Raw genomic sequence first — 230,686 nt, forward strand, 5'->3', positions numbered from 1 at the left:
AGCGGGCGTAAAGCACGCTTAAGGATCCAAGAGATAGACACCAAACCGAGCAAGAAGATCGTGCCAAAGATGCTCAGTAAGCGGATGAATGCTTGCCAAAGTTGATCGTAGGCAGGGCCTGGGTGACTTACGATCTCGACTTCGGCCAGTTGCATCCAGCCACTAGTGATCACGCGGCGGTCATGAACAGGCTCGAACAGGTTTAGGTTGGTAAACCACTCTGGAACGCCGGTTGGCTTTACAGGGTATGAGCGGAGAATGTCTTCACCGCTGTCGAGAAAGATCAATCGAACGACTGAGTAAGAACTGCCATCAAACAGGGCGTTGATAACAGACTCCACTGCCACCTTGTCCTTTTCTTCTAGGTAAGGGGCGAGAGCCAGTCCAACAGTATTAATGGTATTACTTACCTCAGAGCGTTGCTGCTCCTCTAAGTATCCACGGGTGGTATTGAATTCGATCATAAAAACTGACGTCATCAGCAGTATGAACACTGCAACCATCCCGACCACAAGCTGTTTATATAAAGTCATTGTACCTACTCATCGTAATTGATAATGGGTTTGTTTAATTTTAGAGAGCGCTCACGTGAACGTAAGTCGTTCCATAAGCTCAATCTTGAAGATTTCCCTGCCAACTTGCCGCTGCCTGCCGCCGACTTGATCAACCAAAGGTTTTTACCGTTGAAACTGTAAATTGGTCGTAGATCTGGGCGTTTGGAACCGCGTTTAATTTCAGGGTTTAAGTTGTCCAAAATTAGTGGCTCTGCACTCGGTGTTGAGTAGTACGCCAACACCATGTGGAACTGGTTTAGCTCCAGTGCTTTTACGTACACTAATCGTAATTTCTTATCTGGGACGCCCAGTTCAAGCAAAGAGAAGTATTTTGCGATAGTGAAGTCTTCACAATCACCGGCGTTGCTGCCTAAAAATTCCAGTGGTGTTGCCCAGTAGTCATTCTTTCCCCACAGTATGTTGTCATCGACAAAGTACATCTGGTTGAAGAACTGGTTTACCGACCTGAGTTTCTCTTTTTCACTTAATCCGTCGTATGACGTCATATTTGAGCGCCATGTCGCCACTCGCTTTCCGGCTCTATCGCCGTAGGTTTTGGTCACCGCATCTATCCACCGTTGGTCGCTCTTGTTGAGCGCCACAGAGGTAAAAGAGGTGAGGACTAGCAGCAATAGCGAAATCCGAGACTTCATAGCCTCTGCTCTTGTCTATTTACTGTGTATTGAAAGGCGTTATCAAACATCAAACGTCCTTACTCTTTCAGTGCATTGTTTTGAGCGCTTAATAGTGGCTTCAACATGTACTCAAGCACGGTTCTTTTACCCGTGATGATATCGACAGAGGCGGTCATACCTGGAATGATTGGCAACTCTTCGTTCTGTCCAAAATTGTGTTTTTCGGTACGCACGCGCACGATATAGAAGCTATTGCCTTCTTCATCTTGAGTGGTATCGGCACTGATGTGCTCTAGCACGCCTTCTAGACCACCGTATTTAGTGAAGTCATAGGCACTGAATTTAACGATGGCAGTCAATTCTGGGCGTAGGAAAGCGATATCTTGCGGGGCGATTTTCGCTTCAACCAATAGCGAGTCTTCTGTCGGTACAATCTCAACGATGTCCATACCCGGCTGGATAACACCGCCGACAGTATTAATACCCAATGTTTTAACGGTGCCTGTTACAGGAGAAACCACCACGGTACGGTTTACTCTGTCTTCAAGGCCAACGGCCGATTCGGTCATTGCAGAGAGCTTATCTTGGGCTTGATTGAGTTTTTCTTGTTGTTCGGAGCGGAAGTTCAGTGCGGCATCAATACGGCTGAGCATCGCTTCTTTGATGGCTGAGCGTAGCAGGGGGATTTTTAGCTCGCTTGAGGTCATTTCTCGGCGAGTGTCGTTCACTTGTCTTTGCAGTTTAAGTAATTCAATTCGTGGTACTACCCCTTCATCGGCGAGGGGCTTGGTGATATCCAGTTCTTGGCGAGCAAACTGGTAGCTCTGTTTTAGGTTTCGGACACGGGCTTTAATTTCGATAAGGTCTTGTTGTTTCTGTTCAACTTGTTGATCAAAAACGGAAAGTTGATTTTTTAGGTTGTTGAGATCTTGACGATATTCTGCTTTTTGGCGATTAACCAGTTGAGGTTGTTGTTCGTAGAACTTAGGTGGGAAGGCGAGCTTGCCGTAATCAAGCAACACACTTTTTTTCCACTCTTCTACAGAAAACTCTTCGTCGATAACAACACTGGTTAATGAGGCTGAAAGCATCAATACGTTGGCGGTTAAATTGGCAACTTGTTGTTCACGTTCGCGGAAGTCTGAGCGGAAGCGAGTGTCATCAATCAATAGTAGTTGTTGACCTTTTTGAACGCGTTGGCCTTCTCTAACCAAGATCTCTTTGACTAAACCACCCTCAAGGTTTTGCACCACTTGGATCTGAGAGGAAGGGATGACTTTGCCTTGGCCAACGGTAACTTTGTCGATCTCTGCCCAGGCAGACCACCCAATAGCAGCAATAAAAAACAGAACGATCACCCACAACATAATACGCGCACTGGTGGGCGTATTGAGGAGCAGTGCCGCTGTTTTATCATCGACATACTCAAGCTCGGTCTCGTTCAATTTGCTGAAATTTTTCTGACTCATAACAGTCCTTGTTCGCTAAATAAAAGTGCAAGCCTATTGAGTGTATTCTTACTTCTGATAAATGTTAAGATTTTGTTCCTTTAAATCTTTGAATTTATATATTTTTTAAGACCTATCGGTTCTTGAAATCCGTTTTATCGAGCTGGTGCTTTCTTAGTTTGTCATACAGTGTTTTTCGCGATACCTGCAGCTCTTGTTGTACTTCTTTTAAACGACCTTGATGACGATGTAGCGCCTCAATCAAGATAATTTGTTCAAAGCTATCGGTGCGTTGGTTTAACGACTGTTGTTGCTCTTCAATGCTCATATCGAGTTCATTTTGCTCATTAGCATCGTTGTCGAGCGACGGCTGCTTAATTTGAGTCAACACTCTGAGTTCGGCATGTTGGCGAAGCTGACGAATGTTCTCCGTCCAATGCGTTGCAATGAGTCGCTGAATCTCTTTTTCTGTAATGACGGGTGGCGGCAGTTGATAGCGACTGGCTGCACCGCGAGCAAAGTGTTTGAACAAAGAGCCAATATCTTCCGTTCTTTGCGCCAAGGGTAGTAAATTGAATCGGCGCAGTTCACCTGTAATTGTAGTAGGAACTACTGTAGTTGCGATAATGATACAAGTTGCACTGGTCTTGCATGAGTTTTCACGAAGTAGGGTGGGTTTTAAGTTCGCTAACCACTGCCATTGATCCTGAGTTAATGCTTCTGTTTCATGGATATAGAGTGTTCCACCCTGATGCTTCAAGAACAGTTGCAAAATAAACTGATGGAATGTCGCTTCGTCACTGCGTGGCAAATTAAATGCTGCGATAGGGCAAAGCTCTGCGGTTTGATGACTGTGTAAATCATGGGTGTATTGTGCAGTGACCCTTTTCCCCGTCCCTAAATCACCAACAAACAATAGAAGTGGGTTGGTTTTGGTATCTAGGGTGATCAATTCTCGGCGCAATGCCTGCATCGATGGAGATTGACCAATCAGTTTTGGGCCAACCTGATTTTGCATTGCCAACTCTTTGCGCAATAGGTTGTTTTCTTCAACCAGTGCGAGTTTATCTGCGGCTTTTTTAACGGCAGTGAGTAGGGCATCGACCACAAATGGCTTTTCCAGAAAATCGTAAGCGCCGGCTTTCATCGCGGACACCGCGGTTTGCACATCACCATGCCCGGTAAGCACGATGACCTGAAAATGAGGGTTTTGGCTCAGTAATTTTTGCGTTAATTGAATGCCATCCATCACCGGCATGTGAATATCGGTGATGACAATTCCGGCTTGCGTGGTATCTATTTTCTTTAATGCCTCAATAGCATTGGGAAAGCAGACGATATCGATGCCTTCAATGAGCATGGCTTGTTCTACGGAGTCTCGAATAGCGGGTTCATCGTCGACAAAATAGAGTTTAGGCATAGAGTGCAAAAGTCGAGTCCTTAGCTGTAGGTGAGATGAGCAGTATGTGAGATTCGTTTTCTAATCAACGATAGCAACGGCGTGTTAGCCCTTATCGTTATATAACGGGATGCTTAGCGAGAATACCATGCCTGAAGGCTCTAACCGGTTCGCGCTGATCGTGCCGTGATACGCTTCAATAATCCGTTTCGATATTGAAAGCCCTAGCCCTAAGCCTTCCGGTTTAGTGGTAAAAAACGGGTCGAACAGCTGTTCTAGTTTGTCATCCGGCATGCCAATTCCGTTATCCCAAATGATCAGCTGACAAGAGTTGTGATGCATTTGCCATTCGATGCCTATCTGTGGGCTAGCCTGTTGGTCAACGCTTTCCAGGTTTTGTTGCTCCTGCAAGATTTTCTGTTCAAGAACTTGTTGTTGCAGCGCTTGAGTCGCGTTGTGAATCAGGTTCACTAGTACTTGTTCGAGTTCGGTTGGATGAATCGCAATATTGATGTCATCTGGCACCGTGCTTAGCCTTAGCGTAATGCCTTGCTTGATCATCAACGCACTGAGAATACTAGTGGCGTTATTGACCGCTTGATGCAGGTTCGCCACATGATGCTCTTGTTTAGTGACCTTGCGAGTAAAGACTTTGAGTCGCGCGATGATGTCGGTAATGGTGTTGTTGAGGCCAATCATTTTCTCAAGATTGCTTTTGACCAAATCAGTCCGTTCCATTTCAAGCAGTTTTAAGCTGTTTTCACTGTAGGTTCGCAGTGCTGCAAGCGGTTGGTTGATTTCGTGGTTAATGCTGGCTGACAGCTCGCCGAGTACCGCTAATTTCGCGGTTTGTGTCAGCTCTTGTTCTGTCTGCTTCAACTTGGACTGCGACTCTTGGTATTGAAAAAGGGTTTGTTGCAGCTGCTGATTGGATTGCTTCAAGTAGTGGGTACGTTTATCAACGGTTTGCTCTAGGTTTTGGTTGAGTCGGGTCAACGCCACTTTCGCGAGATAAGTCTGGCGCCACGACCAAGCGATGAGCATCACCAAGCTGTAAATCACCACGAAGATGACATCGATCTGCAAGATTTTAATAAGTTCAGCTCTGGTCTCTTTTAGTGCGACCACTTGGTACTGGTTGTTGCTGATGGTAGCGGGGTAAAGATTAAAAGCACCAAGCTTGAATAACTGGTTGGCGGTGAGCTCTTTTCGGATTTCATTGGACTGAAGGTTGTTAGGCTGATTGGCGTTGCTAGTTTCTGACTGAGAGCTTGAAGAGCGAAAGGCTTCGATGATCGAAATTTCGCTTTGACCGTATTGGCGTTGAAGTGCGATATCCGTTTGTTGTTGCTGCGTTAGTGGCAACAATGAATGGTAAAGCCATGGAGCTTGGCTTGATAGAAAGACCACTTGGTTCGAGTCGAGTACTACGATCTCAAAATCGTCGCTGGTTAGGATGTTTTCGAGATTTTCTAAGCTCACTTTTACGGTGATAACGCCAACAATTTCCTTGTCGATATACAGAGGTGAAGACAGAAAATAACCGCGTACGTTCGAACGAGCGCCTAGCGCGACATATTGTGTGTTGTTACCTTGAATGGCAGAAGCAAAGTAGGGACGAAACGAGAAGTTCTCACCTACAAAGGTACGAGGCTTTTGGTAATTACTGGAAGCGACCACAGTACCGCTCGGGTCGTGAATATAGATGGTGTCGGCTTGGCTTTGATTCGACCATTCAAACAGCAATTGATTGAGCTGCGCAGCGGAAATCTTGTCTGCTTGTGGTGATGAGTCAAAATAAGAGAGCAAGCGCGGGTCATGGCTGAGCAAATCTGGGATTTGTTTGAATTTATCCAGTTCAGAATCGATTTGTAGATTGGCTTTATTCGCCGCTTCATCGAGTTGCTGAGTGACGATTTTTTCTTGGAATTGCACTGCCATAAAGTGGGTTGCAGTCAGCCCTGCAGCTCCCAATAACAATGAGAATAAAACAAAGGGCGTCATTAGGTTAGGCAGTATTTTGGTCACTCGGATCTCTGCTTGTCATCGGTTTGTATAAAGATTATCAATATGATGGAGAGAGTACCGAGATCTTGTTAACACAGAGCACCTTCTGTGAGACAAAACCATGGCTTAGACTTGTGTTTCAAAGGATTACGGCGCAAAATCACAAAAAAATTAAAAGGAGCAACCAAATGGAACTGACAGATATTCGTCGCGAATACGCTAAGGGTGGATTGAGACGTAAAGACTTGGCCGCAGACCCGATTGAGCAATTCAATCTATGGCTAGAGCAAGCCATTGAAGCGAAGTTGACGGACCCTACTGCCATGACAGTTGCTACGGTTGATGAAAATGGTCAGCCATTCCAACGCATTGTTCTGCTGAAGAATGTTGATAAAGACGGGTTCGTTTTTTACACCAACTTAGGTAGCCGTAAAGCGCACCAGCTTGAGCACAACAGCAAAATCAGTTTGCACTTCCCTTGGCATCCACTTGAGCGACAAGTTCATATTACGGGCACGGCTGAAAAGCTGACCGCTATGGAAAATATGAAGTACTTCTCGTCACGTCCAAAAGAGAGCCAATTGGCCGCGATTGCAAGTAAGCAGAGTAGCCGCATCTCAGCGCGTGGGATTTTAGAAGGTAAGTATCTAGAGCTTAAACAGAAGTTTGCCAAAGGAGAGATTCCTGTGCCTTCTTTCTGGGGTGGTTTCCGTGTACGTGTAGATAGCATCGAGTTTTGGCAGGGTGGTGAACACCGCTTGCACGACCGTTTCTTGTTCTCTCGCCAAGACAATAGTTGGGATATTGATCGCCTAGCACCTTAGGCTGCTTGATCGCTTGGCTGTTAACAGATCCAAAAATGCCGTTGATTAGACTTATCAAATCAACGGCATTTTTTTGTCTGAATTTTCAGCTGATTAGTAAATCAATCACTGTGTAGAACAACAGATATCTGTTTTTTGAGCAGAGTTTCTGGGATCACTGAGCCCAATCCTGAATCCAATGCATACTCAATCAATTGGCTTTTGCTGCGTGCATCGAACTTCTGTTTCAATCTGGCGACATGACCTTCGACCGTTTTGATTGAAATGTTTAACGTCGACGCGATGTACTGTGGTTTCTTGCCGAAAAGCAGTAAGAACAGCACCTCTGATTCTCTCGAAGTCAGCCGCTTTTGCAGCTTAGACACGCGCGGCTCTGACCCCGCAAGCGATGCCTGATCGCCTTTTGTCCCTGTGGCCTGACAAACCCAATGACCGACCTCTAAGATCGCGGTATCGGTAAGCTCTTGGCCATAGAAGATGGTGCCTTGGACGTTGTCGTCATCATCAAGCCAAGGGGTTTTGGTAAAGATATGGGCGTGCCAGCGTCCGTCTGGATAGGGGTGAATATCGAGGATCTTAAGGGTACTGCGTGTATCCATCACATGTTTGTCTTGAGCTCTGAAATCTTGTGCGCACTCCGTGGTTTGACTGGGCATGTCGAAGTCGGTCAAGCCTGTACAAGTCTCATTGGGTTTTAAGCCAATCAATTGGTTGTAAGCAAGGTTGGCGTACACGAAGACCGAGTCAGTATCTTTGCAGCCCCAGCAGCCTGGAAGTTGTTCGAATAAAGAACGATGTATGGAGTTGAGTGGATCTGGCAAGGTTTTATCTCGTAAGCAGAGGTATAGCAATGATATCAGTTTCTTATAGCGCTGCAATGGCAATTAGAGTACGAAAAATAAGGGGTGACTGACAGTTAAACGGACTGCTGATTAACTGTGTCGATCACGGAGAATCGATGGGCATAAAGGGTGATAATCAGGCAAAAAAAAGCCAGCCTGAAGAGGGGCTGGCTAAAGACAAGATATGCCTTGTCGACATGTAGAAGATTTTCAGTCTAATTTACGAGGGTCAGGTAAATTAAACTGAGGCATCAATTTGATACCCAGAGTGACTTACTACTCTATCGACGAATCTACTCCTAGGAGTGCTTATGCATAAGGGGGGAATTCCCCTATAAATGCTGCTCAATGTGATAATTGAGAACCTAGAGTAAATATTTGGGATTCTGAGCCTGTGATTGGGAGCCTACAGCTCTCGTACTACTCGGAATCCTAGATAGTTTGCTGCCGTTGAAGGCGGTACGTACAGTTCGTTAAACACCTTTGCCTCTTCAGGAGAGAAGCTCCACGCGCCACCCTTCGCTAGGCCTTTCTGAACGGTTGTCCATTCCCAAACGTTACCCACCATGTCGTAGAAGCCTGTTGGCGTTGGTAGGAATGACTTAACCGGAGATGTACTAACGTTTGACCATGGTGTACCCGCCCAGCCAGTGTTGGCTTTGCCTGAACGGAATTCATTGCCCCACCAGAAGTTGGTGTCTTGGCCAGCTCTTGCTGCAGCTTCCCACTCTTGTGGTGTTGGCAAGCGGTAAGTGAAGCCGGTGTTTTTAGATAACCAACGTGTATAAGCTTTGGCATCGTTTTGGCTAACACAAACTACTGGTGAGTTATTAGCTTGCTTAAAGCCTGGGTTCTGCCAGTCTTTGTCTGAAACGGTTGTGATCTCTGCATTGACGAACGTATCGCAGGTGTTCATCAGCTCAGCGTCTGTTTGGTAGCCTGTGTTTTTTACGAATGCTTTGAAGTCTTGAACACGGGTTGGTGTTGCTGCTAATGCAAACGGCTGTTTGATCGTCACTTGTTGTGCGTTATTTTCACCCAGTAGGTAGCGACCCGAGCCGACGACAATCATTTCAGGGCTCTGAATGTCGTTACCCATCGGATCAGCAAACTTGGTGCCGACATTCAATGAATTTTGTTTGGCTTGCAATACGGCTCGTAGGTTGTGATCGCGGGCTATCTTCAGCTCTTGATGGAAAGAAAGGTAGCCTTCTTTTTCGATCGTGACCATGTGTTGGCCTGTCGGTAACATCACTTCAACCGGTGTACTGCCATAGTTTACGCCGTTGATAGAGACATTGTCGTTGTATTGATTTGAACGAACCACCAAGTTAACCCAAGCGACTTCTTTTTGTTGGTCGTTGGCTTGTTGCTCGCTTTGAGAGAAACAGTTTGATGACTGAATACCAAGTAGGCGACAAGGGGTGTTCTTATCTGGACGAGTTTCTAGGTTCGCCGCAATCACCGCTCGGTAACGGTTATCTTCAGAGAAGCCAGAGGATTTCACTTTGTGTTGCAGAACGTGAATGTTCAGCGAAGCAGACGCAAGGTGCTCTTTCACTGTTTTCGATTCAGTCGCGTTGTCCACTAGGCTATGCTGGAACTGTTTTACCGCTTTTTGAAGTGCCAATGTCACCGTTTGGTCTGAACATTGCGCCAGTGTCATATCGCTGCTGCAACGGTTGGTAAAGCTAACGGTTTGCTCTTCCGTCTGAGTGATCTCGTTTCTTAGTCGCTCAGCTCTTGCTCTTAGCTTGTCTTGGTTCAGGTTTGCGATTGAAGCTTCTGCCGCGGCTTTCTCAGCTTGAATAGCCTCAAGCTCCATCACTAAGCCTTGCTGCTTCTGTTCTGAGTCTGAAATCGCAAGCTTGCCCTCTTTTACGGTTTTCCAAGCGTCTTGGAAGCGGTTTTGAGCAAGCGAGATATCGAAATCGGGCTCATCAATCATGCGCGTGTAATCTTGCTCTAGGCTGGCTTTCGCTTTTGCGAGTGTTTGCTCTGCTTGAGCTGATAACTCAGCTAGACGTGCCGTTTGCTGCGCCTGATTGTCGACTTCATTTTGTTTGTCAGCCAATTTCTTCTCAACAGCCGTTAAGTCGGCATGCTTTTCGAAAAGTGAGCTTTCAATGTCGGTGACAGATGACGCGATCGCTGGTGGTGTTGCCTCAGCAAAAACAGCTGGCGTCATTAAGCAGGGAGCAAGTGCAAATAATAGAGTAGGAAGACCTTGGCGCATGATGGGCTACTTCAATCGTAATTTAGGTTAATCGAATATTCTAAACGAGAACGCCATTTCGTCTGCAGCTATTGTTTATAACGATAAAATAAGGTTATAACGACCATACAAGTTTGTAACGATCATACAGTTTATAACTATCAACAAAATGGCGAGTGTTCATTCAGCTTTGTGAAATAGGCACGGCTATCTGATATAGAGCTAAGCGTTTGAATTGGCTCAGCTCTATATAGAAAGGGTGTTTAGCTTTCTTTGCTAGGAAGAAGCTTAACCCAAATCGTGTCGCTGCCGTTGATGGTAACTGTGCGGTTGTAAGACTCGTAACCTTGTTTTGAAATGGTTACTTGGTGACGACCACTTGGTAGCGCAACCTCAAGAGGGGTGCTGCCATACTTAATGCCGTTGATGGTTACTGAGTCGTTGTACTGATCAGAACGTACCGTCACGTTAGCCCACTGTTTGTCACTCTTCTTAACGACTGCTGCGTCACTGCCTGTTAAACAGTAGCGAGTCGAAACATTCAATAGGTTACACGCTGCCACTGCTTCAGGTTTTGCTTGAAGTTGAGCTTGCATCTGCATGAAGTAAGAGTTGTTACCAGAGAAGCCGCTCTTGATCGCTTGGCTGTCTTGAACATGGATATTCAGCTGAACACCTTGTAAGTTTTGCTTCGCAAGTGTGCTTTCTGTGAGCTGCTCAAGTAATTGGCTCTTGAACGTTTGCACAGCTTTTTGATTGGTCAGGTGTTTACCCTGTGCAGTACACTCACCCAGTGTCATTGTTGATGAACATGTGGTGGTGTAGCTGGTTTCAAGTACCGCACTTTCACGCAGTTCTGTTGCGATACGTTTTACGCGAGCTTCAACTTTTGATTCTCTCAAGTTTGCCAGCTCATTATTCAGGCGAGCTTGCTTTTGCTTGATTTGAGAAAGATGAATTTCGCTCTCGTTGATCGCTTGTTCGTTATCTAGTTGAGACGATTGGTTCTCTTTAACCGCAGCCCAAGCATCTTGGTAACTTTTCTGGAAAGAGACTAAATCCGTTTCTGGATCTTCAAGTAAGCGACTGTACTGTTTGTCGAGTACAGACTTGGCTCTGTTACGTTTTGCCTTAAGTTCTTCACCTTCGCGTAACAACTTGCTGTTCTTGTTTTGAAGTTGTTTTAGGTTTTCAGTCGCCGATACTTTGGTTGCTGAAATACGCTCAATATCTGAGTTTTTCTCTGTTAGCTTTGCATCGATAGCTGAAACGGGATCGACTTGATTCAGTTCTTCAGCGGATACCGATGCAGATACCCAAAGTGGGGATAGCGCAAGTAAAAGCGCTGAAATTCGAAAGTTAGTCATAGGTCCCTGCAACTTGTAGATTGAAAATTGGCTCGTTAATAAAGTGTCTACTTCCTAGTTGTGAGTCACTAGTTATTAGCAATTAACACAGTACCCGTCTTTATACCGTTTTATTGCTATCCAATCTACTCAAAAGCCAAGTTTCGGTACTTCGGATACACTTTTTACAGGTTTAGAGCCAATTATTTGAGCTATATAAGAAAATTTATTCATTATGTTGGCGTGAAGAAGCATTTATTGACCACATGGTTTTTCGTGCTTGTGTGATTGCTGGTGAAGCCCCTAAACTCGCCGGAACGATTGGTTTTACAATGCCCGTAGTTTGTACACTCTTGATCATCTTTCCGGAGGCATGATCAAGACGATCGCGGTAATGATCTTCTGTTTAAGGCGAGGAAATGACTCTCATGATCATTTACAAATTCATCTTATGCGGATTTCAGAGTATTATTCTTACTATGTCGATCTGAGTATTTTGCTGTCATGCCAAAACCTTTACCCTTTCCAAACCTAGACTTGTCCCCGCTAGGCCTTACTGGCCCTCGCCCTGCGGAGATCATTACTTTGCCTTCGCATATGGATTGTCACGATCACCACTATTCGCAGGTCGTGATTGGTTTAAATGGTCAGGCGGAATTTGAAGTTTGCGGTAAAGGTAATCTTATCGGGCCGGGTCAAGGTTGTGTGGTAACGGCGAGCTCTGATCATGCTTTCGGTGGGGTGGTTGGTCAGTCGGATATCCTAGTGCTCAACATGCCAGTGCCAACCGATGATGACCCTCTGATGTTAGAGAAGATTAACCAGTTAGAATCATCGAACGTCTACTTTCAATTAGACGCGCAAATTCAAAAGCTTATCCATATGTTGGTGCAAGAAATGCAGGCGAGCCCGGATGATCTATTGTTAAGCCGTGCCTGTAATGACACGGTGATCGCGCTGATGCAAAGGCACATCTCGGCATTTGAAACCTCAATTAAAGACTCGCGTTTTGATCTTGAAGCACTGGATCGCTACATCGAACAACACCTCGCGAATAAGATCTCTGTCGCTCAGCTTGCGGGCAGCGTATTCTTGGGCGAAAGCCAGTTCCATATGCTGTTCAAAGAGCAAATGGGCATTACCCCTCACCAATATGTTCTTGGTAAGCGTATCGACCGTTCTCGCCGTTTAATTGAACAAGGTAATCTTAGCCTTGGCCAGGTCGCTGAGCTGGCTGGTTTCTCCGGTCAATCCTCCTTTACTCACACCTTTTCACGCCTTCAAGGCATGTCTCCATCCCAATACAAAAAGAAAATTTCTGTTAAATAGTGAAACAAAACGGCATATTATTTTAAAGTTTCATATGTGACGTTGTGTTTGTTTTGTTAATAAAGCGAGTTTTTAGCAAAAAACTCGGAGTTTTTGACAAGTAATCCTTATATACTCTAAATACACTGCAGCCATTGTAGAGATCCCGGGCTAATTCCGGGTGTGAGATTAAGGAAAACGCATGTTTACAGCTACTGATGTGTTAAAGCCAGAATTCAATGAGCAGTCGCTTACTGATCTATGGTCGCTTATCTCACCATTATATATGGTGGATGAAACCCAATGGCTAGAGCAACTTCTGCCGCTAGCTACCCCTTCTGAGTCAGAAAAGCAGCAAATTTCAGAGAAAACGACCTCATTGATCGAAGCTATCCGTGCGGATAAGACTTCTATCCAGATGATCGATGCACTGTTGCTTGAATACAGCTTAGATACTCAAGAGGGCATCTTGCTGATGTGTCTGGCGGAAGCCTTGATGCGTATTCCTGATTCAGCAACGGCTGATGCATTGATTCGCGACAAACTCAGCGTTGCGGATTGGAAATCTCACCTAAAGAATTCTGATTCAGTGTTTGTGAATGCATCCACTTGGGGATTAATGCTAACGGGTAAGGTAGTTGGGCTTTCATCTAAAGAGCAGAGTGCAGGTCAAGCGGTAAACCGTTTAGTGAACAAGCTTTCTGAGCCGGTAATTCGTAAAGCGATGCACCAAGCAATGAAGGTGATGGGTCACCAATTCGTTCTTGGCCGCAGCATTGCTGAAGCGCAAAAGAACGGTAAGTCTATGCGTGATAAAGGTTTTACCTACTCATACGACATGCTAGGTGAAGCGGCACTGACCACTGCTGACGCAAACAAATACTTCAAAGATTACCTAATGGCGATCGAAGCCGTAGGTCGAGACACATACGTCTCTTCAAAATCTAGCCCAGCACCGTCGGTATCTATCAAGCTTTCTGCGCTTCACCCACGTTATGAAGTGGCGAACGAAGACCGCGTATTGACAGAACTTTGCGACACGTTAGAGCAGCTATTGCGCCGCGCAGTAGAGCTTGATGTTGCAATTACGATTGATGCGGAAGAAGCGGATCGCCTAGAGCTATCTCTTAAACTATTCGAAAAACTGTACCGCACTGATCTTGTAAAAGGTTGGGGTAAATTTGGTCTGGTTATTCAAGCTTACTCAAAGCGTGCACTGCCGGTTCTGGTTTGGCTAAACCGCCTAGCGAAAGAGCAGGGTGATTTGATCCCGCTTCGCTTAGTGAAAGGTGCTTACTGGGACAGCGAAATCAAATGGTCACAGCAGGCTGGTTTCACTGATTACCCAGTTTACACACGTAAAGAAGCGACAGACGTAGCTTACCTTGCATGTGCACGTTACCTATTGAGCCCAAGCGTTCGTGGCAATATCTTCCCGCAGTTTGCGAGCCACAATGCTCACACGGTTTCTGCTATTGCAGTAATGACCGAGCATAAAGACTTTGAATTCCAACGCTTACACGGCATGGGTGATTCTCTTTACAACCATGCGATGGAAGCTTACCAACAGTCAGTACGTATTTACGCACCGGTTGGTAGCCATAAAGACTTACTGCCATACCTAGTACGTCGCTTGCTAGAAAACGGCGCAAACAGCTCGTTTGTACACCGTCTAGTTGATGCACGTTGCCCAGTGGCAGAGCTGACTCAACACCCTGTCGATATGCTTCTGGCATTCGATACATTGAACAACACTAAGATTCCTCTGCCTCCAGCGGTATTCCCTGAGCGTAAGAACTCATACGGTGTGAACATTGATATCGAAAGCGAAGCGCATCAGTTTGAAGAGCAAGTAAAAGGCTTCTTAAACAATCAATGGACTGCTGGCCCTGTGATCAACGGTGAATCTCTTGCCGAAAGCATGATCAAGGCTGATCAGAACGTTGAGCAGGTGACTGCACCTTATGATCGTCGTATTAATGTGGGTCAGGTGGCTTTCGCTAACCTTGATCATGTTTCCGCAGCGATCACTGGCGCAGATGCAGCATTCGCTGATTGGAACGCAACATCGGTAGAAACCAAAGCGGCTGCACTTGATAAGTTAGCTGACCTGATGGAAGACAACCTAGCTGAGCTGGTGGCGATTTGTCATCAAGAAGCGGGTAAGACGATTCACGATAGTGTTGATGAAGTGCGTGAAGCAGTCGACTTCTGTCGTTACTACGCAAAACAAGCGGATAACCTACAAGGTTTCGAACTAAAAGGTTTTGATGGCCAAACACGTATCGCTTCTCGACAAGGTCGTGGTGTGTTCGTTTGTATTAGCCCTTGGAACTTCCCTCTAGCGATCTTCCTTGGCCAAATTACAGCAGCTTTGGTTGCGGGTAATACGGTTGTGGCTAAGCCTGCAGAACAAACAAGCTTAATTGCAGCTCGCGCCGTTGAACTGATGAATGAAGCGGGTTTCCCTGCTGGCACTATTCAGTTACTACCGGGTCGTGGCGCTGAGATCGGCAGTGCACTCACCAGTCATGATGCGATTGCGGGCGTTGCCTTTACGGGGTCAACACCAACAGCACAACGTATCAACGTGTCATTGGCGAGCCGTAACGCTAAGCCGGTTCCGTTTATCGCGGAAACCGGTGGTCAGAATGCGATGATCGTCGACAGTACTGCACTGCCTGAACAGGTAGTCCGTGATGTTATTCGTTCGGCATTCGCTTCTGCAGGTCAACGTTGTTCTGCACTGCGTGTGCTTTACATCCAAGAAGACATCGCAGACCGTGTGATTGCATTGATTCACGGTGCAATGGACGAGCTGAGTGTTGGCATTCCACATCTTCATAAAACCGATGTCGGCCCTGTTATCGACCAAAACGCGAAACAGAAGCTAATGGCACACTTAGAAAACATGACCAATACCCAGAAGAAGGTGGCTCAACTTTCTCTAGGTACGGATTGTGAACATGGTGACTTTGTTCCACCAAGTGCGTTTGAAATCGATGACATCAGCTGCTTGAAAGAAGAACAGTTTGGCCCTGTGCTGCACATTGTTCGCTTCAAAGCGAGTGAGTTAGCGCAAGTGGTCGATCAAATCAACCAAACTGGTTTTGGCCTAACTATGGGTATCCACAGCCGTAACGAAACAACTTACCGTTGGATCGAGAAACACATTCGTGTGGGTAACTGCTACATCAACCGTGACCAAGTGGGCGCTGTTGTTGGTGTTCAACCATTCGGCGGCCAAGGTTTGTCGGGTACTGGCCCTAAAGCGGGTGGTCCTCACTACCTATACCGCTTTACTGATGTTCATTTTTCTCAATCACAAGACAAGGCATAAGGAGCAGTATCATGGTTCATCAAGTGACAGGTTTTTCTGATGCTTTGTTAGCGTGGGAACAATGGAATCTTACCGACTTTGATCATAAGAGTGCTCAGGTACTTTCATTTAAATCAGAGATCGAAAGCCAATCTGCGCCTCTGGCTGCAGTGGCGACTTATCATCTAGAGCAAGCGTCTGCGCTGCTTTCTGAACATCACCTAATGGCGGGTCCTACGGGCGAAACCAACGAGTTGTATGCCGCTGGCCGCGGTGTGGCTTTGGTGATTGTTGATGATTGCGAAGAGAAGCTGCCGGCACTGCAAACCGCAACAGCAATGATTACTGCAGCATTATTGGCAGGTAACAGCGTTCAATTGTGCAGTGATGACGTGCAGTTCAACACCTTAATTGCTGATGCTGCAAAACAAGCGAATCTACCAACTAACTTAGTACAGGTTTCATCGTACGACGCTGCTCAACAGCTGCTGTCTTGCGATGTACGAAGTGCAGGTTATGTGGGTAATTCACAAACGGCACAATCTATCAATTTACAGCTTGCTAAACGTGACGGTGCAATCGTCGGTTTAGTGGCTGAAACGGATCTGGCGACAATGAATGTTGCTAATGATCCACACCTATCGCTGCGCTTCATTACCGAGCGTACGCGAACTATAAATATAACAGCCGTGGGCGGTAACGCGACCTTGCTCGAACTTGGAAGCGAAGCTCACTAACCTTCAGTAAAATTGGCTCTAAGCACTTTTGGTTTCTCCATTTTTGGATTTAACCCATCGTGCTTTAGAGCCTGAATACCTAACTCAATGCATTTGCTTGCCTTACGGTGAGTGCCTTGCATTGAATTAGGCATGGAAGGCTTTCTACAAAATGAGGACTATCAAATGATAGAAAACAGTTTTGCAATAACGACGACGTTCATTGCGTATCTAATTATGATGCTAGCGATCGGTGTTATTGCTTACAAACGTACATCTAACTCAACAGACTACTTCCTAGGTGGTCGTTCGTTAGGCCCATGGCCTGCTGCACTTTCTGCTGGTGCATCAGACATGAGTGGTTGGTTGCTACTTGGCCTGCCTGGTTACGCTTACGCTGCTGGCTTTGAGGCATTCTGGCTTGCTGGTGGCCTACTGGTTGGTACTTGGGCAAACTGGTTAATCAGTGCTAAACGCCTACGTACTTACAGTATTACAACTGAATCACTGACGCTGCCTGAGTTCCTATCTCGTCGCTTCAACGATAACTCTAAGCTGATCCAAACAATTTCTGCTTTCTTTATCCTTTTATTCTTCCTTTTCTACACAAGCTCAGGCTTGGTAGCAGGTGGTAAATTGTTTGAAACGGTATTCGGCCTAGATTACACAACGGCGGTAATCATCGGTACCGTATGTGTGGTTTCGTACACTTTGTTTGGTGGCTTCCTAGCGGTATCTTGGACTGACTTGGTTCAAGGTCTACTGATGTCTGCTGCGCTATTGATTGTACCTATCGCAGCAATGAACGGCGGCCTTGGCCAGCTATCTACTGACCTTCACAACATCAACCCAGAGCTACTCACGCTATGGAATGATGCGAAAGGTGAGCCTCTTTCTGCTATCGCGATCATCTCGCTAGCGGCATGGGGGCTAGGTTACTTCGGTCAGCCACACATCCTTGCTCGTTTCAAAGCAACGCGTAGCAATAAAGACCTAACAACCGCGCGTCGTATCGCCGTGGTATGGACTGCACTGTCTATGATTGGTGCAATGCTGGTTGGTCTGGTTGGTCTTATCTACGTGACGAACTCTGGCGCGCCTAAGCTAGACGATGGCGAGAAGATCTTCATGCTTCTTGTGAACGCGATGTTCCACCCAGTAATCGCAGGTATCCTACTGGCGGCAATCCTAGCGGCAATCATGAGTACTGCGGATTCACAACTTCTTGTTTCTTCATCTGCAATGGCAGAAGATCTGTATAAGCAAGTTCTGAAGAAAGACGCTACGTCAGAAGAGATTGTTCGTGTAGGCCGTTTCGCGGTTATCCTAATCTCTCTTATTGCACTTGTACTAGCTATGACGCCAGACAGTTCAGTACTTGGCCTTGTGTCTTACGCATGGGCTGGTTTTGGTGCTGCATTCGGCCCAGCTATCGTATTGAGCCTGTACTGGTCTCGTATGAACCGTAACGGCGCTCTAGCGGGTATCGTGGTTGGTGGTGTGACGATTGTACTTTGGAAACAGTTCACGGGCGGTTGGTTCGATGTGTACGAAATCGTACCGGGAATCATCCTATCGACTCTTTCTATCGTTATCGTGAGTCTAATTACGGGCGAGCCTGAAGACGAAGTTAAGAAGCAACACGCTGAGTTCGAGAAGAACCTCGTTGAGCTAGACTAATTTACATTGTAAAACAGATGTGAATTAGCAAAGAACATGAGCTAAAAATAATAGAGTCACTTCGGTGGCTCTATTTTTTTTGCCTATATCTAAATGCTTTGACCTTGTGTTGCGTCTGGCAAGTGGAGTGTATTGAGCATGTTTACCTTGTTGGTGACGCTGGCTAAGTCATACTTCTAGGCTCAGAGCATTTCCGTTCCCACTGCGATACATTACTCTTGCTAAGAGCCGTTGAGTAAATGAATAGGAAGTTAATAGTGCCTCAAGTAATCCCGAATATTGGCTTTAACCATGAGAAAACGGCGCAAGCTGAGCTGGAGTTTGTACCCTTGTCTCGGCTCTATTCAGAAAGCAATATTAACCACGATCCTCAATTGCCACATCGTGTCAGCTTCTTCCTGATTCTGTTTATCGAGCAAGGCTCAGGCACGCACATGGTCGATTTTGAGGACTACTCTTTTAACCAAGGGAGCGTGTTGTTCATTCAAAGAGAGCAGGTGCACGCCTTTGATTTCAGTAACAAGCCACAAGGCACTGCGGTTTTGTTTACTCAAGCGTTCTTAGACAGCGTTCACGCTAATATGAAGTTGCCAAACTACACGCCTACTCATTTGAACAAGGCGCACTCGGCATTGTTGTCACTAGACGAGTTCCACCAAGAGCGGACGCAAAGTATTATTCAGCAAATTATGACGGAGCTGAATCAGCCAGAATCCGATCCCTTGATTGTGATGTACTTGTTCTCCGCACTAGCCCTGATTCTTCATCGCCTACGACCAGAAGTGAAGCAAGACGCCTTGAGCTTGCAGCAAAACATTAAGTTTGCCCGCTACTTTGAGCTTCTTCAAAACAACTACCTGCGTGTGCGAGATGCAAACTGGTACGCCAATCAAATTAACACCACCTACAAGACGTTGAACCAAGTATGCAAAGTCGCAACGGGGTTAACTGCCAAGCAGATCATCGATTCTTTTACCGTTTTAGAAATGAAGCGTCAGCTGGTAGTAACCAATATTACGTCTCAGAAAATGGCATCGGATTTTGGGTTTGAAGACGCCAGTAATTTCGTTAAGTACTTTAAAAATCATACTCAAATGACGCCGAGTGAGTTTCAAAAGAAGTATTCCAAGCCCTCACTCTCTGAATAGCTAGTAGGTCGACACGAATCATCTAAGGTTCGATATCTACCATTTTTCTGCCTAAATCCACTCTGCCGTGAGCCTCTTTCGTTGACTAATATAGTTTCCAAGCCAACGAGAGGACTCAATAATGAAAACAATAACCAACGCATTCCCAACAACATTCAAAGCAGCTGAATCTACAGCGACGAAACTCAAATCAACACTACTCACGGCAAGCGTACTCGCGGCCTCTATGATTACCGGCACGGTTGCGGCACAAGAGATACCTATTCAAGAAAAAGCGGTAGCGGTTATTTCGAGCATTGAAACGGGCGACGCAAAAGCGGTGAGCTACATTAACCCTGAAAAGTACATTCAACATAACCTAGCGGTAGGTGATGGCTTAGCGGGCTTTGGTGAAGTATTACAAATGCTTCCAGAAGGTTCAGCGAAAGCACAAGTGAAGCGCTCATTTCAAGACGGTGATTTCGTCGTAACACACACTGAATACAACTTCTTCGGCCCTAAAGTCGGCTTTGACGTGTTCCGTTTTGAAGAGGGACAGATAGTTGAACATTGGGATAACTTGCAAGAAATTGCCAAGCCAAACGCAAGTGGGCGAACTCAATTAGATGGTGCGACTAAAGTCGTAGACCTCGAGAAAACGGATCAAAATAAGCAACTGGTCAGTGGCTTTGTCAAAGACATCTTGATCGGCGGTGATATGGCGAAGATTAATAACTATATCGACAATGAAGACAGTGCTTACTTACAGCACAACCCAGGTGTAGCCGATGGCCTAAGCGGTTTGGGTGAAGCTTTGGGGGCGTTAGCAGAAGCGGGCATGCCAATGGTTTATACCGCTAACCATAAGATTTTGGGTCAAGGTAACTTTGTGTTGTCGATCAGTGAAGGCCAGTTCATGAATAACCACGTCGCTTTTTATGACCTGTTCCGTGTTGATAACGGCAAGATCGTTGAGCACTGGGACACCATCGAAACCATTCCTGCGCGTTCAGAGTGGAAAAATGACAATGGTAAATTTGGCTTCTAAACCTAAGTGAAGTTGAAGCAAATATGACTTATTTAAGCGGTACTTTCATCGAGGAAGTGCCGCTTTTTTATTGCTCAATTTGATGGTTAACATGGGGGAGGTACTGTCGTTATAGGATTTTACAATGTAAATTGAAACCGAGTGAACGAGAGAAATTGCATGGAAGAGGTTGGACCTTTATGGCGTTTGATGTCAAAAAATGAAATAGAAAAATGGCTATTTTTTGAACTTGGCGCTCACTTTTGTGATTAGCTCGGTGAATTGTTGAACTGAATTGGACATGATGTGTCAATTGTCAGTAACCACTAAAGACCTATAGGACAAAGGTATGCCTGATCTCTATTGCAAAGGATGTAAAAAAACAACACTACATAAGTCTATAATGAAACGTTGTGAGTCAGAGCCCGAGACAACCTCTGGCCGTATGATGCAATGGACATCAAAGCTATTTAGTGGAAATCTGTATTACGATATGGAAACTCAGCACTTCTGCCGCACGTGTAACTGCCGTTGCGAAACAGGAAGTACTGTGCCCCAAGTTGGTTTAGCTTAACTTACAGTAAGCGCTCACTAACTTAGATCAAAAAACCTCCGTTTTAGGAGGTTTTTGCGTTTCTATGCGGCTTTGAGTGCTAGCTCAGCATCAATGGCGTCGCCATCAATCTTCACATCCCAACCGTAGTTTGAGTACTCATTTGCTAGTGCTTGAGCAACATCTTTTGATACCGTTACGTGTGTCCATGAACCAATACCGTAAGGTTTATATGCGAGTTCTTGCGTTTTCATAATAGAGTCATCCTTTCTCTTTGATAATTCTATTATTCACTTTGGCCTATATGCTTTCTTTCGTTTCCGGCTCAACTTATTTGTTAATCGGGTCATTTCTATAATAATTTGTTAATAACTAGAGTTTGATTTATAAGGGCTGTTATCTATTTGTATGTATTTATATTTGGTGTGAATATCATCTGTACATTTAGTTTTTAAATGTGTGAGCGAGGTTTTCTTCGATTGCTGTTGGTATGGAATATACTGAGCGGAATTTAGAATGTTTAAGGAATGTTATGTCTCAGCATCAGCTCGATCGTATCGATAAAGAGATACTAAGAATTCTGCATATGAAAGGGCGTTTACCTGTGGTTGAACTGGCAAAACAGGTCAACCTTACGACGTCACCTTGCTCTGATAGACTCAAGCGATTGGAGAAAGAGGGCTACATCACGGGCTATCATGCTGAGCTTTGTTCAGAAAAGCTGGGACTCGATGTTCAAGTCTTTATCCATATTCGTCTCGATCAGACTAGCTTTTCGATCTTCGACAAATTTGCCCAAGCGGTAGAGATGATGCCTGAGGTGGAAGAGTGCTACTCACTGTCGGGTGACTTTGACACCATGATCAAGGTTCGAGTGAAAGACATGAAGGCGTATCAAGCGTTTATGGCAACCAAGTTGGGCACCTTACCTGGTGTGATTCAGACACGCAGTGAAGTGGTGATTGAAGAGCACAAAAAGGGTTTTGGCGTGAACCCTGAGTTGTTGGCAACTCTAAAATAGTGGCCTGCTTTCGCCTTACCAAGGTGATTTAGATATAAAAAAATGGAAGCTAATAAGCTTCCATTTTTTGTTGAGCGTCAGATAAAGAGCGATCCGATAAACTTGTTCGGCTTACAGCGTAATGGCCGCAGAGATTAAGCCAATCACACCACCGAATACACCGCCCCAAACAACCAACCAACCAAGGTGTTTCTTGATCATGGTCTGAACCATCTCTTTAACCAGTTTAGGTGTTAGTTCATTCAAGCGCTGATCGATGATCGCCTCAATGTTCTCTTTGATTTCATCCATCATCGCAGGTGATTCTAGCTCGTCTTTGATAGCATTTTTTACAGAATCACTCTTGCTGATTTCAATCACAGATTCTTGCATCTTCTCAACAAACGGCGCTTTCATTGGTTCTAGTGCTTCTGTGCCACCAAACATTGCTAACATACCGCCAAATTGAGAGTTCTCGATAACATGCACCAGTGAGTCGAATGCAGGGTTAAAGTCGATCTTCTGAATCACAGGCTCTAGATTGAGCGACTTTCCTGTCATCTCGCTGCTTAGGAAGCGGTCGATGTTACTTTCTGTAAAGAATTGCTCCATCATCAGTTGCTTGATGGCTGCCTTGAACTCTTCAAAGCGCGCTGGAATAACGCCAGAACCGTATAGGCCGGGTACTTTCTCGAACAACATGTGAATCGCAAGCCAGTTGGTGATGGCACCAGAAAAGGCGAATAGGCCTGCATAAAGCAAGTATTGGTTTGCTGTCGCATAGCCGCCAGCAAGCAGTGCTAACGCAATAACGTTAGTTAAGACACTTTTGTTCATGGTTGATCTCTAGAAAGAATATTGCGCGCATTTTAAGAAAAAAACGCCAAGAAAAAAACAAAAGGATCGATGAAGTTTATTGGACAGGTAGCAAAGAGCACCAAATAGCAGGCATAAAAAAGGCTAGCCTCCCCCCGAAGTCTAGCCTTATTCCAGAACGCGCAAGCGAGGCGTCTTTGGTGTTAATGTCATTATATAATTACGACATAACATTCTGCCACGTGTAATTTACCGCCAATAAACAAATTGGTGTGAATCACGCCGCACTTTTAAAATAGCACAAAAATTAAGCGCTCGTGGCTTGCTCAAGATCATCGGCAATGAAGCCACCGGTCTGGTGGTTCCATAGCTGCGCATAAATACCATTCTGGTTAATCAGCTCTTGGTGCGTGCCTTCTTCTACGATATTGCCGGCATCAAGCACGATCAGACGATCCATCGCTGCAATGGTCGACAGGCGGTGTGCAATCGCAATAACCGTTTTGCCTTCCATTAGCTCAATCAAGCTCTCTTGAATCGCGGCTTCTACCTCAGAATCGAGTGCAGAAGTTGCTTCATCGAGAACAAGTAAGGGAGCATTTTTCAAAAGAACACGTGAGATAGCGACACGTTGACGCTGACCACCAGAAAGCTTAACGCCACGTTCACCCACTTGAGCATCGTAACCAACGTTGCCAAACGGGTCGGTTAGCGTTTCGATAAACTCATGAGCGTGCGCTTGCTTGGTTGCGGCGTATACCTCTTCGTCTGATGCCTCTGGTCGACCGTAAAGAATGTTGTCTTTGATCGAACGGTGCAGCAGTGAGGTATCTTGGGTCACCATACCTATGTTGCTACGCAGAGAATCTTGAGTAACGCTCGAGATCTCTTGGTCATCAATCAGGATGCGACCACTTTCTACATCGTGGAAACGCAGCAGTAAGTTAACTAGGGTCGATTTACCTGCACCTGAACGGCCAACCAAGCCCACTTTTTCACCCGGTTTGATGTTGAGGTTTAGGTTGTTAATCACTCCCTTATTCTCACCGTAGTTAAAGCTTACATTGTCGAAGTTGATACCGCCTTGTGGAACGTCCAGAGGCTTCGCGTCTTTCTTGTCTTCGATAGCGATAGGCTTAGACAGGGTTTTAATGCCATCAATCACGGTACCAAGGTTTTCAAACAGACCACCGATTTCCCACATGATCCATTTCGACATGCCGTTAATACGCAGAGCCAAGCTGACCGCAATCGCAATCGCACCCACGGTGATCGCGTTGTCTAACCATAGGTAGATAGAGATGCCCGCAATACTGAACACCAACAAGTAGTTAGCGAATTCAACGCAGATGTTGAAGCCAGTAACCAAGCGCATTTGGCGATGAACCGTATCTAAAAAGCCTTCCATGCCTTCTTCGGCATATTCTGTTTCTCTTTTGCTGTGTGAGAATAGTTTGACCGTTGCGATGTTGGTGTAGCTATCAACAATACGACCCGTCATCAGTGAACGAGCATCCGCTTGTTCGGAAGACACGTCTTTTAGCTTTGGCACGAAGTGCAGTTGAATGCCGATGTAAACGAATAGCCAAATCAGCATCGGAGCCATCAAGCGCCAATCTGATTCAGCAAGCATGAACAGCATCGCCGTGAAGTAAACCGTTACGTAGACAAACACATCGACCATTTTGGTCACGGTTTCACGCACCGCGAGCGAGGTTTGCATCACTTTGGTCGCGACACGTCCGGCGAAGTCATCTTGATAAAAGGACAGGCTTTGCTTCAAAAGGTAGCGGTGCGCTAACCAACGAATCGACATTGGGTAGTTGCCCAGCAAAGTTTGGTGAAGCAATAGCGAGTAAACACTGATCAAGATTGGCATCACAACCAACAGCAGAATACCGAGCCCCATCAATGTCGACTCGTTGTCTGCTAAGAAAGTGTCTGGGTTGCTTGTTGATAGCCAGTCAACCAATTGCCCCATGTAACCGAACAGCGCGACTTCGATGATCGCGATGGTCATGCTCATCAACCCGAGTAAGATCAACGGTTTTTCGAAACCTCGAGTGTAATGGCGGCAGAATGCCAGTATGCCAGTAGGAGGTTGTATCGGCTCTCCCTTTGGAAAGGCTTCAGTAAAGCCTTCAAATTTCTTGTACATAGATTTCCCTTTATAAACTAGTGCATCTATAAGCGACTGCATCGTTGGTGCAGCTTTGTTTTTATGGTCTTGATTTGAAATTTAACTGTCTTAGTTTGAAATTATATAAGCGCCCATGGGTTCTTATCAGTATTAAGTCATTCGATGGATTTTGTTCTAGCGCCTATTTAGGCACTTGGCTTTAAAACACTAAAACTTTGTCTAAGCGATGCAGGAAAGGTCCAAAGAATGTCTTTCATGACGCTTATTTTAGATTGAATTAGACAGGAAAAGTTAAGCTTATTTCAAACGTAATTGATTGTTATGCAACGGTGATAATCCTAACGCTAAATGGATTGAATTGTAATCAAAACTCGTGATGGGCGAGAAAATGGAATCAGAATATTTATCCATAAAGTGACTTAACGAATATGCATACAGTTGGTTCTTTCTGATGTGCTGTTATCTTGCAGTAAAAATTACCGATTAATCTAAGATTTGCAGTAATTGTTTGGGATAAATATTCAAATCAATATTCTTTTCAGTGAATCTTGTCGTAACAAGTTGTTTACAATTCTGAAGTAAATAAAAGATAGGGACGGTTGAAATGTTAAACCTACACAAAAAATCACTTCATATTACTAATGTTCAAAACGCGAATTGCGTTGTTATGGTGCCGCCAAAAGAGTTTAAATTTAACGAAGAAACAGCACGTGATAACGAATTTCAGCACAGAGTGAATCTGACCGAAGCTGAGGTGAAGGTAGAAACGATGGTCGAATTTAAGGCTATGGTCGCTTCGTTGCGTAAAGAAGGTGTGCAAGTTGTAGAGTTTGATTACCCAGAATTGGGCGTTGAAACGCCGGATGCTGTTTTCCCAAATAACTGGTTCAGTACCTGCAGTGATGGAAGCTTATTCACTTTTCCTATGGCGTGTGAAAACCGTCAGAATGAAGTTAAGCCAAATGCTCTTATTGAAGCGTTAGAAGCGTCGGGTCGCATTGTTAACCACAGTGAATCTCTAGAGTCTTACATCGCGCAGGGTTCTTATCTAGAGAGCACAGGCGTGATGGTTATCGACCATATCAACAAGACTATCTATGCTGCGCTTTCTCAACGTTGTGACCGCGAAGTCTTGGAAGATTACGCAAAGCGCATTGGCTATTCTCGCGTGGTCTCTTTCCAAACTGCGCTGCCATCTGGTCAGCCGATTTACCATACCAATGTGATGATGGCGATTGGCGATAACTTCTGCGTGATCTGTGATGAAGTGATTCCTGAATTTGAACGCCGTTTTGTGGTGAAGTCGCTTGCTAAAGATAAGCAGGTTATCTCTATCTCAATTGATCAGATGAACCGATTCTGCGGCAACATTCTGCAATTGGAAACCGTGAATGGCGATAAGGTAATCGCGATGTCTCAATCGGCTTACGATGCGTTTTCTCCAGCCCAGTTAGCTCAGCTTTCGACACACGGAAAACTGCTACCATTTAACGTGAAAACGATTGAAGACATTGGTGGTGGTTCGGTGCGATGCATGTTGGGAGAGGTGTTCTTACCAACGCGAGTGAATCGCTTGTAACAAGTATAGAAAGTATAACAAGCGCTCACTTCAGTAATGAATCTTTGAATACCACTCTTATCGCAGAGTGGTATTTTTGTTTTTATCTATCACAAATAAGAGAACAGAGCTCGATACAGGAGTCAACGCTCAAAAGCTAACGGAAAAAGCTATGAAGCGTCCTTGAAAGCTCTGTGTTCGATGAACTGAGCCGACAGTGTCACGACTTCCTTGGAGTAGACAAGCGCTGTGTGGTTGAGTTTGAGGGCGTAAGTATCCGTTGCTCCTCTCAGGTTGGCGTCTTCGAGTGTGACTGTGCCATCGCCAGGGTTTCTTCCCAGAACAATACGTCCGACTCCGGCGTCGTAGGTACCTGTAATCACGCCAATCGGCACATCAATATCGTAGTCACCCAAGCCATCGCTTAAGATCATTTTGCTCGAACCAAATATAAATCCAAGCCCATGATTAGACAGTGTTTTGGCGATAGTTGCCCCATTGTGCGGAGTACCTGCTGTAATAATGCAGGTGTCTGCAAAGTCGGGTTGGTAGAACTTAAAGTAGTGGCGAATCAGCAAGCCACCGAGTGAGTGACCAAAAAAATAGACCTCATCGTACTCATTAAAGCGAGCATTCACGAAGCGATTGAGGCGTTTGGCTGCAGAAGGGAAACGCAGCGAGTTGTAGGCAAATTTGTGCGTTGTAAAGCCGCGTTTTTTGAAGTTTCTATCCAGATATTGCATGATCAACGCAGGCATATATAGACCATGAATTAAAACTATATGTTTGTTTTTATTATTCATTTTCGTCCTCCGTCTGATGATGTCTCCAGTATATTTAGTCGCAAATCTAAACTCAATAAAACTTGCTACTAATGGGACACAAAAGGCAGAGGTGTACGTTATAAACAGAGCCTTTGTTATAGAGAAAGGGTGGGTTAGTCCGATCTCACTCCACCATACACATCTATGGTTAATCCGCCTTGTTTGGCGTAAGTATTGGGTGTTAGACCGATGGTTTTCTTTAGGTAACGAATCAGGTGCGGTTGGTCGCTAAACCCAAATTGAAAGGCGACGTCCATCCAGTCGATGTCATCCAAATTTCGCTTATACAAGTATTCCAACATCGCTTCGAGTTTGTTCATCGATTGGCACTGTTTTAATGTCAGCCCTGTTACCTTGTTGAAGCTTCTTTCTAATGTTCTTTGCGAGCAAAACAGCTTGTCGCCAAGCTCTGCAATCTGTGTCGAACCAAGCACACCCAACACCTTGCGTGTGAGTTCGCTGTGCCTATCCGTTTTAGCTGTCGATAGCCAAGGAAGCAGCAAATCATCTAACTGCTGACAGCAGGCCTCAACATCGGTTTGAGCAAGCTTGATCAGCGACATTGCTTCGGCATTAGGATTATCTAACAAACTCGCGAGATCGATAGGGTTAACAGTGTCTAGGCTGGGGTGCGGACAGTCTGGAATATCTAACGAGTACAAGGCTCCGACATGGAATTTAATACCTAAGTGAACAAAGGGCTTTGAGTGATCCAATTCGATGGCTTTATGGTGTGGTAACAGCAAGTGGCAGCCAACGCCTTGATCGATTTGTTGCTCAATCGTGTAGTGATATGCCTGCTCGCTTGGCGATAGGATCAGGTGAGCCGATGGATCGGGATTGAGTATCGGAAATTGATGAGTTTGAGCGTCGGGTGTCTTTTCGATCAGCCAGTAGCAATCAATGAACTGAGCAACTTCAGGAGATTTTGGAGACTGTAACCAATTGATCATTAGACCTTCTATTTCAGATGACTGTCACCTCCAACTATATGTGGATATCGTTATCGGTGACAGTTTTTATCAGTATCTATTATCAGAACTGAACTTTCAGCTTTGTTCTGAAATTTAGTCAAAATCAAACTGCAAGATACGATGTTTTGAAGATAACCCAGCGCGTGTGATGGCCTTTTGTGCTCCAATGTTGCTGCTTTCCGTAGAACAGATAGCTTCTATCCCTTGGCTGTTAGCGAGCTGCTTTAGAAAGTTAAGAACACGCGTTGCTAAGCCTTTACCGCGTTCTTCTGGAGCGACAATCATGCCTAAGTCAGCATACTGCGTTTGATGCTCATCGAACTTACGGCATTCTCCTGTAGCGAGCACATGGTCATTTTCCCAATAGCCCCATAGCTCTTGGCGAGCAATCAAGTTGCTGTAGTAACCGGTCAGCCACTCTTTGGGAGCGCCAATTGCTGATGAAGCAAATTCGACTAGTTGCTCGAGTTGCTCTTCCGTCGCGAGAGTCATCTCGATGTTTCCAATGCTGTGTTCGACGGCTGTTGGACGCTGGCGAAACATCAGTGCGTTGACTTTGAAGGACTCAGTATTGTCCAAGCATAGTGACAGATATTGTGGTTCAGCCGTACTTACAAATGCGCCTTTCACCTCACCAACCACAGAGCTGTTGTTTTCTACGATTAAGGTGAACAAGTCTGCAATATTGGTGTTGGCGGTTGGTGCTAGATAGAACTGAAGTAAGTAGCCTTCACCATTCAATACGCAATAACCGACAAGTTTGTCGCCTTCGTAAAAGCCGTAATGGTCAGACATAGGTACAAAGCCGAAGTGCCACATACCATCAAGTGGTGCTGTTGAATCAGCAAAGTAAGCCATTTTAAGTTCGCTTAAGTCGCTCAATGTTGAGATTTTTTTGATGTCTAACATCGCTTGAATTCCTGTTGTTTCGATTCGGTAGAGTACGTGACTGCTGTCTGGTTCCCAGGTGCGTCGATTGACGATGCTATAAATTGATTGGCTGAGCCACGTTTCAATGACAGCAAGTGTAGGTGAGTAACTGAGATAGGTATTGAACAAAAACGACAGTTTTGGATTAGATAGAAAAGGGGCTTTGTTGCGTAATTAAATTTAGAGATAGAGCCAACCCGTTTCGCTTGTTTCTTAGTCAATACGACAAGTTTCAGGCATACCTAACCCAGTAAGCTTGTTCAACGCTTTTATCATCGCGTAAGTTTCACCCACCTGGGCATTGTAATTTCTTAAGCTCAGTTTCCCTCCTAGCAACTGTTTAACTCGATACATCGCTGTTTCTGAGAGTGAACGTTTGTGGTATCCATACGGCTTTGTTGCGTAATTAAATTTAGAGATAGAGCCAACCCGTTTCGCTTGTTTCTTAGTCAATACGACAAGTTTCAGGCATACCTAACCCAGTAAGCTTGTTCAACGCTTTTATCATCGCGTAAGTTTCACCCACCTGGGCATTGTAATTTCTTAAGCTCAGTTTCCCTCCTAGCAACTGTTTAACTCGATACATCGCTGTTTCTGAGAGTGAACGTTTGTGGTATCCATACCGCTCTTTCCAATACTTATTTGAGTCGTATAATTTCTGGCAACCCACGGCGAAATTTCGAGGGTGACCACGCTCCCAGAAGGCAGCCCCTTCTCTTGGGGGAATAAGCGCAATAGCTCCCTTAATCTTAATAGCAGCGTGACACGCTCTCGTGTCGTAAGCGCCATCACCAGACACCTCAAGGATACTTCGGCGTGTTTGTTTCAGTAAGTTCGGGAGTACTTCTCCATCTGTAACCGTCGATAAACTTAGCTCGGCGGCAATGATCTCATGAGTGTTGGTATCGACTGCAATATGCAGCTTTCGCCAGACTCTACGCTTGCCATCCGTCCCATGTTTTTTGACTTTCCATTCACCTTCGCCATAAACCTTAAGGCCAGTAGCATCAATGGCTAGGTGCTGTATCGCTCCTCTCGTTTTAGTCTTAAATGAAACCTCAACTTGCTTGGCTCTACGACTGATGCAGGTGTAATGCGGACAACTTAACGGTACATGGGCTAACCTAAATATCGAGTCGATAAATCCTTGCAGCGCTCTCAATGGCATAGAAAAAACTCGTTTGACCATGAGTGCTGTCGTGATAGCTAAATCACTGAACCGACGCGGCCTACCGCGCTTATTCTGTTTGCTTTGCGCCCATCCGCTTATTGCTTCTTCATCAATCCAAAAAGTCAGAGAACCACGGTTAATGAGTGATCGGTTGTATTGCTTCCAGTTGGTTGTTTTATAACGAGGCTTAGGCATAGGACTACGAGATAGAGTGGAGGTAGCTGATCAGATCGTAGGTTCTTGATTTAGTTCCATTGAATTACGCAACAAAGCCCTGTGGGATATCAAAGCTAAATTGGCGGGTATGCCGTTACACCAATTATTTGGTGGTAAGTCTCGTGATGCTATTCCTGTATACACACACGCGACTAGCGACACGATGGAAGGTATTTATGAGCTGGTGGAATCTTTCCTAGACAAAGGCTACAAGCACATTCGTTGTCAGCTGGGTTTCTATGGCGGTGTTCCAACCGATTTGCATACCACTCAAAACCCGACTGAAGGTTCGTACTACGACCAAGATCAGTACATGGACAATACTCTAACGATGTTTAAGTCGCTGAGAGAGAAATATGGTAACCAATTCCATATTCTTCATGATGTTCATGAGCGCCTATTCCCGAACCAAGCGATACAATTTGCCAAAGAAGTCGAGCAATATAAGCCTTACTTCATTGAAGATATTCTGCCGCCAAACCAAACGGAATGGTTGGATAATATTCGTAGCCAAAGCTCAGTTTCATTAGGTTTAGGAGAGTTATTTAATAACCCTGAAGAGTGGAAATCATTGATTGCTAACCGTCGCATTGATTTCATTCGTTGCCATGTTTCACAGATTGGTGGCATTACCCCAGCCCTGAAACTAGGCCATCTATGCCAGAACTTCGGTGTTCGTATTGCATGGCATTGCCCGCCAGATATGACGCCAATTGGTGCAGCGGTAAACACGCATTTGAATGTGCATTTACACAATGCCGCCATTCAAGAACATGTTGAGTACAACGAGAATACGCACAAGGTATTCCCGAACGCTGCAGAGCCAATTAATGGCTACTTATACGCTTCTGAAATCGCAGGTATTGGTGTTGAAATCGACCGAGAGGTTGCAGCCGAGTTCCCTGTTATGTATCGCCCCCACGAGTGGACTCAAAGTCGCCTTCCTGATGGCGCGATTCACACTCCATAACTCATTGAGTTAACCCAAATGGCCGCAGATAGCGGCCATTTTTTTGTCTGAAACTTACTGTTCGTATTATACCAATCGTAGTAAATAACTGTTCACCCTAGCTTGTTAAAACGCTCGATAACTGCGTGGCTTTGTTGCGTAATTAAATTTAGAGATAGAGCCAACCCGTTTCGCTTGTTTCTTAGTCAATACGACAAGTTTCAGGCATACCTAACCCAGTAAGCTTGTTCAACGCTTTTATCATCGCGTAAGTTTCACCCACCTGGGCATTGTAATTTCTTAAGCTCAGTTTCCCTCCTAGCAACTGTTTAACTCGATACATCGCTGTTTCTGAGAGTGAACGTTTGTGGTATCCATACCGCTCTTTCCAATACTTATTTGAGTCGTATAATTTCTGGCAACCCACGGCGAAATTTCGAGGGTGACCACGCTCCCAGAAGGCAGCCCCTTCTCTTGGGGGAATAAGCGCAATAGCTCCCTTAATCTTAATAGCAGCGTGACACGCTCTCGTGTCGTAAGCGCCATCACCAGACACCTCAAGGATACTTCGGCGTGTTTGTTTCAGTAAGTTCGGGAGTACTTCTCCATCTGTAACCGTCGATAAACTTAGCTCGGCGGCAATGATCTCATGAGTGTTGGTATCGACTGCAATATGCAGCTTTCGCCAGACTCTACGCTTGCCATCCGTCCCATGTTTTTTGACTTTCCATTCACCTTCGCCATAAACCTTAAGGCCAGTAGCATCAATGGCTAGGTGCTGTATCGCTCCTCTCGTTTTAGTCTTAAATGAAACCTCAACTTGCTTGGCTCTACGACTGATGCAGGTGTAATGCGGACAACTTAACGGTACATGGGCTAACCTAAATATCGAGTCGATAAATCCTTGCAGCGCTCTCAATGGCATAGAAAAAACTCGTTTGACCATGAGTGCTGTCGTGATAGCTAAATCACTGAACCGACGCGGCCTACCGCGCTTATTCTGTTTGCTTTGCGCCCATCCGCTTATTGCTTCTTCATCAATCCAAAAAGTCAGAGAACCACGGTTAATGAGTGATCGGTTGTATTGCTTCCAGTTGGTTGTTTTATAACGAGGCTTAGGCATAGGACTACGAGATAGAGTGGAGGTAGCTGATCAGATCGTAGGTTCTTGATTTAGTTCCATTGAATTACGCAACAAAGCCTAACTGCGTTGGAATTTTTGATTGTAGAATAACTACTTATCGAAAAATACCGCCTTGTTCTCAAGCCTTTTTCCTACGCTATTTTTGAACACTTACTTACTGTGATTGGTATTAGCTTCTTTGTCAGTCTTCGTTCTAGATTTGTTGCTGTTGCTTCACTAGCTAATCAATCAGCAAGTAATCAGAATTTTCATATCCAAACTATTAGTATTACCTCTCACATACCTCCAATTAACTGACTTTAAATAGTTCAGTAATAACAGGCTGACTTTAATGGGAAACGTTCCACTATAAGTTCAGAAATTAGTTTACCTACTTTCAAAGTTTGTCTTTTCGATATGGACTAATTTTATTTAAATGGCTCATAAAAAGTAATGATGTACATTAATTATCACTATTAATATTTTAAATACTGCTTCATTAACCTTTGGTTAATTTAAATCCCAATAAAAAATATGATGGTTATTAAAACAGTTTAATATAATCTAAATTAAGTGGTTTAGCGTATTGCTATAAAACCACCCAAGTTTTGACTGTTATTTAACCTGTATTGTGCAATAGAGATTATTTTAGTTTTTAATTTTACGGTTTATATTTAAAGCATTGAATTTAAAGGATATTTTTATAAATATAAAACAGTGATTTAGGTCTGCAATTCCAGATGGATAATATTGTGAGTGAGGAGTTAATTAGTAAATATACGCCCTAGAAATCGAGTCGAATACTGTCCATATATTTCAACTTGAAGTTCAAAAAGTTGCTATGCAACTAATAACGGCTTTGTTGCGTAATTAAATTTAGAGATAGAGCCAACCCGTTTCGCTTGTTTCTTAGTCAATACGACAAGTTTCAGGCATACCTAACCCAGTAAGCTTGTTCAACGCTTTTATCATCGCGTAAGTTTCACCCACCTGGGCATTGTAATTTCTTAAGCTCAGTTTCCCTCCTAGCAACTGTTTAACTCGATACATCGCTGTTTCTGAGAGTGAACGTTTGTGGTATCCATACCGCTCTTTCCAATACTTATTTGAGTCGTATAATTTCTGGCAACCCACGGCGAAATTTCGAGGGTGACCACGCTCCCAGAAGGCAGCCCCTTCTCTTGGGGGAATAAGCGCAATAGCTCCCTTAATCTTAATAGCAGCGTGACACGCTCTCGTGTCGTAAGCGCCATCACCAGACACCTCAAGGATACTTCGGCGTGTTTGTTTCAGTAAGTTCGGGAGTACTTCTCCATCTGTAACCGTCGATAAACTTAGCTCGGCGGCAATGATCTCATGAGTGTTGGTATCGACTGCAATATGCAGCTTTCGCCAGACTCTACGCTTGCCATCCGTCCCATGTTTTTTGACTTTCCATTCACCTTCGCCATAAACCTTAAGGCCAGTAGCATCAATGGCTAGGTGCTGTATCGCTCCTCTCGTTTTAGTCTTAAATGAAACCTCAACTTGCTTGGCTCTACGACTGATGCAGGTGTAATGCGGACAACTTAACGGTACATGGGCTAACCTAAATATCGAGTCGATAAATCCTTGCAGCGCTCTCAATGGCATAGAAAAAACTCGTTTGACCATGAGTGCTGTCGTGATAGCTAAATCACTGAACCGACGCGGCCTACCGCGCTTATTCTGTTTGCTTTGCGCCCATCCGCTTATTGCTTCTTCATCAATCCAAAAAGTCAGAGAACCACGGTTAATGAGTGATCGGTTGTATTGCTTCCAGTTGGTTGTTTTATAACGAGGCTTAGGCATAGGACTACGAGATAGAGTGGAGGTAGCTGATCAGATCGTAGGTTCTTGATTTAGTTCCATTGAATTACGCAACAAAGCCTCAAAAACCTATAAATGAAGGATATAACATGCAGTTTAAAACGTCTTTATGTGCGGTTGCTGTCGGCGTTGCTCTAACGCTAAGCGGATGCAACAGTAACGATAATAGTTCGAATGTGGATGCTCCACTTAAAGCGACCGAATTCCACAACACCATCGATCGTGCAGGGGTACCAGTGGCATTGCGTGATTTACACGGTGGTCACCTGCGCTACATTCCGATGTTCGATAACGGCTCATGGCACGGTCACACATTAGACACCAAAGGTGGTGAAATAACTTTAGGTGGTACAGCACTGCTGACCGAAGAATACGTGTCATTCATGGCAGCACGTTTTGACCGCTTGTCTCTGACTGTTGATGGTCAGGTTATGCCGCTAGAACTGACAAACGCATACTCACAACCAGGTGCGTTGATTCAAGCGTATACAGGCGATAACGGTATCGAAGCCGAGCTAGAAATGCGTTTTGTGACTAATCGTACTTCTCTTGTAAAAACCACCATCAAAAATCTAAATAAGCTTGATATTCAAGGTGAATGGGATGGTGAGTTGATGCAAAACTATCGTGCTGATGATGGCACGGCATACAAGAATGAAGACAGCACAGTTCGTAGTGTTGAAGAAGCTTACCCCACTTACTCCCGTGAAATTACAGCGACAGACAGTGGTGTAGAAGTCTCTTTTGGCGCAGTTCGTGATTCATGGTCATTGTTGACATCTGGCGATTCAAAGTTCGAAGTGACACGTTCTATCAAACCAGAAACTTCTACCATCAATGACGACAAGAAAGGTTTCGTGCAAACGGCCTCTCTAGGTGATGGCGAAGAGATCACGTTATACACGGCTTACACTCACGTTCAAAACACCAAAGAACAAGCGTCTGAGTTTGGAAAACTAAATAAGGTGATGGCCGATCCAAAAGGTTACATGCACGATTCAGCCATGCGTTGGGAAGAATATCTAGAAAACGGTCTCACCAACGATGCGGCTTCAAAAGAACATGAGTTTGTTGCAGTAAAAGCAATGGAAACATTAAACGCGAACTGGCGTGGTGCTGCGGGTGCAATTGATCACGACACCGTTACACCTTCCGTTACGGCCCCTTACTTCTCGGGCAATATGACATGGCCGTGGGATACGTGGAAGCAAGCTTATGCGATGTCTCACTTCAACCCAGATGTAGCGATGGAAAACATTCGCACTGTATTCCAATACCAAGTGCAATCTGATGATCCAGTACGCCCTTGGGATGAAGGTTACCTGCTTGATGTTGTGACGTACAACCTACCAGCAGAACGCTGGGAAGGCATGTCAGCGGAATACAAAAAAGTGTTCCCTCAAGCGACCGATGGCCTGAACTGGAATGAACGAAATACCAAACCATCACTGGCAGCATGGGCGGTATGGGAAGTGTATACCGCTCTGAAAGACGAACATAATCGTCCAGAAGAAGCACAAAGATGGCTGGAAGAAATGTATCCGAAGCTAGTTGCGTTCCACGATTGGTGGTTACGTGCTCGTGATACCAACAAGAACGGCATTCCAGAATACGGCGCAGCGAAAGATCCAATCCACACGGTTTTCACAGGTGACGTGAATGACGGTTCTTGGGGATCAGATGCGTCTGTTGACGATATGAAGTTCCAATACAAAGACGAAGCTAATGGCGACCAGTGGATCAAAGAAACGAGTATCGAGAAGTACAATGAATTGCTGACTACTGGTGATTACACAGCAATGAGTATCCCAGCGAAAGTAGCGGCGGGTTGGGAGTCGGGTCGTGATAACGCAGGCGTGTTCGGCTTTATCGACACTATCGATAACCTACAAGGATTATCTGAACAACCGACTCAAGAAAAAGCGGAAGTGATAGACCAAATGGGCCGCTACGCTCGTGACACTAATGGTTTCGACAATACGTATGACATGGCTATGGGTACAGACGGTTCAGTAGTGACCTACCTTGATGATTCAGTTGAGAACATGGACAAACTGGCTCTGGCGAAGAAAGACTGGGAGGTGAAGTTCAACGAAAACACGGATGATTCAAACAGCTTATCTGGTTACTCATTGATGCAAGAGTCGGTAGACCAAGCGTCTTACTGGTACTCAGACAACCTATACCTATCTCAAATCGCCGACGTACTGGGTAAAGCAGACAAAGCCGCTGAGTTTGCAGAAAAAGCGGCCGACACCAAAGAGTACATCAACCGTTGTATGTACGATGAGTCAACGGGCTTCTACTACGATATCGAAGTGGTACCAAATGGACTCCCTAACCAATGTGCAGGTCCGGTACTGGTGAAGCGCGGTATGGGACCCGAAGGTTGGTCGCCACTATTCAACAACGCAGCGACGCAAGAACACGCGGATAAAGTCGTAGAGAACATGCTAAATACAAGCAAGTTTAACTCACCTAAGATTCCGCTAGGAACGGCATCAATGGACAACCCAGCTTACGGCCCAGACATTTACTGGCGTGGTCGCGTATGGCTGGATCAGTTCTACTTTGGTGTACGCGGTATGGACAACTATGGATACGGTGTGGAAGCGCGTCAAATGGTCGACAAGCTATTCCAAAATGCGCAAGGCCTAACAGAAGCTACCCCGATTCAGGAAAACTACAACCCAGAAACGGGTGAGGTTCAGGGCGCGAATAACTTCTCTTGGAGTGCAGCGCACCTTTACATGTTGTACAACGGTTTTGTGGGCAAATAGCAGCCACACTCATTAGATATTAGGCGTTGCAGATGCCCCCCTATCATCTGCAACCACTTAAACCTCTTCAAGTCAGGTTCAAAAGTCACAGTAAATGCTGTGGCTTTTTTATTATCTGCTTGCAGGTGACCTCGCCTTCACGCTTATCTAAGCAAGAAAGAGAATGAAGTCACACACCCAGAAGTAACCCTTCAATTCGCCCTCCAAAACACCCTATTTCTCATCATCTAATTGGCCTTCTATGTTAGAATTATCGGCTAGTTCGGAATGCGCTGAGTATCTGATTTAGTTAACTATAATTTAATCACCATGAGTGCTTTTTTAAGTTTTTAGAATGAAAAAATATGAATTAGTTGTTCAAGATATTGTAAGCAAAATTTGCCAAAACAGTATCAACCATAAGCTTCCTGCAGAACGAGAACTGTCTGAAATATATGGATTATCTCGTTTCACGATTCGTAAAGCACTAGCCAAGCTAGAGGCTATTGGCATGGTAAAATCTAAGGTGGGTTCTGGTTACTTCGTCAACACTTCTCTCATTGGTACACCACTGGTGTACAACTCCATTACTGAAAACAGTTTTGAAGAGATCTCTTATAAAAAGCTCCAGTTGAATAAAGCGCTACCCGATAACCACGAACAGCAGATTTTTTCTTTAGACGACAATGACTACATCTGGAAAATTAGACGGCTTCGATTGATTAACAACAAAGTAGTTCAGATTGAAGAAGCCAAGATCCCTGTCAGTGTCTTCCCAGAAATGAATGCCGAGATCATTGAAAGCTCAATCCAGAAACATGCATTGGCGAAAGGTCTTCAGATCGATAGCTACTTAACAACGTATCAAGCGATCAATGTTTCTAAAGAAGATGCGGAGTTGCTCGGCTGCAAAAAAAATGCGGCGGCGATGAATATCACCAACCGAGGCTTCTTAGCATCAGGTGAGCTGTTCATCGTCAGCGATATCATCGACATCAACTACCAATGCACCTACCACACGCCTTTTAACAGTGAGAGCATGAGCTTCCGAGACAAAAAGTAACGGTTTGATTTGTATTGAGCCACTTTGTCTTCCCGCGTTTAATTTCTCTAGCTTACGTATCTCCCTAAAAACAACAACCCGCACAGTGGCGGGTTGTCAGTAGAATTGAATCAACTGATATTAGAATTCGTAGTACAAACGTACGCGAGCACCAAAATCATCGTCTTCAGAGAACGCAGATGTATTGGTCGTTTCGTTGTCGACCGTTGTGTAGTAAGTACCAAGAAGCACAGAGAAGTCTTGTACTTCAAGTACATTCTGGAACTCGTAAGATGCATAACCCGTGTTAACCGTCACATCACCTTTTGCCCATGTGGAATCATATTCGTTCGCACCGTAGATGTAACCTATACCGAAGTTGTTATATAGCGCGTTCAAACCCGCGGTTGCATTGGTTTCATCGACAGCATCTAAGTAAGCAAAGTTAGCGTTAACGCTCCAAGAATCATTAGACCAATTACCTGTTAGACCGTAGCCAGTTCGGTCAGAGATATCTTTACCCGAAGTGTCGACAACCGCATCGCTGACTAAGTTAGTTTCCATTGAGGCTGCAACAGTAAAATCACCCATTTTATATGACACAACCGGGCGAACAAGGAAGGCATCTTTGGCGTTATCGTGGTCAACTTCCACACCATGGTAGCTATCAGAGAACAAGTCAGAGCGGTCACCGATCATCGTACCAACCTCGACATACAGATCCCCAAAACTTTGGCTATACATCAACTGACCATCAGAACCACGACCGCGAGCTTCTTTCATCTGGTACACATAGGCGCTGCCACCGGTATAAAGTTCATTTGAGGTATCACCTGAATACTCTAGGAAAACATCGAGGCCGACAGGGAACATATCGTAGGCTTCAAAACGACCCGCTTTAATCGCCCACCCGTCTTTTTTGCCGAACTCAAAGTAGGCGTCATCGAGTGCGACATTGCCTGTGCTTTCAAATAGAGGCTGCGCTTTAACCCCAACATAGTGACCATTACTGGTGTACTTTTCACCAGCGAACTCAATCAGAACTCGACCATCTTGGTTGAACTCTGCGTCACCGTTATCATTCGATTCTCTATCTTGGTAGTTGAAGTTCAGCTCCACGTTACCACCGACAGAGAAGTTACCTTCTTCTGTATCAACAATGGCAATGCCTGCATGAGCTCCCATTGCAGAAGAAACTAAAACAGTAGCTAAAGACAGCTTGAATGTGCTTTTCATATAAACCCTAATATTATTTTATTGTTATTAGTGGCTTTGTTGCGTAATTCAATGGAACTAAATCAAGAACCTACGATCTGATCAGCTACCTCCACTCTATCTCGTAGTCCTATGCCTAAGCCTCGTTATAAAACAACCAACTGGAAGCAATACAACCGATCACTCATTAACCGTGGTTCTCTGACTTTTTGGATTGATGAAGAAGCAATAAGCGGATGGGCGCAAAGCAAACAGAATAAGCGCGGTAGGCCGCGTCGGTTCAGTGATTTAGCTATCACGACAGCACTCATGGTCAAACGAGTTTTTTCTATGCCATTGAGAGCGCTGCAAGGATTTATCGACTCGATATTTAGGTTAGCCCATGTACCGTTAAGTTGTCCGCATTACACCTGCATCAGTCGTAGAGCCAAGCAAGTTGAGGTTTCATTTAAGACTAAAACGAGAGGAGCGATACAGCACCTAGCCATTGATGCTACTGGCCTTAAGGTTTATGGCGAAGGTGAATGGAAAGTCAAAAAACATGGGACGGATGGCAAGCGTAGAGTCTGGCGAAAGCTGCATATTGCAGTCGATACCAACACTCATGAGATCATTGCCGCCGAGCTAAGTTTATCGACGGTTACAGATGGAGAAGTACTCCCGAACTTACTGAAACAAACACGCCGAAGTATCCTTGAGGTGTCTGGTGATGGCGCTTACGACACGAGAGCGTGTCACGCTGCTATTAAGATTAAGGGAGCTATTGCGCTTATTCCCCCAAGAGAAGGGGCTGCCTTCTGGGAGCGTGGTCACCCTCGAAATTTCGCCGTGGGTTGCCAGAAATTATACGACTCAAATAAGTATTGGAAAGAGCGGTATGGATACCACAAACGTTCACTCTCAGAAACAGCGATGTATCGAGTTAAACAGTTGCTAGGAGGGAAACTGAGCTTAAGAAATTACAATGCCCAGGTGGGTGAAACTTACGCGATGATAAAAGCGTTGAACAAGCTTACTGGGTTAGGTATGCCTGAAACTTGTCGTATTGACTAAGAAACAAGCGAAACGGGTTGGCTCTATCTCTAAATTTAATTACGCAACAAAGCCACATCATGGCTGAAAACTTCATTTCGAAAACGTTTAGCGAATAAAGTGTCAAGCTTAGAACCTTCTTCAAAAATAAAACGACCTTGATCTTTAAATCGGTATTGGTCATCACCTTTTAATTCAACGTAATCCATCATTTCTAATGCGCGAAAATATATGGCGACTGACGTATGGCTCAATTGGTATTTATTGGCAATATCTTGTGGTGACCACTCTTTTCGTCGTAATAGATACAAAAAGTCAAACAAATATGGATATTGGTTAAATATTTCACTGTTGATATCGGTGATAAATTGTTCGTTCTCTTGCTGTAGCTGTTTACCTCTCATAGATAGTTCGACCAAGTCAGTATCTAAATGAGTGGCATACGAAAGTATTTTATCCAGCCCTAAAGACGTATTGTGCAGTTGCCTTTTAATGGTTGAGAGAGGAATTGCCATCCCAGCAGAGAGGTCGGAATAACAAATCCCTTTCTCTTTGATTTTTTCTCGTAAAGCAGCAAGTAAATACGTTGCAGAATTATTCATCTAACAATGCCTGTTTTATTTTCTTCAGCATCCCTGATAATAAATTCAAGAGGTCCTACTCTTGTGACTCTGGTTCCAAATATTTACAACATTTACTATGACTTAGATAATTTCCAAAATTGAGATTTTTACTTGTTGTTATCTGTACAAGTTGTACTCAATGCTTTTAGTTTTTATCTATTTTTAGTACGCGATGAGTATAATTGTTTTGAGGCATAAAATTAAGTTCACGGTGGTTTTTAGTAAAGTTTTCTTTCGAGAGGTTAATTTATTAGGTGGGAAGTATCAAAAAGCTGTACTCAGGAATTTTGTCTAGTTTGATATCACAAATTATTCGATAGTGACTGGTGTTTCATTGAATTGGTGACCAGTAAAAGTCTTGTTATAAGGAATAATTAGGTTAGTTAACTGGCGGGTGTGGTTCTGGAAGCGTAATCATATTATATAATTATTTTCCAAATTTTTATGTATTTATTCCATTTATTATTCGACCTGAAAACTATTTGGTGCTTCATTATTCTCTTTCTTGGTTGGATAAGGGAGAGGTCATCTGCAAGCCGATAATAAAAAAGCACGCCCGATAGGACGTGCTTCGAGTGTTTGAGCTTTGTTGGTTGCGAGCTACATAGCTAAGTTTTCATTTCTTAACTTGGTTAGTGTTTTTAGACGCTTTGTATACTCTTTTTGGAACTCATCAGGGTCAGCGCCCTCAGATACTTGAGCGTACACTCGCATCTTGTTACCACCGTAGATCTTGGCAAGATCATCGTTACTGTAACCGCGTTTCCACAGTTCATCAGTAATCGCCGCTAGGATCTTCGACAGTTCACCATTACCGGTAGCGCCTTTGTTGAACGCCTCAATCATGTAGCCGCCATCGTCGTACATTTTCGCGTTCTTGGTTGCGAAATCCACAACCATTGCGGTAGAGAACATATCATCAGTTGCGATACCTACGTGGTCAACGCCTACCAATTTCACGTAGTAGTCGATCATATCTGCAGCTTGCACTGGAGAAATATCTTCAGGCCAAACGCCGTCCATCATCCATTCCGTGAAGGTTGGGGCAACGTAGCCACCTGATTTAGCCGCGCGTATCGCTTCATCGTCAGGAATAGCACGGTAGCAACCTTGTGGTGTTGCATCTGGCTCACTCTTATAAAGCCCTGCTGGCACTGAGTGCGTGTAGACAAATGGGGTTCCAGGATACTTCTCTTCCATGTAATCCATCGCGTCATTTGCTGTCTTTGAGCCTGTGTGGCTTAGGTCGAGAATGACCTGATACTCGACCATCGAATCAATAACAGACTCTCCCCAAGGCGTTAGGCCAATATCTCTACCGTTAAATGCTGCTAATTGCCCTGAACCTGTTCTGAAAATGTCGTTATACGCCAAGATCATGCTTTTTAAGCCCATGTCTTTTAGAATCGCCATTTTGGTCACATCTTCTTCCAAAATAGTGGCGGTTTGGCTGTTCCAAAGTACGGCGGTTTTGCCTTCGGTGTGCGCTTTCTCAATGTCATTATTGGAATGCGCGATGATGAAATTGTCAGGTTGTTTTGCCATCGCAGAGCGGTGTTTATGATGGTGAAACAAGAAGTCATCAAAGTTGTGATCAGCAGCGGTAATGGTGTATTCATGCCCTGTAATACCTGCATCACGAGCATCTTGGAAGTAATCCAACAGTTGTTGCTCGTCCTGCCAACCTGCACCGTAAGGGCTCGCGAGCATACCAATGACAATGGTGTCTTGAACAAATGTTTTAGCCTTATCTGATGCAGGCCAGGTCTTACTCTCAACACTTGCCTGTGCAACACCAACACTCATTGCAATGCTTGCTGCTACTAACGTTATCTTTTTAAACATGAAAACCTCTCAATTACTGGCTTAAGTCCATTTATATTTATGCCTAGATTTAATAGTAGACCCTGACGATATCGTTGAGTTATTTAAAATTGATAACCCTGTCATACTTTGTAATCAAAGCGTTACGTCCTGAATTGTGATTTCGCCTTAATGCTAAAAACTTAAAGCGCCTCTTGTTAACTTGAGGTAATAGTAGCTAAGCTAGAAAAGTAAAATGTGCATTTTGTGTCACTGGACTTAGACTGTATTGATGCGGAAATTGATGCCGACATTGGGTTGAGTTGTGGATTTAACCTGTTTTGAACAAGACAAAGGAATTGTGAACTGATGCTTGAATTACCATTGATTGCGAAGAGTGTTGTGAGTCATTTCCAGCAGTGCGTCCGAGAAGATAAGTCATTAACTCCATATCACGCCGCGATAGAAGCGCTCGCAGTTCAAGTGAGCATGCCATTCTCAATGGATACTTCACCTGCTCAATATGTTTCGTTTAATGTTTTTATTCAGTTCTTAGAGGGTTTGAGGAAGGTATTACCATCCGAGGTGTTTGTTTCTTCGTTATTAGGCAGTGCTCAACGTGCCGCTCTCGAACTCGATTTTTCTAACCTTTTAGCGGCTTTGTTGCGTAATTAAATTTAGAGATAGAGCCAACCCGTTTCGCTTGTTTCTTAGTCAATACGACAAGTTTCAGGCATACCTAACCCAGTAAGCTTGTTCAACGCTTTTATCATCGCGTAAGTTTCACCCACCTGGGCATTGTAATTTCTTAAGCTCAGTTTCCCTCCTAGCAACTGTTTAACTCGATACATCGCTGTTTCTGAGAGTGAACGTTTGTGGTATCCATACCGCTCTTTCCAATACTTATTTGAGTCGTATAATTTCTGGCAACCCACGGCGAAATTTCGAGGGTGACCACGCTCCCAGAAGGCAGCCCCTTCTCTTGGGGGAATAAGCGCAATAGCTCCCTTAATCTTAATAGCAGCGTGACACGCTCTCGTGTCGTAAGCGCCATCACCAGACACCTCAAGGATACTTCGGCGTGTTTGTTTCAGTAAGTTCGGGAGTACTTCTCCATCTGTAACCGTCGATAAACTTAGCTCGGCGGCAATGATCTCATGAGTGTTGGTATCGACTGCAATATGCAGCTTTCGCCAGACTCTACGCTTGCCATCCGTCCCATGTTTTTTGACTTTCCATTCACCTTCGCCATAAACCTTAAGGCCAGTAGCATCAATGGCTAGGTGCTGTATCGCTCCTCTCGTTTTAGTCTTAAATGAAACCTCAACTTGCTTGGCTCTACGACTGATGCAGGTGTAATGCGGACAACTTAACGGTACATGGGCTAACCTAAATATCGAGTCGATAAATCCTTGCAGCGCTCTCAATGGCATAGAAAAAACTCGTTTGACCATGAGTGCTGTCGTGATAGCTAAATCACTGAACCGACGCGGCCTACCGCGCTTATTCTGTTTGCTTTGCGCCCATCCGCTTATTGCTTCTTCATCAATCCAAAAAGTCAGAGAACCACGGTTAATGAGTGATCGGTTGTATTGCTTCCAGTTGGTTGTTTTATAACGAGGCTTAGGCATAGGACTACGAGATAGAGTGGAGGTAGCTGATCAGATCGTAGGTTCTTGATTTAGTTCCATTGAATTACGCAACAAAGCCCCTTTTAGCTCAAGATTTTCTGTCTCTTTTTCCGTTTGAACAATGGTCAGTCGAATCGTCTTCACAGTCATTAAAGCTTTCATTTCGAGTATCTAATAGCTCGCTCAATGGTATTGAATCCGAGCTGTTTTTGATCGTTTATAGCCACGCTTATTTTAAATCCCAACAGACTGATATTGATAAGCCGATTCGCTACGACTTAGTTTCAGTGTCGGCGAGTGCGTTAAGTGAGTTGAGAATACAAACGGAAACGCCACAGTACTTAGGTCAAACTGAGACGTGTATTTCGTATAACCCCATTGATCGAGATTGCTCAATCAAAGCGGTATCAACGGCTACTACTTCCACCTTCAAGGTGACACAAGCATTACTTCCTTATATCGGCCGAGTCGATGTAGATTTGGTCTCGTTTGGTCAGATAAACCGGATTGGTAAGCGCACAATTCAGAGGGCTCTTAGTGAAGAGGGGACGACCTTTCGAACCATTAAAGAGACCCTGTCTTTTGAATTCGCCAAGCGCGTTATGACTGAGCAAGATTATTCGATCTCAGATATTGCACTTCACTTGGGATACGCAGATGCCTCACAATTTATAAGAGCGTTTAAGCGATCGAACGGAATAACACCACTTCAATGGAAAAAGAATAATAAAAGTATGGGTGATGGTATAAAATTATAACCCTTCTATGTATACTGTCTTTCGTTCTATAACGTAAGATACTGACTATGAAAAGATTAAACGGTTTTTCCTTACTTGAACTTGTTGTTGTCGTCGTGATACTTGGCATTCTTTCTGTGGTTGTTGCCCCTAAATTCTTAGGGCTTCAGTCAGACGCGAGAGCGGCGGCATTAAAAGGCCTTAAAGGTTCAATGGAAGGTGCGGCTGCGATTGTTTATGGCAAAGCTGCCATTGAAGGCCTAGAGAATCTACCGGTGTCCTCAAGCCAAGGAACAACGGTCAACGGAGTCCAAACTGATTATGGTTATCCGACAGCGTCTGAAATGGGAATAGGAATTGCGGTACAAGGGTTAAGTGGTGAGAACAGTGATTGGAAGATGTTAGGCGCTCATGCTGCTTCGGTTCCTAATGAGGTGATTGTCTACTCTTTTGACAACGCGCAGCCAAACGAAACCTGCGTCGTTATTTATCGTTCGAACGCCTCTGCCGGAGCACCAACCATATTCTCGTCGGAAGCCGATTTATGTTAGTTATTTCTTAGCTTATTGATATTGAGAAGGCCATCGTAATGATGGCCTTTTTTGTATTCCATTGATTGTATATTCTACCCAAGGCTTTTAATTTATAAACGTTCGCTATGAATCTTGATGTACGGCACTTTGTGCCGCTTTTCCATCAATGACATGGTGATAACGGGAGTGTGTATGAGTTCTAATGAAATCAAAAATGTGGTGTTTGATGTAGGCAATGTCATTGTGCGTTGGGCTCCTCTGGAAATTGCCCGGCTTACTTTTGGTGATACTGAAGAATTGGAGTCTCGAGCTCGTTCTATTTTTCAAAGTACGATTTGGATGGATTTGAACAAAGGATTCTTGACCGAAAGTGAGGCCAAGCTGCGTTATCAACAAGAACTCGACTTATCCCCGTTAGAGTGCGAACGCTTGTTCTATTACGTTAAGCAAACGCAAATCTTACTGCATGGTTCAGTTGAACTCATCGAGCGTGTAAAGCGATCGGGTTATGGTGTACGCGCTTACCGACAATGTGGTCGAGATTGTTGAATACTTAAAAAATACTTATCAATTTTGGACGTTGTTTGATGGTGCGGCAGTATCCGCTGAACTTGGTTTGCTTAAGCCACAACCTGAAATCTACCAAGCGCTGTTATCTAATTATGGGCTCAAAGCTTCAGAAACCGTCTTCCTCGATGACATGCCTTATAACGTCGAAGGTGCGAAAGCTGTGGGTATGGCTGCTATTCAGTTTACCGATGCCGTTCAGTGTGAAATTAGCTTACAGGCCCTCGGCGTTAATTTAATAGACTGACGCCTCGGCGGTTAAGTTCAAATTTGAGGATGTAGAAAATGAAAAGATACCCACCTAAGTCTATCGTTACATTCTTGTTTTTGACTATGTCGGTGCTGGTTTTAGTCGCGGCCGTCGTGCTTCAAATTCGCGGTGAACAAGCATGTGATGGTTGCTATGAATCAGATAAAGGACAGTTCAAGTTTGTCCTTTATGATGGAACTTCACCTGCGATAATTCCAAGTATTCACAACGAGCTATTGCTCAAACAGATTCCTTTGATGAAGAGCTTCGGTCTTGACTCGATACCGGTTATAACGGTGAGAGTATGGCAAAGCCAAAAGGCGTACTTAGATGAGCAAGAGCGTAGTATTGGTCAGCGATATGCGTTTTCTACAGGCTACATCGAGCCTCAAAGTAATGAAATCAGGCTGCTTTATTTTGGTGGCGAAATTCAACGAACGGCACTGCATGAATTTGTGCATTTACTGACACTTCAAGTGAACCCCAATTTCGTGAACAACCCTCGTTGGTTGTGGGAAGCCGTGGCTATCTATAAGTCTGAAGATTACTGGTTTCACATGAATAATAGGAATGCAATCAAAGCCCGTTTTGATGGGCTTGTTCAAGAGTTATACATAAACCCTAATGGTGGTGCAACAATCTACGAAGTCGGTTATACCATCGGTGAATTTATCGAGCGTTCTTGGGGAGAAGAGGCTTTTATCAAGCTCATAAAGAGTAATGGCGATGTATCTGTAATAACGAATGAGCCGATAGAGTCGCTATTTTCAGGGTGGAAGGATTTCGTGAAAACTACCTATCTTAGCTCACCACAAACCGAGTATGAGAAGGCTTTAGATCGAAGCCCATTACAGGCCTCAGAGCAGTGAATGAGATAAACTGTGTAGAAAGTTAACTGTATGATAGAGCAATGCCGCTTATTAGATTAAGAGCCATGTTATTGAAACATCGCTCTTTTTAGATTTGGATACGCGCTTTCTTGTTTAGTCGCGGGCTTGTTCGGCATTCAAATGTCGAATCAACTTGGCTGGCGTGCCGCCATATAGGCAATCTGGTGGTACATCACTGTTGACTACTGAGTTCGCTGCGATAACTGAGCGAGCGCCAATCGTCACGCCTTGGTTGATGACTGAGTTTCCACCAATCCACACATCGTCTTCGACTGTGATAGGTAGGCAGAAAGTTTCCCACTTACGGCGGCTGAGATAATCCAGTGAGTGAGAGGCCGTATAAAACTGGGCACTTGGCCCTATCAATACATTGTTACCAATCTTGATATTCGCGCCATCAAGCATTACCACGTTCATGTTGATAAAGGTGTCGTTACCGATCTCGATGGTTTTGCCAAACTCGCAATGAAAAGGAGGACGGACAACGCTGCTTCCTACTTTACCAAACAGATTAGCTTGCAGGCTTGGTTGCTGAGTATCGTCTGAACATTGATTGAAGTCTGACAGCGCCTTGCTGGCGTGAGTACGCATGTGGTCTATTTCATGGTCTGCGCCATCAAAAATCTCGCCGGACAGCATTTTCTCGAGTTCTGTTTTCATTGTTTGCATCCCATTCGTCAACATCGATATTAGAATACGGATAATTGGGCATAAAAAAAGAGAAAAGCCTCAGCCTTTCTCTTCCTGTTTTTCTACTTAGCAATCAAGATTGCTTAAATTAGATTTGCTCAACGAAACCCATCAAGTGCTGTTTCACTTCGTCTGAAGCAAAAGCGCTTTCTACAGAGTACTTGTAGATTTCTGCGTAATCTTCTTTTGTTAGACCGAATGTTTCACACACACGTTTCACTTCGTTAGTCATGGTTGTGTTCGACACTGTACGGTTATCTGTGTTGATCGTTACAACGATGCCGTCTTTCTTGAACTCAGCAATTGGGTGGTCGCTGAATTTGTGAATACACTTAGTTTGCACGTTACTTGTTGGGCAAGTTTCAAGCGCAACTTGCTTCTCTTTAACGATGTTGTATGCGTCTTCGTTACCTTGAATGTGAACACCGTGGCCGATACGTTCAGCATCAAGCTGTGTTACGGCATCGTAAACGTTCTGACCATGCCATTGCTCACCTGCGTGAACCGTCACACGGTAGCCTTTTTCGATCGCGTATTGCGTGTACTCCGGGAATTCAGCGCAGAAGCCAGGCTTTTCACCGCCAGCGATATCAAATGCAACCACACCTTTACCTAGGTAAGGTTGGCCTGCGTCGATCACGTCCTTGATCGAGTCTTTAGGGAACATACGCAGTACAGACATGATGTAGTTGCCCTTGATGTCGTATTTCTCTTCTGCACGCTTCATGCCTTTAACCGCACTTGCGATGATCGCATCAAGAGTCAAGCCCTTGTTTACGTGAAGAATCGGTGCAAAACGAACTTCAAGGTATTTAACGTTCTCTAGTGCAGCGTCTTCGTAAAGCTCAAAAGATATACGTTCGATCGCTTCTTCCGTTTGCATCACTTGCAGTGGCAGGCTAAAGCAAGCTAGGTACTCATCAAGGTTTTTGCAATCTTCAGGCACTGTTAGAGACTTAACTACCGCTTCACGGTCTTCTGGAAGTTCGATTCCGTACTGTTTCGCCAGATCAATAATGGTGTCTGGACGAACGCTTCCGTCTAGGTGGCAGTGCAGATCAATCTTAGGGAGTGCTAGAAAGTTCATGAGTATTCCTTAGGTCTATTATTTTTTGAGTTATTAACTCATAGGTTACATGGGCTTAAATTAACAAGTTTGTGATATGATTTAAAGTGACATAAAGTCATCATTAATCTGAATCTAAGGAATATCATGGTAGATGTTAAGAGCTTACTCAAATGTGATATGAATTTACTGCTGTGTTTACACGTGTTGCTTGAAGAGCGCAGCGTGAGCAAAACGGCAGAGCGATTGTTCCTTAGCCAGTCTGCGGTGAGTAAACAACTCACCAAGCTACGCTCTTTGTTTGATGACCCTTTGTTTGAACGCGAGTCAAAAGGTCTGTTTCCAACCCCGAAAGCCACCTCTTTAGCGCCTAAGATTCATCAGATCCTTCTGCAAGTTGAACAGCTAACCGTGCCGGACATTTTTGAGCCGAAAGACAGCGAGCGCACTTTTAATATCGATCTTGTTGAAACAGCTTATACCGCGATCTATCCTAAATTTATGCCTAATGCGTTGGCAGATGCGCCGAACATTACGGTAAACAGCACTACTTGGAGTAGCGAAACCTTCAAGCGCCTACTAAAGCGTGAGGTCGATTTTGGGATTGGAATTTTTGAGCTCGATGAAAGAGCGAGTACTCACATTCAAAATATCCCTGCTGAGCTAAACCATGTCGAATTGCTGCAAGATTACTCTGTGTGTTTGATGCGTAATGATCACCCGGTGCTTCAAGAAGATTGGAACCTGCAAGCCTTCCTTAAATACCGTCATATTCAGTTAGTCACTGGTGGCGTTGGCGACTGGTTGCTTCTGGAGATCTTGCAAGCAAAACAGCTTCAAATTAACAAAGCCGCCAACGTGTCGGACATCACCAGCGCAGTAAAGCTGTGCAAACAAAGCGATTTGCTGATGTGTTATCCGTACAACTCGGTTCGTGACTATATTGAGAGTGGCGAGCTGGTGATGAAGCCAATTCCCATTGAGTTGGTTCCCGGTGGTTTGTTTTTGCTTTGGCATCGTTACTTTGACTCTGAACCAAGCCACAAATGGCTTCGCGACCTCATTGTTAATAAGACTCAAGAACCTCAGCTGTAAACTTCAAGCAACGATGAGCAAAACGGTGAAATAACTTTTTGAAATTTATTTCGTCTTTTTAGAATGAGCATCGTCTTACTACGGGTGCCAAATGCCCGCCAAGAATGAGATATCTAAATGAATTCAATGCCATTGATTCCGCAGCAAGTAATTGAAGATGCTTGTGAGTGGGCCATTATGCACGGTGTCGCTTTTCGTCAGTCTGACAATACCGCGAGACATTGCCCTTTTAGCCTTGCTCCAATGAGTATTGAGCGTGAGGTTTTTGAACACCTGTTGAAGGTGACGCCGCTTATCACCAAGCTCATCAACAATGTCTCGGAAGACCATGACTTTTTACAGTCATCATTGAGCGATATGGCTAAAGCCGATCCGTTTTTTGGTCGCTTGATGGAGCTTCATCAACAGGCCCATGGCAGTGCCGATGAGCGCTTGAATCCAGCTCGACAACCTTTGTTGTTGATGCGTACTGATTTCATGGATGACCGCCAACACGGTGCAAAAGTGATTGAGTTTAATGGCATTGCTGCAGGAATGGCGCCTTTTGGTCAACGCGCAACGGAATTTCATGCGTTCATGCAAAATCAGTGGCCAAACGTTTATAACAATTGGTTGGAAGAATTGTCAGCAACACCGGCTGAAAACCAAGGCTTAACGCAGTTGGCTTATGGTATCGCTAATGCTGCAAGGCAAGTGAAAACCGATTTTAATGAGCAAGATAAACCAGTTTTCTTGATGGTGGTGCAGAAGAACGAAGACAACGTATATGACCAACATTTGCTCGAAGTTGAACTGCAAAAGCAAGGCATTCGCACGGTGCGTCGTACTTTTGAACAGTTGAGCTGTCAGCTTTCAACAGGAGATAACCAACGTTTGTTGCTGCAAGATGTTGGCGCGGTCGATGTGGTGTATCTAAGAGCTGGCTATCAGTATTCTGATTACTGGGCTCCAGAACTCAACGAATCGGTTTGTTGCCACACGCTAAGTCAGACTCGCTTATTTATGGAACAACACCATGTCGCAATGAACGCGACCATCAGCCAACAGTTAGCGACCAGTAAAACCATGCAAATGCTGCTGACCATGATGCCAGCAACAGAATACGCACGCTGGGGTTTAACGTTACAAGAAGCCGAACTGGTCAAGAGTGTATTAGCCGATATGAAGCCAGTTACCAGTGAATCGATAGAGTGGTTTAACACGCAAGCTAATAAGCAAGAGTGGGTGTTGAAAAACCAAGGTGAGGGAGGTGGCCACTGTGTTTTTGGTGACGATATAAGCCAGCAACTGAGTCAACTTAAGCCAGAAGAGTACGACGCATGGGCACTGATGCAGCGCTTATACCCACACGAACGTGACGTGCCGACTATTGCAGTGCGTGATACCCAACAAACGCTCGTGACAGACTTAGTCAGCGAAGTGGGTTTGTTCACCGCTTACTACCAAGGTGAACCAGTAACAGAGCTTGGCGGCTACGCGGGCTACTTAATCCGCAGCAAACCCGCTAGCGAAAATGAAGGTGGAGTCCACAGTGGAAAAGGGATTCTCGATTCGCTGGTGTTGATTGATTAGTGCTTAATTCTGATGACAGACAGAAGGCCAACGTTTATACGCTGGCCTTTTTTATGATTCTTTACAGATTAGCGCCAAGTTGGGTTAGTGACTCAGCTTGTCGTTGCGTTACGCTGGAACCTTAAAACAAGAATCTTGATTGCTGTATTTTGGTACGAAGCACAATTTGTCTGCCGACATCTTTAAGCCGTTTTGCATCTGGATATGTGTTACCGCCCAGATCACGCAGCCGTGAGGCAAATTGAATAGCGAGCGAGTTTGCGTGAATAACACGCCGTCATCATAGGCCGGTGTAATGTTCGTCGCTTTACCTTGCCACGCTTTATGAGTGGTTTGCACATCAATATTTGGAACAATCAATGAGAGCATTTCTGGCTCAACGTCCTTTACGACTTTCAAGCAGATACGACACCCATCGTAGTATTGTTCTATCCAGATTTTATGTGGAATAGCGTGATCATCCCAACCCAGTTGTAAGATATGTTCCATGACTTTGTCCTTGGTATCTAAGAAGGAAAGGCAGTGCTCAACACTGCCTGAATTAGCTCAAATATTATTCGTAACTTAAACCATGTCCGAACGGGTAAAGGGTGTCGGCTTGATCATACCCAGGGTAGTCTGAGTCTTGGTTTTGAATGGCTTGGGCACTGTTCGCTAAAGCAAATGGCAGTTTTCCTTGAGGAACAAAGTTACCTGAAAGTACTTCCATTAGGTTGCTGTCCGAGACACCAAATGTGGCGATCACGGCACCGGCTTGCTTAAGATTACTTTGATCGTCTAGCACGAAGGGTTGTCTAAAGTTGATGGACAATACTGTATTGTCAGCACCCACTTCGCTCATAACGGCTTTGATGTCGCTTAGGCTTGGTTCAATATGCCAAGATGCAGCTGTAGCCATTTCACTGAATGCAAGAATATCGAGTTCGTCTGGGTTCGCACCACCAAAGATAAGATCAGGATCTGAACCTTCGTTAGATACGCGAACACGAATAACCGCATAGTCCGTATCGGCTGGTACTGGTGGACGCGTTTCTCCCGCTTCGTAATCACCCGAAGTCACGGTAAAGTTGTACTTGTCGTCTCCAGCAATGTTTTCGTCCATTCCCATGACATACAGAGCAACAGGAGCCTGTGCGGTTGATTCAGCTAAAGGTAGAGTCTTATTGGTATTTTGAAGTAAGACGACAGACTTTTTCTGTGCGTAATCAGCGCGTTCTTGGTACTTCTCATTGCCTAAAATCTCTTGGGCTTTTTTCTCGTCAACGTAAGTGTTTTCGAAAAGGCCAAGCTTGAATTGTTCTTCAAGTAAGCGTGTTACTGATAGGTCGACACGTTCTTCGGTGATCAGATCCTTTTCGACCAGTTTCACGATGACTTCTTTATCATGGAAACCTGAAAGAACATCGACTCCAGCCTCGACCGCCATTGCAACTTGCTCATCAATCGTTTTGTGTTCTACACCCCATGCTCGCTCACCAATAATGCCGGTATCTGAGTTCACGTTACCTGTGTAGCCCAATTCGTCTCTGAGCAGGTCGGTGACAATACCTTTGGAGAAGGACATGCCAACATCGTTTGGCATCCACTTTTGATCTACAGGGATTCCGTAGTAAGGCATGATTGAAGAAGCGCCAGCCTCAATCGCGGCAATAAACGGTTTTAGGTGGTAATCAAAATTGTTCTTTGGATAGACTTGGTTCTTTCCAAAGTCATAGTGTGGGTCACCGCCGTTTTCTTGTGGACCGCCGCCAGGGAAGTGTTTGATGGTTAGCGCGATACTGTCTTCGTTGACCTCACCGCCATCCTGCAAGCCTTTGATCAGTGAACGCATAATGTCAGACGCTAAATCGGCATCTTCGGTAAAGGTTTCGTGCACACGATACCAGCGAGGTTCTGTCGCCAAATCCATCATGTATCCGTACATACTGCGCAGGCCAATTGAAGACCATTCTTCATTCATGATGCCAGCAAATTCAGTGATTAAATCCATGTCGCGAGTGGCTGCTAAACCGGCCTCTTTAGGCCAAGCAGAAAAGGCACCTGAAGAAACGTTGATCCCTGCTTTTGCCGATGGGTCAATGTGGTTACGAGCATTGGACTTGAATAGAGCGGGGATACCCATTCGAGTTTGTTCACGCAGTTCTTGAACACTATTCATGAACTGGGCAGCTTCTGTTGGGGTTATCTGACAGCCTGAACGGCCAGAATCACAGTCAGGTGCATTCATTGGTGTTTCGATAACGGTGTTACGGAAGATAAAGCGCGTCATTTGGGCATCGGCAATCATGTCTTGCCCTGTGCTGCTAACAAGCCCACCTTCGGACGAGTTTAAGGTGTCAATGAGCATCATGCCGGCTTTCTCGTCTAGCGTCATGCGGCTAACCAAGTCTGCTGCTCGCTCTTCTGGAGATAATCGCCAGTCTTCAAAAGGTTCCAGTGTTCCATTACCGTTAGAATCTCGGAATTGGTAGCCCTCAACGCTCAATACATCATGAACACGAGAGTGAACTTGGGGCTGTTGGAAGTTATTGTCGCTATCAGATGAGTTGCATCCTGCAAGAAGTAACGCGATTGCTATAGGTGTCAGGGTAAGACGCTTCATGGTCACGGTCCTATTGTTGGTATAATAATAAGTACATGACCAATTTTAATAATTAATGGATTATTGGTTAACCAAAATAAATCAAACTAAAGATTTGGATCACCATATAAATTTAATTGGTGATTTAATTCAATTTAGTATTGGAAATATATTGACGATGTTTAAATAACGTAAACTTAACTAGATTTAATTTTTTGATATCCAATTAATTCCCCATTTAATTAGTGATGTATTACTTCCATATTTTAAATCTAGAATAAAAAATATATTGCCTATTTTATAGTTAACAATCTGCGCTGATGTAAACGATAGATAGTGAGCATGTTGGTGACAATAAAGGTGATTTCGACAAAGGACCCGCCAATCGAACCAATCCAAATGTTATGGCTAGCCCAACAGAAGGAATTGAATAAGATCAAGGACCTCAATGCGATGCCTTGTCTTGAAAAGAGTGCCCATGTCGCAACGGATGAACCAACAACCGTAATAAATTCAAAGAAATGATTCATGTTGGGTAAAGTCATACACCACATCAAGCCAATAAAGAACCACATCACTTTGCGCGATTGAGTTTTTATCGATACGTAACTGCGAATTGCATTAATAATTACGCCTATAGCCGCCACTATGGCACCCATTAATATGAAATGGATACTCATGACAAAACAAAAGATCATCATCTGGTAGCGAAAACGCATATCATCTTTTTGCCAAAAGGCCATTACACCGATACAAAAAGCCAGGCCGCCAACTCCTTGTGTTATCCAGTTTTCCATATTTAGCCTTTATTTTTAGATGCTATAGAGCACGATTAAATATTAACTTTGAGAGAATAATGCTCAACCATAAAATAACCCTCCAAAAGGAGGGCTAGATATAACGCTAAAGGTGCTATTACATTAGGTTTAATTGACTAACTTAACGGCTTCACGAGTTAAATGAGCCAACTCTTCCCAATTACCTTCTTCAATCAGCTTCTTATCTACCATCCAAGTACCACCACATGCGAGCACTCGAGGTATCGCTAGGTAGTCTTTAATGTTGTTTGGGTTAATGCCACCTGTCGGCATGATCTCAATATCCGTGTAAGGCGCAAGAAGTGACTTAACCATGTTAATGCCACCTGATGCTTCAGCTGGGAAGAACTTCAATGTGGTTAAACCCATTTCTAGAGCGGCTTCTACTGTACTCGGGTTGTTGACCCCAGGAATGATATCAATACCAATCTCTTGGCAGGCTCTTACCGTGTTTGGGTTAAATCCAGGAGAAACGACGAACGTTGCGCCTGCCTCTTTAGCCGCGATAGCCTGCTCACGATTGAGCACAGTGCCTGCGCCGATCAACATATCTGGTTGTGATTCACGGAGTAGACGAATAGCTTCAACTGCAGCTTCCGAACGGAATGTAATTTCTGCTGCAGGTAAACCATTTTCAGCTAACACTTTACCCAGAGGGATGATGTCTTCAGCGTTGTCGATAGCGATCACAGGGATAACTTTCAGTGTTTTCAGTTGTTGTTTGATGTTAGACATTGGTATTCCTTAAATGGCTGTGATGGCCGCTTGAGTTAGTTCTTTTGCAATAATGGCACCACGATGTTGGATAACGACGCCTGCCATGGTGTTACCGCGCTGGCATGACTTTGTTAAGTCTTCGCCCGCAAGGTAAGCAGATAAAAATCCACCATTGAATGAGTCTCCTGCCGAGGTCGTATCAACGACATGTTCAACAGGTAGGGTCGGCACCGCCCGTGGAGCCGAAGCGGTACCAGAATCTGGATTTATTTCACCCTGAATGGTGGCATCTTGAATGAGACAGCCATCTGCACCCAGTTTGACGATGCATCGCTTAACACCCAGCGTCGTTAGACGTTCGATAGTTTGTTCAGGTGAAGCATCTCCCCAAATTAACTGCTCATCATCGAATGTTACTAACGCTAAATCCGTCAATGTATACATGGCTTGGTAGCTGTTTTTGACGGTTTGGTTTTCGTCCTGTGGCCAAAGTGCAGGGCGGAAGTTACTGTCGAAGGCGATCTCAACGCCTTGTGTCTTCAACTCAACCAAGATGTTCAATAGCTCGATACGATCTTGCTCAGGCAGAATCGCTAATGTGATACCGCTGAGAAAGATCATATCGACATTGCGCAGTGCCTGTTTTATCTGATTGAAATCTGGGTGCTGCAGTAGGTAGCGCGCAGCCGACTGATTTCTCCAATACAGAAAGGTACGTTCACCTGCGTCATCAAGCTGAATTAGGTACAGGCCTGGAGTACGTTGGCTGTCTTGTAGAACAAGGTCAGTCGACACCCCTTCTTGTTGCCAGCGTTCTAACATTCCCTTGCTAATCGGGTCTGCGCCCAAAGCCGTGACGTAGGACACTTTGATGTCATCTTGATTGAGGTTGGCCTCGCAACCGCGGCTTAGATAAACCGCAGCATTGAGTGTGTCTCCGCCAAACGTTTGATGCATTGAGCCGAACGGTTTGCCGTTAAGCTCGATCATGCACTCACCAATAATGGCGATATGTTTCATCGGTTACGCCCTCTCTTCGAAGTAGCGTTTTGCGTTACCAAAGCAGATGTCTTCGACCATAGGGCCAAGCAGTGACATGTCGTTCGGCACCTCGCCGTTTTCAGCCCAACGACCAAGCATGTCACACAGAATTCGGCGGAAGTATTCGTGGCGTGTGTACGACAAGAAGCTGCGAGAGTCAGTCAGCATGCCGACAAACTGGCTAAGCAGACCAAGCTGAGATAGCTGCTCCATTTGGCGTTGCATGCCGTCTTTCTGATCGTTGAACCACCAACCAGAACCAAACTGAACTTTGCCCGCGATGCCGCCACCTTGGAAGTTACCAATCATGGTTGCCATCATCTCGTTATCGCGAGGGTTTAAGCAGTAAAGGATGGTGCGAGGTAACTCGTTACTTTGATCCATCTCGTCCAACAGATGAGCCAATTCGAAGGCAAACGTCTTATCGCTAATCGAATCAAACCCTGCATCTGCGCCTAACAGTTGGAACATACGCGTGTTGTTATTGCGCTGAGCACCAATGTGAAGCTGCATTACCCAACCCATTGCGGCGTAGCGCTTGCCTAACCACACTTGAACCGCTGTTGAAAACTGCGCACATTCTAGATCGGTGAGTGTTTCGTCATTGAGGCGTCGAGTTAACAGGGCATCCAAATCCGATTCTGATGGAATAGGTGCGTAGCGAACCACTTCAATACCGTGGTCTGCTGCACGGCAACCATGGTCGTTGAAATGCGTTAGGCGGCTGTCTAAGGCACTCAACAGATGATGGAAGTGAGTGATCTCAACGTCAGCAACCATGCCTAATTTTTGTAGGTAATCAGCAAAGCCATCAAGTTCAATTTTGAACGCTTTATCTGGGCGCCAGCTTGGTAGAACCTTCACATCAAATGAATTGTCTTGAGCGATCGCTTTATGGTGTTCAAGAGAGTCAATAGGATCGTCTGTCGTACCTGCCATCACCACATTCATTTGCTTCATGATGCCGCGAGCACTAAATTCCGGTGTCGCTAATAGCTCGTTGCCTTCGTGCCAAATTTGGTCTGCGGTTTCTGGACCAAAGAGAGTGCCAGTAATACCAAATGGGCGGCGTAGTTCTAAATGAGTCCAGTGGTAAAGTGGGTTGCCCAAGGTTTGAGGGACGGTTCTAGCCCATGCCATGAACTTATCATAATCGCTTGCGCCTCCAGTAATCAGACGCTCATCAATCCCTGCTGAACGCATACCACGCCATTTGTAGTGGTCACCTTCAAGCCAAATCTTAGACATGTTTTCGAACTGACGATCTTGAGCCACTTCTGCCGGGTTTAGGTGGCAGTGATAGTCATAAATCGGCTGGTGGCTTGCGTGTTCGTGGTACAAACGGCGTGCAGTCTCATTCGACAGTAAAAAGTCTTCACATAAGAAATTCTTCATTGTTTGTACTCCTTATAACGCAGCCACGGTCGCAACAGCACCGTGTTCAATTAATGATTGGTACGCTGAACTTACCGCATCAATCACCTGCGGGTTTTGACCTAGCTCAGCAGGGAAAATCGCTTCAACCGCAAGCAACGCCGGAACCACAGATACATTGAGTCCATGCTGGTCGCAGATCTGACGAAGTGTATCTGCCATTGGATCGCGAACATCAATCTCATTGCCTTGCTCATCAACGCCAGATACATAACGCATCCAGCCAGCGATGGCGGTTGCAAGCCACGAGAAATCTGAGCCTTGCTCTAAATGGAATCGTAAGCTGCCACCCATACGTTGAGGGATCTTCTGGCTGCCATCCATCGCAATCTGCCATGTCTTGTGCTTCAAGCTTGGGTTAGTGAAGCGGTTGATCAGCAAGGTTGCGTAACCTTCTAAATCAGTCCCTTCAGGCATCGTTAACGAAAGTGCTTGGGATTTCATCATCATGTCAAAAGCGGCTTTTCGGTAGCCAACATCCGTCATGGTGTCGGAAATATGGTCGTAGCCACCAAGGTATCCAAGGTAAGCAAGGAAAGAGTGACTGCCATTGAGCATGCGCAGTTTCATCTCTTCGTAAGGCACTACATCTTCTACGAACTCTGCGCCAGCGACATTCCAATCTGGACGACCTGCCACAAAGTTATCTTCAATCACCCATTGGCGGAAGGGTTCACAAGCGATGCCACATGGGTCTTCACAACCAAGTAGTTCTGCAATTTCTGTCAATGTTTCTTCTGTTGCTGCGGGTACGATGCGGTCAACCATGGTGCATGGGAAGGTGACATTGGTTTCAATCCAATCACGTAATTCAGGGTCAAGCAGTTGAGCAAACTCAATGATCGCTGCTTTTGCTACATGACCGTTCTCTTGCACGTTGTCGCAAGACATAACCGTGAATGGTGTTAAGCCTCGTTCGCGGCGAATTTTTAAGGCTTGGACAATGTAGCCAAGCGCAGATTTTGGTTGATTTGGGTTAGCTAGGTCAGCGATGACTAATGGGTTATTTTTGTCGAGTTTTCCTGTCGCTGGGTCAGCGCAGTAGCCTTTCTCTGTGATGGTCATAGAAACGATCGCCACTTGTGGTTCGGCCATTTTTTCTAATACGGTTTCGATGCCATCTAGACTTGGGTGAAGAGATTCGGTTACTGAGCCGATCACTTTAACGTCTGTGGATTCAGCGCCTTTTTCAGCTACGGTGTAAAGGTGGTCTTGCGCGCGAAGTGATTCAACTAGGTCTTCGCCGCCGAATAGGTTTATCTCACAAATACCCCAATCAGTGTTGGTTTTGCTGAGCATTTCATTGGTGAACAACGCTTGGTGCGCTCGGTGAAATGCACCGAAACCAAGATGCACAATACGGCTTTGGAGTGCTGAACGGTCGTAGTCAGGTCGTAATACAGTGTTTGGCAGCGTAGAGTTAGCAACAGTCTTCATTATTCAGTTCCTTTTCCCGCCAGCGAACCAGCGGGATTTTATTATTTGATAAAGCGTTTGAGTGTTTAGCAGTCTTAGAATCTATCTGTGACCAAATTACGAACCGTAGCCCAGTACCAATTCAGGTAGGAACAAGCTCAGCTCAGGGATAAAAGTAACGGCCATCAAGGCTGCAATCAGTGCTGCGTAGAATGGCAACAAAGGTTTGATGACTTTGTCGATGGCAATGTTGGCAACCGAACAACCAATGAACAGAGCACTACCTACTGGCGGTGTACAGATACCGATAGCAAGGTTGAAGGTCATCATGATGCCGAAGTGAACAGGGTCGATGCCTAGGTCTAGCGCAATTGGTAAGAAGATTGGTGTGAATATCAGTACCGCTGGTGTCATATCCATGAAGATACCCACAATCAGCAGGATGATGTTGATGATCAATAGAATCATTAGCGGATTATCAGAAACCGCCAGTAATGCAACAGCAATCATGTAAGGCACATCGGCGTTCGCCATTGCCCAAGACATACCCATTGATGCGCCAACTAGTAATAGAACGATAGATGTTGTTACTGCAGACTCAAGGATGATCTTTGGAATATCACCCCATTTCACTTCACGGTAGACAAGTACAGCTAAAACAAACGTGTATACCACAGCAATTGCGGAAGCCTCAGTAGCAGTAAAGATACCGCCAATGATGCCGCCCATGATGATGCCGATCAGTGCTAAAGAAGGTGCCGCTTTTAGGAAGGTATCCCAAACCATTGATAATGAAGGACGCGCTGCCACTGGGTAACCGCGACGTTTCGCAATGATACCCGCCACAATCATGATACTTAATCCCATTAAGATACCTGGGATGTAGCCCGCTAAGAACAGCGCCGCAATTGAAGTACCACCAGAAACCAATGAGAAAACGATCAGCGTGTTACTTGGCGGAATTAATAGACCAGTAGGACAAGAAGTAATGTTTACCGCAGCAGAGAAGTTTTCGTCGTAGCCGTCTTTCTTTTGCAGAGGAGACATGGTGCCACCCACTGCAGCCGCCGATGCAACCGCTGAGCCTGAGATGGAACCAAACATCATGTTTGCCATCACGTTTACGTGTGCCAATGAACCCGGTAGACGACCACCTAACACTTTCGCGAAGTTGATCAAACGCAGCGCGATGCCGCCTTGGTTCATGATGTTGCCCGCCAAAATGAAGAACGGGATTGCCAATAGTGCAAAGTTATCAAGGCCTGCGGCCATACGTTGAGCAACTACAGCGATTGCAGGTTCAAGCGGTAAGCTCATTAAGATGGTTGCTAGTGACGATAAACCAATCGCAAAAGAGACCGGTACACCGATTGTAAGCAGTACAGCGAAACTACCGAATAAGGTCAGTATTACTTGCCATTCCATTGTGAAATCCTTCTATCAATCAAGTTGTGAGTCGGTGATCAAATCGTCACCTGACATTAATTGTTTAACGCGTTCGTAGGTAAATACGACGGAGTAAAAAATCATCAAAGCGCCACTAATCGGTAAGCAGAAGTAGATGTAGCCCATTTCTAAACCTAGAGCGGGAGTCAGCTGTCCCATCGCAAGCGTTTTAGCAGCAAGTTGGCTTCCGCCGTGTACTAGAACGATATAAGAGAAAGAAGCGATGGCTATTTGGATAACGATTTCGTTGATTAATTTGCGTTTGCCAGTCAGCTTCATCGTAAGCAGGTCGATGGCAAGGTGGCGTTTCAGCCCCGTAGTGTAAGCAGCACCAATTAAGGCTACCCACATAAAGAGATAACGCGCGAGTTCGTCGGTAACAGTACTTGGTTTGCCAATAACATAGCGGGATAAAACCTGCCATATCACACACAGCACTAAGAAAGACGATAGAGACACTGTAAAGGCGGCCAACCCTCTATTTATGTAACTGACCAATTTATTCATGTTTATTTCCTTTCAACAAAATTGCGTATCTCATAACAATTGGTTTACCAATGTAAGAAATTGTTTCTATGTAGGGATGGGATGTTCAAAAATCTGGCTGAATCATAAGCTATTCATTTTTTGGTTGGCGTGAGCAACTTCACAAATGGTTTTGGTTGACCAATTTTTGGGTTTTTATTGTGATATTGGTCAATCAATTTTAAATTCAGCTTTGACGGTTCCTTTTTTGAGCGCCAATATGAGCCCATAACAAAAAACACCCTACATTTTGGATAACCAATCCACGGAGAATAAGAATGATGATGACGCGTAAAACTTTGATTAGTGCGGTTGTCGGTGCTGCTTTGACTTTTGGAGCAACAGCTTCTGCTTATGCAGCGACAACATTGAAACTGAGCCATAACCACCCTCGTGACCATGCAGTACATGAAGCGATGACGTTTATGGCGAAAGAAGTACGTGAATTGACTGATGGTGAGGTGCGTATTCGTATTTACCCTGATGCTCAATTGGGTACACAGCGTGAATCTATGGAGCTGATGCAGAACGGCGCTTTAGATATGGTGAAAAGTAATGCTGCTGAGCTAGAAGCTTTTTCTCCTGCTTATTCATCATTCAACATGCCTTACTTATTCCGCGATCAAGCGCACTACTACAGTGTGACTGATGGTGAAGTCGGCCGTGACATTCTTAACTCTTCTCGTGATAGCGGCTTTATTGGTGTGACTTATTACGACGCTGGTGCGCGTAGCTTCTATACCAACAAGCCAATTAACACACCAGAAGATCTGAAAGGTTTGAAAGTTCGTGTTCAACCAAGCCCATCAGCAATTGCGATGGTGAAAGCGTTAGGCGCTAACCCAACGCCACTCGCTTACGGTGAGTTGTACACAGCACTGCAGCAAGGTGTCGTAGATGCGGCTGAAAATAACATTCCTTCTTTCAGCTTGAGCCGTCACAGTGAAGTGTCTAAATACTTTAGCTTAGATGAGCACACGATGGTTCCGGATGTGTTGGTTATCTCAACCAAAGCATACGATAAACTGACTACAGAACAACAAGATGCGCTAATGACGGCGGCAAGTGATTCATCGGAATTGATGAAGAAACTGTGGGCGGAATCGGAAGCAAAAGAGCGTGCTAAAGCCGAGGAAATGGGCGTTACTTTTGTGGAACCAGACAAGGCTGCATTCGCACTAGCGGTTCAACCTATGTACGACGCGCTAGATAAAGCGGACCCAGAATTGAGCGCATTGATTGACCGTATTCAGGCTGTTGAATAACGAGCAAATATAGAAAAAAGAGTAATACAAAAACAAGGTGTTACTGCATTTTAGGATATAGAGGTTGACCAATTATATTTGGTCATTATGATGGCGAGAGAAATACAATGGAAAGAAGTGACAATATCATCATGATGCCTTTCGAGCCGAAAAGACCTTATCAGGAGATAGGGTTAGTACTAAGAAAAGAACTGATTGAAGGCCTGTATAAGGTCGGAGATAGGTTACCTCCAGAACGCGATATTGCTGATCGTCTAGATGTAAGCCGCACTGTGGTGCGTGAAGCGATCATCATGCTGGAGCTTGAAAACTTAGTTGAGGTGAAAAAAGGGTCGGGTGTTTATGTCCTGAACATTCCAACTCATTCTCGCGAGAATGTGGTCAGTGATGACGCTGGTCCATTCGAGATGCTGCAGGCCCGCCAATTACTGGAAAGTAATATCGCGGAGTTTGCGGCAACTCAGGTCACTCCGGGCGACATCATTAAGATGCGCTCTGCACTCGAACTCGAGCGCGAAGAGCTTGCAAGCGGCACTACCGATTGCAGCGGAGATGAAAGATTTCACATGTGTATTGCAGAGGCCACTCAAAACTCTGTGCTGGTAGATATGTTGAAACAATCCTGGGATCGACGCGAAAAGAGTCCAATGTGGAATAAACTCCACTCTCACATCAGTGGTCAAGATTACCGTGAAGAATGGTTAGATGATCACGCTCGTATCCTCGCCGCCTTACAGCGCAAAGACCCTGTCGCTGCTAAGAACGCAATGTGGCAACACCTTGAGAATGTTAAACAGCGTTTGTTAGCGCTGTCAGACATTGATGACCCAAACTTTGATGGTTACTTATTTAGCTCCAATCCAGTGGTGCTGCTTAGCTCAGAAAGCTAGTTCTGAAGCTAATGTTGAATTCAGCGACAAGGCTCCTCTTGAAAGCTGATTCATTCACTAGGTTGTAGATAGGTAATCGTCTTTAGACCGGCGTAGACCGGTGCTATCTCGGGCAGTAATTGTCATTGCTGCCATTAAGAAGTCGTTATTGCATTTAGCTTGATTAATTCGAGCCGGCTAAGTGCGTCTTAAAGAAAGGTAAGTCTCATGGAACAAACGTGGCGTTGGTACGGCCCTAATGATCAAGTTTCGCTAGACGATATTCGTCAAGCGGGCGCAACTGGTATTGTGAATGCACTGCACCATATTCCAAATGGTGAAGTTTGGACAAAAGAAGAAATCCTTAAGCGTAAAGCCATTATCGAAGAGAAAGGTTTAACGTGGTCGGTCGTAGAAAGCGTGCCTGTGCACGAAGAGATCAAAACTCAAACTGGCAACTACCAGCAGTGGATTGATAACTATAAGCAAACTCTGTCTAACCTTGCTGAGTGTGGCATCGATACGGTTTGTTATAACTTCATGCCCGTGTTGGACTGGACGCGTACCGATTTAGAATTTGAAATGCCTGATGGCTCGCGCGCACTGCGCTTTGACCAAATCGCGTTTGCGGCATTTGAGCTGCATATCTTGAAGCGCCCAGGTGCAGAATCGGACTATTCAAAATCAGAGCAAGCTCAAGCGTTGGATTACTTCAACAACATGACGCCAGAGCAAATTCAGCAACTGACTAATAACATCATCGCTGGCCTGCCAGGAGCTGAAGAAGGTTACACACTAGAAGCGTTTCAAGCACAGCTAGATCGCTATGCGGGAATCGACAAAGACAAGCTACGTGAGCACATGTCTTACTTCCTCGCTGAGCTGATGCCTATCTGTGATGCGAATGGCTTGAAGATGGCGGTTCACCCAGACGATCCACCGCGTCCAATTCTAGGCTTGCCTCGCATCGTTTCAACGATCGAAGACATTGATTGGTTGACCGAGCATGTACCGAGCAAAATGAATGGCTTGACGATGTGTACGGGTTCATACGGTGTTCGTGGCGACAATGATCTGGTTAATATGATCAAAAAGCACGGTGACCGAATTTACTTTACGCACCTGCGTTCAACTAAGCGTGAAGAGAGTAACCCAATGACATTCCACGAAGCAGCGCACCTAGATGGTGATGTGGACATGTACAACGTTGTGATGGCTATTTTGGATGAAGAAAATCGTCGTGCAGAAGTGGGCGATCACCGCTTAATTCCAATGCGTCCGGATCACGGTCATCAAATGCTGGATGACCTTAAGAAAACCACTAACCCAGGTTATTCGGCGATTGGTCGACTGAAAGGCTTAGCTGAAGTTCGTGGTTTAGAGATGGCATTGAAACGCGCTTTCTACACTAAGTAACGACGGCATCTAGCTTTAAAATACTTTTAAAAACCAGAACTCATGTTCTGGTTTTTTTTGTATCTGAGCTAAGTAAAACCTAAGAGTTTGGATTACTACAATCACGTCCCTAACTTGGTAAAGGCCAACGGGGTTTGTCCGGTTTGCTGTTTGAAAAAGGCGATAAACGCACTGTTGGATGAGAATTCTAGCAGATGAGCCACATCACCGACTTGTCGGTTTTTTGAGAGCAGTTCAATCGCTTTAAACAAGCGCCATTGCTGTCGCCACTCTTGATAAGTCATGCCTGTTTCGGCTTTGAATAATCGAGTAATCGTCTTGGTGCTTGCGCCAACCGAGTTCGCTAATGTCGAGAGGGCTGGGGCAAGAAAGGAAGCGGTTCGGACTCGTTTGCAAAAGCTTTTAAAGCGCCGATCTGTCGGTAGTGGCAAGATAAACGAGTGTTGGTTAGCGCTGTAAAACTCTTCCCAGAATAGGTTGGCGGTATTGGTGGTTTGCTCGCGGGCAATGTCCCAATCCCAGAAAGCCATCTTATTGATCAGGGCTTTTAAAAGCTCGTTCACTTCTACAATTTCAATCGCTTCTGGGCAGGTGTAAATACTGCTATCAAAATAGAGCGACCGATAAGCAACCACATTGGTCATCTGCGCGCGATGCTTGGTATAAGGCGGGATCCACACAGCTTTGGTCGGCGGCAAAATACAAATGGCGTTTTCTAAGGTCAAGGTGATGCAACCCTGCGGAGCATACAGCAGCTGTCCTTTTATGTGGTGATGTATTCCTGAGTCATGCTGACCTAGCTCTGCCGCAATCCCTATTACGGGCGCAGGCAAGCTGTCTGCATCAAACTCAATCGTTTCGCTGATTAATGCCATTTGTCCTAATCTTGTTGTTTTTGGTTTTAATGTTGTTAACGAGCCAAGGTTAGTTTCCCCTAGACTCCTCGTCAAGTTCACTGGTCTTGGAAAAATGATGAAAACAAAACCTTCTTTATGGCAAATGGTGCTATTGCTGATGTTCCCTCAAATCGCAGAAACCATTTATAGCCCGACTCTGGATTCAATATCGAAATCCTTTGATGTGAGTTACGCACAAGCGGCGCAAACCCTCTCGATCTACTTCTCAGCGTTTGCGATCGGTGTTGTGGTATGGGGCATATTGGCAGACAAGTGGGGGCGCCGGCCAACCATGTTATTGGGCATGGGGTTATTCGCCTGTTCAGCACTTATTGCTATGCAAACCAATAGCTTTGTTTGGTTGATGATAGCCAGAGCCATGGGCGCTTTCGGGCTTGCGGTGGGCTCGGTGGTGACACAAACCATGCTGCGAGATGCTTTCAGCGGTACTGAACTGGCTAAAGTGTTTGGTTACATGGGAATGGGGCTGTCGATTAGCCCAATCATCGGGCTGCTTCTTGGCGGCCAATTAAGCCAAGCGGGCGGCCATCAATATGTGTTTATTGCCCTGTTTATTATGGTGTTAGCGCTGTTGGTACATAGCCTATGGTCATTGCCTGAAACGCAACAATCTAGGCAGCCATTGCAGTTAAAGTCACTCAGTATTCACATGATCAAAGATAGCGATATATGGATGTCTGCGTTGCTGGTCGCGTCGTTCAATATTGCGCTGTTTTCTTATTATCAATTGGGTTCATTTGCCTTCATTCAACTTGGATTTAGCGTCGAGCAGTTTGGCTACAGCGGCATTGTGCTTGGATTCGGGACTCTGTTAGGAAGCTTGGTCAACAAGACATTATTGAAGCGACAGGTGTCTTCAATGTCTTTGATTGGTATCGCGGCAGGGCTTCAAACATTAGGTGCCGTGGGTGTCTATTTTTCACAACACTCAATATGGTTTTTACTTCCGATGATGCTGGTGGTTATGGCATTTGGTATTGCGATTCCCAATGTGTTGAGTCGCGCATTAGTCAACTACCAATCTCAAGCGGGAAGTGCAGGCGCACTGTTTGGTTTGATGTATTACACCTTGATCGGTTCAGGACTCGTTTTAGCGGGAATGATTCAAGATTTAGGGGTGGCGTTGGTACTTTGCGGCGCTTTGTCTGTGTTGGTGACGATACGCAGCCGGCTCTCTCTTAAACGCTAAGTGTTTCATCTGTATTGATAAATTCCGTGCCCTGTTTGGAGCGGAATTTATCATTTCTTGGTTTGTAAATTTGGATATTGACAGGGGTAGAGTGATCGTTCTACCCTGTAGGTAGAACAATCATTCTACCCATTGTTATGCCAATCACAGTTATTTACTACGATTGGTATTCGGTATTAAGAGAGCACTATGTTGAGAGAACAGATTGCAGCAAGTTTAGAGGTGGCGTTTAGCCAGCAAGGTTTTGCTGAGCCGAGTGTTGCACAGCTGAAAACGGCGTGCGATGTAAGCCTAAGAACCTTGTATAAACACTTCCCTTCAAAAGAAGCGATGATCGTTGGTGCCTTGGAATATCGACACCAACGTTACCTAGATTTCTTGTTGGAAACGTCGCCTGAAAAGGGGCTCGCATCGGTTACTCATATCTTCAACAAGCTTCAACAATGGTTAGAAGAATATGCGCCGCACGGGTGTATGTCGATGAATGCGATGGCCGCATTTCCCGATAATGAGCTTATCAGCCAAGCGGTTACACAGCATAAAGAACAAGTTCGTTTGCTAATAGGCAAGCAGAGCCTGCGAGAAGATCTCGCGACACCGCTGTTTTTACTTCATGAAGGCGTATCAAGCGCGTGGCCAGTCTTAGGCGAAGAAGCAGTGGCATCGGCACAGAATATGGTGACAAAATTACTCAAGGAAACAGTATGAATTTCGAGATACCAAAAACAATGAAAGGCGCAGAGATGCTAGGACACGGCGGGGCAGAGATGCTTGGGTACCGTGAAGACATTGCTGTTCCACAAATTGAGCCTAATGAAGTGCTGATCAAAGTCATGGCAGCAGGCGTTAATAATACCGACATCAACACGCGAATCGGTTGGTATGCAAAAAGTGAGGATTCAGACGATGCCAGTTGGTCTGGCGAAGCGTTGAAATTCCCTCGCATCCAAGGTGCCGATGTGTGCGGTTTCATCGTAGCCGTTGGTAACGAAGTTTCGGCTGAACGTATTGGCGAGCGTGTTCTGATTGAGCCTTGTTTGACCGAGGTTTATGGACAAGATCTACCACAGCCATGGTATTTCGGATCTGAATGCGATGGTGGTTTCGCTGAATACACCAAAGTGGCAGCTAAACATGCTTACGCGGTGAACAGCACCATGTCGGATGTTGAGCTAGCGTCTTTCCCATGCTCTTACTCGACCGCAGAAAACATGCTGACTCGCTCGAATGTGGCTGAGGGTGATCGCGTGCTTATCTCTGGCGCATCGGGCGGTGTGGGCTCTGCGGCTATTCAGTTAGCAAAAGCTCGCGGCGCGTATGTGATTGCCATCACTAGCCCAAGCAAGAACCAACAGTTACTTGAACTTGGCGCTGATGAAGTGATTGCCCGTGATGCTGATTTGGTTAAAGCGCTAGGCGAAAGCAGTGTGAATGTGGTTATCGACTTAGTCGCCGGTGACAAATGGCCTGAATTCCTTGAAGTGCTGAAACCACATGGTCGTTATGCCGTATCTGGCGCAATTGGCGGTGCTATGGTTGAGCTTGATGTCCGAACTCTGTATCTCAAAGACCTTAGCTTTTTTGGTTGCACGGTTTTAGAACCACAGGTATTCCAGAATCTAGTCAACCGTATTGAGAAGCAGCAGATTGGCGCGATTGTCGCAGAGTCTTATCCGCTAGCCGATATCCATAAAGCGCAAGATGAGTTCTTAAAGAAAAAACACGTTGGTAAGATCGTGTTGGAAGTGGCAGAGCGCTAGTTTTAGTCAGCTTCACGGTTTAGATTTATGGAAGAGCGAGCAAGCGTTATGTGTTCGCTCTTTTTGTTTCTAGTGAATGCTGGTAGGCACAGTCTCGCAGCCCGTTGAGTAACAGATCCTATACAGTTGAGAAATTAATGATTCATTTGTCATTGTGTGGTTTATGAATTAACTGTGCGATAATCACCGCCGTTATATATCCCGAATTGTTTGATAATCATCTAGGAGCCGTATTGATGTTTAAAAGGGTATTGCAGGCACTATTCTCACCTTTTGTTGATTCAAAAAACGAACCCTCTGCAGAGCCTGCCCAACAAGAGCAACAACAAATAGTTGCTAATGATACTGTTCAGTCTTCAATCTTTGTTCCGCCGTCGTCCGCTCAGCCATCATCATTAATCGTCGATAAGACGCTTAGCCTTCACGATGGTGAGTTCCTTGATTATTTGTTTGGAGAGTCTCGCCTTCGAACGGAGTCAGACCCATTTAGTGATTTTGTCGCTTGTCAGATCGAACGCTTGATTCGCTCTCCAAAAGCCTTGCTTAATGAACTGCCAGTGATGCCAGCCTCTGTGACCACGTTAATGGCAGAATTACAGAGCGATGAGTTTGATGTCGATGCATTGTTAAGAGTGATTGAGCGTGAGCCGAGTATGGCTGCCGATGTAATTAAGTTGGCAAATAGCGCCTTTTACAAACGCAATGAAAAACAGGTTACCGACCTAAAAACAGCATTCCTAAATATGGGTTCTCAGGGGCTTGTTGAAGGGGTGGTGAATAGCTACATGAAGAACTTCACGCCGGGGAACAATATTTACTGGCGTCACTTCGGTGAGAAAATTTGGAATCACAGTGTTCAGACTGCGTCGTTTTCTAAGGAGTTGATGAAAGACTCTTCATCTCAAGAAGATCAAGCGGCGGCGTACTTTGTTGGGTTGATTCGCAACTTAGGCAAGATGATCATTTTCCAGATGATGGTAGAAGCCTTCAAGCATGTTGATCCTTCTGTTCCGCCTAACTCGTTAGCATTGAAGCGCCTGATGAACAGCTACTCAATTCGCCTGACTTACACCATTGCCAAGTTCTGGGAGCTGCCAGAATCAGTGTTGACCGCAATTGGCTACCAAGAGTCGAGCCGATACGAATGCACACCAGTTGGTCAAGCTGTGTTTGAAGCCAACTATTTGAGTGAGTTGTACTATTTACTGGAAGAACAAACGATTGAAGTCGAGCAATTTAAGCGTAGATGCAAAGATACGCTAACGTCGCCTGCGGCATACAAAGTGGCAAACCGTATCTATAAAGAGTCTGAATTGGCACTGGTGGGATAATAACGGCTGGCGTTGGCTAGGTTGATTCTGAAGTCGTCATAAAGCGGTATTTTCTAAATGGTCTTACTAAGCAGTAAGACCATTTTTGTTTCAATTATCGATTAAGGGATCTTAGCCAGTTCTTGCTTTAATTTATCGATTTTACGCAGTTCCTTTTGGATCTTACCCTCATACTTTCGAATTTTATCCGCTCTTTCATCTCTTTTTGCTTCTTCTAAGTCGGCTTGGTATTCAGCTAAATCTTGTTCATTGGATTCAATCTTGTCACGGAGATCATCCTTCAAACCTTCATTAGTGCAGTTCTCTTTCGCGGCTTTCAACGCTTTTGTTAATCGCTCCACTTTGTACTGATTGTCGTACTGTTCCGCTTTCTTTATCTGATATTCGATCTCACAGAACTTCTTTTCACAGCCAGTTAGCGCGTCGCATTGGGTGCTTGCCATGCTGTTAAAAGAGAATGCGCAAAGAAACAGTAATGAGCCTTTTAGGTGTCGAGTCATGGTTTACCTTCTTATTGGGTCTATTTAGTTTGTGCTTATATTTGTTGAGTCTCACTTCGAGAGTACATTAGCACCCCATTTCTTTGCTATTGGCAGGGGAGTGTTAAAGATAAGTCGCTGTGCCTAATGACTTATTTTTGAACATGGCTAGATTTACAAATGGTTAATCCACAACTGATCGAGTTCGCACCAACCGAAACCATTCACTTGCGCGCCGTGTATCTTTTCAGAAACCTCTAAGTTGAACGCCTCTTGCTTGAGCTCAACCACAACCCCAGAGTTATTCAACCAATGCTTCAGTTCCAACAGTGCATTCATCGCTAACTCAAAGTTGGGCTGGTTTCTTATTGAAGCTAAGCCTTGTTCGATTTTTTCTAGCATCTCAGCAGGCAGCGCTAAGTCCTCAAATGGGAAGCGAGTGAAAAAGCTTAACCACGAAGTGAAGGTGTCGTTCTCATCAATAATGCTACACAACACGACGTCTTTGGTAGTTAGGTAGTTAGTTAGGTAGTTAGTTAGGTAATGTCCATATTCCACGCTGGTTTTGTGGTCGCCAGACACTGACAACTGCTCGAAAAGCGCTTGGCATTCAGAGGTGTCTTCAACGCTGAATTTACGCTCTGTTTTGATCAACGCTGGGTTTTGAATTTTGAAAAACGTTGAACCGAAATCCGGTTGGGAAGCATGGTCATCGCCACGCACGGTGGTCGTTTTCTCGGGCAGTTTCACGCACACCTGATTTTGAGCGCAGGCTTTACTCTGTGCCCATTCAGGATAGACCCACAACTCGACTCGATTGAGAATCGGCGTGCTGTGTGAATAGGCGCTATTGCGGCTCAATCTCAACATCTTGCTTGAGAATATGTCTAATGAGAACGCGCCAGATCCAATCAGCCTATCAGTCGGTGATGAGTGATCGAATACGGAAGCTTCAGCCCTAGCAAGTAGGCGCGGTAAATGCCAATCAGGTTGATTCAATTTCACGACAACCACATTACCTGCCGAGACAGAGACCTCATCAATATGCTGATAACAACTACGCCATATTTTGCTTTGGCAGAGCGAGTTAAGGTTGCGCGCTATGTCTTGAGGTTCGAGTGTTCTTCCGTTATGAAACTGAACACCATTGCGAATTTGAAAATGCCACTGTGTAGCATCTAGATTAGGCTGCCAATGATAAGCCAAATCTCCGCTGAGTTTGCCGTGCTGAACGGTGGTAAGGCGTTGGCAAACTTGCATCACTAAGAAGCGTTCGGTGCGTCTAAGTACTCGTTGAGGGTGAAGCGCTTCGAGTTCTCGGTGAAAGGGGATGTACGCGATATTCTGCGCCGACGGATTGGTGCTGCTTAAAAAGGCTTGCAACTCAGCGCCAGCATTGCGGCCATTGAAGCTCAAGGCGCTAAACACCTGTTCTATGTTGCCTGCGTCAGCTTGGGTTTGTGCGTATCGGTAACACGCCTCAATGGGCTCAACCAGACACGTCAGTTGTGCCTTCTTGCTACGGCCTGAGCTAGCTTGCCACTCAATCCAGCCTTGTGCTGTCATCGCTTTGAGTAAGGTCTGAACGTGACGTTCACTCACGTGCAGCAGTGTGGCCAGTTGGTTGACCTGACAATGTGATACTCCAGGCCCAAAAGCCTGAAATATCTTTTCATACAGTTCAAGCTTGCGCTTAAGGTTGCCCAATTTTCTTTTCCTAACGACGAGGTTGAGTTAAGTGTTGATAGCCAGAGTCAATGAGTGCTTTTTCCATCGTGTCGAGAACTCGAGAGGTTATCTCTGAGCTTAGGATATCCGATTCAGTTTTGTCTTGAAGGACTAACTCTGAAAAATGGTCGATTTCAAACTCGAATCCATTCCCTGTCACTCGGTAATTAATAGTCGACTTGTTGCCTTGATGTTCAATCTCAATAAAGGCCGGATTCCACCATTTTTCGTGAATGGTGATTTTGGTTTCGGGTCCACTTAAATGTGCTGTTCGGGGAAGGTTTTGCACTGTTGATGCCGATATCTTACCGCTTATATCACCAGAGAATGTAAAGCATGCATTGGTATCAACATTCGCTCCCTCATACAGACACGACATCTCTACCTGAGGTTTTGAAGGGTTCACACCCAGCGTTCGACACAGATCGTAGAAGAACCAAAGCCCATAGACGCCGACATCGAGCGTTGCTCCGCCTGACAAATCCGGATTGAAGATAAACAAATCGGGCTCATAGTCATGATGGTTACCAAAGCTGGCTTCGATTGAATCTATCTGAATGTTGTTATCGACCAAGAATGATTGAAGCTCACGATACGCAGGAAACACCACGGTTTTCATCGCTTCCAACAGCATCACGCCATTTTGCGTGGCGAGGGCTTTCATCTCAAGCCAGTCAGCAAGGTTGGTGAAAGCCGGCTTCTCAACCAATACATGCTTTTTATTCTTTAGAAACAACTCAGTGAGTGGCTGGTGGTATGGGTGAACCGTAGCGATGTAAACCGCTTCAACACTTGGATCATGCGCCATCTCTTCATAAGAACCATAAGCCTTGTCGCAACCAAACTTGTTGGCGAATGTGGCTGCGCGTGAGTGATCTCTTGCGGCAACCGCATAAAGCTCACCATGCAGACAGTGCTCTGTTACAGCGGTCGCGAATCGATTGGCGATATTGCCTAGCCCTGCGATACCCCATTTAATTTTTCGTTGCGTGTCGCTCATCAGTTACTCCAAATCGTTGTTTTGTCTCAGTGTACTCAGAGACGCCACATACAAATAGAGAACAGATTTCTCAACCTGTTCTCTATTTATTTTATTTTAGTTGAAGCTCTTGATCAGCTCTGTAGGGAGCGCTTCCAATCGGCTAGGGCTTTAATGTGTTTTGGCCCGATGCCACAACAGCCACCGATAATATTCGCGCCCAGTGCGTGCCAACGTTTAGCGTAAGTTAAGTAACCTTGGCCATCCAGCTCACGCATTTCTTGAAACATGTCATTCGCTTCATGTTCGCTGCTGATAGGTGCAAAATTATTGGCGTAGACACCAATTTCTAAATCACTACCTAGCTCATCGATCACTTTCTTAGTATCTATAATGGCTTGATCCATCACTTCTGGCACTGAGCAGTTAAACATAATGCCTGTCGCGTTTGATTGGCAGGCAAGTTTGATGGCGTCTGTTACGCTCTCGCCTGAACGAATATTGGCAGAATCGCCCTTGGTGTCTTCCAAACTGAATGCGTAGTAACACGGCTTATCGGACTGCTTAAGAACCGCATGAATGGATTCGAATTCTTGCAGGCTACAGATGGTTTCCGCTATCCAAAGATCGATGTTTGGATCTTGGGCATCGTAAAGCGTTTGAATAATTGGCGCCGCTTCTTCTACCTTAAACAAATCTGGTCGGTAGCTGCCAAATGGCGGTGGAATCGCGCCTGCTACTTGTACTGTGTGAGGGGCATTGTCTGCAACTGATTTAGCCAGCTCACCAGACAGTGCGGCTAGTTCAAAGCCTCGTTGTTCGAACAGCTCTTCACCCAAATGAAAAGGCACACACGCGTAGCTGTTGGTGATCAGGATTTCAGCACCTGCATCGACAAAGTTTTGATGCGCTTGGCTGACAAATTCGGGTGCTTCAATCAGCGCTTGAGCACTCCAAAGCGGTTGAGAAAATGGCGCGCCAATTTCTTTGAGTTCTCGGCCCATGCCGCCATCAAGTATGGTTAGTGTTTTCATATTCAATACTATCTAAACAATTGCTGAAGTTCTGCCGCCACCATATCAGACAACCTTGTTAGACAGAAGCCATCAAGACTCTGTGTTATCGAGAAAAGGTGTCGGACTGTTTTGGAGATAGCCAAGGCATAATTTAGATCGCTCTTTGACAATAATGTGCACCTCCACACGAATCAATATCTATACGCATGAGTGGCATACCAGAGGAAGTAATCAATCCATTGGGAACTTTTGTTTCTGGTGGAGTACGCGCATAATTCGGATAACGTCGCCTTCTATCCAATAGGAGACGATCATTGAAATCTCAGGAATTATAAGTAATCGTCCACGAATGCCGTCTCTCTGTACACCCATTAGAGGCTGCTCAAGCAAGTTTTCTACTTTTGTTTCAATGAGGTTGTCAGCGTTCTCTGCCGCATCAGGGTTGAAGTCATAGATAAACTCAAAGATCCTTTCACGATCATTGAGTGATTCTTCTTCCCATAAAATCATTGCTTACCTCGATTACGGATTCTGGCTTTGCGTTCTTCCATTCGAAATTTAGCAGTTTGGTGTTCAACGAAAACGGATTCTCCTGAGTCAAACTTCTCAAATGCTAGGTTTACTTGTTCAGTTAGCCATGCATCGTGAGATAATGTCTGTCTTTGTTGCTCAGCGAGTTGCTCAGTAAGCTCACGGCAAGCACCACTCAGTGTACGACCTTGGCTCTCAGCCATCTGTTGAGCTAGGCGTTTTGTTTCTTCATCAATACGAAATTGAATTCTAGTGTCCATGATGCATTCCTTTATTAGTGTGTGTACAAATGTTAGCACTCACCTTTGAGATGGGCAACTGACAAGCTACTATGGCACCAATAACTAAATTTGGGCGCTATTTCCATCCTGCATAGCGACATATCTCGTAAAATATTTCAGAACGTTAAACACTAAGTCACCACAATCTGTAGAGGAAAGTGCATTGAAGTTAACGAATAAACTCGTACGTTACCCGCACATTGATGTTGATCGTGCGTTTGAAAAAGAAGCTGAATTATTGCAGCAAATTCAGGCGGGTGAGATTGGACAAGCCTTAATGCTGTGGCAAGCAAAAACGCCGACACTCGTTTTGCCCGCAGGTAAAAAGTGGCCAGTGACGGTGGAATCTAGAAAGCAACTCGCGGCGCAAGGTTGGCAACTCACCTCACGTAAAACAGGTGGTGCTCCCGTTCCCCAGCTACCGGGGATCATTAACCTATCGCACATTTACCATTGGCCTCGTGATGAAGCCTACAACATCCAAAAAGCGTATCTACATCTGTGCAATGTCTTAACCCTGTTTTTTAAAGAATTTGGTATTGATGTGGATGTACATGCCACCCCCGGTTCTTATTGTGATGGTGATTACAACCTCAATATCAATAAACAAAAAATAGTGGGCACTGCTCAGCGTGTTTTGCTTAAACAAGGGGGCGGCCAAATCGTACTTTCGCAAGCCTGTATCTTGTTAGATGTCGACTTAGAAAACATCGTTGCGCCCGTGAATTTTTATAATCAAGTTTGTGGAAATCCAACCGTGGTGGATGCGCAGGTTCATACTCCGTTGTCCGCACATCTGACAACCCTTCCCAACGTAGACTCACTCTTTCAGCAGTTAAGCCAAGCTTTCATCAAGTATGCGTAATGCCAACCTTTCGCTAACGCACAGCTCGCTCTTGTTTAGGAAGACCAATTTCTCGTTTATCCCTTATCTTTATAGATCGCCGGCTTGATGTCCAATAGAGGTGTGTTGTTCAAGCAATCTAAGCCTCTCACGGTTACGGTGCCATTCCCGATTTTTTCAATCGGTAGCACGGCGGCACCGATTGGGTTTGGTCTGTGCGGTGAACGCAGTGCAAAGGTGCCTTTGGTCGGCGTCTCTTCATCCCAGCTTTGTATAAACTCGTCTCGTTTTGCGCCTTCTAACCAATACAAGATCAAGATGTGGTCGCCACGGTTTAGTCCTAGCAAACCTTGCTGGTAAACGTCATCTAAGATGATTTCACAGATCGGGCCGTTGTCCGGTTGGATGTTATTCGGACACTCCGACACTGAGTGATACGGCGTATCAATTCGGCCAATAAATTTCAGTTCTTCAGACATGTTTAGCTCCTATTTATCTCTTTATTAATCTCTTTATTTGTCATCGTTTTTCATGGTCACTAAGGTGTAGATGAAGATCGTAATCAAGATCACCACACCGCCGACAATACTGGTTGTTGGCGGGATCTCGGTGAAGAAGATAAACGCCCAAACTGGCGCTAACACAGTTTCCAACATCAGAGTCATTGATACCTCTGGCGCAGTAATGTGGCGCGTTGCGACCATAGATAACACTCGGCCAACAGGTGCCGTAAACAAGCCCATCATGCCCATGATTAACCATGTTTCAACGCTGTAGCTTGATGGCGTTGCGAAGAAAAACATCACAACCGCTAGCAATAAGCCACCTAGGCCCACACTCGCCAATCGGCTGACGTCTTGATATTTGCGTAGCAAGGTAAACATCATAGATAAACAGATCACCGCGAACACAGCCAACGCATCACCCATCCAATTACCTGAAGAAAACGAACCCGAAACCACGATCGTAATACCAATCATCACCGCAACAATGGCAACCAAAGTCGATCGACTAGTGGCTTCTTTCAAGATCAACCAGCTGAAAATAGCCGCAACAGCAGGGGCCGCACTGAGGATCACAAAGGTATTGGCAATCGAGGTCATCTTAATGCTGAACACCAAGCCTGAGGCACTGCCGAGCATAAGAATACCCGCTGCCAACAATGGCCAACCGCTCTGTACGACTGCTTTTCGGATTCCACGTTTGTCGTTGAACTTAAGCAAAATCGGCATCGAGATTGCGCTGAATAAGCCGAACAAAAAGGCAGTATCGAATCCGCTGACACCGGCATAACGAATAAAGATGGGGTCAATACTCATTAACACGGCACCTGCAATCGCGAGAGTAAAGCCGAGGGTTCGTGTGTTTCTTGCTTCAGTTTTAGGGAGGTTCATTGTCGTCATTTCTCTATCCAATTATCTGTTATTAATAAATCATACTGGTAAGTATGATTTTAAAAAATAGTTGAGTCAACATAAATCATACTTTAAAGTATGATCTCTGTTTTGGGGTGGATGAAGTAATGAGCAAGATTGAGCAGAACAAAGAGAAGAAACGACTCGCGATTTTAAAAGCGGCGAAGGAGATATTCCTCGCGGAAGGCTATGTGCAAACCAGCATGGACCGAGTCGCTAGAGAAGCGAAAATGACCAAGCAAACGCTTTATCGTTACTTCTCTTCTAAAGATGTGTTGTTTGAAGCGACGTTAAGACAAATGGGTAGCCAGACAGACGATAAGTTGGTGGTGCATTTGCAACACGCCGATACTCGACAAGCGTTATTGGGCTTTGCAAAAGACTTCGTTTTGTTTCACCTTTCGAGCGAGCATATTGCGACCTTTAAGCTGTTGATAGCAGAAGGCAGTAAGTCTCCAGAATTAGTTAGCCGTTTTATGGACGTTGGCCCAGATGATACCGATCGCGTGCTTGCTCAGTTTTTCAATGAGCGATTCGATATTGAAGAACCACAAACCAAAATTAAGCTTTGGCTTGGTATGGTGATGAGTGTCAGAGATGGTGTGTTGATGGGAATGCCTGCACCCACAGAACAAGAGATTGCAGATCACGTTGAAGCGAGTACTGACTTGTTGTTAGCGGCTTTGGCTTAGGTAGGGCTGTGAACCTGAAAAAGTAAGATATACGTTAGGCGCTGCTGGACTTTGATTATTTCATAATATGGAGCTGCAACGCCTGTCGTTTGGTCTGTTTACGAGTTAAATCGAGCTATTACCAAGCAAAGGTTTTAATGACGTTTTGCTTAGTGATTGGGTTGTGAGCGATGTCTTGATTAATCTTATCAAGAAACGGCTTGCGAGCTTGAGGCAACATGCCACGCATTGGTGAGATGTTATTGCCGTGGTCGCCCCAGTAGTAGCAATCGAAATCTTCTAGGTTTTCGAGCAAGTATTTTTCTTCTTCCAGAATCTGCAATGGCGTTGGTAAAACAAACTCGCCACGGTTTACTTCTTTTTCCAATACCGATCCCGGTTGAACGGCTAAAGCCATCGGTGCAATCGCATCTGGCTGCATGATGTTCAGTAAGCTGGTGGTACTAATCGCATGCTCGACAGAACGCTCTTTGCCGCCAAGGCCAAAGATAAATGAAGCCAGCACCTTGATGTCTGCTTCACGGGCTAGGTTCATGCCTTCAATCGCATGCTCACGCGTCATGCGCTTTTGAATGCGTTCAAGCACAATTGGGTCACCGGACTCTAAGCCTGAATAGGCCATGCTTAAACCTGCCGACTTAATCTCTTTCAGTTCAGACAAGCTCTTACGACGGAAGTCATTGAACCCTGAATACAGAGAAATATTCTTGATCTCTGGGAAGGTGATCTTGATGTAATCCAGAATCGAAATCAGCATCTCGGTTCTAATCGCCATTACGTTACCATCGACTAAAAAGATAGACTCTACATGCGGATAGATTTTTCTCGCCGCATCAATATCTTCAAAGATGTCTTTGATATCTCTTACTTTGAAACGCTTATCATCAAACATCGTGCAGAAGGTACATTGGTTGTTACTGCACCCCAATGTTGTCTGGATGAGTACGCTCTCTGCTTCCATCCAAGGACGATAAACTTTACCTTCAAAACGCATAAATGCTCCTCGGCCGTAGCCTGTGTTGTTTCGACGAGGGCAAGTTTAGCAAGCTGCATCTTGGGTGATAATTGGGCAAAGCGGGGAATCAGTATTAAAGAAATTTTAATAATCGAAAGAGCACGCAGTTCTTTGTCTAGATGGATAGAACTGCGGCTTGGATTGTGTGTGGTGGTGGGGGGAGTGTTAGTGGTGCTTTTACTAATTAATGATCAGTGCGCAACGCACAGCTTTTCTTCGAGTAATTGATCAAGCACTGTCACCAGCTTTTGGTTCTTGGTGTTGTCTAATGCGTCAGCGTGCGGGTCTTTGAACAACCCAGAATCATTATCAAAATATTTACCGGAAGCGTTGGCAAACTCATCACTGAACGCAGCACGACAAAGAATATCGGCACCAATCGCTAGATCGTTTCCATCAACGCCATAAGCATCTTTTACTAATTTACTGCCAAGGAAAGAGGCTGGGTTTACAGGGATAATTGCGGTGCCTTTGTCTAAAAGACTATTGGCTAATTCGATGGACCACATCGTTAGTGCGAGCTTACTTTGCGCGTAAACCGGACCATCAAGTTCACCCGCATTCGGGCTAATCAATGCATCTAAATCGACGGGGGCTTGGGCTGCTGAAGATAGGTTGACGATACGACCTGTCGCATCAAAAAGAGGAAGCAGCTTTTTTGTCAGTAGATACGGCGCAATGGTGTTTACGACAAAACGCACATCAAGATTGTCTGGAGTGGTGATGTCCGACACCTTATACACACCTGCGTTGTTAATGAGTATATCGAGTCGTTTGTGATCGCTTTTGATTTGGGTTGCGAGCGCCTCAACTTCAGAGAGCGTCGATAGGTCTGCGATGTAGCTTTCGATGATTGCATTCTTAGACAGGCGAGACAAAGCGGTCACGACTTTATTGACCTTAACTGGGTTGCGGCCATGAATCAGAACATGGTGCCCTTGTTGCGTTAGTGCTTTTGCGGTCTCTAAACCAATGCCATCCGTGGCACCTGTGATCAGAATTATTTTTTGCATATTCCGTCCTTCAAAAAATAGTTTGAACAACGTTATAACAAAGATTAATGACACATAGTTGCATTTGGCTCACAAGCTGAAGACTCAAATGTGAGTCTATGGGGCAAATAATGACCATTTTAACACTTGGTGGTTAACCGTTGGCGTTTAACGATTAAGTAAGACAATGGGTCAGTTTGTGGCTGACCCAAATTAAGAGAAGTGACCGAGTTATTTGATGTCTTGAACGTTCATAACCAGAGTTTCCCAGTTACGTTGGTTTTCCATATCGTGCTCTAGGCCTTGCTCATCGGCAATTTGGAAGCGCTTAACCGCAGGGGTTTTGCTCGTAGCTTGATACAACCAGTAAGCTTCCGCTTTGAGTGCTTCGTCGATCGGTTTATCGATAGACTCATACACCGCTTGCTTACATGCATTGATCGATTCAGCAGGGAATTTTGAGATTCGTTTGGCAAGCGTATCAACATATTCGCCAATTTCATCCGGCTCTAGTGCCTTGTTGATGGTGCCGTATGCTTCGGCTTCGTCAGCATCAAAGTCTCGTGCACTTAGGACGATTTCGAGTGCGCGACCTAAGCCGACTTGGCGTGCCATGCGTGATGCACCGCCACCACAAGGAAGGATGCCCATACCTACTTCCATTTGCATGAATTTGTATTTACCGCGAGCCGCGAATCGCATGTCACACGCCAGTGCAAATTCGTGGCCTCCACCTCGAGCGAAGCCTTCAAGCTTGGCAATGGTGGCTTGTGGCAGTTTGCTGATTCTTTCCAGCACCACTTGCAGGTCGAGTAACTTCGCTTCTTCACGAGAAACGGCTTCTGTCGACATGTCTTTTAATAGATTGGTGTCGTAGTGACAGACCCAAACTTCAGGGTTTGCTGACTGAAATACCACGACCTTGATGTCACGATCGCGCTCTAGTCTCATCGCTAAACCATTGAGGTCGGCAAGCATTTCTTGCCCTTGAACATTCACAGTACCGAAGTCAAAAGTGACGGTAAGAATCCCATCCTCGGCTTGAGCTTTAAACGTCGTATAACCTTGATATGCCATTTCCATATTCCTTCTGAGAGATTTCATTTCAGCCTATTCAGTGTGAATGCGACCTAAATTCAGGCTAGCGAGGAATGTTCGAACCAACAATTAACCATTAAACGAAACACTATTAACGAATTATTAAGAGTGTTGGCGATTTTTGTAATTTCAATTTATTCAACACCTTAGTTTGATATTTTAACGTTGAAGGTATCTTGCCACTTCGATTGTCAACGAAATCTAAAAACTCATTCCTTGTTTGGCGCTCTTATCCTTTTCATTTAGCTTCGTATACTGCTCAACTAGGTAATTAGCCACAAGGTACAGACAAGAGTGAACCGACTTATGCAGATGAGATCCGCGACTTTGAAAACCATTATTGAGAAAACACTGCCACTGACGCTGGGCGTGTTTGCGATCATGATGGTGCAATTGGTCGATTCGATCTTTATTGGTCAGCTAGGGGTTAATGAGTTGGCGGTTCACGGTATCACCTTGCCATTTCAGGCGGCGTTTACCGGTGTTCAAGTGGGCATCGGTGTGGCGGCAACGTCCATTATTTCTCAAGCGGTAGGGGCAAAGGAGCAACGTAAATCTACTTCAATTGCCACGCTGTCTGTCGGGTTGGGTGTCTTGGTGATTGCTTTGATCTGCATAGGGCTGATTGTTTTTAGCGATTCTGTTTTTGCGTCGTTTGTGAATGATGTATCTGACGCTCAATACCAATCCATGCTGTCTATTTTTAATGTGTACTGGCCACTGTGGTTGTTCAGTGCATTGATGGTGGCGGTGCTTTATCTGGCCACCTGTGTTTATCGTGCCAATGGCGATACCAAAACAACCGGCAGCATGTTCTTGGCTGCTAGCGTGATTAACCTAATTCTCGACCCTATTCTGATCTTTGGATTGGATATGGGCATTGCAGGAGCAGCGATCGCATCGAGCATTGGTTACGCATTTGGTGCAATCTACATGCTAATCAAGTCTCGCGGCAAGGGTTGGTTTGGCTTCAATGGCGCGTGCCGTAACCAAATCAAAGGCTACAGTTTTGAGTTATTCAAGACGGTAATGCCAACCACTGCGAATCAGATATTACCCGCGGTCAGCGCGTTCTTCTCAATGCTTTTGATAGCGAGAATCGGAACCGATGAGATGGCTTTTTGGAGCTTACTCGCCCGTGTTGAAAGTTTTATGTTGGTGTTTTCTCTTGCTCTGACGATGTCCATACCGCCTATGATTGGTCGTTACCTAGGGGCGCAGCAGCGATGCAAAATCCCCGAGCTATTGAATACAACAGCGAAGTTCTTACTGGTTTTCCACACTGTGATGGCCGCATTATTGGCGCTGTTTAGTGGCTGGATTATTCCTGTTATCTCGGAAGAACAAGGTATACGCAACTGGTTTGAAGTGACCTTGTTATTTATACCGTTCAGCTATGGGCCGCTTGGGCTTTGCATGTTGGTTGCGTCGGTCTTTAATGCCTTGGGTGTGCCTCGTAGAGCTTTGAATGTCTCTTTCCTACGCTTGTTTGTTTTCTACATTCCGGCGTTATGGCTCGGCTCTATAACTGGAGACATGATCAATGCGGTTATTGCTGCGACAGTCGCCAATGTTTTAGCGGGCGCTTTTGCATGGTTTAAGCTTAATGCCTATATTAAAACCCACATTATCCCTCGTGCCGCTGCGGCCAGTAAGCAGCGTGTACTCAGCGCAGGCTAGCCAGTATTGATGAACATTGAACATCTAAAATTGTTTGTGCGACTCGCGTCTACGCACAATATAAGTCAAGCAGGACAAGAGCTTGGGTTGTCACCTCCGGTAGCCAGTATTCATATCGGAAAGCTCGAAGAGAGCCTAGGTGCACGTCTTGTGCATCGCACCACGAGAAAGGTTTCCCTGACCGAAGAAGGCATGGCATTTCTTCCTCACGCCAAGCAAATCCTTTTGAGTGTTGAAGCGGGTGTTGCCTCTGTCGGAACTGGTAATGAATTACCAAAAGGGGTGTTGCGAATATCTGCGCCTTCATCGTTTGGTCGCATGCATGTTATGCCAGCGCTAAAAGGCTTTTTGGCTAAGTATCCAGATCTGTCGGTGGACATTTCACTCAGTGACTCAATCGTCGATCTGGTTGATGGTGGCTTTGATGTGGCGATTCGTAATGCGGAGCTACAAAACTCAAGCCTGATCGCTCGTAAGCTCTCGACTGATAAGCGTATTTTGTGTGCATCGCCGGAATATCTGGCAGCTCATGGCTATCCGAAAACACCAGAAGACCTCAAGCAACATCAATGCATCAATCAAACTGGCTTGGAAGGGTGGACGTTCGATACACCAGAAGGCGATGTCACCATCAAGAAGAAAGGTGCTATCCGCGTCGATCACGGTGAAGCGGTAAGGGATGTATGTGTCGATGGCTTGGGCATTGCCATGTGTGCGACTTGGATTGCTTATAAGCAGCTCGCGGAAGGTTCGCTGGTTGAGGTGTTGCCGGATTACCCTTTAAAGGATGAGGCGGCTATCTGGGCGGTATACCCGAGTGCTCAGTTGCTTGCGCCTAAGGTACGCGTATTTATCGACTACTTTGTTCAATATTATGGTTCACCTTCTTATTGGGATTGCGAAGTAAACGGTCAAGCTCAGTAGCGATTCAGAAGCACTTATTGAGAACAAATAAGAAAGCCCCGACCAAAAGGTAGGGGCTTGTTTTTATGTTCTTTATAGAACGTTTTTTCTAGCTAACTGCTGTTGTTTTTATTTAGTGTATCCGGCGTTTAATGAGCGTGTACCGCTGAATCTTGGTATAGCTCGGCATCAACTTCTTCGCCTTTGTTTGGACGCGGTACAATCTCAAAAGAGGTGTCAGCTTCTGTTAGTGAAGAGAGCAGTTTGTTAAGCGATGTCTTATCACCTTTCACGCCTGCTTGTCCGTCTTCTAACAGTTTTCCAAGGCTTGTTTTCTTAAGCACGATGTCAGACACGTCAGACTTATTTATGATCAGTGTCGTATCGGCATCTTGTAGCTCGTTCACTTGAATGTTGTTCAGGTTACCGTTAGACATTTCAACGTAGTAGAACTCTTGAACGTCTGGTAGCTGAATATTCAACGTAAATGGTGTTTCTTGCGCTTTTAGCGAATCCACTTTTACGGCTAAGTAGTCGAGTAGGTTTTCAATCGTCATATTCGCCAACACATCCGGAGATGCAGTCTTTGGTGCGCCCGGTTGTGTGCCAATACGAAGCTCTTGAGCGCCCGTTAGATAGATGTTTCTCCAACCAGCTCCTTCTGATTGATAACCCAACTGCTCGTAAGTATCAGCCAATAAGCCGCGTGCAACTTTGTTCTCTGGTTCTGCTTGAATCACCTTATTCAGTGCTGTTGCAACGAAGCGGTATTCACCTTCTTGGAAGTCTTGCTGTGCTTTTTCAATCACAGCGTCGCTGCCGCCCATGTACTCAACAAACTTCACTGACTCTGGCTTGATTGGTAATGGGTTTAGGTTAGCTGGGTTCATGTCGAAGTAACCAAGATACATGTTGTACACAGCGCGGGCGTTGTGAGAGTAAGTACCGTGGTAACCGTTGGTGTGCCAAGACTGTTGAATGCTGTCTGGCATTACCTTGTAAATCTCGTCCCCGATGTCTTGTAGAACCACACCGTTATTGGCTAAGCGAAGCGTTTGGTTATGAGTAAAACCGTAAGCGTCACGCTGCATTTTTAGGTAATCAGAGATCTCTTGTTCGCCCCAAATTGGCGATGAGTGAGACGCAAACAGCACCTCAGTATCTTCACCCCAAGTGACTAACATCTCGTTGATCTTCTTAGACCATTTCAAGCCGTCACGTACTTTAGCGCCACGCAGCGTGTACAGGTTGTGCATGCCTTGGTAGGTCAGTTCGCCAGTCCAAAGTGCTTTCATACTTGGAATATATGTCACCATTTCAGAGGCCGCTTCGGTACCAGAAGCATCCATGAATTGCATTTCTAGGCCGTCGATAACCAGAGTTTCAATCTCTTCGTTATGGTTCAGCTCGTAGTCTGGCAGTACGTAAGTAATGCTACCGGTTGATAGACCTTTCGACAGTGCGGCATCAACAATACCGTGTTCGTGTCGGTTCAGGGTTGCGCCATATTGATAAGCAGTACGACGAGACATTGCATTACCCGCCAATACGTTTTCGTCGACGATCTCTTTAGTGATGTTTTTCGAACCGTACACTTTTACATCTGGGTACGCGTCTTTGATTGCTCTTGCGCCACCAAAGTGATCAGCGTGCGAGTGAGAGTAAATCATTGCTACGACTGGCAGTTCGCCGCCATCAGGCACATTGCTCTTGAAGAATTTGAGAGATTTAGCGGCCGCTTCTTTGGTAAGAAGTACGTCATAAGCGATCCAACCGTTGTCACTACGAATGAAAGAGATAGACGCTAAATCCGCGCCTCGAACTTGGTAAACTTTACCCGGAACAACCTCATATAAACCTTCTGCCGCTTGGTTCAATACTGCTTGGCGCCAAAGCGAAGGGTTAACCGAATCAGGTGCTTGGTCTGCATTCGTTACACTCGGGTCGATGAAGTTAAAGCTATTACGAATGATGTCGCCCGTCTCTTGATCAAAGCTAGCAATCAGACCCTTGTTGTTATTGTCGAAAGCACGAGTGTCGGCAAAGTTAAGTGTTTTTGCGAACTCTTGGTTTGCTTTGGTGGTCATCTCGGTTGCGCTTTTGCCACCTTGGTCGCCAATTTCGCTGAAGTGTGCGTGGTCATGGTTAGCTGCAACTGCTGGAAATGCCAGCGAGATAGCTAGGAATAGTGATGCGTTTTTGAACGTGCGAGAAGTTGTCATAAGAGCCTCTTCATTTCAGAATTTTGTTTCGTTGAGGCGATTATAGGAATAAGACATATAGCAAAAAATAAAGTAAGCTTTATTTAACACATCACGAACTGTTATGTGTTGTATGCTTAAAAGTAGCAGATTGAAGCGCAAAGCTTGTCGCATACCCAATGCGAGTGCACCTAAACATGGAGAGTGACCGTGAGTGATGTTGAAAAGTTAGATCTAAATTTACTGAGCGTATTTTTGGAAGTGTATCGACTGCAGTCGATCACCTTAGCCTCAGAATCGCTTGGTATGACTCAGCCTGGAGTGAGTGGGGCATTGAAGCGACTGCAATCTCAACTTGATACTGACCTGTTTATTCGTGAAGGGCGCGGGATTATTCCGACTAACGCTGCGGTGCAACTGGCAAACCGAGTGGAACCAGCCCTTGAAGGCATAACCAGCGCAGTTAGCACCTTAAAGCAGTTCGATAATCAGCAGTATCATGTGTTTCGAATTCTGGTGAATGAGATCGGCTTAACCAAGCTTCAACCCCTTGTCGAGCAAGATGAAACGTTGGGGAATATCTCAATTGAGTTCAATATGGTGCCGAACAACGAAGAAGAACTTCTTCAGAGTTTAAGCATGCAGCAAGCTGATCTAGCGATTGATATCCATTACCCGCAAGTGAATGGATATATGAAGCAGCCGATGATTGAAGATGAATTGGTACTAATTGCTAGAAAGGGGCATCCGAGAATCAATGGCTCGGTGACGCAAGAGCAATATTACAACGAAAAGCACGTTACTTTTAGAATGCGTCGAACCCGTTTATACACGGCAGATTACTTTACCAAGTCGCCATTGAAACAGAGAAAAGTGAGTGCCGAGTGTGACTCGCTGATGACCATGTGTGTGCTGGTATCGGGCTCAGATTGTGTCGGCAGTACGTCGCGTGATTTTGCCAATCAATTTTCCGAACCCTTCCAGCTTCAAGTCCTTGATCAGCCTTTTGAAATATTACCTATGCAGCAGTACATGATCTGGCATAAGAGAACCGATTTGAATCCTGCTCATCAGTGGTTGAGAAACAAGATTCAACAATACATGGCTGATTAACGAGCCGCTCTTGCCGCTCGTTTTTGTTTGGCGCTCTCTATTATCTTAGAAGGCGTCATACCTGTCACTAACATGGTGCCGGTAATAACCAGAACCGATCCGAAAATAGTGTTAAGGCCAATTGCTTCGTCTAAGAAAAGGTTGCCCCACAAGATGCCAAACACTGGAATCAAAAAGGTAACAGACAGAGCCGAAGGCGCACCCAGCTCAGAAACGAGATTGAAATAAAGCAAGTAGGCAAGGCCTGTACACACAGCGCCTAATAAGATCACTGATGTGGTGATGGTCAGATCCGGAGCCTCTCTCATCGGCATAAAGAAGACAAACGGCAACACGATTAATACCGCCGCCCACATGCTGCCATGAGCATTGTTGAATGCCTCAACTTTGGGTGCTTGTTTGGTATAGTTCGACGCTATTCCGTAACTAAAGGCCGCCATCACCGCCGCAAAGATGGGAAGCACAGCCTCACGGCCAATGTTCATCGCATCCCAACCGACTAACACGCCAACTCCCGTTACCCCAATTCCAAGCCCTAATAGAACACGCGCTTCGAGTGTAGTTTTGGTCCATATCGCACCTATGATTGCCGCCCATATTGGCGCAGTCGAGTTCAAGATAGCGAGTGTCGAGGCGTTCAGTGTCTGCGCGGCATAAGCGAAAAGTAAAAAGGGAACCGCAGTATTGAACAATCCAAGAATAAAGAAGTGTTTAGCATGTGAATTGAACGACAACTTCTTTCTTAAGTAGATAGCGACCAATAATAGAGTGATGGCAGCAAACAGCACTCGCGCTTCAATCAACACCGCTGGGCCCAATGGATTAGCGGCAATTCTCATGAACAGAAACGAACCGCCCCATATCGCAGCGAGAGTTATTAATTTTAGAAAGTTCACGGCTTATATCTCAGAATGTGTAAAACCCGACTATGGAGGAAAGATAACTATTACACAAACATAGATACCAATACTGTGCAGTTATGGACATAAGTTTGAGTTCTTAAACAGGAACAGCTTCGATGAATTTCGTTCTGTTTATTGAGCCATATTTGATGAGTAATCTAGCGTTAGACATCAAACTGAGGTGAACAAAATGAAGATTGAACACATCGCAATTTGGACCAAACAACTCGAAGTGTTGAAGCGATTTTATGAAGACTATTTCGGTGCCACATCGAATTCAAAATATCACAACCCAACCAAAGGGTTTTCTTCATACTTCCTCTCTTTCGAAACAGGGAGCCGTCTAGAGATCATGGAAATGGACTCGGTGCCTGAATCGAAAGATGACATCTATGATCAGTTTACAGGCTTTGTTCATATCGCGATTTCATTGGGCTCGGAACAAGCGGTCGATGCACTCACTCAACGCTTGGTTGAAGATGGTTATGAGCGCTTAGATGGCCCAAGAAGAACAGGCGATGGCTATTATGAGAGCTGTATACTCGATCCAGATGGTAATCGCTTGGAACTTACCGTTTAATGGAGGGCACTTAAATAGCGTTTAACTCACTAACGGAACTGAGGTATTACAATGATGAAGCATGCTGTGACTTTCCTTTTTAGTCTTGGGCTGATGGGATGTGCAACCTCAGAACCGGCGTATGAGCAGGAGACGGACGCGAAACCTGAACCATCACAACCCGTTGGGTATCTTGGCTTCAAAGCCCATCAAGAGTGGGCCATTCAATTTAACGATTGCACGGTCTACGATTTAACAGGCGCACAACCCTACCAGTGGTTTGATCGCACTTCAGCCTCTGTGAGCTGTTATACATTTAAGCCAAACGATGCCATCGAACCTTTATCAGTCTATGCCGACGCAGATTTTGCCAGCAATAAGCTAACGCCGATCGACCGCTTTCAAGAGTTGCAAGTATCAGAGTCAGGCTGGGGCACCTTTCCTGCGGTCTATGAGACCAACGGCACCAATTGGCTGAAAGTCAAAGAGGGTTGGATTCACCTCACACTAGCCGATCAGACACTCGTTCAGTTCTACCCTGGCACTCAAAACCAATCTGGCAAATCGCAGCATGATCAGTATTTTGAGCAGCATTGATCGTAATGCTGACTGTTGATTAGTCTGTAGTTCGATCAAAAAAGATCTTTTAACTATTGCTGAAACCGGTTTCAATCTGTATCTTTGCTTTTATTGAAATCGGTTTCAGAGTTGTAATGGGCTCTCTAATCCTGGTCTTTTTCACGAATAACTTGTAGCGAGTAATGGTATGAACAACGAATTTCCGAACGATTTTTTATGGGGTGGTGCGGTTGCAGCACATCAGTTAGAAGGCGGCTGGGATGCGAATGGTAAAGGTGTCAGTGTTGTTGATGTATTAACAGCGGGCGCTCATGGTGTACAACGTCGAATCACCGATGGCGTGATTGATGGCGAAAACTATCCAAACCAAGTCGCAGTGGATTTCTACCATCGCTACAAACAAGACATTAAGTTATTCGCTGAGATGGGCTTTAAGTGTTTCCGTACCAGTATCGCGTGGACGCGTATCTTCCCAAATGGCGATGAAGCTGAGCCGTGTGAAGCGGGTTTAGCATTTTACGATGAGCTGTTTGATGAGCTGTTGAAATACGACATTCAACCAGTGGTCACACTGAGCCACTTTGAAATGCCTTACCACCTAGCTAACGAATATGGCGGCTGGATGAACCGCAAAGTGATCGACTTCTTCGTTAAATACTCAACTACGGTGATGGAGCGATACCAGCACAAAGTAAAATACTGGATGACCTTCAACGAGATCAACAACCAGATGAACACTTCGGCAGACATCTTCGGTTGGTTGTGCTCTGGCGTGAAGTTCCCACAATGCGAAAAGCCGCAAGAGGCGATGTATCAAGCGGTTCACCACCAGTTTGTCGCCAGTGCGTTGGTGGTTAAGAAAGGTCACGAGATCAATCCAGACCTTCAGATCGGCGCAATGTGTGCGATGGTGCCTTTCTACCCTCGTTCTTCAAAGCCAGAAGACATCATGGTGGCACAGCAAGCGATGCGTGACCGTTATTTCTTCTCGGACGTAATGGTGCGTGGTCATTACCCAAATTACGCTAAGCGTGACTGGGCAATCAAAGGCTTCAACATTGAGATGCAGCCCGAAGATGAGCAGATCCTAAAAGAAGGTAAAGCGGATTACCTTGGCTTTAGTTACTACATGTCGAATACTTTGGACTCGTCTTCGCACCAATCGACCGAAGAAGCGATGGACGGCGGTCATGAAAATTCGGTCGATAACCCGTTCATCCAGTCTAGCGATTGGGGCTGGCCAATTGATCCAACGGGTTTGCGCTTCTGTTTAGCATCTCTGTATGAACGTTATGAAGTGCCATTGTTTATCGTTGAGAACGGTTTTGGCGCTATTGATACCATTGAAGAAGATGGCAGCATTAATGACGACTACCGCATCGCTTACCTTGGCGACCACATCAAAGAGATGAAAAAAGCCGTTGCGATTGATGGTGTTGATTTGATGGGGTATACCCCTTGGGGCTGTATCGATTTAGTGTCGTTCACCACGGGCGAGATGAAAAAACGCTATGGATTCATTTACGTAGATAAGCACAACGATCAATCTGGCTCACTAGAACGCAAACGCAAGAAGTCGTTCGAGTGGTATAAAGGCGTGATTGCATCTAACGGTGCCACTATTTAGAATGCATTTCCCAGCGCAGTTATGTGAACTGTGAGCTGTCATTTTGCAATGAATTAGTCGGCCTATGTCGGCTAATTTTTTATAAAGGAAAAGAAGCGAATGGTAACCATGCTTGATGTCGCAAATCGCGCAGGCGTATCTAAATCGACCGTTTCTCGTGTCTTAAATGGCAAGAACATCGTGCGCCCAGATGTGGTGAAAAAGGTATTTGATGCGATTCAAGAAACAGGTTATCGACCTAACTTGTTGGCCCAGCAATTGGCGACTAAGAAGACCAATTTCATCGGCTTTGTAATCACCAATGAGTTGTTCAATGGCCCTTACTTTTCTTCCTTGATGTATCACGCGGCTTCTTATAGCGAAAAGTCGAATCACCAACTGGTGATCACCGATGGAAAACACAGCGCAGAAGACGAAATAAAGGCGATCAACTTCCTGTTGGATATGAAGTGCGCGGGCATCATCATTTACCCACAGTGCTTAGCTGAAAGTGAGATTGCAAAGGTCATCGAAAGCACTGACACACAGATTCTGGTACTCAACCGAGAAATGCCGTCGAAGCCTAATCATGCCATTACCACCGACCATTATCAGAGCGCTTGTTTGATGGTTGAACACATCATTGAGCAAGGCCATACAGATATTGCAGTGATTCGAGGAAAAACCGGTTCTTCGACTGATGAGTTGCGTTACCAAGCCTATCAAAATGTGTTAACTAAACATGGTGTGGCATTGGATGAGGCCAAAGTTGTTCAAGGCGATTGGACGATGGAGAGCGGTTATCACGCGGCTCAGGCTCTGGCAAAAAGCAAAGCAACATTCACTGCTATCTTGTCGGAAAACGATGACATGGCGATTGGTGCGATTAAGGCGTTAACTGAACTTGGGTACTCATTGCCTCAAGATGTTTCTATCGTCGGCTTTGATAACAGCAAAGTGGGGGCGTTTTTAACGCCAAGCTTAACGTCTGTCAGTGTGCCATTAGAGCAAATGACGCAAAAGGCGATCCTGCAAATTGTCGGTGAAACAGAGCAAGCGACCACCATTAATACCACTGGTGGTTTGGTGCTGCGCGATTCGATAGCGAAGCTAAATTAGCAATGTTCGAATTTCATATTTCACCTACAAAAAGTGACGAACTGCGCATCTCTTAAACCAAGCTTAAACACTCCTTATTCACTGTTATTTAGATGTGCGATATTGCGTTTTTTGGTCGATGAATTGACCAGCATTAGTTCAGTAATGTGAGAACAGGTAAGTAACGTGAAAACAGAAAAACAAAAAATGCTAGCAGGCGAACCTTATCAGGCTTGGGATAAAGAGCTTTATTCAGCTCGTATCGAATGTCGTAAGGTGCTTCAAAAACTCAATAACAGTATTCCTGACACACCTGAATGGGAAGCAGCAACGCAAGAGCTCATTCCTGGATGTGAAAACGCGCATCTAGAACCTCCATTTCGTTGTGACTACGGCTCGAACATCAAGCTGGGCAAGAACTTCTACGCTAACTTTAACTGCGTGATTTTGGATGTGGCTGAAGTGACCATTGGCGACAATGTACTGCTTGGTCCGAACGTTCAAATCCTGACCGCAGGTCATCCACTCGAAGTGAAAGGCCGTGTAGAAGAAGGCGTTGAGTTTGGCACACCGATTAATGTTGGCGACAATGTTTGGCTTGGCGGTGGTGTAATCATCTGCCCCGGTGTCACTATTGGCGAAAACAGCGTTATTGGCGCAGGCAGTGTGGTAACCAAAGACATTCCAGCCAATGTGGTTGCAGTCGGTAATCCATGTAAAGTGCTGAAAGCGATCGATAATGCGTAATAATCAGATTGAATAGATAAAGCCCGAACCTAGGTTCGGGCTTTGTTTTTTCTATCCTTGCTAGATGCTAGATGCTAGATGCTAGATGCTAGATGGAACAGCTTGTTGTGCTTGCTTCTTATCTAACGCACCACTGAATCGAGTCAGAACAAGAGCGATCAGAACGATCACAGCACCTATCCAAGGGGTGTTCATTAATCCAGATTTCGCGACAATCAAACCACCGCCCCATGAGCCTAATGCAATACCGACGTTGAAGGCTGCAATGTTCAACCCAGAAGCGACATCGACTGCGTCTGGTGTGTATTTCTCAGCCAGTTTCACAACATACACTTGTAGCCCCGGAACGTTACCGAATGCGAATGCACCCCAAACCAAAATAGTCGCAACGGCTGCATAAGGGTTTACAGCGGTAAAGTTGAATACCACCAGTACCGCGGCTAAACCAGAGAAGATAACGGTCAGCGCTTTAATCGGGCCCATCTTGTCGGCCATTTTTCCACCCCAGATGTTACCTACCGCCACTGACACACCGTAAACCAACATGATGAGACTGATTGAGCTCGAATCAAACCCTGATACGTTTTCCAGTATTGGAGCAAGGAACGTAAAAGCTGTGAATGTACCGCCATAACCTAGTGCTGTGATAGCGTAAACCAACAGTAAGCGTGGTTGAGTTAGAACCTTTAGTTGTGCCGAAATCTTCGCCGCTGGTGGTTGCTTAAGGTTGCTTGGAACCAAGATAGCGCTACCGATAAGAGCAATAAGACCAAGCAGAGCCACTATCAAGAAGGTTGCTTGCCAGCCAAAGGTTTGGCCGATGTAAGTGCCCAGTGGTACGCCGGTCACCAATGCAACCGTTAAACCCGTAAACATGATCGCAATGGCACTGGCTGCTTTATCTTTTGAAACCAAACCTGTCGCGATGGTCGATCCAATCGAGAAGAACACACCATGGGCAAGGCCGGTCAAAATTCGTGCGGCGATCAGCGTGTTATAGCCTGGCGCCTGCCACGCCAATAAGTTACCAATGACAAACAATGCCATCACGGTTAGTAGCACCGCTTTACGATTCCATTTGCCGGTTAATGCCGTTAATACAGGTGCGCCAATAGCAACGCCAAGCGCATATAAACTGACTAATAAACCTGCCGATGGCAGAGATACATTCAAGTCGCTCGCCATGGTAGGAATCAAGCCTACGATGACAAATTCTGTGGTTCCGATGGCAAAGGCGCTGAGCGTCAATGCAAGTAATGCTAGTGGCATAATCATCTCTCTTACTGTTCTTTGTTAAATACCGAGCGCGATAAAATGGGGCAGCTTGTGACTGCAATAGGAGCGCTTCGTTTGATGGCGAGGATTATCTAGCAAAATATATTTGTGAAAAATGCCATCATTAACAAATAACCTTTGTGTTATTTGCAATAATTGGAGAGTTAGCCGATCATTGGATTAAGCTGATGAGATCGAAAAGACACAGATGATTTGAGTTGTGATGATCACAAGCGAGATGACATTAAACAAAATGAAGATAGTGAAGGAGTCCCATGTTAACCCGTTCAGATGATTTAGAAATGGTACTCACCGTTGTCGATGCTGGTGGGTTTTCTGCGGCGGCAGAGGCGCTGGATGTGCAGGTCGCCAAGGTGTCTCGTTCGGTGAGTAAGGTTGAGTCGCAACTCGGCGTCTCAATATTCAACCGAACAACGAGACGCGTGGAGTTGACGGAGGAAGGGCGGCAGTTTGTCGATTCAGTCAGGGTGGGATTACAGATGATTCAGAGCGCGGAAGAAGAAATCGTGTCGCGTGGTGAGTTACCAAAAGGTCGTTTAAGAGTCGATGCCGCTAGTCCATTCGTATTCCATCAGCTAGTGCCGTTGGTGCAGGCATTCAAAGAGGCTTATCCAGACATTGAGTTGGAACTCACTTCCAACGAAGGCTTCGTTGATCTTCTAGAAAAGAGAACTGATGTTGCGATTCGAATCGGTAAGTTGTCCGATTCAACACTGCATGCTCGCCCGTTAGGAAAAAGTTTGCTCCATATTGTTGCGTCACCTGATTATCTCGCTAAGCGTGGGATGCCCACCAAACCTGAAGATTTGAGTTCACATCAAATTGTGGGTTTTGCAGGGAACAAAGTGCTTAACCATTGGCCTTTACCAAACCAAAGTTATGTCGCGCCTACTGTGACAGCCAGTAATGGTGAAACCGTGCGTCAACTAGCACTAGCTGGAAATGGGATAGCTTGTTTATCGGGGTTTATGGTGCAGGAAGATATGGCTGCGGGGCGTCTAATCCCTATTCTGGAACAAGATAAACTTGCCAATACAGACCGAGAGCGAGTGAATGCGGTTTATTACAAGTCGTCCTCTGTCTCTAAACGTATCTCGGCGTTTATTGATTTTATTCAGCCCCGTTTGAAGCTCTAACTAAGGCAGACCGACGATATCCGCATAAATGAAAAAGCCCCGCTGACGTGCAGCGGGGCTTTCAAATTGAACTCGATAGCTTGTCAGTGTGCTTTCTAGTAACAGACTACTGTAACTGTACTTAAGCGATCTTAGTCATCTCGTTAAGTGTAAATGACGTAACACTGCCTTCGGTTGCTGCCATGTATTCAGCAAGGTGGGTATTACCCATGTGTGTTTGCCAAAGTTCACGTGATGTCCAGTTTTCGTAGAAAGTGAAATGTGCTGGGTTTTCATTGTCTTGGTGAAGGTCGTAGTTGATGCAACCTTCTTCAGCGCGAGTAATATCAATCAGCTTTAGCAGCTCAGCTTTAACCAATTCAATTTTGTCTTCGTTAGCGACGATGTTTGCGATGATAGTTAGTTGAGTCATGTTCGTACCTATATTATTTTTCACCGAAATGGTGATTTGTCTGTGTTTACAGCGCCACTCTTTGTTCATTGAGCTGCAGTCTGTGTCGATGGATAAATAATAGTAGGAGTATTTGAAACGATAAACAGTGCTACATTTGAATTATTGTCAAAAAATAATTGATAATAACTTGGGTATTATGTGCTACTAGGCGTAGGTGAGGAGTGTTTAGAAGCCACCCGCCCACGCATCAAAATCGTCAATGTTGTCGAGCTCTTCTTTAGTTCTTGGGGTTGGGTAATAAGGCAGAGCCAATCTTTGAGCGGAAGGTTGCAGTTCCCAATCGGGTGTAATCTTGAGTCGGGTTAATTCGTCGTTGAGGCGTACAAACATATAGTAGCCATCGGCATGGGTATTGGCGTAACTCGCGATTGTGGCGATATCACCAGAAGGTAATTTTACGTCTCGACCGAGTGGATAGAGTTGGTGCAATGCGAAACTCACTTTGGGATCTTCAAGTTTGCCTTGCTTAAAGCGTTCTAATCCGATGGCGGTTGAAGTCGTGCGCGGCTTCCACCCTGTGAGGAACAACCCACTTAAGTTATCTTGGAACGGCTTACCCTTTCGATTGCCTTCATTGGTAATGAATTGAACCGTCAGCGTGTCTCCCGATTCTTGCAGAATTTCTAAAAACTGTTCACCAGTGCGATCGACCAAAAGCTTCATAATATCCAGCTACCATCAAGAATGAGAGACAATAAAGGGTACTACTATAAGGAAGGCTTGTGTAGAGACGATAAAGGTTATGTAGCGTGAACAATGTTTTCGGTGTTGATCCTTTCATGCCCTTAGATCAACAACAGCTTTAGCGCTTACGTAAGTAATGAGTTTGCACGATCTCATCAAGGTACGTCGTGACGCCTTTCAACGTAAAATCGACGGGAGATACTAAGTCACCAAATAACGGGGACCCACCACCAAGCACGATAGGAATGGTCGAGATGACCAGCTCATCAATCAGGTCTTCTTTCAGGAAGTTTTGAATGGTGATGCCGCCATCAATGTACAAGTTCTTTAGGCCTTTGTTATTCAAATCCGCGACAATCTGTTTAAGCTCGCCTTTCATCAAAAATACTTTACCTTCAAGTTCTTGAGGTACTTCATTCAAAGTGTTGCTCAGTACATAGACTGGCTTGCTGTAAGGCCAGTCGATACCAAAGCTCAACACCATATCCATTGTATTTCGTCCCATGACCAGTGCATCGATACGATCGGTGTGGGCGTTGTAACCCATGTCGTCACTGTCTGGATTTGGAATCGCTTGCAGCCAATCTAAGCCGCCTTGTTTGTCCGCAATGTAACCGTCAAGGCTGGTTGCGATGAATACAATATTTGACATTTTTAACTCCGATATCGATGAGAAACTTGGCATCTACACGGTAATAAATTAAAATATTCTACAGTGTAGAAATAAAGTTTAAGAGGTGACGGTATGACTGTCAAGGATCAGAAACGAGGTCGACCAAAGAGTGGATCAAGCCAACTCAGCGCCGAGAGAATTCTCACCATTGCTAAAAGCATGATGCGAGAGAGTGGCAAAGTGCCAAGCATTCGAGGATTAGCGACAGAACTCGGGGTCGATGCGATGGCCATATACCATTACTTCAAAAACAAAAACGATCTGCTTGAGGCAATCACGGTTTCTTTGATTGAAGAAGTTGCGAAGCCAGAGCTGACCCAAGACTGGCGAGATAACCTTTATCGGCTCAGTGTGAGTTACTTGTCGATGCTCAACGAATATAGAGGCTTGTTAGAGACCCTATTGACCATGAAATCCCTCGGGCCGATGGAGGTATTTAGTGAACGTTTTGAAGCGGTGTTGAGCCCGTTAGCGTTAACCGAAGAGCAAGCCAAAAATGCGTTGGACTTGCTGGTGGACTATTTACATGGTTACGCATTGGCGTTGAACTGTAACCCAGACCGAACAGAGCTCACCATTGACATGGTCGAAAAGCCGCTGAGTTTATACTGTTTGGCGCTCACTCAACTTAAGTGATTTGTAGGCCAATTTAACGACCTTTAAATTTATACTGGATAATTACCTATAAATTTCAGGATTTAGCAGTAATAATCAATGAATAGATCGGAATAGCTTGTTCATTGAAAAGCTGTACGGAAAGTTTCTAAAGACGCCATCGTGAAAAGGAAGTCAGATACATGCCTGTGCTCCAACGCATCAGTTTAACGTTAATCTTAATCGCCGTTTTAGGTGGGTGTTCTTCACTTCCTGAAGGCATCGATCACCCGACAGAACCGCCAACCTCTCCTGCACCTAGTTCTTTATCGGTTCTAACCAATGAATTTCAGCCTGAAGCCTTAGAGCAAGGCACCACTGCGGTTCGTCTGCAAGAGTCTGGTTGGGATGCCTTGGCACAGCGATTAGCGCTGGTTGAAAGTGCCGAGCACACCATCGACATTCAATACTACATCTGGAACTCTGACGAATCGGGCAGTTACTTAGCCAGTCGTTTGTTAGCCGCGGCCGAGCGCGGTGTGAAGGTTCGCGTAATGCTGGATGATATCAACCTTAACGAACGTGAAGGTTTGCTGTCGGCATTGGATGCGCACCCGAACGTCGAGATTCGTATCTTCAACCCAACACCAACACGCCGTGGTTTCAGTAAATGGCTGAGCTTTGTCGGCGACTTTTCTCGTTTAAATCGCCGTATGCACAATAAGTCGTTTACCGTAGATGGCACTTTGTCTGTGGTGGGCGGGCGTAATATTGGTGATGAATACTTCGACCTTTCTGATGAAATCAATTTCCGAGACCGCGATGTATTAGTCATGGGTTCGGTAGTTAATACCATCCAAACAAGTTTTGTTGAATACTGGAATAGCCGTTGGTCTTACCCTGTCGATATGCTGGGTGACGACGAACAACCTGATCTCTCAAAGATAGATAATATTGTCGTTCCGCACTATCAAAATTACCCTGAATTACCATTAGACCGTGAGGCTGCTGATAGTTTGCTGAAAGAGGTGATTGGTGAGATGACATGGGTGAATGCGCGTTTTGTTTACGATCAACCCGTCCCTGATGATTCAGACAATACCGATGAACCGAAAGCGACCGCGATTCTTTTAGGGAAATTAGCGAGCGAATCGAAACAAGAGATCTTGCTGGAATCCGCTTACCTTGTATTCGATGATGGTCAGCTTGAAGAGTGGCAGGTATTGAACAACAAGGGCGTTGAGATAAAAGCGCTAACGAACTCTATGGCGTCTAATGATCTGGTGACCAATCACTCCGCTTATGCGGGCAGACGTTACGATATGTTGGAGCATGGCATCGACCTGTTTGAGCTAAAACCAGAATCTAAGCTGTGTGAAGCATCGACTCAAGACGTGTCTAAATGTGCACCTGAGACGGCCTATGGCTTGCACGCTAAATCAGTCGTATTCGACCGCAGCATCGCGAGCATCGGCTCATTTAACTTCAACTTGCGTTCTACTTACCTCAACACGGAATCGGTTTTGATCATCGAGAACAAAGAGATTGCTGAAACATTAGCAGACACCATTGAGCAAACGATGAGTGAAGATAATAGCTGGCGCTTGGAACTGGAAGACGGTGATGTGTATTGGTATTCGGGCGAGCAAAGTTGGGACAGCGAACCTGAAACGGGTCAATGGGAACGAATGCAATCAGGCTTTTTGCAATTGCTACCGATTGAGAAATATCTGTAAGCTAGCCGCCTCCGGATAAATAAAAATGTCAGCGTATATTACGCTGACATTTTTGTTTGTGCTGCTGTTTGCTGTGGTTTGTTGCAAGCTGTTAACGGCTTAACGGCTTAACGGCTTAACGGCTTAACGCTTGGTCAGCTGCTTGCTGTTCAAGTAAGGCAGGATATGCGGGCGAGATTCGCCAGATAGCTTTTGCGTGATCTGTTGTGACCAACTGCTCTGCTTTTGGTTGCTTGAACGGCTTGCGTAGTAGCTTTGCATCGAATCATCGTAGCTGGCAATTTCATCTAGGCTCAGCGATTGGTATTGATTTTCGTGCATGACTACGTGAGCTGGAAGGCGAGGCTTAACTTCTGGTTGCTGTGCCGGGTGACCTAAACACATTCCGAACAATACGGCGGTGTGTTGTGGTAGTTCTAACAGTTCATCGACTTGTTGTGCGCTGTTACGCAGCCCACCAATATACACGCCACCCAAACCCAGAGACTCAGCAGCCAGCATGCAGTTTTGCGCCATGATGCCAGAATCTACCGCGCCAATCAGGGTCAGTTCAGTAAAGTCGGTTTTCACTTCAGGGTTGATTTGCGCGTGGCGTTGATAGTCGATACAGAACACTAAAAACTCAGCCGCATTCTCAACGTAAGCTTGATTGCCTGCGTATTCAGCTAGCAACTTGCGCTTCTCTTTGTCTGTCACTCTCACGATAGAAACAGCCTGCAGTAAGCTCGATGATGAAGCCGCGAGACCAGCCTGAATAATCACATCAAGTTGTGCTTTTTCAATCGGTTGATTTGTATATTGACGAATGGAGCGGTGCCCCAGAATAGTTTCAATCGTGCTGTTCATAACTCTCAGACAGTCCTTGTGATGATGGCGTAGAGAATCACAATAACGACAATTACCATGAGCGTAAAGGGTGTTTGAGCCTTTCTGGTTGGCGGAATGATATTCATGAATTTAAAAGGATTGCTGTCACAGCCAATCCTTTTTTGTACGGTTTCTTGCTAGAAGCGAATAACGCTTAAGAGTTCGCTTTAATGGCGGAGAGACAAAGTGATGAAGTGAACTCTGTTGGTTGAATAGCTGCCAGAAGGCTGAAATAGTCCAGAGTCAGCATTAATTTCACCATGGCCTAAATCTTGGTATTGGTAGCTCAATCCTAGATGTAAGTCATTGGATATCTTCTTCTCAGCGCCGAACCCGATACGCCACTGTTTATCGAGTGGAAGTAACACATCTCTGTTTTGACTGCTTACTGGGCTCGTGTCACCGCTCACTCCGCTGTACAGCAACCAATCCTCATATGCGTATTCCACACCAACCCCAAGAGAGTAGGTGGTTGAGTATTTGTCATCATAATCTTGCCATGTCTCCATGTTGGAGCTGAGTAGAAGGTTTAAGTCTTCATTTAATGAATGCTTCAACCCTAAGTTTAAGCTTCGAACCCACGTCAGTTCAGAGCTAATTCCAAAAGCGTTGGCGGTATCAAGGGAAAGGTCGTGATCAAATTGGCCCTGATAACTGACACCCAATTGTGTGTTGTCACTGATGTGGTGATTGAGACTCAGGCCGAACCCTAGATCAAGGCTATCCCCTTGAAGTTCCCGACCATTCAAAGCTTGGGTTTCAAGCGCAGCGTGCTGCAATATCAAAGAACTACCAAGAGACAGTTGTTCATTGACCTGATATGACAATGACGACGTTAAGTTGAGTGCCGAAATGCTATTTTCTTTGATTAATAAAGCAGGGTGAGCGCCAACGCCGTGTGAGTATTCAACGCCAGTGCCGCCAGCTGCGTGCAATGCTGCGCCGACGACCCATTGGTCATTTAACCTTGATGCGTAAGACAGGTGAGGGAGAATATCGGCGCTGCTTCCTGTGGTCGACGCCGAGTTATCGTCACGGACAAAAGTGGTTTCAACATCGAGGTATTGAACGCCGAGAATCCAAGCGCTTTCTTCAATGGCCGATAACCCCGCAGCGTTGGTGATCACTGCGGATGCATCGTTCGCGGTTACGTTTCCTGCGCCTGCTGTGCCAACGCTTTTGGTTGTCGCAATCTGAGATAGATTTAACCCTCCCGCATGAGCAAGAGAGCCGACTATCCCTGTTACTAACAGAGACAGTGTGATGAAAGGTGTTTTCAAGAATAGAACCTCATTTTCAGTGTATGAGTTATGTTGCTAGCAGTTTGAGTCATGTATTTAGGGATAGAGCGAATTGCCACGAGCGAATATTAAGAACGCCGCGGCAATTGACTTGATCTACTTAATTGACCTAATTGGGGCTAGAGTTTTTCAACTTGTGGCAGTGGGTATTCATTGTCGAGAACAGCTTGAGTTGGCTCATACAGGCGCATGTGAAGATAGAAGTCATCTTGAGGTGCTGGTAGCCAGTTACACGTTGGATCAGACGGTTTTACGTATTGAATGCATATTGGCAAGGTGCCGTCTTCTGCGTATTTCAGCTCATCTTTACGATTGGTTGAGATGGAGTAACGTTGAATGAAGTTCTCAACCATGAACAGGTTTTTAGCGTCGTACATGGTCAAAGACCAAAAGGCGTCAGCGGGTGCATCGGCAGGCATGGTCATTCGATATTGATTGTCTCCCGACAGCTGCTCACCATTCGAGTCCGTGTATCGATTTGGGTAGAGTGCTCGCTCTGGCACATTCAAGCCAGCCGCACGCATATTGATGCTCGCTCGGCTCAGGTAATCATTTCCGTAACGGCCACCCTCGTACATCATCGACCAGCCATTATTGACATCACCGATGCTTCGACCTGCGTATTGAATGATCTGTTGTGAAGACTCAATCGCGCGCATTAGCCCTTTTTTCTGTGCTGAAGTTAGCGCTTCAGGGTTAAAGGGGGTCGATCCTCCAATACCAATTTGTTGGAATTGATCAACGATGGCTGCATCTTCTGGAATCGGGTTTTTACGTAGCTCACGGTCAATCAATGAATACCACTCTAACCCTTCAGGCCTCGCCATGGGTGGGATGCGACCTGTCGAAGCTTTAAGTTCTACGATGTCATGCTCTGCGCCGAGTTGATCGAGTGGGTAGCTGAGGAATTTATCGTGAGTAACCAATGCGTCATTGAGATCTTGCTCGCCAAATACGCCCGTTCGTTGAATTAACCAAACCATAGGAGTGCGAGACTCTACGACACGATCAATCCCCTCTGGCACTTCGCCAGCCCATCCTTTGTTGACCAAAAGCACTTTTGAACCTTGGTCGCCGACATTCTTCACGTGCAGATCTTCAATTGAATCTGAGTAAGCATCCAATAACTGAACAATGTAATAGCGGTTATCGGTGCGAGGAATATCAATCACCATTGGACCTGACAAATCCAGATCGTAGTGAGCTTGTGAATAGAGCGTATCGTTGTTGACGGTAGGTACAATTCTATCCTGAGGTCCGGATAGAACGCGTGTTTTACCCATCTCATTCAATGGTGCCATGGCGTTGTCCATCGGTGCATCAACAGATGTGGTCGTTTGCCTAACCGCCGCCACGGTTAATGGGCCTGTACCATAAATAAATGCTTGAACACCGAGATTGTAAGCGAGCTCTTCTTCAGGATTAATAGATTGTTGGGCAAGGGATGGCATCGCGATAATACTGGACAAAGAACACACTAAACTGGTCAGTACACTTTTCTTATAGAGGAGCTTTCTCATGGAACACCTTAGATCGTAGGAACAGAATTAGGCATTTATCATATGAGCAAGTGAGATTAAGGAGTGTAATAGCCGATATTAAGGATGTTAATAGTCGCTTTTTGCCTTTCAAGTGATTGTTTTAATTAACATTGATTTAGGTTGGTGAAGCGACTCTACGACGTGTGCAGATAGGGTGCTTGAGGCGCTATTGTTTGATTGATTTTCGGTTGATATGTTGGCAAAAAAGTACGGGAATCGATATGAACACATCTACTTATCCTTTTAGCTTATTCATTAAAGCAGAAGGAGCTCAGTGCAATCTGGATTGTAGCTACTGCTATTATCTCAATAGACAAGATGTCGATAAGAGGTCTTCAATGTCTTTGGACATGATGGAGCAAATTGTCGGTGCTCATATCGACGCGCAGCCAATGAAAGATCAGCAAGTGGACTTTATCTGGCATGGTGGCGAGCCTATGTTAAGAGGGCTCGATTTCTATGAAGCTGCGATGAAAGCGCAGGCAAACAAAGCGACAACCAAGCTGGTCGTGAATACGATGCAGACTAATGGAACCATGATTAACGATCGCTGGGCGAGTTTCTTTGCTAAACACAATTTCATGATGGGCATCAGTATCGACGGGCCCAATATTCTGAATGACATCGCTCGGATCGACAAAAATGGCGAGTCGTCTTTTGAACGCACAATGCGTGGGATGTCTTACCTAAAGAAGCACAATGTTGATTTTAATACGTTAACGGTCGTGAACAATAAAACCTACAAACACGGTAAAACGATCTATCAGTTTTTGGTTGAAAATGGCAGTGGTTACATGCAGTTTCAGCCTTGTATCGATCATGAGTTAGACAGACGAACAGGGCATGATTGGTCGTTAACCGGTGAGCAATGGGGGCAATTTCTTTGTGACTTGTTTGATGCATGGAGCGCCAATGATGTCGGTAAAGTGTATATCCAGTTTTTTGAAAACTGTTTAATGGTGTTGATGGGTTACCAAAGCCAAATGTGTCATCACAGCGCGACTTGTGGACAGCAATTAATGGTTGAGCATGACGGCAATGTTTACAGTTGTGACCATTATGGGTATCAAGATCATCAATTGGGCACCATGAACAGTGATAAGCTTGCAACTATGGCGAGCTCACCAGAACAAATCGCGTTTGGCACCAACAAATATGATGAGTTAAACAGCACTTGTCGACGTTGCGATTTTGTTGAACTCTGCCAAGGTGGTTGTCCTAAAAACAGAATAGCAACAACCGAAGATGGCAGTCCGATGAATCATTTATGCCAAGGGTATGAGATGTTTTTTCGTCACGCATTACCCAAATTATTGCCTATGGTAGAAGCGATGAAAAAAGGGTATTCGCCAGCGTACTTTCCACTTTTCTAAATCATTTGGAGTAGGGCATGACCAAAGACCTAAACTTACTGCGGCTCATTTTGGTGCTTAATGAGACTCGTCAAACGGTGAGTCTCATTAAGCCTTGAACGTAAGTCAGCCGACGATCAGTGTCATGCTTCGTAAGCTCAGAGAACAATTTGATGATGAGTTGTTTGTTCGAGATAAAGCAAGGCTTGAACCCACCCCAAAATGCTTAAAGCTTATCGAAACCTTGCCTCTGCTATTAGAACAGTTAGATAACCTTTACATACCCAATGATGAGTGGGGGTTGGAAGATTTAAGAGGGGAGGTTCAAATCATGTTGCCTTCCCCGCTGTTGATCCCAGTGGGTGTGCCACTAATCAAAAAGCTGACCAAAGAAGCGCCGCAAGTGACGTTTCAATGCTCACCTTGGTTAGATAACGGCGTCCAGTCCCTAGAGACCAACCGAATGTGTTGGGGAGTGAGCTATCTTCCTATGGACGTCAATAAAACCCTGACTGAACGCCCAGTTGGCTTTGATAAGTTCATGTTGGTGCTAAGAGCTGACCACCCAATTCAAGGTAATTCCCTTGAGGACATTCTGAAATACCCACTCTGTATCAATATGATCCCTGGTTACATTCAGCCGTCCAAGACGGAAATGTTGATCAAAAAATACGACTTAGATAAACACATCGGGCTCAGAAGCAACAATATGAATTTGATGCTAGAAGTCGTTAAAGACAGCGACTTCATCTATGTAACATCGTCGAAATGCCGCTATTTGCTTGATCACTCTTATCGTTGTATCGACTTACCGCCGGAACTGTTGAAAGACACCTATCGTCGAGAATTGGCACTGTTTACTCATCAAGCAAACCGCAATAACCCGTTCACGGATTGGCTTCAAAAAGAAATTACGTCGATTATTCAATCCTAGTGTCACGCTACTATTCCCTTTAAATAACTCCCCTTTCTAACAGCCACTATTAAGAATCGTAATAGTGGCTATCAAGCCATTTTGGGCCTCTTTCTTATACCATTTATCTCAACAATGGTTCGCTGAGACATGCACAATTTTCGTTGTGACTTCAGCGATTTACTCATAGTGAATGAGGGTTATAAATGTATAAGTCTTTTGTTAAATCCGCTCTGGCGCTTTCGGTACTGGCGAGCGTCAACGTACATGCAGCGAGCCAACCCAATGTGGTTGCCATCATGCTCGATGATGTTAGCCCAACGGATCTGTCTGCCTACCACCGCGGCTTAGGCGCGGTGGATACGCCGAACATTGATAGAATTGCCGAACGCGGCATGATGGTCAGCGATTACTACGCACAAGGCAGCTCTACCGCGGGGCGCTCTGCCTTTATCACGGGTCAATATCCTTTCCGAACAGGCTTAACGTCTGTCGGTCAGCCGGGCTCTTCACTTGGCCTTCAAAAAGAAGATCCAACCTTAGCCGAAATGTTGAAAGACAAAGGCTATGCGACCGTGCATGTCGGTAAAAGTCACCTAGGCGATAACAATAGCCACCTGCCAACGGTGCACGGCTTTGATGAATTCTTCGGTTTCCTTTACCACCTCAATGTTATGGAGATGCCTGAACAGCCGGAATTCCCAACAGACCCTAACTTCAGAGGTCGCCCTCGTAATGTTCTTCACACTGTCGCTACCGAGAGTGTGGACATGCAAGAAGGCCCAAGATTTGGTGTGGTTGGAAAGCAAACGATTGAAGATAAAGGTCCTTTAGGCGCTAAACGCATGCAAACCGTCGATGGCGAATTTTTGGAGTTTGCTACAAATTGGCTTGATAGACATGAAGCGGAGAAAGACGAACAACCTTACTTCATGTGGTACAACCCAACTCGTATGCACCAAAAAACGCACGTACGTCCGGAATATCAAGGCGCGAGCCAAATCAACACCTACTACGATGGCTTGATCGAACTGGATGACCAGATCGGTGTGCTGCTCGACAAGCTTGAAGATTTAGGTGAAATTGACAACACCATCATTCTCTTCACCTCTGACAATGGCGTAAACCTAGATCACTGGCCTGATTCCGGCTCCGCATCATTCAGAGGACAAAAAGGCACGACATGGGATGGCGGTTTCCGTGTGCCTATGCTGGTCAGCTGGCCAGATAAAATCCCTCAAGGTGAATACACCGATGGCTTCATGACTTCTGAAGACTGGGTGCCAACCATTATGGCTGCAGTGGGTGAAGGCGACATTAAGCAAGAACTGCTTGATGGAAAAGAGCTAAACGGCGAGCGTTATCAGGTCCATTTGGATGGTTATAACCAGCTGGATATGTTGACCAAAGGCGAGCCGAGTCAACGTCATGAGTTCTTCTTCTACAACGAGCAAGATTTGAATGCGTTCCGAGTTGATGATTGGAAAGTGCACCTAAAAACCAAAACGGAGTGGATTGCGCCTCCTGAAGAGTGGCCACTAGGGATGCTTGTTAACATCAAGGCTGATCCTTATGAGCGTAGCCCTGATACTCGTGGTTGGTTCTTATGGATGAAAGAGAAGTCTTGGGTATTACCAAAGCTGCAAAAATCAGCGGCGGAATATCAGAAGTCACTCAAAGCGTTTCCACCAAGACAGAAAGCCGGTGGTATTGGTATGGCAGACAAATCAGTGGTTGCTGACTAGCGCCAAATACGACTAATGCAAGGTGTGCTGTAACAAGCGCACCTTACTACCGGACAACAATATGAAGAAACCGTTACGTCTGCTCACGGGCACTTTTTCCACTTTAACACTCTCTATCTTTGCGCTTATCCCCTTTGCATTTTCCATCTCCGCTCAAGAAGAGCCTGCCAGTGATATGGCTGACCCAATGGCCGTTTATACGGGAGGTGAACTTATTGCGGGCAATAAAGGGCTTGGCGCTACCTTCCAGTTTGGCGTGAATCGTGGCGATTGGGGTGTGTTGGGTAAGCTGGAAGGCAAAAATAACTTTGAAAACTATCGAGCACGATTCTTCACTCCCAATAAGAAAACGGGCACCGGCTTATTTGTTGATGCTGGACACGACTTCTCCAACGACGATCTAACATCGAACTACGCCTCTATTGGTGTGATGCAAGCATTCGAGTTAAGCGACAAATTTAAACTCTACAGCGCCATAACGTATGGAAGGATGTGGGAAGAGAATAACCAATTTCAAGACACTCAGATCATCAGCAGTATTAACTACTTAAAGTACGATTTTGCTGACCAATTTTATCTTCAACTCGCCCCTCAATACACCTACGGATTGGACGGGGAGAACACACGAGATTTCTCTGCTGAAATGCAGCTGGGCTACAAGGTCGATAGTGACAACATCATCATCTTTAGTGGTGATACTGACAACAACACTTGGATCACCTTCCGTACTCGCTTCTAGTTAGGACATTAAATGATGAAAAAAAACATTCTTGCGGCAGCACTGGCTTGTGCTTTCATGGTTGCACTTCCATCTCCGGTACTCGCGAGCCAATCCGTGGACGCGACCAGCGCAGCTGTGGCAACAAAAACAGCAATGGGGATAAAAACGGAAACTCTCCCCGTTGAGATGGCGAGTTTAGCGTCGCTCAAAAAGGATAATCAGTTATTGGCACAACTTGCCTACGAATACGCGTACTCGATAGATGAAGCCTACAAATACTTTTACAAAACCGTCGTTGAGCAAGACTACCCTTTGAATCGATTCCAAAATATTCGAATACTTGCTGACGACACTTACACTGCGCATCCGACGATTAACAATGACACGTTACACTTGATGGGTTGGATGGACCTAGCGGCAGAGCCGGTCATCATTACGATTCCAGACCATGATGAAAATCGATACTGGTTGTTCCATACCATGAATATGCAGCACTTTACTGACTCGGCTTTTGGCTCTCCACAGCGAGGCACAAAAGGCGGCAGCTTCATGTATGCAGTTGAAGGGTGGAAAGGTGAAGTGCCTGCGAGTGTCGACCAAGTCGATCTATGTCGAGCATCCGCTGGTCAAGATGATGGGTCGAATTATGGACCTTGGTGGTGACGATTCTGCAACTGCTCAAAAGTTAATGGATCAATGGAATATTAGGACATTGTCGGAATACTTAGGTCAGAAAGGGCCAGATCCTGTTGAGCGCGAGTATCCAGCCCCTGAAGACTCTAATTGGGTCCAGCGAACCAATTTCATTTTGTCTGAAGGAACAATGAAGGCGCATGACCAAAAGCTGCTTGAACTGTTCGAGTACATTGGCTTAGGAGATGTTGAATTAGGCAAAACCAATCATCCATTTACGAAAGAGCAGCTTAGTATGATCGAGTCCGGTCAAAAAGACGGACTGGAACAAATTATTAATGCGGGCTTTGATGATTCATGAGACGTATTGGGCTCTCGCGATGAAATGACCAAGGTTCCAAGCTTTCAACACGCCTACGGCACCTTAATGGGCCAATGGGGGTTGCCTGCAAAGCACACTATGTATAGCGGTGACTTCTTTGATAGCGAAGGTGCTGCGCTCGATGGTAGTAAGTATGACTACACGGTGACCTTCGATGCGCCACCGCTAGAAGAGGGTGGTTTTTGGTCATACACGGCCTACAGTGGTGAAACCCGATTGATGGAGAAAAATGGCTTAAACCGTCACTCCCGTGGAGACAGAACGCTAACGCCTAATGCTGATGGCAGCTACACCATTTACATGAGTAGCGATGTAAAAGGACATGAAGATGATCCTAACTTCTTACCTATCCCCGATCATCAATGGTATTCAGTGTTACGTATGTACACGCCCGGTGAAGAGGTAAGAACAGATAAATGGAAATCGACACCATTTACCAAGGTCAAAAAATCCACGATAAAGTGATGACTTAAATTGTCTGTTTAAGGTTTTGTTTATAATCGATTAATGCCAGCTGCTATGCCGCTGGCATTTTTTATTGAGCGAAACTTGCTTTGAAATAGGCGTTAAATGCTCAGAACTGTCGGATAAAATAGGGCATACTGGACGCAATATATAGACCAAAGAAAGTAACCACGCGCATGAATCCAATCTGCCTCAACGACCCTTTTTCTCTTCCTAATGGCCAAGTGATCAAAAATCGCCTGTTCAAATCGGCAATGAGTGAACAGCTAGGTGATAAACACCATAACCCTAAGCAAGGTTTGGTCACGCTTTACCAGCGTTGGGCTCAAGGAGGAATTGGCCTATCCATGACGGGTAACGTGATGGTCGATAGAGGTGCGCTTGGTGAACCTAAAAACGTTGTGTTGGATGAACACAGTGACTTAAGCGTATTTCGTGAGTGGGCGAAGGCTGGAACACAAAATGGTTCGCAGATATGGATGCAATTGAACCACCCAGGAAAGCAAATCCCTAAATTCTTATGTGATAGCCCGGTTGCTCCTTCGGCTATCTCTTTAGAGCGTGGATTAGAGAAAGGCTTCAATACGCCACGAGCTCTGACTGAGACGGAAATAATCGCAATCATTGATAAATTTGCGCTGAGTGCAAAGCTATCAAAACAAGCGGGTTTTACTGGTGTGCAGATCCACGGTGCTCATGGTTATCTTGTCAGTCAGTTTTTGTCTTCGAGACACAATCAACGCCAAGACAAATGGGGTGGCTCACTCGAAAACAGACTTCGTTTTGTGCTTGAGGTTTATCGTGCGATTCGAAAAGAGGTCGGTGACGATTTCCCCGTCGGGATTAAGCTCAACAGCGCCGACTTCATGAAAGGTGGCTTCACTGAAGAAGAGTCGATGCAGGTTGTACAAACATTGAGTGATAACGGTATCGACTTGATTGAGATCTCTGGCGGCACCTATGAAAGTCCATCAATGATGGGTTCAAAGAATAAGGCTGAATCAATCAAGGCCAGCACGGTAAAGCGTGAAGCGTATTTTATGGATTACATGGTGAAGGCGAGAAAACTCGTCAGCACACCGCTGGTGGTCACGGGTGGTTTCCGAACCGCGCAAGCAATGAATGAAGCATTAAACACCTCGGCTACCGATTTTATTGGTATTGCACGCACAATGGCGGTTGATCCGGACTTCCCTAACAAGTTAATCGAAAACCCTAGCCACGGCATGCCGCTAACCGTGCCAACCACAGGAAAACCTGTATTAGATAAGGTAGCAATGGTCGGGCTGGTTTGGTATGAACATCAGATGTGGCGCATTGCCTCTGGCAAGAATGCCGACCCTAAATTAAGCGCATTAGGTGTGGTGGTAAAAACAATTCTCAGCGCCGGCTGGCACGCTTTCAAAAAACGCAGAGCGTAAGCAGTCATGGATTGTTGAAGCAGAACTTTGAGAAATTGAAGTTCTGCTTTTTGTTTGTCTCTTTTTAAATTCTCGATAAATACGTCGTAGGGCACCCCAGCCAGTCTTTGTTGTGGCACTGATCGAATACCAACATGAGTATTAGTTATAGTGTCCATAAGTGGAAAATCAGAGTAGACCAACTAGGATGAATTGAATTAAACCCTACAATTAATTCAACAACATGGTAGTTGCTATGAAGAAAATAACCCTTTTGTCCGTTACGATTTTATCTAGCCTTTCTTTCTCATCTTTTGCTAAAGATTGTGATCCCAATTTGCTGCCTTCTTGGAAAGACAGTGAGAGTAAATCCGCTATCGTCGACTTTGTTGGGCAAGCCACCAAAGCAGAGTCTGATGCGTTCGTGGCGATTGAAGATCGTATTGCCGTGTTCGATAACGACGGTACGCTTTGGTCGGAAAAGCCTTATTACTTCCAATTGGCTTTTGCGTTGGACCGAGTAAAAGAGATGGCTCCAGAACATCCTGAGTGGAAAACAGAAGCACCGTTTAAGTTTGTGCTTGAAGATGATATTGAGAGCGTTCTGGGTAGCGGTGAAGAAGGGTTATTGAAAATCATCATGGCGACACATTCTGGTATGACAGTTGAACAATACCAGCAAGACGTTGAGCAATGGTTGACGGTAGCAAAAGATAAACGCTTCAACAAAGCCTACACAGACCTTACTTATCAGCCAATGAAAGAGATGCTGACTTACCTTCAAGAGCATGACTTTAAGACTTACATTGTGTCGGGCGGAGGCGTTGACTTCATGAGGGCGTGGGCTCCACAAGCTTACAACATTCCTACAGAGCAAATCATCGGTAGTGCTCTTAAATACAATTACAGCTACAACGATGGCAAACCAACGGTGACCAAAGATTCGTCCATTTTGACCATTGATGATAAAGCCGGAAAGGTCACCAACATTCAGCATATTATCGGTAAGAAGCCGATTTTAGCGGTCGGTAACTCAGACGGTGATCAAGCCATGATGCAATGGGCAACGAGCCAACCCAACTCTATGGCGATGATTGTTCATCACACTGATGCTGAGCGCGAGTGGCAGTACGATCGTAAGTCTCATGTTGGCAAGCTTGATAAAGCTTTAGATGAGGCGAATTCCAGAGAGGATTGGACACTGATCGACATGAAATCAGATTGGTGTGAGGTGTACTAACGCCACGTTTACCCTTAGTCAAAATCACAAAGGCTTGGATTTTTAATTCGAGCCTTTTTTGTGAGCGGAGGTTTTGGGAATGAACGGTTTGAAAGCAATCGTTTGAAAGGAATAAGGTGTTATGGGCTCGCTTTAAGCAAGAACGTACTATAAATTTTCAATGCATGACGGTTTAATCGGGATAGTCAGAAATTAAAGGAATAGAAAAATGAAAACGATCGGTTTGCTCGGCGGTATGAGTTGGGAGTCGACAGTGAGTTACTACAAGTCCATCAACGAGGGCGTTAAAGCCACACTCGGCGGGCTCAATTCTGCGAAGGTTTGTATGTACAGCGTGAACTTCGATGAGATAGAAAAGCTTCAACATCAAGGTCGTTGGGCTGAGACGGCTGATATCTTATCGGACGCGGCTTTATCGGTAGAGAAGGGCGGGGCTGATTTCATTCTGATTTGTACCAATACCATGCATAAGGTCGTTCCTGAGATCGAAGAGAAGATCATGATTCCTATCTTGCACATCGCTGATACCACGGCGCAGAAGCTGCTGGAACAAGGAGTGAAGAAAGTCGGATTGATCGGTACTGCTTTCACGATGGAACAAGATTTTTATAAAGGCCGTCTGACTAACAAATTCGGTATCGATGTTGTAATCCCGGATGAGGATGACCGAGAGAAAGTGCACAACATCATTTACCAAGAGTTGTGTCGAGGCCAAGTAAAAGAAGCCTCTCGAGATGTATACCGTCAAATCATTGAGAAGCTAGGCCAACAAGGTGCAGAAGCCGTTATTCTGGGGTGCACTGAAATCGCCCTGCTGATTCAGCAACAACACACTGATGTTCCCCTGTTTGATACCACAGCCATTCATGCAGAAGCGGCAGTACGTTTGGCGACGAGTGACTAACTTCTAGCTCTTGTTCTTAGAACCATAGCAGTCCTCTTTTAGTTTTTGTGCGATTTTTATTCAGTTGAGTGAAAGTTTTTTGTACAAAAGCGGGTCGTTAATTAATGAAGCGATGCCTTGTTCATTAACCAAGGCTTTATCGGCAGGTAAGGCTTTAGTTAATGGCTGAGGTATCCGCGCTTTTAAGCACTATGCTTTAGTCATGACCAAAAGAGGATTTATTATGAAATGGCTTATTTTATCTGTAACGCTGTTATTCGTGGCAGGATGCCAATCGACGGGGTCTCAAGAAGCACAAGTCGGTGACGACATGAATCGAGTTCATACTCAAGGGTGCAGCAGCTAATCTCTTTTTGTGGAAACACCTTTTCAGCTGCTCCAATAGAGAGTTACCCCTATAAAGCCTTGTGTTGTCACAAGGCTTTTATTTTATACAAAATCTAAAAACTGATTCGACTATATTGCGAATTATCAATGAATACTGGTGTTGATAAACTCTGTTTTATTCAAGCACGCTCTCGTGCTTATAGACCGGAGAAACCAATATGAATTACGAGGGAAAAGTATATCGTCCATGGACAGAGGCGAAGAGCATTCTGATTCAAACCACATTAGGTTGCAGCATCAACACATGTACGTTCTGTAATATGTTCAGTGATAAACGATTCAAGGTTCGTGATATTGAGGATGTGTTTAAAGATATCGAAGAAGCGCGCCTGATTTATCCTTATGTTGAATCAATTTTCCTTATCGATGGCAACGTGATGGCGGCTCGCACGGATTACCTTCTTAAGATTTTGGATAAGCTTCGCCATACCTTTCCAGAAAGCAGAAAAGTATCGCTCTATAGTGGTTTGAACGATTTCCGTCGTAAAAGCTTGAGCGAACTTAAAGAGCTTAAAAGTGCTGGTCTCACTATGGCTTATGCGGGGTTGGAGTCGGGCGATGCGGTTGTACTCGAGAACATCAAAAAGCGCCTGACACCAGAACAAGCGATCGAAGGCATGGCATTAGCCAAAGAAGCAGGCATTGAAACCTTACTTTCGTTTATCTTCGGCCTTGGCGGTCGTGATCGATCACGTGAACATATTGTCGAGACCACAAGATTACTGAATATCATGAAGCCTGAGCAGATAGCGCCAATGGCGTTAGCGATTCAGCCTGGCACCGTGATGGAACAAGAAGTAAAAGACGGTAAGTTCGTTATGCCGACGCAACTTCAGATCTTAGAAGAAGAAAAGTATCTGCTTGAGAATCTAAACATCGATACTTTCTATTGGGGTGACCATGGCAATAACATCGTGACTCAGAAAGGTTTCCTACTTGATTCAAGAGAGCAATTTTTGGCTAAGGTGAACCGTGCGATAGCATCAAACCCAATGGCTAAAGATAGTGTTATTCAGACGTTTGCTTGGTAGCGTTTACTTAAAAACGATATTTGCAGGCTAAGTAAAAATCGAAAGAAGTATTGTTTTTGAGGCGGGATAATCGCCATAAACCTACTTCCGTTACTGAGACAATTCAAAATCAGCAAAGCCATTTTCTTGGTGGATGTTGTAAATTTGTGAATCTGAATTGTCTATATTCTATGCTGTGTACTGGATCTCATTTGTTATTTGACTCCCTTGCTAAGGTTAATAATGAATGCGTAATACCAATCACTTTACTCAACTTAAGAGGTTTCTATGCTAGGTGAAAATCATTCTCTTGTTCACGAATTTCCTGAAATGAAAGATAAAATTGCTGAGCTTGTTAAAACTGACGATGGCTTTGCAGCAGACATGAAGACGTACGACAACCTTGATAAAGAGATTCGTAAGCTTGAGCTGAAAGATTCACCCATTGATGATGGCTCGATGCACCAACTGAAACATGATCGTTCTGTACTGAAAGATGCACTGCATGCACGTTTAACTGGCTAGTGAGCGGGTAGTTTTGTTGATTAGCTAAATGGCGAATTGCAGACTTAGACAAAAAAACTCCTTCGGGAGTTTTTTTCGTTTTGGCTCAATAACATCATCACAATTCAACTGAGTTAATACGTTGTATTGTTATGTGAATGACGCATAATGAGGGTTACTGGTACACGATTTTTAAGATTTTATTGGTAATCTCATGAATATTGAACACCTCAAATTGTTTGTTCGTTTAGCTTCCACGCATAACATCAGCATGGCTGGGCAAGAGCTTGGTTTGTCTCCTGCTGTTGCAAGCTCGCACATCAGTAAACTGGAAGACAATTTAGGCGTTCGCTTGGTGCATAGAACCACTCGCAAGGTCTCTTTAACCGAAGAGGGGGAAGCATTCTTACCTCATGCTGAAGAGGTGTTATCGAGTGTCGATGCTGCCAAATCGGCGGTTGGTGTGGGCTGTGACTCTCCAACCGGAACGCTGCGAGTTACCGCATCTGCGTCTTTTGGGCGTTTGCATCTTGTTCCTGCTTTACCTGGATTCTTAGAGCGCTACCCTGGGTTAAAAGTCGATCTCAGGCTATCAGATTCGATGGTGGATGTTGTTGAGGGTGGCTTTGATATCGCAATTCGTATCTCAGAGCTGAAAGACTCGACACTGATTGCCCGAAAACTTGCGACAGACAAACGCATTGTGTGTGCATCGCCTGATTACTTAATCAAATACGGTAAGCCAGCCACACCTCAAGATCTTAACGATCATCAGTGTATTAGCCTAATTGGTTTAGAAAACTGGACCTTCAATACTGAAAGTGGGCCTAAGACGATAAAGGCATCTGGGTCGTTCAGGGCAGATAACGGAGAAGCACTGCGTGACGCAGCTTCTGGTGGAATGGGTATCACGGTGACGTCGAATTGGTGTGCGTATGAGCAACTGAAAAGTGGTCAACTGATTCAAATATTAGAAGATTACCCATTAACCTCAGAGCCTGCGATTTGGGCTGTGTACCCAAGCACAAGGTTACTTGCGCCAAAGGTGAGAGCCTTCATTGACTACTTCTCTGAGTATTATGGCAACCCGCCGTATTGGGAGTAAACGTAGAGACAAGCGTTGTACGAAAAAGCCCTGTGTTTCTAACTTAATACATTAGAAACACAGGGTTTTTTTATTGAGATTTGCAAATCAACTCGCATGAGTCGTCGCGATTAAGAAAGCGTCGCTTTGATGATCTCTTCAATTTTAGCGACAACTTGCTGTGACTTATCGCCGTAAATCGCATCTGGGTGTGGGTTTGCAAACGTGTTGTTGTCGTTATCAAAGTATTGACCGCTCGCTTGTGCGAACTCATCAGACAATGATGCGCGAACCAGAATATCAGAACCGATGCTTAGGTCGCCGCCTGCAATACCGTAAGCGTCTTTCACCATCTTACTGCCTAGTAACGAAGCTGGGTTGACCGCAACCACCATTGGCCCCGTAGAGCCTAACTCTTTTGCCATCTCTCGAGTCCACATGGTGATCGCAAGCTTGCTTTGTGCGTAAGCGTCACCATCAGACATTGGCTTCTTGCCTTCTAGCGCTTCGATGTTCACTGCAGCTTGCGCCGCTGAAGACAGGTTCACCACTCGGCTAGATGCATCGAGTACAGGTAGCAGACGTTTAGTCAGATGGTATGGTGAAATGGTATTCACAACAAAACGAACATCTAACCCGTCTTTAGTGATCGGGTTCGGAGTGTTGAACACACCTGCGTTGTTAATCAGTACATCAATCTTATCGTGCTCAGCAATTATTTCGTCCGCCAACGCATCCACATCAGCCAGAACAGACAAGTCTGCCACGTAACTTTGAATTTTCGCTTCAGCAGAGATAGCCACAAGTTGCTGCTCTACGTCTTTGAGTTTGCTTGGGTTACGTCCATGCAATAAAACGTGGTGACCTTGTTGAACAAGTACTTTTGCCGTTTCGAAGCCGATACCATCGGTAGAGCCTGTGATCAGAATAACTTTTTGCATGGAATAGATTCCTTATTAAAGCGCTGACATGGTGAGCGTTTTTAAATGTGTTGTTTCGTTGAGATAAAGAATAGCAACCTTTTGTGAAGTTGATAATCAACGGGATTAATAAAACACTATTTAGTTTTTGTTGAAAATAGAGGTGTAAACAAAGTCTCCGGTTGAGCGGAATAGCAGACAATAAAAAAGCTTAGCGCGGGGGACGCTAAGCTTCATTGTTAAGTATGTTCTTGAACCATGTTTAGGCTGGTGGGGTTAGCCTACCTGAGAAAAGCTCACTACCTTGCTTTGTAGCTTCTCTTTCAGGTAATCCGTCACCGCTTGCTGCTCGGATTCGCTCATGTACAGACCAAGCTTGGTTCTGCGCCACAAGATGTCTTCGTCAGTCATCGCCATCTCTTCATTGATCAAGTAATCGATTTCAACTTGATAAACGCCATGCGCCTCGCTTGAGAACTGGATGCCAAGGTCTGCTTCGCTATTTGCGCCTTCCAGTAGCTTCCAAGTGTAAGTACCAAATTGAGTCACGTAGCGAAGCAATAGCGCTTCAGGTGCCCAAGGGTATTTAGTGTGGATCATCTTCGCAAGTTGCTCTCTGCTGCAACTAAAGTTACCGCCTGGAAGCGTGTTGTTGGCTGTCCAAGGTGCACCCATGTTGGTTAGGTGTGGTTCTAACTTCTTAAGTGCTGCTTCGCCTAGCTTACGGTAAGTGGTTAGCTTGCCGCCGAAGATCGAAAGCAGTGGCGCTTGATCCAGTTCTGCGTCCAATTCCAACGTGTAGTCACGAGTGATCGCTTGTGGAGAATCAGATTCATCGTCACAAAGCGGTCTTACGCCACTGTATGTCCAAACTACATCTTCACGGCCAAGCTGTTTAACAAAGTGCTGGTTAACAATATCAATCAAGTAATCCACTTCGACATCATCAATTGCGACGTTACGTGGGTCGCCTTTGTATTCAAGGTCAGTCGTGCCGATGATCGAGAACTTATCTAGGTAAGGGATCATGAACACAATACGATTGTCTTTGTTTTGCAGAATGTACGCTTGTGGTTCGTCATGAATGCGTGGCACAACAATGTGTGAGCCTTTGATCAGACGAATATTACGAGGCGAAGCTTGCTCTAATCCATCATCAAAGAACTGTTTAACCCAAGGACCAGCCGCGTTAACAAGCGCTTTTGCTTTGCGTTCAAAGCGTTGGTTTGTCATCACATCAAGGATCGTCACATGCCAAATACCACCTTCGCGGTGCGCTTTTTCAACACGGCAGTAGTTACGTACTTCTGCGTTGTTTTCTTTTGCTGCTAATACGTTGAGCAACACCATACGCGCATCATCCACCCAGCAATCTGAGTATTCGAAGCCCGTCTTCATTTCTGGTTTCAGTAGGCCCGATTTCGCTAGGTTGACTGTCTTGCTTCCCGGAAGAGTGGTGCGCTTACCCAAGTTATCGTAAAGGAATAGGCCACAGCGAATCATCCAAGCTGGGCGTAAAAATGGTCGATGAGGCAAACGGAAACGCATTGGTTGAGCAACATGAGGCGCTTTTCTTAACAAGACTTCACGTTCAGCGAGTGCTTCCGAAACCAAACGAAATTCGTAATGTTCAAGGTAGCGTAGGCCACCGTGGATAAGCTTTGAGCTGGCAGAAGACGTTGCAGATGCGAAATCATTTGCTTCGTATAAGCCAACGTTTAGACCACGACCTGATGCGTCTGCCGCGATGCCTGCACCGTTGATGCCGCCGCCAATCACGATCAAGTCTAAAGTGGAAGATGTACTGTTGTTTGAATTATTTTGTTGAGCACTCATGGTTTTGACCTCTTTCTGAGCGAACGAGCATTTTAGAACATAATTGAATCCTATATGAACTTTCGTTTGCGGTCATTTATTATTTTCGTTTATGCGCGTTTTATGTGATTTGGGCATAAAAAAACCTCTGCTTATGAAAGCAGAGGTTCAAATAAGACTAATTCGAGCATAGAAGCGACAGTGACAGCGAGCAAGTTTTACTTTATTAACTTTTCTATAAAGAATGGTGATTCATTTAAGAAAGTGGCGTCACTGAGCTCTTATGTTTAGTTATTCGCTCATAGGACGAGCGGTATCGATCACTTCTAATGGTATTGCCGAATCTTTAAGGATGTTGAGGATCTCTTCTGGTGGCTGCTTATTGGTAAATACCATGTGGGCTTGAGAGATATTGCCGAGCTTAACCATCGCGTTACGGCCAAACTTAGTGTGGTCGACGGCTAAGAAGATGCTGCGACTGTTTTCTATGATGGCTTGTTTCACACGAACTTCGTGGTAATCAAAATCGAGCAGTGAGCCATCAAAATCGATTCCACTGATACCCAAAATACCGAAGTCGAGGCGGAACTGCTTCACAAAATCGAGTGTCGCTTCGCCAACAATACCGCCGTCGCGGTTGCGTACTTCGCCACCGGCCAAGATAACCTTTATCTCTGGGTTCGGCAGAAGGATGCTGGCAACGTTAATGTTGTTGGTGACAACTCGTAATTGTTTGTGATTTTTATTGAGCGCACGAGCCACCGATTCTGGCGTGGTGCCGATATCAACGAACAGGGTTGCACCATCTGGGATGTGCTTAACCAGTTCGTCGGCGATCACGTCTTTTTCGTTGAAGTTAAGCGCTTTACGCGTGTTATAAGAGGTGTTTTCCGAGCTTAAAGGAATGGTAGCACCACCATGATAGCGACGAATCTTGTTGCTATCGGCCAGTTCATTGAGGTCTCGTCTGATGGTTTGTGGGCTGACATCGAACTTTTCAACGAGCTCTTCGGTGCTCACATATCCTTGTGTTTTTACCAGATCTACAATCTGCTGGTGTCTTGGTATCTGCTTCACTTAACTTACCACTCCCTGCGCGCAAAGGGCTCTAGCGCGTCAAAATCGAAAATATAAACTCACGCTATTGTGCTCGAATTGATGAAAAGAGAGAAGTAATGATGGTAAGGAATCATGTCTAAACCGCAAAAACGCTGGTCAATACGTGGAATTTGAGCCTGAAACGCAAAAAAGAGCACAAAATAGTGCTCTTTTTACTTTCGTTTGCTGAGGTTCGAGCAATCTAATCGATGAGATTGCTCGAGTTCCTAGGTCAACGATTAATGATTAACGATGAGCTGAATACTCAGTATTACTCTTCGTCGTCATCGTGCAGCTCAGACCAAACCTGTGCACACTTGATTGCACGCTTCCAGCCTTTATAACGGCGGTTACGCTTCTCTTCGTCGTGGTGTGGCATGAAGGTGCGGTTAAGAACGGCTTTGTCTTGAAGCTCGTCAATGCTGTCCCAGAAACCAACCGCTAGGCCAGCAAGGTAAGCGGCACCCAGAGCGGTTACTTCCGTTACTTCAGGACGGTGAACTTCAGTATCAAGCACGTCTGATTGGAACTGCATTAGGAAGTTGTTCGCTACTGCGCCGCCATCAACACGTAGGTTCGCTAGCTTGATGCCAGAGTCCGCTTGCATCGCGTCTAATACGTCACGCGTTTGGTAAGCAATGCCTTCCAAGGTTGCACGGATAATGTGGTTAGAGTTAACACCACGAGTCAGGCCAACAATCGTACCGCGAGCGTAAGCATCCCAGTATGGTGCGCCTAAACCAGTAAACGCAGGGACTACGTAAACGCCGTTTGAAGAGTCTACTTTGGTTGCGAAGTACTCAGAGTCTTCTGCGCCAGCCAGTAGCTTCATTTCATCACGTAGCCATTGGATTGATGCGCCGCCCATGAATACTGCACCTTCCAGTGCGTATGCAGGCTCGCCTTTAGGGCCACATGCCAGTGTTGTTAGTAGGCCGTTTTTCGATGTGACTTTCTCTTGGCCTGTGTTCATTAGAAGGAAACAACCCGTGCCGTAAGTGTTCTTAGCTTGGCCTGCTTCTACACACATTTGACCGTAAAGAGCTGCTTGTTGGTCACCCGCAATACCTGCGATTGGAATACGAGTACCGCCTTTACCACCAAGGTTTGTTTGACCGTAAACCTCAGAAGAACGCTTCACTTCTGGCATCATTGATGACGGGATCCCCATTTCATCAAGTAGCTTTTGATCCCAGCATAGGTCGTTGATGTTGAACAACATAGTACGTGACGCGTTAGTGTAATCCGTAACGTGAACACGTCCTTGAGTCATCTTCCAAACCAACCAAGTATCAACCGTACCGAACAGTAGCTTGCCAGCTTCAGCGTCTTCGCGAGCGCCTTCAACGTTGTCTAGAATCCATTTTACTTTGGTACCTGAGAAATACGGGTCAAGGACTAAGCCAGTATTGTCACGTACGTAGTCTTCTAGGCCACGTGCTTTTAGGTCTTCACAGATGTCTGCTGTGCGGCGACACTGCCACACGATTGCGTTATAAACCGGCTTGCCTGTCTCTTTGTTCCAAACAATGGTGGTTTCACGTTGGTTAGTGATACCAATGCCCGCTAGCTCATCGCTACGGATGCCTGCTTTAGCAAGCGCTTCAACCAATGTTGAGCTTTGAGTTGCCCAGATTTCCATTGGATCATGTTCAACCCAACCGGCTTTAGGATAAATCTGAGTAAATTCGCGTTGAGAAGAGCTTACGATGTTTGCATCGTGGTCGAGGATTACAGCGCGAGAGCTTGTGGTGCCTTGGTCTAGGGCAACAATGTATTTTTGCTCGGTCATGGTAAGAATCCTTTTTCTTTTGTTATTTATATTTTAGTAAATGTAGGGGCGCTTAGTGATTAAGCTTGAGCTTGTTCAGCTTCTTGTTCTGTTTCACATTGGTTTGGAATTGTGCAGCCTTGGCCTTCAATAGGTAGGTAAGCACCGATAACACGTGGGTACAACCAGCCACCAAAACATGCACCCGCAATTGGAGCAAGGATTGGTACGATGAAGTAAGGAATATCACGAGCACCTGTTAGAGCGAAATCCCAACCTGCAAAGTAAGCGAACAGTTTTGGTCCGAAGTCACGAGCAGGGTTCATTGCAAAACCAGTCAGTGGACCTAAAGAACCACCGATAACTGCGATAAGAATACCGATAAGTAGCGGGTTCATTGCGCCGCGAGATGCGCCATTGTTCTCATCACCTAACGCTAAGATGGCAAACATCAACACTGCAGTAATCACGAATTCCACAGCAAAAGCGCCGAAGAAAGAGAGTGAAGCATGTGGGTAAGTCGAGAAGATACCAGCAGTTGATAGTGCGTCTTGGCTGCTACGAACGAAGTTGTGTGCGATTTCGTAGTCAGTGAATAGGTTACTGTACAGGCTGTAAACCAGTGCTGCAGAACAGAATGCGCCAAGCAGTTGCGAAATGATGTAAGGCAGCACTTTCGCTTTATCAAAGCCATGGAACATTGCTAGTGCAATCGTCACCGCTGGGTTGATGTGAGCGCCTGACACGCCGGCAGTACAGTAAATTGCAATCGCAACACCGAAGCCCCAGATGATGCTGATTTCCCATTGTCCGAATGTTGCACCGGTTAGTACCAGTGCTGCCACACAGCCAACGCCGAAGAATATGAGTAATCCTGTACCGATAAATTCAGCCAAGCATTGCCCAAATAAAGAAGGGTGTTTGTTTGTTGTCATGTTCGAGTCCTTTTTAGTTTTGCTTATCTAGCACGCGTATTGTGCATAAATTTGCGAACTCGAAAATAAACGAACATCAAAAGTGAGCGTTTGAGCATAAAATTGTTAATTAAAGTCACTTGAAATGTTAATCCGAACACTTTTGCTCGGAAAAGACGCTCGCATGAACGTCATTGTTCGAATGGATGTGTTTCGAGGTCGCTAAAACTACCTGTATGTAAACGGATGCACAACTGGTACGAGGAGTTTATGTTTGGATTTGTGATGCTACTTCGTGAGTGGTGGATTATTAGACGTAGCTTGATGATATTTAACACACTTTATGATATGTGACCCGTCCGTCTATGCTTATGTGGTCATCGTATTTATTCTCCTTTTTACGATGACTGATTACCAGTTAGCCCCTTTTTATTTCAATGGATGCAGCTCTAAACCAGAGCTGCCACTTTTCCTTTCGCTACCAATTGATCTCGAACCGAGTCATACGCCCAGTTGAACGCAATCGCGTAAAGTACGAAGAAAATCACTAGGCCGATGTCCATGATCAGTACGGTTAGGAAGTCGAGTTGTAGAACCCACATCAAGACAGGTAGAGTCACTGTCATCAAGCCAAGTTCAAAACCTAATCCGTGCAGGATACGTGTTTTCGTGGTTCTTTTGCTTCGGTCTGTTCCGTAAATTTTGTCGTAGCCATAGTTGTAAACGTAGTTCCAAGCCATCGCTATCAATGATATTGCGAGCGCTAAGCCTGCCATTTCACCTGCGCCATTTCCTGTAACATAGGTTGCAAGCCCTGCCATCAAAACCAAAGCAACCAATTCAAATAGCACCATGTGCAACATGCGTTCTTTATGTGACATTTTTCTAACTCTCTTTACGATTAAATAGCCGCCGATGGGCTAATGACTTGGCTAGATAATATCTACTTAAGTGATAATATAAAGATAGTTATCATCACATATAGTGATAGTAAGTTTTGGGAGAAACCGAATGTACAACATTGAACAGCTGAAAATGTTTGTGTATGCCGTTGAATTAGGGTCATTTTCTGCCAGTGCTCGTCAATTGGGTAAGGTGCAGTCGGCGGTGAGCCAAGGCATCAGTAATCTTGAAATAGATTTTAATGTTGAGCTTTTTGATCGTTCGACTCGAAAGCCTTCACTAACCAAAGCGGGCGAGCAGTTATTTAAACAGGTGAAAGCGATCGTGCTGCAGGTTGAAGATCTGAATGTGACGGTTAGTGCGATGGGTAGCGGAGAAGAGGGGCTCATCAAAATTGCATTAGATGATTCATTGCTAGTTCCGAACCTATCTAAGATCCTTAGTCAGTTCAGTCAACAATTCCCTGCGACTGAAGTTGAACTGGTTGCGTGTACCACGACAGAGGTCAATCCGTTAATTATTGAAGAGAGAGCCGACATTGGATTGATGTTTACCAATTTGGCTTTTGATGTCGGCTCTGAGCCTTGCTTTATTGGTCACTTACCATTTATTGCTGTGTGTCATCCAAGTCATTCACTCGCAAAAACAGGTGTCGCGAAACTCCCTGATTTACTCCCACATCGTCAGTTAGTGTTGAGGGGAGACAAGGGTAAGGTGATGGATCAGTTTCCGATGATTGCCGGTAAGGTGTGGTGGTCAAACAGCTTTATTGTTATCAAAGAGATGGTACTTGGCAGTGATATTGGCTGGGCATACTTACCCAAGTACCTTGTCGAAGAGGAGCTGAATAAGCGGCGTTTAGTGGAGATTAATGTCTCATTCGATCACAAAACATGGTCGCCGCCCGTTGATCTTGTTCTGTCTAAAACACGCTCAAAAGGTCCAGCCTTGCTTTGGCTTGAACAAGCATTGAAAGGCTTACTAGACGAAGCGTAAAAAACTGGACGAAACTTAAATTGGGTGAAAATGAACAAAAAAAGGCTCACCGCTTAGCGTGTGAGCCTTTCTGTTCAAAGTGATACTGATTTTTATTAGTTCTAGACGCTAGGTTTAACCGTCTGACCGTTGTAGTACTTGTCTTTCATCTTAAGTGCCACGTTCACTAGGTAAATCAGCACAGGTACTTCAATCAGTGGACCGATAACACCGGCAAACGCTTGGTCTGAGTTGATACCGAATACTGAGATAGCAACGGCAATCGCTAGCTCGAAGTTGTTACCTGTCGCTGTGAATGCAATTGATGCGTTCTTGTCGTATTCAATACCCATCTTCTTACCAATGAAGAAGCTGATGAAGAACATCGCTGTGAAGTAGATAGTCAGTGGAACCGCAATCAACAATACGTCCATTGGCAGTTCAACAATCATCTCGCCTTTTAGGCTGAACATCAGAACGATAGTTGTCAATAGAGCAATCAGTGTGATTGGAGAGATACGTGGAATAAACACGTCGTTGTACCACTGCTCGCCTTTCATCGACACAAGGATCTTACGGCTTAGGAAGCCCGCTAGGAATGGGATACCTAAGTAGATAAGTACACTGTGTGCAATGTCGATCATCGAGATATCAACCAACATGCCTTCGTAACCAAATACTGGTGGAAGAACGCTGATGAACAACCACGCCATAAAGCTGTAGCTCACCACTTGGAATGCACTGTTTAGAGCAACCAATGCCGCGCCGTACTCTTTGTTACCGCCGCCGATGTCGTTCCAAACCAGAACCATCGCCACACAACGAGCAAGACCAATCAGAATCACGCCGACCATGTAACCTGGGTGGTCACCCAAGAAAGTCAGTGCCAATACGAACATCAGAATTGGGCCAACAAGCCAGTTCATGATCAAAGATAGCTTGATCGCTTTCTTATCTTTTACCACGGTGCCGAGCAGGTTGTAGTTAACCTTAGCCAGAGGTGGGTACATCATTAAGATAAGGCCAATCGCAAGCGGAATGTTGGTGGTACCAACAGACATAGATTCGTTCCACTGTTCGATCTGTGGGAATAGGGTGCCAAGCAATACACCAAGGCCCATGGCAATAAAAATCCACAGTGTTAAGTAGCGATCTAGAAAACCTAACTTTGGTTTCATGATAATCTCTCTTTGTTGATATCGTAAATCGTCGAAAAACGATTAGTTGTGGCAAAAAAACACGCTTAAAAGTAAAGGCCACTAAAGCCAATCATTCAAGCGTGAACTTCTATTTTAAAATACTGTTAAATACCGATTCGAAGCGTTGAATATTGTCGCGGTCGATGCGGTAACACATCTTCGGCGGAATCGACTCAGCCGTAATAAAACCTGAGGCTTTCAATATTCTTAAGTGCTCTGATACCGTTGATTGAGCTAAACCCAATTCACTTACCAGATCACTGTTCAAGCAGCCGCCCGATTTTTCTAAAGCGGACAAGATACTAAGTATGCGAATTCTCGCTGGATGAGCGAGTGCTTTTGCTAACGCAGCCATCTCTTTTTCTGCTTCAGCATTACTCGGCGGAAGAGGTAGAGAACAGCTATCTGTTGCTTGGCATGTTGCAGTCATACTTAGTGGGCTCACTTACTACTAATCGTTAAAAGACGATTGATAGTAAGCCTATTTCTTTTATTGGTCAACGCGAAATTTAAAAGTCGGCTTAAATTGGCATATTAAATCAGTCGTTATAATTAAGCTGATACTCGCTTTCTTATCTGTTTTCACACCCTTATTGCGCATAAACAAGATCTTAGATTTAAACAAAGAAATCGACCGAAAAGCGTTGCATTCATTGGCTACTCTAACGATATAATCGAACGCAGAACCGTTACACAAGATAACGAAAAATCATAATTTACACTTTAATATTTACTTATAGGTAAGCCCTGAAATGCCACAACAGAACATCAAATTTATCGCTGCTGATATGGACGGCACTCTGCTTAATGAACACGGGAGGCTAGACCCTGAATTCTTCAATCTTTATGAGCGACTAGAAGCTCAAGACATCACTTTTGCTGCGGCATCGGGCCGTCAGTACTACAGTCTGATAGAGACTTTTGCTCCGCTAAAAGATCGCATGATGTTCGTTGCTGAAAACGGCACATTGGTGATGCACAAAGGCCAAGAGCTTTACAGTTGCTTACTTGATACCGATGCCATCAAAGAGATCATTAAAGAAGCTCGCGCGATTGAAGGCGCGCATGTGGTGCTATGTGGTAAGAAATCGGCATACATTGAAACCAAAGATGAGCGTGCTCTAGCGGAGATCTCTAAGTACTACCATCGCCGTGAGCAAGTAGAAGACTTACTGGCGGTAGAAGACGATTTCATCAAGGTCGCTATCTGTCACTTTGACGGTTCACAAGAGAAAGTGAACCCGAGCATCAATGCCAAGTTTGGTGAGAACTACCAAGTGGTTGTCAGTGCGAAAATTTGGTTGGATGTGATGAACGCTGAGGCATCAAAAGGCGCGGCGATTAAACATCTACAAAACACACTCGGCTTCACTTACGAGCAGACCATGAGTTTTGGTGACTACCTGAATGACTTGGAAATGCTTAAAGAGAGCTACCACTCATACGCGATGGAAAATGCACACCCAAAGTTGAAAGAGATCGCTCGTTTTGGCGCGCCAAGTAACGTCGATGCGGGTGTGTTCCAAGTGCTAGAGAAGCTGCTAGCGTAACGTGGTTAAGCTCAATCCGATTTTTATCAAAGCCAACTCGTGGATATGAGTTGGCTTTTTTGTTGCTGAGCCTGAACTTTATAATCCGTCTTAACATTGATTCGCCAACGTACATTCAGGTTTGATTTTTTTACCAAGTTTACTCATCCAAAATGTAGCAGCTAGAACCACAATTCCTGCAATGGTAAAACCATACACAATGGCATCTGCGTGCGCCAATACCGCAATCAACACATAGCTTAGGCTTTGTGTGAGTGTGGCGAATAGGGCTAGCCCTCCATCCACTCTTCCTCGCTGTTTCATTGCCACCGCGTGGTGCATCCAATTGGTACGTGCGATTCTATTGAGCGCGTTGAATGCCCCGAAGATGAATGTCAGCACAATGATATACGCTGGGTTTTCTACTTGGCTCATAAGCAGTAAAGAGACGGCGATAATCACCATGGCTATTTGGATGATTGTTTTGTGGGACGCGGACTTTAGAATTAATGGTAAAGATACGCCAATGATCAGTGCACCCATGCCGAGTGAGATGTTGTAAAGCGCGAGCCAATCTCCGGTCACATTGAGCTCTGAAAACCAGATAGGAACCAATCGACTTAAAAAAGTCATCATCGGATATGAGAGACAAGAAACAATCAGGAATCCGTAGAATTGTGGTGACTGAGCAAATACATCCTTAATCTCGATTAGCTGCTGCTTGAAAGGTGTGTTTACGCTGTCCTTGATTCGTCTTCTGTAGGGAGTCATTAGGTAACTGATAGCTGAAATAGTGGAAGCAATACCTGCAAAAATTGCAAACTCATTGATGCTCCATTGTTCTAATAGCACAACGCCCAAAGCCCCTGCACCTAATGTTGTCGACTGCAGAATAATTTCTTGGTGGCTCGAGATTTTGGCGTATTCGTGGTGATCGTAATTCTCTTGCGTAAAGGCGTTGTTGGTGTGCCATGCAAGGCTACTCGAGACCCAAAAAATCAGCTGAGCTGCGCCTAACACCATAATCGAACCAAATCCGAACCAGTATATAGCAGCGACAATAAATGCGGTTGAAGCTTGAATTATCTGCGCGATGATCAGAATGTGTTTACGAGAATGGCGGTCGATCAACGCAGAAAAATACGGGGTTATTAGAAAAGATGTAACGGTACAAAGCAGGGCGGTCAGCGCGACAAAAGTCCCCATGTTAGGTGTCGCTAGCATTAACCAAGGCAGTGCTAACATAAACAGCCCTGAGCTGATGCCATCAAAGAAGCGTCCGGTAAGGTAGGGTGGTGTTTTTCTCTTCATATCGTTATCTCATAGTCTCTGTTTTGCATAACTCTACAACTTAAAGTTAACTTTAAGTCAAAGGTTAATTGAGAGAAATTGGAGTTATTCTGGAGGGAAGATATCGATATTTGAACGATCGTTCATTTTATTGTAATCTGTTGTAGAACGATAATCTAGTAGGAAAGGTGAGTATTCACTTTGTATTGGATACGCCTTAGCAACGATATTTGGAATGACGATGAGCAAGAAACTTCAACTCGATATTATTTCTGACGTAATGTGCCCTTGGTGCGTGGTCGGCTACAAAAACTTAGAGCAAGCCGTTACGGAACTTGGTTTAGAAGACCAGATTGAACTTGAATGGCAGCCGTTTGAGCTTAACCCTGACATGCCGCAAGAGGGTGAAAACCTGCGTGACCATATCATGAGAAAATACGGTTCTAGTGCGGAAGAGAGCCAACGTTCACGTGAACAGCTAGCGGCTCGTGGCAAAGCGGTTGGGTTCGATTTCAACTTCTATGACAGCATGAGAATGGTTAATTCCCGTCATATGCATGTGCTGCTCGATTTTGCTCTAGCGCACGGTAAACAGACTGAGTTAAAGCTACGCTTCTTTACTGCTCACTTCACAGAGCAGAAAGACCTGTCTGACCTTGAAGTCATGGCACAAGAACTTGAAGCGGTTGGGCTAAACTCAACCAAGGCACTGAAGCGCCTAAAGAACACCGACAACTTGAAGCAAATTGAAGCGCAAGAGTTTGAATGGCAACGCATGGGGATCTCTGCGGTTCCTACTGTGGTGTTCAATCGTAAGAGTGCTGTGACAGGCGCGCAGACGGTAGAAACCTACAAGCAGATTCTTCATGAGCTTATTGCTGAATCATAAACGGATCATTGCTATCAATTAGAGTCTGAATTTCATGGAATCATTGTCACTCGCCCAAGCGCAAAAAATGGTACTGCTTTCACAAAAACTGCCACCTAAGAAGCTGCCCTCAAAGAAACAACGTAATGGGGGCGCTTTGGCGAACACGTTGTCTGCGATTGAAAACCTTGGCTATGTGCAAATTGATACCATTTCCGTGATTCAGCGAGCCCACCATCATACGTTGTGGAATCGCAATCAAGATTACCAACTGAACCATCTCGATAAGCTGTTAGAGCGTCGAGAGGTGTTTGAGTATTGGTCGCATGCCGCTGCGTATTTACCCATGCGTGACTTCCGATTCAGCCTACATCGCAAGAATGGTTTTGCAAGCGGTAAGCTCAAGCATTGGTATAAAAAGGATGACGCACTGATGGCTCATGTTCTCAAGCGAATTGAGAATGAAGGGCCGTTGATGGCGAAAGACTTTGAAGGGGATAGGCCAAACCCCGGCGGGTGGGGCGGTAAACCGGCCAAGCAAGCATTAGAAACCTTGTTCATGCAAGGCGATTTAATGGTGCCAAACCGAGTGAGTTTTCATAAGGTGTATGACCTAACCGAGCGAGTTTTGCCGAGCGAAATTGATACCTCTGAGCCGACTGAACAAGAGTACATCGAGCATATCATTACGCGTTATTTAGAGGCTAACGGAGTTGGAATAGCGTCGGATATGAGCTACCTGCTCAAGAACACAAAGCCTCTGATTCAGAAAACACTCCAACAGATGCTTGAAGATAAGCAGGTTCTGAAAGTAGATATTCAAGGCTCTGATTACTATGTCCTGCCAGGTGCTTTTGATCTGCTGAATCAACCTCTTTCCAGAACCAAGCTTAAGATACTGTCTCCGTTTGATAACCTGCTGATTCAACGAAAGCGAATGCAATCATTGTTCAACTTTGACTACCTCCTAGAGTGCTATGTGCCTGAGGCCAAGCGCCAGTTTGGTTACTTTAGTTTACCGATTCTGTGGCAAGGTAAGCTGGTGGCACGAATGGATTGCAAGGTCGACAGGAAGACCCGTTTACTCAATATTCGTAACTTGGTTGTTGAAGACAGAGTTAAAACTCATGAGTCATTGATTCACGCCTTATGCGAAGAACTTAAACACTTCATGGCGTTTAACCAATGTGATGAGATGACTGCCCATAACACCACACCTTCCGATCTTGGCAAGCGCTTGATGAGCCATTGGCAAACAGTCTAGCGGTCTTTGTTGTTTAGAAAGCGCTTAGTTACTCGGAAAGAGCAGCTAATAAAAACTCGACAAAGGTTCTGTTCTTCAACGACAGTTGCTTAGTTTTGTAGAGCAAGTGAATCGGCTTTGGTAACGGCGCCATGCCGGGTAGGATTTCCAACAGCGCTCCACGTTTAATCTCTTCTGCGACTAAGATTGTCGGTTGCAACAACACGCCCACACCTTGTAGGGCGGCATATCGCAACACATCCCCATTATTCGACATCAAGCGCACACGCTCTTTATTCGGTGTGGCGTGAGGGGCTTGGCTGCTGTAACTGAATCCAAGCGATGGGTGCTGCGCCAAGTCTTCTAGTACTCTGATTTCAGCATGTTGGTTAAGGTACTCAGGAGCCGCGCAGTAACACATCTCATAATCCCCTAAGTATCTGGCGACTAAACTGGAATCAGACAGGTCACCGATTCGCACAATCAAATCAATATCGGATGAATAAGGATCGACAAGGTCGTTGTTCAGTACGAGTTCGACATTAATCGTTGGGTGATGCGCGAGGAACTTAGCCACAATCGGGGCAAGCACCTTGTTCCCATAGGTGACCGGACAGTTTATCTTTACCGTCCCTTGTGGCTGGTTCTCCAAGGTTTGAATTAGGTTTTCAGCATTGCTGATGTCTTCGAGAATCCGTTTACATTCTCGATAATAAAGCTGACCGGAATCGGTTAAAGACTGCTTACGCGTGGTGCGGTGGATCAGCTGAGACTTCAAACTGGCTTCTAAGGAATGGACATGCTTACTTATCATGGTCGCCGACAGGTTGAAGTGGTTTGCGGCGCTACGAAAGCTGCCTTGTTCCACCACGTAGACGAAGACTTTCATGCTGGTTAACTTATCCATTGAACACTCTTGGTTGATAAACAATAAACAAAACGTGAGTTTATCAATTATTAGGGGTTAATTATATTAATGGCAAACCGATAATTAACTAAAATAAGAGCGTGAAATGCCTCAAATGAACGAAACCATCTTTGTTACTGCCGAACTTAAGATCAAAACTAACATAGAGCGAGCTGCTGCGATCGAAGCTATCGAACAGTTTTGTTTAGACATGCAAAGCGAGCCGGGCTGTCTACAAGCGATTGCAACCTATGATCAAAGCCAAAGCGATCGTGTGATCTTGCTTGAGCAATACGCAAACCGCGAGGCGATCAATCAGCACTTTGTGATGCCTCATACCCAAGCGTTTATTGAGCGTGATATTACGGAATTAGTGCAAGCATTTGAAACGCAACGTGGACCAATCAAAACACAAGAGCAGGAGATCTAAGACATGAAATGGGGAATCCTAGGAACCAGCTTTATCTCAGGCGTAATGGCGGATGCGATTAAAGGCGATGCTCAAAGCGAGTTGTATGCCGTTGCTGGTCGTACTGAAAAAACACTTAACGAGTTTGCTGCTCAATACCAACCAACACGAACCTTCAACAGCTATGAAGCCTTGATTGAAGATGAGTCGGTCGACATTATCTATATTGCTCTGCCAAACCATGTCCATCATGAGTATGTGATTAAAGCGGCTCAAAAAGGCAAAGCGATCTTGTGTGAGAAGTCTCTGTCGGTAGATATGGAAAAAACCGAGCAAGCCTTGCAAGCCGTGAAAGAAGCGGGCGTATTCTTTGCAGAAGGTTTGATGTATCTAAACCATCCACTTATCGCCAAGCTTCATCAAGAACTAGCAACCGGTGAGATTGGTGAAGTGCGCTCAATCCAAGGCTCCTACGTTGCGGCAATTGATCAGTTCGTGAACCCTGCAAGTAAAGGCGCGCTGTACAACCTTGGCTGCTACCCAATGTCGCTGATTCACTCTGTTGCGCAGCAGCAATTTGGTGAGAGCGTGTTCGATGACGTGCAGGTCTCAGCAATCGGTCGACGAGGCCAAGATGGCAATATCTGTGAATCGTCGGCGATGATGCGTTTCAATGACCGCTTTACCGCGCAAATCCATACTGCTGAAGACCACGGTTTAAAGCACGGCTTTACGGTCCTAGGCAGTAAAGGCTGCATTACGCTAGATACTAATCCATGGCTACCGACCGAAGACAACACATTCACGGTTGAGATCTATGAAACGTCGACACGTGAAGTGAAAGCTGAAGCGCAAGGCGATGGTTTCCACTATCAAGTGCGTAATATTCGCCAAGCAGTTGAGCGAGGTGACACACAACTTGTTGCGCCGATGGCGACTCATCAAGACTCTCGTGTAATCATGAAGTTACTGACTGATTGGGAACAAGCGGCGAGCTAGTGTCTTAGTAAAAGAAATACGACTCATATTGTTCTGTATGACTGATAACAAATCACATAGACAAATATGAGCCGTATTGTTGGTTCTGCTTACTTTTTGGGCGAGCTTACTTAAGCTACAGACTCTTTAAAGGCGGTATTGAATGCCTTTGCATTGGCGCGAATCTCGTCGTCAGATAAGCCAGGCTTGTAAAGTGACGCCCCTAAACCAAAGCCTTTCGCACCTATGTCTAAGTATGGTTTCATGCTCTCGATGGTAGGGTTGATACCACCTACTGGTAAGCAGATTGCTTCGGGAGGCAGCACGGAATTCAACGCTTTAAAGCCATCAAGCCCAAGGACAGAAACCGGGAATAGTTTTAACCCTGTCGCGCCGGCAGCAAGTGCAGCGAACGCCTCTGTCGGCGTAACAACACCAGGGAAGCTGACGCAACCTGCAGCCACTGACATTTTCACGACCTGTTCGTTGAAGTTCGGCGTTACCACTAAGTTTGCACCTGTATCAATCACAGCTTGTGCTTTTTCTGGTGTGGTAACGGTACCCGCGCCAATTAAATATTGATCACCGAAATGTTCGACTAGCATTTTAATGCTGGTCAATGCATCTGGTGAGTTCAATGGCACTTCAATCATTGAGAAGCCTTCCTCAATCAAAATCTGCGTCACACGAATACAATCTTCCGGTTCTACACCACGGATAATGGCAACGAGTGGTAAGTGATCACTTAGGTTAAAGTCTTTATTTGTCATTGTTCATTGCCTCTTTAATTTTTAACATTCCAGCGATGAAAGTGTCATCGCCATTCACGTATTCGGTTGTTTTCTTTAGCTGACGACAGGCTTGGTCATAGCGTTCTGATAGAGCTTTTCCGCCCACCAAGTAGATGCTCTCTTGATGCAGTTCTCGTACTTCGTTGCCGATTAACAGCCCTGATAAGTAATCAAACACTTCACTCTCTTCTAGATTGCCGAATAGACGATGCGTTCTGGCTTTGAAGAGCTGATTGGTGATTGACGGGTTCGAGCTTTCCTCTATCCCTTTTACAAAAGCAGCGTTAGAGCTGATTTGTTCAGGCAAGCCACGCCCTAGGATTGTGTGTGTCGACAGTGCAGAGAATAGTTCGCCAGTCATGTAGGTTGAAAACGAGACTAACTTACCCGCTTCAATATTTGCGTGTTTGCTGTGAGTCCCCGGAAAAGCTGCTTCAAGCGTCGGTTTGCCTGCTAACTCAAGAAGTCCAAACAACTGAACCTCTTCACCACGCATGACGTCGTAGTGGCCATGCTCATCACAATGGCTGACACCCGGAATGATGGTGGCTGTTGCCCCCCAAGGGAGGTCGAATTGATGGGTGTTTTGAGCCAAGGACTCCACATTAGTTGGCGTGGAAACATAAGGGACGTTGACCCAGCCCTGTGCAGAACCAACCATACCTGCCATATAAATTGGGAAGTGTTGGTATTCGCCGAGCCACTCACTCAGCAATGATTCAAGCTCGGTTGCAAAGGCACCATCTTCAACCTGAAGCAGCCCCATTTTACGTTCTGTTTTATCAACGACCTGTCCTTGTTCATCCATGGCAAAGGCACGAAAGTTTGTCGTTCCCCAATCCAGAATTAGCCAACTGATTTTGTTTTTTTGATTCATAATTACAGCTCACAGACGCGCCCTAAGGCGCGCAGTTTTAGGTTTAGTTGATGTACTTTTTATCGGTTTACTTTGTCGAACCGTTAACGTTTCGGATCTAGCTAACTCTTTTTACCTAGTTAACCTTGTTTATCTAGTTCGCATTTGTTTAGTTAACTTTGCTTATTTAGTTAATTTTGTATTGCTTGATGATGTCGGTATTCACATCGACACCGATGCCCGGTTTGGTAGAGATTTGTACCTTGCCGTTTTCCATCTTGATGCCATCGCAAATGAGATCTTTGCGGAATGGGTGTGAAGACTGGTCAAACTCAAGCATTGGCTCGATAGGGTTGAGTGATAGTGGTGAACTTGGTAGTGAAGCAATAAATTGTAAAGAGGCCGCAATACCAATACCAGAACCCCACACGTGTGGAATCATCATGGTGTGGTTTGCTTGTGCCATTGCTGCAATCTTCTTACATTCCGTGATACCACCTGAAGAACATAGATCAGGTTGAATCACGTCTAACGCTCTCTGTTCAAGCCAAGGGCGGTAGCCCATTTTCCCGAACAGTTGCTCACCTGCGGCGATATAAGTCGTAGAAAGGTTCTTGATTTCTTGATAGCCAGCAATGTCTTCTGGAGCTAACAGCTCCTCTAAGAAGTACAGGTTTAACTCTTCTGTTTCTTTGATGATGCGACGTGCAGCAGCGGCGTTGTACGCCCCATTAGCATCAGCCATGATCTTCACATCATTACCAACGGCTTCACGAATCGAACGAATAAAGGCGATGTCTTCATCTACGCCAAATCCAATTTTGAGTTTGAACGCTTCAAAGCCACCATCGACATAGCGATGTGCTTCCTCAATAGCCGCTTCTGGATATTTCGCGTCTGCGACACGATAGAAGCCAGTTGCGTACGGGGTGACTTCCTTGCGGAAAGCACCGCCGATCAGTGAGTGAATCGGCTTATTGAGAGCCTTACCAATGACATCCCACAGTGCAATATCAACACCGCTGATCGCGTTCACCGCAGAACCACCTTGACCGTATGGGCGAGTCACGTTGTACATCTCTTCCCAAAGTACTTCCACGTCGAACGGGCTGCGTCCGAGCAGTAGCGGCTTAAAGGTATGTTCAATAAATGCCGCCGCAATGTGCGGGCTCTGTAGGCCGTGACAAAGTGCTTCACCAAAACCAACAACCCCTTCATCAGTAACGATTTCGATGATCATTGAGCTACGGTTATGAACCCAGCCTTGTGCGAAATAAAACGGCGTCTCTAGTGGAACTGAGATTGCGTGTGGAATGACATCAATAATTTTCACAATAAATACCTTACTTAAATCAGAATCAGAGATATCTGAGGAATAAATACAATCAGCGTTAACGCGAACATCATGGCTAGGAAGAACGGGATAATCGCCTTAGAGAGTTTCTCAACAGAGACCCCTGAAACGCTCGAGCCAACAAATAAGTTTAGGCCCAGAGGGGGAGTGATAAACCCGATAGCCAATGTCACCACCATGATGATGCCGATGTGTACTGGGTTGAAACCGAATAGCATGGCCACTGGAACCAAGATTGGCGTCAGAATAATGATTGCCGCAACGGTCTCCATGAAACAGCCGACAACGAGCAGTAGTGCTACCATCAAGATAATGAAGATCACCTTGCTATCGGAGAAATCAAGCATCGCGTTAGCAATTTGTGTTGGAATTTGTTCAAGTGCTAAGTACTTACCAAAGGCAGTCGCGGTACCCACAATCAACAACACAATCACGGAAGTAATCACCGATTTAGTGAAGATTTTTGGTAAGTCTTTAAAGGTAATTTCTTTATAGGCGAATAGGCTCACAATAAGGCCATAAACCACCGCTACTACACTTGCTTCTGTTGGGGTGAAAATACCGCCGTAGATACCACCAAGAATGATTACTGGGATAAGCAGTGCGAGTTGAGCGTGTTTAAATTGAGCCCACACCTCTTTCCAGCTAAACGGTTCGTCTGATCCTTTGTAGCCTTTCTTCTTTGAGTAGATGTATGCCCAAGCCATCAAACAAAGCGATACCAAGATGCCTGGGATGATGCCTGCAATGAATAAGTCGCCAATTGATACGCCTGCAGATACGCCGTACATCACCATTGGGATACTTGGTGGAATCATGACACCAATCGCACCGGCTGCTGTAACAACCGCGGTTGCAAAGCCCTTGTCGTAGCCGTACTTGATCATCGCTGGAATCATGATGCCGCCAACCGCCGCTACCGTAGCTGGGCCAGAGCCCGAGATAGCAGCGAAGAACATACATGTAATGATTGAAGCAATTGCGAAACCACCCGTGATGTTTTTCACTAATGAGTTAGCAAAGTTCACCAAACGTTGCGAGATACCGCCGCTGCCCATGATGTCACCCGCTAGGATGAAAAATGGTACTGCCATAATTGGGAAAGAATCGACAGAGGTGATTAAGGTACTCACAAGAAAATCAACGCTTAAGGTGCCGGTTGAAATAATGGTGAGTAGCGTTGCCATACCCAATGAGATAGCAATGGGCACAGAGGCAATAACGAGTAGTGCGAAAGTCGCAAACAAAATAAATACTGACATGATTACCTCCTATTTCGCTGTTTTGATGTCATCAGTGGTGGATACCATCTGTTGAATCAACCTGATTGATGTAAGTGCAAAGCCTACTGGGCCTGCTAGATAAACGATCCACATTGGCAACCCAAGTGCTGGTGATGTTTGACCTAGGTAATATAGGTTCGTCACCATTTGCGTTGATTTAAATAAAATAACAACAGAGAATGCTAAGAAGACGAAGTCCGAAAATAGGCTTAGGTACTTTTTTTCCTTCTCATCTATTAACATTGCTATGGCTTCTATTTTTATGTGGCTCTTTTTCGCGACAGCAAAGCTGATGCCGATATAAACTAACCAAATGAAACAATAGCGAGCTAACTCTTCAGTCCAAGCAATTGAATAATCGAATGTTCTGGATACTACTTGTAAGAATATTGCCGCCGTCATAATAACGAGCAGTATTACGGCTATCGTATTTTCAAAATACTTATCTAACCAATTCAACATAATAAGGTTCCTTGTTCACTTATTACTTAGATCTATTACTTGTCTATTATTTACTAATGATAGTTATTGAGGGTTAATCATCAAAATAGTCAGTATTAATAATGTAATGGTCTAAATGTTAAGTGATGGCTTGAGTTACTGAGCGGCTAATTCGTTTTCAGCTTTTTTAATTTGTTCTTGGAAAGCGGAGACAACATCTTTGCCAATGATTGGTGTGTATTTCTCAATAACGGGCTTAGTCGCTTCTTGGAAGCCGACCAGTGCTTCAGGTGTTAGCGTTACGACTTCCATGTTTTGTTTAATAACATCCAAGCTTTCAAGATTGACTCGACGGTTAACTTGACGCTCGTAGTCGCCAGCATCAATAGCGGCTTGGCGCAGAACTCTTTGATCGTGACGGCTTAGTTTGTTCCATGTCGCTTGGCTAACAATTAAAGCCAATGGTGTGTATACATGGCCTGTGTTTGATAAGGTTTCTTGTACTTCGAACAAGTTGTTCAGTGCGATATTCGGGTAAGGGTTTTCTTGTCCGTCAACCGTGCCTTGCTGAAGTGCTGTGAACAGTTCGTTGAAGGCCATCGGTGTTGGAGTTGCGCCCATCGCTTTCCATGCGTCTAGGTGAAGTGGGCTCTCCATAGTACGGATCTTTAGGCCTTTCACGTCATCAATCGTTTTCACAGCACGACGTGAATTCGTAACATGACGGAAACCATTCTCCCAGAAATCCAGGCCGACTAAGCCTTTTGACTCTAATCTGTTCAGCATGTCGTCACCAAATTCGCTGCGTAGCACTTTATCTGCGACATCTTCACTGGTGATCATAAAGGGAAGGTCGAACACATTGTATTCAGGGTAGAAGTTAGCCAATGGACCCGTAGATGGAATAGATACGTCAAGTGTTCCTAATTGCAGCATTTCAATCGCCGCACGGTCATCACCTAATTGTGCTGAAGGGTATATATCCACCTTCAGTTCAGTAAATTTCTCAACAATTTCTTTAAACTTAGCTGCACCATCATAGATAGGGTGTTTGTTATTAGAGCTCATGCTGAAACGTAAAGTTTGAACTTGAGATTCACCTGCTGCAATACTCGATTGGTTATTTCCTTGAGAATTTGTAGCAATGGCTGCACCAATGATTGAGGCGACAAACACCCCACCAATGGCTAGAATTTTTCCGGTTCTAGACATAGTCGTACCTGATTAATTTATTATTTATATAAAGTGTACGTTACATACACCTGTAGGGTTAATTAAGTTGCTTGGATATTTTCTGGCAATACTCAGTAATAACAGGAATTAACTCTGTCATTCTTTCGTCAGACATATATTCTTTGATACTGGTTACTGATATAGCCGCAATAATATTGTTATATTTATTTCTTATTGGTACAGCAACGCAACGTACAAGGTCTTCGTTATCTTCTAAGTCATAGCTATAGTCATGCTTAGAATATTCATTCATTCTTTTTAGCATCGACTCGACGTCATGATTAGTTTGCGATGAAATAAGTCGAATCCATTCCATCTTTGGCATATCAATCATTAACGCTTTTCCAATCCCTGTTGCAGACATTGGCAGTCGGTCTCCCACTTGAGATCGCAGTTGAATTGCACGCTCTCCCGGGATTTTATCTAGGTAGAAGATTTGATCCTCATCTTTGATGCCTAGATGGACGGTATCTTTAGTTTGAGCAGCAAGTTCGCGAATAAAGGGTTTCGCAATTTCTTTGAGAGGCATGTCTTGTTGGGCGCGGATACCAAGTTGAATCATTTTAGTACCTAGCACTAGACCAATCCCTTTCACTTCTCGGATATAGCGAGCTTCAATAAGGCCTTGGATAATTCTGTGCACCGTAGATTTCGGCAGCTGCAAATGTTCACACACATCTTTCAGTTGTCGATTACCTTCAGCGATCGAGTCGATGACTGCGATTGCTTTTACCAATGCTTGATTACCTTGTAACTTGCTCATAAAACCGCCTCTCGTTGTATGAGAGAAATATAGCGGTAGTTTGCTATTGATAATGTGATAACTATCAACATTCCACTTTGTGAAACAATAGTCCCACATTGTGGAATTTATCAGTGTAAGTACAAATACTTTGCATTTAAAACTTCCACAGTGTCCAATATTAGGTAGTACAAAATTGATCGAAAAACCTTATTTTTTAAGGTGTTAAATAGGAGCTTTGCTGCATGCGTAAATCAGATAAGAAAATCGAAAATCAAATCAGAGACGTGTTAACTGACGTGTGTGAAGACACGCTGAAAGGCTTCGATGGTTTTTTGTGGGTGACTCACTCGGTCAACTTCTCCTCTTTTCCGCAAAGTTTGAAAATTGTCTGTGTATTCGACACCAATCAGGATAGAACGAACTTCTTAAGTGGCGAAGGCAAGCAAAGTGTTTCAGGGGCTATTCAACAAGCGTTCAATCAAGTTGGAATTCAACTGAAGAATATCGACAAGCATGTGAGCTACGATACGCAAGAAAACTGCGACCGTGACCATCAAGGGAAGTGGAACAAGAGGCTTTAAGGCGCGTTGTCATCGTTCTGTTTAGATCACAGACCCTAACCTATCCAAATTGAGTTTCAACATTGTGGTGCTCAAACTGATATTCGATGCAGCAAATCTCAGCCCGTTCTGAGTCCTAGGCTCTGATAACCTTCCGTCTTCCAAACTGCGTTATTCTCATTTTGAGAAAATCTGAGCTGATTTCTCGTCAGCCGGAGATACTTGGTTTCCAAATAAAATTAAAATCACAAAAATTTATCTTTTCCTTAATGCATTGATTTTGAATCGGCATTTGCTCGTTTTACTTGCCACCGATGAAACAAGACAGACGAGCACTTGAACAATAGAGCCATGTAGTCGATACTTTTTTCGTATTTTGATTCCTAAATTGACACGTAAGTTGGCTGACTTTTCGTCTTGTGATTTAAGGCATGACAGTATCGATTAGGAAATTTGAATCATGAAAACCTACATTTCTGGGCTGCTCGCACTCATACCGTCATGTTTAATCGCTGGCTACGCTTTTGCTGTTGGCACAGCGGTTGTGCTGCCAGGGCAACATGAAGCGGGTGTTGATCTTTCGGGCTCCCCACTATCTGCGAATGCTGTCATTGATTGGGAAATTACCAACAGTGATATTGTCTTCGGAGCTTATGCCGACAAAGCCGACAATGAGCGGGCCACGACAATTGGTTATATGTACAACCAAGTCATGGCGATGAACTCGGGTTGGTTGGAGAACGATCTCCGTAACCAAGCTGAGTTAGAAGGCCTCAACTTCGAAGACTATTTCCTGCACTTTTCTGAAGATACTGTCATTGCCGAAGTTGATAAAACTCACGGCGAAAAGACTCTGTTAAACCGAAAACCTATGATCTTGGGCTATACAGCCAGTGAAGACCATGCTGGCTTTTGGCTGTATCAAGAGCCTCCGTGGGATGCTGATGTGTTTGAGAATTTCGAACAGGGTGGGGCTTTGTATATCTATCATGCTGAACAGTTCGAACGGCTGACCTTTAAGTTCTCACAGTTTGCTGGCAGCGGCGAATTCTGGATTGAATACCCAACAGCTATTGATTCTCACGGAAGGGTTTCACAGTGGGAAAGGCTCGATGTAAAGAAAGACAAAACGCTCAGCATGACCAAAAACCAATCGGTGATCTGGAACCTTCCTAATGATTGGGTAAGAGCCACAACTCATGATGGCAGTGGTGCGAGCTATGGTGGCGGACAGTATTTTGGTTCAACCTTTTTGAGAGATGGTGGGCGCTTATATGTTGTGAGAGTTCGTTGGCAAAGTGAGAACGCCGACGACAGGCCGCGTTTAAAAGAAGTAAAACTGAAAAACAGTTTTCCAACCGTCAAATTAACCGACGCTCCCACTACAACGCCGGGCGGCAATGCTATCAGCCAATGGCGAAAAATCCGCGGTTTTGATGTGTCTGCAGACCTAGATGGCGATAACTACTTGTCGCCAAGCGAGTATCGAAATCGAACCAATAAGAACGCGACAGCGCGTTTTCGCTGGGAATCAAGAGTGGTGCCATTTGGTCGAATGTGGAGCGCTAACTCATCTTGGTCGCTAACGAACGTCGCAAACGCGGATTATCTATCTGCTATTCATCGCTACTACAAGCAAAGCTGGGCAAGCCAAGGTTTGAATGGTGCGTACAACGACGACACAAATAAACTCATTGGCTCGAACCAGTTCTATGTTCACTCTGGCGGGCATGTTCAAGAATTAGGAGCTGTTGCGGGTTCGAATCAAGCGGATGATCTCTACAAACAACAATTTTCAGCGTTTCTCAAAAATCTATCTGCTTTAGAAAGTGATGCGTCGATTGGATTGAACATCGGAACTGCGAACTTGTTGGGTCGAAATGGACAGTCTCATCTTAGCGAGGCGGGATCTCTGTATTTACGCGAGCACTACATTTTTCCGTCTACTGGGTTTAGTGGTTACTCGGGGATCTCTAAATTCTGGGATAATTCTGGGCTCGCTTACAATGGGCAAAGTGTTATTTTTCAGGCGACAACGCGTTATGGGCGAGTTCACTATCTTGGAAATAGTGAAGAGAATTGGAAGCAAGACCAATACTCGACCCTAGCGATCTACCACCTCAATCGACATGCTCAACATAGCTACTTTAATCAGTGGAACAATGGTTACGTCTATGGAAGTGGCAATACGACGGCTGACACTTTCTGGCAAAGTGGTGTCCCTAAAAACATCGCCTACCAACCCAGTTCTTTATTGGCCGTTGATTTGGGAGAGCCGAGTCATCAAATCCCACAAGGCTTTGAGCCGATTCCTTTGATGCTTTCGACAACGACACCTCAGCCCGCTGACTACACCATCGTTGGCGATGCCTCGATGAACGAAATGGTGCATGCTGATCTGCCCAATGGCATGACTCACGTTCTACCGACGTTCACTTACTTTATGTATCAATCTGAAAATCAGGTGGTTGCTGGTGGTCCTGAGGACATGGTGTTAGCGAGAGAGTTTAGCAATGGTCGTGTGTTGTATCGTACGGATTTCCACGGTAAGAATCCGAGCTTTTATGAAACGTCAAAACTCACCATTGCGTTGGATGTTCCAATGAAACCTGTTGATGCTAACGGTAACGTTGGTGACTATGTGAGTGAAATAGAAATTGGCGGTTATGAAGGGCTTTTCTTACTTTATTAGAACCAATGCGAGTGAGTACTCTCGAACCAGAGCAGACTAGAGCTTAGGTTCGGGATATGAGCTTATTCTTTTTACACTGTTTGAACTCTTTGGCGATCCACGATTGCTCATTTAAACCATTGTCGATTAGAGCAAAAAGGTAGCCATCGACTTTACCTGAAGCCGCAGGATATTCTTGAAAAGCGTGCTTAGGGTAGCCGGGGTAATCTGTCTCGTATTGAGCGTCTAACTGCTTACCGAGTTGACGCCATTTTACGAATAACTCAGAAGAAGATGTCTCAACCTTATATTGGCCTAAAATGCGTTGGTGGTGGGTTAACGCCACTTTAGCGCAGTGATTGGTCTGTACGACTTTTTGTATCAATTCAACTTGTTCTTCACTCATGGTTTTCGCCAGTACATTCTCTTGTTCGATACGCGCCATTCGCTCACTAAACGTTTCAGCATGGATGGGAAACACAAAAGTAAGCGGTAAAGCCAATACCAAAAGACGCTTGTAGAACATAACCAAACTCGTTAAAAGGATTCGCGGCTATTATGCCGTCCGCCGCCAATATTATTAATGAATATAAACGCTTAATTGTAAGAATTATTTTTATCGAGTAGATAAATAGATGGCTTTGGAGTGGTAGTATTCAGGCCGTGAATGTTTAGTTGGTGAGCCTGAAATTTGATGAGGGATCCGTTACGAATTAATGACCTTGATGCCTTTATCTTGAAGCTCATCAATCACACTACTCGAAAGATCAATATCGGTGATCACGCCATCAAGCGCACTTAAATCTAAGGCGTGGAAAGTAGCGATTCGCCCGTATTTGGTTGAGTCTGAAATCAGATAGTTTGAATGAGCTGCTTGAACAATGGCTTGTTTGACTAATACCTTATTTTCACAAGGTGTCGAGAGCCCTTTTAGATTCCAAGATGAAGAAGAGATAAACGCAATATCAATATTCATCCCTGCCAAGAACTCCGCTACTTTGCCCCCAATACTCGATTGATTTTCACGGTCAATCTTGCCACCAGTATGGTAAATCTCAGATTGTGTGCTGTTCATTAGGTACGCGGCAATCGCGAAGTCATTGGTGATGATAAGCAGATCATCTCGCCCTGCAAGTTGGTGAGCGATCTCCAAAGAGGTTGTTCCAGCGTCTAAGTAGATAGTCGAATACTCAGGAACCAATTGAGCAGCTAGTTGACCTATTTGAGCTTTTTCGCTTGCTTGCTGTTCTACCTTGATGTCGTGTGACAATTCGCTGTGCAGTGCTTTAGTCAGCTGAACGCCACCCGAAACTGAAATCACTTTCCCTGATGTCTCTAGCTTTACGATATCTCGACGAATGGTCATATGAGACACCTCTAAGTGCTCAACAAGCTCAGAAATACTGATCACTTCTTGGTGTGATAATAGTGACAAAATGGTTCTCTGACGTTCCGCTGGAATCATGATTCTTCTTCTATGTTCTTATTTTTCATCATCCTATCAATCTTTAGCTGTTTTGTGAATATCTGTGAATATCTGTTGTGAAATAGCAATTAGAACTGTGATTGCTGCCGAAATTACCCTTATCTAATGCCTCGAAAGGGTTAAATTACTCAGTTGTGTTAACTTTTGTTAAAAATGTGACTTATCACTAAGTCGCATTCGATTGCTTAACATATAATCACAAACATAAACAAGAATTAACAAATCTAGAATTCAATAATTACGTGAAAGGCATCTTGCTATGAATGAAGTTCAATCTGTTGGTGTTATCGGTTTAGGTTCTATGGGCATGGGCGCAGCGAAGTCATGCGTGCGTGCAGGGCTTGATGTATATGGTTTCGATTTGAATCCGCAAGCGCTTGAAACCTTGGGTGAATATGGCGCAAAAGCGGTCTCGACAAGTGCGGTTGAGTTTGCCGACAAACTTGATTCAGTTTTGGTATTGGTTGTGAATGCAGCTCAAGTTAACACGGTACTGTTTAAGACTGGTCTTGCGGCGGCACTAAGACCTAACACGCCAGTTATGGTCTCGGCAACGATCTCAGCAGAAGACGCGAAACAAATCGAAGCTCAGCTTGCTGAACATGATCTTGTGATGCTGGATGCGCCAGTGTCCGGCGGTGCAGTAAAAGCAGAAGTCGGTGAAATGACCATCATGGCTTCAGGTTCGACAAGTACATTCGAAGTATTGGCTCCTGTACTCGATGCAACTGCAGCTAAAGTCTACAACATCGGTGAGGCCATCGGCCTTGGTGCGACCGTTAAGATTATCCACCAGTTACTAGCAGGTGTTCATATTGCTGCGGGCGCTGAAGCGATGGCACTAGCCGCACGCGCAAACATTCCGCTTGATTTGATGTACGACGTTGTTACGAATGCAGCGGGCAACTCTTGGATGTTCGAGAACCGCATGAAGCACGTAGTCGATGGTGATTACTCTCCAAAATCTATGGTTGATATCTTTGTGAAGGATTTGAACTTGGTATCAGATACCGCTCAAGACCTGAAATTCCCACTCCCGCTATCAAGTGCTGCACTGAACATGTTCGTTAGCGCGAGCAATGCTGGCTTTGGTCAAGAAGATGACAGCGCAGTGATTAAAGTATTCCAAGGTATTGATCTACCAGGTGTAAATACGTCAAAGGCGGAGAAATAATCATGTTATTAGGTGTTATTGCAGACGACTTTACAGGTGCAACAGACATTGCTGGTTTCTTGGTTGAAAACGGTATGCGCACTGTTCAACTGAATGGGATTCCAACGGGAGAGTTTGACACATCAGCTGATGCTGTGGTGATCAGCCTTAAATCTCGCTCTTGCCCAGTTGACGAAGCGGTGACGGATTCGGTTACTGCGCTTAAATGGCTTCAATCTCAAGGCTGCCAACAGTTTTACTTTAAATACTGCTCAACGTTCGACAGTACCGCTGAGGGCAATATTGGTCCCGTAACAGATGCACTTTTGGCTGAACTTGGAGAATCTTTCACTATGGTTTGCCCTGCATTGCCAGTAAATGGTCGCACGGTTTACAACGGTCACTTGTTTGTTTTTGGTGAGTTATTGAGTGATTCAGGTATGCGTAATCACCCTGTTACACCAATGACGGATTCAAGTGTGGTTCGAATGATGGACGCACAATCAGAAGGTGTTTCCGGTTTAGTTAACTTTCAAACGATTGAACAGGGCGCTGATGCGGTTACCGCTCGTTTTAACGAACTCAAAGCTCAAGGTAGTCGCTACGCCGTGGTAGACGCATTTAATGCAGAGCACTTGGTGACGTTAGGTCAAGCGGCTAAATCTTTGAAACTAATCACAGGTGGTTCAGGCCTAGCTGCTGGTATCGCTAAAAACTGGACAGAACATCTTGCTGATCAAAGTGATGCAAAACATGCCGGTAGCCCAGTCAAAGCACCAACCGTTGTGTTCTCTGGTTCTTGTTCAGTGATGACTAACCAACAAGTTGCGGTATACAAGCAGCTTGCTCCTCACTTTGCTATCGATGTGAAGGCTTGCTTAACCAATGATCAATACGCCAATGAAGTGTTCGATTGGGTGATGACCAATAACCAAGGCGAGTTTGCTCCTTTGGTTTATGCAACCGCAGATGCTGCCGCACTAAAAGCAATTCAAGAAGAGTACGGCGCACAAGCTTCAAGCCACGCCGTTGAACAATTTTTTAGTCAACTCGCTATCAAACTACAACAACATGGCGTGAAAAACTTCATCGTTGCTGGTGGTGAAACATCAGGCGTTGTGACGCAAAGCCTAGCCGTGAAAGGTTTTCATATTGGTCCTCAAATCGCACCAGGTGTGCCTTGGGTTAAATCGGTCGAAGGTGAGCTATCACTAGCGCTAAAATCGGGCAATTTTGGTGATAAAAACTTCTTCGCTAAAGCTCAATCATTCTTTTCATAAGCGAGATTCAAATGAGTAAAGTTTTGATGAACGAGCAGCAGTTAAGAGAGCAAATGGTCACGCTCGCTCGTTCAATGTTCGAACGAGGTTACGCCACTGGTGGTGCAGGTAACCTGTCTATCAAATTACCTAATGGGCATTTTCTAGCAACACCAACAGGCTCTTCATTTGGTCGCCTTGTCGCTGAGGAATTGTCGGTTGTTGATATCGATGGCAACCACATCTCAGGTAAAAAGCCTTCTAAAGAAGCGGCATTCCACCTAGCGATTTACCGTAATAATCCTGTATGCAATGCCATTGTTCATTTGCATTCTACTTACCTTACCGCGTTGTCTTGCCTTGAAGGGTTGGATCGTAACAACGCGATTAAGGCTTTCACACCGTATTTCGTGATGCGAATTGGCGAGTTACCAGTCATTCCTTACCTACGTCCGGGTGACCCACAAATCGCTGAAGAGTTGGCAAAACGAGCAGGTGATTATCGAGCATTTTTGTTAGCAAACCACGGCCCAGTAGTAACAGGCACTGACTTTGTTGATGCCGTTGATAACGCTGAAGAGCTAGAAGAGACCGCCAAATTAGCATTCTTATTGAAAGGGAATGATATCCGTTACCTAACGGACGAAGAAGTGATGGACTTAAAAGGGAGAGGCAAATAATGGCTAAGTTCGCAGCAAACTTAACGATGTTATTCACAGAAGTACCATTTCTAGAGCGTTTTGAAAAAGCACACCAAGTCGGTTTCAAAGCTGTTGAATACCTATTCCCTTATGCATTTGAGGCCGAAGAGCTTGCAGAAAAAATGCAGAGATTTGGTTTTGAACAGGCGCTGTTCAACATGCCTCCAGGTGATTGGGACGCAGGCGAACGAGGCTTCGCAGCTATTCCTGGCCGTGAAGAAGAGTTTAAAGCCAGCGTTGATACGGCACTTATGTACGCTAAAGCGCTGAATTGCAAGAAAGTTCACGCGATGTCGGGTCTACATGATGCGAATTTCACGAGGCAGCAACACGTTGAAACTTTTATCTCAAATATTCGTTTTGCCGCAGATAAGTTTGCTGAGCATGACATCGAATTGATGATTGAACCGCTAAATAGCCGTGATGTTCCTAATTACTTCGTTGCTCACCAACGTGACGCTGTCGAACTGATTAAGTTAGTCGATAGGCCAAATGTGAAGCTGCAACTCGACCTTTATCACGCGCAAATCATGGATGGTGATTTAAGTACTTTGATTCGTGAAGTTGCTGCTTATACCGGTCATATCCAAATTGCTTCTGTGCCAGAAAGGCATGAACCATCGGAAGGCGAACTGAACTACCCACACTTGTTTAGTGTTTTGGATGATTCAGGTTACCAAGGTTGGATTGGTTGTGAATATAACCCAAGAGGCACGACAGAAGAGGGGCTTGGCTGGGTAAAAAGTTATTTATAGCGCGGTGTGAATGGCGTTTATATGTAACGAACCATAAAAGTAAAAACTGATTTAGATAACACGGCTTACAGGTAAGCCAACATATAACGACAAAGTGCAATAGGTGATCCCGATATCACCTATATGCACCACCCTACAATTTTCATAAAAATGAAGAAAGAGACAAAAGGAATATAAAAATGGATGGAGCACTGATAGGCATCGTAATTGGCATCTTAGCCATGATGGGTATGATTATTAAAACGAGAATCCCAGTCGCACTTGCTATGGTTATTGCAAGTATCATCATGGGTCTTTTTGCGGGTATGGCGCCAACAGAGTTGATTGATGCAATTAAAGCTGGTTTTGGTGGCGTGCTTGGTGGTATTGGTTTGATCATCGCGTTCGGCGTTATCATGGGCGCGTGTTTCGAACGCTCTGGAGCCGCTGTTCGAATGGCAAAAACGTTTGTAAAGCTGTGTGGTAAAGGTCGTGAAGACTTAGCACTAGGTTTTACAGGGGTGCTTGTCGCTATACCAGTTTTCTGTGACTCTGCGTACATCATTTTGCATTCTCTTGTTCGCGCAATTTCACGTGATACGGGTAAGTCAGCGGTTGGCCTAGGTGTGACTCTAGCGCTTGGCTTGCTTATCACTCACGCACTTGTGCCACCAACACCGGGTCCAGTTGCTGTGGCTGGAATTCTGGGTGTAGATCTAGGTGAATACATGTTATGGGGTTTGATGGTTTCTATCCCTATGATGCTTCTTTCTATGATTTATATTCGTCGAGTAGGTAACGAGTACTACCGCGTACCAAATGGTGAGACATGGATTACTAACCAAGCTGATTGGGCAAACCTTGAGAAAGTGAAAGAAACAGATGACAGAGAGCTACCAAGTAACTTTTTATCATTCGGTCCAATTCTGCTGCCAATCGCATTCATCCTAATCAACACGCTTGTTGGTCAAGGTGACACTGCAATGCACAACGTTATTTCGTTGATTGGTAACCCAGTGGTTGCTGTTGGTATCGGTGTTCTTATGGCGCTATACGGTCTTACTCGTCATATTGAGCGCAAAGACATGGTTAGCTCTATGGATGATGCTCTGTCTACTACAGGTCTAATTCTTGTGGTAACTGGCTGTGGTGGCGCAATGGGTGCAGTACTTAAAGCATCAGGTGCTGGCCCTCAAGTAGCCGAAGCTATCGCGAGCAGCGGTATTCCACCTCTACTTGTACCACTTGCAATTGCTTCAATGCTTCGTCTAATCCAAGGTTCAGCAACGGCATCAATGATGGTTGCAGCAACGATGACACTGCCTCTAGTCGAAACGTTAGGTCTAGACCCAGTATTCGTAGCACTTGCATGTGCGGTAGGTCCGGTTGGCTTCTCTCATTTGAACGATTCATACTTCCACATCATCAACCGTACGTTAGGTATTACTGAACTTGCTGACCAAATTAAGATCTGGTCTGTGTCTTCAACTATCGCATGGGCGATTGGTGCAAGCATCATCATGATTCTAAACTTAGTGTTTGGTAAAGGCGGTACGTTGATCGACCCACTGATTCCAATTGCGGTTCTAGGTGCTGTATTCGTTTGGCTAAAAAGCAAAGAGAAATCACAAGTAAAGACAGCCGTTACTAACTAATACTGCTTACCTTTATATACTGCCCCTATTAAGTGATTAGCTTGCTGATCTTCAATAGGGGCATTTTTGGATCGGGCACTCATCAAAATTACTAATCTTTTGGATCTCTCAGTATGAAAATTGTTATTGCACCAGACTCGTTTAAAGAATCTTTATCGGCTGTATCGGTGGCGGCGTACATTGAAAAGGGCTTTCGTGAAATCTTCCCTGACGCTGAATACGTGACCTTGCCTTTGGCCGATGGCGGCGAAGGGACTGTGGATGTGTTACTGCAAGGATTAGCGGGGCAGAAGCGAACACATCAAGTGGAAGGGCCGTTGGGCGCATTGGTTAATGCTGAATGGGCGATGCTTGAGCCATCCGATAGTAACCCGAACAAAACGGCACTGGTTGAAATTGCTGCGGCATCTGGTTTGGATTTACTGACACCAGAGCAACGTGATCCATTGGTTGCTTCTTCATTCGGTACTGGGCAACTGATTTTGGAAGCGATAGAGCGGGGCGCTCAAACGATTATTCTTGGATTGGGTGGCAGTGCGACTAATGATGGTGGTGCGGGTATTGTTCAAGCTTTAGGTGGTCGTTTGCTAGATCAAAAAGAGCAAGAGCTTAACCGAGGTGGTGCTGCGCTAGCGGAGTTAGCATCTATTGACCTTACAGGTCTAGATTCACGCTGTGCTGATATCGAGTTAATTGTGGCGTGCGATGTCGATAATCCGCTGTGTGGTGATAACGGTGCCAGCCATATATTCGGCCCACAAAAAGGGGCGACACCGGAACAAGTCTTACTGCTTGATAAGGCGCTTGCGAATTTTGCTCAAGTTGCTGAATCTCAAGGCTGTATTCGAGGTGATGACTCTGTTCACAAGCGTACTGGTTATGGTGCGGCTGGTGGGGCTCCAATGGGGCTTGGTTTGTTGTTTAACATGCAGATTAAACCGGGTATTGAGATGGTGCTTGATGTTTTGCAAGCCGATGAAGTATTGAAAGGCGCAGACCTTGTGATTACCGGTGAAGGGCAAATGGATAACCAAACTCTGCAAGGAAAAACGCCTTATGGGATTGCTAAACGTGCGAGCTTACAGGGCATTCCAACCATAGGAATTGCCGGATCTTTAGGCACCGAAGTAGAAGCCTTATATAGCGAAATGAACAGCTTGTTTGGTACCGTGAGATCACCTCAAACCTTAGAAAAAGTACTACAAGAGGCTGATATCAACTTGACGAGAACGGCAAGAAATATTGCAGCGACTTTACGGTTAGGTCACAAAATATCGCAAAAATAGTGGGCATCTACAAGATGGGGTGAACCGATGTTTGGTTTGCTGTGTTTCGTAAGTTCATGATTATTATATTGTAAATATTCTTATCAATATGAAATGATTATGATTTAGATCATTAACTTGATAGGTTTTGTCCATGATAACGATAATTACAAACGATTATATTTTACTTTGATTCAAGCTTATTCTATATCCTTAGTTACTGCGTGGTTTTGTGTGATGAATAACTACCATACAGAAGTGGCGGTGCAACAAAGATGCTGCACCTAAAAGGTAATAAGGAATTGATGATGAGTAAAAAACTAACTACAGCTGCGGGTTGTCCTGTTGCTCATAACCAGAATGTTCAAACTGCGGGCAAACGTGGTCCTCAACTTCTTCAAGATGTTTGGTTTTTGGAGAAATTGGCCCATTTTGATCGTGAAGTGATTCCAGAGCGTCGTATGCACGCGAAAGGCTCAGGTGCTTACGGCACATTTACCGTTACACACGACATCACAAAATACACCAAGGCAAAATTGTTCTCTGAAGTAGGTAAAAAAACCGACTTGTTTGCACGTTTCACAACAGTTGCGGGTGAGCGCGGTGCTGCCGATGCTGAGCGTGATATTCGTGGCTTTGCATTGAAGTTTTATACTGAAGAAGGCAACTGGGATATGGTGGGTAACAATACGCCAGTATTCTTCCTTCGTGATCCTCTTAAGTTCCCTGACTTAAACCACGCGGTGAAACGTGATCCTCGCACCAACATGCGTAGCGCGAAAAACAACTGGGATTTCTGGACTTCTCTTCCGGAAGCTTTGCACCAAATTACTATCGTAATGAGTGACCGTGGTATTCCTGCGACTTACCGTCACATGCACGGCTTTGGTAGCCACACGTTCAGCTTCATCAATGCTGATAACGAACGTTTCTGGGTTAAATTCCACTTCAAATCTCAGCAAGGTATTAAGAACCTTTCTGATGCAGAAGCGGCACAAGTGATCGGTGATGATCGCGAAAGCCACCAACGTGATTTGCTAGACAGCATCGATAACCAAGACTTCCCGAAATGGACGCTGAAAGTACAAGTGATGCCAGAAGCGGATGCAGCGAAGGTTCCATACAACCCGTTTGATTTAACTAAGATCTGGCCTCATGCAGATTACCCGTTGATTGAAGTGGGTGAATTCGAGCTAAACCGTAACCCACAAAACTTCTTCGCAGAAGTTGAGCAGTCGGCATTCAACCCGGCGAACGTAGTTCCAGGTATCAGCTTCTCACCAGACAAGATGCTACAAGGTCGTCTGTTTGCTTACGGTGATGCACAACGTTACCGTTTGGGTGTAAACCATCAGCATATTCCAGTGAACGCTCCTCGTTGCCCAGTACACAGCTACCACCGTGATGGCGCGATGCGTGTCGATGGTAACTTCGGTGGCACATTAGGTTATGAGCCAAACAACGAAGGTCAATGGGCTGAGCAGCCAGATTTCGCTGAACCAGCATTGAACCTAGATGGTGCAGCAGCACACTGGGATCACCGCGAAGATGAAGATTACTTCTCGCAACCGGGTGACTTGTTCCGCCTAATGACACCAGAGAAGCAAGCGATTCTTTTTGATAACACTGCTCGCAACCTAGGCGGCGTGCCAAAAGAGATTCAATTGCGTCACCTAAGACACTGTTACAAAGCCGACCCTGCATACGGTGAAGGCATTGGTAAACTGCTTGAAATCGACGTGAGCGAATTTAAGTCGTAATCAATCATCTTAACTAGTTAATTGAAAGGCCGTTGAGTGAATCACTCGATGGCCTTTTTTGATCTCTTGGTTTATCAAGCAACCCTAAATCATTGAAAAATTTAATAATCTACATTGATAGTTTTTACCTATCGAATTGATAAATCTATCCCATTATCTTTGTAAGAGTGATGGGATTATTCTGTGGCTATCAGTTTATAAAGTAGAAGAGTTTGAGATGAATAAGAGCGCATTAATCGTTGAAGGTGGAGCAATGAGAGGCATTTTTGCTGCCGGAGTTTTAGACGCCTTTATGCAAGACGATTTCCGTCCTTATGATTTTGCCATCGGCGTATCTGCAGGTGTGTCGAATCTGGTTGGCTACTTATCTCATGCACCAAAACGTAGTTATGATGTGATCACCACTATGGCGACGGATAAGACCTTCTTTAACCCTGCTCGCTTTGCTAAAGGCGGTAACTTAGTGGACGTGAAATGGTTATGGAACGAATCCAATCAACGTTATCCGCTCGATTGTGGTGAGTTGTTTTCAAGCATCCCACTCATCGCTGCTGTCACAAATGTCGATACGGGCAGTGCGGACTACTATCATATCAAGCCAGAAAACCTCTCTAACGTGGTGGAAGCAACCACCGCTTTGCCTATTGCTTACCGAGAAACACCGTGCTTCTCTGGTGGCTGTTATACCGATGGTGGTGTCGCGGATTCGATTCCGGTTCGCGAAGCCTATCGTCGTGGTGCGCGAGACATTACGGTGATTCTTTCTCATCCTTTGAGTTACCGAATGAAGCCTCAAAAGCACCAATGGATGCTGAAAAAGCTACTAAAGAAATTCCCAAATATTGCTGAATCAATGGCGGTGCGTGCTGAAAACTACAACCAGTCTTTGGAGTTCATTCGTAATCCACCTAAAGATGCGACCATTAAAGTGATTGCGCCACCTGAAGCCTTCGCGGTTAAGCGTTTAACTATGGATCAAAGTACTCTTAATGCAGGTTATGAGATGGGCATTAAAGCGGGTGAAGAGCACCTTGCCATTCGAAAAGGCGTTTATGGTTTGGATACCGAGGATTGTCATTTCTGCGTCTAGGAACGTTTTTAGAATACTGGATAAACGACAAAGTCACGCTGTTCACTTAGGAATAGCGTGGCTTTGTATTTGCAGAGCTAGTTTGTTTTTAACTCAGTCTGCTATCAACTCAATCTGCTATTAAACGAGTTCGTTGCCGCTGGTGTTGCCAGCAAAGAAAGCATCAACACTGGTGAGCGTTGTATTGGCGATGTTGAACAGAGCATCTTTGGTCAAGAAAGCTTGGTGACCTGTGAACAGCACGTTGTGACAAGCGGATAGGCGACGAAATACGTCATCGACAATCACATCGTTAGATTTGTCTTGGAAGAACAACTCTTTCTCGTTGTCGTAAACATCAAGGCCAAGCGCGCCGATTTTACTTTGTTTGAGAGCTTCAATCGCTGCGGTTGAATCAAGCAGCTCACCACGACTGGTGTTGACGATCATCACGCCATCTTTCATCTTCTCAAATGCCGTTGCATCCAATAAGTGGTAGTTCTCTTTACTCATCGGGCAGTGCAGAGAAATCACATCAGACTCTTGGTAAAGCTCGTCGAGTTCAACGTATTTAGCGCCTAACTCAACAGCTAACGGGTTTGGATATGGGTCGTAGCATAGGATATTCATGCCTAAACCTTTCAGAATTCGCATGGTCGCCAGGCCAATCTTACCCGAGCCAATCACACCGACCGTTTTTCCGTGGAAGTTAAAGCCAACTAACCCCTCAAGAGAGAAGTTCGCATCACGAGTGCGTTGGTATGCCTTGTGTAGTTTACGGTTCAAACACATCATCATGCCGACTGTGTGCTCTGCTACTGATTCTGGAGAATAAGCCGGAACGCGAACCACTTGCAGACCAAACTCTTTAGCTGCGTCTAGGTCGACCTTGTCAAAGCCCGCACAGCGCATTGCGATCAGCTTGGTGCCGCCTTGAGCAAGAATCTCTAACACGTCTCGCGAAAGGTCATCGTTTACAAACGCACAAACCACTTCGTTGTCGTGCGCCATTTTTGCTGTTGTTGTGGTGAGTCGAAAATCGTGAAAATGAAACTCAGCGTTGAGTTCGCCTTTTGCCAGTTCGAATGACTTTTCGTCGTATGATTTTGAGCTAAAAAAAGCAATGTTGAGCATGGCTTCCTCTCTTACCTAAAATATAAATAACCCACTAATTCATTCTCTGAAACGGGATTAAAACAAGGGCATGTTGACCTTTCGCGGTTAAGTTTTGTTCGAGATAAAATCGTTTTAATCGCGACGAGAGGTTTGCCGCCTAGTCATTCTAAGCAAAACCCTCTCAACAAAGAGTAAAACGATTTTAGCCGAACCCTTCGGACAGTGTTTGTGGTTCCTTTCTACAGCGTTATCGAATTCTCATGTAGGCGAGCTACACGTCGAATTCTCTGCCTTGTATATATAACCCACAAACGGCTGCAAAAATCAGCTCGATAGGTCAACATGCCCTACAACTCTGTTCAGTGTGCTAGAGTTTTTTTCTCTTGTCTATCACCATTAGTCATTGTAATTACTATGGTTATTTGGTCTTTTTCTTCAGTTCTTGAACATTAAAAATCACAGTACGAGGCAGCTTGCTTATAAGTTCATCAATATTGATTGGATCTTACTTTCGGGTGTTGAACATCTTCTTGGTCTCTTTTTCAGACCAGAAGTTAATGTTGAATTGTGCGTCGTCGCTAAGCTCTACTCGATGCCAATATTGAGGTGGGCTTGTGGCAAATTGCCCAGCTTCGATTGTGATAACACTTTCTGGTTCTGTCGCTTCTGCATCGGCAAAACCGTAGAAGGTGACTGTGCCTTCCATTACACAGATCTGGCCGAATACTCCCTCAGCAGTATTGTGATGATTGAGAAGCGCTGCCGGTATGTTGTCTTTGGTGAAAAATGGTGTGGAACGTTGAATTTTCCAGTGTGACGGAATACGTAAATGACTCATATAAAACCTCTTCTCTAACTGTTCTGTGCTTCGGTATAAGTGGTGGCAGTTGTTATTTACCAGTAGTTCTCACTGCTGAATTGACCGGGTTTTCTGCGTAAGTGCTTTTCGAAACCTAAGCTGGTTAGTGCTTCACTTGTGTCACGAACCATTTGCGGATTGCCGCAAAGGTAGAAAAAACTGCGGGTTTGATTGAAAGCGACAGACGTGGTTTGCTCAAGGTCGCCTCCAAGTAACAAGCTTGGGATTCGTCCGCGCAAAGTTCCGGTGACTGATTCTCTAGAAATAATTGGCACATATTGTAGTTTCCCTTGGAAGTGATGAACGAGTTGAGCGATACGGTCTCGATAAGTCAGGTCTTGTTCTGTTCTTACGGCATGAACCAGTACAAGTTTTTTGAACGAGGCGACTTTTTCAGATTCAGAGCCGTTTTGCTGCTGTATCTGCATGCTTTCGAGCATTGAGATAAAAGGCCCAACAGCGGTTCCGGTCGAAAGCATCCATAGATCGTCGGCGATCTCTGGGATCTCATCTAAGGTCATAAAGCCACTTGGGTCTTTGCCGACAAAGATGTCATCGCCCACCTTCAACTCATGAAGTTGAGGTGAAAGCTGACCGTTCTGATCCTTAATAATCAAAAACTCCAGATGTTGATGACCTTGTTCGTGCTCTGGCGCGTTCACCATCGAATAGGCGCGTCTTACGAACTCATCCTCACTGTTAAGCAAGCCAAGTTTCGTGAATTGCCCCGCCTGATAGGGAGAGACAGGAGCACTGACTTGAAGTGAGAACAGTTGATCTGTCCATTCCGTCTTGTTTAAGACTTTACCGGTTACCAAACCATGAGGAATATCTGTCATATCATCACCTTTACGTAGAGAAGTTATCTCATTAAGGATACTCAACTATTTACATTTTGGAGTTGCATGTACCATGCCAATAATGAGAATGCTTATCAATACTAACTTTATGGTGAAAATAATTTGCATTTGTGTCAAATGGACTTATTTAAATTTGTGTCTAAATGACTCTGTTGGTGTTTTTTGATGTTGATTTTGTTGATTAAGAACGATGAACTGGTCTTTGGATACAAGCAAAATTAGTACAGTGGTTTGACCCCTAGGGTATTCAACCAATTACTAAAGAGAATATTTTGCAGATGAGTATAATGGCGGCTTTCGATCTCAATATAGCCGTGTTTTATGCTTGATAATCTTCGTATGGCCTTGAACGTATTGTTCGTGACCATCAATACCGCAATGACTGCGTTTACCGTGAGCTTCTTTGGCCTCATCAAATTGATTCTGCCAATCTCTGTTGTACAGAAGTCGTGTACTCGTTTAGCTAACTTCACATTTTGGTGCTGGGCTTCGCTCAACCTTTGGATGTTGAACGTGAACAATGACATCGAGTGGCAAGTGGAAGGCGGGGAAGATATCTCGACCAAACAGTGGTATTTGATGATGTCGAATCATCTGAGTTGGGCGGATATCGTGATTTTGTCTTCTATCTTGAAAGACAAGATGCCGATGACTAAGTTCTTCCTTAAGCATGAACTGCTGTATGTCCCTTTTGTTGGGTTGGCATGTTGGGGGCTAGATATGCCCTTCATGAGACGTCACTCGCGTGAGTTTTTGCTGCGTAATCCCGAGCGTCGTAATGATGACTTCGATGCAATCAACAAAGCGTGTACTAAGTTCAAGCTAGCGCCGACAACCTTGGTTAACTTCGTTGAAGGGACGCGTGCCAATCACGAGAAACTGGCGACCGCGAAAACACCTTACCGACACCTATTGAAGCCTAAAACTGGTGGTGTAGCATTTGCATTATCGGCAATGGGACCAATCTTAGATGGCATTGTTGATGTCACTCTGGCTTATCCAGAAAACCAGACTTCTCCGTTTGAAGACATGCTAAAAGGCAAAATGACCAAGGTCGTGGTGCGTATTAAACTGCATCCGATGGACGAGAACGTAAACGGTAATTACTTTGAAGATAAAGCGTTTAAGCGCCGTTTCCACAGTTGGTTGAATAACACGTGGAAAGAGAAAGACGCCTATCTTGATACGGTTTATGGGGTTGAAACGCTTCGTGAGGCTGAAACGATTGATGGGCTTGATACGATTAATAAGAAGCAAGAGCAGTAAGATCAAACCAAACAGATAGCATCAAAAAAGCCGATAGTTCATTGAACTGTCGGCTTTTTTATTGAATTGGTTTTATCGGCTTTGAACCGTGAAGTTAGTACTTACTATGTTTTTAACTCTTTAAAGCGAAGACACTCAAAGAGAATACAAAGTTAAATTGCTTGATAAGCCTCGATGATGTGTTTCACTTGGCTCAGTTTGCCTTGCTTCTCTTGTCCTTGATGAATGCGCACGTAGTGCTGCAATGTTTTGGCTTTGTATTGCTGTGATACCTTCACTTGTTCATCACAGCTTGGTGTCCAGATCTTGTCACCGACGTTTGATATCTCGCTAATGGTTTGGCTCTTTTCTGCCTCGCCTTGGTTATTGCTCACCAATAAAATCTCGTAATAACGACGGTTCTCTTCAATCAACATTTCATCAATAAGACCAAAATTGAGCGCCTTTAAATGGCTTCTCAACTCGAATTGCTGATGCACCGGACAAAGCAAGAAATCGATCGCTTTGTCTGGGTGTTTACGATGAATATCATCGACGAGCTTTTGAGTAAGATCGCCACCGACGCCTGCAATAATCACCAGGTGTTTGCCAGTATGTTTCTCAAGCGGGATAGCTGCGACATCCATGCAGTAGACTTGCCATTGGCTGGTAACCGTTTGTTCGGCTTTAGTACTTTGTGGAAAGTAGCGCGCTAGCTTTCCTTCAAGCTCACTCATCAAAGACGGGACAATATCGACAAAGTGAATCTGAGGCGCTTTATTATCCGACAACAGTTGAACACCCAAAAAGCCATGATCACAGCAACAGTCCCAAATATGTTGGTAGTCATTGCTGACAAGGGAGTGGAGAGTTTGCAGTCGGTTACTTAGCTTCATAAGGTTCGTGTCGTTAGAAAAGGGATGTTGTATTATCGAAGGCGCATTGTAATGACTTTCTAGAAAAACAAAAGCACCTAGGGTGTGAATCCTAGGTGCTTTGTAGTGGCTACAGAAATGTAGGTATAGGTTTACGATGCTTTGGCAACGGCTCTGATATGGCCTTCCACTCGGTTCTTACCAAGCTGTTGCGCTATAAGCTTTGCCTGTTCCGCCAGCGCTAAAGCTGAGTCTGTTTCGCCTTCTATTTGCGAGTATCCCACGCTAACCCCTAGTGATAAGGTGATATCTGGAGTGACGATGGTTTTCTCCGCGATTCCGACTCTGCACTGGTCTAGCTGGAATTTTGCATCTTTTACATCATTGGCTTTGAACAATACGGCGAACTCCTTTCCTCCAACACGCGCCAAGCAAAGGCCTTTTGGTTTAGGGAAGTAATAGCGTATCGATTCTGCAGTCAGCTTGATCATCTTGTCACCGACTGCTTCACCGTAGGCACGGTTTACGTGGTCGAAGTTATCGATATCAAGCAGTGCGACATAGGTATCGGGCTCGCTCACGTAGTTTTCGATGGCGATACTGAAACTGCTCTTATTGTCTAACTGCGTCATCAGGTCTTTGCTACTTAATTGATGTTGAAGCAGTAAGTTAGACAAAGAGACCTCAGTGTAATCACGGATCATTCGCAGAATACTCTGGCTGATCGGTAAGTTTGCGTTTACGTACAACACTGCGATCAACTGCTTACGAGAGTGCAAAGGAATACAGTAATGACGTTGGTGTATTTTGAGTTTACACGCCAGTGGATCGGCGTACTTGCCACTTCGGTAAGCCATGGTGTCCGGTGTAAATCGCTCTGCAAGGGCTTTGTCACAATGTACCGTTGACTTGTTTCCGTGATAGTCGATGGTACTGAATGAGTGGTTCTCAGGCTGATAGAGACAGAATTGAATGCCTTTTTGGTAGGTAAAGCTATCCAGTATGGATTTTAACTCTCGCTTAAAGCTTACAAGGTCATCGACTTTATTCAGCTGTGACAAGGACACGTTCAAACGATAAGCCAAATAGTTTGCGCCAATCCACAATAGAAGCAGTGAACCAAGTACCAAGCCAGTTAGCGTAAATTGGTGTGAGCTGGTTAAGATGTCGTGGCGATCGGTGCCTGCGATGAATACCCAGTTCAAGCTGTTGTCAGCGTCAAACACCGATATTTTGAAGTTATCTTGATAGTAGTATTCGTGCTTACCAACGGTTTCACCTTGTGAGAGTTGATGGCTGATACCTGCGTGATAGCTGACTGATTTAGTTCCGATACGTTTTGGATCTGGGTGGAAGACCAGTCGTTCTGTTGCTCGGTCAACCACAAACACATAGCCATGATTAAGCGTTTTTAAGTCTCTTAATCCTTGAGTGGTGTGTAGAAGGTCAAACTCAATCCATATTTCTTCATTCAATTTTTCCGCCGTGTGTTTAACTGCGAATACCCAACGACCATCTGCTTTTTGGTAAATCGAAGAGATGTAGAAATCTTCAACAACACTGTCTATTGAGTTCCATTTTATGGCGTCGATTTGTTCATGGGAAAGAGGTAATCCACGACTTGATATATATTGTTGGGATTGTGGTTGGTATCGAACGATATCGGAGAAGTTTGGCGTTCTTTTTAGAATATTATCACTCAATTCTCTGAATTTTTTGTCACCGATTGGTGCCGCTTTAGGTAAGCCTAGACTGGTTTCTAAAAAATAGAGTTTGCCGAATGTGGCTTCGATGTTGGAACGAATGGTAGAGCTTGCGATACGAATGTTTGATGATGATTGTTCTGTTGCTGCTGTTTCTACTTTTTCAAGCTGAGCCACAGCAAGATAGAGCATCCCTCCAGTTAATAAAATAATGTATGGTTTAAAAAGCCGAATTAATGTTTTAGGTAAAGCCATGATATCCAAAGACGTTATAGATTCATTTTTATAGTACGGCAATACTAAACAGTTTCATTAACCACATCAATGCAAATGATTCCATATGGATAAATGAGTTTTGTGATATTCAGCTAACAAAAAAGCCAGCTATAAATATAACTGGCTTCTATGGTTTTCGGTGTTTTATTAAGCTGACTTAGCTTTTGCTTTAATCAAATCAGCCTTATCTGGCGAGTAGTGCAAAATTGCCATCGAAGTTGGCGACAACAACATTTCACCTTCTGCATGACCTGGTTTGACGTTTCGCGAGTTGGTATCACAGATGGTTACCCAGTTTTGTTCACGATCATTCGGTAACGAGAAACGTGCTGGCGCATTGGTTTGGTTGATCAGATAAATCAACTCGTCGCCATTTTTACCAATACCTAAATGCAAAGCTACTGAGCTTAAGCGGTTCCAATCATCGTGTTCCATAAGTGTGCCATCGACACGGCTCCAGAAGATGCGGTTCGAGTTACGCTTTTCGCCACTGAATGCCTTAATAAAAGGCACCATGTATTGCTGACGAGCAGAGATCATTTCAGATAACCAAGTCTTGAAGTAAGTCTTTCGCTCTGAATCTTCCCAGTTAAGCCAGCTGGTCACGCCATCTTGGCAGTAAGCGTTATTGTTACCTTTTTGAGTATGAGATAACACATCGGCCGTCAAAATATGAGGAATACCAAAAGCAAACAGCAGGCTCGCCATGAAGTTTCGTTTCTGCTTTTCACGTGTCGCGATAACTAACAGGTTTTCGGTTTCACCTTCAACACCGTAGTTTTCAGAACGGTTGTCACCGTGTCCATCGCGGTTGTTCTCACCATTTTCTTCGTTGTGCTTATGCTTGTAAGAAACAAGATCCTGCATGGTGAAGCCATCGTGATAAGTGATGTAGTTGACGGTTAATTTGTACGGCCAATGCGCTGCACTGTAGATATCGCGTGACCCCATCAAACGGGTTGCAAACTCTTTTAGGTAGCCTTGATCACCACGCCAGAAGCTACGAGTAATGTCTCGTAGTTTGTCGTTACACTCATTCCAGCCTAGCGGGAAATTACCCACTTGGTAGCCATTCGGACCGATGTCCCAAGGTTCTGCAATGAGCTTGGTTTCTTTAAGTACAGGGTCTTGAGCCACAGCTTTAAAGAATGCAGCCTCAGGGTTGTAGTTATCACCCTCGCGTCCTAGCGTTGCTGCTAGGTCAAAGCGGAAGCCGTCGACTTGGAACTCACTTACCCAATAGCGAAGCGTATCCATCACTAAGTTAAGTGCTGGCTGGTGGGTGAGATCAACGGTGTTACCACAACCCGTAAAGTTCGCGTAATGACAGCCATGTTTAATGTAGTAGCGGCTATCTAGCGCTTTGAGGTTGAAGGTTGTACCACCTTCGCCACCTTCCGCCGTGTGGTTGTACACCACGTCTAGAATAACTTCGATGCCATTGCGGTGAAGTTCACGAATGGCGGTTTTGAGTTCATTAACAGCGTCTTTTTCTGCGTAGCGTGGGTCTGGCACCATGAACAAGTATGGGTTGTAACCCCAATAGTTCACTTTATCCATGTCCAAGAGATGAGGCTCATGCATGCACGCAGCAACGGGTAGAAGCTGTAGAGAGTTGATATTTTGTTGCTTGTAGAACGTAAGCATTTCAGGGCTGACTAATCCCAAGTAACGGCCTTTAGTGTTGGTCTCTACTTCTGGATGAAGTTGAGATAAGCCTTTTACATGGGTTTCAAAAAGAACGGTCTCTTCACGGCTAATTCGCGGCTTTTCCACGTCTTGCCAATCGAAGGTGTCATCGACAACGACACACTTCGCCATCGCAAAGCTCTTCTCATTGCTATAGGGCGTGACGTAATCGAGCGGTTCGCTTATTGCTTTCGCGTACGGGTCTGAAAGTAGGATAGGGCCATTGTCTGTTTCTGCAATGAAGCCGTATTTTTGTCCCGCTTTAATACCATCAATAAAGACATATCTGATATCAGCGTATTCATTTTCCAATTTATAAGTGGTGAATTCGTCATTCTCGTCAAAAAGAGCGAGGGAGAGTGATTTACAGTCAGGAGAATAAATTGAAAAGTTGCAGCCAGTGTTACCTAGCGTTGCGCCTAGTGGATAAGGGCGAGCGAGCGTTCTAGTCATTGCTTGATTTCTTGTTCGTTTATCGACATCAGTGAACTATAAGTAAAAAGCTTTGTCACAGTAAGGTCAAGCAACTTCACAGAATAATTATTGTTAAAAAAATAATTTACCGATTAGGTTCAAATTATATATTTGAACTAGATCTCACTTAAGGTGAATAATTAGATCTGTGTGCTGTCTACTCCTCCTAGATTAAGTGATCTAACTCCTGTAAACACCGTTCTGTATAATTTCTACTCCCTTCTCATCCCCCTTAATTTAGTTCAGGGCGGAGGAAGTCAAACTTGTCATCCCCTCTTAATATTGGCTCCGTTGAAACGAATCAGGGGAAACCCTAAACCTCTCTATCTTACGTCCACCATAACTGCCTTTGGTTGTCGCAAGAGAGCAAAAAGATAAAAATCTAAAATAAATCGTCCTTAATGGAGTTAAGAATGAAAAAAGTAAGTTTGATTGCTGCAGCAGTGGCTTCGACATTGATGGCTGGTTCAGCTTTCGCTGCCGAAGTTGATTTTCATGGGTATATGCGCGCAGGCTTCGGTATGAATGCTGATGGTGGCTCGCAATATTGTTATGGTAATGGTGGCCCTACTACATTTGGGCATGCAGTTGGTCGTTTAGGCGATGAGTGTGATAACTATGCTGAACTTTCTCTAGGCGTAAACAAGATTTGGGAAAGTTCAGATGGCGATGCATTCAATATCCATACTCTAATGGCATTTGGCACGTATGAGAATGGTGGCTTAGATGGACGTGGTAATTCGTTCCAAAGTATCGGTACAGATCCTGATGACCCATGGTCTGGTGAGAGAGCTTCGTTCCGTGAAGCTTGGGCTGACTACACTATGGCAAACGGCATGAGCATTTGGGCTGGTGAACGTTATTACGGACGTAAAGATGTTCATATTATGGATATGTACTACGTAAATAACTCTGGTGCTGGTGCCGGTGTTGAAAACATTGATTTGGGCTTTGCGAAGCTTCATGCTGCAGTTGTTCAGCATAAATGGAAGGCTCCATTACTAACTGCAGATGATCCATCGACACCTGAAGATGAAAGACAGCCACTTGAGGGTACACAAGTTTACTCAACTGCTAATTCAATCGACCTTCGCTTGACAGGTATTGAAACAAATGACAAGGGTAGTATGGAGTTCATTTTAATGGCTGCAGACCCTTCTCATACAGATGTACAAAGTGATGCAATTGACGGCGGTATTGGTAATGCAGGTGATTATGGTCTAGATAAAGCAGGCTTTTTCCTTACAGCTGAACACACTCAAGGCCATAGCATGGGCTTTAACAAAGCTGTTATTCAGTATGCAACTGAAGGTTATGCTTGGGCTGGTTTCGTAGGTAACCACGCAGGTGATTCGTACAACATGGAATTAGGTCAGGAAGGACGAGAGTCTTTACGTCTAATCGATTGGGGTGTAATCGAAGCTGAAAAATGGAATCTTGGTTACTCGTTCGTTTATGCTCAGTTGTTGGATGACGGCAATGGCAACAGTGATGGCAAAGCTATGAGTGTTGTTCTTCGTCCGGGCTACAAATGGTCTGAAACAATGAGCACTATTCTAGAGCTTGGCTATCACCAAGATGAATACCCTTGGGCTGATAAAGAAGACTTAACGAAAGTTACAATTGCTCAACAATGGCAAGCCGGTTCAAATTTCTGGGCTCGACCTGCAATTCGAGTATTTGCATCTAGTTACAGTGGCGACAAAGCTGTTGATAACAATGACTTAATGTTCGGTGCACAAGTTGAAGCTTGGTGGTAATCTAGCATTTAGTCATTAATAAAAAACAGTAGCCAGCTTACAAGCTGGCTACTGTATTACAAGGGATAAGTGAATGAAAAAAATAGTATCGATTCTAATGGGGGCGACCGTTTTATTTGGTTGTGCGAGCCACCAAGATTTTTCTTCTTCGAGCTCGGAACAAGCAAGTATCTCTACGGTGGAGCAAATTAGTTGGAATCAAGTTGGCGTTCCATCAAGCTTTTCTATTCACTTTTCTGAAGATTCTCAGATTTTAAATAGCACAGACATAATGGGACCAGTGGCTGGTTTTTCTTTTGATGTTTCTGAGCCTCAGGTCATAATAGAACTTTCGGGCATGGTTAAACGCTTAGAAGTATTTTCTCCAAATTTAGCCATTTATGATCAAAATTTTAAATTATTGCGAAATTACGACTCATCCTTTTTTGATTATGATAAAAATGACTTTATAAAGGGTGATGTTTTATTTGGTGAAGTTGAATTGAATCTACCGATGAGTACCACTCGTATTTATGGTGTTGTTTACACTACTAAACAAGATTTAACACAAACTACCCAGCTATTGCACCCGGCCAAAGCAATGGCTATTGCCAAGCGAAATGTTGTCCCTGCTATTGATGATCCTGAAGCGAAGCATGTTGACATTGGTGAAGTTAGAGTTGCTATAAAACGGGGCTTTGTTGCGTAATTAAATTTAGAGATAGAGCCAACCCGTTTCGCTTGTTTCTTAGTCAATACGACAAGTTTCAGGCATACCTAACCCAGTAAGCTTGTTCAACGCTTTTATCATCGCGTAAGTTTCACCCACCTGGGCATTGTAATTTCTTAAGCTCAGTTTCCCTCCTAGCAACTGTTTAACTCGATACATCGCTGTTTCTGAGAGTGAACGTTTGTGGTATCCATACCGCTCTTTCCAATACTTATTTGAGTCGTATAATTTCTGGCAACCCACGGCGAAATTTCGAGGGTGACCACGCTCCCAGAAGGCAGCCCCTTCTCTTGGGGGAATAAGCGCAATAGCTCCCTTAATCTTAATAGCAGCGTGACACGCTCTCGTGTCGTAAGCGCCATCACCAGACACCTCAAGGATACTTCGGCGTGTTTGTTTCAGTAAGTTCGGGAGTACTTCTCCATCTGTAACCGTCGATAAACTTAGCTCGGCGGCAATGATCTCATGAGTGTTGGTATCGACTGCAATATGCAGCTTTCGCCAGACTCTACGCTTGCCATCCGTCCCATGTTTTTTGACTTTCCATTCACCTTCGCCATAAACCTTAAGGCCAGTAGCATCAATGGCTAGGTGCTGTATCGCTCCTCTCGTTTTAGTCTTAAATGAAACCTCAACTTGCTTGGCTCTACGACTGATGCAGGTGTAATGCGGACAACTTAACGGTACATGGGCTAACCTAAATATCGAGTCGATAAATCCTTGCAGCGCTCTCAATGGCATAGAAAAAACTCGTTTGACCATGAGTGCTGTCGTGATAGCTAAATCACTGAACCGACGCGGCCTACCGCGCTTATTCTGTTTGCTTTGCGCCCATCCGCTTATTGCTTCTTCATCAATCCAAAAAGTCAGAGAACCACGGTTAATGAGTGATCGGTTGTATTGCTTCCAGTTGGTTGTTTTATAACGAGGCTTAGGCATAGGACTACGAGATAGAGTGGAGGTAGCTGATCAGATCGTAGGTTCTTGATTTAGTTCCATTGAATTACGCAACAAAGCCATAAAACGTGAAGGTTTCTTTAGTGGGTTAACGAAACCTTCAAAATCTGCATCAGCTCCTGAAATTCCTGTTATTGAAAGCAAGAAGCTAACAATAGAAGTAATTCAACCAGAAACACAAACTTACTATCATAATGCCATTCAAGCAGCAGTAGACTCAGACAATATTCCCAAAGCACTTAGCTTATTAGACGAAGCAAAAGCATTGGGTATTGAAGGCGCACAAGAAGTCTTTGTAAAAGCCGTCAATAAAAAGTAGTCGATTAGTTCGTAAATACTGATTGATATAAAGAGAAGGGCTCCTAGTAGGGAGCCTTTTTTATTGTTTGAGATAAATGAACAAGTATATATTCACCTAATTATTGAAATTAAAGTGACCACTGACTTACGTATAATTATAAAGAACTAATATAAGTGGAAGTTGCCGGCTCTATTTATAGCTTTGAATGACTAGGTTTTGACATAAATACGCTCCCCTCTCTTACTGTTCTCGAGTAACTAGATATGAATCCTATAGATTACCTGCTACTCCATTAACTGCTCCTAAATTATATTCATGATATCTCCTCTCGATTAAACTAACAGTTCACTTGAGGTTGTTATCCTTTCTACTAAGGACTAAGAAGGCTCATCTGTCACTTAACAATGAGTATTTATCGATGAGAAACAAAGCAATGGTGTGTTGCATTGGGATTGGAGTCTATTGAGGATAAAAAAAGGGAGACTGACGTCTCCCAAAGGCTAGCTTTCGATGGTTTTATTATCTTTATTAGAATCTAAGCTTTATGTTTAATTCTTGGTTACTGAAACAACTGGACTATCTACATCGTCATCCAACTCGTGAATCGCATTTAAGGTAAATGTGTAGCTGCCAGTTTCTGTTACGCTTAATTGGCAGTTACCATCAGTACCTAGGTCGATTGACCCATCAGCAAGTTCGACTGAATCACAACCAAAGTTAGGTGTTTTCCAATCTGCATCTGCGAACTTGAAGCCATAATCGCCGGCTTCCAAGTTGCCTGTTACAGAATAAACACCATTAGCGACAAAGCTCATTGCCCAATCATCCGTTGCGCCCCATCCATTCATGTCACCACGAACGTAAACGGTTGTTTGGCCGTATGGCGGAATGCTCGATACATCCTTGTCTGAATTATCAACCGGAAGGCCAGCACCCTGTGCATCACCTTGAGCTTGTACAAATACAGCTGTGGTTAGTGCAGGGACTGTGAAGGTTTCAGCGGCGAAGCTTGCACCTTTTACAATGTCATCTTCAGAGCTTTGTTGAACGGTGTGAAGTGTAAAGCCTGTTGCTCCCGTGATTTTGAACGATTGAGATTCATTGGTTGAGTTTACAACTGCCACAATCGCATCATTTGCAGGGTCAAGATCGTCGCCCGCAGACACACCATCATCGATCGACATGACAATCAGGCCTTCGACTTGATCTTCGCCAACGTTACGGAAGTCGACACGCTTCATAACTTCGTCAGCTGTATCTAAGCGGAACAGTTCGCTTGAGCTACGGATCTTTAATAGCTCTAGGAATTGCTGCTTAGTTAACTCAATGTCGTCTGCGTCTGGTTTAGCCGCGCTGTCAGCAATGATAGTTTTGATCAGATCCCAGTTGGCACCATCTTTGTCTTCACGTGGTAAGCCAACATTCCAGTTGTTGTCAGTACCGTCAAACATGACGCGGTTATACCAGTCACCAGAATCGTAAGAGTCGCGCTGCATTGATTTAGAACGCAGCAGTTCAGACCCCATATGGATGAATGGTATGCCTTGGCCTAACATCACGGTAGAAAGCGATACAGACTGCATGCGAGCACGCTCTGCAGAGCTAGTACCTGTGGCGATTTTGTATGCGTTGTTATCCCAAAGCGTTTGGTTATCATGTTTCGACACGTAAGAGATGTTCTCTGAAGGCATCTTGGTGTAACCAGCTGGCGCGCCGTTGTAATCAACGTTTTTACCCAGTTTGGTATCGCCTTTGTAATCGATCAGCACGTATTCTGCGAGGTTACCTGCCATACCCAAACGAACAAGGTCTTGGTTGTGCAAGCGACCGTTGATTGAATCTTGATCAACTTTAGTTTCTTCATTGGCAATCGCTGCGTTACCAAAGCCTTGGTTAAAGCGAAGTGGGTGGTTGCCTTCTGAATCGACGCCACCGTCGAACGGGCTACCACCACGAACGGCATCACGCAAGCGGTCTGAGAAGGTACCGATTTCTGTACCTGCCATGTTGATTTGGTTCGCTTGATCGAAGCGTGCGTTATCCGCTACTTCGCCAAAGTCCCAACCTTCACCGTAGAACAGAGTGTTCGGGTCGATTTGGCGCACTTCTTCCAATGCTTCTACCATTACGCCTTTCGGCTGGTGGCCCATTAAGTCAAAACGGAAGCCGTCCACTTTATAGTCGTCAGCCCACACCTTAAGTGAGTCGACCATCAATTTACCCATCATCAGGTTTTCGGTCGCAGTGTTGTCACAACAAGTCGAGTTTTCGACGCCACCAGTGTTGACGTTAAGACGGTGATAGTACCCAGGGACAATCTTATCCAGTACCGACTTATCGTTCACACCAGACGCGTTGGTGTGGTTGTATACCACGTCCATGATCAGCTTGAGATCCATGTCGTGCGTGGCTTTCACCATCTGACGGAATTCGAGAATACGCTGTGAACCATTAGGATCGGTCGCGTAACTTCCCTCTGGCACCGTGTAATGGAATGGGTCGTAGCCCCAGTTGAAGCTATCAAGCATACGAAGGTCATTCATTAATGCTTGTGCGTCACCCGTTGAAGGGTCATAACCATCGAGTACATCTTCGATGACTTTGTTTTCGTCTTCGCTTCCACATAAGGCAGCAGTCGGTTTTACATCACACAGTTTGCCTACGGTGTCGGTGATATCAACACGGCTCGCGGCATCTTCATCAACGGTAGCGATATCAAATGCTGGTAAGATATGCAGCGTAGTTAAACCTGCTTCTTGCAGTGCCTGTAGGTGTTTGACCGACTCACGATCTGCTTCTGTGAGAGCGAGGTATTTTCCATTTAGGTTAGCTGTGCCTAGCTTATCGCTGAAACTAAAATCACGTAGGTGAGATTCGTAAAGTACATGGTCTTCGTCTTTCTCTACGGTTGGTCGTTGGTAGTTGTCCCAGTTCGCTGGTTTCAAGGTTGAATCATTCAGGTCAATCACTTGAGAATATGCAGAGTTTTTCGATAAACTGAGTGAGTAAGGGTCCGTTACAAGGCGAGTTTCGATGTTGCCTGTGGTTGGATGGTAGACCTTCACTTGGTAACGATAGTAACTGTTGACTGCATTAGACACCGCGTCAGTGGCCCAAATACCCGTCTCAGTGTTTTCCGTCATTGGGATCACTTGTGAACTTTGAAGATCTTCGCTGTAAAGCACGAGTTCTACATCTTGCGCGGTTGGTGCCCAAAGCTTGAAGGTCGCTGCACTGCCTTCAACAAGCGCGCCTAGTTCTTCACTCATCGCATTACCAGCACCTTCGCTAGCAAATACCGCATCAAGTACACCAGGCTTTTGAACCTCAGTTGAAGAGATAACATCGCCATTAGTATTGTAGGCAACAAAAATTATCTGAGATTTTAAGATAGCGCGAAGTGTGCTGTCGTCAACGTCAATAGCCAAGGCAGGTAAGCTTGCAAGGTGGCGGAAACGCTCTTTCAATTCAGTAGAAAGCTCTCCGTCTTTGCTCAGTTCAATTGCAGTGCCACCGACAATCTCTTTGTCGTCGTTCATCGTGATGCTGTTATCGAGTGCGTAGAACAGTTTCACAGAGTCGGCATTGCTAGCGGCTTCCCAAGCAATGGTGGTCGCATCTAACCAATGTGCTTTTTGACCATCAATATTGACTGGGCGCTCTGAAATTGGGTCGTAATATAACTCGCTGCTGCCATGGAACCCGAATACACCTTGTGAATCACCAAGCTTAGTTAGCTCGATTTTAGAATTGGCACTGCCAAACGCTTTTTCGTCGCCATTATGTAAGATGAAGTTCATGCATTTATGTGGGTCAGAAGCATCAGGATCGACTTTCAACACATAGTAAGCACCATAAGTATCGCTGATACCATCGTATTCGTAAGGGCTGTTCCAATCGGTTCCGGTTTCACTCAATCCCATACCGACTAAGTCTGTGCTAGTACAGCCTTCGCCATTCCACAGGTGAAGTCCCCAACCGTCGTAAGTAGAGCCTGAAGTGCTTGCGGCTGCAACATCACGTTTGTAATAAACAACAACTTCGTTTTCGCCTGCTTTGTATAAGCCATCATTGCCTGCGTCGATGTCATTGTCGCTATCACTGCCACAACCTGCGATCAAAGTAGCGGTGAATAGCGGTAAAATTGCTTTGGCTAAAGGCTTTGTTGCGTAATTCAATGGAACTAAATCAAGAACCTACGATCTGATCAGCTACCTCCACTCTATCTCGTAGTCCTATGCCTAAGCCTCGTTATAAAACAACCAACTGGAAGCAATACAACCGATCACTCATTAACCGTGGTTCTCTGACTTTTTGGATTGATGAAGAAGCAATAAGCGGATGGGCGCAAAGCAAACAGAATAAGCGCGGTAGGCCGCGTCGGTTCAGTGATTTAGCTATCACGACAGCACTCATGGTCAAACGAGTTTTTTCTATGCCATTGAGAGCGCTGCAAGGATTTATCGACTCGATATTTAGGTTAGCCCATGTACCGTTAAGTTGTCCGCATTACACCTGCATCAGTCGTAGAGCCAAGCAAGTTGAGGTTTCATTTAAGACTAAAACGAGAGGAGCGATACAGCACCTAGCCATTGATGCTACTGGCCTTAAGGTTTATGGCGAAGGTGAATGGAAAGTCAAAAAACATGGGACGGATGGCAAGCGTAGAGTCTGGCGAAAGCTGCATATTGCAGTCGATACCAACACTCATGAGATCATTGCCGCCGAGCTAAGTTTATCGACGGTTACAGATGGAGAAGTACTCCCGAACTTACTGAAACAAACACGCCGAAGTATCCTTGAGGTGTCTGGTGATGGCGCTTACGACACGAGAGCGTGTCACGCTGCTATTAAGATTAAGGGAGCTATTGCGCTTATTCCCCCAAGAGAAGGGGCTGCCTTCTGGGAGCGTGGTCACCCTCGAAATTTCGCCGTGGGTTGCCAGAAATTATACGACTCAAATAAGTATTGGAAAGAGCGGTATGGATACCACAAACGTTCACTCTCAGAAACAGCGATGTATCGAGTTAAACAGTTGCTAGGAGGGAAACTGAGCTTAAGAAATTACAATGCCCAGGTGGGTGAAACTTACGCGATGATAAAAGCGTTGAACAAGCTTACTGGGTTAGGTATGCCTGAAACTTGTCGTATTGACTAAGAAACAAGCGAAACGGGTTGGCTCTATCTCTAAATTTAATTACGCAACAAAGCCTTGGCTAAAGTAGAGCGCTTGAAGCTTCTCTTTTTGGGCACATTGAAGGTATTTCGTAGAGAGATAATTTTATTAATATTTATGTTGTTCACGTTTTGATATCCATATTTCACTTTTTATTGAAGATAAATATCCTAGCTTTAACCAAGGTCAACTATTTGTGATGGCAATGTATAAAGTTATTTTTAATTCGTAAATATAGGAAACCTAGTGTCAATATCACGCTTTGTATTTGGTTATTGTTAAATTAATTGGATCAATGGCTCATTTGTTTAATATCAATAATGTAGGGCGTAGAAGCTAGGCGTAGTTAATAAGGATGAGAGCTCATCCTTATAAATGTGAGTAATATATCGAATTGAGAGAGTGTTAATTTAATTTTGGAATTAAGTTATCTATCAATTAATTGAAGGGGAGTTGTTCGATTATTAACATTGATAGATATATTATCCATTTAAGGATAACACCCAAGCCAAAGACGCCAGCGGTTTCAATTCAATATTAAAACTGCCAACACTGTTCTCAATGTCGAGCACTTGTTGCGCTATGCCTTCAATATGTTCATTGAGTATGTAATGACCATCAACTAATTTGAGTTTTTGAATGACGTCATGTGAAATCTCTAAGTGAATACTTTCGGTGGTATGTTGGCTGAAATTAGCAGCAACAATGGTTAGCTCTTGGTGGTCATAGCGCAGAAATGCGTAGACTGAATCACTCAAGTTACTGCACTGGTGTAAGTCTTGGTAATCACCTGTCATCGACGAGTGCTCTAGCGAAAAGTTCATTACCTTTTGATAGAAGTGACGCAGTTGCTTTTCTTTATTGGTTAGTAACTCACCATCGAACGCACCATTATTCATCCACTTTTGGTGTTGTGGGACGCCAATGTAGTCAAATATGGAAGTTCGTGAGGGCTGTCCAAAGCCTGCATTCTCTGCACCGAGTTCTCCGACTTCTTGCCCAAAGTAGATCATGGTTGGAGAACTACTCAATAACGCGCTGACTAGCATCGCAGGCTTCGCGACATGTGGATTGCCAACGAACTCGGGAGAAGCGATGCGTTGCTCATCGTGATTGTCCAAGAAATGCAGCATGTGATGTTCAATATCCATCATTTGATGTTGGATTTCAGGGATGATTGCCGTTGAAGCCTTGCCTTGCATGATGGCTTTGAGACCATCGTACAGATCTACCTTGTCATAGAGGTAGTCCATTTTGCCTAAGTGAATATAGTCGCGGTACAAGTCCGGCTGATACACTTCTGCCATCAGAAAGGCATCTTGGTTTTTCATCTTTATTGATGAGTTTAGGTAGCTCCAAAACTCAACAGGCACCATTTCAGCCATGTCGTAGCGGAATCCATCAACGCCTTTGTCTAACCAGAATAAGGCGATGTCTCGGAACTTAACCCAAGAGCTAGGCACAGCGACCGATTCCCAGAATTGGTGATGCTCTCGGTAATCGCGTTGGGCATAGTTTTTGGGGAGCTCAGGGAAATCTTTTGAACCGTCAGGGCGCACACCGTAATTGATCTTCACGGTTTCATACCAATCGTCGAAATTAGGTTTAGCTAAGCGTGATCCATTGCCCGTCCATTTGGCGGGCGTCTCTATAAAAGGGGAGCTTAGGCTAGGGTGCTGTTCACCACCTAGCGGCGTAAAGACGGGCTCTATGTCTGGCAATTCAAAGGTGCTGTTGGGAATGTAGTAAAAGTTATTGTCTTTGTGGTATTCCAGCGTTGTGTCATCTTGAGCGCCGAAGTCACTGACACCTTCTGGGTTGTTTAAACCTTTATAATGACGCGCAACGTGATTCGGTACGATATCGATAATCACTTTTAAACCATTGTCGTGACTTCTTTTGATTAGTGCCTCGAACTCTTCCAAACGGCGATCAGGATTCTCAGCGAGGTCTGGATTGACTGAGTAGTAATCTTTTACCGCATAAGGTGATCCTGCTCGGCCTTTACCACGCTTGGGTGATCGTCTGAAATCCCGATGTGTTTGTAATCATTGATGATGGCGTGATGTGGCACTCCGGTATACCAAATATGAGTCATACCGAGTTTGCGGATTTCAGACAGCGCTTTGTCGGTAAAATCACTGAACTTACCGACGCCATTTTGCTCGATTGTGCCCCATGGAACATGTTGGGTGTTTTTATTGCCAAATAAACGCGTAAAAACTTGGTAGATGGCGTACTTTTGGTTGTACATATTTATAATTCCTTTAACTTCCATCATGTTATGTAGGGATGAAAGGGCTTGTTTATTCTTTGCAGGCTAACCGAATTACAATGTGCCTTACTCATCCTTATCAAAATCTACAGGGCGTAATTGCTACAGTATGTGAGCTGTTGCCCAAAAGGAGTCATGTTGTCTTCATCTATTCAAATCGTTATCACCTATTTGGTTCTGGTGGCGGTATCTGTGTTGTTTACAGAAAGTTCTAAAGCGCTGTTGGTGTGGTATTTGGTTATCGGTGTGGTGACGTTTTTTGTGTACGCAAAAGACAAGCGAGCAGCGATCAATGGTAATTGGCGTGTGCCAGAGAAAACCTTGCACATCTTTTCTGTTGTTGGTGGCTGGCTAGGGGCGTTGATTGCTCAAGATAAGCTGCGTCATAAAACGCAGAAGCAGCCGTTCAGATCTATCTATTGGCTGACAGTGGCAATGAATGTTGCGACGTTTGTGTGGACGTTAACACCGAGCGGTCAGGCGACATTTGGGCGCTGGCTTAGCGAGGTTATTGGATACTTGTAAATTGATGGCTAGTAATCACTTACTAACCATCATAGGGAAGCTATCTGGTTACAACATCGGAATCGTTGAGGCTAGAAGCAAGCCCGCCATACCGTAGTTAAAGCTTTTGATGCGAACGGGTGTGGTTAACCAGTGTTGCAGTTGCTTGCCTGCAGCTGTCCAGAATGTCACTGACGGTAAGTTGGCTAGCGTGAAGATACCTGCGATGATTGCAAGCTCCCACCATGAACTGCCGCTGCTATAGACTGAAATCGCCGTCAGCGCCATCGACCATCCTTTAGGGTTCACCCACTGAAAACTTGCCGCGCCGATGAAGGTCATTGGCTTATAAGCCTCGGTGCTTTTGGCTTTGCCGCTCAATGCTATCTTAATCGCTAGGTACACGAGGTAAGCAAGGCTTAGGTATTTCAAGATTTGGTGAGTAACCGGATAAGCGTTGAAAATGCCCATTAAACCGAAGCCAACTAACAGCAACATGGCTGCGAACCCTAGAGCTATGCCGAGCATGTGCGGAATGGTACGCGCAAAGCCAACATTCGCACCAGAAGTCATGAGCATGATGTTATTTGGACCTGGCGTGAAGGTCGAGACGAACGCAAACAAGGCAAGTGCGCTAAGTTGTTCTAAAGGCATTATGGTTCTCCAGCAAAAAAATGAACGAAGTGACTGACCGGTCATGACTTTCACGTGTTGAGAAACATAGTAGGTGGAAAGTGAGGCAATTATGTGCTTTTATTTCCTCTATTATCACTAAATGCACAATAATAAGTACTTATGGATAGATTTGACGAAAGGATATTGCAAGAGCTTAAATTGGACGGCAGAATCTCCAACATTGAGCTTTCAGAACGGATTGGCTTGTCGGCTTCTGCGACCTTAAGACGCGTCCAGGATCTTGAGCGTAAAGGCATCATTCAAGGTTACCGTGCGGTTCTGGATAATGGGCTGATGGGGGTCGGTTTTATTGCTTATGTTTCGATTGGTTTATCAAGCCACAGCAAAGCGGCTCAGCTGGAGTTTGAACAGCACGTCAGTATGGAAAAAGAGGTGGTGGAGTGCCACAACATTACTGGAGCCAACGAGTACTTACTAAGGGTAGAAACCAAAGACCTACCGGGCTATAAGAAATTTCATGCCGATGTGCTTGGGGAATGTGCTCAGGTGCAATCGATTACGACTATGGTTGTGATGGATACACCTAAAGACGAGCGCTAGTCGAGTTTTATTTCAGGAGAGGCGCAGTGCCAAATACCAATCAGTTGTTATTGTTCTTAGATGTGGTTCAACAAGGGTCGTTTACCAAAGCGGCAACCTTACATGACATGGACAACTCATCACTCTCTAAACAGATCAAAAAGCTTGAGCAAGATTTAGGTGTTCAGCTGCTGAACCGCTCTACACGATCGTTTTCTTTGACGTCGGCGGGAGAAGATATTCTCGCACAAACCTATGTGCTGAAAGACACCATTAATCAGATTCAAGGCATTGCAGATTCATACCAGTCTGAACCCAAAGGCGTGCTGCGAATTACTTCACCGATCTATTTTGGGCAGCAATATTTGCAACCTATCATCACTCAGTTCATGAGAAAGTACCCGGATGTTCAGATTGTACTCTCACTAGACGATAAGATCGCCAACATCATTGCAGGACAGTTTGATATCGCGTTTCGCTTCAGTAAGCTGGTTGAATCGAATTTGATTGCGAAGAAGATTGCCGACAGTAACTTCATGTTGGTCGCATCGAACGATTTTGTGAAGGAGCACGGTGAACCGAAAACGCCACAAGATTTGCTCGCGCTACCTGCTGTGATTTATACCAATGGAGATATGACGGTTGATCATCTGCGTATCAGTGAAGAGCCGCATGGCGACACTTTTCAAAGCCTGACGATTCGTGGCAACTATAAGGTGAGTGATGTTCGCACCATGGTCTCTTGTGTGAAAGATGGCTTAGGATATGGCTTCCTTGATCAATCAAACCTGTATGCCTCAATGAAAGAGCTCGGCTTAGTCACTTTACTTCCTGATTACCCGATTTCGACGATTGATACTGCAATCTACGCTGTGTATCCGCACCGTAAACAGACCAAACTGGTCAAAGAGTTCATTACCACGGTTCAAGACTATATCGGCTCTCCGACGATTTGGGAAAAGATGCAGCAAGGTTAGCTGGATTTCTAATCGTTCAAACATAAAAAAGGAGCCTGATCGTCGAACGATCTGGCTCCTTTTTTATTGTTCCTGCTATAACTGATTTACAATGTAAAGCTTAGCTATAGCTGGTGTGAACGGCTCATATTCACTAATACCTATTAATGCTCCTGAATCACTTCTTTACCACTCGGATAAGCTTTGGTACCTAGTACATGACCATCAACTTCTTTGCCATAGTAACCTTGGTGGTTGTGGTAACGCTTAGTATTTCCGGCAACATCACCCTTGTATCGAGGATCTTGTGGGCGTTCATGACTATTCACAAATGCAGCCACATCCCATGCATCTTGAATCGAAAGTTGCTGGCTCTTTCCAAGCGGCATGTTTTCATAGATAAAGTAGGCAGCGGTGTTCACGCGGTGCATACCCGCGCCCCAGTTATACGCGTTTTCGCCCCACAGTGGTGGGAAGTATGAACGGCCGTCTGATCCTTTAATGCCTTCACCATTTTGACCATGACAGGTTTGGCAGCTGGTTTGGTAAACCTTTTCACCACGCGCTATTGACGGCTCTTGTTCAGGGTTATCAATCTTAGGGTAGCCACGCCCAGCCAACTTACTGCGATCATCGATTGGGTATTTGCTTAACAGCTCTTCAGGAAGAGGGAAGCTTTCTGCTTTACCACCGACTTGTAAGTCAGCATCGCTGATCTCAGGAACGGGTGTATCTTGCATGCCGTTCTTGTCTAAGATGCCGCCCATTGCCAGCCAGTATGAATAAGCCGTTAGTGCGACCATCTCTTTTGAACCCTCAGCCGGTGGTAGGCCATTCATTGAGTAGGTAAAGCAACCTTGGATACGTTCTGCGTAGCTGTTTACCTTGTCATTCTTAGAACGATACGCAGGGTAGGCCATGTACGCACCCCAAAGAGGGGCTGCGTTAGGCTTCATGCCTGCTTGCATGTGGCAATTCACACAGTTTTGCTCGTTGCCGACGAATGTACCACGCATCTGTTGTGAATCGACAAACAGGGAATAGCCCAGCTTTACTTTGTCGCCAAATTCTCCATCAGGAATATCTACCAAGTCGCGTGGCACCAGATATTTATTATCTTGTGGTTTTTCAACGGCGGGCAGTTCGGTTTGGCGATCGGGCAACTCAGCTTCGGCATAAGCGATTCCAGAGGCAAGGGTTGCGGTAATTAGAAGTAATGTTTTCATGCGAGCCCTTTAGTATCGGAAAGATGCGAAGTAGTAAGAGAGGTTTTTGATCTCATCGTCGGTCAACTTGCCGGCGATATTGCCCATCATGTTTAAATCATCACCCTTACGAGTGCCGTTTTTCCAAGCGTTGAGCTGAGTCTGAAGGTAGTCGGCATGCTGGCTCGCTAGGCGTGGGAATTTGTCGACACCCATACCACTTGGCCCATGACAGGTCGCACAAGCTGGAATGTTTCGATCCCAATCACCTTGGAATACAAGTTTACGATAGGGGTTATCGATATCGGCTTGTGAGCCGCGCTGTTCTAAATCGGTGAAGTCGTATGAAGGTAGTGAAGCGAAATATTCTGCTACTTCACGACGAATCGCAGGATCAGACACACCATCCGCCATACCTTTCATGATAGCGCTTTGACGCTCACCACTTGAGAACAGAACAAGCTGATGTTCGAGGTAATCAGCATTGAGCCCTGCAAGCATCGGTGCGATGTTGGGCATGCCTTTCCCGTCGGCTTGGTGGCAACCGCTACAGGTTTCTGCGGCTTCTGGCATTGGATTGGGTGCTGCTTGTGCAAAACCGGATAAAGAAAGGCTTCCCAGAGCAGCGATGCAAAGCGTTAGAGTTTGAGTTTTTATGTTCAGCTTAATCATGAGGCGTCGCTATTGGTTGTAATGCACGCATTTTCGACATAATTGGTTGTTCGCGCTATTGTGGATTTCCACATTAATTCACTGGGAACTTGAGGTAAGTCTCACATTAATAACCTCAATCACCATGGTGGTATTGATATGGATTTCGATAGGCGAATCCAACTGTCGTTAACGAAGTGCAAGGGAACTGCCATGTTCGCCTCGGTGTGACTGCTTGTTAAGGCTCTTTATGGCACCGATTGTATAAGCATAGACGCTTGATGGGGTTAGGTAAGAAACTTGTAGGGAAGTGATGTAAAGAATTGATGGTTGGGCGTTGAATAGCTTAAAAAGAAGAGCAACCTCGAATGGCGAAGTTGCTCTACTGTGCTCAGTCTTGATTTGACTGAAATAGGGGAGGTTTGAACGTCTAGACTTTGTAGATTTTAGCCGGAAGCGCTTGTCTTGCTGCTGCGCCCACAACCCAATCCAACATCACGCCTTTGCCTTCTCTGGTCGGGTCAATTAAGCCAATATCATTGATGTTAACGCCATCGTTTGACTTCATCTTCACAGGTTGTTGTGTGTCACCGATCCAGTGCGCACGCTCACCGAGTTCTTTATGACCAAAGCCGTGTTCAAAGCCTAATGTGCCCGGTTTGATGCCATCAATCACCATCGCCAACGCATGTGTGGTTGAGCTCGGTGTTTCAATCGCAAATACGTCACCTGTTTTGATATCCGCAGAAGAAGCATCTTGCGGGTGGATGTAAACAGGGTTTACTCCTTTAATAGATTCCAAGCGTGGTGACAAATTAGAGACCGCACTGTGAATATTGGACTTAAAGTTGGTTAGCGTAAATGGCCACTCTTTTGCTAGGAACTGCTCTGCCAAAGGTGTGCCATCTGCCAGCTTTTGTGGATACCATGTCGGGCAACCCATGTACTGCTCACCACTGATGGTGTTGCGAGAAGTACCGAGTTTTTCATTCCAGATAGCCAATGGCTTGGTCCATTTGTACTTCATGGTTTCATTGGTGTAGGCATTGGTGGCGTCTTCGAAACGACCGCCACGCGCAAAGATATACGCTACCTTGAGCATCTCTTCAGGCTTGAGTGTTTTGTTCATCACAGGCACTAGGCGTTCTAGACCAGACCAAACAATATCTTCCGCATCGACATTCGGCACGCCACCTTTTACGAACGCTAAGTTAGCAGCCGAGCGCAGGTAGAAGTCTTCAGCGCTATGAATACCGTGCCAGTTACCTTGATTGTCTTTGATTACGTTGTCGCCGAAGCCACCTAATCCAAGCGTTTTTGCTAGATCAATAAAGAAGTTCTCTAGGTTGATGGCACGTCCGTCTTGAGTGCGTGAGGTTTTAGGCTCAACAATCGGCCAGCGAGCAGTGATCGCTTTAGTCGCGACGCCATGCCAAGGTGTCGCCATGCCCCAGCTTTCGTAGGTCACTGTGTCTGGCACGAGGTAATCCGATAATGCTGTGGTCTCATTGATGAAGGCATCGATAGACACGATCAAACCAAGCTGTTTTGGATCCTTAAGCTTTTCACCCAGCAAGTTGTCTAAACCCGGAACACCATAAAGTGGGTTCGCCATGTGGTTGATCCATGCCTTTGCTCGGTAAGGGTAGCCATCAATCGCAGCTGATAAGTGCTCGGTTAAAAGCGGTGCTGAGATTGGGTACCACGGCGCGCGTGTCGGGTAAGGTGACTCGCCTGCGGCAACGCGACGTTTGTATTCGCTGGTTTTTTGATACGGGAACTTGCTGCGAGATAAGAACACACCTTGAGGCTTAGTCTTACCTTTAAACTTAGTAAAGTCGTAACGAGGACCAGCAACCGAAGTCGGGTAGCCGCCCGCTTTCGCCATCGCACCGCCTTTCGCGTTGACGTTACCGATCAGCGCGTTCAGCATCAGAATAGAGAACGAGTTGTAGAAGCCATTAGTGTGCATGTTGCCACCGTGAGTATCCACGACGGCTTTCGTTCCGTAGCTGGTAAAGCGTTTCGCTAGCGCAATAATTTGATCCTGCGGGATTTCACACTGCTCGCTGTAGTAAGCAAGGTCATATTTGAAGGCTTCTTCTTTCAATCTTTGTAGAGAAGACTTAACACGAACAGTCTGGCCATCGATTTCTACGTCTTGATCGACGAACAGCGACGCTTCATCTACCTGAATATTTGATGTCAATAGTGACGTTGTCACATTAAGTGCGATAAATCCGTCATCGTCAGACATCGGTTCGCCTGTTTCTAGCAACCCCATATCCGATGCACGAAGCATACGCCCATTTTGTGGGTGCGATTCGTCGCTGATCACTAGGTGAGATGCGTTACACCAGTGTGTAGTGCCTGCTTTCTTCATCGCTTGCGCACTTGGGCGAGACAAGAAGTCGTGATTGTAGCGCTGGTTGTCGATGATCCACTGGATCATACCCAGAACTAATGCTGAGTCAGTGCCCGGCTTGATCGGCAGCCAGTTGTTGCGATCGCCCGCTGCAAGGCTTGAAGATCCTGCTGGAAGACTTGGTGTCACTATGATGTAGCTAAGCTTTCCATTGGTACGAGCCTCAGCCAGTTGTCTTGCTTGGCGCTTAAACGGGTTACCTGCTTGAGCCGGAGACATACCGATGAAAAGAATGAACTCTGCGTTGTTGAAGTCTGGCTTTAAGTGCGAGAACTTGTCTAGATCGTTCATGATCGCGCCTGAACCTGCGCGGAACGCGTAGCCACAGTAAGATCCATGGTGACCAAAGTTACGTGTGCCGTAGCTGTTAAATGCAAAGCGCTTCAAGATGTCGTCACGGCCTTCATTTCCGGCATTAGTCACCAATAACTGGTTCGCTTTTGGACCGTATTCAGGGTTGTTTGGATCAAGTGGTGTTTCGATGTCGCGAATCGATCGCAAGCCTTCAACTTCGCCTTCTCCGAACAAGTCACCACCTTCGGTGACCTCAGAGATAAGTTGCTCGTAGCTGATCGGTTCCCACTTACCTTCACCACGTTTACCAACACGTTTTAACGGTTGAGTGATTCGGTATGGGCTGTTTTGAATCTCTAGCATGCCATTACCACGAGCGCAGGCTGTCGAACGGTTATTGATGCCTGATTCACCAGACAAGCCAATGTAGGCGTCTTTTACAGGCGTTTTGAATGGGATCTGTTGGTCACTTGATAGCGGGTGATACGGGTTGCCCGAGATACGTAAGATCTCGTCATTGCGATTATCGATTCGTACACGCAAGCCGCACAGTGTCCAGCAACCAAAACACATTGAGGGTGCCACGCGTTGGTTTGGATTCGGCGAGATCTTACCTTGCTCATCGACACTGTATTCCGTCTCTAACGAATTACCGTGGTGGATGTGGTTGGTTTTCTTACCCGCGGTGCCATCGATAGCACCGTGAACCATGTGCTTTGTGGTTGTCGCATAACCTGCAGCAAAAGCTCCAACACCACCGGCAGCAAGGCCTGTTTTCAAAAATTGACGACGTTTGTTATCCATGATGATTCCTCAGACTACAAGCTATGTGAGCGGTTAAGTGGTGACGATGTATTTTGGTTTGGCTTCGATATTGTCTTAGGTGTAGATCGAGTTGACACGATCTCAGAGGCGATCAACGCAAGTGCTAGCCACAGGCCACACATACCAACAATGCCGAGTAATCCTGCGCTACCCATTGGCAGTTCATAAGGGAACGCACCCACATCAAAACGTGGAATGGTTTGAACTTCCATCATGGTGACCCAACGTACCGCCCATGCTGAAACGATGGTCGCAAGCGCAACACAGATAACTCCTAGCTTGTTTTGCGATAGGCGTTGCAGTGGCAGCACTAAGATCATGCACAGCAAAATGCTGGTGGTCATGATGCCTAGGTTGATACCCCAAGCGTCGTTCTCATACAGATTGAAGTGACCATGGTTAGATGCCCAAATCGATGTAAGAATGATGGCAAGGCCACCCGTTAAGGTAATGGTTCTTTGTACCAGCGCTAGGTCTGTTGGTTTTAAGCTTGGCTTGTTTGAAGGCAGTAGAGCCCAAATCAACAGCGTTAAGCCCGTTGCAGCAAAGAATGCGGTCGTAAACCAAAGTAGCGGAGAAGCCGGTTGATGCCAAAGCGGTCGGCTCGCCAAAATCGCAATCTCTGCACCTGTATAAAGCGCGATGCTTAGACCTGATAACGCAGTTGCAGCGGCTAATGCAATCATCATTTTTGTCGATACCTGCCATTGCCCCAGTGTTAGCCAAGACAAGCGTTTTAAAAGCGGGTTTTCACTCTCTTTGAGCTGTGCGATGTCATCACGCAGGTAAACCCAAGCAGTCGCAACAGCCAGACCAGAAAACAAAGGTAGAAACAGAGAGCCTAACGACATCCATGACCAAGGCGTAATGTGAGCATAGAAGTGCCACGCACGTCCGGGTTGGTGCAAATCACCGGTTAATGCTAATGGCCCAACAATCGCGCCAATGGCCATCACAAGCACAAGGGCAGAACGGAATTGGTGACTGGTAGAGTTTTTGAAGATAAGTGCAATCAAAAACAGAATGGCGGCCGCGTAAGCCGAACCTATGTAGAAGAAATATTGAACCGCCCACGGTAGCCAAGCGATCTCTTGAGCGGGAACTAACACCTCAGTGATATTCATGCTGTCTCTCCTTGTTTGCCTTGTGTCGCGATTGCCAATTCTTGTTTGCTAGAGGATGAGTTATCGATGGCGGCTGGATCATAAATCGCAGGCTGACCTTCGATATGGCTAACGAAACGCTCGTTCATGCCGATATAGAAAACATGTGGGTTGGTATTTTGCTCTGGCTTAAGCACCTTGATGTCGTCTTGGTTTTCATTAAGCAGCCGGTTTATCTCACTGTTTGGATCTTTGAGGTCACCAATAACGCGAGCGCCACCAACACAGGTTTCGACACAAGCGGGCAACAAGCCATCTTCAAGGCGGTGTGCACAGAAGGTACATTTGTCTGCGGTAAGGGTGTCGTTATTGATGAAGCGAGCGTCGTAAGGGCAAGCTTGAACACAGTAAGCACAGGCTACGCAGCGTTCGTTGTCGACCATTACAATGCCGTCTTCACGTTGGAAGGTCGCTTGAACAGGACAAACCTTAATGCACGGAGCATCGTCGCAGTGGTTACACAGACGAGGCAACATGAAGGACTTCACGTCTTGTTGAGCCGTCGAACCATCATCAAGGGAGACTTCATACTGTTTTACGGTGGTTCTGAACTGGCCAATTGGCGCTTGGTTTTCAACGCTACAGCCAACGGTGCACGCCTGACAGCCAACGCATTTACGTAAGTCAACCGCCATGGCGTAGCGTTTACCTACTTCGCCTTTGCGGTCAGGTTGGTTGTTATTGCGAATGGCTGTGCTTGCGACTGCGGTGTTGATTCCGGTGATGGGAATGAGCGCAGCACCAGCGGAAACCTTGCCGAATTGGCTGAGAAACCGTCTTTTCAATGAGTCCATGTTGGTACCTATAAATGGGTATTCTATCTGTTGGGCTCATTGTCAGATTTTGGGCGTACGCGGGGTATTGTGGATTTCCACATACCCAGATCAAAGTTGATCTAGAACAAATGTGGTTTTACCAATCTAGCTGTTATGCTTTGTTTAAAGGCTCTATTTAACGTGTCTTCGATGCGTTATTTGAGTGTGGACATGCCGTCAGTGTGGAGAAAGAGATTTTAGTGACAGTCCGAAACCTAATATCAATCGTTAGCCTTTGTTGGTTGAGCTTAACCGCAGGAATGTGTTTAGCCGCTCAAACGGAGCAAGAGATTACAACGACAAGCACTGTTGAGTCAGAACAGGTTATTGAGGTCGGTGTGCTGGCTATCCGAGGCAAGCTTTCCGCGCAGCAGCGTTGGCAGCCGACGATGAATTGGTTGTCGGAGCGCATTCCCGGCAAACACTTTGTTCTCAAGCCTTTCAACTTAGAAGAGATGGCTGATGCGGTAAAAGGTGTTGAGGTCGACTTTGTCATCACCAACCCGGGTCAGGCGGTTCGATTAGGGCGTCAATATGACCTCTCTTGGATGGCGACCATGACCAGCCATAACTTCGAAGATCGAAGCATCAGCAATACCCGAAGTATTGGCTCTGCCTTGGTGGTGAGAAGAATGTCACCTTATATCTCGCTCGAACAATTGAGTGGTAAGCCGATTGCGGCAGTATCTGAAAATGCATTTGGCGGCTATCTAACAATGCGTTATCAAGTGATGCAACAAGGGCTTAATCCCAACCATTTTTTCTCTAACACCCAATTTTTAGGTTTCCCGATCGACGCCAGTTTGTATCAACTGCGTGAAGGGCACATTGAAGCGGCTGTCGTACCAAGCTGTTTAGTTGAGAACATGATCAGTGAAGGTTTGCTGGTGGCGGGGCAATATCGAATTATCGAGAATCAAGCGCCAGAAGGATTCCGATGCCAAGTGTCTACGCCGTTGTACCCCAACTGGTCGTTCGCCAAGACAGAGCGGGCTTCTTCGGCACTGGCTAAACAGATGAGTCAGGTGTTATTTGCGATGCCAAAAAGCAGTGCGCCCGCCATTGCTGCGAATGCATCAGGTTGGACGTCACCGACAAGTTTGCTCTCGATAGACAAGCTTTATCAACAACTCGACATGCACCCACTGCAACAACCTTGGTGGAAAGAGGCGTTAATCTGGCTCAAATACAATCAGCAGTGGGCATGGGCGTTCTTTATTCTGGTGGTGTTACTGAATGCTTACCATTTTTGGTTGGAATACAAATTCAGCCGCAGCAAAAAGCAGTTAGAAGCCACGCTGCATAAGTTAAAGAGCAAGAGTGAACAGCTAGAACATTCACAACGCATCGCAGTGGTTGGTGAACTTGGAAGTAGCTTAGCACACGAGATCAATCAGCCTTTGGCCGCGATTCGTAACTATAGCGAAGGTGGTTTACTGCGGATTTCGAAGAACAAACCGCTGACTGATATAGAGCCTGTATTTGAGAAGATCCAGTCGCAAGTGGATCGTGCTGACGCCATCATCCAGCGCTTGAGAAACATGATCAAAAAACGATCATCAGAGAAATCTCAGACCGATATCGAGCAGCTGCTTACAGACACCATTGAGTTACTGCAATTTCGATTACAGAAGCACAAGATAACCATTGAACGCTATGCCGTAGGTAAGCCTATCAAACTAAATGTTGACTCTGTGGGCTTGCAACAGGTGATTGTAAACTTGATCAACAATGCAACGGACGCGTGTAATGCACAACAGCATCGCGAACAAAGCGCTGCGTCTGATATTGATAACAAAAACAGTGGGCCGGCGACAATTAAAGTGATTACCGAGTATCAACCGGATAAAATAATGTTGTCGATTATCGATAACGGAACGGGCTTAGATTTCACTGAACAAGAAGTGACTCAAGCCTTTGTGAGCAGCAAAGAAAACGGCTTGGGGTTAGGGCTCGCGATTTGCCAAGATGTTATTGAAGATCACAGTGGTCAAATGACGATCACGTCACTCACCCCGCATGGATGTCATGTTGCGGTGACACTGCCTTTCTCTCTTTCAAATGATTCATAAGGAATCTTGTTATGTCTGAACTTCATCAAAGGCTTCCGGTCTATGTGGTTGATGACGATGAGTCGATGCGCGACTCGTTGGTGTTCCTATTAGAAGAGCATGATTTCACTGTGTCAGCTTTTGAAGATGGCCCCAGTTTTTTAGACTCAGTGGACTTGAGTGCGCCGGGTTGTGTGGTATTAGACAGCCGAATGCCAGAAATGAGAGGGCAGCAAGTTCATGAGTTGATGGTGAAAGCGCAGAGCCCACTGTCGGTGATTTATCTGACGGGTCACGGTGATGTGCCAATGGCGGTTGAAGCCTTACAAGCCGGTGCGGTGAACTTCTTTCAAAAGCCAGTGAAAGGCAATGAGTTAGCTGAGGCGATCAAACAAGGTTTGGACGCTTCTGAAAAGCACTTACACATGAACGTGTATCGCCAAGCGTACGCTTCGTTAACCGAGCGTGAGATAGACATCCTCAAACAAATTATCGACGGTAAGCGTAACCAGAAAATAGCCGATGAATTGTGCATCGCAATGAGAACCGTGGAAGTACACCGAGCGAGTTTGATGAAGAAGTTTTCTGCGAAAACGGTCGCTGAGTTGGCATACATTTATGGGCAGCTTACCTAACCATAAATGTAAGAGATAGAGAGTGGGAAATCATTCCCTTTACTAGGGCGTGTTGATCTTTCGAGCTGGTTTTTGCAGCGAGTTGCTGGGTATTTATACAAGGCAGAGGCTTTGATGTGTAGCTAGCCTACATGAGAAGCCGATAACGTAGTAGAAATGACCAGCAAACGCTGCCCGAAGGGTTCGGCTAAAAGCGTTTTACTCTTTGTTGAGGGAGATTTGCTTAGAGTGACTAGGCTACTTCCCCCTCGCCGCGATTAAAACGCTTTTATCTCGAACAAAATTTAACCACGAAAGGTCAACACGCCCTAGTGATTTCCTAGTGAAAGGTGGTCTTCATAAGTAATCGATATTGAAGCAAGATCACATCATTTATGGAGTGCATACGGATAGGTCTAAGTAGACTTTTTATCGTTATGTATTCCTGAGATACTGAACTGAGTTCATTTTAGGGCGGAACGTTTTAATAACGGCGCTTTTCCCTGTAATTCGAAACATTCACTATAGGTTGAAAACTCCTCGACACCGAGGCTGATATTAGCTGAGTTAGGTTAAAATATTTTATGAGTACAATGGGAATCGCAATTGGTGCGACGGCTCTTTCGTTAATACTTGTCGCCGTGTGGCTGATCTCTTTATCGCTAAGAAAGCAGCGCTTGGAACAAGAACGTAAGGCTCGTGCTGTCGCTTACCGAAAAGCGATTGAAAAAGCGCGCATACAAGAGCAAAAAGAGCGTCACTTCAAAGCCGAAACCGGTCATGTACCGTCGATTCTGTATTTGGCAAAAGAAGCTGAACGTAACAATATTAAGGAAGCTCTGTATTGGTACGACAAAGCGGCGCAACTCGATAATATTAATGGGATGTACGGCATTGTGCGCCTAAGCATGAAGCGCAAAGAAGACCTGATTTTAAGAGAGAAAGCCAACTTTTGGCAGCTTGCGATATCCGCATTGGACAATGACGTATCGGCGAAATTTGAGATGGGTAAAGCGCTCGTCTTTGGTCGCGGGACCGATAAGAACATCCCTAAGGGTTATACCTATATTGAAGAGTCTGCGGCTGGTGGTAATACCGAAGCGATGTTGTTTATCGGTGACTGGTGTCTCGATAAAGAGAATCCAGATTACTCGGCTGAAAGCTCTGTCGAGTGGTACCAAAAGGCCGCTGAAAAAAACAACCTAGACGGCAAGATCAAACTCGGTATGAGTTACTTGAACGGTGTGGGTGTTGAGCCTAACCATGGTGAGGCTGTTTACTGGTTTGAGACAGCCGCAGAAAAGAACAGTGCAGAAGCGATGTTTAGAGCAGGCGAAGCTTGGATCGACCATGGTGAACACGGCAACGCCATCGCGTATATCTGGTTATTCCTATCAGCTCATTTTGGTTACTCAGAAGCCAAACATTTGAGAGATAAAGTAGGCGGGGAGCTTGGTGTGGATGCAGTCGTGGGCTTACAGGCTCTGACTAAGCCGATAATGACTAAGCTGACCCAAGAAGCAATCACTAAGCACTCAATCATTAAAGCGCTCAACAAGCTCTACAAGCGCAATATACCGATTCCTAAGAAAGTAAAAGAAGTGCTCGATGAAGAAGGTAATGAGTTGAATGTAGATGTGAGCCACATAGCGACTCAAGCGCCGAATGCTCAAGAGGCTAATGTTGATTACAGCCAACAGGTGAATACCGAGCAAGTAGCAACAGATAAACCAGCTAGTCAGAATAGTGGCTCTCTAGATTTCAGCCAGTCTGCTGTTGAATCTAACTGGAACAGAAACCAGTAAATTGCACTCATTTGTTGTGTATGGTTGATAGGTCGTTTAGCTCTAATCGAGAAATTCAAGACAACAAAAAGGGAAGCTGATGCTTCCCTTTTTATTTATGTGCTATTTGCTTTTAGAGCTTAGAGCTTAGAGCTTAGAGCTTAGAGCTTAGAGCTTAGAGCTTAGAGCTTAGAGCTTAGAGCGAAAGCCGAATACTTAAGAGCTTATTAAGCTTTGTTTTGCTCAGCTTTACATACAGCCGCAGTGAACACGACGTCTGTTGAGCTGTTAAGCGCTGTTTCAGCTGAATCTTGAATCACACCGATAATGAAACCAACCGCTACAACCTGCATCGCTACATCGTTAGAAATACCGAATAGGCCACATGCTAGTGGGATAAGCAGTAGTGAACCGCCAGCAACACCCGATGCGCCACATGCTGAAATTGCAGCAACAAGGCTTAGTAGAATCGCAGTGAAGATATCAATCTCAATACCCATTGTGTGTACAGCAGCAAGTGTTAACACAGTGATAGTGATTGCAGCACCCGCCATGTTGATCGTTGCACCTAGAGGAATAGATACAGAGTAAGTATCTTCGTCTAGGTTTAGCTTTTTACAAAGGTTCATGTTCACTGGGATGTTTGCAGCACTTGAACGAGTGAAGAATGCCGTTACACCAGATTCACGAATACATTGCAGTACAAGTGGGTATGGGTTCTGTTTTGTTTTTGCAAATACAAGCAGTGGGTTAACCACAAGTGCAATGATCAGCATTGAGCTTAGTAGAACCGCTAGCAGTTGACCGTAGCTTGCTAGTGCATCGAAGCCCGTTGTTGCGAATGTTGTCGAAACAAGACCAAAGATACCAAATGGTGCAAGACGGATAATGAAGCGAACAATGTGTGAAACACTGTGGCTAAGGTCTTCGAAAACCGCTTTGGTTGTTGCAGATGCGTGGTGCAGTGCAAGACCAAGGCCGATTGCCCAAGCAAGAATACCGATGTAGTTCGCGTTCATTAGCGCGCTAACTGGGTTATCTACAAGCTTGAATAGAAGGGTATGAAGAACTTCCGCGATACCTTGAGGAGGGTTAGCACCTTCAGCGCCAGCAACCAGTGTCAAAGTGGTTGGGAACATGAAGCTCAGTACTACAGCAGTCAGTGCAGCAGAGAACGTACCAATCAGGTAAAGCACAATGATTGGACGCATATGAGTATGCTGACCTTTCTTTTGGTTAGCGATAGAAGCTGCAACAAGAATGAATACTAAAATTGGGGCAACAGCTTTCAGAGCACCAACAAACAGACTACCTAGTAGGCCTGCATCTTGAGCTGCTGAAGGAGAAACCATGGCGAGAACGACACCGAAAACAATACCAGCAAGGATCTGTAGAACGAGATTTCCACGAGCGATGCGGGCGAGCATGTTGTGATTTTGCATAAAATACCTGCAATTGTTAATTTATTATAGTGATGTATCTTTTTATAAAGTTGTACCAAATTCGACTATACACTAGTGGAATGGGCGGTCATATTAGCGGGATCTAAGAGGGTGTCTAGGAATAGTTTACTTTTAGGGTGATTGTTTGCGCTACGTGGTGTTTTTAGAGCTAAATGTTAAATTAATGTATTTTGATTGAGCTATAAATCTACAGAATGACATTTAATAGACTCAATATACTGTAAATCTGGAAATGTAAACGGCTATTGGTAAGAACATTGTGTGCATAAATAGTCACACTAAGACCAAATTGAAACAAAAAGCCCCACGTGTTTAACACTATGGGGCTAAGCTTGTCTCAAATACAACTTATAGTCGTTAACTTAAAGGTTTAGTCAGAAGCTTTTTTAAGATTTCGACTTTCTGATTGAACGGTTTTGTACATCTTCGAAAGCTGTTTACTGTTAGCACGTTGCTCTGCCAATGAGGCACCATTTCTGGCTTGCTCTCGCAATAGCTTTTGATAGTTATTAAATCGTCTTTCAGACAACTCACCACTCTCAATGGCTTTGCGTATTTTGCATCCAGGCTCTGATTCATGATGGCAATCAGAGAAGCGACAGTGCATGGCTAACTCTTCGACATCAGAAAAGGTTTCACTTACCCCCTCGGCGCAGTCTGCAAGCTGCAGCTCTCGCATTCCTGGCGTATCAAGCAGTAAGCCGCCCGATGTCAGTAAATGCAGTGAGCGCGACGTGGTTGTATGTCGGCCTTTGCTGTCGTCTTCACGAATGCCACCGGTGGCTTGCTGAGTCTCCCCAAGCAGCGAGTTGACCAGTGTAGATTTCCCCACACCAGACGACCCCATCAAAGCCACCGTTTTGCCCGTTTTACACCAAGGTGATAATACTTGAGTAGAGTCTTGGTCTAGGCTATTAACGGCTTCGATCATCAGCATCGGATCTAGGCTTTGCACTTGCTGTACTTTGTCTTGGTAATCGTCACACAAGTCTTTCTTGGTCAGTACGATAACGGCTTCAACTTGCGCTTCATTAGCGAGAGCGAGATAACGCTCGATGCGGCTTAGATTAAAGTCGTTATTTAACGAAACCACGATAAAAACCGTGTCGATATTGGCTGAAATATATTGTTCAGCTACGCGACTGCCAGCAGCTTTACGGCGGAAGAGCGATTGACGGTCTAGTAAACGCTCGAATTGTAGGTCAGAGTTCAAAATCACCCAGTCACCAACGGTCATTGCCGGTTGGTTTTGGTGGATGGGTAGAACAATCTCACCTTGCTCTGACGCTAAGGTATAGCCACTACGATGATGTGCGACGATACGAGCAATGACGGAATGGTCATAGTCTTCGAGTGTCAGTTGTTGTTGGAATACAGGTTGCCATCCAAGTTGTTGAAGTGACATTGGATGAGAAAATGCAGTTTGTGAATTCATGTTTATTTACCCAGACGTGCGGGCTTTCTTTTCTTATGAGAGCATTAACGTCTTGTAAGACCCCAGATTGTTGATGAGATCGAAAAGCGTTAGTCAGATCAAAAAGCGTCGAGACGTCAAAAATGTTTGAGCTTGGGTCGAATTCAAATAGATAGGACCCCGGATTGAGTCATGCTTACAGGCATGCAGATATTGATCACTTACGATCAACAGTAAACCGGGTAAAAGTGTGCGGTCGTCAATGGATGACGATAAGTTGGTAGATCGGTGTTTAAGTTTGATTAACCAAACAAATTAACGCGTTACTTTTACTGCCAGTTTTAGTGTGTTCATTACAATCATCTTCTATTCTCCTTGGTTTATTAATGTGTTCAGGCTTTGAATAAAAAGCGCGCTCAGTTTAACAAAAAGCCACGATGGCGAGAAGTCATCGTGGCTTAAATTATTTTATCAATTGTGAATACGATTAATGATGGTCGTGGTTCATCTTTTTCATGCCGCTCATCACTTTCTTCACAGGTGCATCGAAGGTCTGTGTTTCACCATTGGCAAAGGTCAGTGTCATCTCGATTTGCTCACCTTCTTTTAGGCTGCTTTTTAGGTCGAACAACATGATGTGTAGGCTACCTGGTTTAAGTGCCGCTTCACCATTCGCTGGGATTGTGATCTCTTGAACTTGGCGCATCTTCATTACGTCGCCGTCAACGATAACATCATGAAGTTCTACCTTTCCTGCTGCTGGCGTTGTCGCAGAAACAATAGCGCGATCTTTATCACTGTGGTTCATCAGAGTCGTGAATACTGCGCTGTTCACTGCTGAAGGCGGTGTTGCACGAGCGTACGCGTCATGAACCATAATGTCGCTGTTGGCGTGAGCAAGAGGAGTGAGCAATAAGCCTGCTAGAGCAAGTGCTTTTAACTTCATGTTGTTGTCCTTAATTTTTATGTTTTGGTCTGGGACCTGACTTTTTTGTTCGAACTTTATTGGTTAAGTTCTTTATTGTTACGTTTTACTGCGTCAATTGGTTGATGGCCTCAACAATCGGCGCTGGCGTTAACGTATGCGGCACTTTAGTAATCAAGGTGCCGTCGGGCTTTAAAAAATAGAAATATGAGCTGTGGTCAAGGGTGTATTCCAACTCTGAACCTTCCAGCTCGGTCTTTCTGAAAATAACACCGTAGTTATGTGCAAGCGTGGTTGTCACATCTAACGGACCACTTAGTCCTTCCATCATTGGGTGGAAGTATTGTGCGTATTTGTATGAGGCTTCTGCTGCATCACGCTCAGGGTCAAGAGAGACAAACATCGGGCGAATCTTGGCTTTTGCTTCATCAGAAACTTGGTTAAGTGCTCCGGCTAACATCGCTAGAGAAGTGGGGCACACATCTGGGCAGCGTGTGAAACCGAAGTAAACGATACGAATTCTGTCATCGGTTTGGTCAAAGATTTCGGTTGGCTGGTTATCTTTGCCGAAAAGGGTTGTTGCAGAGAACTCTTGTTTTGCAGCGTGTTGCTCTTGAGCTTCGTTTTGCCCATCAAGATAGCTTTTGACACCAAAGCCAAGTACAAACGCTACCACCAATGCTAACGACCAATTCTTACTCATCTTGCCATCCTTATTGCAGGGTTTACGGTTTCAACACCATCGGTGAGTTCGCCAAGCCAGGTCATTTTATCCATGGTGCACACAGGTAAAATCACGTCACCTTCATAGGTATTGTCGCCAATATTCTTTAATTGAAAACGCGCCGAGCCCATTTCCATCTCTAAGCCAGTGAGTGACAGCATTAATGTGTCAGAGGCTGCGCCTTGCCAAACTACTTTGATTTTACTTGGAACGAGTGGCTGTGCCGTCTCACTATCGAGTGTCATCGCCACCGCATTTTGCTCACATGATGTGGTTGAAAGCATGCAGTAATCATCCAAGTTGACGTCCGCAGTTGAGTGCTCCATCGCTGATTTAAACTGCTGAATTGCTTGCGGCCCATAAAAGCCTGCCACGAGAGCGATCCCAACAGCAGCAACCTTTAATGCAGAGTGCATGTCGTGTTCTCATCTAATTTTATAAGAGCGGCGATGTTATCATACCCCTCAATACGTGCTTGTATCAAAAAGCAATTTTGTGCGTATGGTAGAACTAAAAAAGCGAAGCCATTGGCTTCGCTTTTGTCTGTTTATTAGATATGTGAGCTTAGTATTTCTAGGTTCTATCTGTTCTGAACATGTTCCAGAAGTACGCTGAATGATTAGTCAGCGTTACGCTCTGCGAACTTCTCTAGTCCTAGAACTAAGGCAATCGCAACAAACATCATCACAATCGCCATGACAAGTTGAGAAGGCTGAGAGGTTACGGCTTCAAAATCAAATGGTGATAGGTTTTCTTGAATCAGAGGAACTTGTTCACCTTTAGAGTTTGTGCGCCAGCTGATGGTCTCTTTCCACGGCCAGATCTTAGGTAGCGTACCGATCATCAAACCGGTTAAGAATACCAATGTGAAATCGCGGAATGAGCGTAGTAACCAAGAGAGTACGTGCGAGAAAGTCAGTAGGCCGATCACACAGCCACTGAGGAATAGCGCAAGCACATCGATTTGGAACTCTTTAACTGCACCAAGAACTGGGCCATACATACCAATCAATAGCAGAATGAAGCTACCCGAGATACCCGGCAAAATCATCGCACAGATAGCAATCGCACCTGCTATGAGAACATTGATGCTAGTCGGTTCCATTTGCAGCGGCTTAAGCACGGTAATGCTATAAGCGAAAGCAACGCCAAGCAGCAAAAACACGAAGCGAATCATATCGCGTTTCTCTACTTGCTTAAGAATATGGAAAACCGATACCAAGATCAGGCCGAAGAAGAAAGACCACAGTGGAACAGGGTGGGTGACCAATAACCAAGAAATCAGTTTTGCAAATGTCGCAATGCTCGTGAATACGCCTGCGAACAGTGAAATTAGGAAGAAACCATTGATGTGATTAAACGCGGCTTTGAAGCCTTCGCGTTTCCATAAGCCAAGTACGCTAGGGTTAATTCTGCGAATGCTTTCTAGCAGCGTATCGTAGATACCAGTGATGAATGCGATGGTTCCGCCCGACACGCCAGGAACAACGTCTGCTGCGCCCATAGCCATGCCTTTGAAAAAAGTACTTAAGTAGTTCATTGCTTCATAGAGTTGAGGATGATTTTGTGCAGTATACAAACTTTAGTGTAAAAAAAGTATGAATATGCTTTTGGGGAAAGGCTTTTATTACTCTATTAATTGTAACGCAATAAGTTGAAGTGAATATTTGCCTAACATTTACATAACAACCACTTAGTGATTTGTCATTAACAGCAGAGATGAAACTGATCTCTTATCGATATTGCATCTTGGTTGCATTATGCAAATGCACTTTGCAATTCGCATGGCAAATTCATGGTTTTTATGCGATGCAGGGCTTATAAAACGTCGAATAAAAGTTGGCACGCTAACTGCATTAGATACATTGACCCTTCTTAAGCCGAGGGTCACCTAGCCAACTGACGTTGTTAGTGAACTTATGATTTGTTCACAAATATATAGAGCCAATCGCGATTATTGCGGTTGGCTATTTTTTTGCCTGTCGTTTGGCTAACTGCTAACTGCTAACTGCTAACTGCTATTTCCCCCATGTTCCAAGCAAAAAAAAAGCTAGCCACCATTGGCGACTAGCTTAAACTTTTCTCGAATCTCGAATCTCGAATCTCGAATCTCGAATCTCGAATCTCGAATCTCGAATCTCGAATCTCGAATCTCGAATCTCGAATCTCGAATCTCGAATCTCGAATCTCGAATCTCGAATCTGATGTGACCCCATAAAAGTAGACACTTAATACAGAGCATTGAGTGTCATGAAAGTAAAATCACAAAGACAATATACAGACGAATTTAAACGAGAAGCTGTTCAGCGATCTCTCGATTCTTCTGATACCGTTAAGTCAGTAGCACTATCCTTAGGAATATCGCCGGTGCTACTTTCTAAATGGAGATGCCAAATGACATCGAAAAAGACTAACTCCCTCCCAATACCTAACCACGGCCCCGAAAAATCCTTTGCACAACTGGAGAAAGAGATCCGTCAATTGAAAAAGAAGCTTGAGATGGCAGAGCTGGAGAATGATTTCTTAAAGGAAGCGAAGGCTTTCTTCGACAGCCAAAAAGAATAAGGTTCGAGTATATCCTTAAGAAGGCCAGTGTGAAGCTTCCTGTCATACGACTATGCCAATGGTTGGGTGTTTCTAAAGCGGGTTATTACAAGTGGCTAACAAGGAAACCATCGAAGCGAGAGACAGACAATGAGTCTTTAAGTCACTACTTGAGGAGAGAAAGCAAAGCTCAGTATTGTATTCCAGGCTATCGAAAGCTTTGGGAAGCAGCGGTCGCTAACGGCTTTATTTGTAATAAAAAGCGAGTACAGAGGCTTCTGCAGAATATGGGCTATCGCTCTTGCGCGAGCAAGAAGCGATATGGACGAGCACCAAGACAAAATACGCTTATACCTGCCTATAACATTCTTGCCCGTCAATTTAAGGTGGATAAACCCGATCGAGTTTGGGTGTCAGATATAACTCAGGTGCGCTGTACTGATGGTTGGCAATACCTGTGCGTCGTCTTAGATTTGTTTTCACGCAAAGTGATTGGTTGGTCGACAAGTCGCATTAATAACGCAAAGTTAGTGCTAAGAAGCCTGAATAAGGCTTGGAAACAAAGGCAGCCCTTAGGTCACGAGCTTTTGTTTCACTCCGATCAAGGTATACAGTATCGAGCGTTGGAGACGATCCGTTGGCACCGTAAACGAAAGATTAAAGTCAGCATGTCGAGAAAAGGAAACTGTTGGGACAACGCTTGTTCCGAAAGCTTCTTTGCGCAATATAAGAAAGAGTGGATGAACAACTTAGATCAGCTTTCACGACAAGAAATGACGATGCAGAGTCGAATTTATATCGATACCTATTATAATCCAGTAAGAAGACATGGGACTCTAGGTGGAGTGAGTCCCATGGACTTTGAACTAATCAACTAAACCCCTGTGTCTACTTTTTAGGGGCCATATCAAATCTCGAATCTCGAATCTCGAATCTCGAATCTCGAATCTGTTTTAGTACCCCATCAACTGCAGCAAGTTCTCCGCTGTGCTGATTGCTTCTTTACGGTTAGCGATGTTGAGCTTTTGGTAAAGGTTACGGATGTGAGTCTTGATCGTGGTACCCGCTACATCGAGTTCTTGAGCGATCTGCTCGTTACTGAACCCTGAATAGATCAGACCAAGCACTTGCCATTCACGCTGGGTGAGTGGGCTAGTGCGCACCAGCTCAGGAATATTCGGGTGATTAACCAAGTTTTCAACAAAGTCTTCATCGAAGTGAACCGAGCGACTGCGTTGGGTGGTGGAGATATCCTTCATGATTTGTTGTGCGCGGTGACGTTCTAAATCACCTAAGCCAGGCTTGTTGCTCAACTTATCCAAGATATGCCCGATAGTCCCACCGTCGACTAAGAAGTTACCGACCATACCGGTTTGGTTAGTCATATGAAGCGCTTCTTCAAGCAGTACACGTGCGCTGTCTTCATCGTTAATTTGTGTGCGTAACACGGCTTCAACGATCAAGTTGCGGTTGGTGTCTGTAATCAGGTGCGAACGCTGGGCTTCACTCTTAAGGAAGGTCAGCGCTTCTTCGGCTTCTTCGTATTGCTCAAGGATGATGTGTGCACGAACGATGTTTCGCCACTGAAGTTGGCAGAAGTGGTTGCTTGCCGATTCAGGTCGAACAGCTACACTCAGCCAATCACGTATCGCCTCTTTATCACCTTTTACTTGCCAGAACAGAATCAAAGAAAGAGAAGCGTTCGCTGTCCAATCTACGTGGTAAGTCGATTGACGCAATAGGTGCTGAATCTGGTCAATAAACTTCGACGCTTTATCAATCTCACCGCGGCTCAATGAAATACGAGCCAACATAGAGTAGCTGTGTAGATGTTTACTCGGAGAGTGGTGTCCAAGGATATCTAAGCCTTTGTAGCAACACTCTTCCGCTTCATCTAGTCGGTTCCAACACCAGAAGATCTGAGCGCGAACACGCAGCAAAAATTCATGCAGAGGCACGTATTGAAGCTGGTGCTCTTCAATCAATTTGAATGCACTGTCTTGTAGCTCAAATGCAGCTTGAACATAACCTTGAGCAATCAAGATTTCGCTTTGTTGCAGAATCGCCCATAGAGCCTGATGATAAACCTGATACTGGCGTGCCAGTTTTTCTGTCTGTTGCATCATCGGTAGCGCACGGCTTAGGTTACCCATTACGTGATTCACTTCGCCCACAACCGAGGTGGCGACAATGCGGCTACGATAAACTGTGGTGTTCAACTGACTCAACGAAAGCTCAGCCAATTCCAACGCTTTCTCAGGCTCATTGCTGTTGATGGCAACTTGTGCGCGTAAGGCGTTGTATTGGCCTTGCTGCTGAGTATCGAGTTCAATGTTTCGAGCTTGATATTGAGTCTCAGCCTCTTCCAACAAAGTACCCACTTGATCATAACGGTGCTGACTTTGTGCAAGCCAAGCACGCAACATGGATAGTTTAGGTTCACTGTAAAGTTGGTCGGTGGTCAGTTGCTTGATCGCCATCTCTAGTGACGACAGCTCACCTTGGTTGAACATAGGCCAGCCGTGTTCAGTCAGGATTTGAATGATCAGTTCTGGATCTTCAGCGCGCTGTGCGTGACGTAGTGCTTGGTGTGGTGTGTTTTGCTTGATCCACGCTTTTGCAGCACTTCGATGCAGCTCTGCTTCTTGCTGAGGAATTCGAGCTTGGCGCTCATGTGCGAGGAATTCACCAAACAAGTTATGGAAGCGATACCAGTTCTTTTCTCCCTCAAGCGGGTAGATGAACAAACCAAAACGGTTGAGTGATTCGATCATACCTAACGCATCTTCACGCTGTGTAAGCGCACACACAAGTTCATCGTTGAAGTGATCAAGCACAGAACATTGCATCAAGAACTGTCGGGTTTCTTTGTCTAGCAGGTCGAATACTTCTTCAACCAAGTAGTCCCAAAGATGGGCGTGGTTAAAGTGAGAGAATGACTCTGCGGACTGTGCAAGAGTGCGTTTTTGGTGTTGTGCTTGCAGCGCGATAAGTTGCAGTGCAGAAGGCCAACCTTCTACATAACTACAAATACTGTCTGCCGTGGTGTCATCAATGCCGTCGGCTACGCGTTGGTTGAAAAAGCGTGTGGTTTCTTCGGTATCAAACGCCAACGAGTCATTACCTAATTCGATCATTAAGTCACGAACGCGCAGGTTTGCTGTACCAAGTGGTGGCGTACCACGACTGGTGACAACCAACGTTAGGTTGTCGGGCATGTGTTTGAGGAAGAAGCGCATGGCTTCGTGGATGTCGTCATTGTTGACCAAGTGATAGTCATCCAACACCAGAAAACACTCGCGATGGAATTCCGACATCTCGGCAAACACTTCACTTAATAAAGAATGCAGCGATGAAAATTGTCGTTTTTCTGCCAGCTTTTGGGCATTCGGGCAGGCATTTTGGGTCGCTTTATTAAGTGATTGAAGTAGGTAGTTGATAAAGCGGAAGGCATCGTTGTCGCTATCATCAATGCTGTACCAACCCACATTGGGTTTATCTACCAACCATTGTGCAGCCATGGTGGTTTTGCCGTAGCCCGCTGGAGAGCGGAACAACACAAGCTTATAGCAATCTGCATTGTGAAGCAGATCGAGAACCCTAGGTCGTAGGATTGCATTATGTAAGCGGCCGGGACGAGTCAGTTTCGAAGGGATCCACATATCGAAGTTTTACACCTATTCCGTGGCTATGTTCTGGAATATCCCAATCTATCGTTGAGTGCACTCCAATGACATTAGCCTAATTACTTAAGTCTTTACTCATATTACGTGAAGCCAAACGTTACCGACTACGATCCTCCTCAGAAACCTTGCGCTTCTGCATGTTTTTGGGTGTCTACGCCCTTTATTTGAGACTTTGCTCACGTTGCGGGTTGGTTTTCGAATGTGACTTCGTTCGTCCCTACACTGGAATCTATGCAAAAGATGAGAGTTGGAAATTATTTTCGTGATCTGAATATCAGATTTGACAATGACTTTAATCTGGTTAAATAAAAGTCACATCAATTGAAGTTAAGTTATCGAACGGGAGCTTGTGATCTTAGTCACTCCAAGTTTTTGTTCGCAGTCAGAACATGAGAGTCAGATCACTAACCCTAAGTCGGTACGCCCCCTACGCCCTCCCATCTACTCCTAGTCAGTTGCGTTAGCGGGAGGATGTTTAGTTTATGGTGACCATGCACGATATGTCACAGATGAATTAGAACTATTAAAAGCGAGATTTCTGAAATGAAACCAACTCAGCAAAAAACTTTCGATAAAGTGTCATTCCAAGAGAGTGTTAAGAAACATTTATCTGCAACCTACGCAACAACCGTTGAAACAGCAGACAGCCGTTCATGGTATCTAGCAATGGGTCGTGCTCTTGCAGAGCTAACGACTTTTGACCTGCTAGAAACTGAAAATGATGAAAAAATTAAGAACGCGAAGAGCGTTAACTACCTATCACTAGAGTTTTTGATTGGCCGTCTAACAGGTAACAACCTGATCAGCATGGGTCTTTACGAACAGATTACTCATGCAATGGAAGAGCTAGGTCAAAACCTAACTGACCTTCTAGAAGAAGAACGCGACCCATCACTAGGCAATGGTGGTCTTGGTCGTCTAGCTGCTTGTTTCATGGATTCTTGTGCCGCTCAAGAATACCCAACAGTAGGCTACGGTCTTCACTACGAGTACGGTCTATTCAAACAATCTTTCCAAGACGGTCGTCAACAAGAAGCACCTGACGCATGGCGTGGTGTTGAAGGTTACCCATGGGAAGTGGCTCGTCCAGAACTAGCACAACATATTGGTTTTTACGGTCATGTAGACGTTGAATTCGTTGACGGTAAAGAAGTTCGTACTTGGGTTCCAGGCATGGAAGTAAAAGCAATGCCTTGGGATCTACCTATCGTAGGTTACGAGTCAAACACGGTTTACCCGCTGCGTCTTTGGGAATGTCAGGCAATTGCACCATTCTCACTAGCAAGCTTTAACAACGGTGATTACTTCGAAGCGCAACACTCGCTAATCGATGCAGGTAACATCACTAAAGTTCTTTACCCGAACGACAACCACGAGAAAGGCAAGACTCTGCGTTTAATGCAACAGTACTTCCACTCAGCAGCGTCTGTTCGCGATATTCTACGTCGTCACGAAGCAGCAGGCTTCTCTCTAGAAGATCTGCCTAAGCAAGAAACGATTCAGCTTAACGATACGCACCCAACGATTGCGATTCCTGAGCTAATGCGCATCTTGATTGACGAGAAAGGTCTATCTTGGGACCAAGCATGGGAAATCAGTGCTCATACGTTCGCATACACGAACCACACACTACTTCCTGAAGCACTAGAGACTTGGTCTGAATCTCTGATCAACCGTCTTCTTCCTCGTCACATGGAAATCATTTTTGAAATCAACCACCGCTTCATGCAAGAAGTTCGCAAGATGTGGCCTGGTGACGGTGAGAAGCAAGCGAAGCTTTCTATCATCCAAGAAGGTTTCCACCGCATGGTTCGCATGGCAAACCTATGTGTGATTGGTTCTTACAAAGTAAACGGTGTAGCTGCGCTTCACTCTCAACTGGTTAAGAAAGACTTGTTCCCTGAGTTCAACGAAATCTTCCCTGGTAAACTGACTAACGTAACGAACGGCATCACGCCACGTCGTTGGTTGAAGTTCTGTAACCCAGGTCTATCTACGCTAATTACTGGCAAGATCGGTACTGAATGGCCAGCAAAACTTGAGCAGCTAGAAGGCATCGCTAAGTTTGCAACAGACGCGAAATTCCAAAAAGAATTCATGGCTGTTAAGAAAGAAAACAAACAGCGCCTTGCTGATTGGGTTCAAGAGAACATGGGTATCGAGCTAGATACTAACGCTATCTTTGACGTTCAAATCAAGCGTCTACACGAATACAAGCGTCAGCACCTAGATTTGCTACACATTCTATCTCTGTACCACCGTATTCTTAACGAACCTGGTTTCGAGTGTGAACCACGCGTATGTTTCTTCGCAGCGAAAGCAGCACCGGGTTACCACCTAGCGAAAGAGATCATCTTCGCGGTTAACAAGATTGCAGAGAAGATCAACAACGACCCGCGCATCGGTAACAAACTGAAAGTGGTATTCATTCCTGACTACCGTGTAAGCATGGCTGAAATCATCATCCCTGCAGCAGACGTTTCTCAGCAAATCTCACTAGCTGGTAAAGAAGCATCGGGTACGGGCAACATGAAGATGGCTCTAAACGGCGCGCTAACTATCGGTACGATGGATGGTGCAAACGTTGAGATTCGTGAAGAAGTGGGTGATGAAAACATCTACATCTTCGGCCTAGACGTTGATGGTGTTCAAGCTCTGAAAGCTCAGGGCTACAACCCATACGACTACTACAATGCAGACCCACTACTGAAAGCATCTCTAGACCTACTGACTGGCGATGAGTTCACTCCAGGTCAACCGGGCCTTCTACGTGCAACGTTTGATAGCCTGCTAGACGGTGGTGACCCTTACCTATGTCTTGCTGACTTCGCATCTTACGTGAAAGCGCACGAAGACATGGGCACGCAATACAAAGACCAAGCAGGTTGGGCTAAGAAAGCAATTCTTAACACAGCATTGGTTGGTAAGTTCACATCAGACCGCTCTATCCGCGACTACGTGAACAACATCTGGAAACTTGAAGCGGTTAACCGTTAATACTTCCAAAGTAGCCAAGGCAGTTTCTGCCTTGGCTCAATTAGCTTGTGAGCAAACGAAAGGCTTAAAGGTTTGTCGTTTATAAACAAGCTCCTTACAAACCGATTGTCACAAGCTAATTGATTAGTAAAAATTAAATTAACAACCCTACAAAATAGAAAGCGTCAGAACGTTTTCGGAGAGAGCGATGAAAGAACAGACCGTATTAAAACAAGTCGCAGAAATGGCAAACATTGCCGACAGTTACGTTAGTGCGTGGGGCGATGAAGCACAAGTATCAGACGAGACGATCACGTCTCTATTGGCTTCGTTGGGCTACGATACAAGCAGCGATGATGCACTGCTTAAGTCAGCAGAAAGAAAACACAAAAAAGATGTACTAGACCCAGTTCTTGTCTTGCGTGACGGTGAGCCCGTAGAAGTGGCGCTTAATCTAGGTGTAAGTGCTCGTGAAAGTGAGTTCAGCTGGCGCTTAGAAACCGAGCAAGGAGAGGTACTTGAAGGCTATCTTCAATCTCAAGTCGTTCGTGACGAGCGTGCCGAGGGTGGCCCTTTAGTGTTTGCATTGCCAAGTGATTTGGCATGGGGTTATCACAAGCTCATTGTGAGCCGTAAGCGCCGTAAGAAGCCTTACGAGATGACACTGATTATTACGCCAAAAGCGTGTTTCAAGCAGTCACCAATCGAGCAAGGCAAAAAGCTTTGGGGACCAAGTGTTCAACTTTACACACTAAGAACTCAGCACAACTGGGGTATTGGTGATTTTGGTGACCTTAAACAGCTTGTTGCTGATATCGCTTCTCGCGGTGGTGACTTCGTTGGTCTAAACCCGATTCACTCATTGTTCCCTGCGAACCCTGAAGGTGCGAGCCCATATAGCCCGTCATCTCGTCGCTGGTTGAACATCCTATACATTGATGTGAGTTCAGTACCTGAATTCGCACTAAGTGCAGAAGCACAACAAACGGTAGGCAGCGCAGAGTTCCAACAGCGTCTACAAAAAGCGCGTGAAGCACACTGGGTAAACTACACCGAAGTGTCTGAGCTTAAGATGAGCATCTTGCCTCTGTTATTCGCAGAATTTAAGACTCGTCATCTAGACAAGAACAGCGACCGTGCACAAGCCTTTCTAGCATTTGTGGAAGAGGGCGGTGACAGCCTGATGCATCAAGCTGCGTTTGATGCTCTACATGGTGAACTGCACGCTGAAGATTCTGGCATGTGGGGATGGCCGGTATTCCCAGAGAAGTACCGTACATTCGACAGCCCAGCGACACAGAAGTACATCAAAGAGAACCTAGAAAACGTTCATCTGTACATGTACCTACAATGGCTAGCGGATTGCCAGATCAACGATGCACAGTCTCTTGCTGAAGAGAAAGGCATGGCTGTTGGCCTGTACCGTGACTTAGCGGTAGGTGTTGCAGATTCAGGCTGCGAGACTTGGGCTGACGAAGGCAACCTAGTGATGGATGCGAGCATTGGTGCTCCACCTGATATTCTTGGTCCTTTGGGTCAGAACTGGGGTCTACCTCCGCTAAACCCAGAAGTGCTTCAAGAAACAAGCTACGACGCTTATATCAAGCTACTTCGTGCAAACATGAAGCACTGTGGCGCACTGCGTATTGACCACGTTTTAGGTCTACTGCGTTTGTGGTGGATTCCAAAGGGTGAGAACGCAACTAAGGGCGCGTACATCTACTACCCAGTACAAGATATGCTGTCTATTCTGGCGCTTGAATCTCACCGTTACCAATGTAGCGTTATCGGTGAAGATTTAGGTACGGTGCCGGATGAAATCGTCGACATCCTTGCAGATGCTGGCGTGCATTCTTACAAAGTGTTCTTCTTCGAAACATCAGAAGACGACGGTGGTTTCATCTCACCAAAACACTACGCATCACAATCTATGGCGGCACTGTGTACTCACGATATGCCAACGCTTCGTGGCTTCTGGCACTGTGATGACCTGAAAATGGGCCAAGAGATTGGCTTATACCCAGATGCAGAACAACTAGAAACTTTGTTCGATGACCGTCTAGAGTGCAAGCAAGGTATCTTAGATTCAGTAGCGTGGCATGGTTTCCTACCAGAAGGTGTGGGCCGAGATGCGAGCCAAGTACCGATGGACTCTTACCTTGCTGAGGCACTTCAACTGCACGTAGCGGCTGGTGGTTCAACATTACTGAGTGTTCAGCTAGAAGATTGGCTAGAGATGGACAAGCCAGTAAACATTCCTGGCACGGTTGATGAGTACCCTAACTGGCGTCGTAAACTATCAATGAACTTGGACGAAATATTTGCTCACGAAGGCGTTAATCGTATCGCTTCTAAGCTGACTGACGTTCGAGAAAAAGCAGGTAAGTAATGACGTTGAGTGGCTTGAAATTAGGTGGTTTTTTGCTTACGCCGTACGAAACTACAACCTCGGTCACTCAATAATGAATGCTCATCTGGTAGAATAAACCGTCGTTATATTGCCCGCACTAATAGCGGGCATTTTTGTATTATGTTTTTTGGATGTTTGGTTAGGGAGAAACGTTTTGGAACTAAGTTCGATTTCAAAGCAAAAACAAATATATACCCAACTATCACAGGCTTGTTTCACAGACCCATTCGCGTTTTTAGGGCCATACCTACCTTCTGAGCAAGGTGCATTACGTGTCTGGATTCCTGGGGCAGATAAAGTCGAGTTGATTGTTGGAAAGGAACCTCGTATTGAGTTAGCGCGAGAGGGTGAAAGTGGTTTCATTCTTAAGCAAGAGAGAGACTTACGTTTCACTCACTATAAGCTTGCGGTTGATTGGGCTGGCGTAGAACAGATCATCGATGATCCGTACCAGTACCACGATCTATATGCGAGTTATGAAGATCTTCATACACCGAAAGATATGTATCATCACATGGGGGCTCAGTTTATTACGCTAGAGCGTGATGGACAGACGATTTCAGGTACGCGTTTCTTGGTGTACGCACCGCATGCAACTGCGGCAAGCTTGGTGGGTAACTTCAACGCTTGGGATGGCCGCCGCCACCCAATGCAACGCCTAGATTACGGTATGTGGGGCCTATTCATTCCTGAACTGGAAGAAGGCGCTCAATACAAGTTTGAATTAAAAGGACCAAATGGCGAAGGCTTACCACACAAAGCTGACCCATGGGGTTTCTACTCTGAGCAATACCCATCGTTCTCATCGGTGACTTACGATCATGCTCGTTACGAGTGGCAAGATACTCAATGGCAGAATCGCCCTGTAACGCAAAAGCGTAAAGAAGCGCTTTCGTTCTACGAACTTCACGCAGGTTCTTGGAAACGTAACGCCGAAGGTGAGTTCTTAAATTATCGCGAGCTTGCAGCAGAGCTGATCCCATACTTAACGGATCTTGGCTACACGCACGTTGAGCTAATGCCAGTTTCAGAGCACCCATTCTACGGTTCTTGGGGCTATCAGCCTGTTGGTCTATTTGCACCGACTAGTCGTTTTGGCTCTCCAGATGATTTCAAATACTTTGTCGATCAATGTCACCAAGCGGGTCTTGGCGTTGTTCTGGATTGGGTTCCAGCTCACTTCCCAAGTGATGATCACGGCCTAGCAAATTTCGATGGTACGCCATTGTTCCACGATCCAGATCCACGTCGTGGTTGGCATCAAGATTGGAACTCGTACATTTACGATTTAGGCAGAGAGCATGTTCGTCGCTTCTTAGTTTCTAATGCACTGTACTGGTTCGAGCAATTCCACATTGATGGGATTCGTGTTGATGCAGTCGCTTCGATGCTGTACCTCGATTATTCGCGCAGCCATGATCAATGGATTCCGAACGCAGACGGCGGCAACGAAAACTACGATGCCATCGCAACCCTTAAGTGGATGAACGAAGAAGTTTACAAGCACTTCCCGAATGCGATGACGATTGCTGAAGAATCGACGGCTTTCCCTGGTGTTTCAGCCCCCACTTTCATGGGCGGCTTGGGCTTTGGCTTTAAGTGGAACATGGGTTGGATGCACGATAGCTTGTCTTACATCCAAGAAGATCCAATCAACCGTAAATATCACCACGATACGATTACCTTCCCGCTGGTTTACGCACACAGCGAGAACTACGTATTGTCTCTGTCTCACGATGAGGTAGTTTACGGTAAGGGTTCTATCCACAACAAGATGCCGGGTGATGAATGGCAGCAAACGGCAAATCTACGTGCTTATATGGGTTACATGTATGCGCAGCCGGGTAAGAAGCTGAATTTCATGGGTGCAGAATTTGGTCAGACGGCCGAATGGAATCATGACGACCAACTGCAATGGTTCTTGCTGGATTACGAACGTCATCAAGGTGTTCAGCGTTTAACGAAAGACCTGAATAATCTGTATCGCTCTGAAGCTGCAATGCACGATCTTGATTTTGATCCGAAAGGGTTTGAATGGCGTCTACAGGATTCTGCAGAAGCGAGCATTCTTGCGCATGAGCGTATCAGTGAATCTGGTGAGCGTGTATTAGTTGTCTCTAACTTTACGCCAGTGCCTCACGAGCATTTCCGCTTAGGTGTTCCTGCAAAAGGTGAGTACTCACTGCTGTTGAACACAGACTCTGTCGACTATGCAGGCAGCGGTTTTGAAGTGAAGCAGACAGCTGAGATTGAATCAGTAGAAAGCGAAGGATTAGACACTTCGATTGAGCTACGCTTACCTCCGTTATCGACCGTTTTTTACAAGCTAAATTAGATCTATAAGTTGAGCAGGTCATCGCTGCTCACTTTTCTGAAAGTCTAAAAAAGGGAACCCTAGGGTTCCCTTTTTCTATTTCAGTAAGCTGGCGAGTGTTACTTGAAGTTGGTGAGATAGAACATTGAGCGTCCGACTACCATTTCAAGGATTCGAACTGAGTCGTTGCCGAAACTATCCAACATTTTTTCACGAAATTCGCCGTTTGAGCTGAGGTTAAATTGCTCAGGGTTCTTTATTTGCGAAGCATGGAAAAACATCAATTTAATCACGTATCGAAACTGCTCATCATCGAGAGCGGTTTGCCAAGATTGGATAAAGAGCGCTTCTGATGAAAAGTCTAGACTGTCTATAACGATCGATAGCATGTGTTCGTGAAGTACTGAACGAATAGCGCGGGTCGACGGATAATAGCCCTGAAGCGTCGTTAAACTAATGCCAATCTCTTGAGCAATCCTTGCATAAGTTAGTGCTTCATGTCCTTCAGCCAGAAAAAGGTTTAGTACGATGTTATCGTAGTTTTTTTGATTTTCTAATTTCTGTACTTGAGTTATTCGAGCCATTACAAATCTCTATTGAGTGTAACATTCTGTAAACACAGTATATTAAGAGTTTCTGAATTAAATCTCAAACTCCAAGGGTAAATAACTGGTCAATTTATCGTTAAATATAGTCAGTATTGTGTCATTGGTTCAATTATCAATCAGATCTTGGCATAAATAAAAACACCGCCCTATTGAGCGGTGTGTTATTTAAAGTCTTTGTTTATCTTTGCTAATTCAGATGACTAGAACGGATACCAAAATAACTGCGGCTCTAGAATGCGCTTCGCAATGGCCAACACCACGATAAAAGCGATGATACTTAAACAAACAAAATCGATACGTTTCAAAGGTGCATAGCTATACCAAGTGCGTGCTTTGTGTCGACCAAAACCTCGTAATGTCATTGCGTTAGAGATCTCGTCTGCGCGGTCCAAACTAGAGAAAATGAGCGGACCTAGAACCTTAGCTACATTTTTAATTCGAGTAATTAGAGGCGCTTTCTTTGAGAGCTCTACGCCACGAGCCTGTTGAGCATGCATGATATTGATGAAGTCTTTTTTAACTTCAGGCAAGTAACGCAATGTTAAGCTCACCGCGTAGGCGATCTTGTAGGGAACACCGATACGGTTGAGGCTAGCTGCAAACTCAGTCGGATGCGTAGTGAAGACAAAAATCAACGCTATCGGGAACATGCTCATGTATTTGAGCGTCACAGTGACTAAGTAAAACAGAGTCTCTTGGCTCAACGAGTAGTTACCCGGCAATGTCAGCAGTAAGGTTTCGCTGCCGATGAGCTCAGTACCTTGCTGTGGAGCCAGTAGATACATGAACAGAGCATTTAGGCTTAATACACTCGCCGTTCCTAATAACAAAGGCTTATACACGCGTACAGGCACATTGGTCAGCTTTAGCAGGTATAAACCAGTCACAATAAGCAGTGCAATCAATCTTAGGTCGAACGTAGTCAATACCACGGTTACCCAAGCTAAGAAGAGCGCAAATTTGGTGATGCCGTTGAGAGCATGAAGCGGTGATTTTGTATCAATGTAATTGATGCCGAATTTTACTTTTGATGCGTTCATTGAGCGCTTCTCTCGTAGTCGATGAAGTACTGCATGAATGCATTGGTGTCGTCGATTTTCATCATAGTCGCGAGTTCATAAATGCTGGTGGTACAAAGGTTCGCACGTTCTAGAAGAGATGGTTGACTAAATACTTCCGTCATCGCTGCATTCGCAATCAACTTGCTGTCTGCGATTACGATCGAACGTGTGGTGTACTCGAGAACGAGGTGCATGTCGTGTGAGATAATCACAACGGTAATACCCAAATCACGGTTAAGCTTTTGGATGAATGCCAGCATTGATGTGTAGTTACGGTAGTCTTGACCTGCAGTCGGTTCATCCAAGATAAGAAGCTCAGGCTCCAGCACCAAGATAGATGCGATCGTTACACGTTTTTTCTGGCCGTAGCTCAGGGCTTCGATCGGCCAGTGGCGGAACTTGCTCAGCCCACACAACTCAAGAACATGCTCTACTTTTTCTGTGATCAGCTTTTCTGCAATATTGCGGTTACGAAGGCCAAAGGCAATCTCGTCGAAAATCATATGATGCGAGATCATATGATTTGGGTTCTGCATCACGACACCGACTTTCTGGCTTCTTTCAAAGATAGAAAGCTCAGATAGGTCTTCACCATTTAGATAGGAAGAACCTGAATCGGCATCGATCACACCCATGATGAGTTTAGTGATGGTTGATTTACCCGAACCGTTTTTGCCCAGAATCGAAACGAACTCACCTTTGCCAATCTTGAAACTCACATCTTCGAGTGCGTTCTTCTCGCCGTCGTAAGAATAAGTTAGACCATGAACTTCGAGTAAAGGTGGGTACTGCTTCTCTGCTAACGGGGCAGGGCGCTCAGCAAACCATGCTTGAACAGCAGGGCGGAACCTTTTGTAGTCTAAAGCCTTGAGATTTGACAGCTTGTCTTCGCTGGTTAATGGGGCTTTTGCTGCCTTAAGCGCCGACAAGTAAAGCGGTTCACGAATACCGTGTGTATCAAGTAATTCAGAAGCCAAGATTTCATCGGGTGTCGTGTCAGCAACGATTTCACCGCGTTCCATTAAGATCACGCGGTCGATATCACGATGTAGGGCATCCTCGAGGCGGTGCTCGATAATCACGATGGTCTTGTTGGTTTCTTTATGCAGCTGGTCGATGATCTCAATCGTTGCTTTACCCGTTTTAGGGTCAAGGCTTGCTAGAGGCTCATCAAACAGCAAGATATCAACGTCATCAACTAAGATGCCCGCTAACGATACTCGCTGTTTTTGACCACCAGAAAGGTCATGAGGTGAACGTTCAAGCATGTCCGCTAGGTCGACCATTTTTGCCGTCGACTTAACTAACGGGTACATATCAATGTTCGACATCAACTGGTTTTCGAGTGCGAAAGCGATATCTTCACCGATACTCAAACCCACAAACTGGCTGTCAGTATCTTGTAATACCGTGCCGACTTGCTCGGTATAATCGTGCATCGAAAACTCAGAGATATTCTTGCCGTTTATCTCTAAAGAGCCGGTTACCTCACCTTTAATTGCATGAGGTATCAGACCATTGAGACACTGACCTAGGGTAGATTTACCACTACCACTTGGTCCAATAATGACGATTTTCTCTCCTTTCTCTATCCTTAGATTGATATTTTTTAGCGTCGGTTTATCCAGCGACTCATATCTAAAAGAGAAGTTCGAAAATGCTATAGTCATTATCGCTTATGCCTCAGTCAGGTTGCGGCTTTGTTTGTTGCGTTTAGCGACTGATTTTAGGATCAGGAAGCCCACAACAGCGATCAGAACGGTGTTACCCGCTGCGATGATAGACAGTTGAGTGAAGACTTTAGTAAACGGTTCTGCGTATAGGATGGTGTCAAGGAACGCAGAGCAGCCATAGCCTACAACGTTACCTGCAAGGGCCAGTATCACGAACAAAACAAAATCTTTCATTGGCAGCTCGCCTTGTTGAAGACGGTTCTTAGTCATCATAGGGAATAAGCCGATAACCATACCTACGATACCTGAGCCTAGTACCCAAGTTAACCACACGCCCCAGCCTGCGAACAGATCCGTTACCCAGTGACCGATAAAGCCAACTAAGAAGCCAACAATTGGGCCGAACAAAACAGAAAACAGTGCTAGCACTGCCATCGCTGGTTTCAATGTCGTGTTCGCAAACACTGGGACACCAAACATAGGTAAACCACCAATGCCGTACAGTGCCGCGCCAATGGCAATAACGACCACTGTTTTAGCTGAAAAGTTCATAGATAACCTCGAATACTGAAAGATAAAGCTTAATAAAGAACGAATATTCGCCATTATTAATATGCGTCTCAATGAGAACGTTTTTTGGGCAAATATAAAAAATAAGGCGCGCATTATACAGTAGAACCCTTCCATAAGGGAAGGTAAGTGTCTAGATGTCTAAAATTCCATCTGAACACCTAAATATCGTGTAAAAAGCGCAATTTTACGGTTAATCAAGCAACAAAAAAGCCAGAGCGGGTCTGGCTTTTTCATTCGTCTTAACAATGTGTTAAGCGGGTTCGTCACATATCTACGACCGTTTAGTGGTCTAGGTATAGATAGTTTTGCCAACTCTTCATGCGAATTAGTACCTTACGCATGATAGACACGTGAGTGAAGCTGTCAGAATAAACGGCAACTTCAACCGCGGTACCCATAGGTAAATGGTAGTCAGACAGATCATCAGTGATGCTCAATTTAACGAACACACGACCACTGGTACGCAACGCATCAGTACCTAGAAGCGCGCCTCTAGCTTGGAATTGACTCTCACCAATAGCTGGAATCACTTCATCAATACGTCCTTTGAATATCTTCCCTGGCAATGCTCTAAACAAGAACTCAGCTTCGTAGCCCGGTTGTAGGCGTTGTAAGGAGTTTTGTCTGAACGCTGCGGTATAGAATTGTTCTTCTGTGTGAACAAAGGTCATCACAGGAGCTAAAGGAAGCGGCACTGCCATAACGCCTGGGCGCAATGCTAGTTGCGTAACGTATCCGTCAGTGGGAGCTCGAACCACGGTTTGCTCTAAATCAAACTGAGCTTTACGCAATTCGGCCAATAAGCTTAAAACGGCTGTATTCTCGCCACCAATTTCAGACTCTAGGGCAATTTGTGCTTGCTCTAAATTAGCATCTGCCACTTTCACGGCGGCTTCTGATGCCTTGTAAGCTTGTCTGCGAGTATCTAATTGTTGCTCAGTGAAGGCTCCGCTGTCATAACCGCGCTTGTAACGAGAGAATTCACGTTGGGCTTTATCTCTCTCTGCGATGGCTTTGATTTTTGCAGCCTCAGCTTCAGCCACTTCAGATTCCATTCCAAGCGCACCTTGGCTTGCTTCCTTTACTTTAGCTTCTAATCTTGCAACTTCAGCTTCGAATGGAACTGGGTCGATTTTGAAAAGAATATCCCCTTCCTTTAGAGGTTTGTTTGCCTCTACTGGCACTTCGATAACTTTACCCCTAACGCCTGAAACGACTGGTGTTGTTGAGTAAACTTGATTACCAATTTGCGTGAAAGGGTGGTTGTAGTTCATCAGTAGGATCAAAGTACCTATGATGACGACACCACCAAGAACGGCGGTAGGTACTGTCCATTTATTGAGCGGGATATTAAATACTTTGAAGATGGTGATACAAAGTGCCGCATAGGTCATTATCAGCAGTAAATCCATTACTTAGCCTCCTGATCTTGAACGTTGTTTGTCTCTTTCTCTGGACTGTTTTGCTCAGCACCAGCTTGCTTGAGCTGTGCGATTTCTTCCTGAAGGGTACTCACTTGATCGATGAGAATATCGACGCGATGATGAATATCGTGTTGCTCTTCTTCTAATTTAGCGAAGCCCCAACCACGATCTTTACGCCACAGCGTTGCCCAGATCCAAAGGAAGGGCCAAATAGCGTGTAAGGTGAATAGGCTAACCCAGCCTGAGACATGAATCGCATCTTGATGAGGGTGGTTGCGTTCTTTCGCAATTTCATAGGGAATATCGTGAATAACGATGATGCCGTAAAAGATAACCAATGCTACGAAAATCAGTAGACCGAGTGCAAAGTAGTCTAAAAACATAACAGATCCTTGTAATGTTAGATATTAGTTATAAATATACTACGCTATCATCCAAGTAATTGTTATAAAAATGATTTACCGAGTTGAAAATAATGTGTTGTCGCTTCTAATGCGAATAAAAGCATTGATGAATCTTATAAATTCTCATCGCGTTTGAAGAGGCTATTTCGGCTTTCTGGTTGGTATTTAAGCTGAAATGATGACAGTTAAGATTCTAAATGACGAGCATAACCACAAGGGACAAATACGGATGTATATAGGTGAATTGGCGGCCATTGGCGCTGCAATTGTGTGGGCATGTGCGACATGGATCTATGGGCAATTTGGACATCGATTTTCTGCGATGCAATTGAACATTGTTAAGGGTGTAGTGGCGTCAGGGATGATGTTGCTGGTGATGCCTCTTATCCCGATGCCGGAGTTTGAACTGAGTACCAACCATTTTCTGATACTGGCAATTTCAGGTGTGATTGGCATTGCGATTGGAGATAGCGCCTATTTTGCAGCGTTGAAAAGAATCGGCGCCAATAAGACGCTGTTACTGGAATCTTTAGCCCCGCCTCTTTCTGGTGTGCTGGCTTTAATGTTCCTTGGCGCTGTATTGACAGTGCAAAGTTGGCTCGGTGTTGTGATTACAACATTGGCGGTGACCTTCGTTGTCTTTCAGCCATCAAAATCGGCGAGCGGTGAATCGAATGACCAAGCGCAGTGGGGTGGCATTGGTTATGGACTTGTGGCGAGTGTCTGTCAGGCATCTGGTGTGGTTATTTCTCATTACGCGTTAGTGGCGGGCGACATTCCACCATTGTTAGGTGCACTGATTCGCCTGACGATCGGCGTGTTTGCCGTGATGCTGATTATCCCTTTCGTTGAAAAGAAGCCGTATTCATCGATAAAAAGAGATTTATGGGAAATGACCAAGCTCGATAAACTTTGGTTATTAGGGGCAATCTTTGTCGGGACGTTTCTCGCTCTATGGCTTCAACAAGTGGCACTGAAAAATGCTAACCCTGCGATTGCACAAACGTTGATAGCGACCAGCCCGGTCTTTATTTTGGTGATTTATGCGCTGAAAGGGGAGAAGGTGTCAAAACAAAGTGTCATCGGGACGCTTGCCGCCCTTGCGGGAATTTCTTTGTTCTTTTATCAATAAGATGTTGGCCTTAGCTACAGAGCTACAGAGCTACAGAGCTACAGAGCTACAGAGCTACAGAGTGACATGCCATTACTCTGTGCACACTTGATTACGGCCGTTGGCTTTAGCTCGGTATAGCGCTTTATCGGCACGGTAGAAGGTACGTTGAGTATTCTCTCCGTCACGATGCAAAGTGATACCGATACTCACGGTCAAACCGCGCTCCCCAAGTATTTCATGCCAACCGAATTGGAAGATGCGCTCTCGATAATTTTCAGAGTGCATTTCTGCTTTAGGAAGATCAGTGTTCTCTAGAATGACGAGGAACTCTTCTCCGCCAAACCTGACACACGATGCACCTCTAAACTTAAAGTATGAACGCAGCTCTTGAGACACACTAACAATCGCTTTATCGCCCACCAAGTGACTCAGTTCATCATTGATAGACTTGAAGTGGTCAATATCAATAACCATCAGCGCGAAAGAGGTATCGTGCAGCAGCATGTCTTTCAGTTTCACATCTAACCAGCGGCGGTTGTGCAACCCTGTTAATGGATCTGTGAATACGTCTTGTTGAAGCTGAGCCACCGCATTCTTGTGTTGCTCAGTCGTCTCTTTCAGCTCTTTGTTTTCTTGCTCAGAGAGAATGAGTTTGAGTTGCAACTCAAAACGGGACAGGCGGCGTAGTTGGCTTGCACCGAGTTCACTGATCGGGATCTGCTTCATCAGATCGGTTTCAATTCGGTAGCCTTTTTTCTCATAGCTTAGCGCTTCTTGAAAGCGCCCTTGATTCATACATACATCACTTAGCGAATCGTAGAATCGTTTTGCAAGCACTGGCGACGAGTAGGCTTTCACGCGTTTGTCTGTGCTCGACAAAATCATGCTCGCGTAGTCTTGCTTTCCGGTTGCACTTAGGCAATGCGCTAGCTCTAGACGAGTCATGGTCGCGAGCCAGCTTGCTTGAGTGCTGTTGGCTGGGTATTGAACCTTAGACAGACAGCGTAGCGCTTCATGGTATTTTTTCTTAGCGCGCAGCACCTTTGCTTGGTAAAGCAGTATTTGAGCTGTGAGCAACTTGTCACTCACCAAAATACTTAATTCTTCGCACTCATTCAGTAAATCGCTAGCCGCTGTAATGCGATTGAGTAGAAGTAGGCTTGCTACCATATGCAGCTTGAATTTGAGGCGAAGTGAGCGACTGCTTATCGCGTGGTCTATGCTACTGATTTTTTGATAGTAGCGAAGGGCTCTGTTGTGATCGCCGTAGGAATCACACAGGTTCCCCATGCCTAAAATGGCTAATACATATTCATCGATATGGCCGTGTTCAACCGCGATTGTCGATGAACTGACGAATTCATTGAGTGCTGAGGTGTAATCACCACTTTCAACTAAGCGGTCACTTAAACTGGTTTTGACTGTCAGAATGTCTTCGATATCGGCAGGAAGGTGGAGCAGATCGAGTGCTAGTCTCAACTCTTCGATACTGGTTTGATTTTGTTGTAACTCGGCACGATATTCAGAGCTGATGATATAGCAGTGCGCTTGCTCTGTTTGCGTTGTCGAAACGTGCTGGCGAATGTGGTTCCAGAAGATGATTGCTTCTTCACCTGATACTGATGAAGGGTCTAAACCGGCGTCTGTGATCTTGCTTAATAGAGTTTCCATTATTCTATTACCTCAGCATCGTCTTCTTCGAGTTGTTCAAGCGTGAACGGGAACGTTAAAATATCATTGAGGCTGACGGTCGGTTTCGAACCCTTTAATCCTTTTCTATGCCATGGATAGATATCAAGCATGGTGCTGAGAGTTTGGAAGGTTTGCTCTGCGGCTTCGCCTTTTTCGGAAAGCATAAGGGCCACACGTTCAGAACTTAGCCTTGCGATGAAGTCATTCTGGTTACATAAAGCATGAGCAATCTCGGTACAGACATCTAAGTAATCAGTATCGACATGATGGAACATAATGATGCTGTGGTTCGAGCGTTTAAGCTCTGTCTTAAACAGTACCAACTTTTCCCACCAAAAGGTTTCAGAGACAACGTAAGAGAGGTGCTTCTCAGGATCGTACTCGTGCTGACCACGAATACGGTTAATCAGTTTTCGTGCTCTCTGTTCAAGCTGGCGTTTTGAACTGCGCGCTTTATCTAACCCAACACGTGTCGTTTGCTCTTTGAGCATACCGATAGAATATTGACGATATTTTTTAAAGGCGACGAGCGCGGCTTGGAAGTCTTGGTTTTCTTCCGCCACCAAGGATTGTTGGTAACAGATTTGGCTCAGCAACTCGCCATTATCGAACTCGTTTGCGGATTGTTCTGCGAGCCTCAGTAATTCCGCCGCTTGTTCTGGTCTTTTTCTCAGGAGCTCCAGTCGAGCTCGGCTGATGTATGAGTGCGCCTTCATCCAAACTAGGTTGTGTTCAACGGCCAGATTGTGCGCTTTGGCCGTGGCGCGCTCAGCGTCATCTAAGCGTTCAAGACCAAGTAGGGCAAGGCCTCGGAAGTCCCACACCTCAGCATGCCAAGTGTTATCTTTATGGTCTTTTAATGCTTCTTCAGCACCGTCGAGTACCGACAGCATTTCAACATAGTTGTTGAGCAGGTAGTAATCCCACGCGAGCAGTATTCTGGCTTTGCCCTCTAACCAACCAATGCGGCTGTTGTTAGCCACTTTCACGGCAAGTTGGTGGGTAGAACGTGCAAGTTTATATTCGTGGGTCATTCGCCAAATGTTGCCAAGGCCAATGAGGCATTCAATTTGAATTTCGACTTCATCAACCAACGCGGATTGCTCTAAGGCATTGATCCAGAACTGTTGGGCGGAGTAATACTTGGCTTGTCCCCAGAACTGGAGCGCGTGTAAATGGAGGATTTCAGGGAGAAAAAGGTCGGTATCTAATCGGCTTTGGCGCTTGTAGGCTTCCTTGATGTATTTTAAACCTTTTTGGTAATCCATCAGGTTCCAGCTACATCTTGCCATTAACATTAATGACTGGATGGCACCCTCTTCAAACAGAACTTGCTCTGATCGGACTAGGCACTGTTGGGCAATCTCTAGGATCACCGATGGCTCAGAGTCGACACGAGTTTTGAGTTTTTCTAATTCTGTTTCAAGAAGGTACTGATTTTTGTCCAAGACTTACATCCATGATTATCGAACATATTGATAACACAATCATTATAAGAGTGTAATTTGAGATAAGCACCAATTATCTTTCGTAGAGCATCAAAGGAACATCGATCTTTTCTAATTATGGGTGTTACCTCATATTGTCGCTTTAAAATCAATGAGTTCCCGAATAATTACCTAGAGGCTTTGTTGCTATGAAAGTAGTTGCTTTAGAGTTAATGGCAGCTCCGCTACGCCTAAGCGTTGTGCTGCCGTGAGCCCTTGCTTATCTTGGTAGCACAGATTGTGCCAAGCTCTAAATATGTCGAGCAATGGAAGAATGCCCCCAGGACGAAGCTTACGTCTGGGCTCATTAATAAAGCTATCAAATAACAGCTGAAAGCGCTGTTGATAGAACTTAGTTTGTTGAATTGAGGCCGTGTTAAACCACTGTTTTGGTTCTGGATTGTTACCGGTTAGGTAGCAGATACCTTTCTGGTTATCACCCTGATTCGCAATAGCCCAACGATCTCGCCACCAACTCATGTGAACGATGTCGATCTTTTCAAAACTTTGATCGTCTTGCCAGCCAGAATCTTCTTCGACATACATAAGGTCAATATTTTGACTCTGAATGCGCGGCAAACATACGCTTAAAGCGGCAGATCTTAGTAATGGATCTTGTGGCATATAGATGGCGACATGCTTGTCTTCGTTACACATATCCAACACATGTAAGAAGTGAGCATAAGAGGTATAAGGCGGTCGAATAAGTGCACCCTTTGAAGGGTAGCTAAATGTGGTGAGGTTACCCATAGGGTCCTCAACGTTACCTCTCGCAAGAATCACTTGGTACTGCTGTTCAATGCGCTCTTTTAGTTTGTCAGAGGGCTGAGGCAGTTCGAGGTTCGCTTCTGAAGAGTGCTCTTTGGATACAAAGCGAGCTACATCATCATAAGGGTTGTGGTCAACGTTCCCTGATGGCTCTTCATTTTGTGAGTAGTTAACGTGTTGGCAAAGGATATAGCCGGAATGCGCCTCGCCTGTCGCTATCCACACCACACCGTTGTTACTTTGTGGTTGCAGACGCTGGTAGTGAGATGCGAACTCGTAATCTTTTGCATGGTTAACCCATCGTGCATCGATCATCGCTAATTTACGACGACAACGGCTCGCGATATGGTCAACATGATCATAGAAAGTCTTTGGGTTGATCTCTAATTTTCGGCAGATTTCACGTACGGAATAGCCCATGAACAGTAAGCCCATGAGGTTCTCTTGAAATTGGAGTTTTTTATTGGATCCAGACCATTTATCAACGAAGGTTGATTGGCAGTCTTTACATCGATAGCGCTGCCTGTCGCCACTGTAGCCGAAAGCATGATAAAGATGTTTGTGGGTATGAACCGATAAGCCGAAATTATCGCAGTCATCATTACGACAAGCAGGAAGCCCGTCGCTGTGAAGTTGTCTTAGGCGATGAAGTTCGCTTAACACTTCACGATTGTTAAGTAAGGGGGGGAAAGCTCCACATTCACGACAAACCATCGCTGGACGCTTAGGGTTCGCGTGTTGCAAAACATACCGTTTTGCATCGCTCAAGCCAAAGTTGTCACACGCCAATGTTTTACAAAAGTTGAGTTGCAAACCATCCGCATCTTTTGGCAGCTTGTCGTTAGACACGATCTCCCCCTCGGGATTATTTGAGCAGCCAAGCGAGCCTGGCTGCGGGGTAACGCTTTTCAATGTATCTTTTATCAAATCGTTAGATGTTGATTGCTGTCTCTAGAGCAACTTTCATCATGTCGTTGAAAGATTTTTGACGCTCTTCAGAACTTAGTTTTTCACCACGGATGATGTGGTCAGATACTGTTAGGATAGTTAGTGCTTTAGCACCAAGGTCTGCAGCAACGCCGTAGATACCAGCCGCTTCCATATCAACACCTAGGATGCCTAGCTTTTCCATTTTTTCGAAAAGGTCAGCTTCTGGAGTGTAGAAAAGGTCTGCAGAGAATACGTTACCAACTTTAACTGGAACTTCTTGAGCACGAGCTTGGTTTACCGCTTCTTCTAGAAGACCGAAATCAGCGATAGCAGCGAAGTCGTGGTTGTTGAAACGAATGCGGTTTACTTTTGAGTCAGTAGATGCACCCATGCCGATAACAACGTCCATTAGTTTAACGTCGTCACGTACTGCGCCACAGCTACCTACGCGAATTACGTTTTTCACGCCGAACTCAGCGATTAGCTCGTGTACGTAGATGCAGCATGATGGGATACCCATACCGTGGCCCATTACAGAAACTTTCTTACCTTTGTAAGTGCCTGTGTAGCCAAACATGTTGCGAACGTCACAAACTTGCTTCACGTCATCAAGGAATGTTTCTGCAATGTATTTTGCGCGAAGCGGATCGCCCGGCATAAGTACTGTTTCTGCGAAATCACCAGCTTGAGCATTAATATGAGGTGTAGCCATGGTCGTTCTCCAAAGTTTAAACGGTAATTATAGGAACAGGATTTAATCAATTACCGATTCTGTTGAATTGAATTCGTTTTGTTGAGGCAATATTAGCGAGTTAGAACGTGGCTCCATGAGACTTTAGTCACAAAATAGGTCCGTCATTATAGTTTTATTAATATTGATAACCAAATTTGTTGAAAGCGTAAAGGCAATCGATTTTGTATGGGTTAATTGCAAGCGAATGAGAGGAAAAGGCTTACATATAAACTTGTTGCCTATCAGTTTCGAGACAACAATACGTTGTAGAGACGTTTGATCAGAGATAATCTAAACTTTGATAAAAGACAAACCAAGGATTTGTATGTCGCATTGCGCTAACTCGACGCCTTTACCGTCAATGAAAACACGACTTCACAGGGCGGTGTCGCTTGTTGTAAGAACTACTTTGCTTGCCAGCGGGATAGCTTCATCGTGGGTGTCTGCTGCAACCTTTGAATTGCCACCAACAGAAAGCCGCATTGTCGGCAGAATCCAGCAGCACGAAGTGGCGGCGGGCGAAACCTTGGCCATCATTGCCAAGCAATACGATATTGGTTTTCTCTCTTTAATGGCAGCCAACAAAGGGGTGGATCCTTTTCTCCCTGCCGAAGGCTATGTGTTAAGCATTCCAAGCCGCTTGATTCTACCTGACACCCCAAGAAAGGGGATCGTCATCAATCTTGCTGAGTTAAGGTTGTATTACTTTGAGCCTGAGAAAAATCAGGTGCATGTTTTCCCGGTCGGTATCGGTCGAGTGGGGCGCGATACTCCCGAGATGATCACCAAGATAAGCCAAAAAAGACCGAATCCAACATGGACGCCACCAAATTCAATCCGCAACGAGTATCTTGAAAAAGGCATTGAATTACCGAGAGTGGTTCCCGCTGGGCCGGAAAATCCATTGGGTGAGTACGCTTTGAGGCTTGCTTATGGCGCTGGCGACTATTTGATCCATGGTACAAACAAAGACTTCGGGATAGGTTTACGAGTTAGCTCTGGTTGTATCCGAATGGAACCTAAAGACATTGAGTGGCTATTTGAGCAAGTGAACCGTGGTGAACAGGTTACTATTATCAATGAGCCGATTAAGGTGTCATTAGAGCCCGATAGAAGTGTGTTTGTTGAAGCGCACGAACCATTAACTCGAAGTGACGGCTCAAAGAAATCATTACAGATCCCTGTGGAACTAAAATGGTGGCTTGAAGACGCAGAACTGCCAAATTCAAAGGCGAAAGCGGTTATCTTTGCTCAAAACGGCGTGCCTGTAGAGATAGCACCACCTGTGATTGAGTTTTAATGCGACTGCCTCTTCAGTAACAAGAGGCGGTTTTATCTTTGCCTACTCTAATCAATACCTTCTACTCGAATTAGTATCGCCCAAAAAAAAGCACCACATCCTTTAAGAAGTGGTGCTGTCTATATACTGCTTTTTGCGACTTATTTAATCTACAGCTTAATCGCGATTAGATCTCAAACTACTTAGTGTAAGACTCAGCGATGTTATCGATACGGTCGTTAGCACGATCCGCTTCTTCTTTCGCTGCCATAGCGGCTGCTTCTGCTTCTTGAGCCTTCATTTCTGCGGCTGCTTTGTCACTCTTAAGTGCTTCAACTTCGCTTGTAAGCTGAGCCACTTGGTTAGTTAGTTGATCCATTTCTGACACTGCAGCTTCTTCTGGCTCTGAAGAACAACCGGCTAGAATGAAAACTGATGCTGCAGCTGCGATTAACGTCTTATTCATAAGAACTCCTTGCTTATTTATCATCAAAAGATGCGCTATACATTCTTTATCATATAGTCGCTTCATTAATGATTGTAGCGACTAATTTTTTAACTGCAAAAACAATAACTAAAGAAATTGCTAAATTTTTGAGGTAATTAGCTAAGTATCACGTTGTGTCTCATTTATGAGATGAAGGATTTAGAGACGACTTGAAGGTGTTTTTGTAGGGCCACCCCTTTGCTAGCAATGCATACAATGTTCTAGCTAAAGATAGATAAAGGGATAAATTTACTGTGATCTCTATCCTTATAAAGTACTTTCGCGGTATCATGTCACGTTAAATTAATTTTATTCAATACCATCATGACTGGAGAGTCCTTTGCACTTTAAAGATTTAGGCTTAGATAACCGCTTACTGAAGAACTTAAAACATTACGACTTCAAGAAGGCGACAGAGATCCAATCAAAAGCGATCCCTGTTGCTATTGCTGGTAAGGATCTATTGGCTTCATCAAAAACGGGATCAGGAAAAACATTGGCGTTTGTGTTGCCAATGATACATAAAGCATTAAAAACAAAAGCGTTTTCTGCTAAAGATCCTCGTGGTGTAATTTTGGCTCCTACTCGTGAGCTAGCGAAGCAAGTTTACGGCGAACTGCGTAGCATGCTTGGTGGTCTGTCTTATGAAGCGGCGCTTATCTTAGGTGGTGAGAACTTTAACGATCAAGTTAAAGCACTGCGTAAGTACCCTCGCTTTATCGTAGCGACGCCAGGTCGTCTTGCTGACCACCTAGAGCACCGCTCATTGTTCCTTGATGGTGTTGAAACGCTAATCCTTGATGAAGCAGACCGTATGCTTGATCTTGGTTTTGCTCCAGAACTGCGTCGTATTGCAAACGCAGCTAAGCACCGTCGTCGTCAAACGCTAATGTTCTCTGCAACGCTGGATCACGCTGAAGTGAACGGTATTGCTAATGAAATGCTAGACGCACCTAAGCGCATCTCGGTGGGTGTTTCTAACGAGCAGCACCTTGATATCACTCAGAAATTCTATCTATGTGATCACCTAGATCACAAAGAGGCGATTTTAGACCGTGTACTAGAAGAAGCTGAATACCGTCAGGTTATGATCTTCACAGCAACTCGTGCTGATACGGATCGCCTAACGGATAAGCTGAATGAGAAGAAGCTTAAAGCCGTTGCACTGAGCGGTAACTTAAACCAAACGCAGCGTAATGCGATCATGAGTCAGTTTGAGCGTGCGGTTTACAAGATTTTGGTAACAACCGATGTTGCTTCTCGTGGTATCGATATTCCAAACGTAAGCCACGTAATCAACTTTGATATGCCGAAGCACACCGAAGAGTACGTTCACCGTGTTGGTCGTACAGGCCGTGCAGGTAACAAAGGCGATGCAATCTCTTTGGTTGGTCCAAAAGACTGGGACAGCTTCAAGCGTGTTGAGCTTTACCTTCAACAAGATCTTACTTTCTCTGTGCTTGAAGGCCTAAAAGGTAAATTCAAAGGTATTAAGCCTCGTAAACCTGCGTTTGCTAAAGGCGGCCCTGCGAAGAAGAAAACCAACACTCAAGCGAAGAAAACGCCGAAGAAACCAGTTAAGCGCGATAAGAGCTTCCACCAGAATGTGGCAGTGGGTGATACAGTATTTATCCCTAAGAAGAAAGTTGCGCCAAAAACTGACGACGAGTAATCACCAGCCAGTTAAAAGTGTTTGTTTGTAAAACTGACATAAATAAAAACCGCCATTATTAGGCGGTTTTTTTGTATCTGATTTTTGTGCCTAAGAGGTGCTACCTCAAGTTACAGTTCAACTTGGCGGCTTTAGAAATCAAAAGTCGAGAAAGAAAAAGCTAGGATATGGTCGGCAATATATTTATGCGTGGCGGTGGTTGGGTGGGTCACGCCCCAAAAGACATAACTGTCTGAACCATAGGTCGCACAATCATTGGTTAAGCTGTGGCTTTTCAGGTAGTCGGCCGCTGAGCTTCTATTGAGATTAAGACAAGCATCACTCGCGTTTCGAAAGCCATGTTGTTGTGGGTTATCGGTAATGCTGGCGAACAACGCACTCGCATCGAACAACACCACGTTTTTCCCCATACCTTGGTAATACTCTGCTTGAGCTTTGATGAACTGGTTGAATTCTAAGATCTTGCCACGAACTTTTATGATCTCTTGTTCGGTAGAGTATTTGAATTGAGGGGCTTTGGTCGCATCGGGTAAGGTGAACAGCAAGATATTGTTCGCACCGGATTCCGTTAAGCGGATCAGCGCGCTGCTAAAGTCAGCTTTTACATCGGCGACTTCTCGATCGTAGTTCATGAAGTCATTGAGGCCAAACTCGAGAGTAAACAGTGAGTTTTCCGGGCGATAGTTTTTGGCGACTTTCATGTAGGTCAGATAAGAGGTGACTTGATCATAAACACCAGTCAATGCTACGTATTGGTTGGTACCTGCTGCGCCGCCCACTGCCCAGTTATACAGAGGGACATCTTTCGCTTTTGCTAAGTACTCTGTCCAGACTAAACCATTCGAAAAGTGCCCTAAAAACCACGAATCTGCGTTGGGGGAAACCCATTGTGAGCCATTAAATAGATTACCAGTGTCGGACAGGCTATCACCAAAGGTGACAATACGGTTGATGCTACTGGCTTGAAAAGCGTTGTCGTTGGTCCAGATTGAGTGGTTGTAAGAGAAGCGATTATCTGCGGCAAAGTAGGTGATGTCAGCGGCGTCATGTTGGATGTCGAGCGTCTGTTCGCAACGCTGTTTGATTTCAGATTGAGGCGCATCACTGTAGAACATGTTTTTGAAAGAAACAGAAGACCACCAATATCCGTTGATCGTGTAGTAATCACCATTCTCTTTCTTTGCCCACTTCCAGTCGGTGGCCGGAGAGTCATGAGAGGCATCGGTTCGATACCAACATCTAACATATGAATAGGTCTCTGAGCCTTGTGTACTGAGTACTTGTGCAGATGTAATCGATTCTGGTGTTGGTATTGAGTCTTCAGCGGCATAAGCGCCAAAAGGCAGGGCTAACGTGAGTATTAAAGCCGTATTTTTCATCACTGTATTCTCTTTTATATTTAGATGAGCCAAACAAAAACGTTGTTGCTTGTTGCCTATTGTTTGTTGATAAGTGGATAAGTAAATAACTGGTACGACCTATATCTAAAATTAATAATTAGCGTCAATACATTCAGGGTTGTGGTGTGTCGTTAATGGCATAAGCATCAAGTTTTCAACGAGTTTATGGTTGAAAAATACCTGTTTCCAAACGGTTATTTGTCGACAAACTTTTGATTATTACGAATGTTGAATTGATATTTGAGTCAGAGTATTGAAAGAACAATCTCATCAACCTTAGTTAAATGTTAATTTAATCAATTGCTTATGGTTTTGGTTTTTCTTCTGATTCTGTTTGCCTGATGTTCATCGCACCTGTTTAATTCAAGTTCGCCATCACAAATATCAAATCGTTACTTTCTGTTTTATAAAATCATCATCTACGGTTCTTTTACTCATCAGAGGTCTAATCTGTTTAAGGAAAGAGCATTGAAAAAGATATTAATTTGGACGATAGCCTGCCTATCCAGTTTTGGCGTATATGCCGGAACGAGCGCATCAGCATTAGAAGCCAGCGGATACACTGAAACGAAATACCCCATTATGTTGGTACATGGTCTGTTTGGTTTCGATACATTAGCGGGCGTCGACTATTTCTATGGCGTACCTGAATCCCTAACCAAAGATGGTGCGAGCGTATACGTCGCTCAGGTCTCTGCAACCAATAGTTCTGAGGTCCGTGGTGAACAGTTACTCAGCCAAGTTGAAACGCTGTTAGCTGCAACAGGAGCAAGTAAGGTGAATCTGGTTGGTCACAGCCATGGTGGGCCTACGGCTCGTTATGTTGCGTCGGTTCGACCGGATCTGGTGGCTTCAGTAACCAGTATTGGTGGTGTACATAAAGGTTCTAAGGTTGCTGATCTCGTTCGAGGGAACGTATCTGAAGGCTCTGTCACAGAAGGTATTGCGGTTAAATTAGCGGGTGGATTAACGACACTGATTAACCTTTTATCTGGTGGAACGGATCTCGACCAAGACGGACTCGCTTCTCTTGAAGCATTGACCACAGAAGGCTCGCTAGCATTCAACCAGTTTTATCCTGAGGGTGTTCCGACGTCTGAGTGTGGTGATGGTGAGTGGCAAGCAAGTAACGGCGTTTATTACTATTCATGGACAGGGTCTTCCACTTTTACCAACCTTCTTGATCCTACCGACGGAGCCATGACAATCCTAGGCTTAGCTTTCAATGAACCTAATGACGGGTTAGTAGGGGCATGCAGCGCCCATTTGGGCAAAGTGATAGGTGATGATTACAAAATGAACCACCTAGATGAGATCAATGGGTTATTGGGAATTCACCACTTGTTTGAGACCGATCCTGTAACTCTATATCGTCAGCATGCCAATCGATTGAAGTTGGCTGGCTTGTAGTCTGCAAAGCCGTTTAATAAGAAAACAAGGAAAGTATGATGAAAAAGACCGCCATTTTGTCGATAACCACGATAGCCCTGATGAGCACAGCGGCGGTCTTTTTATATCTAAATAATCAAGATACACATACTGACGACGAACAACGCGTCTCCTCATTGAAAGTCACCTCTCAGCAAGATACCGACATCGATAACGCATCAGCCAAAGACATGATGGAATACTTCGTGTCCGGTAATACCGAACTAACCCTTGAAGATATTCGCGACAATGTAGCAAAACACCACGAGCAATCATCAACAGCCGTGGTCGATGAAGCACTGTTTGCCAAATATATAGAGTATAAGTCGGCACTGACATCGTTGGACGTACAATTCGATACCACATCCATTTCCGCTGATGACCTACGCGCACTCAATCAAGCGCTCCTTGACCTCCAAGCTCAGTTTTTCAGTGAGAGCGAGATAAGTATTCTGTTTACGCATGACAACAGAATGAGAGAAATCGCCTTAGAAAAGTTACTTCTGAAACAGGAGGGATTAGAGGATGAAGAATACCAACAAAGACTTGAATCCTATTTATCTGAGCAACCTGATTATGTTCAGTCGAGTCACCAGAATCAGGTGTTACTCCAACAGCTCTCTAGCTCTGAAGGTCTCGATGAACAGGGTAAATACTTAAAGAGAAGCGAACTTGTTGGTGAAGAAGCAACCCAAAGACTTGAAGCACTTGATAAACAAAGAGCGGCCTTTGAAGGCTCGTTAGAGGTCTACTTCGCAGAACGGAATGATGTTTTGAACGACTCAGCCTTATCAGAAACCGAACAACAAGAGACAATTGCGCAACTTCGAACTGAACATTTCCTACCAGAACAGCTTAGAAGGGTAGAAGCGATTGAAAGAATTCGAGCGGCTGAATCTGGTCAGTAGTGTCTAAAAGCGAAAAACCAGCCATGATGGCTGGTTTTTTTGTTTATAGGTGAGTTCTAAAGAGCATACAGCTTGAATCTGTTGCCTTAAATCGTACCTTGAACCCTATACCTTAAAGTAATCCAACTGCTGCTTCTGTTGTTCGGCTAGGTTAGATAGCTCGTGGCTTGCTGCTGCGGCTTGAGTAATGCCGGTTACGTTTTGGCTTACTAGGCTGTAGATGTTTGAGATATTACGGTTGATGTCTGAGGTTACTTGGCTTTGCTCTTCGGCGGCAGAGGCAACCTGAGTATTAATCTCAGTCATGTCCGTTACCGAGTTAGCAATGCCTGAAAGCGCTGCGCTTACTTCCCCAGCAAGAGTTTGGTTGTGCTCCAGCATAGCCAGTGAGCTGCTCATGCTTTCATTCGCGTTACCGGATTGAACCTGCAAACCTTCTATGATGGTTTGGATCTCTTTGGTTGAATCTTGTGTACGTGCCGCTAGCATTCGAACTTCATCAGCAACCACTGCGAAACCACGACCGCTTTCACCTGCGCGAGCGGCTTCGATTGCTGCGTTAAGCGCAAGCAGGTTAGTTTGTTCAGAGATACTTTGAATAACCTCAATCACTTTACCAATCTGTTCAGAGTGCTCTTTTAGCGTGCCCACTACATTTGCAGCTTCGCTTAGCTGAATCGCCATCTGTTCGTTAGCTTTGTTGCTTTCATTAAACAAGCTCATGCTGTGTGTCGCCATTTCGTCAGCTTGCTTAGACGCTGAGTCGGCTTGTACTGCGTTCTCGTTAACATGTGCTGCTGTGCTTTCTAATTGGTTCACAGCAGAAGCAACTTGTTCCACTTCTTGTTTCTCTTGGTCTGAGTTAACGCTTGATTGTGTCATTACCGCCGCTAGCTCTGTCGACGCAGAAGCTACTTCGATACTGATTCGAGACAGCGAGCTTACCGTGTCACGCAGCTGTTCAACAGACTGGTTTACGTCTTGCGCTAGGCGTGAGATTTCGTTGTCGCCATACTCTTCTGCTTTAACTAACAAGTTACCTTTTGCCACTTCGCGCATGGTTTCTTGAATGTTGCTGATCGGCTTAACAATGATACCAGCCAGCGTCCAACTGATAATTAGAGCTACAGACAGGATCACCAACAGTGCAATGGTCGCAGTAGTCAGCGTGCTAGCGTGTTGCTGGCCGTTGATATCGACCTCTTGAGTGGCAAGCAAATTCAGCTTTTTAGACAGAGTGTTGATCGCTTGCACCATTTCATTACCTGCATGTCGGTATTGGTCGATTGCGACCTGGTAGCGGTTTTCAAAATCTGAAGAAAGTGATGCATCGCCGTGTTTCGCTCTTAATAGAGGAAGCATGGTGGTGCGAGAAAAATCGACATAGTGATTCATCGCCTTGTTCATCGCGGCTACTTCATCTTGCATGCCTGGCACTGTGTCTAATGAATTCAGTAGGCGAGTATTTTGATCTCGTTTTTGGTTTAGTGTTTCAACCAGTGTTTTTACGTCATCAGCATTGAATAGACTGTAAATCGCTTTGATGCGCATGCCATAGCTGTTGTCGACGATTTCGCTGAGTTCTTCTTTATGCAAGATTAACTGGTCGGTTGCTACTGACACATCTTTGAATGCACTTTCTAGCTTTTCACCACCGATAATGACACCGGCTAAAAGTAAGACAACGGAAAATAGTACGGGTATAAGAATTTGTATTTTGATTGATAAGCCACTGAGAAGTTGGCGCATGTAATGTCCTTCTTTGAATAAAATAAAAAGATGAGAATTATTATTATTAGAATTAGTTGGCGATTCTAACTAATGAGACTGACAATTCAATCAGTAAAGTCTTTGATTTCGTTATATGCGATAGGTATTTGATATAGATGGTTGTTTATTGTTCGAAATGACGATGCAGGTGCATTTTTCTATCCATCGTGCTAAGGCTACTTAATTGATTAATAGGGAAATATATTGGTTAGTGTTCGATATAAATAGAGAGGAAAATCTAGATTTTGGTACTTAAATTGTTGTGAGATTGACATCCAATGAGTGCACCTGATAAGGGCTTTGTTGCGTAATTCAATGGAACTAAATCAAGAACCTACGATCTGATCAGCTACCTCCACTCTATCTCGTAGTCCTATGCCTAAGCCTCGTTATAAAACAACCAACTGGAAGCAATACAACCGATCACTCATTAACCGTGGTTCTCTGACTTTTTGGATTGATGAAGAAGCAATAAGCGGATGGGCGCAAAGCAAACAGAATAAGCGCGGTAGGCCGCGTCGGTTCAGTGATTTAGCTATCACGACAGCACTCATGGTCAAACGAGTTTTTTCTATGCCATTGAGAGCGCTGCAAGGATTTATCGACTCGATATTTAGGTTAGCCCATGTACCGTTAAGTTGTCCGCATTACACCTGCATCAGTCGTAGAGCCAAGCAAGTTGAGGTTTCATTTAAGACTAAAACGAGAGGAGCGATACAGCACCTAGCCATTGATGCTACTGGCCTTAAGGTTTATGGCGAAGGTGAATGGAAAGTCAAAAAACATGGGACGGATGGCAAGCGTAGAGTCTGGCGAAAGCTGCATATTGCAGTCGATACCAACACTCATGAGATCATTGCCGCCGAGCTAAGTTTATCGACGGTTACAGATGGAGAAGTACTCCCGAACTTACTGAAACAAACACGCCGAAGTATCCTTGAGGTGTCTGGTGATGGCGCTTACGACACGAGAGCGTGTCACGCTGCTATTAAGATTAAGGGAGCTATTGCGCTTATTCCCCCAAGAGAAGGGGCTGCCTTCTGGGAGCGTGGTCACCCTCGAAATTTCGCCGTGGGTTGCCAGAAATTATACGACTCAAATAAGTATTGGAAAGAGCGGTATGGATACCACAAACGTTCACTCTCAGAAACAGCGATGTATCGAGTTAAACAGTTGCTAGGAGGGAAACTGAGCTTAAGAAATTACAATGCCCAGGTGGGTGAAACTTACGCGATGATAAAAGCGTTGAACAAGCTTACTGGGTTAGGTATGCCTGAAACTTGTCGTATTGACTAAGAAACAAGCGAAACGGGTTGGCTCTATCTCTAAATTTAATTACGCAACAAAGCCCCTGATAAGTGTGCGATTATCAATTCATCGTTGAGGGAAGAAATTTGTCATTAATTTGCAGTTGTCATATAGGCTTCAATTAAGTGAAACACAACTGTCATATTCGGATTCTAAAGTAGGCCTCGTTCAAGTAAAACACAACATTACGGCAATAACGCCACTAAAGGAAATTTGTGATGAAAAAGACAGTTATCGGTGCAATCGCACTACTAGGCGCTCTAACAGTGAATACAGCTTCAGCTAAAGAAACTATCTCTGTAGTTGGCTCTAACAGTGCTTCTCCACTGGTTGAAGTTTTTGCAGAAACCTACATGAATAAAGGCGAACCAGTGTTCATCGAAATTCAAGCACCAGGTTCTTCTGCAGGCATCAAAGCAGCAAAAAATGGAAGTGCTGACCTTGGTATCTCTTCTCGTGACCTAAAAGAAGAAGAAAAATCAGCTGACCTGAAAGAGCTAGTTATCGCTCGTGACGGTATCGCAGTTGTTGTTAACCCGAACAACGAAGTATCAGCTCTTACTGCTGAGCAAATCACTTCAATCTACAAAGGCGACATCACTAACTGGAAAGATGTTGGCGGCGCTGACAAACCAATCGT

Annotated in this window: 193 protein-coding genes and 6 pseudogenes (2 of these 199 running past the window's edge); 90 read left to right on the forward strand and 109 right to left on the reverse strand. The window is 45.0% G+C overall.

The window, feature by feature from the left end; translation table 11 throughout:
- From OCV20_RS24435 to OCV20_RS24455, 5 genes are all read right to left on the reverse strand, one after another.
- On the reverse strand, positions 1–533 hold the 5' portion of the coding sequence (locus tag OCV20_RS24435; RefSeq protein WP_048610189.1) for a bifunctional diguanylate cyclase/phosphodiesterase. The gene continues 1,378 nt to the left of window position 1, outside the view; 533 of the gene's 1,911 nt are visible here — the first part of the coding sequence; its start codon is at positions 531–533; its stop codon lies off the left edge, out of view.
- A gap of 5 nt (positions 534–538) precedes the next feature.
- Positions 539–1,207, reverse strand: a complete 669-nt coding sequence (locus OCV20_RS24440; protein WP_019823329.1) for a transglutaminase-like cysteine peptidase — start codon at positions 1,205–1,207, stop codon at positions 539–541.
- A 59-nt stretch (positions 1,208–1,266) separates the two neighbouring features.
- Complete coding sequence (locus tag OCV20_RS24445) at positions 1,267–2,658, reverse strand: HlyD family type I secretion periplasmic adaptor subunit (protein ID WP_086775003.1); 1,392 nt, start codon at positions 2,656–2,658, stop codon at positions 1,267–1,269.
- Between the two features lie 112 nt (positions 2,659–2,770).
- Complete coding sequence (locus OCV20_RS24450; protein WP_086775002.1) at positions 2,771–4,057, reverse strand: sigma-54-dependent transcriptional regulator; 1,287 nt, start codon at positions 4,055–4,057, stop codon at positions 2,771–2,773.
- 84 nt (positions 4,058–4,141) lie between these two features.
- Positions 4,142–6,064, reverse strand: a complete 1,923-nt coding sequence (locus OCV20_RS24455) for a sensor histidine kinase (RefSeq protein WP_086775001.1) — start codon at positions 6,062–6,064, stop codon at positions 4,142–4,144.
- 167 nt (positions 6,065–6,231) lie between these two features.
- Here OCV20_RS24455 and pdxH point away from each other — a divergent pair, with 167 nt between their 5' ends.
- Positions 6,232–6,867: a pyridoxamine 5'-phosphate oxidase gene (gene pdxH, locus OCV20_RS24460; RefSeq protein ID WP_017061203.1), complete on the forward strand. Its 636-nt coding sequence runs from the start codon at positions 6,232–6,234 to the stop codon at positions 6,865–6,867.
- 101 nt (positions 6,868–6,968) lie between these two features.
- Here pdxH and OCV20_RS24465 read toward each other — a convergent pair whose 3' ends face one another.
- The 3 genes from OCV20_RS24465 to OCV20_RS24475 form a co-directional block, all read right to left on the reverse strand.
- Positions 6,969–7,751, reverse strand: a complete 783-nt coding sequence (locus OCV20_RS24465) for a helix-turn-helix transcriptional regulator (protein WP_086775000.1) — start codon at positions 7,749–7,751, stop codon at positions 6,969–6,971.
- Between the two features lie 364 nt (positions 7,752–8,115).
- Positions 8,116–9,945 (reverse strand): SUMF1/EgtB/PvdO family nonheme iron enzyme, encoded by a 1,830-nt coding sequence (locus OCV20_RS24470; RefSeq protein ID WP_048614228.1) that lies wholly within the window; start codon positions 9,943–9,945, stop codon positions 8,116–8,118.
- Between the two features lie 242 nt (positions 9,946–10,187).
- Entirely contained in the window at positions 10,188–11,291 is a 1,104-nt protein-coding gene (locus OCV20_RS24475) for a PEGA domain-containing protein (protein WP_017065149.1), read from the reverse strand.
- Positions 11,292–11,774: 483 nt separating this feature from the next.
- Here OCV20_RS24475 and OCV20_RS24480 point away from each other — a divergent pair, with 483 nt between their 5' ends.
- The 3 genes from OCV20_RS24480 (at position 11,775) to OCV20_RS24490 (ending at position 16,634) form a co-directional block, all read left to right on the forward strand.
- A complete protein-coding gene (locus OCV20_RS24480) occupies positions 11,775–12,599 on the forward strand; it encodes an AraC family transcriptional regulator (RefSeq protein WP_017061200.1) in 825 nt (274 codons plus the stop codon).
- A gap of 181 nt (positions 12,600–12,780) precedes the next feature.
- Positions 12,781–15,918, forward strand: coding sequence for a bifunctional proline dehydrogenase/L-glutamate gamma-semialdehyde dehydrogenase PutA (gene putA / locus OCV20_RS24485; protein WP_086774999.1), 3,138 nt, complete (start codon positions 12,781–12,783; stop codon positions 15,916–15,918).
- Between the two features lie 11 nt (positions 15,919–15,929).
- On the forward strand, positions 15,930–16,634 hold the full coding sequence (locus OCV20_RS24490; RefSeq protein WP_086774998.1) for a 1-pyrroline-5-carboxylate dehydrogenase: 705 nt from the start codon (positions 15,930–15,932) through the stop codon (positions 16,632–16,634).
- On the opposite strand, the gene OCV20_RS24495 is transcribed toward OCV20_RS24490, so the two are convergent.
- Positions 16,631–16,768 carry a hypothetical protein gene (locus OCV20_RS24495; protein ID WP_202910142.1) on the reverse strand — a complete coding sequence of 46 codons (138 nt, stop codon included), beginning with the start codon at positions 16,766–16,768 and terminating at the stop codon, positions 16,631–16,633. The genes OCV20_RS24490 and OCV20_RS24495 overlap by 4 nt on opposite strands.
- Here OCV20_RS24495 and putP point away from each other — a divergent pair.
- From putP to OCV20_RS24510, 3 genes are all read left to right on the forward strand, one after another.
- The gene (putP, locus tag OCV20_RS24500; protein ID WP_170930181.1) at positions 16,767–18,293 is read left to right on the forward strand and encodes a sodium/proline symporter PutP; all 1,527 of its coding nucleotides are present in this window, start codon (positions 16,767–16,769) and stop codon (positions 18,291–18,293) included. The genes OCV20_RS24495 and putP overlap by 2 nt on opposite strands.
- Before the next feature lie 257 nt (positions 18,294–18,550).
- The gene (locus tag OCV20_RS24505) at positions 18,551–19,441 is read left to right on the forward strand and encodes a helix-turn-helix domain-containing protein (protein WP_082243015.1); all 891 of its coding nucleotides are present in this window, start codon (positions 18,551–18,553) and stop codon (positions 19,439–19,441) included.
- A 121-nt stretch (positions 19,442–19,562) separates the two neighbouring features.
- The gene (locus tag OCV20_RS24510) at positions 19,563–20,468 is read left to right on the forward strand and encodes a nuclear transport factor 2 family protein (protein ID WP_414503113.1); all 906 of its coding nucleotides are present in this window, start codon (positions 19,563–19,565) and stop codon (positions 20,466–20,468) included.
- Positions 20,469–21,083: 615 nt separating this feature from the next.
- Here OCV20_RS24510 and OCV20_RS24520 read toward each other — a convergent pair.
- The gene (locus OCV20_RS24520; RefSeq protein WP_019823299.1) at positions 21,084–21,254 is read right to left on the reverse strand and encodes a hypothetical protein; all 171 of its coding nucleotides are present in this window, start codon (positions 21,252–21,254) and stop codon (positions 21,084–21,086) included.
- 278 nt (positions 21,255–21,532) lie between these two features.
- On the opposite strand from OCV20_RS24520, the gene OCV20_RS24525 reads away from it, so the two are divergent.
- A complete protein-coding gene (locus OCV20_RS24525) occupies positions 21,533–22,021 on the forward strand; it encodes an Lrp/AsnC family transcriptional regulator (protein ID WP_004732526.1) in 489 nt (162 codons plus the stop codon).
- Between the two features lie 111 nt (positions 22,022–22,132).
- Here OCV20_RS24525 and OCV20_RS24530 read toward each other — a convergent pair whose 3' ends face one another.
- Together OCV20_RS24530 and OCV20_RS24535 are read right to left on the reverse strand one after the other, a co-directional pair.
- Positions 22,133–22,837, reverse strand: a complete 705-nt coding sequence (locus tag OCV20_RS24530) for a DUF445 domain-containing protein (RefSeq protein ID WP_017065155.1) — start codon at positions 22,835–22,837, stop codon at positions 22,133–22,135.
- Between the two features lie 286 nt (positions 22,838–23,123).
- Positions 23,124–24,974 (reverse strand): ABC transporter ATP-binding protein, encoded by a 1,851-nt coding sequence (locus OCV20_RS24535; RefSeq protein ID WP_048610210.1) that lies wholly within the window; start codon positions 24,972–24,974, stop codon positions 23,124–23,126.
- Between the two features lie 586 nt (positions 24,975–25,560).
- Here OCV20_RS24535 and OCV20_RS24540 point away from each other — a divergent pair.
- Positions 25,561–26,535 carry an arginine deiminase-related protein gene (locus OCV20_RS24540; protein ID WP_086774997.1) on the forward strand — a complete coding sequence of 325 codons (975 nt, stop codon included), beginning with the start codon at positions 25,561–25,563 and terminating at the stop codon, positions 26,533–26,535.
- 149 nt (positions 26,536–26,684) lie between these two features.
- On the opposite strand, the gene OCV20_RS24545 is transcribed toward OCV20_RS24540, so the two are convergent.
- From OCV20_RS24545 to OCV20_RS24565, 5 genes are all read right to left on the reverse strand, one after another.
- On the reverse strand, positions 26,685–27,317 hold the full coding sequence (locus OCV20_RS24545; protein WP_048610139.1) for an esterase/lipase family protein: 633 nt from the start codon (positions 27,315–27,317) through the stop codon (positions 26,685–26,687).
- 134 nt (positions 27,318–27,451) lie between these two features.
- The gene (locus OCV20_RS24550) at positions 27,452–28,291 is read right to left on the reverse strand and encodes a helix-turn-helix domain-containing protein (protein ID WP_086774996.1); all 840 of its coding nucleotides are present in this window, start codon (positions 28,289–28,291) and stop codon (positions 27,452–27,454) included.
- A 114-nt stretch (positions 28,292–28,405) separates the two neighbouring features.
- Positions 28,406–29,221 carry a GNAT family N-acetyltransferase gene (locus OCV20_RS24555; protein ID WP_086774995.1) on the reverse strand — a complete coding sequence of 272 codons (816 nt, stop codon included), beginning with the start codon at positions 29,219–29,221 and terminating at the stop codon, positions 28,406–28,408.
- A 234-nt stretch (positions 29,222–29,455) separates the two neighbouring features.
- A complete protein-coding gene (locus OCV20_RS24560; RefSeq protein ID WP_420918770.1) occupies positions 29,456–29,695 on the reverse strand; it encodes a hypothetical protein in 240 nt (79 codons plus the stop codon).
- Positions 29,688–30,608 (reverse strand): IS5 family transposase, encoded by a 921-nt coding sequence (locus tag OCV20_RS24565; protein WP_086773621.1) that lies wholly within the window; start codon positions 30,606–30,608, stop codon positions 29,688–29,690. The genes OCV20_RS24560 and OCV20_RS24565 overlap by 8 nt, the downstream gene beginning before the upstream one ends.
- Before the next feature lie 76 nt (positions 30,609–30,684).
- Here OCV20_RS24565 and OCV20_RS24570 point away from each other — a divergent pair.
- A pseudogene (locus tag OCV20_RS24570) lies at positions 30,685–31,599 on the forward strand (enolase C-terminal domain-like protein); the annotation flags it as partial.
- A gap of 181 nt (positions 31,600–31,780) precedes the next feature.
- On the opposite strand, the gene OCV20_RS24575 reads toward OCV20_RS24570, so the two are convergent.
- On the reverse strand, positions 31,781–32,701 hold the full coding sequence (locus OCV20_RS24575) for an IS5 family transposase (protein WP_086773621.1): 921 nt from the start codon (positions 32,699–32,701) through the stop codon (positions 31,781–31,783).
- Positions 32,702–33,610: 909 nt separating this feature from the next.
- Complete coding sequence (locus OCV20_RS24580; protein WP_086773621.1) at positions 33,611–34,531, reverse strand: IS5 family transposase; 921 nt, start codon at positions 34,529–34,531, stop codon at positions 33,611–33,613.
- A 107-nt stretch (positions 34,532–34,638) separates the two neighbouring features.
- Between OCV20_RS24580 and ygjK the strand changes: the two genes are divergently transcribed.
- Entirely contained in the window at positions 34,639–37,329 is a 2,691-nt protein-coding gene (gene ygjK, locus OCV20_RS24585; RefSeq protein WP_086775951.1) for an alpha-glucosidase, read from the forward strand.
- Positions 37,330–37,663: 334 nt separating this feature from the next.
- Positions 37,664–38,371: a GntR family transcriptional regulator gene (locus OCV20_RS24590; RefSeq protein WP_086775952.1), complete on the forward strand. Its 708-nt coding sequence runs from the start codon at positions 37,664–37,666 to the stop codon at positions 38,369–38,371.
- Between the two features lie 120 nt (positions 38,372–38,491).
- Here OCV20_RS24590 and OCV20_RS24595 read toward each other — a convergent pair whose 3' ends face one another.
- Positions 38,492–39,586, reverse strand: a complete 1,095-nt coding sequence (locus OCV20_RS24595; protein ID WP_048614329.1) for a carbohydrate porin — start codon at positions 39,584–39,586, stop codon at positions 38,492–38,494.
- Between the two features lie 111 nt (positions 39,587–39,697).
- Here OCV20_RS24595 and OCV20_RS24600 point away from each other — a divergent pair, with 111 nt between their 5' ends.
- Positions 39,698–40,618 carry an IS5 family transposase gene (locus OCV20_RS24600; RefSeq protein ID WP_086773621.1) on the forward strand — a complete coding sequence of 307 codons (921 nt, stop codon included), beginning with the start codon at positions 39,698–39,700 and terminating at the stop codon, positions 40,616–40,618.
- Between the two features lie 53 nt (positions 40,619–40,671).
- Here the strand turns inward: OCV20_RS24600 and OCV20_RS24605 are convergent.
- Both OCV20_RS24605 and OCV20_RS24610 read right to left on the reverse strand, forming a co-directional pair.
- Positions 40,672–41,199, reverse strand: a pseudogene (locus tag OCV20_RS24605) (transcriptional regulator); the annotation flags it as partial.
- 621 nt (positions 41,200–41,820) lie between these two features.
- Complete coding sequence (locus OCV20_RS24610) at positions 41,821–43,065, reverse strand: membrane dipeptidase (protein WP_086775866.1); 1,245 nt, start codon at positions 43,063–43,065, stop codon at positions 41,821–41,823.
- Between the two features lie 327 nt (positions 43,066–43,392).
- Here OCV20_RS24610 and OCV20_RS24615 point away from each other — a divergent pair, with 327 nt between their 5' ends.
- The gene (locus OCV20_RS24615; RefSeq protein ID WP_238382943.1) at positions 43,393–43,698 is read left to right on the forward strand and encodes a hypothetical protein; all 306 of its coding nucleotides are present in this window, start codon (positions 43,393–43,395) and stop codon (positions 43,696–43,698) included.
- Between the two features lie 35 nt (positions 43,699–43,733).
- Here OCV20_RS24615 and OCV20_RS24620 read toward each other — a convergent pair whose 3' ends face one another.
- On the reverse strand, positions 43,734–44,654 hold the full coding sequence (locus tag OCV20_RS24620) for an IS5 family transposase (protein WP_086773621.1): 921 nt from the start codon (positions 44,652–44,654) through the stop codon (positions 43,734–43,736).
- A gap of 209 nt (positions 44,655–44,863) precedes the next feature.
- On the opposite strand from OCV20_RS24620, the gene OCV20_RS24625 reads away from it, so the two are divergent.
- The 4 genes and pseudogenes from OCV20_RS24625 (at position 44,864) to OCV20_RS24640 (ending at position 47,610) form a co-directional block, all read left to right on the forward strand.
- Positions 44,864–45,412, forward strand: a complete 549-nt coding sequence (locus tag OCV20_RS24625) for a helix-turn-helix domain-containing protein (protein WP_261881461.1) — start codon at positions 44,864–44,866, stop codon at positions 45,410–45,412.
- Between the two features lie 47 nt (positions 45,413–45,459).
- Positions 45,460–45,942, forward strand: a complete 483-nt coding sequence (locus OCV20_RS24630; protein WP_086774074.1) for a prepilin-type N-terminal cleavage/methylation domain-containing protein — start codon at positions 45,460–45,462, stop codon at positions 45,940–45,942.
- A gap of 174 nt (positions 45,943–46,116) precedes the next feature.
- Positions 46,117–46,738, forward strand: a pseudogene (locus tag OCV20_RS24635) (HAD family hydrolase).
- Between the two features lie 38 nt (positions 46,739–46,776).
- Positions 46,777–47,610 carry a hypothetical protein gene (locus tag OCV20_RS24640; RefSeq protein ID WP_086774073.1) on the forward strand — a complete coding sequence of 278 codons (834 nt, stop codon included), beginning with the start codon at positions 46,777–46,779 and terminating at the stop codon, positions 47,608–47,610.
- 114 nt (positions 47,611–47,724) lie between these two features.
- Here OCV20_RS24640 and OCV20_RS24645 read toward each other — a convergent pair whose 3' ends face one another.
- Entirely contained in the window at positions 47,725–48,291 is a 567-nt protein-coding gene (locus tag OCV20_RS24645; protein WP_086774072.1) for a sugar O-acetyltransferase, read from the reverse strand.
- A 118-nt stretch (positions 48,292–48,409) separates the two neighbouring features.
- Positions 48,410–49,408, reverse strand: a complete 999-nt coding sequence (gene add / locus OCV20_RS24650) for an adenosine deaminase (RefSeq protein ID WP_086774071.1) — start codon at positions 49,406–49,408, stop codon at positions 48,410–48,412.
- A gap of 126 nt (positions 49,409–49,534) precedes the next feature.
- On the opposite strand from add, the gene OCV20_RS24655 reads away from it, so the two are divergent.
- Together OCV20_RS24655 and OCV20_RS24660 are read left to right on the forward strand one after the other, a co-directional pair.
- Positions 49,535–50,482, forward strand: coding sequence for a LysR family transcriptional regulator (locus OCV20_RS24655; RefSeq protein WP_060980720.1), 948 nt, complete (start codon positions 49,535–49,537; stop codon positions 50,480–50,482).
- A gap of 117 nt (positions 50,483–50,599) precedes the next feature.
- The gene (locus tag OCV20_RS24660; RefSeq protein WP_086774070.1) at positions 50,600–52,054 is read left to right on the forward strand and encodes a glutathione synthase; all 1,455 of its coding nucleotides are present in this window, start codon (positions 50,600–50,602) and stop codon (positions 52,052–52,054) included.
- Between the two features lie 108 nt (positions 52,055–52,162).
- On the opposite strand, the gene OCV20_RS24665 is transcribed toward OCV20_RS24660, so the two are convergent.
- The 9 genes from OCV20_RS24665 to OCV20_RS24705 form a co-directional block, all read right to left on the reverse strand.
- Positions 52,163–52,543: a hypothetical protein gene (locus OCV20_RS24665; RefSeq protein ID WP_017057786.1), complete on the reverse strand. Its 381-nt coding sequence runs from the start codon at positions 52,541–52,543 to the stop codon at positions 52,163–52,165.
- 64 nt (positions 52,544–52,607) lie between these two features.
- Positions 52,608–54,656, reverse strand: a complete 2,049-nt coding sequence (locus OCV20_RS24670; protein WP_086774069.1) for a glycoside hydrolase family 3 protein — start codon at positions 54,654–54,656, stop codon at positions 52,608–52,610.
- A gap of 272 nt (positions 54,657–54,928) precedes the next feature.
- Complete coding sequence (locus OCV20_RS24675; RefSeq protein ID WP_050653036.1) at positions 54,929–55,432, reverse strand: YgjV family protein; 504 nt, start codon at positions 55,430–55,432, stop codon at positions 54,929–54,931.
- Positions 55,433–55,561: 129 nt separating this feature from the next.
- Positions 55,562–56,188: a bifunctional 4-hydroxy-2-oxoglutarate aldolase/2-dehydro-3-deoxy-phosphogluconate aldolase gene (locus OCV20_RS24680; RefSeq protein WP_017068137.1), complete on the reverse strand. Its 627-nt coding sequence runs from the start codon at positions 56,186–56,188 to the stop codon at positions 55,562–55,564.
- Between the two features lie 9 nt (positions 56,189–56,197).
- Positions 56,198–57,190, reverse strand: coding sequence for a sugar kinase (locus tag OCV20_RS24685; protein ID WP_048609956.1), 993 nt, complete (start codon positions 57,188–57,190; stop codon positions 56,198–56,200).
- A 3-nt stretch (positions 57,191–57,193) separates the two neighbouring features.
- Positions 57,194–58,606 carry a glucuronate isomerase gene (gene uxaC / locus OCV20_RS24690; protein ID WP_086774068.1) on the reverse strand — a complete coding sequence of 471 codons (1,413 nt, stop codon included), beginning with the start codon at positions 58,604–58,606 and terminating at the stop codon, positions 57,194–57,196.
- Positions 58,607–58,618: 12 nt separating this feature from the next.
- Positions 58,619–60,082, reverse strand: a complete 1,464-nt coding sequence (locus OCV20_RS24695) for a fructuronate reductase (RefSeq protein WP_086774067.1) — start codon at positions 60,080–60,082, stop codon at positions 58,619–58,621.
- Positions 60,083–60,178: 96 nt separating this feature from the next.
- Positions 60,179–61,486: a TRAP transporter large permease gene (locus OCV20_RS24700; RefSeq protein WP_086774066.1), complete on the reverse strand. Its 1,308-nt coding sequence runs from the start codon at positions 61,484–61,486 to the stop codon at positions 60,179–60,181.
- A 15-nt stretch (positions 61,487–61,501) separates the two neighbouring features.
- Positions 61,502–62,014, reverse strand: a complete 513-nt coding sequence (locus OCV20_RS24705) for a TRAP transporter small permease (protein ID WP_048609952.1) — start codon at positions 62,012–62,014, stop codon at positions 61,502–61,504.
- Between the two features lie 299 nt (positions 62,015–62,313).
- Here OCV20_RS24705 and OCV20_RS24710 point away from each other — a divergent pair, with 299 nt between their 5' ends.
- From OCV20_RS24710 to uxuA, 3 genes are all read left to right on the forward strand, one after another.
- A complete protein-coding gene (locus OCV20_RS24710) occupies positions 62,314–63,297 on the forward strand; it encodes a TRAP transporter substrate-binding protein (RefSeq protein ID WP_086774075.1) in 984 nt (327 codons plus the stop codon).
- Between the two features lie 107 nt (positions 63,298–63,404).
- Complete coding sequence (locus OCV20_RS24715; protein ID WP_017068144.1) at positions 63,405–64,187, forward strand: FCD domain-containing protein; 783 nt, start codon at positions 63,405–63,407, stop codon at positions 64,185–64,187.
- Positions 64,188–64,394: 207 nt separating this feature from the next.
- Positions 64,395–65,582 (forward strand): mannonate dehydratase, encoded by a 1,188-nt coding sequence (gene uxuA / locus OCV20_RS24720; RefSeq protein WP_086774064.1) that lies wholly within the window; start codon positions 64,395–64,397, stop codon positions 65,580–65,582.
- Positions 65,583–65,683: 101 nt separating this feature from the next.
- Here the strand turns inward: uxuA and OCV20_RS24725 are convergent, their stop codons facing one another.
- Complete coding sequence (locus OCV20_RS24725; protein ID WP_086774063.1) at positions 65,684–66,457, reverse strand: AraC family transcriptional regulator; 774 nt, start codon at positions 66,455–66,457, stop codon at positions 65,684–65,686.
- Between the two features lie 97 nt (positions 66,458–66,554).
- Here OCV20_RS24725 and OCV20_RS24730 point away from each other — a divergent pair, with 97 nt between their 5' ends.
- The 4 genes from OCV20_RS24730 (at position 66,555) to OCV20_RS24745 (ending at position 70,779) form a co-directional block, all read left to right on the forward strand.
- Entirely contained in the window at positions 66,555–67,688 is a 1,134-nt protein-coding gene (locus OCV20_RS24730; protein ID WP_086774062.1) for a multidrug effflux MFS transporter, read from the forward strand.
- A gap of 189 nt (positions 67,689–67,877) precedes the next feature.
- Positions 67,878–68,396 (forward strand): TetR/AcrR family transcriptional regulator, encoded by a 519-nt coding sequence (locus tag OCV20_RS24735; RefSeq protein ID WP_017061096.1) that lies wholly within the window; start codon positions 67,878–67,880, stop codon positions 68,394–68,396.
- On the forward strand, positions 68,393–69,448 hold the full coding sequence (locus tag OCV20_RS24740) for an alcohol dehydrogenase family protein (RefSeq protein WP_086774061.1): 1,056 nt from the start codon (positions 68,393–68,395) through the stop codon (positions 69,446–69,448). The genes OCV20_RS24735 and OCV20_RS24740 overlap by 4 nt, the downstream gene beginning before the upstream one ends.
- A 236-nt stretch (positions 69,449–69,684) precedes the next feature.
- Positions 69,685–70,779, forward strand: a complete 1,095-nt coding sequence (locus OCV20_RS24745; protein ID WP_086774060.1) for an HDOD domain-containing protein — start codon at positions 69,685–69,687, stop codon at positions 70,777–70,779.
- Between the two features lie 101 nt (positions 70,780–70,880).
- Here the strand turns inward: OCV20_RS24745 and OCV20_RS24750 are convergent, their stop codons facing one another.
- The 6 genes from OCV20_RS24750 to OCV20_RS24775 form a co-directional block, all read right to left on the reverse strand.
- On the reverse strand, positions 70,881–71,279 hold the full coding sequence (locus OCV20_RS24750; protein ID WP_086774059.1) for a DUF1090 domain-containing protein: 399 nt from the start codon (positions 71,277–71,279) through the stop codon (positions 70,881–70,883).
- Positions 71,280–71,432: 153 nt separating this feature from the next.
- Complete coding sequence (locus tag OCV20_RS24755) at positions 71,433–72,965, reverse strand: SgrR family transcriptional regulator (protein WP_086774058.1); 1,533 nt, start codon at positions 72,963–72,965, stop codon at positions 71,433–71,435.
- Positions 72,966–72,975: 10 nt separating this feature from the next.
- Entirely contained in the window at positions 72,976–73,986 is a 1,011-nt protein-coding gene (locus OCV20_RS24760) for a Gfo/Idh/MocA family protein (RefSeq protein ID WP_086774057.1), read from the reverse strand.
- Positions 73,987–74,099: 113 nt separating this feature from the next.
- Complete coding sequence (locus OCV20_RS24765; protein ID WP_086774056.1) at positions 74,100–74,999, reverse strand: homocysteine S-methyltransferase family protein; 900 nt, start codon at positions 74,997–74,999, stop codon at positions 74,100–74,102.
- A 213-nt stretch (positions 75,000–75,212) separates the two neighbouring features.
- Positions 75,213–75,491, reverse strand: coding sequence for a type II toxin-antitoxin system RelE/ParE family toxin (locus OCV20_RS24770; RefSeq protein WP_048610373.1), 279 nt, complete (start codon positions 75,489–75,491; stop codon positions 75,213–75,215).
- Entirely contained in the window at positions 75,488–75,772 is a 285-nt protein-coding gene (locus OCV20_RS24775) for a type II toxin-antitoxin system TacA family antitoxin (protein ID WP_086774055.1), read from the reverse strand. Before OCV20_RS24775 ends, OCV20_RS24770 begins: the two co-directional genes overlap by 4 nt.
- 184 nt (positions 75,773–75,956) lie before the next feature.
- On the opposite strand from OCV20_RS24775, the gene OCV20_RS24780 reads away from it, so the two are divergent.
- A complete protein-coding gene (locus tag OCV20_RS24780; RefSeq protein WP_086774054.1) occupies positions 75,957–76,658 on the forward strand; it encodes a lipoate--protein ligase family protein in 702 nt (233 codons plus the stop codon).
- Positions 76,659–76,714: 56 nt separating this feature from the next.
- Here OCV20_RS24780 and OCV20_RS24785 read toward each other — a convergent pair whose 3' ends face one another.
- A complete protein-coding gene (locus OCV20_RS24785; protein ID WP_086774053.1) occupies positions 76,715–77,116 on the reverse strand; it encodes an SAM-dependent methyltransferase in 402 nt (133 codons plus the stop codon).
- 33 nt (positions 77,117–77,149) lie between these two features.
- Positions 77,150–78,040, reverse strand: a complete 891-nt coding sequence (locus OCV20_RS24790; protein WP_017087615.1) for a DMT family transporter — start codon at positions 78,038–78,040, stop codon at positions 77,150–77,152.
- Positions 78,041–78,159: 119 nt separating this feature from the next.
- Between OCV20_RS24790 and OCV20_RS24795 the strand changes: the two genes are divergently transcribed.
- Positions 78,160–78,744, forward strand: coding sequence for a TetR/AcrR family transcriptional regulator (locus tag OCV20_RS24795; RefSeq protein ID WP_086774052.1), 585 nt, complete (start codon positions 78,160–78,162; stop codon positions 78,742–78,744).
- Between the two features lie 118 nt (positions 78,745–78,862).
- Here the strand turns inward: OCV20_RS24795 and OCV20_RS24800 are convergent, their stop codons facing one another.
- The 3 genes from OCV20_RS24800 to OCV20_RS24810 all read right to left on the reverse strand — a co-directional run bounded on the left by OCV20_RS24800 (position 78,863) and on the right by OCV20_RS24810 (position 81,828).
- The gene (locus OCV20_RS24800) at positions 78,863–79,738 is read right to left on the reverse strand and encodes a radical SAM protein (RefSeq protein WP_086774051.1); all 876 of its coding nucleotides are present in this window, start codon (positions 79,736–79,738) and stop codon (positions 78,863–78,865) included.
- 212 nt (positions 79,739–79,950) lie between these two features.
- Positions 79,951–80,772 (reverse strand): SDR family NAD(P)-dependent oxidoreductase, encoded by an 822-nt coding sequence (locus OCV20_RS24805; protein WP_086774050.1) that lies wholly within the window; start codon positions 80,770–80,772, stop codon positions 79,951–79,953.
- A 210-nt stretch (positions 80,773–80,982) separates the two neighbouring features.
- Positions 80,983–81,828, reverse strand: a complete 846-nt coding sequence (locus OCV20_RS24810; protein WP_004732302.1) for an enoyl-CoA hydratase/isomerase family protein — start codon at positions 81,826–81,828, stop codon at positions 80,983–80,985.
- Between the two features lie 327 nt (positions 81,829–82,155).
- On the opposite strand from OCV20_RS24810, the gene OCV20_RS24815 reads away from it, so the two are divergent.
- Positions 82,156–83,529, forward strand: coding sequence for an MATE family efflux transporter (locus tag OCV20_RS24815; RefSeq protein WP_086774049.1), 1,374 nt, complete (start codon positions 82,156–82,158; stop codon positions 83,527–83,529).
- A 9-nt stretch (positions 83,530–83,538) separates the two neighbouring features.
- Entirely contained in the window at positions 83,539–84,453 is a 915-nt protein-coding gene (locus tag OCV20_RS24820; RefSeq protein WP_048614380.1) for a LysR family transcriptional regulator, read from the forward strand.
- A gap of 128 nt (positions 84,454–84,581) precedes the next feature.
- Here OCV20_RS24820 and OCV20_RS24825 read toward each other — a convergent pair whose 3' ends face one another.
- Complete coding sequence (locus OCV20_RS24825) at positions 84,582–86,654, reverse strand: alkyl/aryl-sulfatase (protein WP_050052588.1); 2,073 nt, start codon at positions 86,652–86,654, stop codon at positions 84,582–84,584.
- Positions 86,655–86,843: 189 nt separating this feature from the next.
- On the opposite strand from OCV20_RS24825, the gene OCV20_RS24830 reads away from it, so the two are divergent.
- Entirely contained in the window at positions 86,844–87,746 is a 903-nt protein-coding gene (locus OCV20_RS24830; protein ID WP_086774048.1) for a LysR family transcriptional regulator, read from the forward strand.
- Here the strand turns inward: OCV20_RS24830 and OCV20_RS24835 are convergent.
- Positions 87,743–88,585, reverse strand: coding sequence for a DMT family transporter (locus tag OCV20_RS24835; RefSeq protein WP_238382728.1), 843 nt, complete (start codon positions 88,583–88,585; stop codon positions 87,743–87,745). The two genes, OCV20_RS24830 and OCV20_RS24835, sit on opposite strands and share 4 nt — an antisense overlap.
- A gap of 253 nt (positions 88,586–88,838) precedes the next feature.
- Between OCV20_RS24835 and OCV20_RS24840 the strand changes: the two genes are divergently transcribed.
- The 5 genes from OCV20_RS24840 to OCV20_RS24860 all read left to right on the forward strand — a co-directional run bounded on the left by OCV20_RS24840 (position 88,839) and on the right by OCV20_RS24860 (position 93,237).
- Positions 88,839–89,228 (forward strand): VOC family protein, encoded by a 390-nt coding sequence (locus tag OCV20_RS24840; RefSeq protein ID WP_086774046.1) that lies wholly within the window; start codon positions 88,839–88,841, stop codon positions 89,226–89,228.
- A gap of 51 nt (positions 89,229–89,279) precedes the next feature.
- Positions 89,280–89,804, forward strand: a complete 525-nt coding sequence (locus OCV20_RS24845; RefSeq protein WP_086774045.1) for a hypothetical protein — start codon at positions 89,280–89,282, stop codon at positions 89,802–89,804.
- Between the two features lie 169 nt (positions 89,805–89,973).
- Positions 89,974–91,413: a 6-phospho-beta-glucosidase gene (locus tag OCV20_RS24850; RefSeq protein ID WP_086774044.1), complete on the forward strand. Its 1,440-nt coding sequence runs from the start codon at positions 89,974–89,976 to the stop codon at positions 91,411–91,413.
- Between the two features lie 99 nt (positions 91,414–91,512).
- Positions 91,513–92,511 (forward strand): LacI family DNA-binding transcriptional regulator, encoded by a 999-nt coding sequence (locus OCV20_RS24855; protein WP_086774043.1) that lies wholly within the window; start codon positions 91,513–91,515, stop codon positions 92,509–92,511.
- A gap of 165 nt (positions 92,512–92,676) precedes the next feature.
- The gene (locus tag OCV20_RS24860) at positions 92,677–93,237 is read left to right on the forward strand and encodes a sugar O-acetyltransferase (protein ID WP_086774042.1); all 561 of its coding nucleotides are present in this window, start codon (positions 92,677–92,679) and stop codon (positions 93,235–93,237) included.
- Between the two features lie 81 nt (positions 93,238–93,318).
- Here the strand turns inward: OCV20_RS24860 and OCV20_RS24865 are convergent, their stop codons facing one another.
- On the reverse strand, positions 93,319–94,506 hold the full coding sequence (locus OCV20_RS24865; protein WP_050620362.1) for an MFS transporter: 1,188 nt from the start codon (positions 94,504–94,506) through the stop codon (positions 93,319–93,321).
- A 281-nt stretch (positions 94,507–94,787) separates the two neighbouring features.
- Between OCV20_RS24865 and OCV20_RS24870 the strand changes: the two genes are divergently transcribed.
- Positions 94,788–95,669 (forward strand): LysR family transcriptional regulator, encoded by an 882-nt coding sequence (locus OCV20_RS24870; protein WP_086774041.1) that lies wholly within the window; start codon positions 94,788–94,790, stop codon positions 95,667–95,669.
- A gap of 121 nt (positions 95,670–95,790) precedes the next feature.
- Here OCV20_RS24870 and OCV20_RS24875 read toward each other — a convergent pair whose 3' ends face one another.
- The 3 genes from OCV20_RS24875 to OCV20_RS24885 all read right to left on the reverse strand — a co-directional run bounded on the left by OCV20_RS24875 (position 95,791) and on the right by OCV20_RS24885 (position 97,459).
- Entirely contained in the window at positions 95,791–96,081 is a 291-nt protein-coding gene (locus OCV20_RS24875; protein WP_017081375.1) for a putative quinol monooxygenase, read from the reverse strand.
- A gap of 207 nt (positions 96,082–96,288) precedes the next feature.
- Complete coding sequence (locus OCV20_RS24880) at positions 96,289–96,786, reverse strand: hypothetical protein (protein ID WP_050647695.1); 498 nt, start codon at positions 96,784–96,786, stop codon at positions 96,289–96,291.
- Positions 96,787–96,925: 139 nt separating this feature from the next.
- Complete coding sequence (locus OCV20_RS24885; RefSeq protein WP_162290807.1) at positions 96,926–97,459, reverse strand: dihydrofolate reductase family protein; 534 nt, start codon at positions 97,457–97,459, stop codon at positions 96,926–96,928.
- A 93-nt stretch (positions 97,460–97,552) separates the two neighbouring features.
- On the opposite strand from OCV20_RS24885, the gene OCV20_RS24890 reads away from it, so the two are divergent.
- Both OCV20_RS24890 and OCV20_RS24895 read left to right on the forward strand, forming a co-directional pair.
- Positions 97,553–98,116: a TetR/AcrR family transcriptional regulator gene (locus tag OCV20_RS24890; RefSeq protein ID WP_086774039.1), complete on the forward strand. Its 564-nt coding sequence runs from the start codon at positions 97,553–97,555 to the stop codon at positions 98,114–98,116.
- A 161-nt stretch (positions 98,117–98,277) separates the two neighbouring features.
- A complete protein-coding gene (locus tag OCV20_RS24895) occupies positions 98,278–99,810 on the forward strand; it encodes a phospholipase D family protein (RefSeq protein WP_086774038.1) in 1,533 nt (510 codons plus the stop codon).
- Between the two features lie 123 nt (positions 99,811–99,933).
- Here OCV20_RS24895 and nfsA read toward each other — a convergent pair whose 3' ends face one another.
- The 3 genes from nfsA to OCV20_RS24910 form a co-directional block, all read right to left on the reverse strand.
- Positions 99,934–100,656 (reverse strand): oxygen-insensitive NADPH nitroreductase, encoded by a 723-nt coding sequence (gene nfsA / locus OCV20_RS24900; protein ID WP_086774037.1) that lies wholly within the window; start codon positions 100,654–100,656, stop codon positions 99,934–99,936.
- 188 nt (positions 100,657–100,844) lie between these two features.
- On the reverse strand, positions 100,845–101,957 hold the full coding sequence (locus OCV20_RS24905; RefSeq protein WP_086774036.1) for an OmpP1/FadL family transporter: 1,113 nt from the start codon (positions 101,955–101,957) through the stop codon (positions 100,845–100,847).
- A 140-nt stretch (positions 101,958–102,097) separates the two neighbouring features.
- A complete protein-coding gene (locus OCV20_RS24910; protein WP_050643429.1) occupies positions 102,098–103,498 on the reverse strand; it encodes a DUF1254 domain-containing protein in 1,401 nt (466 codons plus the stop codon).
- Between the two features lie 242 nt (positions 103,499–103,740).
- On the opposite strand from OCV20_RS24910, the gene OCV20_RS24915 reads away from it, so the two are divergent.
- The 12 genes and pseudogenes from OCV20_RS24915 to OCV20_RS24980 all read left to right on the forward strand — a co-directional run bounded on the left by OCV20_RS24915 (position 103,741) and on the right by OCV20_RS24980 (position 116,280).
- A complete protein-coding gene (locus OCV20_RS24915; RefSeq protein WP_086774035.1) occupies positions 103,741–104,892 on the forward strand; it encodes an anaerobic sulfatase maturase in 1,152 nt (383 codons plus the stop codon).
- A 124-nt stretch (positions 104,893–105,016) separates the two neighbouring features.
- Entirely contained in the window at positions 105,017–105,805 is a 789-nt protein-coding gene (locus OCV20_RS24920; RefSeq protein WP_238382727.1) for a LysR family transcriptional regulator, read from the forward strand.
- A gap of 185 nt (positions 105,806–105,990) precedes the next feature.
- Complete coding sequence (locus tag OCV20_RS24925; protein ID WP_086774034.1) at positions 105,991–107,529, forward strand: sulfatase-like hydrolase/transferase; 1,539 nt, start codon at positions 105,991–105,993, stop codon at positions 107,527–107,529.
- Positions 107,530–107,590: 61 nt separating this feature from the next.
- A complete protein-coding gene (locus tag OCV20_RS24930) occupies positions 107,591–108,268 on the forward strand; it encodes a hypothetical protein (RefSeq protein WP_086774033.1) in 678 nt (225 codons plus the stop codon).
- Between the two features lie 12 nt (positions 108,269–108,280).
- A pseudogene (locus tag OCV20_RS25955) lies at positions 108,281–109,730 on the forward strand (DUF1254 domain-containing protein).
- A 176-nt stretch (positions 109,731–109,906) separates the two neighbouring features.
- Positions 109,907–111,151, forward strand: coding sequence for an NADH:flavin oxidoreductase/NADH oxidase family protein (locus tag OCV20_RS24950; RefSeq protein WP_086774032.1), 1,245 nt, complete (start codon positions 109,907–109,909; stop codon positions 111,149–111,151).
- Between the two features lie 235 nt (positions 111,152–111,386).
- On the forward strand, positions 111,387–112,370 hold the full coding sequence (locus tag OCV20_RS24955; protein ID WP_086774031.1) for an HAD family hydrolase: 984 nt from the start codon (positions 111,387–111,389) through the stop codon (positions 112,368–112,370).
- 208 nt (positions 112,371–112,578) lie between these two features.
- Positions 112,579–113,274 (forward strand): aspartate/glutamate racemase family protein, encoded by a 696-nt coding sequence (locus OCV20_RS24960; protein WP_086774030.1) that lies wholly within the window; start codon positions 112,579–112,581, stop codon positions 113,272–113,274.
- A 223-nt stretch (positions 113,275–113,497) separates the two neighbouring features.
- The gene (locus OCV20_RS24965) at positions 113,498–113,620 is read left to right on the forward strand and encodes a hypothetical protein (protein ID WP_258182976.1); all 123 of its coding nucleotides are present in this window, start codon (positions 113,498–113,500) and stop codon (positions 113,618–113,620) included.
- Positions 113,621–113,819: 199 nt separating this feature from the next.
- Complete coding sequence (locus OCV20_RS24970; protein WP_086774029.1) at positions 113,820–114,692, forward strand: radical SAM protein; 873 nt, start codon at positions 113,820–113,822, stop codon at positions 114,690–114,692.
- 267 nt (positions 114,693–114,959) lie between these two features.
- The gene (locus OCV20_RS24975; RefSeq protein ID WP_017067743.1) at positions 114,960–115,196 is read left to right on the forward strand and encodes an HP1242/YdcH family protein; all 237 of its coding nucleotides are present in this window, start codon (positions 114,960–114,962) and stop codon (positions 115,194–115,196) included.
- Positions 115,197–115,389: 193 nt separating this feature from the next.
- Positions 115,390–116,280, forward strand: coding sequence for a LysR family transcriptional regulator (locus tag OCV20_RS24980; RefSeq protein WP_086774028.1), 891 nt, complete (start codon positions 115,390–115,392; stop codon positions 116,278–116,280).
- Between the two features lie 110 nt (positions 116,281–116,390).
- On the opposite strand, the gene OCV20_RS24985 is transcribed toward OCV20_RS24980, so the two are convergent.
- From OCV20_RS24985 to OCV20_RS25010, 6 genes are all read right to left on the reverse strand, one after another.
- Positions 116,391–117,200, reverse strand: a complete 810-nt coding sequence (locus OCV20_RS24985; protein ID WP_086774027.1) for an SDR family NAD(P)-dependent oxidoreductase — start codon at positions 117,198–117,200, stop codon at positions 116,391–116,393.
- A 255-nt stretch (positions 117,201–117,455) separates the two neighbouring features.
- Positions 117,456–119,015 carry a glycerol-3-phosphate dehydrogenase gene (gene glpD, locus OCV20_RS24990; protein WP_050643413.1) on the reverse strand — a complete coding sequence of 520 codons (1,560 nt, stop codon included), beginning with the start codon at positions 119,013–119,015 and terminating at the stop codon, positions 117,456–117,458.
- 270 nt (positions 119,016–119,285) lie between these two features.
- Complete coding sequence (locus OCV20_RS24995) at positions 119,286–120,071, reverse strand: DeoR/GlpR family transcriptional regulator (protein WP_017096306.1); 786 nt, start codon at positions 120,069–120,071, stop codon at positions 119,286–119,288.
- A gap of 292 nt (positions 120,072–120,363) precedes the next feature.
- The gene (gene glpK, locus OCV20_RS25000) at positions 120,364–121,884 is read right to left on the reverse strand and encodes a glycerol kinase GlpK (RefSeq protein WP_017064019.1); all 1,521 of its coding nucleotides are present in this window, start codon (positions 121,882–121,884) and stop codon (positions 120,364–120,366) included.
- Between the two features lie 59 nt (positions 121,885–121,943).
- The gene (locus OCV20_RS25005; protein ID WP_048609888.1) at positions 121,944–122,798 is read right to left on the reverse strand and encodes an MIP/aquaporin family protein; all 855 of its coding nucleotides are present in this window, start codon (positions 122,796–122,798) and stop codon (positions 121,944–121,946) included.
- Between the two features lie 428 nt (positions 122,799–123,226).
- Positions 123,227–123,658 carry a PACE efflux transporter gene (locus tag OCV20_RS25010; protein ID WP_048610473.1) on the reverse strand — a complete coding sequence of 144 codons (432 nt, stop codon included), beginning with the start codon at positions 123,656–123,658 and terminating at the stop codon, positions 123,227–123,229.
- A gap of 130 nt (positions 123,659–123,788) precedes the next feature.
- Here OCV20_RS25010 and OCV20_RS25015 point away from each other — a divergent pair, with 130 nt between their 5' ends.
- Positions 123,789–124,676 carry a LysR family transcriptional regulator gene (locus tag OCV20_RS25015; protein WP_086774026.1) on the forward strand — a complete coding sequence of 296 codons (888 nt, stop codon included), beginning with the start codon at positions 123,789–123,791 and terminating at the stop codon, positions 124,674–124,676.
- Between the two features lie 101 nt (positions 124,677–124,777).
- On the opposite strand, the gene arsB is transcribed toward OCV20_RS25015, so the two are convergent.
- Both arsB and OCV20_RS25025 read right to left on the reverse strand, forming a co-directional pair.
- Complete coding sequence (gene arsB, locus OCV20_RS25020) at positions 124,778–125,833, reverse strand: ACR3 family arsenite efflux transporter (protein ID WP_086774025.1); 1,056 nt, start codon at positions 125,831–125,833, stop codon at positions 124,778–124,780.
- Positions 125,834–125,942: 109 nt separating this feature from the next.
- On the reverse strand, positions 125,943–126,284 hold the full coding sequence (locus OCV20_RS25025; RefSeq protein ID WP_048610478.1) for an ArsR/SmtB family transcription factor: 342 nt from the start codon (positions 126,282–126,284) through the stop codon (positions 125,943–125,945).
- Positions 126,285–126,606: 322 nt separating this feature from the next.
- On the opposite strand from OCV20_RS25025, the gene OCV20_RS25030 reads away from it, so the two are divergent.
- Positions 126,607–127,404, forward strand: coding sequence for a Cof-type HAD-IIB family hydrolase (locus OCV20_RS25030; protein ID WP_086774024.1), 798 nt, complete (start codon positions 126,607–126,609; stop codon positions 127,402–127,404).
- A gap of 90 nt (positions 127,405–127,494) precedes the next feature.
- Here OCV20_RS25030 and OCV20_RS25035 read toward each other — a convergent pair whose 3' ends face one another.
- Positions 127,495–128,694 (reverse strand): MFS transporter, encoded by a 1,200-nt coding sequence (locus OCV20_RS25035; RefSeq protein ID WP_086774023.1) that lies wholly within the window; start codon positions 128,692–128,694, stop codon positions 127,495–127,497.
- Positions 128,695–128,914: 220 nt separating this feature from the next.
- On the opposite strand from OCV20_RS25035, the gene OCV20_RS25040 reads away from it, so the two are divergent.
- Both OCV20_RS25040 and OCV20_RS25045 read left to right on the forward strand, forming a co-directional pair.
- Positions 128,915–129,562: a DsbA family oxidoreductase gene (locus tag OCV20_RS25040; protein ID WP_086774022.1), complete on the forward strand. Its 648-nt coding sequence runs from the start codon at positions 128,915–128,917 to the stop codon at positions 129,560–129,562.
- Positions 129,563–129,596: 34 nt separating this feature from the next.
- Positions 129,597–130,805, forward strand: coding sequence for a winged helix-turn-helix domain-containing protein (locus OCV20_RS25045; protein WP_086774021.1), 1,209 nt, complete (start codon positions 129,597–129,599; stop codon positions 130,803–130,805).
- Positions 130,806–130,833: 28 nt separating this feature from the next.
- On the opposite strand, the gene OCV20_RS25050 is transcribed toward OCV20_RS25045, so the two are convergent.
- Complete coding sequence (locus tag OCV20_RS25050) at positions 130,834–131,691, reverse strand: LysR substrate-binding domain-containing protein (RefSeq protein WP_086774020.1); 858 nt, start codon at positions 131,689–131,691, stop codon at positions 130,834–130,836.
- Between the two features lie 106 nt (positions 131,692–131,797).
- Here OCV20_RS25050 and OCV20_RS25055 point away from each other — a divergent pair, with 106 nt between their 5' ends.
- Together OCV20_RS25055 and OCV20_RS25060 are read left to right on the forward strand one after the other, a co-directional pair.
- Positions 131,798–132,121 (forward strand): putative quinol monooxygenase, encoded by a 324-nt coding sequence (locus OCV20_RS25055; protein ID WP_086774019.1) that lies wholly within the window; start codon positions 131,798–131,800, stop codon positions 132,119–132,121.
- A gap of 3 nt (positions 132,122–132,124) precedes the next feature.
- A complete protein-coding gene (locus tag OCV20_RS25060) occupies positions 132,125–133,099 on the forward strand; it encodes a Gfo/Idh/MocA family protein (protein ID WP_086774018.1) in 975 nt (324 codons plus the stop codon).
- 110 nt (positions 133,100–133,209) lie between these two features.
- On the opposite strand, the gene OCV20_RS25065 is transcribed toward OCV20_RS25060, so the two are convergent.
- The 7 genes from OCV20_RS25065 to OCV20_RS25095 all read right to left on the reverse strand — a co-directional run bounded on the left by OCV20_RS25065 (position 133,210) and on the right by OCV20_RS25095 (position 139,799).
- Positions 133,210–133,848: a 2-dehydro-3-deoxy-6-phosphogalactonate aldolase gene (locus tag OCV20_RS25065; RefSeq protein ID WP_086774017.1), complete on the reverse strand. Its 639-nt coding sequence runs from the start codon at positions 133,846–133,848 to the stop codon at positions 133,210–133,212.
- The gene (locus OCV20_RS25070) at positions 133,838–134,746 is read right to left on the reverse strand and encodes a 2-dehydro-3-deoxygalactonokinase (RefSeq protein WP_086774016.1); all 909 of its coding nucleotides are present in this window, start codon (positions 134,744–134,746) and stop codon (positions 133,838–133,840) included. Before OCV20_RS25070 ends, OCV20_RS25065 begins: the two co-directional genes overlap by 11 nt.
- 166 nt (positions 134,747–134,912) lie before the next feature.
- Complete coding sequence (locus OCV20_RS25075; protein ID WP_086774015.1) at positions 134,913–136,058, reverse strand: mandelate racemase/muconate lactonizing enzyme family protein; 1,146 nt, start codon at positions 136,056–136,058, stop codon at positions 134,913–134,915.
- 14 nt (positions 136,059–136,072) lie between these two features.
- Positions 136,073–137,341, reverse strand: coding sequence for a TRAP transporter large permease (locus OCV20_RS25080; protein ID WP_050620396.1), 1,269 nt, complete (start codon positions 137,339–137,341; stop codon positions 136,073–136,075).
- Positions 137,342–137,350: 9 nt separating this feature from the next.
- Entirely contained in the window at positions 137,351–137,824 is a 474-nt protein-coding gene (locus OCV20_RS25085) for a TRAP transporter small permease (protein ID WP_050620397.1), read from the reverse strand.
- Between the two features lie 135 nt (positions 137,825–137,959).
- The gene (locus OCV20_RS25090; protein WP_050620398.1) at positions 137,960–139,015 is read right to left on the reverse strand and encodes a TRAP transporter substrate-binding protein; all 1,056 of its coding nucleotides are present in this window, start codon (positions 139,013–139,015) and stop codon (positions 137,960–137,962) included.
- A gap of 58 nt (positions 139,016–139,073) precedes the next feature.
- A complete protein-coding gene (locus OCV20_RS25095; protein WP_017089484.1) occupies positions 139,074–139,799 on the reverse strand; it encodes an IclR family transcriptional regulator in 726 nt (241 codons plus the stop codon).
- Between the two features lie 224 nt (positions 139,800–140,023).
- Between OCV20_RS25095 and OCV20_RS25100 the strand changes: the two genes are divergently transcribed.
- The gene (locus OCV20_RS25100) at positions 140,024–140,362 is read left to right on the forward strand and encodes a hypothetical protein (RefSeq protein WP_048610494.1); all 339 of its coding nucleotides are present in this window, start codon (positions 140,024–140,026) and stop codon (positions 140,360–140,362) included.
- Positions 140,363–140,801: 439 nt separating this feature from the next.
- Entirely contained in the window at positions 140,802–143,033 is a 2,232-nt protein-coding gene (locus OCV20_RS25105) for a hypothetical protein (protein ID WP_086774013.1), read from the forward strand.
- A gap of 43 nt (positions 143,034–143,076) precedes the next feature.
- Here OCV20_RS25105 and OCV20_RS25110 read toward each other — a convergent pair whose 3' ends face one another.
- Together OCV20_RS25110 and OCV20_RS25115 are read right to left on the reverse strand one after the other, a co-directional pair.
- Positions 143,077–143,538: a hypothetical protein gene (locus tag OCV20_RS25110; RefSeq protein ID WP_086774012.1), complete on the reverse strand. Its 462-nt coding sequence runs from the start codon at positions 143,536–143,538 to the stop codon at positions 143,077–143,079.
- 180 nt (positions 143,539–143,718) lie between these two features.
- Complete coding sequence (locus tag OCV20_RS25115) at positions 143,719–144,477, reverse strand: DeoR/GlpR family DNA-binding transcription regulator (protein ID WP_017072299.1); 759 nt, start codon at positions 144,475–144,477, stop codon at positions 143,719–143,721.
- A gap of 280 nt (positions 144,478–144,757) precedes the next feature.
- Between OCV20_RS25115 and ltnD the strand changes: the two genes are divergently transcribed.
- The 8 genes from ltnD (at position 144,758) to OCV20_RS25155 (ending at position 154,115) form a co-directional block, all read left to right on the forward strand.
- A complete protein-coding gene (ltnD, locus tag OCV20_RS25120; RefSeq protein WP_050620401.1) occupies positions 144,758–145,672 on the forward strand; it encodes an L-threonate dehydrogenase in 915 nt (304 codons plus the stop codon).
- Positions 145,673–145,674: 2 nt separating this feature from the next.
- On the forward strand, positions 145,675–146,931 hold the full coding sequence (gene otnK / locus OCV20_RS25125) for a 3-oxo-tetronate kinase (RefSeq protein ID WP_086774011.1): 1,257 nt from the start codon (positions 145,675–145,677) through the stop codon (positions 146,929–146,931).
- 11 nt (positions 146,932–146,942) lie between these two features.
- Positions 146,943–147,590, forward strand: a complete 648-nt coding sequence (gene otnC / locus OCV20_RS25130) for a 3-oxo-tetronate 4-phosphate decarboxylase (protein ID WP_017086591.1) — start codon at positions 146,943–146,945, stop codon at positions 147,588–147,590.
- Positions 147,590–148,366: a 2-oxo-tetronate isomerase gene (otnI, locus tag OCV20_RS25135; RefSeq protein WP_086774010.1), complete on the forward strand. Its 777-nt coding sequence runs from the start codon at positions 147,590–147,592 to the stop codon at positions 148,364–148,366. The genes otnC and otnI overlap by 1 nt, the downstream gene beginning before the upstream one ends.
- Before the next feature lie 179 nt (positions 148,367–148,545).
- Positions 148,546–150,000, forward strand: a complete 1,455-nt coding sequence (locus tag OCV20_RS25140) for a GntP family permease (protein ID WP_050620404.1) — start codon at positions 148,546–148,548, stop codon at positions 149,998–150,000.
- Between the two features lie 113 nt (positions 150,001–150,113).
- On the forward strand, positions 150,114–151,286 hold the full coding sequence (locus OCV20_RS25145; RefSeq protein WP_086774009.1) for a glycerate kinase: 1,173 nt from the start codon (positions 150,114–150,116) through the stop codon (positions 151,284–151,286).
- A gap of 287 nt (positions 151,287–151,573) precedes the next feature.
- Positions 151,574–153,025, forward strand: a complete 1,452-nt coding sequence (gene katE2 / locus OCV20_RS25150) for a catalase KatE2 (RefSeq protein ID WP_048609850.1) — start codon at positions 151,574–151,576, stop codon at positions 153,023–153,025.
- Between the two features lie 217 nt (positions 153,026–153,242).
- Positions 153,243–154,115: a patatin-like phospholipase family protein gene (locus OCV20_RS25155; protein ID WP_017063996.1), complete on the forward strand. Its 873-nt coding sequence runs from the start codon at positions 153,243–153,245 to the stop codon at positions 154,113–154,115.
- A 120-nt stretch (positions 154,116–154,235) separates the two neighbouring features.
- Here OCV20_RS25155 and OCV20_RS25160 read toward each other — a convergent pair whose 3' ends face one another.
- The 3 genes from OCV20_RS25160 to OCV20_RS25170 all read right to left on the reverse strand — a co-directional run bounded on the left by OCV20_RS25160 (position 154,236) and on the right by OCV20_RS25170 (position 156,908).
- Positions 154,236–155,228 (reverse strand): 2-hydroxyacid dehydrogenase, encoded by a 993-nt coding sequence (locus tag OCV20_RS25160; protein ID WP_017063995.1) that lies wholly within the window; start codon positions 155,226–155,228, stop codon positions 154,236–154,238.
- A gap of 487 nt (positions 155,229–155,715) precedes the next feature.
- The gene (locus OCV20_RS25165) at positions 155,716–156,048 is read right to left on the reverse strand and encodes a TehB family protein (RefSeq protein ID WP_009845875.1); all 333 of its coding nucleotides are present in this window, start codon (positions 156,046–156,048) and stop codon (positions 155,716–155,718) included.
- 56 nt (positions 156,049–156,104) lie between these two features.
- Positions 156,105–156,908, reverse strand: a complete 804-nt coding sequence (locus OCV20_RS25170) for a ferredoxin--NADP reductase (RefSeq protein WP_086774008.1) — start codon at positions 156,906–156,908, stop codon at positions 156,105–156,107.
- A gap of 342 nt (positions 156,909–157,250) precedes the next feature.
- On the opposite strand from OCV20_RS25170, the gene OCV20_RS25175 reads away from it, so the two are divergent.
- The gene (locus tag OCV20_RS25175) at positions 157,251–158,195 is read left to right on the forward strand and encodes an acyltransferase (RefSeq protein ID WP_050651011.1); all 945 of its coding nucleotides are present in this window, start codon (positions 157,251–157,253) and stop codon (positions 158,193–158,195) included.
- Between the two features lie 152 nt (positions 158,196–158,347).
- Here the strand turns inward: OCV20_RS25175 and OCV20_RS25180 are convergent, their stop codons facing one another.
- From OCV20_RS25180 to glgX, 3 genes are all read right to left on the reverse strand, one after another.
- A complete protein-coding gene (locus OCV20_RS25180) occupies positions 158,348–159,070 on the reverse strand; it encodes a tRNA (adenine(22)-N(1))-methyltransferase (protein ID WP_052879194.1) in 723 nt (240 codons plus the stop codon).
- 131 nt (positions 159,071–159,201) lie between these two features.
- The gene (locus tag OCV20_RS25185) at positions 159,202–160,944 is read right to left on the reverse strand and encodes a sensor domain-containing diguanylate cyclase (protein WP_086774007.1); all 1,743 of its coding nucleotides are present in this window, start codon (positions 160,942–160,944) and stop codon (positions 159,202–159,204) included.
- 231 nt (positions 160,945–161,175) lie between these two features.
- A complete protein-coding gene (gene glgX / locus OCV20_RS25190; RefSeq protein WP_086774006.1) occupies positions 161,176–163,170 on the reverse strand; it encodes a glycogen debranching protein GlgX in 1,995 nt (664 codons plus the stop codon).
- 434 nt (positions 163,171–163,604) lie between these two features.
- Between glgX and OCV20_RS25195 the strand changes: the two genes are divergently transcribed.
- Together OCV20_RS25195 and OCV20_RS25200 are read left to right on the forward strand one after the other, a co-directional pair.
- The gene (locus tag OCV20_RS25195; protein ID WP_081229325.1) at positions 163,605–164,951 is read left to right on the forward strand and encodes a carbohydrate porin; all 1,347 of its coding nucleotides are present in this window, start codon (positions 163,605–163,607) and stop codon (positions 164,949–164,951) included.
- A gap of 73 nt (positions 164,952–165,024) precedes the next feature.
- The gene (locus OCV20_RS25200; RefSeq protein WP_238382723.1) at positions 165,025–165,639 is read left to right on the forward strand and encodes a MalM family protein; all 615 of its coding nucleotides are present in this window, start codon (positions 165,025–165,027) and stop codon (positions 165,637–165,639) included.
- 39 nt (positions 165,640–165,678) lie between these two features.
- Here OCV20_RS25200 and OCV20_RS25205 read toward each other — a convergent pair whose 3' ends face one another.
- Positions 165,679–166,599, reverse strand: a complete 921-nt coding sequence (locus OCV20_RS25205; RefSeq protein ID WP_086773621.1) for an IS5 family transposase — start codon at positions 166,597–166,599, stop codon at positions 165,679–165,681.
- A gap of 172 nt (positions 166,600–166,771) precedes the next feature.
- On the opposite strand from OCV20_RS25205, the pseudogene OCV20_RS25210 reads away from it, so the two are divergent.
- A pseudogene (locus OCV20_RS25210) lies at positions 166,772–166,936 on the forward strand (MalM family protein); the annotation flags it as partial.
- 530 nt (positions 166,937–167,466) lie between these two features.
- On the opposite strand, the gene pulA reads toward OCV20_RS25210, so the two are convergent.
- Positions 167,467–171,096: a pullulanase-type alpha-1,6-glucosidase gene (gene pulA / locus OCV20_RS25215; protein WP_086773622.1), complete on the reverse strand. Its 3,630-nt coding sequence runs from the start codon at positions 171,094–171,096 to the stop codon at positions 167,467–167,469.
- Between the two features lie 59 nt (positions 171,097–171,155).
- Here pulA and OCV20_RS25220 point away from each other — a divergent pair, with 59 nt between their 5' ends.
- Positions 171,156–172,076 (forward strand): IS5 family transposase, encoded by a 921-nt coding sequence (locus tag OCV20_RS25220; protein WP_086773621.1) that lies wholly within the window; start codon positions 171,156–171,158, stop codon positions 172,074–172,076.
- Positions 172,077–172,576: 500 nt separating this feature from the next.
- Here the strand turns inward: OCV20_RS25220 and OCV20_RS25225 are convergent.
- Positions 172,577–174,348: pseudogene (locus OCV20_RS25225) on the reverse strand (alpha-amylase family protein).
- A gap of 156 nt (positions 174,349–174,504) precedes the next feature.
- On the opposite strand from OCV20_RS25225, the gene OCV20_RS25230 reads away from it, so the two are divergent.
- Entirely contained in the window at positions 174,505–174,894 is a 390-nt protein-coding gene (locus OCV20_RS25230) for a DUF1294 domain-containing protein (protein ID WP_086773620.1), read from the forward strand.
- A 48-nt stretch (positions 174,895–174,942) separates the two neighbouring features.
- On the opposite strand, the gene OCV20_RS25235 is transcribed toward OCV20_RS25230, so the two are convergent.
- A complete protein-coding gene (locus tag OCV20_RS25235) occupies positions 174,943–175,527 on the reverse strand; it encodes a LysE family translocator (RefSeq protein WP_017058847.1) in 585 nt (194 codons plus the stop codon).
- 141 nt (positions 175,528–175,668) lie between these two features.
- On the opposite strand from OCV20_RS25235, the gene OCV20_RS25240 reads away from it, so the two are divergent.
- Positions 175,669–176,109: an Lrp/AsnC family transcriptional regulator gene (locus tag OCV20_RS25240; protein ID WP_009845852.1), complete on the forward strand. Its 441-nt coding sequence runs from the start codon at positions 175,669–175,671 to the stop codon at positions 176,107–176,109.
- Positions 176,110–176,135: 26 nt separating this feature from the next.
- A complete protein-coding gene (locus tag OCV20_RS25245) occupies positions 176,136–177,065 on the forward strand; it encodes a LysR family transcriptional regulator (RefSeq protein ID WP_059017577.1) in 930 nt (309 codons plus the stop codon).
- A gap of 143 nt (positions 177,066–177,208) precedes the next feature.
- Here the strand turns inward: OCV20_RS25245 and OCV20_RS25250 are convergent, their stop codons facing one another.
- From OCV20_RS25250 to dsrO, 5 genes are all read right to left on the reverse strand, one after another.
- The gene (locus OCV20_RS25250; protein ID WP_086773619.1) at positions 177,209–178,270 is read right to left on the reverse strand and encodes a c-type cytochrome; all 1,062 of its coding nucleotides are present in this window, start codon (positions 178,268–178,270) and stop codon (positions 177,209–177,211) included.
- A gap of 9 nt (positions 178,271–178,279) precedes the next feature.
- Complete coding sequence (locus OCV20_RS25255; protein WP_086773618.1) at positions 178,280–178,921, reverse strand: c-type cytochrome; 642 nt, start codon at positions 178,919–178,921, stop codon at positions 178,280–178,282.
- 409 nt (positions 178,922–179,330) lie between these two features.
- Complete coding sequence (locus OCV20_RS25260; protein WP_086773617.1) at positions 179,331–182,423, reverse strand: tetrathionate reductase subunit A; 3,093 nt, start codon at positions 182,421–182,423, stop codon at positions 179,331–179,333.
- Between the two features lie 14 nt (positions 182,424–182,437).
- Positions 182,438–183,568, reverse strand: a complete 1,131-nt coding sequence (gene nrfD, locus OCV20_RS25265; RefSeq protein WP_086773616.1) for an NrfD/PsrC family molybdoenzyme membrane anchor subunit — start codon at positions 183,566–183,568, stop codon at positions 182,438–182,440.
- Complete coding sequence (gene dsrO / locus OCV20_RS25270; RefSeq protein ID WP_048610550.1) at positions 183,565–184,401, reverse strand: sulfate reduction electron transfer complex DsrMKJOP subunit DsrO; 837 nt, start codon at positions 184,399–184,401, stop codon at positions 183,565–183,567. The genes nrfD and dsrO overlap by 4 nt, the downstream gene beginning before the upstream one ends.
- A 221-nt stretch (positions 184,402–184,622) precedes the next feature.
- Between dsrO and OCV20_RS25275 the strand changes: the two genes are divergently transcribed.
- The 3 genes from OCV20_RS25275 (at position 184,623) to OCV20_RS25285 (ending at position 188,892) form a co-directional block, all read left to right on the forward strand.
- The gene (locus tag OCV20_RS25275; RefSeq protein WP_050646032.1) at positions 184,623–186,494 is read left to right on the forward strand and encodes a sensor histidine kinase; all 1,872 of its coding nucleotides are present in this window, start codon (positions 184,623–184,625) and stop codon (positions 186,492–186,494) included.
- A gap of 11 nt (positions 186,495–186,505) precedes the next feature.
- Positions 186,506–187,108: a response regulator transcription factor gene (locus OCV20_RS25280; RefSeq protein ID WP_048609831.1), complete on the forward strand. Its 603-nt coding sequence runs from the start codon at positions 186,506–186,508 to the stop codon at positions 187,106–187,108.
- Positions 187,109–187,680: 572 nt separating this feature from the next.
- Complete coding sequence (locus tag OCV20_RS25285; protein WP_048614582.1) at positions 187,681–188,892, forward strand: tetratricopeptide repeat protein; 1,212 nt, start codon at positions 187,681–187,683, stop codon at positions 188,890–188,892.
- A gap of 206 nt (positions 188,893–189,098) precedes the next feature.
- On the opposite strand, the gene sstT is transcribed toward OCV20_RS25285, so the two are convergent.
- The 6 genes from sstT to OCV20_RS25315 all read right to left on the reverse strand — a co-directional run bounded on the left by sstT (position 189,099) and on the right by OCV20_RS25315 (position 194,937).
- Entirely contained in the window at positions 189,099–190,313 is a 1,215-nt protein-coding gene (gene sstT, locus OCV20_RS25290) for a serine/threonine transporter SstT (protein ID WP_048609829.1), read from the reverse strand.
- A 391-nt stretch (positions 190,314–190,704) separates the two neighbouring features.
- Entirely contained in the window at positions 190,705–191,769 is a 1,065-nt protein-coding gene (gene rsgA, locus OCV20_RS25295; RefSeq protein WP_086773615.1) for a ribosome small subunit-dependent GTPase A, read from the reverse strand.
- 466 nt (positions 191,770–192,235) lie between these two features.
- Entirely contained in the window at positions 192,236–192,694 is a 459-nt protein-coding gene (locus tag OCV20_RS25300) for a copper chaperone PCu(A)C (protein WP_086773614.1), read from the reverse strand.
- A gap of 85 nt (positions 192,695–192,779) precedes the next feature.
- Complete coding sequence (locus tag OCV20_RS25305) at positions 192,780–193,376, reverse strand: SCO family protein (RefSeq protein WP_086773613.1); 597 nt, start codon at positions 193,374–193,376, stop codon at positions 192,780–192,782.
- Positions 193,373–193,813, reverse strand: a complete 441-nt coding sequence (locus tag OCV20_RS25310; RefSeq protein WP_086773612.1) for a hypothetical protein — start codon at positions 193,811–193,813, stop codon at positions 193,373–193,375. The genes OCV20_RS25305 and OCV20_RS25310 overlap by 4 nt, the downstream gene beginning before the upstream one ends.
- A gap of 203 nt (positions 193,814–194,016) precedes the next feature.
- On the reverse strand, positions 194,017–194,937 hold the full coding sequence (locus OCV20_RS25315; protein WP_048610568.1) for a polyprenyl-phosphate transporter: 921 nt from the start codon (positions 194,935–194,937) through the stop codon (positions 194,017–194,019).
- A gap of 710 nt (positions 194,938–195,647) precedes the next feature.
- Between OCV20_RS25315 and OCV20_RS25320 the strand changes: the two genes are divergently transcribed.
- Positions 195,648–196,819, forward strand: a protein-coding gene (locus tag OCV20_RS25320) for an IS3 family transposase (RefSeq protein WP_108721736.1) whose coding sequence is annotated in 2 segments (ribosomal slippage) — positions 195,648–195,930 and positions 195,930–196,819 — 1,173 coding nt in all. Because the reading frame shifts where the segments join, the coding sequence is not laid out codon by codon here.
- Between the two features lie 75 nt (positions 196,820–196,894).
- Here the strand turns inward: OCV20_RS25320 and malT are convergent.
- Positions 196,895–199,603 carry an HTH-type transcriptional regulator MalT gene (gene malT, locus OCV20_RS25325; RefSeq protein ID WP_059017555.1) on the reverse strand — a complete coding sequence of 903 codons (2,709 nt, stop codon included), beginning with the start codon at positions 199,601–199,603 and terminating at the stop codon, positions 196,895–196,897.
- Positions 199,604–200,170: 567 nt separating this feature from the next.
- On the opposite strand from malT, the gene OCV20_RS25330 reads away from it, so the two are divergent.
- The 3 genes from OCV20_RS25330 to glgB all read left to right on the forward strand — a co-directional run bounded on the left by OCV20_RS25330 (position 200,171) and on the right by glgB (position 207,348).
- The gene (locus OCV20_RS25330) at positions 200,171–202,624 is read left to right on the forward strand and encodes a glycogen/starch/alpha-glucan phosphorylase (protein WP_048614594.1); all 2,454 of its coding nucleotides are present in this window, start codon (positions 200,171–200,173) and stop codon (positions 202,622–202,624) included.
- Between the two features lie 187 nt (positions 202,625–202,811).
- Entirely contained in the window at positions 202,812–204,992 is a 2,181-nt protein-coding gene (gene malQ, locus OCV20_RS25335) for a 4-alpha-glucanotransferase (protein WP_086774925.1), read from the forward strand.
- Between the two features lie 175 nt (positions 204,993–205,167).
- On the forward strand, positions 205,168–207,348 hold the full coding sequence (gene glgB, locus OCV20_RS25340) for a 1,4-alpha-glucan branching protein GlgB (protein WP_052879176.1): 2,181 nt from the start codon (positions 205,168–205,170) through the stop codon (positions 207,346–207,348).
- Between the two features lie 98 nt (positions 207,349–207,446).
- Here glgB and OCV20_RS25345 read toward each other — a convergent pair whose 3' ends face one another.
- The 6 genes from OCV20_RS25345 to OCV20_RS25370 form a co-directional block, all read right to left on the reverse strand.
- Positions 207,447–207,911 carry a TetR/AcrR family transcriptional regulator gene (locus tag OCV20_RS25345; RefSeq protein WP_086774926.1) on the reverse strand — a complete coding sequence of 155 codons (465 nt, stop codon included), beginning with the start codon at positions 207,909–207,911 and terminating at the stop codon, positions 207,447–207,449.
- A gap of 224 nt (positions 207,912–208,135) precedes the next feature.
- The gene (locus tag OCV20_RS25350) at positions 208,136–208,975 is read right to left on the reverse strand and encodes an energy-coupling factor transporter transmembrane component T family protein (RefSeq protein ID WP_086774927.1); all 840 of its coding nucleotides are present in this window, start codon (positions 208,973–208,975) and stop codon (positions 208,136–208,138) included.
- A complete protein-coding gene (locus OCV20_RS25355; protein WP_086774928.1) occupies positions 208,972–210,666 on the reverse strand; it encodes an ABC transporter ATP-binding protein in 1,695 nt (564 codons plus the stop codon). The genes OCV20_RS25350 and OCV20_RS25355 overlap by 4 nt, the downstream gene beginning before the upstream one ends.
- Positions 210,667–210,672: 6 nt before the next feature.
- Positions 210,673–211,221 (reverse strand): ECF-type riboflavin transporter substrate-binding protein, encoded by a 549-nt coding sequence (locus OCV20_RS25360; protein WP_004732085.1) that lies wholly within the window; start codon positions 211,219–211,221, stop codon positions 210,673–210,675.
- A 302-nt stretch (positions 211,222–211,523) separates the two neighbouring features.
- Positions 211,524–212,654, reverse strand: coding sequence for an HlyD family secretion protein (locus OCV20_RS25365; protein WP_048609817.1), 1,131 nt, complete (start codon positions 212,652–212,654; stop codon positions 211,524–211,526).
- Positions 212,654–213,049 carry a DUF3302 domain-containing protein gene (locus OCV20_RS25370; RefSeq protein WP_048610582.1) on the reverse strand — a complete coding sequence of 132 codons (396 nt, stop codon included), beginning with the start codon at positions 213,047–213,049 and terminating at the stop codon, positions 212,654–212,656. The genes OCV20_RS25365 and OCV20_RS25370 overlap by 1 nt, the downstream gene beginning before the upstream one ends.
- A 250-nt stretch (positions 213,050–213,299) precedes the next feature.
- On the opposite strand from OCV20_RS25370, the gene OCV20_RS25375 reads away from it, so the two are divergent.
- The gene (locus OCV20_RS25375) at positions 213,300–214,202 is read left to right on the forward strand and encodes a DMT family transporter (RefSeq protein WP_048610584.1); all 903 of its coding nucleotides are present in this window, start codon (positions 213,300–213,302) and stop codon (positions 214,200–214,202) included.
- Between the two features lie 72 nt (positions 214,203–214,274).
- Here the strand turns inward: OCV20_RS25375 and OCV20_RS25380 are convergent, their stop codons facing one another.
- From OCV20_RS25380 to deoD, 4 genes are all read right to left on the reverse strand, one after another.
- Complete coding sequence (locus tag OCV20_RS25380; protein WP_086774929.1) at positions 214,275–215,855, reverse strand: GGDEF domain-containing protein; 1,581 nt, start codon at positions 215,853–215,855, stop codon at positions 214,275–214,277.
- Positions 215,855–217,324: a hypothetical protein gene (locus tag OCV20_RS25385; RefSeq protein WP_017061878.1), complete on the reverse strand. Its 1,470-nt coding sequence runs from the start codon at positions 217,322–217,324 to the stop codon at positions 215,855–215,857. The genes OCV20_RS25380 and OCV20_RS25385 overlap by 1 nt, the downstream gene beginning before the upstream one ends.
- 186 nt (positions 217,325–217,510) lie before the next feature.
- The gene (locus OCV20_RS25390) at positions 217,511–218,980 is read right to left on the reverse strand and encodes a lactate dehydrogenase (protein WP_048610586.1); all 1,470 of its coding nucleotides are present in this window, start codon (positions 218,978–218,980) and stop codon (positions 217,511–217,513) included.
- Between the two features lie 82 nt (positions 218,981–219,062).
- Complete coding sequence (gene deoD / locus OCV20_RS25395; RefSeq protein ID WP_017061880.1) at positions 219,063–219,773, reverse strand: purine-nucleoside phosphorylase; 711 nt, start codon at positions 219,771–219,773, stop codon at positions 219,063–219,065.
- 346 nt (positions 219,774–220,119) lie between these two features.
- On the opposite strand from deoD, the gene OCV20_RS25400 reads away from it, so the two are divergent.
- Positions 220,120–221,094: a L,D-transpeptidase family protein gene (locus OCV20_RS25400; protein ID WP_029235850.1), complete on the forward strand. Its 975-nt coding sequence runs from the start codon at positions 220,120–220,122 to the stop codon at positions 221,092–221,094.
- Positions 221,095–221,272: 178 nt separating this feature from the next.
- On the opposite strand, the gene OCV20_RS25405 is transcribed toward OCV20_RS25400, so the two are convergent.
- A complete protein-coding gene (locus OCV20_RS25405) occupies positions 221,273–221,539 on the reverse strand; it encodes an Lpp/OprI family alanine-zipper lipoprotein (RefSeq protein ID WP_017064250.1) in 267 nt (88 codons plus the stop codon).
- 361 nt (positions 221,540–221,900) lie between these two features.
- Here OCV20_RS25405 and OCV20_RS25410 point away from each other — a divergent pair, with 361 nt between their 5' ends.
- The gene (locus OCV20_RS25410; RefSeq protein ID WP_048609810.1) at positions 221,901–223,232 is read left to right on the forward strand and encodes a DEAD/DEAH box helicase; all 1,332 of its coding nucleotides are present in this window, start codon (positions 221,901–221,903) and stop codon (positions 223,230–223,232) included.
- A 131-nt stretch (positions 223,233–223,363) separates the two neighbouring features.
- On the opposite strand, the gene OCV20_RS25415 is transcribed toward OCV20_RS25410, so the two are convergent.
- A complete protein-coding gene (locus OCV20_RS25415; RefSeq protein ID WP_086774930.1) occupies positions 223,364–224,611 on the reverse strand; it encodes an SGNH/GDSL hydrolase family protein in 1,248 nt (415 codons plus the stop codon).
- Positions 224,612–225,100: 489 nt separating this feature from the next.
- On the opposite strand from OCV20_RS25415, the gene OCV20_RS25420 reads away from it, so the two are divergent.
- Positions 225,101–226,042 carry a lipase family alpha/beta hydrolase gene (locus OCV20_RS25420; protein ID WP_050632816.1) on the forward strand — a complete coding sequence of 314 codons (942 nt, stop codon included), beginning with the start codon at positions 225,101–225,103 and terminating at the stop codon, positions 226,040–226,042.
- Between the two features lie 38 nt (positions 226,043–226,080).
- Complete coding sequence (locus tag OCV20_RS25425) at positions 226,081–226,968, forward strand: lipase secretion chaperone (protein ID WP_086774931.1); 888 nt, start codon at positions 226,081–226,083, stop codon at positions 226,966–226,968.
- A gap of 105 nt (positions 226,969–227,073) precedes the next feature.
- Here OCV20_RS25425 and OCV20_RS25430 read toward each other — a convergent pair whose 3' ends face one another.
- A complete protein-coding gene (locus tag OCV20_RS25430; protein WP_086774932.1) occupies positions 227,074–228,717 on the reverse strand; it encodes a methyl-accepting chemotaxis protein in 1,644 nt (547 codons plus the stop codon).
- Positions 228,718–229,113: 396 nt separating this feature from the next.
- Between OCV20_RS25430 and OCV20_RS25435 the strand changes: the two genes are divergently transcribed.
- Complete coding sequence (locus OCV20_RS25435) at positions 229,114–230,034, forward strand: IS5 family transposase (RefSeq protein WP_086773621.1); 921 nt, start codon at positions 229,114–229,116, stop codon at positions 230,032–230,034.
- Positions 230,035–230,264: 230 nt separating this feature from the next.
- Positions 230,265–230,686: the 5' portion of a phosphate ABC transporter substrate-binding protein gene (locus tag OCV20_RS25440; protein WP_048614622.1), read on the forward strand. The gene runs 400 nt beyond the window's last position; only the first 422 of its 822 coding nucleotides appear in the window; its start codon is at positions 230,265–230,267; the stop codon falls past the right edge of the window.

Source organism: Vibrio coralliirubri (assembly GCF_024347375.1).
In the GTDB taxonomy this organism is placed as follows: Bacteria; Pseudomonadota; Gammaproteobacteria; order Enterobacterales; family Vibrionaceae; genus Vibrio; species Vibrio coralliirubri.

Excerpts from the sequence above, each read along its gene's own strand:
- OCV20_RS24440 (WP_019823329.1), bottom strand. The coding sequence starts at position 1,207 with ATGAAGTCTCGGATTTCGCTATTGCTGCTAGTCCTCACCTCTTTTACC.
- OCV20_RS24445 (WP_086775003.1), bottom strand. The coding sequence starts at position 2,658 with ATGAGTCAGAAAAATTTCAGCAAATTGAACGAGACCGAGCTTGAGTAT.
- OCV20_RS24450 (WP_086775002.1), bottom strand. The coding sequence starts at position 4,057 with ATGCCTAAACTCTATTTTGTCGACGATGAACCCGCTATTCGAGACTCC.
- pdxH (WP_017061203.1), top strand. The coding sequence starts at position 6,232 with ATGGAACTGACAGATATTCGTCGCGAATACGCTAAGGGTGGATTGAGA.
- OCV20_RS24470 (WP_048614228.1), bottom strand. The coding sequence starts at position 9,945 with ATGCGCCAAGGTCTTCCTACTCTATTATTTGCACTTGCTCCCTGCTTA.
- OCV20_RS24475 (WP_017065149.1), bottom strand. The coding sequence starts at position 11,291 with ATGACTAACTTTCGAATTTCAGCGCTTTTACTTGCGCTATCCCCACTT.
- OCV20_RS24480 (WP_017061200.1), top strand. The coding sequence starts at position 11,775 with ATGCCAAAACCTTTACCCTTTCCAAACCTAGACTTGTCCCCGCTAGGC.
- putA (WP_086774999.1), top strand. The coding sequence starts at position 12,781 with ATGTTTACAGCTACTGATGTGTTAAAGCCAGAATTCAATGAGCAGTCG.
- OCV20_RS24490 (WP_086774998.1), top strand. The coding sequence starts at position 15,930 with ATGGTTCATCAAGTGACAGGTTTTTCTGATGCTTTGTTAGCGTGGGAA.
- putP (WP_170930181.1), top strand. The coding sequence starts at position 16,767 with ATGGAAGGCTTTCTACAAAATGAGGACTATCAAATGATAGAAAACAGT.
- OCV20_RS24495 (WP_202910142.1), bottom strand. The coding sequence starts at position 16,768 with ATGCCTAATTCAATGCAAGGCACTCACCGTAAGGCAAGCAAATGCATT.
- OCV20_RS24510 (WP_414503113.1), top strand. The coding sequence starts at position 19,563 with ATGAAAACAATAACCAACGCATTCCCAACAACATTCAAAGCAGCTGAA.
- OCV20_RS24520 (WP_019823299.1), bottom strand. The coding sequence starts at position 21,254 with ATGAAAACGCAAGAACTCGCATATAAACCTTACGGTATTGGTTCATGG.
- OCV20_RS24525 (WP_004732526.1), top strand. The coding sequence starts at position 21,533 with ATGTCTCAGCATCAGCTCGATCGTATCGATAAAGAGATACTAAGAATT.
- OCV20_RS24530 (WP_017065155.1), bottom strand. The coding sequence starts at position 22,837 with ATGAACAAAAGTGTCTTAACTAACGTTATTGCGTTAGCACTGCTTGCT.
- OCV20_RS24535 (WP_048610210.1), bottom strand. The coding sequence starts at position 24,974 with ATGTACAAGAAATTTGAAGGCTTTACTGAAGCCTTTCCAAAGGGAGAG.
- OCV20_RS24540 (WP_086774997.1), top strand. The coding sequence starts at position 25,561 with ATGTTAAACCTACACAAAAAATCACTTCATATTACTAATGTTCAAAAC.
- OCV20_RS24545 (WP_048610139.1), bottom strand. The coding sequence starts at position 27,317 with ATGAATAATAAAAACAAACATATAGTTTTAATTCATGGTCTATATATG.
- OCV20_RS24550 (WP_086774996.1), bottom strand. The coding sequence starts at position 28,291 with ATGATCAATTGGTTACAGTCTCCAAAATCTCCTGAAGTTGCTCAGTTC.
- OCV20_RS24555 (WP_086774995.1), bottom strand. The coding sequence starts at position 29,221 with ATGTTAGACATCAAAAAAATCTCAACATTGAGCGACTTAAGCGAACTT.
- OCV20_RS24565 (WP_086773621.1), bottom strand. The coding sequence starts at position 30,608 with ATGCCTAAGCCTCGTTATAAAACAACCAACTGGAAGCAATACAACCGA.
- OCV20_RS24575 (WP_086773621.1), bottom strand. The coding sequence starts at position 32,701 with ATGCCTAAGCCTCGTTATAAAACAACCAACTGGAAGCAATACAACCGA.
- OCV20_RS24580 (WP_086773621.1), bottom strand. The coding sequence starts at position 34,531 with ATGCCTAAGCCTCGTTATAAAACAACCAACTGGAAGCAATACAACCGA.
- ygjK (WP_086775951.1), top strand. The coding sequence starts at position 34,639 with ATGCAGTTTAAAACGTCTTTATGTGCGGTTGCTGTCGGCGTTGCTCTA.
- OCV20_RS24590 (WP_086775952.1), top strand. The coding sequence starts at position 37,664 with ATGAAAAAATATGAATTAGTTGTTCAAGATATTGTAAGCAAAATTTGC.
- OCV20_RS24595 (WP_048614329.1), bottom strand. The coding sequence starts at position 39,586 with ATGAAAAGCACATTCAAGCTGTCTTTAGCTACTGTTTTAGTTTCTTCT.
- OCV20_RS24600 (WP_086773621.1), top strand. The coding sequence starts at position 39,698 with ATGCCTAAGCCTCGTTATAAAACAACCAACTGGAAGCAATACAACCGA.
- OCV20_RS24610 (WP_086775866.1), bottom strand. The coding sequence starts at position 43,065 with ATGTTTAAAAAGATAACGTTAGTAGCAGCAAGCATTGCAATGAGTGTT.
- OCV20_RS24615 (WP_238382943.1), top strand. The coding sequence starts at position 43,393 with ATGCTTGAATTACCATTGATTGCGAAGAGTGTTGTGAGTCATTTCCAG.
- OCV20_RS24620 (WP_086773621.1), bottom strand. The coding sequence starts at position 44,654 with ATGCCTAAGCCTCGTTATAAAACAACCAACTGGAAGCAATACAACCGA.
- OCV20_RS24630 (WP_086774074.1), top strand. The coding sequence starts at position 45,460 with ATGAAAAGATTAAACGGTTTTTCCTTACTTGAACTTGTTGTTGTCGTC.
- OCV20_RS24640 (WP_086774073.1), top strand. The coding sequence starts at position 46,777 with ATGAAAAGATACCCACCTAAGTCTATCGTTACATTCTTGTTTTTGACT.
- OCV20_RS24645 (WP_086774072.1), bottom strand. The coding sequence starts at position 48,291 with ATGAAAACAGAACTCGAGAAAATGCTGTCCGGCGAGATTTTTGATGGC.
- add (WP_086774071.1), bottom strand. The coding sequence starts at position 49,408 with ATGAACTTTCTAGCACTCCCTAAGATTGATCTGCACTGCCACCTAGAC.
- OCV20_RS24655 (WP_060980720.1), top strand. The coding sequence starts at position 49,535 with ATGGTAGATGTTAAGAGCTTACTCAAATGTGATATGAATTTACTGCTG.
- OCV20_RS24660 (WP_086774070.1), top strand. The coding sequence starts at position 50,600 with ATGAATTCAATGCCATTGATTCCGCAGCAAGTAATTGAAGATGCTTGT.
- OCV20_RS24665 (WP_017057786.1), bottom strand. The coding sequence starts at position 52,543 with ATGGAACATATCTTACAACTGGGTTGGGATGATCACGCTATTCCACAT.
- OCV20_RS24670 (WP_086774069.1), bottom strand. The coding sequence starts at position 54,656 with ATGAAGCGTCTTACCCTGACACCTATAGCAATCGCGTTACTTCTTGCA.
- OCV20_RS24675 (WP_050653036.1), bottom strand. The coding sequence starts at position 55,432 with ATGGAAAACTGGATAACACAAGGAGTTGGCGGCCTGGCTTTTTGTATC.
- OCV20_RS24680 (WP_017068137.1), bottom strand. The coding sequence starts at position 56,188 with ATGTCTAACATCAAACAACAACTGAAAACACTGAAAGTTATCCCTGTG.
- OCV20_RS24685 (WP_048609956.1), bottom strand. The coding sequence starts at position 57,190 with ATGAAACATATCGCCATTATTGGTGAGTGCATGATCGAGCTTAACGGC.
- uxaC (WP_086774068.1), bottom strand. The coding sequence starts at position 58,606 with ATGAAGAATTTCTTATGTGAAGACTTTTTACTGTCGAATGAGACTGCA.
- OCV20_RS24695 (WP_086774067.1), bottom strand. The coding sequence starts at position 60,082 with ATGAAGACTGTTGCTAACTCTACGCTGCCAAACACTGTATTACGACCT.
- OCV20_RS24700 (WP_086774066.1), bottom strand. The coding sequence starts at position 61,486 with ATGGAATGGCAAGTAATACTGACCTTATTCGGTAGTTTCGCTGTACTG.
- OCV20_RS24705 (WP_048609952.1), bottom strand. The coding sequence starts at position 62,014 with ATGAATAAATTGGTCAGTTACATAAATAGAGGGTTGGCCGCCTTTACA.
- OCV20_RS24710 (WP_086774075.1), top strand. The coding sequence starts at position 62,314 with ATGATGACGCGTAAAACTTTGATTAGTGCGGTTGTCGGTGCTGCTTTG.
- OCV20_RS24715 (WP_017068144.1), top strand. The coding sequence starts at position 63,405 with ATGGAAAGAAGTGACAATATCATCATGATGCCTTTCGAGCCGAAAAGA.
- uxuA (WP_086774064.1), top strand. The coding sequence starts at position 64,395 with ATGGAACAAACGTGGCGTTGGTACGGCCCTAATGATCAAGTTTCGCTA.
- OCV20_RS24725 (WP_086774063.1), bottom strand. The coding sequence starts at position 66,457 with ATGGCATTAATCAGCGAAACGATTGAGTTTGATGCAGACAGCTTGCCT.
- OCV20_RS24730 (WP_086774062.1), top strand. The coding sequence starts at position 66,555 with ATGAAAACAAAACCTTCTTTATGGCAAATGGTGCTATTGCTGATGTTC.
- OCV20_RS24735 (WP_017061096.1), top strand. The coding sequence starts at position 67,878 with ATGTTGAGAGAACAGATTGCAGCAAGTTTAGAGGTGGCGTTTAGCCAG.
- OCV20_RS24740 (WP_086774061.1), top strand. The coding sequence starts at position 68,393 with ATGAATTTCGAGATACCAAAAACAATGAAAGGCGCAGAGATGCTAGGA.
- OCV20_RS24745 (WP_086774060.1), top strand. The coding sequence starts at position 69,685 with ATGTTTAAAAGGGTATTGCAGGCACTATTCTCACCTTTTGTTGATTCA.
- OCV20_RS24750 (WP_086774059.1), bottom strand. The coding sequence starts at position 71,279 with ATGACTCGACACCTAAAAGGCTCATTACTGTTTCTTTGCGCATTCTCT.
- OCV20_RS24760 (WP_086774057.1), bottom strand. The coding sequence starts at position 73,986 with ATGAGCGACACGCAACGAAAAATTAAATGGGGTATCGCAGGGCTAGGC.
- OCV20_RS24765 (WP_086774056.1), bottom strand. The coding sequence starts at position 74,999 with ATGAAAACACTAACCATACTTGATGGCGGCATGGGCCGAGAACTCAAA.
- OCV20_RS24770 (WP_048610373.1), bottom strand. The coding sequence starts at position 75,491 with ATGATTTTATGGGAAGAAGAATCACTCAATGATCGTGAAAGGATCTTT.
- OCV20_RS24775 (WP_086774055.1), bottom strand. The coding sequence starts at position 75,772 with ATGGACACTAGAATTCAATTTCGTATTGATGAAGAAACAAAACGCCTA.
- OCV20_RS24785 (WP_086774053.1), bottom strand. The coding sequence starts at position 77,116 with ATGTCTGAAGAACTGAAATTTATTGGCCGAATTGATACGCCGTATCAC.
- OCV20_RS24790 (WP_017087615.1), bottom strand. The coding sequence starts at position 78,040 with ATGACGACAATGAACCTCCCTAAAACTGAAGCAAGAAACACACGAACC.
- OCV20_RS24795 (WP_086774052.1), top strand. The coding sequence starts at position 78,160 with ATGAGCAAGATTGAGCAGAACAAAGAGAAGAAACGACTCGCGATTTTA.
- OCV20_RS24800 (WP_086774051.1), bottom strand. The coding sequence starts at position 79,738 with ATGCGTTTTGAAGGTAAAGTTTATCGTCCTTGGATGGAAGCAGAGAGC.
- OCV20_RS24805 (WP_086774050.1), bottom strand. The coding sequence starts at position 80,772 with ATGCAAAAAATAATTCTGATCACAGGTGCCACGGATGGCATTGGTTTA.
- OCV20_RS24810 (WP_004732302.1), bottom strand. The coding sequence starts at position 81,828 with ATGGCATATCAAGGTTATACGACGTTTAAAGCTCAAGCCGAGGATGGG.
- OCV20_RS24815 (WP_086774049.1), top strand. The coding sequence starts at position 82,156 with ATGCAGATGAGATCCGCGACTTTGAAAACCATTATTGAGAAAACACTG.
- OCV20_RS24820 (WP_048614380.1), top strand. The coding sequence starts at position 83,539 with ATGAACATTGAACATCTAAAATTGTTTGTGCGACTCGCGTCTACGCAC.
- OCV20_RS24825 (WP_050052588.1), bottom strand. The coding sequence starts at position 86,654 with ATGACAACTTCTCGCACGTTCAAAAACGCATCACTATTCCTAGCTATC.
- OCV20_RS24835 (WP_238382728.1), bottom strand. The coding sequence starts at position 88,585 with ATGAGAATTGCCGCTAATCCATTGGGCCCAGCGGTGTTGATTGAAGCG.
- OCV20_RS24840 (WP_086774046.1), top strand. The coding sequence starts at position 88,839 with ATGAAGATTGAACACATCGCAATTTGGACCAAACAACTCGAAGTGTTG.
- OCV20_RS24845 (WP_086774045.1), top strand. The coding sequence starts at position 89,280 with ATGATGAAGCATGCTGTGACTTTCCTTTTTAGTCTTGGGCTGATGGGA.
- OCV20_RS24850 (WP_086774044.1), top strand. The coding sequence starts at position 89,974 with ATGAACAACGAATTTCCGAACGATTTTTTATGGGGTGGTGCGGTTGCA.
- OCV20_RS24855 (WP_086774043.1), top strand. The coding sequence starts at position 91,513 with ATGGTAACCATGCTTGATGTCGCAAATCGCGCAGGCGTATCTAAATCG.
- OCV20_RS24865 (WP_050620362.1), bottom strand. The coding sequence starts at position 94,506 with ATGCCACTAGCATTACTTGCATTGACGCTCAGCGCCTTTGCCATCGGA.
- OCV20_RS24870 (WP_086774041.1), top strand. The coding sequence starts at position 94,788 with ATGTTAACCCGTTCAGATGATTTAGAAATGGTACTCACCGTTGTCGAT.
- OCV20_RS24875 (WP_017081375.1), bottom strand. The coding sequence starts at position 96,081 with ATGACTCAACTAACTATCATCGCAAACATCGTCGCTAACGAAGACAAA.
- OCV20_RS24880 (WP_050647695.1), bottom strand. The coding sequence starts at position 96,786 with ATGAAGCTTTTGGTCGATCGCACTGGTGAACAGTTTTTAGAAATTCTG.
- OCV20_RS24885 (WP_162290807.1), bottom strand. The coding sequence starts at position 97,459 with ATGTCAAATATTGTATTCATCGCAACCAGCCTTGACGGTTACATTGCG.
- OCV20_RS24890 (WP_086774039.1), top strand. The coding sequence starts at position 97,553 with ATGACTGTCAAGGATCAGAAACGAGGTCGACCAAAGAGTGGATCAAGC.
- OCV20_RS24895 (WP_086774038.1), top strand. The coding sequence starts at position 98,278 with ATGCCTGTGCTCCAACGCATCAGTTTAACGTTAATCTTAATCGCCGTT.
- nfsA (WP_086774037.1), bottom strand. The coding sequence starts at position 100,656 with ATGAACAGCACGATTGAAACTATTCTGGGGCACCGCTCCATTCGTCAA.
- OCV20_RS24910 (WP_050643429.1), bottom strand. The coding sequence starts at position 103,498 with ATGAGAAAGCTCCTCTATAAGAAAAGTGTACTGACCAGTTTAGTGTGT.
- OCV20_RS24915 (WP_086774035.1), top strand. The coding sequence starts at position 103,741 with ATGAACACATCTACTTATCCTTTTAGCTTATTCATTAAAGCAGAAGGA.
- OCV20_RS24920 (WP_238382727.1), top strand. The coding sequence starts at position 105,017 with ATGCTTCGTAAGCTCAGAGAACAATTTGATGATGAGTTGTTTGTTCGA.
- OCV20_RS24925 (WP_086774034.1), top strand. The coding sequence starts at position 105,991 with ATGTATAAGTCTTTTGTTAAATCCGCTCTGGCGCTTTCGGTACTGGCG.
- OCV20_RS24930 (WP_086774033.1), top strand. The coding sequence starts at position 107,591 with ATGAAGAAACCGTTACGTCTGCTCACGGGCACTTTTTCCACTTTAACA.
- OCV20_RS24950 (WP_086774032.1), top strand. The coding sequence starts at position 109,907 with ATGAATCCAATCTGCCTCAACGACCCTTTTTCTCTTCCTAATGGCCAA.
- OCV20_RS24955 (WP_086774031.1), top strand. The coding sequence starts at position 111,387 with ATGAAGAAAATAACCCTTTTGTCCGTTACGATTTTATCTAGCCTTTCT.
- OCV20_RS24960 (WP_086774030.1), top strand. The coding sequence starts at position 112,579 with ATGAAAACGATCGGTTTGCTCGGCGGTATGAGTTGGGAGTCGACAGTG.
- OCV20_RS24965 (WP_258182976.1), top strand. The coding sequence starts at position 113,498 with ATGAAATGGCTTATTTTATCTGTAACGCTGTTATTCGTGGCAGGATGC.
- OCV20_RS24970 (WP_086774029.1), top strand. The coding sequence starts at position 113,820 with ATGAATTACGAGGGAAAAGTATATCGTCCATGGACAGAGGCGAAGAGC.
- OCV20_RS24975 (WP_017067743.1), top strand. The coding sequence starts at position 114,960 with ATGCTAGGTGAAAATCATTCTCTTGTTCACGAATTTCCTGAAATGAAA.
- OCV20_RS24980 (WP_086774028.1), top strand. The coding sequence starts at position 115,390 with ATGAATATTGAACACCTCAAATTGTTTGTTCGTTTAGCTTCCACGCAT.
- OCV20_RS24985 (WP_086774027.1), bottom strand. The coding sequence starts at position 117,200 with ATGCAAAAAGTTATTCTGATCACAGGCTCTACCGATGGTATCGGCTTC.
- glpD (WP_050643413.1), bottom strand. The coding sequence starts at position 119,015 with ATGAGTGCTCAACAAAATAATTCAAACAACAGTACATCTTCCACTTTA.
- glpK (WP_017064019.1), bottom strand. The coding sequence starts at position 121,884 with ATGACCGAGCAAAAATACATTGTTGCCCTAGACCAAGGCACCACAAGC.
- OCV20_RS25005 (WP_048609888.1), bottom strand. The coding sequence starts at position 122,798 with ATGACAACAAACAAACACCCTTCTTTATTTGGGCAATGCTTGGCTGAA.
- OCV20_RS25010 (WP_048610473.1), bottom strand. The coding sequence starts at position 123,658 with ATGTCACATAAAGAACGCATGTTGCACATGGTGCTATTTGAATTGGTT.
- OCV20_RS25015 (WP_086774026.1), top strand. The coding sequence starts at position 123,789 with ATGTACAACATTGAACAGCTGAAAATGTTTGTGTATGCCGTTGAATTA.
- arsB (WP_086774025.1), bottom strand. The coding sequence starts at position 125,833 with ATGAAACCAAAGTTAGGTTTTCTAGATCGCTACTTAACACTGTGGATT.
- OCV20_RS25025 (WP_048610478.1), bottom strand. The coding sequence starts at position 126,284 with ATGACTGCAACATGCCAAGCAACAGATAGCTGTTCTCTACCTCTTCCG.
- OCV20_RS25030 (WP_086774024.1), top strand. The coding sequence starts at position 126,607 with ATGCCACAACAGAACATCAAATTTATCGCTGCTGATATGGACGGCACT.
- OCV20_RS25035 (WP_086774023.1), bottom strand. The coding sequence starts at position 128,694 with ATGAAGAGAAAAACACCACCCTACCTTACCGGACGCTTCTTTGATGGC.
- OCV20_RS25040 (WP_086774022.1), top strand. The coding sequence starts at position 128,915 with ATGAGCAAGAAACTTCAACTCGATATTATTTCTGACGTAATGTGCCCT.
- OCV20_RS25045 (WP_086774021.1), top strand. The coding sequence starts at position 129,597 with ATGGAATCATTGTCACTCGCCCAAGCGCAAAAAATGGTACTGCTTTCA.
- OCV20_RS25050 (WP_086774020.1), bottom strand. The coding sequence starts at position 131,691 with ATGGATAAGTTAACCAGCATGAAAGTCTTCGTCTACGTGGTGGAACAA.
- OCV20_RS25055 (WP_086774019.1), top strand. The coding sequence starts at position 131,798 with ATGCCTCAAATGAACGAAACCATCTTTGTTACTGCCGAACTTAAGATC.
- OCV20_RS25060 (WP_086774018.1), top strand. The coding sequence starts at position 132,125 with ATGAAATGGGGAATCCTAGGAACCAGCTTTATCTCAGGCGTAATGGCG.
- OCV20_RS25065 (WP_086774017.1), bottom strand. The coding sequence starts at position 133,848 with ATGACAAATAAAGACTTTAACCTAAGTGATCACTTACCACTCGTTGCC.
- OCV20_RS25070 (WP_086774016.1), bottom strand. The coding sequence starts at position 134,746 with ATGAATCAAAAAAACAAAATCAGTTGGCTAATTCTGGATTGGGGAACG.
- OCV20_RS25080 (WP_050620396.1), bottom strand. The coding sequence starts at position 137,341 with ATGTCAGTATTTATTTTGTTTGCGACTTTCGCACTACTCGTTATTGCC.
- OCV20_RS25085 (WP_050620397.1), bottom strand. The coding sequence starts at position 137,824 with ATGTTGAATTGGTTAGATAAGTATTTTGAAAATACGATAGCCGTAATA.
- OCV20_RS25090 (WP_050620398.1), bottom strand. The coding sequence starts at position 139,015 with ATGTCTAGAACCGGAAAAATTCTAGCCATTGGTGGGGTGTTTGTCGCC.
- OCV20_RS25095 (WP_017089484.1), bottom strand. The coding sequence starts at position 139,799 with ATGAGCAAGTTACAAGGTAATCAAGCATTGGTAAAAGCAATCGCAGTC.
- OCV20_RS25100 (WP_048610494.1), top strand. The coding sequence starts at position 140,024 with ATGCGTAAATCAGATAAGAAAATCGAAAATCAAATCAGAGACGTGTTA.
- OCV20_RS25105 (WP_086774013.1), top strand. The coding sequence starts at position 140,802 with ATGAAAACCTACATTTCTGGGCTGCTCGCACTCATACCGTCATGTTTA.
- OCV20_RS25110 (WP_086774012.1), bottom strand. The coding sequence starts at position 143,538 with ATGTTCTACAAGCGTCTTTTGGTATTGGCTTTACCGCTTACTTTTGTG.
- OCV20_RS25115 (WP_017072299.1), bottom strand. The coding sequence starts at position 144,477 with ATGATTCCAGCGGAACGTCAGAGAACCATTTTGTCACTATTATCACAC.
- ltnD (WP_050620401.1), top strand. The coding sequence starts at position 144,758 with ATGAATGAAGTTCAATCTGTTGGTGTTATCGGTTTAGGTTCTATGGGC.
- otnK (WP_086774011.1), top strand. The coding sequence starts at position 145,675 with ATGTTATTAGGTGTTATTGCAGACGACTTTACAGGTGCAACAGACATT.
- otnC (WP_017086591.1), top strand. The coding sequence starts at position 146,943 with ATGAGTAAAGTTTTGATGAACGAGCAGCAGTTAAGAGAGCAAATGGTC.
- otnI (WP_086774010.1), top strand. The coding sequence starts at position 147,590 with ATGGCTAAGTTCGCAGCAAACTTAACGATGTTATTCACAGAAGTACCA.
- OCV20_RS25140 (WP_050620404.1), top strand. The coding sequence starts at position 148,546 with ATGGATGGAGCACTGATAGGCATCGTAATTGGCATCTTAGCCATGATG.
- OCV20_RS25145 (WP_086774009.1), top strand. The coding sequence starts at position 150,114 with ATGAAAATTGTTATTGCACCAGACTCGTTTAAAGAATCTTTATCGGCT.
- katE2 (WP_048609850.1), top strand. The coding sequence starts at position 151,574 with ATGAGTAAAAAACTAACTACAGCTGCGGGTTGTCCTGTTGCTCATAAC.
- OCV20_RS25155 (WP_017063996.1), top strand. The coding sequence starts at position 153,243 with ATGAATAAGAGCGCATTAATCGTTGAAGGTGGAGCAATGAGAGGCATT.
- OCV20_RS25160 (WP_017063995.1), bottom strand. The coding sequence starts at position 155,228 with ATGCTCAACATTGCTTTTTTTAGCTCAAAATCATACGACGAAAAGTCA.
- OCV20_RS25165 (WP_009845875.1), bottom strand. The coding sequence starts at position 156,048 with ATGAGTCATTTACGTATTCCGTCACACTGGAAAATTCAACGTTCCACA.
- OCV20_RS25170 (WP_086774008.1), bottom strand. The coding sequence starts at position 156,908 with ATGACAGATATTCCTCATGGTTTGGTAACCGGTAAAGTCTTAAACAAG.
- OCV20_RS25175 (WP_050651011.1), top strand. The coding sequence starts at position 157,251 with ATGCTTGATAATCTTCGTATGGCCTTGAACGTATTGTTCGTGACCATC.
- OCV20_RS25180 (WP_052879194.1), bottom strand. The coding sequence starts at position 159,070 with ATGAAGCTAAGTAACCGACTGCAAACTCTCCACTCCCTTGTCAGCAAT.
- OCV20_RS25185 (WP_086774007.1), bottom strand. The coding sequence starts at position 160,944 with ATGCTCTATCTTGCTGTGGCTCAGCTTGAAAAAGTAGAAACAGCAGCA.
- glgX (WP_086774006.1), bottom strand. The coding sequence starts at position 163,170 with ATGACTAGAACGCTCGCTCGCCCTTATCCACTAGGCGCAACGCTAGGT.
- OCV20_RS25195 (WP_081229325.1), top strand. The coding sequence starts at position 163,605 with ATGAAAAAAGTAAGTTTGATTGCTGCAGCAGTGGCTTCGACATTGATG.
- OCV20_RS25200 (WP_238382723.1), top strand. The coding sequence starts at position 165,025 with ATGAAAAAAATAGTATCGATTCTAATGGGGGCGACCGTTTTATTTGGT.
- OCV20_RS25205 (WP_086773621.1), bottom strand. The coding sequence starts at position 166,599 with ATGCCTAAGCCTCGTTATAAAACAACCAACTGGAAGCAATACAACCGA.
- OCV20_RS25220 (WP_086773621.1), top strand. The coding sequence starts at position 171,156 with ATGCCTAAGCCTCGTTATAAAACAACCAACTGGAAGCAATACAACCGA.
- OCV20_RS25230 (WP_086773620.1), top strand. The coding sequence starts at position 174,505 with ATGTTGTCTTCATCTATTCAAATCGTTATCACCTATTTGGTTCTGGTG.
- OCV20_RS25235 (WP_017058847.1), bottom strand. The coding sequence starts at position 175,527 with ATGCCTTTAGAACAACTTAGCGCACTTGCCTTGTTTGCGTTCGTCTCG.
- OCV20_RS25240 (WP_009845852.1), top strand. The coding sequence starts at position 175,669 with ATGGATAGATTTGACGAAAGGATATTGCAAGAGCTTAAATTGGACGGC.
- OCV20_RS25250 (WP_086773619.1), bottom strand. The coding sequence starts at position 178,270 with ATGAAAACATTACTTCTAATTACCGCAACCCTTGCCTCTGGAATCGCT.
- OCV20_RS25255 (WP_086773618.1), bottom strand. The coding sequence starts at position 178,921 with ATGATTAAGCTGAACATAAAAACTCAAACTCTAACGCTTTGCATCGCT.
- OCV20_RS25260 (WP_086773617.1), bottom strand. The coding sequence starts at position 182,423 with ATGGATAACAAACGTCGTCAATTTTTGAAAACAGGCCTTGCTGCCGGT.
- nrfD (WP_086773616.1), bottom strand. The coding sequence starts at position 183,568 with ATGAATATCACTGAGGTGTTAGTTCCCGCTCAAGAGATCGCTTGGCTA.
- dsrO (WP_048610550.1), bottom strand. The coding sequence starts at position 184,401 with ATGGACTCATTGAAAAGACGGTTTCTCAGCCAATTCGGCAAGGTTTCC.
- OCV20_RS25280 (WP_048609831.1), top strand. The coding sequence starts at position 186,506 with ATGTCTGAACTTCATCAAAGGCTTCCGGTCTATGTGGTTGATGACGAT.
- OCV20_RS25285 (WP_048614582.1), top strand. The coding sequence starts at position 187,681 with ATGGGAATCGCAATTGGTGCGACGGCTCTTTCGTTAATACTTGTCGCC.
- sstT (WP_048609829.1), bottom strand. The coding sequence starts at position 190,313 with ATGCAAAATCACAACATGCTCGCCCGCATCGCTCGTGGAAATCTCGTT.
- rsgA (WP_086773615.1), bottom strand. The coding sequence starts at position 191,769 with ATGAATTCACAAACTGCATTTTCTCATCCAATGTCACTTCAACAACTT.
- OCV20_RS25300 (WP_086773614.1), bottom strand. The coding sequence starts at position 192,694 with ATGAAGTTAAAAGCACTTGCTCTAGCAGGCTTATTGCTCACTCCTCTT.
- OCV20_RS25305 (WP_086773613.1), bottom strand. The coding sequence starts at position 193,376 with ATGAGTAAGAATTGGTCGTTAGCATTGGTGGTAGCGTTTGTACTTGGC.
- OCV20_RS25310 (WP_086773612.1), bottom strand. The coding sequence starts at position 193,813 with ATGCACTCTGCATTAAAGGTTGCTGCTGTTGGGATCGCTCTCGTGGCA.
- OCV20_RS25315 (WP_048610568.1), bottom strand. The coding sequence starts at position 194,937 with ATGAACTACTTAAGTACTTTTTTCAAAGGCATGGCTATGGGCGCAGCA.
- malT (WP_059017555.1), bottom strand. The coding sequence starts at position 199,603 with ATGTGGATCCCTTCGAAACTGACTCGTCCCGGCCGCTTACATAATGCA.
- OCV20_RS25330 (WP_048614594.1), top strand. The coding sequence starts at position 200,171 with ATGAAACCAACTCAGCAAAAAACTTTCGATAAAGTGTCATTCCAAGAG.
- malQ (WP_086774925.1), top strand. The coding sequence starts at position 202,812 with ATGAAAGAACAGACCGTATTAAAACAAGTCGCAGAAATGGCAAACATT.
- OCV20_RS25345 (WP_086774926.1), bottom strand. The coding sequence starts at position 207,911 with ATGGCTCGAATAACTCAAGTACAGAAATTAGAAAATCAAAAAAACTAC.
- OCV20_RS25350 (WP_086774927.1), bottom strand. The coding sequence starts at position 208,975 with ATGAACGCATCAAAAGTAAAATTCGGCATCAATTACATTGATACAAAA.
- OCV20_RS25355 (WP_086774928.1), bottom strand. The coding sequence starts at position 210,666 with ATGACTATAGCATTTTCGAACTTCTCTTTTAGATATGAGTCGCTGGAT.
- OCV20_RS25360 (WP_004732085.1), bottom strand. The coding sequence starts at position 211,221 with ATGAACTTTTCAGCTAAAACAGTGGTCGTTATTGCCATTGGCGCGGCA.
- OCV20_RS25365 (WP_048609817.1), bottom strand. The coding sequence starts at position 212,654 with ATGGATTTACTGCTGATAATGACCTATGCGGCACTTTGTATCACCATC.
- OCV20_RS25370 (WP_048610582.1), bottom strand. The coding sequence starts at position 213,049 with ATGTTTTTAGACTACTTTGCACTCGGTCTACTGATTTTCGTAGCATTG.
- OCV20_RS25375 (WP_048610584.1), top strand. The coding sequence starts at position 213,300 with ATGTATATAGGTGAATTGGCGGCCATTGGCGCTGCAATTGTGTGGGCA.
- OCV20_RS25380 (WP_086774929.1), bottom strand. The coding sequence starts at position 215,855 with ATGGAAACTCTATTAAGCAAGATCACAGACGCCGGTTTAGACCCTTCA.
- deoD (WP_017061880.1), bottom strand. The coding sequence starts at position 219,773 with ATGGCTACACCTCATATTAATGCTCAAGCTGGTGATTTCGCAGAAACA.
- OCV20_RS25400 (WP_029235850.1), top strand. The coding sequence starts at position 220,120 with ATGTCGCATTGCGCTAACTCGACGCCTTTACCGTCAATGAAAACACGA.
- OCV20_RS25405 (WP_017064250.1), bottom strand. The coding sequence starts at position 221,539 with ATGAATAAGACGTTAATCGCAGCTGCAGCATCAGTTTTCATTCTAGCC.
- OCV20_RS25415 (WP_086774930.1), bottom strand. The coding sequence starts at position 224,611 with ATGAAAAATACGGCTTTAATACTCACGTTAGCCCTGCCTTTTGGCGCT.
- OCV20_RS25425 (WP_086774931.1), top strand. The coding sequence starts at position 226,081 with ATGAAAAAGACCGCCATTTTGTCGATAACCACGATAGCCCTGATGAGC.
- OCV20_RS25430 (WP_086774932.1), bottom strand. The coding sequence starts at position 228,717 with ATGCGCCAACTTCTCAGTGGCTTATCAATCAAAATACAAATTCTTATA.
- OCV20_RS25435 (WP_086773621.1), top strand. The coding sequence starts at position 229,114 with ATGCCTAAGCCTCGTTATAAAACAACCAACTGGAAGCAATACAACCGA.